The sequence below is a fragment of the Escherichia sp. MOD1-EC6098 genome, assembly GCF_002965865.1.
Taxonomy (GTDB): Bacteria; Pseudomonadota; Gammaproteobacteria; order Enterobacterales; family Enterobacteriaceae; genus Escherichia; species Escherichia marmotae.
Map to the genome: position 1 here is coordinate 57,672 of NZ_PTSN01000001.1, position 230,686 is coordinate 288,357.

At 51.0% G+C, this 230,686-nt stretch carries 189 protein-coding genes, 1 tRNA gene and 6 pseudogenes (2 of these 196 only partly in view); 82 read left to right on the forward strand and 114 right to left on the reverse strand.

What is annotated here, in order from left to right; translation table 11 throughout:
* The 5 genes from C0K55_RS00240 to apbC all read right to left on the reverse strand — a co-directional run.
* Positions 1–960, reverse strand: partial view of a fimbrial biogenesis outer membrane usher protein gene (locus C0K55_RS00240; RefSeq protein WP_105266138.1) — the beginning only. The gene continues 1,521 nt to the left of window position 1, outside the view; only the first 960 of its 2,481 coding nucleotides appear in the window; its start codon is at positions 958–960; its stop codon lies beyond the left edge, outside the window.
* A 15-nt stretch (positions 961–975) separates the two neighbouring features.
* Positions 976–1,650, reverse strand: coding sequence for a fimbria/pilus periplasmic chaperone (locus tag C0K55_RS00245; protein WP_000677379.1), 675 nt, complete (start codon positions 1,648–1,650; stop codon positions 976–978).
* Between the two features lie 85 nt (positions 1,651–1,735).
* On the reverse strand, positions 1,736–2,278 hold the full coding sequence (locus tag C0K55_RS00250) for a fimbrial protein (protein WP_085449070.1): 543 nt from the start codon (positions 2,276–2,278) through the stop codon (positions 1,736–1,738).
* 293 nt (positions 2,279–2,571) lie between these two features.
* Positions 2,572–2,853, reverse strand: a complete 282-nt coding sequence (locus C0K55_RS00255; RefSeq protein WP_105266137.1) for a DUF2574 family protein — start codon at positions 2,851–2,853, stop codon at positions 2,572–2,574.
* A gap of 263 nt (positions 2,854–3,116) precedes the next feature.
* Positions 3,117–4,226: an iron-sulfur cluster carrier protein ApbC gene (gene apbC, locus C0K55_RS00260; protein ID WP_001005460.1), complete on the reverse strand. Its 1,110-nt coding sequence runs from the start codon at positions 4,224–4,226 to the stop codon at positions 3,117–3,119.
* Positions 4,227–4,358: 132 nt separating this feature from the next.
* Here apbC and metG point away from each other — a divergent pair, with 132 nt between their 5' ends.
* The 11 genes and pseudogenes from metG to C0K55_RS00310 all read left to right on the forward strand — a co-directional run bounded on the left by metG (position 4,359) and on the right by C0K55_RS00310 (position 25,077).
* Positions 4,359–6,392 (forward strand): methionine--tRNA ligase, encoded by a 2,034-nt coding sequence (gene metG, locus C0K55_RS00265; RefSeq protein WP_105263665.1) that lies wholly within the window; start codon positions 4,359–4,361, stop codon positions 6,390–6,392.
* Positions 6,393–6,532: 140 nt separating this feature from the next.
* Positions 6,533–10,354 (forward strand): WGR and DUF4132 domain-containing protein, encoded by a 3,822-nt coding sequence (locus C0K55_RS00270; protein WP_105266136.1) that lies wholly within the window; start codon positions 6,533–6,535, stop codon positions 10,352–10,354.
* Positions 10,355–10,366: 12 nt separating this feature from the next.
* Positions 10,367–10,513: pseudogene (locus C0K55_RS27070) on the forward strand (WGR domain-containing protein); the annotation flags it as partial.
* A 1,398-nt stretch (positions 10,514–11,911) separates the two neighbouring features.
* Positions 11,912–13,399 (forward strand): annotated as a pseudogene (locus C0K55_RS27075) (DUF4132 domain-containing protein); the annotation flags it as partial.
* A gap of 9 nt (positions 13,400–13,408) precedes the next feature.
* Positions 13,409–17,041, forward strand: a complete 3,633-nt coding sequence (yehI, locus tag C0K55_RS00280) for a DUF4132 domain-containing protein YehI (RefSeq protein ID WP_105266135.1) — start codon at positions 13,409–13,411, stop codon at positions 17,039–17,041.
* A 52-nt stretch (positions 17,042–17,093) separates the two neighbouring features.
* Positions 17,094–17,384, forward strand: a complete 291-nt coding sequence (locus tag C0K55_RS00285) for a hypothetical protein (protein WP_038355312.1) — start codon at positions 17,094–17,096, stop codon at positions 17,382–17,384.
* A 602-nt stretch (positions 17,385–17,986) separates the two neighbouring features.
* Positions 17,987–19,075 carry an ATP-binding protein gene (locus C0K55_RS00290; RefSeq protein WP_000107245.1) on the forward strand — a complete coding sequence of 363 codons (1,089 nt, stop codon included), beginning with the start codon at positions 17,987–17,989 and terminating at the stop codon, positions 19,073–19,075.
* A 10-nt stretch (positions 19,076–19,085) separates the two neighbouring features.
* Entirely contained in the window at positions 19,086–21,365 is a 2,280-nt protein-coding gene (locus C0K55_RS00295) for a DUF5682 family protein (RefSeq protein ID WP_105266134.1), read from the forward strand.
* Positions 21,358–22,458 carry a vWA domain-containing protein gene (locus tag C0K55_RS00300; RefSeq protein ID WP_105266133.1) on the forward strand — a complete coding sequence of 367 codons (1,101 nt, stop codon included), beginning with the start codon at positions 21,358–21,360 and terminating at the stop codon, positions 22,456–22,458. Before C0K55_RS00295 ends, C0K55_RS00300 begins: the two co-directional genes overlap by 8 nt.
* A gap of 32 nt (positions 22,459–22,490) precedes the next feature.
* Positions 22,491–24,509, forward strand: a complete 2,019-nt coding sequence (locus C0K55_RS00305; protein WP_105266132.1) for an SWIM zinc finger family protein — start codon at positions 22,491–22,493, stop codon at positions 24,507–24,509.
* Between the two features lie 106 nt (positions 24,510–24,615).
* Complete coding sequence (locus tag C0K55_RS00310) at positions 24,616–25,077, forward strand: YehR family lipoprotein (RefSeq protein ID WP_001516693.1); 462 nt, start codon at positions 24,616–24,618, stop codon at positions 25,075–25,077.
* A gap of 41 nt (positions 25,078–25,118) precedes the next feature.
* Here C0K55_RS00310 and C0K55_RS00315 read toward each other — a convergent pair whose 3' ends face one another.
* From C0K55_RS00315 to btsS, 3 genes are read right to left on the reverse strand one after another with little or no spacing between them, the layout of a single operon-like run.
* Positions 25,119–25,589 carry a DUF1456 family protein gene (locus tag C0K55_RS00315; RefSeq protein ID WP_001516694.1) on the reverse strand — a complete coding sequence of 157 codons (471 nt, stop codon included), beginning with the start codon at positions 25,587–25,589 and terminating at the stop codon, positions 25,119–25,121.
* A 46-nt stretch (positions 25,590–25,635) separates the two neighbouring features.
* The gene (btsR, locus tag C0K55_RS00320) at positions 25,636–26,355 is read right to left on the reverse strand and encodes a two-component system response regulator BtsR (protein WP_001516696.1); all 720 of its coding nucleotides are present in this window, start codon (positions 26,353–26,355) and stop codon (positions 25,636–25,638) included.
* Positions 26,352–28,037 (reverse strand): two-component regulatory system sensor histidine kinase BtsS, encoded by a 1,686-nt coding sequence (btsS, locus tag C0K55_RS00325; RefSeq protein WP_001516697.1) that lies wholly within the window; start codon positions 28,035–28,037, stop codon positions 26,352–26,354. The genes btsR and btsS overlap by 4 nt, the downstream gene beginning before the upstream one ends.
* A gap of 225 nt (positions 28,038–28,262) precedes the next feature.
* Here btsS and mlrA point away from each other — a divergent pair, with 225 nt between their 5' ends.
* Positions 28,263–28,994, forward strand: coding sequence for an HTH-type transcriptional regulator MlrA (gene mlrA / locus C0K55_RS00330; protein ID WP_001240391.1), 732 nt, complete (start codon positions 28,263–28,265; stop codon positions 28,992–28,994).
* A gap of 59 nt (positions 28,995–29,053) precedes the next feature.
* The gene (locus tag C0K55_RS00335; protein ID WP_001216965.1) at positions 29,054–29,161 is read left to right on the forward strand and encodes a protein YohO; all 108 of its coding nucleotides are present in this window, start codon (positions 29,054–29,056) and stop codon (positions 29,159–29,161) included.
* Here the strand turns inward: C0K55_RS00335 and C0K55_RS00340 are convergent.
* From C0K55_RS00340 to bglX, 5 genes are all read right to left on the reverse strand, one after another.
* Complete coding sequence (locus C0K55_RS00340; protein WP_105266131.1) at positions 29,142–29,873, reverse strand: ABC transporter permease; 732 nt, start codon at positions 29,871–29,873, stop codon at positions 29,142–29,144. The genes C0K55_RS00335 and C0K55_RS00340 overlap by 20 nt on opposite strands.
* Before the next feature lie 4 nt (positions 29,874–29,877).
* The gene (yehX, locus tag C0K55_RS00345) at positions 29,878–30,804 is read right to left on the reverse strand and encodes a glycine betaine ABC transporter ATP binding protein YehX (RefSeq protein ID WP_000569388.1); all 927 of its coding nucleotides are present in this window, start codon (positions 30,802–30,804) and stop codon (positions 29,878–29,880) included.
* Complete coding sequence (locus C0K55_RS00350; protein ID WP_105266130.1) at positions 30,797–31,954, reverse strand: ABC transporter permease; 1,158 nt, start codon at positions 31,952–31,954, stop codon at positions 30,797–30,799. Before C0K55_RS00350 ends, yehX begins: the two co-directional genes overlap by 8 nt.
* Positions 31,955–31,960: 6 nt before the next feature.
* The gene (osmF, locus tag C0K55_RS00355) at positions 31,961–32,878 is read right to left on the reverse strand and encodes a glycine betaine ABC transporter substrate-binding protein OsmF (RefSeq protein ID WP_001131224.1); all 918 of its coding nucleotides are present in this window, start codon (positions 32,876–32,878) and stop codon (positions 31,961–31,963) included.
* A gap of 255 nt (positions 32,879–33,133) precedes the next feature.
* Positions 33,134–35,431, reverse strand: coding sequence for a beta-glucosidase BglX (bglX, locus tag C0K55_RS00360; protein WP_105266129.1), 2,298 nt, complete (start codon positions 35,429–35,431; stop codon positions 33,134–33,136).
* 195 nt (positions 35,432–35,626) lie between these two features.
* Between bglX and dld the strand changes: the two genes are divergently transcribed.
* Positions 35,627–37,342, forward strand: coding sequence for a D-lactate dehydrogenase (gene dld / locus C0K55_RS00365; RefSeq protein ID WP_105266128.1), 1,716 nt, complete (start codon positions 35,627–35,629; stop codon positions 37,340–37,342).
* A gap of 208 nt (positions 37,343–37,550) precedes the next feature.
* Here dld and pbpG read toward each other — a convergent pair whose 3' ends face one another.
* Both pbpG and C0K55_RS00375 read right to left on the reverse strand, forming a co-directional pair.
* Positions 37,551–38,480 carry a D-alanyl-D-alanine endopeptidase gene (gene pbpG, locus C0K55_RS00370; protein WP_038355335.1) on the reverse strand — a complete coding sequence of 310 codons (930 nt, stop codon included), beginning with the start codon at positions 38,478–38,480 and terminating at the stop codon, positions 37,551–37,553.
* A 173-nt stretch (positions 38,481–38,653) separates the two neighbouring features.
* On the reverse strand, positions 38,654–39,241 hold the full coding sequence (locus C0K55_RS00375; RefSeq protein ID WP_010379386.1) for a Yip1 family protein: 588 nt from the start codon (positions 39,239–39,241) through the stop codon (positions 38,654–38,656).
* Between the two features lie 169 nt (positions 39,242–39,410).
* On the opposite strand from C0K55_RS00375, the gene C0K55_RS00380 reads away from it, so the two are divergent.
* Positions 39,411–39,980 carry a DedA family protein gene (locus C0K55_RS00380; protein WP_000365434.1) on the forward strand — a complete coding sequence of 190 codons (570 nt, stop codon included), beginning with the start codon at positions 39,411–39,413 and terminating at the stop codon, positions 39,978–39,980.
* A gap of 26 nt (positions 39,981–40,006) precedes the next feature.
* On the opposite strand, the gene mdtQ is transcribed toward C0K55_RS00380, so the two are convergent.
* Entirely contained in the window at positions 40,007–41,446 is a 1,440-nt protein-coding gene (mdtQ, locus tag C0K55_RS00385; protein WP_061090412.1) for a multidrug resistance outer membrane protein MdtQ, read from the reverse strand.
* A gap of 223 nt (positions 41,447–41,669) precedes the next feature.
* Between mdtQ and yohP the strand changes: the two genes are divergently transcribed.
* A complete protein-coding gene (yohP, locus tag C0K55_RS26425) occupies positions 41,670–41,753 on the forward strand; it encodes a small membrane protein YohP (protein WP_000691708.1) in 84 nt (27 codons plus the stop codon).
* A gap of 180 nt (positions 41,754–41,933) precedes the next feature.
* On the opposite strand, the gene dusC is transcribed toward yohP, so the two are convergent.
* Positions 41,934–42,881, reverse strand: coding sequence for a tRNA dihydrouridine(16) synthase DusC (gene dusC / locus C0K55_RS00400; protein WP_105266127.1), 948 nt, complete (start codon positions 42,879–42,881; stop codon positions 41,934–41,936).
* A 273-nt stretch (positions 42,882–43,154) separates the two neighbouring features.
* Between dusC and C0K55_RS00405 the strand changes: the two genes are divergently transcribed.
* The 7 genes from C0K55_RS00405 (at position 43,155) to preA (ending at position 49,080) form a co-directional block, all read left to right on the forward strand.
* On the forward strand, positions 43,155–43,553 hold the full coding sequence (locus C0K55_RS00405; protein ID WP_001516704.1) for a CidA/LrgA family protein: 399 nt from the start codon (positions 43,155–43,157) through the stop codon (positions 43,551–43,553).
* The gene (locus C0K55_RS00410; RefSeq protein WP_000968214.1) at positions 43,550–44,245 is read left to right on the forward strand and encodes a CidB/LrgB family autolysis modulator; all 696 of its coding nucleotides are present in this window, start codon (positions 43,550–43,552) and stop codon (positions 44,243–44,245) included. Before C0K55_RS00405 ends, C0K55_RS00410 begins: the two co-directional genes overlap by 4 nt.
* 129 nt (positions 44,246–44,374) lie before the next feature.
* On the forward strand, positions 44,375–45,259 hold the full coding sequence (gene cdd, locus C0K55_RS00415; RefSeq protein WP_000553575.1) for a cytidine deaminase: 885 nt from the start codon (positions 44,375–44,377) through the stop codon (positions 45,257–45,259).
* Between the two features lie 195 nt (positions 45,260–45,454).
* Entirely contained in the window at positions 45,455–46,174 is a 720-nt protein-coding gene (sanA, locus tag C0K55_RS00420) for an outer membrane permeability protein SanA (RefSeq protein WP_000920076.1), read from the forward strand.
* A gap of 2 nt (positions 46,175–46,176) precedes the next feature.
* On the forward strand, positions 46,177–46,416 hold the full coding sequence (locus C0K55_RS00425; protein ID WP_000383084.1) for a DUF2542 family protein: 240 nt from the start codon (positions 46,177–46,179) through the stop codon (positions 46,414–46,416).
* Positions 46,417–46,612: 196 nt separating this feature from the next.
* On the forward strand, positions 46,613–47,851 hold the full coding sequence (locus C0K55_RS00430; RefSeq protein WP_001516706.1) for an NAD(P)-dependent oxidoreductase: 1,239 nt from the start codon (positions 46,613–46,615) through the stop codon (positions 47,849–47,851).
* Entirely contained in the window at positions 47,845–49,080 is a 1,236-nt protein-coding gene (gene preA, locus C0K55_RS00435) for an NAD-dependent dihydropyrimidine dehydrogenase subunit PreA (RefSeq protein ID WP_000956081.1), read from the forward strand. The genes C0K55_RS00430 and preA overlap by 7 nt, the downstream gene beginning before the upstream one ends.
* A 104-nt stretch (positions 49,081–49,184) precedes the next feature.
* Here preA and mglC read toward each other — a convergent pair whose 3' ends face one another.
* From mglC to folE, 6 genes are all read right to left on the reverse strand, one after another.
* Positions 49,185–50,195: a galactose/methyl galactoside ABC transporter permease MglC gene (gene mglC / locus C0K55_RS00440; protein WP_001275110.1), complete on the reverse strand. Its 1,011-nt coding sequence runs from the start codon at positions 50,193–50,195 to the stop codon at positions 49,185–49,187.
* 15 nt (positions 50,196–50,210) lie between these two features.
* On the reverse strand, positions 50,211–51,731 hold the full coding sequence (gene mglA / locus C0K55_RS00445; RefSeq protein ID WP_000255047.1) for a galactose/methyl galactoside ABC transporter ATP-binding protein MglA: 1,521 nt from the start codon (positions 51,729–51,731) through the stop codon (positions 50,211–50,213).
* Positions 51,732–51,791: 60 nt separating this feature from the next.
* The gene (gene mglB, locus C0K55_RS00450; RefSeq protein ID WP_105266126.1) at positions 51,792–52,790 is read right to left on the reverse strand and encodes a galactose/glucose ABC transporter substrate-binding protein MglB; all 999 of its coding nucleotides are present in this window, start codon (positions 52,788–52,790) and stop codon (positions 51,792–51,794) included.
* Between the two features lie 278 nt (positions 52,791–53,068).
* A complete protein-coding gene (gene galS / locus C0K55_RS00455; protein WP_000628623.1) occupies positions 53,069–54,109 on the reverse strand; it encodes an HTH-type transcriptional regulator GalS in 1,041 nt (346 codons plus the stop codon).
* A gap of 141 nt (positions 54,110–54,250) precedes the next feature.
* Positions 54,251–55,408 (reverse strand): DUF418 domain-containing protein YeiB, encoded by a 1,158-nt coding sequence (gene yeiB / locus C0K55_RS00465; RefSeq protein WP_000440941.1) that lies wholly within the window; start codon positions 55,406–55,408, stop codon positions 54,251–54,253.
* A 16-nt stretch (positions 55,409–55,424) separates the two neighbouring features.
* On the reverse strand, positions 55,425–56,093 hold the full coding sequence (gene folE, locus C0K55_RS00470) for a GTP cyclohydrolase I FolE (RefSeq protein WP_001139613.1): 669 nt from the start codon (positions 56,091–56,093) through the stop codon (positions 55,425–55,427).
* 257 nt (positions 56,094–56,350) lie between these two features.
* On the opposite strand from folE, the gene yeiG reads away from it, so the two are divergent.
* Positions 56,351–57,187 (forward strand): S-formylglutathione hydrolase, encoded by an 837-nt coding sequence (gene yeiG / locus C0K55_RS00485; protein WP_001516709.1) that lies wholly within the window; start codon positions 56,351–56,353, stop codon positions 57,185–57,187.
* A 31-nt stretch (positions 57,188–57,218) separates the two neighbouring features.
* On the opposite strand, the gene cirA is transcribed toward yeiG, so the two are convergent.
* From cirA to yieE, 3 genes are all read right to left on the reverse strand, one after another.
* Positions 57,219–59,210, reverse strand: a complete 1,992-nt coding sequence (gene cirA, locus C0K55_RS00490) for a catecholate siderophore receptor CirA (protein WP_105266542.1) — start codon at positions 59,208–59,210, stop codon at positions 57,219–57,221.
* Between the two features lie 290 nt (positions 59,211–59,500).
* Positions 59,501–60,970, reverse strand: coding sequence for a lysine-specific permease (lysP, locus tag C0K55_RS00500; protein WP_000253267.1), 1,470 nt, complete (start codon positions 60,968–60,970; stop codon positions 59,501–59,503).
* A 207-nt stretch (positions 60,971–61,177) separates the two neighbouring features.
* On the reverse strand, positions 61,178–62,059 hold the full coding sequence (gene yieE, locus C0K55_RS00510; protein WP_000548304.1) for a DNA-binding transcriptional regulator YeiE: 882 nt from the start codon (positions 62,057–62,059) through the stop codon (positions 61,178–61,180).
* A gap of 98 nt (positions 62,060–62,157) precedes the next feature.
* Between yieE and C0K55_RS00515 the strand changes: the two genes are divergently transcribed.
* The 3 genes from C0K55_RS00515 to C0K55_RS00525 all read left to right on the forward strand — a co-directional run bounded on the left by C0K55_RS00515 (position 62,158) and on the right by C0K55_RS00525 (position 65,229).
* A complete protein-coding gene (locus C0K55_RS00515) occupies positions 62,158–63,207 on the forward strand; it encodes a YeiH family protein (RefSeq protein ID WP_000182053.1) in 1,050 nt (349 codons plus the stop codon).
* 73 nt (positions 63,208–63,280) lie between these two features.
* On the forward strand, positions 63,281–64,138 hold the full coding sequence (gene nfo, locus C0K55_RS00520; protein ID WP_059271203.1) for a deoxyribonuclease IV: 858 nt from the start codon (positions 63,281–63,283) through the stop codon (positions 64,136–64,138).
* A gap of 2 nt (positions 64,139–64,140) precedes the next feature.
* Positions 64,141–65,229, forward strand: coding sequence for a sugar kinase (locus C0K55_RS00525; protein WP_085449078.1), 1,089 nt, complete (start codon positions 64,141–64,143; stop codon positions 65,227–65,229).
* Between the two features lie 106 nt (positions 65,230–65,335).
* On the opposite strand, the gene C0K55_RS00530 is transcribed toward C0K55_RS00525, so the two are convergent.
* The gene (locus C0K55_RS00530; RefSeq protein WP_000382959.1) at positions 65,336–66,586 is read right to left on the reverse strand and encodes a NupC/NupG family nucleoside CNT transporter; all 1,251 of its coding nucleotides are present in this window, start codon (positions 66,584–66,586) and stop codon (positions 65,336–65,338) included.
* 99 nt (positions 66,587–66,685) lie between these two features.
* Positions 66,686–67,627 carry a ribosylpyrimidine nucleosidase gene (gene rihB, locus C0K55_RS00535; protein WP_000415437.1) on the reverse strand — a complete coding sequence of 314 codons (942 nt, stop codon included), beginning with the start codon at positions 67,625–67,627 and terminating at the stop codon, positions 66,686–66,688.
* Positions 67,628–67,756: 129 nt separating this feature from the next.
* On the opposite strand from rihB, the gene C0K55_RS00540 reads away from it, so the two are divergent.
* Positions 67,757–68,455 (forward strand): transcriptional regulator YeiL, encoded by a 699-nt coding sequence (locus C0K55_RS00540; protein WP_105266541.1) that lies wholly within the window; start codon positions 67,757–67,759, stop codon positions 68,453–68,455.
* Positions 68,456–68,526: 71 nt separating this feature from the next.
* Here C0K55_RS00540 and C0K55_RS00545 read toward each other — a convergent pair whose 3' ends face one another.
* The 6 genes from C0K55_RS00545 to fruB form a co-directional block, all read right to left on the reverse strand.
* Positions 68,527–69,777, reverse strand: a complete 1,251-nt coding sequence (locus tag C0K55_RS00545) for a NupC/NupG family nucleoside CNT transporter (protein WP_001516715.1) — start codon at positions 69,775–69,777, stop codon at positions 68,527–68,529.
* 92 nt (positions 69,778–69,869) lie between these two features.
* On the reverse strand, positions 69,870–70,808 hold the full coding sequence (gene psuG, locus C0K55_RS00550; protein WP_105266540.1) for a pseudouridine-5'-phosphate glycosidase: 939 nt from the start codon (positions 70,806–70,808) through the stop codon (positions 69,870–69,872).
* Entirely contained in the window at positions 70,796–71,737 is a 942-nt protein-coding gene (locus tag C0K55_RS00555; protein ID WP_001208187.1) for a pseudouridine kinase, read from the reverse strand. The genes psuG and C0K55_RS00555 overlap by 13 nt, the downstream gene beginning before the upstream one ends.
* A 423-nt stretch (positions 71,738–72,160) precedes the next feature.
* Entirely contained in the window at positions 72,161–73,852 is a 1,692-nt protein-coding gene (gene fruA / locus C0K55_RS00560) for a PTS fructose transporter subunit IIBC (protein ID WP_001516718.1), read from the reverse strand.
* A 16-nt stretch (positions 73,853–73,868) separates the two neighbouring features.
* The gene (gene fruK / locus C0K55_RS00565) at positions 73,869–74,807 is read right to left on the reverse strand and encodes a 1-phosphofructokinase (RefSeq protein WP_000091270.1); all 939 of its coding nucleotides are present in this window, start codon (positions 74,805–74,807) and stop codon (positions 73,869–73,871) included.
* A complete protein-coding gene (gene fruB / locus C0K55_RS00570) occupies positions 74,807–75,937 on the reverse strand; it encodes a fused PTS fructose transporter subunit IIA/HPr protein (RefSeq protein ID WP_105266539.1) in 1,131 nt (376 codons plus the stop codon). The genes fruK and fruB overlap by 1 nt, the downstream gene beginning before the upstream one ends.
* Before the next feature lie 367 nt (positions 75,938–76,304).
* On the opposite strand from fruB, the gene setB reads away from it, so the two are divergent.
* On the forward strand, positions 76,305–77,486 hold the full coding sequence (gene setB, locus C0K55_RS00575) for a sugar efflux transporter SetB (RefSeq protein ID WP_000551958.1): 1,182 nt from the start codon (positions 76,305–76,307) through the stop codon (positions 77,484–77,486).
* Here the strand turns inward: setB and C0K55_RS00580 are convergent.
* On the reverse strand, positions 77,483–77,737 hold the full coding sequence (locus C0K55_RS00580) for a YkgJ family cysteine cluster protein (RefSeq protein ID WP_001516722.1): 255 nt from the start codon (positions 77,735–77,737) through the stop codon (positions 77,483–77,485). The genes setB and C0K55_RS00580 overlap by 4 nt on opposite strands.
* Before the next feature lie 154 nt (positions 77,738–77,891).
* On the opposite strand from C0K55_RS00580, the gene yeiP reads away from it, so the two are divergent.
* The 10 genes from yeiP (at position 77,892) to yejF (ending at position 90,334) form a co-directional block, all read left to right on the forward strand.
* Positions 77,892–78,464 carry an elongation factor P-like protein YeiP gene (gene yeiP, locus C0K55_RS00585; RefSeq protein WP_001136827.1) on the forward strand — a complete coding sequence of 191 codons (573 nt, stop codon included), beginning with the start codon at positions 77,892–77,894 and terminating at the stop codon, positions 78,462–78,464.
* 221 nt (positions 78,465–78,685) lie between these two features.
* A complete protein-coding gene (locus C0K55_RS00590) occupies positions 78,686–80,152 on the forward strand; it encodes a mannitol dehydrogenase family protein (protein WP_105266538.1) in 1,467 nt (488 codons plus the stop codon).
* Positions 80,153–80,270: 118 nt separating this feature from the next.
* Positions 80,271–81,257, forward strand: coding sequence for a zinc-binding GTPase YeiR (gene yeiR, locus C0K55_RS00595; RefSeq protein WP_000198840.1), 987 nt, complete (start codon positions 80,271–80,273; stop codon positions 81,255–81,257).
* Between the two features lie 38 nt (positions 81,258–81,295).
* Entirely contained in the window at positions 81,296–82,000 is a 705-nt protein-coding gene (locus C0K55_RS00600) for a phosphatase PAP2 family protein (RefSeq protein ID WP_016248969.1), read from the forward strand.
* A 421-nt stretch (positions 82,001–82,421) separates the two neighbouring features.
* Positions 82,422–82,988: a bifunctional murein DD-endopeptidase/murein LD-carboxypeptidase gene (mepS, locus tag C0K55_RS00605; RefSeq protein ID WP_000241011.1), complete on the forward strand. Its 567-nt coding sequence runs from the start codon at positions 82,422–82,424 to the stop codon at positions 82,986–82,988.
* Between the two features lie 182 nt (positions 82,989–83,170).
* Positions 83,171–84,727: a cyclic di-GMP phosphodiesterase gene (locus C0K55_RS00610; protein ID WP_000470617.1), complete on the forward strand. Its 1,557-nt coding sequence runs from the start codon at positions 83,171–83,173 to the stop codon at positions 84,725–84,727.
* Between the two features lie 81 nt (positions 84,728–84,808).
* Positions 84,809–86,623 (forward strand): extracellular solute-binding protein, encoded by a 1,815-nt coding sequence (locus C0K55_RS00615; protein WP_105224904.1) that lies wholly within the window; start codon positions 84,809–84,811, stop codon positions 86,621–86,623.
* Entirely contained in the window at positions 86,624–87,718 is a 1,095-nt protein-coding gene (locus C0K55_RS00620; RefSeq protein ID WP_000501591.1) for a microcin C ABC transporter permease YejB, read from the forward strand.
* Positions 87,718–88,743 carry an ABC transporter permease gene (locus C0K55_RS00625; RefSeq protein WP_105266537.1) on the forward strand — a complete coding sequence of 342 codons (1,026 nt, stop codon included), beginning with the start codon at positions 87,718–87,720 and terminating at the stop codon, positions 88,741–88,743. Before C0K55_RS00620 ends, C0K55_RS00625 begins: the two co-directional genes overlap by 1 nt.
* Before the next feature lies 1 nt (position 88,744).
* Complete coding sequence (gene yejF, locus C0K55_RS00630; protein ID WP_016262157.1) at positions 88,745–90,334, forward strand: microcin C ABC transporter ATP-binding protein YejF; 1,590 nt, start codon at positions 88,745–88,747, stop codon at positions 90,332–90,334.
* Positions 90,335–90,337: 3 nt separating this feature from the next.
* Here the strand turns inward: yejF and C0K55_RS00635 are convergent, their stop codons facing one another.
* The 3 genes from C0K55_RS00635 to rsuA all read right to left on the reverse strand — a co-directional run bounded on the left by C0K55_RS00635 (position 90,338) and on the right by rsuA (position 92,928).
* On the reverse strand, positions 90,338–90,682 hold the full coding sequence (locus C0K55_RS00635; protein WP_000202798.1) for a YejG family protein: 345 nt from the start codon (positions 90,680–90,682) through the stop codon (positions 90,338–90,340).
* A 332-nt stretch (positions 90,683–91,014) separates the two neighbouring features.
* On the reverse strand, positions 91,015–92,205 hold the full coding sequence (bcr, locus tag C0K55_RS00645) for a multidrug efflux MFS transporter Bcr (RefSeq protein WP_000213385.1): 1,191 nt from the start codon (positions 92,203–92,205) through the stop codon (positions 91,015–91,017).
* Positions 92,206–92,232: 27 nt separating this feature from the next.
* Positions 92,233–92,928: a 16S rRNA pseudouridine(516) synthase RsuA gene (gene rsuA / locus C0K55_RS00650; RefSeq protein ID WP_001234858.1), complete on the reverse strand. Its 696-nt coding sequence runs from the start codon at positions 92,926–92,928 to the stop codon at positions 92,233–92,235.
* Positions 92,929–93,076: 148 nt separating this feature from the next.
* Between rsuA and C0K55_RS00660 the strand changes: the two genes are divergently transcribed.
* Positions 93,077–94,837 carry a DEAD/DEAH box helicase gene (locus tag C0K55_RS00660; RefSeq protein WP_000578097.1) on the forward strand — a complete coding sequence of 587 codons (1,761 nt, stop codon included), beginning with the start codon at positions 93,077–93,079 and terminating at the stop codon, positions 94,835–94,837.
* 124 nt (positions 94,838–94,961) lie between these two features.
* A complete protein-coding gene (gene rplY / locus C0K55_RS00665) occupies positions 94,962–95,246 on the forward strand; it encodes a 50S ribosomal protein L25 (RefSeq protein ID WP_000494188.1) in 285 nt (94 codons plus the stop codon).
* Positions 95,247–95,409: 163 nt separating this feature from the next.
* Here the strand turns inward: rplY and yejK are convergent, their stop codons facing one another.
* Positions 95,410–96,417: a nucleoid-associated protein YejK gene (yejK, locus tag C0K55_RS00670; protein ID WP_000050774.1), complete on the reverse strand. Its 1,008-nt coding sequence runs from the start codon at positions 96,415–96,417 to the stop codon at positions 95,410–95,412.
* Positions 96,418–96,598: 181 nt separating this feature from the next.
* Here yejK and C0K55_RS00675 point away from each other — a divergent pair, with 181 nt between their 5' ends.
* The 4 genes from C0K55_RS00675 (at position 96,599) to narP (ending at position 99,587) form a co-directional block, all read left to right on the forward strand.
* Positions 96,599–96,826, forward strand: coding sequence for a YejL family protein (locus tag C0K55_RS00675; protein ID WP_001135667.1), 228 nt, complete (start codon positions 96,599–96,601; stop codon positions 96,824–96,826).
* A 19-nt stretch (positions 96,827–96,845) separates the two neighbouring features.
* Positions 96,846–98,606, forward strand: coding sequence for an LPS biosynthesis-modulating metalloenzyme YejM (gene yejM / locus C0K55_RS00680; RefSeq protein WP_000256124.1), 1,761 nt, complete (start codon positions 96,846–96,848; stop codon positions 98,604–98,606).
* Between the two features lie 74 nt (positions 98,607–98,680).
* Positions 98,681–98,757, forward strand: a tRNA-Pro gene (locus C0K55_RS00685).
* 182 nt (positions 98,758–98,939) lie between these two features.
* Positions 98,940–99,587 carry a nitrate/nitrite response regulator protein NarP gene (narP, locus tag C0K55_RS00690; RefSeq protein WP_001516729.1) on the forward strand — a complete coding sequence of 216 codons (648 nt, stop codon included), beginning with the start codon at positions 98,940–98,942 and terminating at the stop codon, positions 99,585–99,587.
* 34 nt (positions 99,588–99,621) lie between these two features.
* Here narP and ccmH read toward each other — a convergent pair whose 3' ends face one another.
* The 15 genes from ccmH to napF are packed head-to-tail and all read right to left on the reverse strand — an operon-like array spanning position 99,622 to position 111,761.
* The gene (gene ccmH / locus C0K55_RS00695) at positions 99,622–100,674 is read right to left on the reverse strand and encodes a cytochrome c-type biogenesis thiol:disulfide oxidoreductase CcmH (protein WP_001211603.1); all 1,053 of its coding nucleotides are present in this window, start codon (positions 100,672–100,674) and stop codon (positions 99,622–99,624) included.
* Positions 100,671–101,228 (reverse strand): thiol:disulfide interchange protein DsbE, encoded by a 558-nt coding sequence (dsbE, locus tag C0K55_RS00700; RefSeq protein WP_000824445.1) that lies wholly within the window; start codon positions 101,226–101,228, stop codon positions 100,671–100,673. Before dsbE ends, ccmH begins: the two co-directional genes overlap by 4 nt.
* Positions 101,225–103,168 (reverse strand): cytochrome c-type biogenesis heme lyase CcmF, encoded by a 1,944-nt coding sequence (ccmF, locus tag C0K55_RS00705; RefSeq protein ID WP_105266536.1) that lies wholly within the window; start codon positions 103,166–103,168, stop codon positions 101,225–101,227. Before ccmF ends, dsbE begins: the two co-directional genes overlap by 4 nt.
* Positions 103,165–103,644 carry a cytochrome c maturation protein CcmE gene (gene ccmE, locus C0K55_RS00710; protein WP_001026411.1) on the reverse strand — a complete coding sequence of 160 codons (480 nt, stop codon included), beginning with the start codon at positions 103,642–103,644 and terminating at the stop codon, positions 103,165–103,167. The genes ccmF and ccmE overlap by 4 nt, the downstream gene beginning before the upstream one ends.
* Positions 103,641–103,850 (reverse strand): heme exporter protein CcmD, encoded by a 210-nt coding sequence (ccmD, locus tag C0K55_RS00715; RefSeq protein WP_000186540.1) that lies wholly within the window; start codon positions 103,848–103,850, stop codon positions 103,641–103,643. The genes ccmE and ccmD overlap by 4 nt, the downstream gene beginning before the upstream one ends.
* Positions 103,847–104,584 (reverse strand): heme exporter protein CcmC, encoded by a 738-nt coding sequence (gene ccmC, locus C0K55_RS00720; protein ID WP_010379429.1) that lies wholly within the window; start codon positions 104,582–104,584, stop codon positions 103,847–103,849. The genes ccmD and ccmC overlap by 4 nt, the downstream gene beginning before the upstream one ends.
* 41 nt (positions 104,585–104,625) lie before the next feature.
* Positions 104,626–105,288 (reverse strand): heme exporter protein CcmB, encoded by a 663-nt coding sequence (gene ccmB, locus C0K55_RS00725; RefSeq protein ID WP_000971724.1) that lies wholly within the window; start codon positions 105,286–105,288, stop codon positions 104,626–104,628.
* Positions 105,285–105,908 carry a cytochrome c biogenesis heme-transporting ATPase CcmA gene (gene ccmA / locus C0K55_RS00730; protein ID WP_000525579.1) on the reverse strand — a complete coding sequence of 208 codons (624 nt, stop codon included), beginning with the start codon at positions 105,906–105,908 and terminating at the stop codon, positions 105,285–105,287. The genes ccmB and ccmA overlap by 4 nt, the downstream gene beginning before the upstream one ends.
* Before the next feature lie 12 nt (positions 105,909–105,920).
* Positions 105,921–106,523 carry a cytochrome c-type protein NapC gene (gene napC, locus C0K55_RS00735; RefSeq protein WP_000528371.1) on the reverse strand — a complete coding sequence of 201 codons (603 nt, stop codon included), beginning with the start codon at positions 106,521–106,523 and terminating at the stop codon, positions 105,921–105,923.
* Between the two features lie 9 nt (positions 106,524–106,532).
* The gene (napB, locus tag C0K55_RS00740; RefSeq protein ID WP_000835174.1) at positions 106,533–106,982 is read right to left on the reverse strand and encodes a nitrate reductase cytochrome c-type subunit; all 450 of its coding nucleotides are present in this window, start codon (positions 106,980–106,982) and stop codon (positions 106,533–106,535) included.
* Positions 106,979–107,842 carry a quinol dehydrogenase ferredoxin subunit NapH gene (gene napH / locus C0K55_RS00745; protein ID WP_000013486.1) on the reverse strand — a complete coding sequence of 288 codons (864 nt, stop codon included), beginning with the start codon at positions 107,840–107,842 and terminating at the stop codon, positions 106,979–106,981. Before napH ends, napB begins: the two co-directional genes overlap by 4 nt.
* On the reverse strand, positions 107,829–108,524 hold the full coding sequence (gene napG / locus C0K55_RS00750) for a ferredoxin-type protein NapG (RefSeq protein WP_000091299.1): 696 nt from the start codon (positions 108,522–108,524) through the stop codon (positions 107,829–107,831). Before napG ends, napH begins: the two co-directional genes overlap by 14 nt.
* A gap of 6 nt (positions 108,525–108,530) precedes the next feature.
* A complete protein-coding gene (napA, locus tag C0K55_RS00755) occupies positions 108,531–111,017 on the reverse strand; it encodes a periplasmic nitrate reductase subunit alpha (protein ID WP_001516733.1) in 2,487 nt (828 codons plus the stop codon).
* Positions 111,014–111,277 (reverse strand): chaperone NapD, encoded by a 264-nt coding sequence (gene napD / locus C0K55_RS00760; protein ID WP_000557372.1) that lies wholly within the window; start codon positions 111,275–111,277, stop codon positions 111,014–111,016. The genes napA and napD overlap by 4 nt, the downstream gene beginning before the upstream one ends.
* Positions 111,267–111,761 (reverse strand): ferredoxin-type protein NapF, encoded by a 495-nt coding sequence (gene napF, locus C0K55_RS00765; RefSeq protein ID WP_000687310.1) that lies wholly within the window; start codon positions 111,759–111,761, stop codon positions 111,267–111,269. The genes napD and napF overlap by 11 nt, the downstream gene beginning before the upstream one ends.
* Positions 111,762–111,869: 108 nt before the next feature.
* Here napF and C0K55_RS27080 point away from each other — a divergent pair.
* Together C0K55_RS27080 and eco are read left to right on the forward strand one after the other, a co-directional pair.
* Positions 111,870–112,034: pseudogene (locus tag C0K55_RS27080) on the forward strand (hypothetical protein).
* A gap of 133 nt (positions 112,035–112,167) precedes the next feature.
* The gene (gene eco, locus C0K55_RS00770) at positions 112,168–112,656 is read left to right on the forward strand and encodes a serine protease inhibitor ecotin (RefSeq protein ID WP_016248975.1); all 489 of its coding nucleotides are present in this window, start codon (positions 112,168–112,170) and stop codon (positions 112,654–112,656) included.
* A 982-nt stretch (positions 112,657–113,638) separates the two neighbouring features.
* Here eco and mqo read toward each other — a convergent pair.
* The 6 genes from mqo to ompC form a co-directional block, all read right to left on the reverse strand.
* On the reverse strand, positions 113,639–115,285 hold the full coding sequence (gene mqo, locus C0K55_RS00775; protein WP_061090402.1) for a malate dehydrogenase (quinone): 1,647 nt from the start codon (positions 115,283–115,285) through the stop codon (positions 113,639–113,641).
* Between the two features lie 209 nt (positions 115,286–115,494).
* Positions 115,495–117,138, reverse strand: coding sequence for a microcin J25 efflux ABC transporter YojI (gene yojI / locus C0K55_RS00780; RefSeq protein WP_001516738.1), 1,644 nt, complete (start codon positions 117,136–117,138; stop codon positions 115,495–115,497).
* Positions 117,139–117,213: 75 nt separating this feature from the next.
* Positions 117,214–117,864 carry a DNA oxidative demethylase AlkB gene (gene alkB, locus C0K55_RS00785; protein WP_001516739.1) on the reverse strand — a complete coding sequence of 217 codons (651 nt, stop codon included), beginning with the start codon at positions 117,862–117,864 and terminating at the stop codon, positions 117,214–117,216.
* The gene (ada, locus tag C0K55_RS00790) at positions 117,864–118,928 is read right to left on the reverse strand and encodes a bifunctional DNA-binding transcriptional regulator/O6-methylguanine-DNA methyltransferase Ada (protein ID WP_105266514.1); all 1,065 of its coding nucleotides are present in this window, start codon (positions 118,926–118,928) and stop codon (positions 117,864–117,866) included. Before ada ends, alkB begins: the two co-directional genes overlap by 1 nt.
* 73 nt (positions 118,929–119,001) lie before the next feature.
* On the reverse strand, positions 119,002–120,057 hold the full coding sequence (gene apbE / locus C0K55_RS00795; protein WP_000425712.1) for an FAD:protein FMN transferase ApbE: 1,056 nt from the start codon (positions 120,055–120,057) through the stop codon (positions 119,002–119,004).
* Between the two features lie 111 nt (positions 120,058–120,168).
* Positions 120,169–121,272 carry a porin OmpC gene (gene ompC / locus C0K55_RS00800; RefSeq protein WP_105266515.1) on the reverse strand — a complete coding sequence of 368 codons (1,104 nt, stop codon included), beginning with the start codon at positions 121,270–121,272 and terminating at the stop codon, positions 120,169–120,171.
* A gap of 736 nt (positions 121,273–122,008) precedes the next feature.
* On the opposite strand from ompC, the gene rcsD reads away from it, so the two are divergent.
* Complete coding sequence (gene rcsD, locus C0K55_RS00810; protein WP_001516742.1) at positions 122,009–124,681, forward strand: phosphotransferase RcsD; 2,673 nt, start codon at positions 122,009–122,011, stop codon at positions 124,679–124,681.
* 16 nt (positions 124,682–124,697) lie between these two features.
* Positions 124,698–125,348 carry a response regulator transcription factor RcsB gene (gene rcsB / locus C0K55_RS00815; protein WP_001516743.1) on the forward strand — a complete coding sequence of 217 codons (651 nt, stop codon included), beginning with the start codon at positions 124,698–124,700 and terminating at the stop codon, positions 125,346–125,348.
* Between the two features lie 135 nt (positions 125,349–125,483).
* Here rcsB and rcsC read toward each other — a convergent pair whose 3' ends face one another.
* A complete protein-coding gene (rcsC, locus tag C0K55_RS00820; RefSeq protein ID WP_016248980.1) occupies positions 125,484–128,336 on the reverse strand; it encodes a two-component system sensor histidine kinase RcsC in 2,853 nt (950 codons plus the stop codon).
* 166 nt (positions 128,337–128,502) lie between these two features.
* Here rcsC and atoS point away from each other — a divergent pair, with 166 nt between their 5' ends.
* The 6 genes from atoS (at position 128,503) to atoB (ending at position 135,753) form a co-directional block, all read left to right on the forward strand.
* Complete coding sequence (atoS, locus tag C0K55_RS00825; RefSeq protein WP_105266516.1) at positions 128,503–130,329, forward strand: two-component system sensor histidine kinase AtoS; 1,827 nt, start codon at positions 128,503–128,505, stop codon at positions 130,327–130,329.
* A complete protein-coding gene (atoC, locus tag C0K55_RS00830; RefSeq protein WP_000125306.1) occupies positions 130,326–131,711 on the forward strand; it encodes an acetoacetate metabolism transcriptional regulator AtoC in 1,386 nt (461 codons plus the stop codon). The genes atoS and atoC overlap by 4 nt, the downstream gene beginning before the upstream one ends.
* A 195-nt stretch (positions 131,712–131,906) precedes the next feature.
* Positions 131,907–132,569, forward strand: a complete 663-nt coding sequence (gene atoD / locus C0K55_RS00835; protein ID WP_105266517.1) for an acetate CoA-transferase subunit alpha — start codon at positions 131,907–131,909, stop codon at positions 132,567–132,569.
* Positions 132,569–133,219 carry an acetate CoA-transferase subunit beta gene (gene atoA, locus C0K55_RS00840; RefSeq protein WP_000339068.1) on the forward strand — a complete coding sequence of 217 codons (651 nt, stop codon included), beginning with the start codon at positions 132,569–132,571 and terminating at the stop codon, positions 133,217–133,219. Before atoD ends, atoA begins: the two co-directional genes overlap by 1 nt.
* Positions 133,216–134,538: a TIGR00366 family protein gene (locus tag C0K55_RS00845; RefSeq protein ID WP_000580268.1), complete on the forward strand. Its 1,323-nt coding sequence runs from the start codon at positions 133,216–133,218 to the stop codon at positions 134,536–134,538. Before atoA ends, C0K55_RS00845 begins: the two co-directional genes overlap by 4 nt.
* A 30-nt stretch (positions 134,539–134,568) precedes the next feature.
* The gene (gene atoB / locus C0K55_RS00850) at positions 134,569–135,753 is read left to right on the forward strand and encodes an acetyl-CoA acetyltransferase (protein WP_016248982.1); all 1,185 of its coding nucleotides are present in this window, start codon (positions 134,569–134,571) and stop codon (positions 135,751–135,753) included.
* 73 nt (positions 135,754–135,826) lie between these two features.
* On the opposite strand, the gene C0K55_RS00855 is transcribed toward atoB, so the two are convergent.
* The 6 genes from C0K55_RS00855 to gyrA form a co-directional block, all read right to left on the reverse strand.
* On the reverse strand, positions 135,827–136,603 hold the full coding sequence (locus tag C0K55_RS00855; RefSeq protein WP_001225842.1) for a YfaP family protein: 777 nt from the start codon (positions 136,601–136,603) through the stop codon (positions 135,827–135,829).
* 4 nt (positions 136,604–136,607) lie between these two features.
* Positions 136,608–138,257, reverse strand: coding sequence for a YfaQ family protein (locus tag C0K55_RS00860; protein WP_105266518.1), 1,650 nt, complete (start codon positions 138,255–138,257; stop codon positions 136,608–136,610).
* Positions 138,258–142,856: an alpha-2-macroglobulin family protein gene (locus C0K55_RS00865; RefSeq protein ID WP_105266519.1), complete on the reverse strand. Its 4,599-nt coding sequence runs from the start codon at positions 142,854–142,856 to the stop codon at positions 138,258–138,260. It lies immediately after the preceding gene.
* Complete coding sequence (locus tag C0K55_RS00870) at positions 142,790–143,413, reverse strand: DUF1175 domain-containing protein (RefSeq protein ID WP_001516750.1); 624 nt, start codon at positions 143,411–143,413, stop codon at positions 142,790–142,792. Before C0K55_RS00870 ends, C0K55_RS00865 begins: the two co-directional genes overlap by 67 nt.
* Positions 143,410–145,098, reverse strand: coding sequence for a DUF2138 domain-containing protein (locus tag C0K55_RS00875; protein WP_016248986.1), 1,689 nt, complete (start codon positions 145,096–145,098; stop codon positions 143,410–143,412). Before C0K55_RS00875 ends, C0K55_RS00870 begins: the two co-directional genes overlap by 4 nt.
* A gap of 148 nt (positions 145,099–145,246) precedes the next feature.
* Complete coding sequence (gyrA, locus tag C0K55_RS00880; protein WP_001281278.1) at positions 145,247–147,874, reverse strand: DNA topoisomerase (ATP-hydrolyzing) subunit A; 2,628 nt, start codon at positions 147,872–147,874, stop codon at positions 145,247–145,249.
* Positions 147,875–148,020: 146 nt separating this feature from the next.
* On the opposite strand from gyrA, the gene ubiG reads away from it, so the two are divergent.
* Positions 148,021–148,743: a bifunctional 2-polyprenyl-6-hydroxyphenol methylase/3-demethylubiquinol 3-O-methyltransferase UbiG gene (ubiG, locus tag C0K55_RS00885; protein ID WP_016242523.1), complete on the forward strand. Its 723-nt coding sequence runs from the start codon at positions 148,021–148,023 to the stop codon at positions 148,741–148,743.
* Positions 148,744–148,888: 145 nt separating this feature from the next.
* On the opposite strand, the gene yfaL is transcribed toward ubiG, so the two are convergent.
* Positions 148,889–152,635 (reverse strand): AIDA-I family autotransporter adhesin YfaL/EhaC, encoded by a 3,747-nt coding sequence (gene yfaL, locus C0K55_RS00890; RefSeq protein ID WP_105266520.1) that lies wholly within the window; start codon positions 152,633–152,635, stop codon positions 148,889–148,891.
* 689 nt (positions 152,636–153,324) lie between these two features.
* Between yfaL and nrdA the strand changes: the two genes are divergently transcribed.
* The 3 genes from nrdA (at position 153,325) to yfaE (ending at position 157,059) form a co-directional block, all read left to right on the forward strand.
* Positions 153,325–155,610 (forward strand): class 1a ribonucleoside-diphosphate reductase subunit alpha, encoded by a 2,286-nt coding sequence (gene nrdA, locus C0K55_RS00900; RefSeq protein WP_105266521.1) that lies wholly within the window; start codon positions 153,325–153,327, stop codon positions 155,608–155,610.
* 64 nt (positions 155,611–155,674) lie between these two features.
* Positions 155,675–156,805, forward strand: coding sequence for a class Ia ribonucleoside-diphosphate reductase subunit beta (gene nrdB, locus C0K55_RS00905; RefSeq protein ID WP_000332038.1), 1,131 nt, complete (start codon positions 155,675–155,677; stop codon positions 156,803–156,805).
* On the forward strand, positions 156,805–157,059 hold the full coding sequence (gene yfaE / locus C0K55_RS00910; RefSeq protein ID WP_000135039.1) for a ferredoxin-like diferric-tyrosyl radical cofactor maintenance protein YfaE: 255 nt from the start codon (positions 156,805–156,807) through the stop codon (positions 157,057–157,059). The genes nrdB and yfaE overlap by 1 nt, the downstream gene beginning before the upstream one ends.
* 153 nt (positions 157,060–157,212) lie before the next feature.
* Here the strand turns inward: yfaE and inaA are convergent, their stop codons facing one another.
* The 3 genes from inaA to glpT all read right to left on the reverse strand — a co-directional run bounded on the left by inaA (position 157,213) and on the right by glpT (position 160,544).
* The gene (gene inaA, locus C0K55_RS00915) at positions 157,213–157,863 is read right to left on the reverse strand and encodes a lipopolysaccharide kinase InaA (RefSeq protein WP_105266522.1); all 651 of its coding nucleotides are present in this window, start codon (positions 157,861–157,863) and stop codon (positions 157,213–157,215) included.
* A 241-nt stretch (positions 157,864–158,104) separates the two neighbouring features.
* Positions 158,105–159,181: a glycerophosphodiester phosphodiesterase gene (gene glpQ / locus C0K55_RS00920; RefSeq protein WP_000779068.1), complete on the reverse strand. Its 1,077-nt coding sequence runs from the start codon at positions 159,179–159,181 to the stop codon at positions 158,105–158,107.
* Positions 159,182–159,185: 4 nt separating this feature from the next.
* On the reverse strand, positions 159,186–160,544 hold the full coding sequence (glpT, locus tag C0K55_RS00925; RefSeq protein ID WP_105266523.1) for a glycerol-3-phosphate transporter: 1,359 nt from the start codon (positions 160,542–160,544) through the stop codon (positions 159,186–159,188).
* Between the two features lie 272 nt (positions 160,545–160,816).
* Here glpT and glpA point away from each other — a divergent pair, with 272 nt between their 5' ends.
* The 5 genes and pseudogenes from glpA to C0K55_RS00950 all read left to right on the forward strand — a co-directional run.
* A complete protein-coding gene (gene glpA / locus C0K55_RS00930) occupies positions 160,817–162,445 on the forward strand; it encodes an anaerobic glycerol-3-phosphate dehydrogenase subunit A (RefSeq protein WP_000857297.1) in 1,629 nt (542 codons plus the stop codon).
* The gene (gene glpB / locus C0K55_RS00935; protein ID WP_105266524.1) at positions 162,435–163,694 is read left to right on the forward strand and encodes a glycerol-3-phosphate dehydrogenase subunit GlpB; all 1,260 of its coding nucleotides are present in this window, start codon (positions 162,435–162,437) and stop codon (positions 163,692–163,694) included. Before glpA ends, glpB begins: the two co-directional genes overlap by 11 nt.
* Positions 163,691–164,881 carry an anaerobic glycerol-3-phosphate dehydrogenase subunit GlpC gene (gene glpC, locus C0K55_RS00940; protein WP_001000345.1) on the forward strand — a complete coding sequence of 397 codons (1,191 nt, stop codon included), beginning with the start codon at positions 163,691–163,693 and terminating at the stop codon, positions 164,879–164,881. The genes glpB and glpC overlap by 4 nt, the downstream gene beginning before the upstream one ends.
* A gap of 193 nt (positions 164,882–165,074) precedes the next feature.
* Positions 165,075–166,001 carry an ISNCY family transposase gene (locus C0K55_RS00945; RefSeq protein WP_000140544.1) on the forward strand — a complete coding sequence of 309 codons (927 nt, stop codon included), beginning with the start codon at positions 165,075–165,077 and terminating at the stop codon, positions 165,999–166,001.
* Positions 166,002–166,248 (forward strand): annotated as a pseudogene (locus tag C0K55_RS00950) (hypothetical protein); the annotation flags it as partial.
* Between the two features lie 40 nt (positions 166,249–166,288).
* Here the strand turns inward: C0K55_RS00950 and yfaU are convergent.
* From yfaU to C0K55_RS00980, 6 genes and pseudogenes are all read right to left on the reverse strand, one after another.
* The gene (gene yfaU / locus C0K55_RS00955; RefSeq protein WP_001094289.1) at positions 166,289–167,092 is read right to left on the reverse strand and encodes a 2-keto-3-deoxy-L-rhamnonate aldolase; all 804 of its coding nucleotides are present in this window, start codon (positions 167,090–167,092) and stop codon (positions 166,289–166,291) included.
* Positions 167,093–167,108: 16 nt separating this feature from the next.
* Positions 167,109–168,398 (reverse strand): MFS transporter, encoded by a 1,290-nt coding sequence (locus C0K55_RS00960; RefSeq protein ID WP_001516759.1) that lies wholly within the window; start codon positions 168,396–168,398, stop codon positions 167,109–167,111.
* Positions 168,399–168,454: 56 nt separating this feature from the next.
* Positions 168,455–169,660 (reverse strand): annotated as a pseudogene (gene rhmD / locus C0K55_RS00965) (L-rhamnonate dehydratase).
* 14 nt (positions 169,661–169,674) lie between these two features.
* Positions 169,675–170,457, reverse strand: a complete 783-nt coding sequence (locus C0K55_RS00970) for an IclR family transcriptional regulator (RefSeq protein ID WP_000894175.1) — start codon at positions 170,455–170,457, stop codon at positions 169,675–169,677.
* Between the two features lie 217 nt (positions 170,458–170,674).
* Entirely contained in the window at positions 170,675–171,877 is a 1,203-nt protein-coding gene (locus C0K55_RS00975; protein ID WP_000921652.1) for a nicotinamide mononucleotide deamidase-related protein YfaY, read from the reverse strand.
* 99 nt (positions 171,878–171,976) lie between these two features.
* Positions 171,977–172,519, reverse strand: a complete 543-nt coding sequence (locus tag C0K55_RS00980; protein WP_001516761.1) for a YfaZ family outer membrane protein — start codon at positions 172,517–172,519, stop codon at positions 171,977–171,979.
* 277 nt (positions 172,520–172,796) lie between these two features.
* Between C0K55_RS00980 and nudI the strand changes: the two genes are divergently transcribed.
* Complete coding sequence (nudI, locus tag C0K55_RS00990) at positions 172,797–173,222, forward strand: nucleoside triphosphatase NudI (RefSeq protein WP_001249881.1); 426 nt, start codon at positions 172,797–172,799, stop codon at positions 173,220–173,222.
* Positions 173,223–173,261: 39 nt separating this feature from the next.
* On the opposite strand, the gene ais is transcribed toward nudI, so the two are convergent.
* Positions 173,262–173,864: a lipopolysaccharide core heptose(II)-phosphate phosphatase Ais gene (gene ais, locus C0K55_RS00995; protein WP_016262178.1), complete on the reverse strand. Its 603-nt coding sequence runs from the start codon at positions 173,862–173,864 to the stop codon at positions 173,262–173,264.
* A 314-nt stretch (positions 173,865–174,178) separates the two neighbouring features.
* On the opposite strand from ais, the gene arnB reads away from it, so the two are divergent.
* Genes arnB through arnF form a run of 7 tightly spaced genes read left to right on the forward strand, consistent with a single transcriptional unit; the run spans position 174,179 to position 181,529 of the window.
* Positions 174,179–175,318, forward strand: a complete 1,140-nt coding sequence (gene arnB, locus C0K55_RS01000; RefSeq protein WP_105266034.1) for a UDP-4-amino-4-deoxy-L-arabinose aminotransferase — start codon at positions 174,179–174,181, stop codon at positions 175,316–175,318.
* 3 nt (positions 175,319–175,321) lie between these two features.
* The gene (gene arnC, locus C0K55_RS01005) at positions 175,322–176,290 is read left to right on the forward strand and encodes an undecaprenyl-phosphate 4-deoxy-4-formamido-L-arabinose transferase (RefSeq protein WP_000459655.1); all 969 of its coding nucleotides are present in this window, start codon (positions 175,322–175,324) and stop codon (positions 176,288–176,290) included.
* The gene (arnA, locus tag C0K55_RS01010) at positions 176,290–178,266 is read left to right on the forward strand and encodes a bifunctional UDP-4-amino-4-deoxy-L-arabinose formyltransferase/UDP-glucuronic acid oxidase ArnA (RefSeq protein ID WP_000649097.1); all 1,977 of its coding nucleotides are present in this window, start codon (positions 176,290–176,292) and stop codon (positions 178,264–178,266) included. Before arnC ends, arnA begins: the two co-directional genes overlap by 1 nt.
* Positions 178,267–178,268: 2 nt before the next feature.
* Positions 178,269–179,162, forward strand: a complete 894-nt coding sequence (arnD, locus tag C0K55_RS01015) for a 4-deoxy-4-formamido-L-arabinose-phosphoundecaprenol deformylase (RefSeq protein ID WP_000598503.1) — start codon at positions 178,269–178,271, stop codon at positions 179,160–179,162.
* The gene (gene arnT, locus C0K55_RS01020; protein WP_001516768.1) at positions 179,159–180,811 is read left to right on the forward strand and encodes a lipid IV(A) 4-amino-4-deoxy-L-arabinosyltransferase; all 1,653 of its coding nucleotides are present in this window, start codon (positions 179,159–179,161) and stop codon (positions 180,809–180,811) included. The genes arnD and arnT overlap by 4 nt, the downstream gene beginning before the upstream one ends.
* Entirely contained in the window at positions 180,808–181,143 is a 336-nt protein-coding gene (gene arnE / locus C0K55_RS01025) for a 4-amino-4-deoxy-L-arabinose-phosphoundecaprenol flippase subunit ArnE (protein ID WP_000638004.1), read from the forward strand. Before arnT ends, arnE begins: the two co-directional genes overlap by 4 nt.
* Positions 181,143–181,529: a 4-amino-4-deoxy-L-arabinose-phosphoundecaprenol flippase subunit ArnF gene (gene arnF / locus C0K55_RS01030; RefSeq protein ID WP_000523874.1), complete on the forward strand. Its 387-nt coding sequence runs from the start codon at positions 181,143–181,145 to the stop codon at positions 181,527–181,529. Before arnE ends, arnF begins: the two co-directional genes overlap by 1 nt.
* Here arnF and pmrD read toward each other — a convergent pair.
* The 9 genes from pmrD to C0K55_RS01080 form a co-directional block, all read right to left on the reverse strand.
* A complete protein-coding gene (pmrD, locus tag C0K55_RS01035; protein WP_010376827.1) occupies positions 181,523–181,789 on the reverse strand; it encodes a signal transduction protein PmrD in 267 nt (88 codons plus the stop codon). The genes arnF and pmrD overlap by 7 nt on opposite strands.
* Before the next feature lie 109 nt (positions 181,790–181,898).
* A complete protein-coding gene (gene menE, locus C0K55_RS01045) occupies positions 181,899–183,254 on the reverse strand; it encodes an o-succinylbenzoate--CoA ligase (protein WP_105266033.1) in 1,356 nt (451 codons plus the stop codon).
* On the reverse strand, positions 183,251–184,213 hold the full coding sequence (menC, locus tag C0K55_RS01050) for an o-succinylbenzoate synthase (protein WP_105266032.1): 963 nt from the start codon (positions 184,211–184,213) through the stop codon (positions 183,251–183,253). Before menC ends, menE begins: the two co-directional genes overlap by 4 nt.
* On the reverse strand, positions 184,213–185,070 hold the full coding sequence (gene menB / locus C0K55_RS01055) for a 1,4-dihydroxy-2-naphthoyl-CoA synthase (RefSeq protein WP_000640000.1): 858 nt from the start codon (positions 185,068–185,070) through the stop codon (positions 184,213–184,215). Before menB ends, menC begins: the two co-directional genes overlap by 1 nt.
* A 14-nt stretch (positions 185,071–185,084) precedes the next feature.
* Positions 185,085–185,843, reverse strand: coding sequence for a 2-succinyl-6-hydroxy-2,4-cyclohexadiene-1-carboxylate synthase (gene menH / locus C0K55_RS01060; protein WP_105266031.1), 759 nt, complete (start codon positions 185,841–185,843; stop codon positions 185,085–185,087).
* Positions 185,840–187,510, reverse strand: a complete 1,671-nt coding sequence (gene menD, locus C0K55_RS01065; RefSeq protein ID WP_038355041.1) for a 2-succinyl-5-enolpyruvyl-6-hydroxy-3-cyclohexene-1-carboxylic-acid synthase — start codon at positions 187,508–187,510, stop codon at positions 185,840–185,842. Before menD ends, menH begins: the two co-directional genes overlap by 4 nt.
* A gap of 88 nt (positions 187,511–187,598) precedes the next feature.
* Complete coding sequence (gene menF, locus C0K55_RS01070; protein WP_001191451.1) at positions 187,599–188,894, reverse strand: isochorismate synthase MenF; 1,296 nt, start codon at positions 188,892–188,894, stop codon at positions 187,599–187,601.
* A 78-nt stretch (positions 188,895–188,972) separates the two neighbouring features.
* Positions 188,973–189,278 (reverse strand): stress response protein ElaB, encoded by a 306-nt coding sequence (gene elaB / locus C0K55_RS01075; RefSeq protein ID WP_000070671.1) that lies wholly within the window; start codon positions 189,276–189,278, stop codon positions 188,973–188,975.
* Between the two features lie 54 nt (positions 189,279–189,332).
* The gene (locus C0K55_RS01080) at positions 189,333–189,794 is read right to left on the reverse strand and encodes a GNAT family N-acetyltransferase (RefSeq protein WP_000568147.1); all 462 of its coding nucleotides are present in this window, start codon (positions 189,792–189,794) and stop codon (positions 189,333–189,335) included.
* Between the two features lie 64 nt (positions 189,795–189,858).
* Here C0K55_RS01080 and rbn point away from each other — a divergent pair, with 64 nt between their 5' ends.
* Positions 189,859–190,776 carry a ribonuclease BN gene (rbn, locus tag C0K55_RS01085; RefSeq protein ID WP_000420121.1) on the forward strand — a complete coding sequence of 306 codons (918 nt, stop codon included), beginning with the start codon at positions 189,859–189,861 and terminating at the stop codon, positions 190,774–190,776.
* 121 nt (positions 190,777–190,897) lie between these two features.
* Here rbn and C0K55_RS01090 read toward each other — a convergent pair whose 3' ends face one another.
* Positions 190,898–192,661 carry a vWA domain-containing protein gene (locus C0K55_RS01090; RefSeq protein WP_105266030.1) on the reverse strand — a complete coding sequence of 588 codons (1,764 nt, stop codon included), beginning with the start codon at positions 192,659–192,661 and terminating at the stop codon, positions 190,898–190,900.
* A gap of 147 nt (positions 192,662–192,808) precedes the next feature.
* On the opposite strand from C0K55_RS01090, the pseudogene C0K55_RS01095 reads away from it, so the two are divergent.
* Together C0K55_RS01095 and C0K55_RS01100 are read left to right on the forward strand one after the other, a co-directional pair.
* A pseudogene (locus C0K55_RS01095) lies at positions 192,809–193,770 on the forward strand (M28 family metallopeptidase).
* A 101-nt stretch (positions 193,771–193,871) separates the two neighbouring features.
* Positions 193,872–194,375: a YfbM family protein gene (locus tag C0K55_RS01100; RefSeq protein ID WP_000525379.1), complete on the forward strand. Its 504-nt coding sequence runs from the start codon at positions 193,872–193,874 to the stop codon at positions 194,373–194,375.
* 67 nt (positions 194,376–194,442) lie between these two features.
* On the opposite strand, the gene nuoN is transcribed toward C0K55_RS01100, so the two are convergent.
* The 14 genes from nuoN to lrhA all read right to left on the reverse strand — a co-directional run bounded on the left by nuoN (position 194,443) and on the right by lrhA (position 211,021).
* A complete protein-coding gene (gene nuoN, locus C0K55_RS01105) occupies positions 194,443–195,900 on the reverse strand; it encodes an NADH-quinone oxidoreductase subunit NuoN (protein WP_000156702.1) in 1,458 nt (485 codons plus the stop codon).
* Positions 195,901–195,906: 6 nt separating this feature from the next.
* Entirely contained in the window at positions 195,907–197,436 is a 1,530-nt protein-coding gene (nuoM, locus tag C0K55_RS01110; RefSeq protein WP_001516777.1) for an NADH-quinone oxidoreductase subunit M, read from the reverse strand.
* A 164-nt stretch (positions 197,437–197,600) separates the two neighbouring features.
* The gene (gene nuoL, locus C0K55_RS01115) at positions 197,601–199,442 is read right to left on the reverse strand and encodes an NADH-quinone oxidoreductase subunit L (protein WP_001056648.1); all 1,842 of its coding nucleotides are present in this window, start codon (positions 199,440–199,442) and stop codon (positions 197,601–197,603) included.
* Positions 199,439–199,741 (reverse strand): NADH-quinone oxidoreductase subunit NuoK, encoded by a 303-nt coding sequence (nuoK, locus tag C0K55_RS01120; protein WP_000612644.1) that lies wholly within the window; start codon positions 199,739–199,741, stop codon positions 199,439–199,441. Before nuoK ends, nuoL begins: the two co-directional genes overlap by 4 nt.
* Positions 199,738–200,292 (reverse strand): NADH-quinone oxidoreductase subunit J, encoded by a 555-nt coding sequence (gene nuoJ / locus C0K55_RS01125; RefSeq protein WP_000393511.1) that lies wholly within the window; start codon positions 200,290–200,292, stop codon positions 199,738–199,740. Before nuoJ ends, nuoK begins: the two co-directional genes overlap by 4 nt.
* 11 nt (positions 200,293–200,303) lie before the next feature.
* Positions 200,304–200,846, reverse strand: a complete 543-nt coding sequence (gene nuoI, locus C0K55_RS01130; protein WP_000172749.1) for an NADH-quinone oxidoreductase subunit NuoI — start codon at positions 200,844–200,846, stop codon at positions 200,304–200,306.
* 14 nt (positions 200,847–200,860) lie between these two features.
* Positions 200,861–201,838 (reverse strand): NADH-quinone oxidoreductase subunit NuoH, encoded by a 978-nt coding sequence (gene nuoH / locus C0K55_RS01135; protein ID WP_000220077.1) that lies wholly within the window; start codon positions 201,836–201,838, stop codon positions 200,861–200,863.
* A complete protein-coding gene (nuoG, locus tag C0K55_RS01140) occupies positions 201,835–204,561 on the reverse strand; it encodes an NADH-quinone oxidoreductase subunit NuoG (RefSeq protein ID WP_010376987.1) in 2,727 nt (908 codons plus the stop codon). The genes nuoH and nuoG overlap by 4 nt, the downstream gene beginning before the upstream one ends.
* A 52-nt stretch (positions 204,562–204,613) precedes the next feature.
* A complete protein-coding gene (gene nuoF, locus C0K55_RS01145) occupies positions 204,614–205,951 on the reverse strand; it encodes an NADH-quinone oxidoreductase subunit NuoF (RefSeq protein ID WP_000789507.1) in 1,338 nt (445 codons plus the stop codon).
* Entirely contained in the window at positions 205,948–206,448 is a 501-nt protein-coding gene (nuoE, locus tag C0K55_RS01150) for an NADH-quinone oxidoreductase subunit NuoE (RefSeq protein WP_000545042.1), read from the reverse strand. Before nuoE ends, nuoF begins: the two co-directional genes overlap by 4 nt.
* A 2-nt stretch (positions 206,449–206,450) precedes the next feature.
* Positions 206,451–208,253 carry an NADH-quinone oxidoreductase subunit C/D gene (gene nuoC, locus C0K55_RS01155; protein WP_016249005.1) on the reverse strand — a complete coding sequence of 601 codons (1,803 nt, stop codon included), beginning with the start codon at positions 208,251–208,253 and terminating at the stop codon, positions 206,451–206,453.
* Positions 208,254–208,346: 93 nt separating this feature from the next.
* Positions 208,347–209,009, reverse strand: coding sequence for an NADH-quinone oxidoreductase subunit NuoB (gene nuoB / locus C0K55_RS01160; protein ID WP_000386733.1), 663 nt, complete (start codon positions 209,007–209,009; stop codon positions 208,347–208,349).
* 15 nt (positions 209,010–209,024) lie between these two features.
* Positions 209,025–209,468, reverse strand: coding sequence for an NADH-quinone oxidoreductase subunit NuoA (gene nuoA / locus C0K55_RS01165; RefSeq protein ID WP_000062991.1), 444 nt, complete (start codon positions 209,466–209,468; stop codon positions 209,025–209,027).
* A gap of 614 nt (positions 209,469–210,082) precedes the next feature.
* On the reverse strand, positions 210,083–211,021 hold the full coding sequence (gene lrhA, locus C0K55_RS01170; RefSeq protein ID WP_001516780.1) for a transcriptional regulator LrhA: 939 nt from the start codon (positions 211,019–211,021) through the stop codon (positions 210,083–210,085).
* Positions 211,022–211,943: 922 nt separating this feature from the next.
* Here lrhA and alaA point away from each other — a divergent pair.
* Both alaA and yfbR read left to right on the forward strand, forming a co-directional pair.
* Positions 211,944–213,161 (forward strand): alanine transaminase AlaA, encoded by a 1,218-nt coding sequence (gene alaA / locus C0K55_RS01175; protein ID WP_000074519.1) that lies wholly within the window; start codon positions 211,944–211,946, stop codon positions 213,159–213,161.
* 83 nt (positions 213,162–213,244) lie between these two features.
* Complete coding sequence (gene yfbR / locus C0K55_RS01180) at positions 213,245–213,844, forward strand: 5'-deoxynucleotidase (protein ID WP_000813873.1); 600 nt, start codon at positions 213,245–213,247, stop codon at positions 213,842–213,844.
* 70 nt (positions 213,845–213,914) lie between these two features.
* Here yfbR and C0K55_RS01185 read toward each other — a convergent pair whose 3' ends face one another.
* The 4 genes from C0K55_RS01185 to yfbV all read right to left on the reverse strand — a co-directional run bounded on the left by C0K55_RS01185 (position 213,915) and on the right by yfbV (position 217,528).
* Positions 213,915–215,747, reverse strand: a complete 1,833-nt coding sequence (locus tag C0K55_RS01185; protein WP_001012850.1) for an SLC13 family permease — start codon at positions 215,745–215,747, stop codon at positions 213,915–213,917.
* Between the two features lie 86 nt (positions 215,748–215,833).
* Entirely contained in the window at positions 215,834–216,484 is a 651-nt protein-coding gene (hxpA, locus tag C0K55_RS01190; protein ID WP_001203379.1) for a hexitol phosphatase HxpA, read from the reverse strand.
* A gap of 10 nt (positions 216,485–216,494) precedes the next feature.
* Positions 216,495–216,989: a YfbU family protein gene (locus C0K55_RS01195; RefSeq protein ID WP_000426118.1), complete on the reverse strand. Its 495-nt coding sequence runs from the start codon at positions 216,987–216,989 to the stop codon at positions 216,495–216,497.
* A gap of 83 nt (positions 216,990–217,072) precedes the next feature.
* A complete protein-coding gene (gene yfbV / locus C0K55_RS01200) occupies positions 217,073–217,528 on the reverse strand; it encodes a terminus macrodomain insulation protein YfbV (RefSeq protein ID WP_000106629.1) in 456 nt (151 codons plus the stop codon).
* 337 nt (positions 217,529–217,865) lie between these two features.
* Between yfbV and ackA the strand changes: the two genes are divergently transcribed.
* From ackA to yfcC, 3 genes are all read left to right on the forward strand, one after another.
* On the forward strand, positions 217,866–219,068 hold the full coding sequence (gene ackA, locus C0K55_RS01205; protein ID WP_000095712.1) for an acetate kinase: 1,203 nt from the start codon (positions 217,866–217,868) through the stop codon (positions 219,066–219,068).
* 74 nt (positions 219,069–219,142) lie between these two features.
* On the forward strand, positions 219,143–221,287 hold the full coding sequence (gene pta, locus C0K55_RS01210) for a phosphate acetyltransferase (RefSeq protein ID WP_000086737.1): 2,145 nt from the start codon (positions 219,143–219,145) through the stop codon (positions 221,285–221,287).
* Between the two features lie 189 nt (positions 221,288–221,476).
* Complete coding sequence (gene yfcC, locus C0K55_RS01215) at positions 221,477–222,997, forward strand: putative basic amino acid antiporter YfcC (protein WP_032141354.1); 1,521 nt, start codon at positions 221,477–221,479, stop codon at positions 222,995–222,997.
* 40 nt (positions 222,998–223,037) lie between these two features.
* Here the strand turns inward: yfcC and C0K55_RS01220 are convergent, their stop codons facing one another.
* The 5 genes from C0K55_RS01220 to C0K55_RS01240 form a co-directional block, all read right to left on the reverse strand.
* Positions 223,038–223,991, reverse strand: coding sequence for a transketolase family protein (locus C0K55_RS01220; protein WP_000593041.1), 954 nt, complete (start codon positions 223,989–223,991; stop codon positions 223,038–223,040).
* Positions 223,984–224,814 (reverse strand): transketolase, encoded by an 831-nt coding sequence (locus C0K55_RS01225; protein ID WP_105266029.1) that lies wholly within the window; start codon positions 224,812–224,814, stop codon positions 223,984–223,986. The genes C0K55_RS01220 and C0K55_RS01225 overlap by 8 nt, the downstream gene beginning before the upstream one ends.
* Positions 224,811–226,199, reverse strand: a complete 1,389-nt coding sequence (locus tag C0K55_RS01230) for a PTS ascorbate transporter subunit IIC (protein ID WP_001516785.1) — start codon at positions 226,197–226,199, stop codon at positions 224,811–224,813. The genes C0K55_RS01225 and C0K55_RS01230 overlap by 4 nt, the downstream gene beginning before the upstream one ends.
* 22 nt (positions 226,200–226,221) lie before the next feature.
* Positions 226,222–226,494 (reverse strand): PTS sugar transporter subunit IIB, encoded by a 273-nt coding sequence (locus C0K55_RS01235; RefSeq protein WP_000699821.1) that lies wholly within the window; start codon positions 226,492–226,494, stop codon positions 226,222–226,224.
* Positions 226,495–226,573: 79 nt separating this feature from the next.
* Positions 226,574–227,017 (reverse strand): PTS sugar transporter subunit IIA, encoded by a 444-nt coding sequence (locus tag C0K55_RS01240; RefSeq protein ID WP_000935564.1) that lies wholly within the window; start codon positions 227,015–227,017, stop codon positions 226,574–226,576.
* A 251-nt stretch (positions 227,018–227,268) separates the two neighbouring features.
* Between C0K55_RS01240 and C0K55_RS01245 the strand changes: the two genes are divergently transcribed.
* Complete coding sequence (locus C0K55_RS01245; RefSeq protein ID WP_105266028.1) at positions 227,269–228,288, forward strand: LacI family DNA-binding transcriptional regulator; 1,020 nt, start codon at positions 227,269–227,271, stop codon at positions 228,286–228,288.
* Positions 228,289–228,294: 6 nt separating this feature from the next.
* Here the strand turns inward: C0K55_RS01245 and yfcD are convergent, their stop codons facing one another.
* From yfcD to yfcF, 3 genes are read right to left on the reverse strand one after another with little or no spacing between them, the layout of a single operon-like run.
* The gene (gene yfcD / locus C0K55_RS01250) at positions 228,295–228,843 is read right to left on the reverse strand and encodes an NUDIX hydrolase YfcD (protein ID WP_000437936.1); all 549 of its coding nucleotides are present in this window, start codon (positions 228,841–228,843) and stop codon (positions 228,295–228,297) included.
* 58 nt (positions 228,844–228,901) lie between these two features.
* Positions 228,902–229,453 carry a phosphodiesterase gene (yfcE, locus tag C0K55_RS01255; RefSeq protein WP_001516787.1) on the reverse strand — a complete coding sequence of 184 codons (552 nt, stop codon included), beginning with the start codon at positions 229,451–229,453 and terminating at the stop codon, positions 228,902–228,904.
* 55 nt (positions 229,454–229,508) lie between these two features.
* Positions 229,509–230,153, reverse strand: coding sequence for a glutathione transferase (gene yfcF, locus C0K55_RS01260; RefSeq protein WP_000042426.1), 645 nt, complete (start codon positions 230,151–230,153; stop codon positions 229,509–229,511).
* 134 nt (positions 230,154–230,287) lie between these two features.
* Between yfcF and yfcG the strand changes: the two genes are divergently transcribed.
* Positions 230,288–230,686: the 5' portion of a GSH-dependent disulfide bond oxidoreductase gene (yfcG, locus tag C0K55_RS01265; RefSeq protein WP_105266027.1), read on the forward strand. Its footprint extends 249 nt past the window's final position; the window shows 399 of its 648 coding nt (coding positions 1–399); the start codon lies at positions 230,288–230,290; its stop codon lies beyond the right edge, outside the window.

Below are 230,686 nucleotides of genomic sequence, written 5' to 3' on the forward strand. Positions count from 1 at the left end.
AGTAACTGAACCATCGGCTTCCTTAACACTCACATCAAGATCCGCACCTCCGCCCGCTAACTGCAAATCACTAATCGAAAACGGGCCTGGTGGAACCTCTTTCTGATAAACGACAAAACCGTTCTGTTCAATAGTTACCAGCGCGTTACTCTGGGCAATCCCCTGTACCCGCGGGGTAAAATTTTGCTTCGAGTTTGGCAACATCTGCATATCACGAAATAACCGAACTCCGCTGAAGCGAACGGAATCAAATATATCGGCTGACGTGTACATATCACCAATACGCAGCGTGCCGAGAATTTGAGAAAATCCACGTTCCAGATACAGTGTATTGCTTTTCCACTCCCCTATATTGTTATCTGTTTTGCTAAAACTGGCATCAGAATGCAGTTGCCACCCCAGAAAATTTAACCCGCTGTTAAAACGTACATAGGTACTTTTGCTATTTCCCGACGCTTTATAGTCGCTGTAATACTGACTCACATAATAAGAGGTGTAAACCGCATTAATTCCCCGTTCCCAGTTTTCCGGTGGAACATAGCCACTTTCCAGCTCTTCCACCCAGGCTTGCGGAACACTGAAATCGAGACGAAAAACGCCGATATCCCAGGCATAACTCCCCCCCTGAACAAGTTGCTCTAATGTTAAACATTGCTTGTCGCTGGCAAAGTTATCGGTATTAATACCTAACCGTTTGATAATATCCCTCGATAAACACGTTTCTTGCGGATTATCTTTAACGCTAATTTCATATTTACCGCGCCATTGTTTATTAACATAAATATCGATTTCATATTGGCCAGGCAAAGGTTGATTATCATCCAGACGAATATGAGCAACCTGTTGGTCTTTCATTCCCCCCATCATAAAATGGGTATCAAAGGTTTCTTCAGCCGCATAAGCTTCAATGCCGAGCAATAACGCAACGATTGCTGATGCAAGTGGGGTCATTCTCAACATAGGCAGCTCCTGCAATTAAATTTTGTCACTAATATAGTTGCCATGATCATCAATAATGGTCAGATGCCAGCTATTTGCATTATTATTTTTGACGTTAACGCTCTGACTTTCTAATGGTGCAATCATGATAGTTTCATAATTAACTTTGACATTATTGGCTTTTACATCAGAAATCGTTACCCAATTCGCTGAGTCATTTTTTATCACCAAATGATTACCACTGCGATTCACCAGCAATTTTTTAAATATTGCTTTGTTTACCGGTGGGATACCCGCCGGTCGATAAAACAATTTAATTCTGTTTTGCATCGCAAACTTCAGTGCATTCTTGCCTTCTTGTTCTGGACTATTTGGTGGAATATCCAGAATATTCAGATAAAAAATACTCTCTTTATTAGTGGGCAGTTTATTCGGCATGATTTTAATTTTTACTTGCTGCCCGGAATTTGCCCCTATTTTTGCCACTGGTGGCGTTAACATAAAAGGAACCTGGATTTTTTCTGGTGGGAGTGAAGTATCACCATCATCAATCCACGCCTGAAGCAGCGAAGAGCGATCACCCTGATTCATCAACTGTACCATCACTTCTTTTTTTTCTGCCGGGTAAATAATACGTGTCCCGTAGATAACAACTCCGGCATGTGCAGGAAAAACCATCGAAGAGATGAGCAAGGGTAATAATCCTTTCATCTTAATTCCTCTTTAAATTAAAAGGCCGCCATGGGGATAGCGGCCATGTCTATTACCTGGAGAAACTTGCAAATTTATTTAATTATTAATCCTGGGCTACACGCATAACTAAAGAAGATACTACATCACCTGATTGCACTGAGTTTTCTGTCAGTTTCAGATATTTCGCTTTAAACGGGATCGCATATTGACCATCCGCTGTTTTATAATTTTCAATATTAAAAGGTGCAGAAACATCCAGGACATCGCTGTTATCACCTAAATAGAGATAGTAGCCCACGGTATCGTTACTACTGGCTATAGCTTTATCGTTGCCAATTATTTTATCGTTGGTAATCAACGAAAGTTTTACACCAGCAACCTCTTTCGGACAGCTAATTTTTAACATGCTACTGGTTACACCGACCGCATCATCATAGGTAGAATATTTAGATTTACCATCAAAGACAGTAGTTGGTACAGTCGGCATATTAATACTTACTGAATCACCACCTGCTTCGAATTTACATGGGGACTCTGCAATATTCCCTTTAATGGTTAAAGTCCCGGTATCAACATCAGCAGCAAATACCTCAGCACTCATGAAAAAAGAAGAAAAGACAGCGGCAGCAATAATTGAACGTTTCATAACATGTTCCTTAATAGAATTTATTTTTGGTTGTTAAGAGTCTGTATCTCCTGGGAACAAATTTCTCACGTTTCAAAAGTTACCGCAATGTAAACATATTGTTTTATTGATTTAAAGCAAGTTAACCATTGCAATATAAACGCAACAAATAGCTAATGGTATTAAATATTTATCAAATCTATTAATTAATACGAATTACTGTAGCTGTCATTTTTAATATCAATAAAAAAGCTGAAATCATTCACATGAATGATTTCAGCTTTCTAAACTCTTTAACCCCGATATTGCCAGATTTAATCGTAGCGATTTAAAACGATTTGCCGTTTGTTCCCATTACCCGCAGCAACCAGCTCTGTCGTGACGCCTTTTACCGGTGAAGAAATCCGATACCGGGAATCAACGCTTTGCAATACCTGACCGCAATGCTGTTGGGGCTGGCTATTAACAATATCCATACTGCATGTCGGGGGGCTGATCCTGCCATTGATAGTTAATGTGGCGGTATCTGATGAAAACGCGGGAGACGCCAATCCATAGGCGAGAAAAATAATTCCTGACAGCCAATACTTATTCATTGAACGTTATCCCTGTAGTAAAGGTTATGCCTGGATAGATTGAGTGCATAACAAACTATAGCTGTACATCCACTACACAGCCACGAAGGATGGTAAATGGGCATTGCCTGCACGATCAATCTACTTTGTTCAGTTTCGGACGAAGATCCGCAGAATATTCGCAGCATTAAAAAAGCTGTTCATTATAGCTGCAAAAATAAATACACCGCATCAATGTAACATTGCTGCGGTGTATGAAGTGTACCCAGAAAGGTTAATACGCGTTAGACTGCGCGGAAGGAGATCTCGCCAGGAATAACTTCTCCCTGCCAGTAGAGCTGGGCAGCAACGCGGTCAGCCAGTTGACGATAGATAGCGGTAAATTCGCTCTCCGGACGGCTGATAACGGTCGGTGTGCCTTTGTCGAGGTCTTCACGCAGGCTAATGTGCAACGGCATCTGACCCAGCAACTGCGTGTGATATTTCTCAGCCAGTTTCTCTGCACCACCGGTGCCAAAAATCGGCTCGTGGTGACCACAATTACTGCAGATATGCACGCTCATGTTCTCGACAATGCCCAGTACCGGCACTTCGACTTTCTCGAACATCACAATGCCTTTTTTCGCATCAATCAATGCGATGTCTTGCGGCGTAGTGACCACTACAGCACCGGTCACTGGAATATTCTGCGCCAGTGTCAATTGAATATCACCGGTGCCTGGCGGCATATCAAGCACCAGATAGTCCAGATCGGGCCATAAGGTTTCTTGCAACATTTGCATCAGCGCCTTGCTGGCCATCGGGCCGCGCCACACCATCGCGTTGTCGTCAGTGACCAGATAACCAATCGAGTTGGTTGCCAGACCATGAGACATAATCGGCGCCATGTGAGTGCCGTCCGGCGAGGTCGGACGCTGATTTTCTGCCCCCAGCATGGTTGGGATCGACGGGCCATAAATGTCGGCATCCAGAATGCCGACTTTCGCTCCTTCCGCCGCCAGCGCCAGCGCCAGGTTTACCGCCGTGGAGGATTTACCCACGCCGCCTTTGCCGGAACTGACCGCGATAATGTTCTTCACGCCGTTAATTCCCGGCTGATTTTTAACGCGTTTCAGCGTGGCAATGCTATGCGACAGTTTCCAGTCGATAGCTTTTGCCCCGGTGATACGCAGCAATTCGGCGCTACATTGCTCTTTTAACTCTTCGAACGCGCTATGCCAGACGAACGGCATAACCAGTTCCACATGCAGCGTGTCGTCCATCCAGGCGACATGATGCAATGCTTTCAGCGTGGTGAGGTTATGCTTCAGGGTTGGGTGCTGAAAATTAGCCAGTGTCCCGGCGACCATTGCGCGCAAGGCTTCTGGTGATTTGGCCTGGGATTGTTCGTTCATCCCGACTCCTTATTTATATAGATAAACCATCAGCTAAATAGTTTACCTGAAGAAAATAGATAAGTACTTACTTAACATTTTCCCATTTGGTACTATCTAACCCCTTTTCACTACTAAGAAGTAATGCCTACTATGACTCAAGTCGCGAAGAAAATTCTGGTGACGTGCGCACTGCCGTACGCTAACGGCTCAATCCACCTCGGCCATATGCTGGAGCACATCCAGGCTGATGTCTGGGTCCGTTACCAGCGAATGCGCGGCCACGAAGTCAACTTCATCTGTGCCGACGATGCGCACGGTACGCCGATCATGCTGAAAGCTCAGCAACTCGGTATCTCCCCGGAGCAGATGATTGGCGAAATGAGTCAGGAGCATCAGACTGATTTCGCAGGCTTTAATATCAGCTATGACAACTATCACTCGACGCACAGCGAAGAGAACCGCCAGTTGTCGGAGCTTATTTACACTCGCCTGAAAGAGAACGGTTTTATTAAAAACCGCACTATCTCTCAGTTGTACGACCCGGAAAAAGGCATGTTCCTGCCGGATCGTTTTGTGAAAGGCACCTGCCCGAAATGTAAAGCGCCAGATCAATACGGCGATAACTGTGAAGTATGCGGTGCGACTTACAGCCCGACTGAACTGATTGAACCGAAATCGGTGGTTTCTGGCGCTACGCCGGTAATGCGTGATTCCGAACACTTCTTCTTTGATCTGCCCTCTTTCAGCGAAATGTTGCAGGCATGGACCCGCAGCGGCGCGTTGCAGGAACAGGTGGCAAACAAAATGCAGGAGTGGTTTGAATCCGGTCTGCAACAGTGGGATATCTCCCGCGACGCGCCTTACTTCGGTTTTGAAATTCCGAACGCGCCGGGTAAATACTTCTATGTCTGGCTGGATGCGCCGATTGGCTACATGGGTTCCTTCAAGAATCTGTGCGACAAGCGCGGCGATACCACCAGCTTCGATGAATACTGGAAGAAAGATTCCACCGCCGAGCTGTACCACTTCATCGGTAAAGATATCGTTTACTTCCACAGCCTGTTCTGGCCAGCCATGCTGGAAGGCAGCAACTTCCGCAAGCCGACCAACCTGTTTGTTCACGGCTATGTAACGGTGAACGGCGCGAAAATGTCCAAATCTCGCGGCACGTTCATTAAAGCCAGCACCTGGCTGAATCACTTTGACGCTGACAGCCTGCGCTACTACTACACCGCGAAGCTCTCTTCACGCATCGATGATATCGACCTGAACCTGGAAGATTTTGTTCAGCGTGTGAATGCCGATATCGTTAACAAAGTGGTTAACCTGGCCTCCCGTAACGCGGGCTTCATTAACAAGCGTTTTGACGGCGTACTGGCAAGCGAGCTGGCTGACCCGCAGTTGTACAAAACCTTTACCGATGCCGCTGAAGTGATTGGCGAAGCGTGGGAAAGCCGCGAATTTGGTAAAGCTGTGCGCGAAATCATGGCGCTGGCTGACCTGGCTAACCGCTATGTTGACGAGCAGGCTCCGTGGGTGGTGGCGAAACAGGAAGGCCGCGATGCTGACCTGCAGGCGATTTGCTCGATGGGTATTAACCTGTTCCGTGTGCTGATGACGTATCTGAAGCCGGTTCTGCCAAAACTGACCGAGCGTGCAGAAGCATTCCTGAATACGGAACTGACCTGGGATAGTATCCAGCAACCGCTGCTGGCGCATAAAGTGAATCCGTTCAAAGCACTGTATAACCGCATCGACATGAAGCAGGTTGAAGCACTGGTGGAAGCATCCAAAGAAGAAGTGAAAGCCACCGCCGCGCCAGTTACTGGCCCGCTGGCAGACGATCCGATTCAGGAAACCATCACCTTTGATGACTTCGCCAAAGTTGACCTGCGCGTGGCGCTGATCGAAAACGCAGAGTTTGTTGAAGGTTCTGACAAGCTGCTGCGCCTGACGCTGGATCTCGGCGGTGAAAAACGCAATGTCTTCTCCGGCATTCGTTCTGCTTATCCAGACCCACAAGCGTTGATTGGTCGTCACACCATTATGGTGGCTAACCTGGCGCCGCGTAAGATGCGCTTCGGTATCTCCGAAGGCATGGTGATGGCTGCCGGTCCTGGCGGGAAAGATATCTTCCTGTTAAGCCCGGATGCCGGTGCTAAACCGGGTCATCAGGTGAAATAATTCCCCTTCAAGGCGCTGCATCGACAGCGCCTTTTCTTTATAAATTCCTAAAGTTGTTTTCTTGCGATTTCGTCTCTCTCTAACCTGCATAAATACTGTTAGCATCTGTATTCGACTGGATAAAAATACAGGGATGCAGAATGAGACAGTTTATCTATCAGGACGAAAAATCACATAAATTCTGGATGGTGGAGCCGCATGGCAACGAGCTGCATATCAGTTGGGGCAAAGTTGGCACCAACGGACAAAGCCAGGTAAAAAACTTTGCGGACGCTGCAGCAGCGGAAAAAGCGGAGCTGAAGCTGATTGCGGAGAAAACGAAAAAAGGCTATGTGGAAGACGCTTCGGCAAATGTGAATCTCCCGCCAGCCACCAAAGCCAGAGTCACTCCTGAAGTTGAAACTCCTCCTGTAAATAAGAATAAATGCCCCTGGCTTGCTGATGATGCGACGATTCCGGTAACTGACGATATTAATCGATTTGCTTTTCCTCATCGCCGCAGGCCGAGAGAAATCGGTTACCTGTATAAAGATGGTGAAATATGGAAGCGCATCGCAGATAACACCAATATGTATCTTCCCTATAAACGGTACACTTCTTATCCTGAAAACTGGCAGCAGGCATTTGCTGAGTTACAAATGCGAATCCAGCAAAACCAAAACTCAGGGAGCTTGCAATCCGATGCCGCATTGCTCTGGCGCTTCTGGCACTCTTATTTTGCAGATGAACTTGTTGATGACTTAGTCGTTCACCGTGGTCTGGAAACTACTGTTGAGATCGCCATCCTGTCTTTGCAACTAATTGCAATATCTAATGAATTATCAAGAGAGTATGAAGTAAATGTGACAACAGATATTGCTCCTGATCTCGAAATTGAATCTCGACCAGACTGGCATCAGCGTCTATGCCATTATCTTTCACTCGCTTCAGAAGATGAGTGGCAACGCTGTGTAGATAAAGTACTTACCGCCATTCCCTCACTCTCCCCAGCACGGCAACCTTTTGCGGCGCTACTGATCCCTGAACGACCGGATATCGCCAATGCTATGGCGCTACGTTATGTAGATCAAAACGTTCCGGCAATGACCTGGTTAAGACTGGTGGTAACCGATAATGCAGCTCTGAGCACAGCGGAAAAATACGACTTCCCACCGTTGTATCGTGATTTTCGCGCTTACCTGGCAATGTTGCTGGCAAATCATGGGATATGCGGTGTAAGCCGGATACTTCTTGAGTTAACGGAAGACCATTCTGACAATCCCACTTATCTCTTCGAGCGCATCAGCGAGACTGAAAATCTTGTCAAATGGTTATGGAAAACGAATCACCCGGATGCGATTCAAATTCTGATCCTTGGTGTAATTGGCAAGAAAAAGCACCTGGAATACTTAAGCAAAGCCTGCCAAAAACATCCCGCTGCGGCTATTGCCGCTTATGCAACTTTACTGGCAATACATGAAGATGCACAGTGGCGTAACGCACTTGTCAAACTGATTACCGCCACGCCAGAGTTGGTATGTGACGTTATTCCCTGGGTTAATGCTAAAGCGGCAGGCATATTATCTGAATGTCGTCCGCAACCTGTGACTGATGAATGTGAATATGCCACTGCGGATATGTTGCCGGAGCTGTTTACCGCTCCACCGTGGGTAATAAATAAGAAAAAGAATGCAATACCCGTATTTGATTTACCGGTGCTTCCAGTTCCTGCCGTCACTGATATCACACCAGGAATTACAGAGTTAATCAGTCATACTGACATATCCAGATTCAGTGAAATCGCGAAATTTCAGGCATCACAGCAAACATTATTTACCGATCTGCCACTAATTGAAAAGGAAAGCTGGGAAACGTCTTTCATCCCTTTAACGCCAGAACAGCAAATCCTTTGGCGACTGGGGTTTAAGGAATGGCGCAGAACCGGAGAAGAACAATACGAAAAAAAAATAATGCCACAAAGCGCAGTTGATGCCCTGTTACGTTTCGATTTCCCCGCGCTGAAAGCAGAGTTTGCGCAATACCATAACAAAGGAAGCAGACACTGGCAGTTGTACGCGCTCTGCTTCCTACCCACTCAGCATGCTATTTATTTTCTTAATCAAATAATTAATGAAGAGCAATTCTCCGGCGAGAGAGAAATTCTGGCGATTTTTGGTGACGCGGCCATTCCTGCGTTTATGAAATGTCTGCAACGTAAGCCACAACAGTTGTGGATATTCACCCTTTTCCTGGGCGTCAGCGAATTAGCATTACCGATGGCGCAGCGATTACAGAAAAAGATGTCTGCTGAAGATGCCCGAAAATGGCTGGTTAACTTCCCACGCCATGCCACCGCCGGGCTACTTCCTGTGGCACTGGGCAAACAAGGAAAAGATCGTGATTGTGCCCGCCAGGCGCTCCGCCTGCTGGTGAAATTAAACCAGCGAGAAACGATTGAGGAAATCGCCCAGGGGTATAATCAACCTGATGTTTTAGCTGCGCTGGCAACATTATTTGATTGCGACCCGCTGGAAGAATATCCCGCAAAAATCGCCCCACTGCCCGGCTTTTATCAGTTCACCTTATGGCGCAGACCACGGCTTAAAAGTAACAACCTGCCTCTGCCAGATGACGCTATGCGCCACCTCGGCACAATGTTGAGCTTTCCTCGCGACATTACCCCCTACGCTGGGCTGGCGATCATCAAAGAAACCTTCACCCGCGAATCACTGGCTGACTTTGGCTGGGATCTCTACACGGCATGGACAGAAGCTGGCGCACCCGCAAAAGAAAACTGGGCATTTACCTCGCTGGGGATTTTAGGCAATGACGACACCGCGCGTAAACTAACCCCGCTCATCCGCGCCTGGCCGGGTGAATCCCAGCATAAAAGAGCTGTTTATGGTTTGGATGTGCTAGCCAATATCGGTAGCGATATTGCGCTGATGTTGCTTAATGGTATTGCGCAAAAGATTAAATTCGTTGCATTACAAGAACATGCCAGCGACAAAATCAACATGGTCGCTGAAAATCGCGGACTGACAATGGCCGAACAGGAAGACCGCCTGGCACCGGATTTAGGGCTTGATATCAACGGCTCGCTGACACTGGATTTCGGCTCACGCCAATTCACCGTTGGTTTTGATGAAACCTTAAAACCCGTCGTGCGCGACGAAAACGGCAAAGTTCTGAAAGATTTACCTAAACCCAACCAGAGTGATGATAAAACACTGTCAACTGACGCAGTTATCCTCTTCAAACAGTTGAAAAAAGATGTTCGTGCTATCGCCAACCAGCAAATTACCCGTCTGGAACAAGCCATGTGCCAGCGCAGACGCTGGACGGCAGAGCAGTTCCGTCTCTTTCTGGTGGAACATCCGCTGATGTGTCACTTAACCCGACGGCTATTATGGGGAGTATATAACGATGAAAACACCCTTATAGCCTGTTTCCGCGTGGCAGAAGACAGCACCTACAGCGATGCACAAGATGAGCTATTCACGCTGCCAGCAGGAAACATCGGTATTCCGCATGTGCTGGAAATTCCCGCTGAATCCGCCGCTGCATTCAGGCAAATTTACGCTGATTACGAACTACTTCCCCCCTTCCAACAGCTCGATCGTGGTAGTTATCGTCTTGCTGATAATGAACGTAGCGCCCACGAACTGACGCGCTGGCAAGGACGTCTTTGCCAGGCCGGTCGCATTGTCGGACTGGAGCGCCGAGGCTGGCAACGTCTGGAAGAAAGCGGCAGCGTTTATGCGATGCGCAAATCTACTCCTTATGGCGATCTCGAACTTGAAACAGAACCTTTTTCATTGATTTACGGCGAAACGGGATATGGCGACCTGCTACCTGTTGAAAGCGTAAAAATGACTTCACCAGGGGAACGCTACAGTACACAGCCCTCGCTCACGTTCTCCGCGCTTGATGCCATCACCGCCAGCGAACTGATTAACGATATTGAATCACTGTTTGATTAAAAGGACTTTGCAATGAAAACCTATATTTATCAGGACGAAAAATCACATAAATTCTGGGCGGTTGAGCAGCAAGGCAACGAGTTGCATATCAGTTGGGGTAAGGTCGGCACCAACGGGCAAAGCCAGGTCAAAAACTTTGCGGACGCTGCGGCGGCGGAAAAGGCAGAGCTGAAACTGATCGCGGAGAAAACAAAAAAGGGATATGTGGAACAAGCGGAGACAAATGCTAAATTAACAGCGGTGTCAGTGAAAAAAGAATCTGTCGCAGCGAAAAAACAGGAAGACACCATAAATGATCATCAGGTAGCGGCGAACAATTTTCCCTGGTTAGCAGACAACGATCCCATTATTCTTCCCCCAAATATTGCTCGCTATGCTCTCAGCCACCGCCTTTGGCCGGGAGATCCGGTAAAAAAACCAACCCAACCTGAGAAACAAAATTTAATTTCTCGGCTGGCAAATCGAACCTACAACTATTATAAGAATCTGACTTTCGATTACAGCTCATGCTCCGATGAATGGAGTAATGCCATCAGTCAGGCAATCAGCTTAATTAATGCACGAAAGCCTGAGATGTCTGCACGTACTATGGCTGTACTTACCTTACTGGAAATTTGTTTTTGTCAAAGCTGGAATGATGAAACCTCATCCGAGTTGTTGGATGAAATTGTAAGCACCTTCGGTATTGAATACGCAACTGAAACTGTCATCTACTGGTGGCAAATTGATTTCGATTTTGATTATAAAAAGGAACATTTGACCTTCTTTATTAATAATTCAGATTACAGCCAGAATAACTATAGAAGGAATAGAGACAACTTTAGTTTACGTCTGCGTAAACATTTATCGCTGACTGAAGAGGAAATCTGGCAAAATTGCATTGCCAAATTACTCGTTGCGTTGCCGCATATATCACTCTATCGCCAGCCGTTAATTGCCATTTTAATACCTGAAATACCCGAAGTGGCCCATGATATCGCACGCCAGTTGCATCAAGTGATGAACATTCCACAACTGGAAATGTTAAAACTTGTAGCGACAGATCCACAAATACTGGAAATATTAGAGCCATATCAGGATACTAATGTATTTGGAAGAAGTTGGTCTGCCACTGTACTGCGAGAACAAGGCATCAAGGCTCTTACTCGCCTGCTTCCCTATGCTGGAGAAGATAATTGCGGTGACGTACTGAAATGTATCAATCATCCGCTGGCTGTTACGGGACTCATAGACGCCGCAGATTATAATAAACGTTGTTATGACCGACTGATAAAAAGTGCCGAAAGTTTTCCTTCTGCCACAATAGCGGCATTAGCCGAAGCATTAATAAAAAATGACGATCAACGTAAACATACTTTGCTGGTTTCACTACTTAATGCAAATCCTTTATTGGTCGAAAAATTAGGCCAATGGCTATCGTCACAAGCTGCGAAATTAGTACATCAATGCCAACAATTGCTGAATAGTCGCGATGAAGATTTCGCAAACTCAGAAATTCTGCCAACGGTGTTAGTCTCGCCGCCGTGGGTGGTTCGAAATAAAAATGACGACAACAGTCCTTTGGCTAAATACCCGGCGAAAATTCCCTCTTTACCGCTATTTTATCAACCTTCGTTATGGACACGCCCGGTACTAAAAAATAGTAGCAAGATATTACCAGATAACGCCCTCCTCCACCTCGGTGAAATGCTTCGCTTCCCTCAGGAAGAAGCACTGTATCCGGGATTATTACAGGTGAAAGATGCCTGTACCCCAGACTCACTGGCTGAATTTGCCTGGGATCTGTTTATCGCCTGGCAGACTGCTGGCGCGCCGTCGAAAGAGAGTTGGGCATTCAGTGCGTTAGGTGTTCTCGGTAACGATGACACCGCCCGCAAACTAACGCCGCTTATTCGCGTCTGGCCTGGCGAATCCCAGCATAAACGCGCCACCGTCGGGCTGGATATTCTCGCCGCTATCGGCAGTGACATTGCCCTGATGCAACTTAACGGTATCGCCCAGAAGCTGAAATTCAAAGCATTGCAGGAGCGGGCAAAAGAAAAAATTGCCAGCATTGCCGAAAGCCGCGAACTGACAGTAGCAGAACTTGAAGACCGGTTAGCCCCGGATTTGGGGCTGGATGATAACGGCTCCCTGCTGCTGGATTTCGGCTCGCGTCAGTTCACCGTCAGCTTTGATGAAACCCTAAAACCGTTTGTGCGCGATGCGTCTGGCAGCCGCCTGAAAGACCTGCCCAAACCGAACAAAAGCGATGATAAAACGCTGGCTGCCGATGCCGTTAACCGCTTTAAACTGCTGAAAAAAGATGCCCGTACCGTCGCCGCTCAACAGGTAGCAAGGCTGGAATCAGCCATGTGCCTGCGCCGCCGCTGGGCAGCGGAAAACTTTCAACTCTTCCTGGTTGAGCATCCGCTGGTTCGCCACCTAACCCGTCGCCTGATTTGGGGCGCGTATAACACCGACAACCAGTTGCAGGCCTGTTTCCGCGTGGCGGAAGATAACAGCTACAGCACCGCTGACGATGATCTCTTCACTCTCCCAGAAGGTGATATAGCGATTGGTATCCCTCACGTTCTGGAAATATCACCGACGGATGTCGCCGCTTTTGGTCAGCTTTTTGCCGACTACGAACTGTTACCGCCATTCCGCCAGCTTGATCGTAACAGTTACACCCTGACAGAAGCCGAACGCAATGCCAGCGAACTGACCCGCTGGACAGGCAGAAAATGCCCGAGCGGTCGGGTGATGGGGCTGGCAAATAAAGGCTGGTTGCGTGGCGAACCGCAGGATGCAGGCTGGATCGGCTGGATGATCAAACCTCTGGGCCGCTGGTCGTTAATCATGGAAATCGATGAAGGTTTTGCTGTAGGCATGTCGCCAGTCGAACTCAGCGCTGAGCAACTCTTAAGCAAATTATGGTTATGGGATGGAAAAGCAGAGAGTTATGGCTGGGGAAGAAATTCTGCACAGGAAGCACTGTTCTCCGTGCTCGATGCCATCACCGCCAGCGAGTTGATTAACGACATCGAAGCACTGTTTGAATAAGGAAAGAACATGAACAAGGAATTACTGTGGCTGGCGGACGACGCGCAACTGGAACTGAAATTTAAAAAAGGCAAAACGCCGCTAAGCCATCGCCGCTGGCCGGGCGAACCGGTGCCCGCTGTCACTGAAAGTCTCATTCAGACATTAGGAGATGAATTACTACAACAAGCAGGCAAGAAGCAAAATATCACCTGGCATTACGATAAATGTTCACTGGAGTGGCAGTCCGCCATCCAGCAGGCGATCAATTTGATTGGTGAGCATAAACCGTCAATCCCAGCCCGCACAATGGCGGCTCTGATCTGTATCGAGAAAAATGATAGCCAGCAATTACTTGATGAAATCGTGCAAAAATATGGGCTGGAATATGCAACGGATGTGGTGATAGCGCGTCAGTTCATTGTACAGAGTTATCATGCTGATCCATCAACAGTGTGTTTAATGACACCGAACGAGAATACGGGCTATGGCTATCGCTCAGAGACTTATAGCAATTTCGATTTTCGTCTGCGTAAACATCTTTCACTGGCAGAGGAAAATTGCTGGCAGCGTTGTGCCGACAAACTCATTGCCGCACTGCCAGAGATCCCCATAGTTCGCCGCCCTTTTATTGCGCTGCTGCTTCCGGAAAAATCAGATATAGCGAATGAGCTTGCCAGCCTTGAAAGCCCATCAACGAGTTTTTACTCAAAGGAGTGGTTAAAGGTCGTTGCTACTGATAATACGGCGGTAAAAAAACTCGAACGATACTGGAGCCTGGACGTATTTAGCGATCGTGAAGCCAGTTATATGTCGCATGAAAACCACTTCGGTTACGCTGCCTGCGCGGCCCTTTTACGCGAACAGGGAATTGCAGCCGTTCCCCGCCTGGCGATGTATGCTCATAAAGAAGACTGTGGCAGCCTGCTGGTACAAATAAACCACCCGCTGGTCATCCGCATCTTGCTACTGGTGGCTGATAAAAATAAACCCAGCCTGCAGCGTGTTGCCAAATACAGTAAAAATTTCCCCCATGCAACGCTCACTGCACTGGCAGAACTTATCGCGCTGGAAGCACCACCTGCTCGCCCCGGTTATCCGATTATTGAAGACAAAAAACTGCCCGCACAGCAAAAAGCACGTGATCAATACTGGCGTAATCTGTTGCAAACATTGATTACATCGCAGCCACAACTGGCAGATGAAGTGAAGCCCAGGCTAAGTACAAAAGCACAAACCGTGCTGAATAGTTTTTTATCCGTGCCGCCGAAATCTGCCATTGATAGCCCTGATAGCAGTGCTCTGCCTGAAATTTTGGTTTCACCTCCGTGGCGTAGTAAGAAAAAATCGCCGCAACCACGTCTTGATTTGGTTCCGCTCGAATTAACGTCACAAGTCTACTGGCAACCGGGCGAGCAAGAGAGGCTTGCCACCACAGAGTCTGCCCGTTATTTCAGCACGGAATCACTTGCGGAACGCATGGAACGAAAAAGTAGTCGGGTTGTACTACAGGAGCTGGGTTTTGGGGATGATGTATGGCTGTTCCTGAATTATATACTGCCCGGCAAACTGGATGCAGCACGCGAATCATTAGTGCTTCAGTGGCATTACTACCAGGGCAGAGTCGAGGAAATCTACAATGGCTGGCATTCTCCGGAAGCAAAATCAGCAGAACAGGCGCTTCGCAGCGGCGACGTTGAAACGTTAATTGACATCTGGGAAAAGGACAATCATTCGCCTTATCATCAGGAAAAGAGTGTCTGGAATCTGTATTTATTGGCACTGCTTCCGCGTGAGATGGCAGTGACTTTCTGGCTGCGTATCAATGAGAAAAAACATCTGTTCGCGGGTGAAAACTATTTTCTCAGCATCCTCGGTTTGGATGCATTACCCGGTCTGTTGTTGGCTTTTTCGCATCGTCCAAAAGAAACATTTCCGTTAATTTTAAATTTCGGCGCTACCGAACTGGCGCTACCCGTTGCTCGCGTCTGGCACCGTTTTACCACTCAGCGTAATCTGGCACGCCAGTGGATTTTACAATGGCCAGAACATACGGCTACCGCACTTATTCCTCTCGTCTTCACCAAGCCCGGCGACAACCGCGAAGCCGCATTACTTGCCCTGCGTTTACTGTATGCACAGGGACATGGAGAATTACTGCAAACCGTGGCAAACCGCTGGCAGCGTGCTGATGTGTGGCCTGCCCTGGAGCAATTGCTTATACAGAAGCCACTGGAAATTTACCCACCACGCATTCCGAAAGCCCCTGATTTCTGGCATCCGACAATGTGGCGCAGGCCACGGCTTATCAATAATAATCAGCTTGTTACCGATGATGCTCTGGAAATTATTGGCGAAATGCTGCGCTTTACTCAGGGTGGGCGTTTTTATAGCGGACTGGAACAATTGAAAACGTTCTGTCAACCGCAAACGCTGGCCGCTTTTGCCTGGGATCTGTTTACCGCCTGGCAACAGGCTGGAGCCCCCGCAAAAGACAACTGGGCATTTCTGGCGTTAAGTCTCTTTGGCGACGAAAGCACGGCACGGGATCTGGCGACGCAGATCCTCACCTGGCCACAGGAAGGAAAATCTGCCCGTGCTGTCAGTGGCCTGAACATACTTACCCTGATGAATAATGATATGGCGCTGATACAACTGCACCATATTTCGCAACGAGCGAAATCGCGCTCTTTACGTGAAAATGCGGTGGAGTATCTCCAGTTGGTCGCAGAAAATCGCGGGTTAAGCGAGGAAGAGTTAGCGGACAGATTAGTCCCAACACTGGGCCTTGATGACCCGCAGGCGTTGATTTTTGATTTTGGTCCACGGTTGTTTACCGTTCGCTTCGATGAAAACCTCAACCCAGTTGTCTACGATCAGCAAAACGTTCGCCAGAAAAGTGTTCCCCGGTTGCGAGCCGATGACGATCAACTGAAAGCGCCCGAGGCACTGGCCCGATTAAAAGGGCTAAAAAAAGATGCCACTCAGGTGAGCAAAAACCTGCTCCCGCGTCTTGAAACTGCCCTGCGCACCACCCGACGCTGGCCGCTGGCAGATTTTCATTCTCTCTTTGTTAATCATCCATTTACTCGCCTGGTTACCCAGCGACTGATATGGGGCGTTTATCTGGCAAATGAACCGCGACATTTACTCAACGCCTTTCGTGTGGCCGCAGAGGGGGAATTCTGCAATGCACAAGATGAGCCAATTGACCTGCCTGCTGACGCTCTGATTGGCATTGCGCATCCGTTAGAAATGTCAGCAGAAATGCGTGGTGAATTTGAACAACTTTTTGCCGACTACGAAATTATGCCGCCTTTTCGCCAGTTGGCGCGGCGCACGGTACTGCTCACACCTGACGAGTCAACCAGTAACAGCCTGACTCGCTGGGAAGGTAAATCCGCTACCGTTGGGCAACTTATGGGAATGCGCTACAAAGGCTGGGAGTCAGGCTATGAGGACGCATTTGTCTATGACCTGGGCGAGAACCGGCTGGTCCTTAAGTTTTCACCCGGTTTTAACCACTACAATGTTGATAGCAAAGCGCTAATGGGCTTCCGTTCTCTTCGAGTGTATCGTGACAATCAATCCGTCACTTTTGCTGAACTCGATGTGTTTGATTTGAGTGAGGCGTTAAGTACTCCAGACGTCATTTTCCACTAACACACAGCGGGTAGTAACAGAACTGCCCGCTGTCTGACAACTGAGAAAATCCATGATCGTGCAAAGTGAACTGGTCGCTATTTACGACTATCAGATTATTGATCCTGAAGAACCCTTTTCCTTCCGACTTGAAATCCATAAATACGCTAAATTATTTACTGGAACGGTCTATCGACTGGAACGATTCCGGCTACGTCCAATATTTAACCAACGTGAACAAGAAGATGCAGACCCGCTAATAAATGATGCGTTGATTTATATAAGAGATGAGTTTATTGATGAGCGAAAATTACGAGGTAAATCACCAGAAACTATAATGGAAATTTTTAATGGTGAACTATAGAATATATTCAACCAGTAAATAGAATAATAGTTTATTAAAGGAGGAAGCGGTATTCCCCCTTAGATGCGTTTCAATTTTCCCGTTACTTCAACAAATCAATCAACCGTAACAGAACCACTAATAACTCCAGTACGGCAATAAGCACGGTTAACTTTTATGTCAGCGTGTCCATCCGCTCTCCTTATTAAGGAGCGCAACACCAGCACCTTACCCTTACACAGCCTGTCGATACTGGTTTACGTATGTTGGTACGAAACGTTGCTCTCCGGATCAGGGCACCGCCTGCGGCACCACCCGTTCGGCAGCCAGGACTTAAAATTGGTCCGATCCGGCACAACCTCCCAACGGGCAGGATTATAAATATCATTCACTGAATTGCAATGGAGTGTGGATATGATTATAATTTATTCGTTGGTGCGAAATATTGCATAATCAGTAACTTATCGTCAAAGTAGTAAATAAAAGAACCTGCCTCACCAGCAGGTTCTTTTATTTACTGTGCTCTGCTTTCCTGATATTTTCCACTCAATCAATTAATGCGTTAAACATTTATTGCGCGTAAAATACCGTTTATTTTATTAATACATTTCAGGGATGAATATATGTCAACGCAGAATAATCTTCTGCAGCGTCCGCCTGCTGCTGTGTTATACGCCGATGAACTGGCAAAATTAAAACAAAATGATAACGCACCTTGCCCGCCCGGTTGGCAGTTAAGTTTGCCTGCAGCGCGTGCTTTTATTCTTGGTGATGAGACGAAAAACATCAGCCGTAAAGTCGTAATAAGCCCTTCTGCTATTGAACGCATGTTAGTGACTCTCGCCACCGGGCGCGGTTTAATGCTGGTCGGGGAACCGGGTACGGCCAAATCTCTCCTTTCTGAATTGCTCGCAACGGCCATTAGCGGCGATGCCGGTTTAACCATTCAGGGCGGCGCATCAACCACCGAAGACCAAATCAAGTACGGCTGGAACTACGCTCTGCTTATCAACCACGGTCCGTCAACAGAAGCGCTTGTCCCGGCTCCGCTTTATCAAGGCATGCGCGATGGCAAAATCGTCCGTTTTGAAGAGATAACGCGTACACCGCTGGAAGTGCAGGACTGTCTGTTAGGCATGCTTTCTGATCGGGTGATGACGGTGCCGGAACTGGCCGGTGAAGAAAGCCAGCTTTATGCTCGCGAAGGCTTTAACATTATTGCCACCGCCAATACCCGCGATCGCGGCGTCAATGAAATGAGCGCCGCGCTCAAGCGTCGCTTCGATTTTGAAACCGTCTTTCCGATTATGGATTTCGCCCAGGAACTGGAACTGGTCGCCAGTGCGTCAGCGCGTTTACTGGCCCATAGTGGCATTCCGCATAGGGTGCCTGACGCAGTACTGGAGCTGCTGGTACGCACGTTCCGCGATCTGCGGGCCAACGGTGAGAAGAAAACGTCAATGGATACCCTGACGGCCATTATGTCCACCGCCGAAGCCGTTAACGTAGCGCACGCCGTGGGCGTCCGCGCCTGGTTTTTAGCAAATCGCGCGGGTGAACCTGCCGATCTGGTGGACTGTATTGCTGGCACCATCGTCAAAGACAACGAAGAAGATCGCGCTCGTCTGCGCCGTTACTTTGAACAGCGCGTTGCCACACACAAAGAAGCTCACTGGCAGGCTTATTACCAGGCTCGCCACCGCCTGCCGTGAGGAAAGATGCATGAGTGAGCCGTTAATTGTCGGCATCCGGCACCATAGTCCGGCCTGCGCCCGTCTGGTGAAATCGCTAATTGAAAGCAAGCAACCGCGATACGTGTTGATTGAAGGACCGGCCGATTTTAATGACCGGGTAGATGAACTGTTTTTAGTCCACCAGCTTCCGGTAGCCATATACAGTTATTGTCAGTATCAGGACGGTGTTGCCCCAGGGCGCGGTGCCTGGACCCCATTTGCCGAGTTTTCACCTGAGTGGCAGGCGCTACATGCTGCCCGCAGCATCCAGGCACAAACCTGGTTTATCGATTTACCTTGCTGGGCACAGAGTGAAGAAGATGAAGATGAACCTGTTGCGGCTAATAACCATCAGGCCTTACTGCTACTCGCTACCAGTATGGATAACAGCGATACCCTGTGGGATCACCTGTTCGAAGATGAAAGCCAGCAGTCCACACTTCAATCCGCTCTGGCGCAATACTTTGTGCAACTTCGTGGTAATGATGCGGGTGATTCGGTAAATCGCCAGCGCGAAGCCTTTATGGCCCGCTGGATTGCCTGGGCGATGCAGCAAAACAACGGCAATGTATTAGTCGTCTGCGGTGGCTGGCATGCCCCTGCACTGGAAAAATTGTGGCGCCAATATTCTCAGGAAGAGAGAAAACCCAGGCTACCCTCATTACCGGATGCAGTGACCGGTTGTTATCTGACGCCATACAGTGAAAAGCGCCTTGATGTGCTGGCGGGATACCTTTCAGGAATGCCTGCTCCGGTCTGGCAAAACTGGTGCTGGAAATTTGGTTTGCAACGCGCAGGTGAGCTGTTACTTAAAACGATTCTTACCCGTTTGCGCCAGCACCACTTACCCGCATCTACCGCTGATATGGCTGCCGCGCATCTACATGCGATGGCACTGGCACAATTGCGCGGTCACAGATTGCCGCTACGCAGTGACTGGCTGGATGCATTAGCCGGATCGCTTATTAAAGAGGCATTAAACGCGCCGTTGCCGTGGAGCTATCGCGGGGTCATTCATCCCGATACCGATCCAATTCTGCTAACGTTGATAGACACATTAGCGGGTGCCAGATTCGGTAAACTAGCCCCCTCCACGCCACAACCGCCGCTGCCAAAAGATGTCACGTCTGAACTGGAACGTACCGAAATCACTCTTCCGTCCAACCTGGCGTTAAATCGCTTTACCCCCTGCGGGCTGGTACAAAGTCAGGTGTTGCATCGGCTGGCGATACTGGAGATCCCGGGGATAGTGCGCCAGCAGGGAAGTACACTGACGCTTGCGGGTAACGGTGAAGAACAATGGAAATTAACCCTGCCGCTTAGCCAACATGCGGCATTGATTGAGGCCGCCTGCTTTGGTGCCACACTCCTGGAAGCCGCACGCAATAAATTAGAAGCCGATATGCTGGACACAGGAGGAATCGGCAACATCACCACATGTCTTAGCCAGGCGGCGTTAGCTGGTCTGGAGTCCTTCAGTCAGCAATTACTGGAGCAACTCACATTATTAATCGCCCAGGAAAATCAGTTTGCCGAAATGGGTCAGGCGCTGGAAGTGCTTTATGCCTTGTGGCGTCTGGATGAGACTGGCGGTATGCAAGGGGCGCTAATACTGCAAACCACACTGTGTGCGGCGATAGATCGAACGTTGTGGTTATGTGAATCCAACGGCAGGCCGGACGAAAAAGAATTTCACGCCCATTTGCATAGCTGGCAGGCGCTGTGCCATATCCTGCGCGATCTCCATTGTGGCATTCAACTGCCAGGTGTTTCGCTTTCCGCCGCCCTGGCCTTACTGGAGCGCCGCAGTCAGGCGATTCATGCCCCGGCGCTGGATCGCGGCGCGGCTCTCGGGGCGCTGATGCGTCTGGAACATCCCAACGCCAGTGCCGAAAGCGCACTGGATATGCTGGCGCAATTATCCCCGACTGAGTCAGGCGAAGCCCTACATGGTTTGCTGGCGCTGGCTCGCCATCAACTGGCTTCTCAGCCTGCATTTATCGCCGGTTTCAGCACTCATTTGAATCAACTTAGCGACGCCGATTTTATTAACGCTCTGCCCGATTTACGTGCAGCGATGGCCTGGCTACCGCCTCGAGAACGCGGGGCGCTGGCGCATCAGGTGCTTGAGCATTACCAACTGGCGCAGCTCCCCGTCCCGGCACTGCAAATGCCGTTACATTGTCCACCGCAAACCATTGCTCATCATCAACAACTGGAACAGCAGGCACTGGCGTCACTGCAACACTGGGGAGTTTTCCATGTCTGAACTGAACGACCTTCTGACTACCCGTGAGCTACAGCGCTGGCGATTGATTCTTGGTGAAGCGGCTGAAACTACCCTTTGCGGTCTTGATGGCAACGCCCGACGGATAGACCACGCCCTGGAGTGGCTATACGGGCGCGATCCTGAGCGCATTCAACGCGGTGAACGGCACGGAGGGCTGGGCAGTTCAACTCTCACAACGCCCGAGTGGATCAATGATATTCACACGCTCTTCCCACAGCAGGTAATTGAGCGACTGGAAAGCGACGCCGTGCTGCGCTATGGCATAGAAGATGTGGTGACAAATCTTGAAGTGCTGGAACGCATGCAACCTTCCGAAAGCCTGCTACGCGCCGTATTGCACACTAAACATCTGATGAATCCCGAGGTGCTGGCAGCCGCTCGCAAGATAGTGCACCAGGTTGTTGAAGAAATTATGGCGCGGCTGGCCAAAGAAGTTCGTCAGGCTTTTTCTGGTGTGCGTGACCGCCGTCGCCGCTCGCATATTCCCCTGGCGCGCAATTTCGATTTCAAAAGTACCCTGCGGGCCAACCTGCAGCACTGGGACCCCAAACGCGGCAAGTTGTATATCGAATCACCCCGCTTTAACAGTCGCATTAAGCGCCATAGTGAACAATGGCAACTGGTTTTACTGGTCGATCAAAGCGGATCGATGGTTGATTCAGTGATCCACTCAGCAGTGATGGCGGCCTGTTTATGGCAATTACCCGGCATTCGCACCCATCTGGTGGCATTTGATACCAGCGTCGTAGATCTCACTGCCGACGTTGCCGACCCGGTAGAGTTATTAATGAAAGTGCAACTGGGCGGTGGAACGCATATCGCCAGTGCAGTGGAGTACGCCCGTCAACTTATTGAACAACCAGGTAAAAGCGTGATTGTTCTGGTAAGCGATTTTTATGAAGGCGGAACATCGTCATCACTCATCCACCAGGTGAAGCAGTGTGTTCAAAGCGGCATCAAGGTGCTGGGGCTGGCGGCGCTCGACAGCACAGCAACCCCCTGTTATGACCGGGATATGGCCCAGGCATTGGTCAATGTCGGTGCACAAATAGCTGCCATGACGCCGGGTTAACTGGCTTCCTGGCTGGCGGAGAATCTTCAGTCATGAATTCACTACGCCCGGAATTATTAGAACTGACGCCACAGGCACTGACAGCGTTAAGTAATGCCGGTTTTGTTAAGCGCAGCCTTAAGGAACTGGAAAATGGCAATATCCCAGAAATTAGCCATGAGAGCGGCACACTGATCGCCACTTTCAGTGACGGTACACGCTGCCAACTGGCAAACGGTCAGGCTCTGAAAGAGGCCCAGTGTAGCTGCGGGGCCAGCGGCATGTGCCGCCATCGCGTGATGTTGGTGTTAAGTTATCAGCGACTTTGTGCTACCCCTCAGCCCACGGAAAAAGCAGAGGAATGGCCCCCGGCAATCTGGCTGGAAGAACTGACTACCCTGCCCACTGCCACGCACAAACGCGCACAATCCCTGGTCGCCAAAGGTATAACTATTGAACTGTTCTGCGCGCCAGGCGAAATTCCCTCTGCCCGCTTACCGATGAGCGATGTGCGTTTTTATTCCCGCAGCAGTATTCGTTTCGCCCGTTGTGATTGCATTGAAGGAACGCTGTGCGAACACGTGGTACTGGCAGTGCAGGCATTCGTCCAGGCCAAAGCACAGCAGGCAGAATTTTCTCATTTGCTCTGGCAGATGCGCAGCGAACAAATCGCATCAAATGACGATCCATTTGCCAGCGATGAGGGCAAAGCCTGTCGTAAATATGTCCAGCAATTAAGTTACGCGTTATGGCTGGGGGGGATCAGCCAGCCGTTAATTCATTACGAGGCAGCATTCAGCCGCGCCCGGCAAGCGGCAGAAGCCTGCAACTGGCGATGGGTAAGTGAATCGCTACGGCAACTGCGTGCCAGCGTTGATGCGTTCCACGCCCGCGCCAGCCACTATCACGCAGGAGAATGTTTGCGCCAGCTTGCAGCATTAAACAGTCGGTTAGCCAGTGCACAAGAGATGGTACGACGTGACTGTGTCGGTGAAGTACCGCCCATGCCGTGGCGCACGGTCGTTGGCGCAGGGATTGCCGGAGAAGCAAAACTGGATCATCTGCGGCTGGTGTCATTAGGTATGCGTAGCTGGCAAGACTTCCAACAGTATGGTTTACGGATCTGGTTCACCGACCCCGACACCGGTAGTATTTTGCACCTTTCACGCAGTTGGCCGAGAAGTGAACAGGAAAACGCGCCTGCGGCAACGCGTCGGCTATTTACCTTTCAGGCAGGGGCGCTGGCGGGAGGGCAAATCGTCTCACAAGCAGCGAAACGCAGTGCCGAAGGTGAGCTGTTGTTAGGTACGCGCAACCGCTTAAGCAGCGTCGTTCCACTGTCTCCGGATGCGTGGCAAATGCTGAGTGCGCCGCTGCGCCAGCCGGGAATCGTAGCGTTACGGGAATACTTACGCCAGCGCCCGCCAGTCTCCGTTCGCCCGCTTAATCAGGTGGATAATTTATTTATTCTGCCTGTGGCTGAGTGTATTTCACTTGGCTGGGACAGCAGCCGCCAGACACTGGATGCGCAGGTAATCAGTGGCGAAGGCGAAGATAATGTGCTGACGTTATCACTGCCAGCCTCTGCCAGCTCACCCTTTGCCGTTGAACGCATGGCGTCCCTGTTACGACAGCAAGATGATCCCGTGTGTCTGGTTTCTGGATTCGTCAGTTTTACCGAAGGACAGTTAACGCTGGAGCCACGGGTGATGATGACCCAATCTCGCGCCTGGGCGCTGGATGCAGAAACTGCGTCTGTGGCACCGCTACCTTCCGCCAGCGTTCTTCCTGTGCCGTCCACCGCTCATCAGTTGTTGATGCGCTGCCAGTCATTATTAATTCAGGTGCTACATAACGGCTGGCGCTATCAGGGGCAAAGTGTCATCAGTCAGGTCGGCTTGCTGGTAAATGAGTTGACCGGGGCGGGCTTTTACCGGCTGGCACATTTGTTGAATCAATTGCGTACTACAGAGGGAGAGGCTCTGGGTGAAACATTAAACAACTGCGTTTTACTCTGTGAACAGTTGTTACTGATGCTCGGGCAACAAGGGGGGAAAAATGCTTTTTATTAAGAGTTCTACTCCATTTCCGGACTGCTCAAGACGAGGTATAAAGAATATTCTATAGCGCCCTGGTGAGAGTCACCAGTTTTCTGATCTTGATAAAATGGAGTTTTACATGAAGGCTTTCAACAAGCTGTTTTCCCTCGTTGTTGCATCTGTTCTGGTTTTCTCTCTCGCTGGCTGTGGTGACAAAGAAGAATCAAAGAAATTTAGTGCCAATCTGAACGGTACTGAAATTGCCATTACCTATGTCTACAAAGGCGACAAGGTACTTAAGCAATCTTCAGAAACTAAAATTCAGTTCGCATCCATCGGTGCGGCTAACAAAGAAGATGCAGCTAAAACGCTTGAGCCGTTAAGCGCAAAATATAAAAACATTGCTGGCGTTGAAGAAAAATTAACTTTTACAGATACTTACGCACAGGAAAACGTAACTATCGATATGGAGAAAGTTGATTTTAAAGCCCTGCAGGGTATTTCTGGCATCAACATTTCTGCTGAAGATGCCAAAAAAGGCATCACTATGGCGCAAATGGAACTGGTGATGAAAGCCGCAGGCTTTAAAGAAGTGAAATAATCTGTCGGCGGCCATGTTCTTACATGGCCGCCATATCCGTCTTAGCTTTTCTTCACATGCTGGCGCGCTGCCAGCCCTCGCAGAAAATAACGCAAGAATTGATCGCCGCATTCGCGGAAGTTTTTATGATCCGGTGCGCGCATCATTGCAGTAATTTCCGGCATGGAAACACGGAACTGCTGTTCGGTGAGGATCGCCAGAATGTCATCGGTTTTCAGCGAAAACGCGATGCGCAATTTTTTCAGCACAATGTTGTTATTAATACGACGTTCCGGCTCCAGTGCCGGTGCAGACTCATCCCTGCCGCGTTTTTCATAAATCAGGCCATTCAGGAATGAAGACAAAATAATGTCCGGGCAACGTTGAAATCCCTCTTCGTCTTCTTTACGCAGCCAGATAGCGATCTGATCGGCGGTAGCTTCAACATTGCTCAGCGCGAGAATACGCACCAGGTCGTTATTATTGGCTTTTAAAATGTAGCGCACGCTGCGCAGAATATCGTTACTTAGCATGAGGCCTTCAGGTGTTGATGAGGCAAAAAGCCATTTTAGCAGTCTTTTACAGGCCAATCGCCTCTTTTAAACTTTTCAGATAACGACGGCTGACCGGAACGGTTAAGCCATTACGCAAAATCAACTCCGCCTGGCCGTTATCCTCCAGACGAATCTCCTGCAAATGCGCGAGGTTAACCAGATACTGCCGATGACAACGCAGTAGCGGCGTACGACTCTCCAGGGTGCGTAAAGTCAGTTCAGTGAAGCCCTCTTTACCTTCGTGACTGGTGACGTAAACACCGCTCATCCGACTGCTGACAAATGCCACATCTTTCATTTGCAACAAATAAATACGGCTGTGACCGGTACAAGGGATAAATTTCAGTCCTTGCTGATTCTCCGACAACAAGGAAACATCCTGCTTGCTGCGTTCCTGACGCAGGCGGGTCAGGGATTTCTCCAGCCGCGCTTCATCAATCGGCTTCAGTAGATAATCAAAAGCATGTTCTTCAAAGGCTTTAATGGCGTATTCATCAAACGCAGTCAGAAAAACGATATATGGACGATGTTCCGGGTCGAGCATCCCCACCATTTCCAGACCACTGATGCGCGGCATCTGGATATCGAGAAACAGCACATCCGGGCGCAGTTTATGCACCGCGCCAATCCCTTCCACGGCGTTTGAACACTCACCGACGATTTCAATATCGCTCTGCTCTTGCAAAAATACGCGCAGGTTTTCCCGTGCTAACGGTTCATCATCGACAATTAAGACTCTAATCATGCCTCATCCCTCCATGGCAGTCGTAACGTTATTCGGGTGTAACTATCAGGCTCACAGGCGACGCTGATCCCATAGTCATCGCCAAACCGTTCACGTAAACGCTTATCCACCAGATTCATCCCCAGCCCGCTGGCATTGGTTACCGGTTGATACAAACCGGCATTATCTTCGATCTCCAGCATTAAATGTTGCCCTTCACGGCGCGCGCTAATTGCCACTCTCCCGGTATCCAGTAGTTGCGATGTCCCATGTTTAATGGCGTTTTCGACTATCGGTTGTAGGGTAAACGCGGGCAACTGCTGCTGGGATAATTCCTCCGGAATAGAAATATTGACCTGCAAGCGCGACTGAAAACGCGCCTTTTCAATTTGCAGATAAGCGTTCACATGTTCAATCTCGTCAGCGAGAGTAACAAACTCCGAAGGCCGCTTTAAGTTTTTGCGGAAAAAAGTAGAAAGATACTGCACCAGTTGACTGGCCTGCTCACTGTCGCGGCGGATCACCGCTTTAATGGTATTAAGCGCATTGAACAGGAAATGGGGATTCACCTGGGCGTGTAACAGCTTGATTTCCGACTGCGTAAGCATCGCTTTTTGCCGCTCATACTGCCCGGCGAGGATCTGCGCCGAAAGGAGTTGTGCGATCCCCTCACCCAGCGTGCGGTTGATCGAACTGAACAGGCGGTTTTTCGCTTCATACAATTTGATGGTTCCCACCACCCGCTGATTTTCGCCACGCAATGGAATAACCAGCGTTGAACCTAACTTGCACTGCGGGTGCAGAGAACAACGGTAAGGCACTTCGTTGCCGTCGGCGTACACCACTTCGCCGGTTTCTATCGCTTTTAAGGTGTACGTAGAAGAGATTGGCTTACCGGGCAGATGGTGATCATCGCCAATTCCGGTAAACGCCAGCAGTTTCTCACGATCGGTAATCGCCACCGCCCCAATATCCAGCTCTTTATAGAGCACTTGCGCCACTTTCATGCTGTTCACTTCATTAAAGCCCTGGCGCAAAATCCCTTCTGTCGAGGCTGCCACTTTCAGCGCCGTGGCAGAAAAAGCCGAAGTGTATTTTTCAAACATCGCGCGCTTATCAAGCAAAATGCGCATAAACAGCGCCGCGCCCACGGTGTTGGTTACCATCATCGGCGCAGCGATATTACTCACCAGACGCACGGCGTCTTCATAAGGTCGGGCAATCGCCAGAATAATCAGCATCTGCACCATTTCCGCGACGAATGTAACAGCACCTGCGGTAATCGGATTAAAGACTTTATCGGTGCGCCCGCGACGGATCAGGATGCTGTGTACCAGCCCCCCGAGCAAACCTTCGACGATGGTCGAGATCATGCAACTCAGCGCGGTCATGCCTCCCATCGAGTAACGATGTAACCCGCCGGTCAGACCAACCAGCCCGCCCACCACCGGGCCGCCCAGTAAGCCGCCCATCACCGCGCCAATCGCCCGGGTGTTGGCAATAGAATCGTCAATGTGCAGCCCGAACCAGGTGCCCATGATGCAGAAGATGGAAAAGACAATATAGCAGAGAAATTTATGCGGCAGACGAACCGTGACCTGCATTAATGGTATGAATAATGGCGTTTTACTCATTAACCACGCGATAACCAGAAAAACGCACATCTGCTGAAGCAGCAGCAACACCAGATTAAAATCGTACATACCCGCAAACCACAGATCCCTTAAACATGCGTAACATACATTGCCTGCGTTTAACTTTCTTTGAACTCTTGCAGAAAAATGAGAATTCGTGATTACGATCACTCAAAACAATCTGGCAAAAACAAAATCACCCTGAAGATGAACAAAAAACGGGCAAAACTACCTGGTTCGCAAAACTACGTCTAAAGTTAAACCGGGACCTCGCGAGCAAGGGTGGTAGGATGGATGGCGCTTTACACAATTGGTGAAGTGGCGTTGCTTTGTGATATCAATCCTGTCACGTTACGCGCGTGGCAGAGACGTTACGGATTGCTGAAACCACAGCGGACCGACGGCGGTCATCGCCTGTTCAACGATGCGGATATCGACCGGATCCGGGAGATCAAACGCTGGATCGACAACGGCGTGCAGGTGAGCAAAGTCAAAATGCTACTCAGTAATGAAAATGTTGATGTGCAGAACGGCTGGCGCGATCAGCAAGAAACTCTGCTTAATTACCTGCAAAGCGGCAATCTGCAAAGTCTGCGAATGTGGATCAAAGAGCGCGGTCAGGATTATCCCGCTCAGACCCTCACCACACATCTGTTTATTCCTCTGCGCCGACGGCTTCAGTGTCAGCAGCCAACCCTCCAGACGTTGCTGGCGATCCTTGATGGCGTGTTGATCAACTACATCGCCATTTGTCTGGCCTCGGCACGTAAAAAACAGGGCAAAGATGCGCTGGTCGTCGGCTGGAATATTCAGGACACCACCCGCCTGTGGCTGGAAGGCTGGATCGCCAGCCAACAGGGATGGCGTATTGATGTTCTCGCTCACTCGCTCAATCAGCTACGCCCGGAACTGTTCGAAGGCCGAACATTATTGGTATGGTGCGGTGACAACCAGTCTCCCGCCCAGCAGCAGCAACTTACCCACTGGCAAGAGCAAGGACATGATATTTTTCCGCTTGGCATTTAATGATTCGTTAACAAATGCGCTTTACTGTACAATCCTTTCGTTAACATAAGGAGTGCATTATGCGCATAGCTAAAATTGGGGTTATCACTCTGTTCCTGTTGATGGCGTTAGGCGGTATCGGTGGCGTCATGCTCGCAGGTTATACCTTTATTTTGCGTGCTGGTTAAGTCGCTGCACCAGCCGTTCAAACAGGCGGTCTACGATGATCGCCGCCAGTGCCACCAGCAACGCCCCCTGAATGACATAAGCGGTATTAAATCCGCTAAGTCCGATGATGATCGGCGTTCCCAGCGTGCTGGCCCCGACCGTTGAGGCGATGGTCGCCGTGCCAATGTTGATAATCACCGAAGTCCGCACGCCAGCCAGAATCACTGGTGCGGCCAACGGTAACTCCACTTTACGCAATCGCTGACTCCGGCTCATTCCCATACCTTTGGCAACGTCTGTCACGCTATCATCAATCGCTCCCAGTCCGGCAAGTGTCGCCTGTAAGATGGGCAATACACCATAAAGGATCAGCGCAATAATCGCTGGCTGCAGACCAAACCCCATCACCGGAACGGCAATCGCCAGTACCGCTACGGGTGGAAAAGTCTGCCCAACGGCGGCTATGTTTTCCACCATCGGGCGAAACTCCGCACCCCACGCGCGAGTGACCGCAATTCCTGCACCGACGCCAATAGCCACGGCAAACAAACTTGAGATCCCCACCAGCCAGAAATGGGCCAGCGCCAGGGAAGCAAAACTTTCTTGCTGATAAACAGGCCGCGGCAGTTGTGGGAATAAGGCACCGAACAGCGGCTGGCTGTATGGCAGCCAGAAAATCAGCGCCACAAACAGGGCAATCAACCAGAAAAGCGGATCGCGCACTATTTTCATGCGATTACGCCTCCATCAGCAGATCCTGAAAATGCAGTGTGCCGCAAGGTTGGCCTTGAGCGTTAACCACCGGCAGCACTTCACAGCCACGGGCGACAAACAATGAGAGTGCATCACGTAGCGTCATCTCTTCTGCCAGCGCCTCACCTTCAGCACGTTCGTTGCGGCGCACATAATCGGTCACACTGCGTAACGATAACAGGCGCACGCCCAGCTCGCTGTGACCAAAAAACTGGCGCACAAAATCATTCGCCGGACGGGTAAGCATCGCCAGCGGATTGCCCTGCTGCACCACTTCACCATGATCCATCAGCACCAGATGCTCCGCCAGGCGCAGCGCCTCATCGATATCGTGAGTCACCAGCACAATGGTGCGCCCCAGCAAACGGTGAATGCGCGTCATCTCTTGTTGCAACGCGCCGCGCGTTACCGGATCCAGTGCGCCAAACGGTTCATCCATCAGCAAGACTTGTGGATCGGCAGCCAGTGCACGGGCAACCCCCACGCGCTGCTGCTGACCGCCGGAAAGCTGATGCGGATAACGCTCGCGTAAATTTGCCTCCAGCCCCAGTAGCGCCATTAATTCGTCGATACGATCGTCAATTCGCGCCCGCGACCATTTTTGTAATTGCGGTACGGTGGCGATATTTTGCGCCACGCTCCAGTGGGGAAATAAACCTATCGACTGAATGGCGTAGCCCATTCGGCGGCGCAGCTCCAGCACTGGCAGCGAACGAATCTCTTCTCCGGCAAAACGGATCACGCCACTGTCGTGCTCCACCAGGCGGTTGATCATCTTCAGAGTGGTTGATTTACCGGAGCCTGACGTGCCAATCAGCACCGAAAAGCTCCCCTCCTGAAAATTGAGATTGAGATCGTTAACGGCCTTTTGCGTGCCGAACTGTTTGCTGACATGGCTAAATTCAATCATGACTTTTCACCTTCAGCAGTGCGATAACCAAATCGAACAGCGCGTCGATCAGCACCGCCAGTACAATCACCGGGATCACCCCCAGCAACACTAAATCAATGGCACTGCTTAACAGTCCCTGAAAAACCAGCGCACCAAAACCGCCCGCGCCAATTAACGCCGCAATCACCGCCATACCGACGGTCTGCACCATTACCACCCGCAGACTGCGCAGAAATACTGGCAGCGCCAGAGGTAACTGGACATGAAGGAGTCGCTGCCCCCCGCTCATGCCCATTGCTCTGGCGCTTTCCAGCACATCGCCCGGGATCTGGTTCAAGCCCACTACCACGCCGCGCACCAGCGGCAACAAGGCATAGAGCACCAGGGCAATCAATGCTGGCGTCATGCCTGTTCCTGCTATGCCGAGCGTCCCCAGCCACGGAAAGGTAGCGGCCAGTCCGGCAAGCGGTGCGATCAACAAACCAAACAGCGCCACCGAAGGCACGGTCTGAATGACATTGAGTAAAGAAAAAATCGCCCCCTGCCGCGCGGTGGAAAAGTAGCACCAGACGCCCAATGGTACGCCGATAACCAGCGCAGGCAGTACCGAACCAAACAGCAGTGCCAGATGTTGAGCCAGTGCATCATCGAATACATCCTGACGGTTGGCATACTCTTTCATTAACGAAAGATCGTTAAGCGTGCCAGAGAACAGTAACCACAACGGAATAATGGCGATCTGAATATGCAGCAACCAGCGCCATAGCGGATGCGTGGAAATTCGCCGGATAGCATCGCTACAGGCCAGCAGCGCCAACGCCGCAGCCAGCCAGAAGCCACTGCCGAGGCTGGTACGCGCCAGGGCGCTACCACTTTGCGCCAGTTGCGTCGCGGCTTTTCCTGCCCCCCATACCAGCAAAATAAACACCAGTTGCGCGAGGAGAAAAGCAAAAATGCTGCCTTTTCTTCCGGGAACGAAACAAGCAGTCAGCCATGCGCAACCAACGCCCACCAGCATCCAGATGGTTTGCGGCCACAACTGCCAGAGTTGTCGACCTTCACCAGAAACTAATCGGTTAGGTGCGTAACTGATAAACGGCAACGCCGCTGCTATTGCCATCAGTAACAGCAGCAACGCCAGAACAGAGTTAATACGAAGATGCGCCACGGGAAATTACTTCGTCCACCCTTTTTGTTTCAGGTAGTCGGCAGCCACTTTTTTCGCGTCCAGCCCTTCTACAGCAATACTGGCATTCAATTGCTGCAACGTCTTTTCATCGAGGCTGGCGAAGACAGGCTGTAGCCACTGCGCCATTTGCGGATACTCTTTCAACACCGACGCACGCACCACTGGCGCAGGCGCGTAAATTGGCTGGACACCTTTCGGATCGCTTAATGTTTGTAGCCCCAGCGCTGCTACCGGGCCGTCAGTACCGTAGGCCATCGCCGCATTAACGCCGGACGTTTGCTGGGCTGCGGCTTTAATCGTCACTGCCGTGTCGCCACCTGCCAGTGACAGCAACTGCTCCTGATCGAGTTTAAATTCATAGGCTTTTTCAAAAGCGGGCAGCGCATCGGCGCGTTCAATAAACTCTGCCGAGGCCGCCAGTTTAAAGGTGCCACCGTCTTTCAGATAACGACTGAGATCGGCAAGCGAAGTGAGTTTGTTTTTTTCTGCCATATCCTGACGCACGGCGATGGTCCAGGTGTTATTCGCAGGTGCGGGCGTCAGCCAGATTAACTGGTTTTGCTCTGCATCGAGTTTTTTGACCTTCTCGTAGCCTTGTTGCGCGTTTTTCCATGCCGCATCGTTTTCATCTTTAAAGAAGAAAGCACCATTGCCGGTGTATTCCGGGTAAATATCCAGTTCGCCCGAAGTAATCGCCCCGCGCACCACTGGCGTGGTGCCAAGCTGGACTTTATTTACCGTGGGAACGCCGTGGTTTTCCAGCACCTGCAAAATGATGTTGCCGAGCAGTGCGCCTTCGGTATCGATTTTCGAACCGACTTTAACGGGGGAAGCCGCCTGTAGCGGCAGGCTCACGGCGGCTATCAAAACCAGTGAACCGGCCTGGAGCTTTGAGAGTGGCATGATGCTTTCCTCATTCTTTTACTGTTATTTTCAGAGAATTAAGAAAAAAGCATAGTTGATAATGACGGGATTAGCCTGACAGGACGAATTCAGTGGCAGAATCAGATAAATACTGAAGAGGGAAATACTGCCCGCGTTTTTTTGCCGGATGCGGCGCGAGCGCCTTATCCAGTCTACGGGGTGTTTGCAACCTGTAGGCCTGATAAGCGCAGCGCATCAGGCAAAGGGCGCAAACGTCGCGCCCTTCATAAAGAGTTACAGCAACTCAAACTCGCCTTTCTTAACGCGTGCGGAATCAGTGCCGATAAAGACGTTGAACTTGCCGGGTTCGGCGTCATATTTCATCTGCTGATTCCAGAACTTCAACGCCTCAATATCGATCGGGAAGCTGACGGTTTGGGTTTCACCCGGTTTCAGGGTGATTTTCTCAAAGCCTTTCAGTTGTTTCACCGGACGGCTCATGGAAGCCGTCACATCCTGCAAGTACATCTGGACAACCGTCGCCCCTTCGCGTTTGCCGGTATTTGTCACCTGCACTCTGGCGGTCACTTTGCCGTCACGCTTCATGGTCGGCGCAGAAAGTTTCACATCAGAGACGGTGAAAGTGGTATAGCTCAGACCATAACCGAACGGATAAAGCGCCCCGTTTGCTTCATCGAAATAACGTGAAGTGTATTTGTTTGGCTTGTCGGCGTTATACGGACGCCCCGTGTTCAGATGGCTGTAATAAACCGGAATCTGCCCGACAGAACGCGGGAAGGACATCGGCAGCTTGCCAGACGGGTTGTAATCGCCAAACAGCACATCGGCAATCGCATTCCCGCCTTCAGTACCGGCAAACCAGGTTTCCAGAATCGCGTCGGCTTGCTGATCTTCTTTCACCAGCGCCAGCGGGCGACCGTTCATTAACACCAGCACCAACGGTTTACCAGTGGCTTTCAGGGCAGCAATCAAATCGCGCTGGCTTTGCGGGATGGTGATATCGGTACGGCTGGAGGCTTCGTGCGCCATCCCCTGAGCTTCACCGACCACAGCCACCACCACATCAGCTTGTTTCGCGGTCTGCACCGCTTCATCAATCATCTCTTGCGGCGAGCGCGGATCGACTTTTACCGCTTCTTCATACTGATTCAGGAAGTCTATAATGCCTTTATCACTGGTAACGTTCGCACCTTTGGCGTACAGCACTTTACCGTTTTCACCAACGGCATTTTTAATCCCGGTTAGCACAGTCACGGATTGATCGACGACACCTGCTGCCGACCAGCTTCCCATTACGTCACGTTTGCTGTCTGCCAGTGGGCCAACCACCGCAATGGTTGCTGATTTTTTCAGCGGTAACGTTTCGAGACGGTTTTTCAGCAACACCAGGCTTTCGCGCGCCACTTCACGTGCTTCTTTGCGGTGCAAACGGCTTTCGGCATTGGTATCCGCCGGGTCAGACTCTTTCGGCCCAAGATGGCTGTACGGATCGTTAAACAACCCCATATCGTATTTAACGTTCAACACGTGGCGAGTGGCGTCATCCAGTTCTTCCATCGTCACTTTGCCGGATTTGATCAAACCAGGCAGATACTTCGAGTAATACTCGTCACTCATGCTCATATTGATACCGGACTTAAGCGCCACCCGCACCGCATCTTCCGGGTCTGCCGCCGTGCCGTGTTTGATCAGCTCTTTGATTGCACCATGATCGGAAACCGTGATGCCTTTAAAACCCCACTGATCGCGCAGAACATCTTTCAGCAACCAGGAATCGGAAGTTGCCGGTGTACCATTGAGCGAGTTCAGCGCCACCATCACCGCGCCGCTGCCTGCATCCAGCCCCGCTTTGTACGGCGGCATATAATCATTAAACAGACGCTGCGGACTCATATCGACGGTGTTGTACTCTTTACCGCCTTCTACCGCACCGTAAGCAGCGAAGTGTTTAACGCTGGTCATCACCGAGTAGCGATCTGCCGGACTTTTGCCCTGCATCGCTTCAACCATAGTTTTACCCATAATTGAGGTGAGATACGTATCTTCGCCAAAACCTTCGGAAGCTCGTCCCCAGCGCGGATCGCGCGAGACGTCGACCATCGGCGCCCAGGTCATGTTCAGGCCATCGTCTGCCGCTTCATAAGCTGAAACGCGCCCCACGGTTTTCACTGCATCGAGGTTAAAAGAGGACGCCAGACCAAGGCTAATCGGGAAAACGGTACGCTGACCGTGCAGCACGTCGTAGGCAAAGAAGAGAGGAATTTTCAGGCGGCTTAGTTCCATCACCTGATCCTGCATGGCGCGGATATCCTGGCGAGTCACGGTGTTAAAAATCGCCCCCACCTGCCCATCTTTGATCATCTCGCGGATCGCCTCTTTCGGGTTATCCGGGCCAACGCTGATTAAACGAAGCTGACCAATTTTCTCATCAACCGTCATTTTCTTGAGCAGATCGGTGACGAATGCATCCCGCGCTTCGGGCGTTAATGGATGGTTGCCGAACAAATCATCCGCCAGTGCTGGTTGTAGGGCCAGACTCACCGCGATACCTACTGAACATAGCCATTTCATATGGATTTTTCTTCCTCTGTTGCCCGACGTGGCAGCGAAAATGGTGCAAAAACCGTAGTTTGCCATAAGCATGATGGAGAGAGAAAAAGAATGCTCTGTTTATTGTCTGAATTTTCAAAATATTCACTCGCTGAATTGTCGTACAAGGCGCTATTCTAGTTTGTGATGTTTTTTCGCCACCACAAGGAGTGGAAAATGTCTTCCATGACAACAACTGATAATAAAGCCTTTTTGAATGAACTTGCCCGCCTGGTGGGTCATTCACACCTGCTCACCGATCCCGCAAAAACAGCCCGCTATCGCAAGGGCTTCCGCTCCGGTCAGGGCGACGCGCTGGCCGTTGTTTTCCCAGGCTCGCTACTGGAGTTGTGGCGGGTACTGAAAGCCTGCGTCACCGCTGACAAAATTATTCTGATGCAAGCCGCCAATACCGGCCTGACCGAAGGCTCCACGCCAAACGGTAACGATTATGATCGCGATATCGTTATCATCAGCACCCTGCGACTCGACAAACTGCACGTTCTCGGCAAGGGTGAGCAAGTGCTGGCATATCCTGGCACCACGCTTTATTCGCTGGAAAAAGCCCTGAAACCATTGGGGCGCGAACCGCACTCGGTGATTGGTTCATCCTGCATTGGCGCATCAGTCATCGGGGGGATCTGTAACAACTCCGGCGGCTCGCTGGTACAGCGTGGTCCGGCGTATACCGAAATGTCGTTGTTCGCGCGCATTGATGAAAACGGCAAACTGACGCTGGTCAACCATCTGGGGATTGATCTGGGCGAAACGCCGGAGCAGATCCTCAGCAAACTGGATGACGATCGCATCAAAGATGATGATGTACGCCACGATGGCCGCCACGCCCACGATTATGATTATGTTCACCGCGTGCGTGACATCGAAGCCGACACCCCCGCACGTTATAACGCTGACCCGGATCGACTGTTTGAAGCCTCCGGCTGCGCCGGTAAGCTGGCGGTATTCGCGGTACGTCTCGACACTTTCGCAGCAGAGAAAAATCAGCAGGTGTTTTATATCGGCACCAATCAGCCGGAAGTCCTGACTGAAATCCGCCGCCATATTCTGGCCAATTTTGAAAATCTGCCGGTTGCCGGGGAATACATGCACCGGGATATCTACGATATCGCGGAAAAATACGGCAAAGACACCTTCCTGATGATCGATAAACTTGGCACCGACAAGATGCCACTCTTCTTTAATATCAAAGGGCGTACCGATGCGATGCTGGAAAAAGTAAAATTCTTCCGCCCGCATTTTACCGACCGTGCGATGCAGAAATTCGGCCATCTGTTCCCCAGCCATTTGCCCCCGCGTATGAAAAGCTGGCGCGATAAATATGAACATCATCTGCTGTTAAAAATGGCGGGCGATGGCATTAGCGAAGCCAAATCCTGGCTGGTGGATTATTTCAAACAGGCGGAAGGTGATTTCTTTGTCTGTACGCCGGAGGAAGGCAGCAAAGCATTTTTGCACCGTTTCGCAGCAGCAGGTGCGGCAATTCGTTATCAGGCGGTGCATTCCGATGAAGTCGAAGACATTCTGGCACTGGATATCGCTCTGCGTCGTAATGACACCGAGTGGTATGAGCATTTGCCGCCGGAGATCGATAGCCAGTTAGTGCATAAACTCTATTACGGCCATTTTATGTGTTACGTCTTCCACCAGGATTACATCGTTAAAAAAGGTGTGGATGTGCATGCGTTGAAGGAGCAGATGCTGGAACTATTGCAGCAGCGCGGCGCACAATATCCCGCCGAACATAACGTTGGTCATTTGTATAAGGCACCGGAGACGCTGCAGAAGTTTTATCGCGAGAACGATCCGACCAACAGTATGAACCCGGGGATCGGTAAAACCAGCAAGCGAAAAAACTGGCAGGAAGTAGAGTAAATACGGCTGGATGCCTGATGCAGATGTAGGCCAGATAAGATGCGCAGGCATCGCATCAGGTACGGGCACCTAATGCCGGATGCGGCGTGAACGCCTTATCCGGCCTACGGACGCGTCACATTTGTAGGCCTGATAAGATGCGCAGGCATCGCATCAGGCACGGCCACCTAATACCGGATGCGCCGTGAACGCCTTATCCTGCCTACCCTTAATCGTTCTGAGCCGTCTGCCCAGCCGCCATCTGGGCGGCTTTTTGTTTTTTATAGCTCAACGCCGCTGCCGGAACAGGCATCACTTTGCCGGTTTCAATCCACGTGCGTAAACGACTCGCATCGGCAAAATGGGTATATTTGCCAAATGCATCCATCACCACCAACGCCACCGGTTTATTATTGAAGACCGTACGCATTACCAGGCAATGCCCCGCCGCATTAGTAAAACCGGTTTTGGTTAACTGGATATTCCAGTTATCGCGATACACCAGGTGGTTAGTATTACGGAATGGCAAGGTATAAGCCGGGTTTGAGAAGGTCGCCATCTCTTCGCGAGTGGTACTTAACTGACCAATCAACGGATACTGTTTGGTGGCAATCAGCAGTTTGGTTAAATCACGGGCAGTTGAAACGTTATGCACCGACAATCCGGTCGGTTCAACGAAGCGCGTGTTGTTCATTCCGAGAGATTTCGCTTTCGCATTCATCGCATTAATAAATGCGTTATAGCCACCAGGATAATGGTGCGCCAGGCTTGCCGCTGCGCGGTTTTCTGAAGACATCAGCGCCAACAACAGCATCTCTTTGCGGCTGATTTCGCTGTTCAGTCGCACGCGCGAATAAACGCCTTTCATCTCTGGCGTCTGGCTGATATCCACTTTCAGTTTTTCATCCAGCGGCAATCGTGCGTCAAGCACCACCATCGCAGTCATTAATTTGGTAATTGAAGCAATCGGACGCACCAAATCCGGGTGGTTCGAATAGATCACTTTGTTGGTATTGAGATCAACAATCATCGCACTACCGGAGGCAATTTCCGGCTGCGAAGCTGTAGTCGCGGCTGCCGTTTTGGCAACGGCCTGAGGCGCAAAAGGCACAGCCAGCATCAGGGCCAGGCTAAATAAAGAAACTCGAAATTTCGGCATGATGAGCATTCAGATAGTGGTTCACGCGCATGGGTTGCGCACCGCCGGAGTAAGGATTTACTGAGGCTGGCGAGGCCATCATAACGAGCAAAAAGTGCGATCGTCAAAGGAGAATCGTGAGGAAATGCTGCATTGCTGATATTTACGCCAACAATGCAGCACAAAAGAACTTTCTAGAACAGGCGATAACCGTAACCCCACAGAATAACGGTAATGGCGAGCAGCACTTCCAGCACCAGTACGCCAATCGCCAGTGTCGAACTGGAGAAGCTAAGACCTTCCTCTTTGTTGATATTCAGAAAGCTTGGAATACCGAGATAAAGCAGATAGCCGGTGTAAAACAGCGCCACCGTTCCCACCAGCGCACACAGCCAGACCAACGGGTAAAGCGCCACCAGGCCGCTTAAAAACAGCGGTGTTGCAACGTAGCCCGCGAAAACCATACAGTGCGCAAGCGACGGGCGCTGTGGGTAATTGCGTGCCATCCACCAGATGACCCGTCCCATCACTGCCACCCCAGCCAGCATAACACCATAAAACAAGACAGCCAGCGCCAGTCCGGTAAACCAGGATAACTTCAGGATAGTGCCATCGCCAAAATTCCAGCCGATTTGTGTAGTGCCAATAAAGGCGCAGATCACCGGGATCGCCGCCATCAGCAGAACGTGGTGGGTGTAGTGATGAGAAATCGTTTCGTTTTCACGATTAATCACCTGCATTTCACGATCGGGATGGGAAAACAGTCCCCAGACATGGCTCATACCGCCCCCTTGTTGTGAGTTCATGAACCTGACAGTTCAAGTATAAGTCAGCTTGTGGTTGTTTTCTGTTCTGACGCAAAATTTGCGTCGCGTGATAAAACGCCTTCTCCTGCGTAAACAATTCACAGGGTGTATGCTTACAGACAATCAAACGGAGACAGACCGACCTATGGATCTCAATACACTCATCTCACAATATGGTTATGCCGCGCTGGTGCTCGGTAGTCTGGCAGAGGGTGAAACCGTGACATTGCTGGGAGGCGTTGCGGCACATCAGGGATTATTAAAATTTCCACTGGTGGTTCTTTCTGTGGCGCTTGGCGGCATGATTGGCGACCAGGTGCTTTATCTGTGCGGACGGCGATTTGGCGGCAAACTGTTACGCCGTTTATCAAAACATCAGGACAAAATTGAGCGCGCACAAAAGCTGATCCAGCGCCATCCTTATCTGTTTGTCATCGGCACGCGTTTTATGTACGGCTTTCGGGTGATTGGCCCAACGCTAATCGGTGCCAGCCAGCTCCCACCGAAAATCTTTCTGCCACTGAATATTCTCGGCGCGCTGGCCTGGGCGCTGATTTTTACCGCTATTGGTTACGCGGGAGGCCAGGTGATTGCGCCGTGGCTGCACAATCTCGATCAGCATTTGAAACACTGGATTTGGTTGATTCTGGTCGTGGTTCTGGTGGTTGGCGTGCGCTGGTGGCTGAAACGGCGTGGGAAGAGAAACGCTGGATAAACCTAACGTCCCCACAGGCATACTCATCAGCTACGTTTATAACCACCACCCAGCGCACCGGTGAGCTGAATGGACGCATCCAGCCATTGCCCTTGCAAAAGCAGACCGTTCGCCCGTTCACGGAGCGCCGGGATTCGGGCTTCGCTGATGCGAGAACCTGCGATGATACCTGCGTTAAAACGCGCCTGCGCCAGACTAACAACCCGCAGGGCATCGCGCTCAATTTGCGCCTGATGCTGATTTTTCTCCGCCAGTGTCTGAACCTGAGTTGCTGCCCGCGCCACGTCATTCACCGCTTCAACCACCGCTTTGTTGTAACTGGCGATCGACAAATTGCTTTCGGCTTTCACAATATCAAGGTTGGCGTTAAGACGACCACTATCGAAAATAGGTAGCGTCAGACCTGCCGTAACGCCCATTTGCTGCGCAGAATGACGGAACAAATCGCTTAAGTGCAGCGCATCTTGTTGCAGAAAGGCCATCAGGTTGATGTCGGGGTAAAAGGCAGCTTTTGCCGCATCGATGGTGCTTAAGGATGATGCAACGTACCAGTGTGCCGCCTGTAAGTCTGCCCGGCGAGCCAGCAAAGAATAGCCCAGGTCGTCAGGAAGTTTGCTTTCCACTTTGGGCAGCGCAACCGGATGCAGTTTTAAGGCGTTCGTCTGGCTGTTAGTCAGCGCAGTTAGCCGCGCCTCAATAATTTTCATTTTCCCCGCGACATCGTTGAGCTGTTGCCGGGTTTTGCTGGCATTGATATCGGTTTCGACACCTTCAACCGACGAGGTAATGCCGCGCAGATATAACTGGCGGTCGGTCGCGATAATCGTGTTCTGCTCTTTTTCGATTTGCTGCAAGACAGTGTTTAAAGCTGCCAGGGTTTGCCACTCCCAGTACAAACGAGCCACACTGCCTGCCAGCAATTGCCGGGTCTGCTCGCGTTCTGCCGCCTGCGCTTTTACCGTACCGAGGCGCGCAGTCACTTCCGCCCGATTCTTTCCCCAGATATCGAGATGCCAGCCCGCCATTAAACCAAAGGTGCCGTTGGTGTACCAGGGGCCGGTAGTGCCTGCGGCAGGATCGTCCAGGGCAAACGGTCCCATTAACCCTTCTGCCGACATTTTTTGCCGTTCCATATCCGCAGAAAAATCGAGCTGTGGACCATCCTGGGCGGCGACGGCCTTCGCCTGTGCTTCAGCCAGTTGAATGCGCTGTTCAGCAACCTGCATATCCGGCGCGTTCTGTATGGCATTATTAATTAAGGAAGTGAGTTGATTATCGTGATATTCCAGCCACCACTGACTGTCCGGCCAACCGTTTTTCAGAGATACCGGTAATGCGGTGTCAACATGTGTGGCGGGCGTTTGCTGGCTTAAAGCCTGGCGTGTTTCATGCATAGGCGCACACCCGGCCAGAGTAAGTAACAACGGAAAACAGGCGATTGCCGGATAAAAGGAATCACGATTCATGGGGGAGTAATCAGGTAAGAAAAGGTGCGCGGAGATTACCGTGTGTTGCGATATATTTTTTAGTTTCGCGTGGCAATACATCAGTGGCAATAAAGCGACATATTCAGAAAAATATAAAGTAAGTGAATGATATTCTCCGATTTATCTTAATTCTTTATGAATGGCGGCAAAGGGTTTTGTTTTTTCCTATACTTATTTAGCACTCACAAATAAAGGAACGCCAATGAAAATTATACTCTGGGCAGTATTGATTATTTTCCTGATTGGGCTACTGGTGGTGACTGGCGTATTTAAGATGATATTTTAAAATTAATTAATGTCATCAGCTCCGAAAATAACGAGGATATTTCAGTCTCTCATCCTGTTGCGCCCCTGTCATGTACATTGCTTCATATAATCACTGGCGCAAGGAGCACGCAGGGGGTGGATAATCACCTCCTCCCCCTGCTCCCCGGCTTATCCCTTATGACTATCGGGTCGATGATTTTTAGAGTTTTTCTATATCAATCGCCTGAATAGCCATTGCAATATCAGGGGAATTATTCAACACCCGAACATGATGAAATAAATCCGTTCCTTCATCATATTCTTTACGCAAATAACTCAACCACTGCTTAATCCGTGCGACGTGATATAACCCGGTATCGCCCTGTTTTTCCAGACGGGTATATTTTTGCAGCAATGCAACGACCTCCGGCCACGGCATCCGCGGTTCGTTATATTTCACCACTCGGCTCAGGTTAGGAATATTAAGCGCCCCACGCCCAATCATCACCGCGTCACAACCGCTGATAGCTATACATTGTTGCGCACTCTGCCAGTCCCAGATTTCTCCGTTGGCAATAACCGGAATGGCCAATCGCTGACGAATATCGCCTATCGCCTGCCAGTCGATATGCTCCGCACGGTAACCCTGCTCCTTTGTCCGCCCATGAACGACCAGTTCCGTAGCCCCAGCCTGCTGGACAGCATCGGCAATTTCAAACTTCTTATCACCGCTGTCCCAACCAAGCCGCACTTTCACACTGACGGGTAAATGCGCCGGTACAGCTTCGCGCATCGCTTTTGCACCCTGATAGATAAGTTCAGGATCTTTGAGTAACGTTGCCCCGCCGCCACTGCCGTTAACCGTTTTCGATGGGCAACCGCAGTTGAGATCCACGCCCCAGGAACCCAACTCCACCGCACGGGCGGCGTTCTCTGCTAACCATTGCGGGAACTGCCCCAGCAGTTGTACCCGCACCAGTGTCCCGGAAGGCGTTCGACTGGCGTTTTGCAGCTCAGGACAAATGCGATGAAAAACTTTTACCGGCAGCAGTTGATCCACCACGCGGACAAATTCGGTGATGCACAGATCGTAGTCATTAACTTCGGTCAGTAATTCACGCACCAGGGAGTCAAGCACACCCTCCATCGGTGCCAGTAACACACGCATATCATCACCCGCAAAAAAATGAGGCGCTATGGTAGCGCTTCCGGTCAACGGATTAAAGGTCTGCAGAGAGGGATTGCTGCAAACTACAATCCCTCTCTATGCTTGATGTATGGCTGGCGCGCTTTCTGATCTGCAAAAGTATGGTATGCCTGAGTTCGCTGCTCACATCGTCATGCCCTGGCGCGAAAAATAAGCGATGTTTTCTTAATGTGATCGGTAGCACATTTTACAGATTAATTGTATGATGAATCCATCTCATCTGGGGTGTTGATTATGAGTAAGACACTGAACATTATCTGGCAATATTTACGCGCTTTTGTCCTGATTTATGCCTGCCTGTATGCAGGCATTTTCATTGCTTCCCTGCTACCGGTAACCATTCCGGGCAGCATCATCGGGATGCTAATCCTGTTTGTCCTGCTGGCCTTGCAAATTCTTCCGGCGAAGTGGGTCAATCCGGGGTGTTACGTACTGATTCGCTATATGGCACTGTTGTTTGTGCCAATTGGCGTAGGCGTAATGCAATATTTTGATTTGCTACGCGCACAGTTTGGCCCGGTGGTGGTTTCCTGTGCCATTAGTACGCTGGTGGTTTTTCTGGTGGTGAGCTGGAGTTCGCACCTGGTACACGGTGAACGTAAAGTCATAGGTCAGAAAGGATCAGAAAAATGATGGCGAATATCTGGTGGTCATTACCGCTGACATTGATTGTCTTTTTTGCCGCCCGCAAACTGGCAACACGGTATAAGTTTCCGTTGCTTAACCCGTTGCTGGTGGCAATGGTGGTGATCATTCCTTTTTTAATGCTGACCGGCATCTCTTACGACAGCTACTTTAAAGGTAGCGAAGTGTTAAACGATCTGTTGCAACCGGCGGTGGTTGCACTGGCCTATCCTTTATATGAACAACTGCACCAGATCCGCGCGCGCTGGAAATCCATCATCACTATCTGTTTTATCGGTAGCGTGGTCGCGATGGTGACGGGGACTTGCGTAGCATTGTTGATGGGCGCTTCACCGGAAATCGCTGCATCAATATTACCGAAATCGGTTACCACACCAATTGCGATGGCCGTTGGTGGCAGTATTGGCGGTATTCCGGCAATCAGCGCGGTTTGTGTGATTTTTGTCGGTATTTTGGGTGCGGTGTTTGGTCATACGCTACTCAATGCGATGCGTATTCGTACCAAAGCAGCGCGTGGCCTGGCGATGGGGACGGCCTCTCACGCCCTCGGAACAGCGCGCTGTGCCGAGCTGGATTATCAGGAAGGCGCATTTAGTTCGCTGGCGTTGGTGTTATGCGGGATTATTACCTCGCTGGTTGCACCATTTCTTTTCCCGATTATTCTGGCAGTAATGGGCTAAAATTTGCGATGCGTCGCGCATTTTTGATGTAAGTTTCACGCGTTGCATAATTAATGAGATTCAGATCACATATAAAGCCATAATGGGTTCGTAAACTGTTATCCCATTACATGATTATGAGGCAACGCCATGCATCCACGTTTTCAAACTGCTTTTGCCCAACTTGCGGATAACTTGCAATCTGCACTGGAACCCATTCTGGCAGATAAGTATTTCCCCGCGTTGTTGACCAGAGAGCAGGTCTCTTCGCTGAAGAGCGCAACGGGGCTGGACGAAGACGCGCTGGCTTTCGCACTGCTACCACTGGCGGCGGCCTGTGCCCGCACGCCATTGTCGAATTTTAATGTTGGTGCCATTGCGCGCGGCGTGAGTGGAACTTGGTATTTTGGTGCCAATATGGAATTTATTGGCGCAACAATGCAGCAAACCGTTCATGCCGAACAAAGCGCAATCAGCCACGCCTGGCTGAGCGGTGAGAAAGCGCTCGCGGCCATCACCGTTAACTACACACCTTGTGGTCACTGCCGTCAGTTTATGAACGAACTGAACAGCGGGCTGGATCTACGCATTCATCTGCCGGGCCGCGAAGCGCATGCGCTGCGTGACTATTTGCCGGATGCCTTTGGGCCGAAAGATCTGGAGATTAAGACACTGCTGATGGACGAGCAGGATCACGGCTATGCGCTGACTGGCGATGCGCTTTCTCAGGCGGCAATTGCCGCGGCCAACCGTTCGCACATGCCTTACAGCAAGTCTCCAAGCGGCGTGGCGCTGGAATGCAAAGACGGTCGTATTTTCAGTGGTAGCTATGCTGAAAACGCCGCATTCAACCCAACTCTACCGCCGTTGCAGGGCGCATTAATTCTGTTAAATCTCAAAGGTTATGATTACCCGGATATTCAGCGGGCGATTCTGGCAGAAAAAGCCGATGCGCCGCTGGTTCAGTGGGATGCAACCTCGGCAACGCTGAAAGCTCTCGGTTGTCACAATATCGACCGCGTGCTTCTCGCTTAAGCCCGGTGCCGGATGCGACGTGAACGCTTGATCCGGCCTACAGAGTGCAAAATTTCGTAGGCCGGATAAGCGTAGCGCATCCGGCATTTCTACTCACCCTGGTGTCGAAAATCCCGGCAAACAGTTTGCCGTTTCTTGCGCAAAGCCCACAGGTAAAGTAGCCTGATTGAAATTCCCCAAGATCGAGTTTTCAGCATGTTAAAGCGCGTGTTCTACAGCCTGTTAGTCCTGATCGGCTTGCTGCTGTTGACAGTGCTCGGCCTCGACCGCTGGATGAGCTGGAAAACTGCGCCTTATATCTACGATGAATTGCAGGATCTCCCCTACCGCCAGGTCGGCGTGGTACTTGGCACGGCAAAATATTATCGTACTGGGGTGATTAATCAGTATTACCGCTACCGTATTCAGGGTGCAATAAATGCCTATAACAGCGGTAAGGTGAATTATCTATTACTTAGCGGTGATAACGCATTACAGAGTTATAACGAACCGATGACCATGCGCAAAGATTTAATTGCCGCTGGCGTCGATCCGGCTGATATTGTTCTCGACTACGCCGGTTTTCGTACCTTGGATTCCATCGTGCGTACACGCAAGGTGTTCGATACCAACGACTTCATTATTATTACTCAGCGCTTCCACTGTGAGCGGGCATTATTTATCGCTCTGCATATGGGTATTCAGGCGCAGTGTTATGCCGTACCGTCACCAAAAGATATGTGGTCAGTACGTATTCGCGAATTTGCCGCCCGCTTCGGTGCGCTGGCTGACCTTTATATTTTTAAACGTGAACCGCGCTTTTTAGGACCACTGGTCCCTATTCCGGCAATGCACCAGGTGCCCGAAGATGCGCAGGGTTATCCCGCCGTCACACCAGAACAGTTACTTGAATTACAAAAGAAACAAGGAAAGTAGTTATGGATGTTCAGCAGTTTTTTGTCATTGCCGTTTTTTTCCTTATCCCGGTATTTTGTTTTCGCGAAGCATGGAAAGGCTGGCGTGCTGGCGCAATTGATAAACGGGTTAAAAATGTGCCGGAACCGGTGTATGTCTGGCGTGAAAAAAATCCCGGTCTCTTCTTTGCTTATATAGTGGCGTATAGCGGCTTCGGTATTTTATCCATCGGTATGATTATTTATCTTATTTTTTACCGATAATATTATTTCTCGCCCACTGTTAACTATTGAGAATAATTATTATTTCCCCCGCTAAGCTGCGGATATAACATTCTGAACCGCAGCTATTTGTGAATCTTTTCACAGTTTAAATTCCCCCGCACGCTTAGCCTTAATATCAGCACGTTATATTTACTATACGTTCGCCTTAATTACCCATAGCATTAAGGAAGATCACATGCCGCAACAAAATTATCTGGATGAACTCGCTCCGGCTTTTACGCCTTTACTGGCGATTAAAGAAGCCTCTCGTTGTTTATTATGCCACGACGCCCCTTGCAGCCAGGCGTGCCCGGCGCAAACCGATCCGGGAAAATTTATTCGCTCAATCTATTTTCGTAATTTTAAAGGCGCTGCCGAGACTATTCGCGAAAATAATGCCCTCGGTGCCGTTTGTGCCAGAGTGTGCCCCACAGAAAAATTATGCCAGAGCGGTTGTACCCGCGCAGGTGTCGATGATCCGATTGATATTGCTCGCTTACAGCGTTTTGTTACTGATTTCGAACAACAAACCGGAATGGAAATTTATCAACCGGGCAGTAAGACGCTTGGTAAAGTAGCGGTTATCGGTGCTGGCCCTGCTGGGCTGCAGGCCAGCGTGACGCTAACCAACCTGGGTTACGACGTCACGGTTTACGAAAAAGAAGTACAACCAGGCGGCTGGTTGCGTAACGGCATTCCACAATTCCGTTTGCCGCAGTCGGTGCTGGATGCGGAAATCACCCGTATCGAAAAAATGGGTGTGACTATTAAGTGCAACTGTGAAATTGGCAAAACGCTCTCGCTGGAGCAACTGAAAGCAGAAAACCGCGCGGTGCTGGTAACCGTGGGGTTATCGCGTGGTTCCACCCTGCCGCTGTTTGAGCATAGCGACGTTGAGATTGCCGTCGATTTCCTGCAACGCGCACGCCTGGCACAAGGCGATATCAGCATTCCACAAAGCGCATTAATTATTGGCGGCGGCGATGTCGCGATGGACGTTGCCAGTACGCTGAAAGTTCTCGGTTGTCCGGCGGTGACCTGCGTGGCGCGTGAAGAGTTAGATGTGTTTCCGGCAAGCAAGAAAGAGTTCACCGGTGCTCAGAAATTGGGGGTATCGATTATCGATGGCTTTACGCCTGTGGCGGTAGATGGCAATAAAGTGACGTTTAAACATGTTCGTTTACCGGGCGAGCTGACGATGGCGGCAGACAAAATTATTCTCGCCATCGGTCAACATGCCGAACTTACCGCTTTTGCTACACTGGAACCCCAACGTAATACTATCGAAACGAAAAATTACCAGACCCGTGACCCGCAACTGTTTGCCGCTGGCGATATTGTTGAGGGTGATAAAACCGTGGTCTATGCCGTGAAGACCGGGAAAGAAGCCGCCGAGGCGATCCATCACTATTTAGAGGGAGCTTGCTCATGTTAACGAAAGATCTTTCTATTACCTTTTGCGGCGTGAAGTTTCCCAACCCGTTCTGCCTCTCTTCTTCGCCAGTAGGCAATTGCTATGAGATGTGTGCCAAAGCCTACGACACCGGCTGGGGCGGCGTGGTATTCAAAACTATCGGCTTTTTTATCGCTAACGAGGTTTCGCCACGTTTTGATCATCTGGTGAAAGAAGATACCGGTTTTATTGGCTTCAAAAATATGGAGCAGATTGCCGAACATCCGCTGGAAGAGAATCTGACCGCTCTGCGTCGGCTGAAAGAGGATTACCCGGACAAAGTGCTGATCGCCTCGATCATGGGGGAAAATGAGCAACAATGGGAAGATCTGGCGCGTCTGGTGCAAGAAGCTGGCGCGGATATGATCGAATGTAATTTCTCCTGCCCGCAGATGACTTCTCATGCGATGGGTAGCGATGTCGGGCAAAGCCCGGAACTGGTAGAGAAATATTGTCGGGCGGTGAAACGTGGTTCAACGCTGCCGATGCTGGCGAAGATGACGCCGAATATCGGTGATATGTGCGAAGTGGCGCTGGCGGCTAAGCGTGGCGGTGCAGATGGCATTGCAGCGATTAACACCGTTAAATCCATCACCAATATCGATCTGAATCAGAAAATCGGTATGCCGATCGTTAACGGTAAATCGAGTATTTCCGGTTATTCCGGTAAAGCGGTGAAACCGATCGCCCTGCGCTTTATTCAGCAAATGCGCACGCATCCGGAGCTGCGCGATTTCCCGATCAGCGGTATTGGCGGCATTGAAACCTGGGAAGACGCGGCAGAGTTTTTATTGCTCGGCGCGGCTACACTGCAGGTGACCACCGGAATTATGCAGTACGGTTATCGGATTGTGGAAGATATGGCGAGCGGGTTATCGCATTATCTTGCCGATCAGGGATTTGACTCGTTACAGGAGATGGTGGGTCTGGCGAATCACAATATTGTCCCGGCGGAAGATTTAGACCGCAGTTATATCGTCTATCCCCATATCAATCTTGATAAGTGTGTCGGCTGCGGGCGCTGTTATATTTCCTGCTACGACGGTGGTCACCAGGCGATGGAATGGGATGAGAAAACACGCACGCCGCATTGTAATACCGAGAAATGCGTCGGTTGTTTGCTTTGCGGTCATGTTTGCCCGGTTAGCTGTATTGATCTCGGGGAAGTGAAGTTTAAGAAGGGAGAGAAAGAACATCCGGTAACGTTGTAGGACGGATAGTAGGACAGATAAGACGTACCAGCGTCGCATCCGACATTTGACACCAACTGCCGGATGCGGCGTAAACGTCGCATCCGGTAATGCCCAAATTCACATCACTTCTTACGCGCGTACTTCAGGGAATCCAGCGCCACGGCGAAGATAATGATCGCCCCTTTGATGATGTACTGCCAGTACGGGTTGACGCCGATATAGGTCAGACCGTAGTTGATGACCGTAAAGATAATGACCCCGGTCACCACGCCAATGACCGTACCCACGCCGCCGCTAAACGATACACCGCCCACCACGCACGCCGCGATAGCATCCAGCTCATACATAAAGCCGAGGTTGTTGGTGGCAGAGCCGATACGTCCGGCTTCTAACATCCCACCAAAGGCATAGAACACGCCAGACAGCGCATAAATCATCAGCAGATTCAGGCCGACGTTAACACCAGAAACTTTCGCCGCTTCCGGGTTGCCGCCAATAGCAAAGATATTCTTGCCGAAACGGGTTTTGTTCCACAGCACCCAGACAAACGCCACGGCAATCAGCGCGTAGAAGGTGATGTAAGATAGCCGGAAACTCCCCAGCGCAATAAACCCCTGGGCAAAGGTGGAGAAGCCGCTATCAAAACCGGAAATCGGTGACGCACCAACAAAGTCGTAATAGAGCGAGTTGATACCGTAGACGATAATCATCGTGCCGAGCGTGGTAATGAACGGCGTCACGTTGAGGTAAGCGATAATCAGACCGTTGATCAAACCGATAACCGCGCCAATGGCACAGACTATCAGAATAACCAGCGCAATCGGCATGGTCGCCATTTCGGGGAATACTTTGTTGGCGTTATCCATCGATTGTAACAAGGTAGCCGCCACCACCGCCGCCAGCCCTACCTGACGACCAGCAGAAAGGTCAGTTCCCTGGGTGACAATTAACCCTGCCACGCCGAGCGCGATAATAATACGCACCGATGATTGGGTAAGAATATTACTTAAGTTCAACAGACTTAAGAATGTTGGGTCCTGGAAAATAATAATAGCCAGCAAAACTAAAAGAACGACGTAAATACCACCTTCTTTCAGGTAAGTAAGAAAACTTTTCTTATTTAACGCACTCATGGGAAGCCCCTAATCTTAAAGGTGCAAAGACGCAAGACGCAGAATTTCGTTTTGCGTTGTTGTTTTTGTATCGACAATGCCGGAAACGAGACCATTGCTCATTACCAGAATACGGTCCGTTATCCCTAACAACTCTGGCATTTCAGAGGAGATAATAATTATCCCCTTGCCTTTTTTCGCCAGCTCGGCAATTAATTGATAAATTTCAAACTTCGCGCCAACATCAATGCCACGCGTCGGTTCGTCGAGCATTAATATTTCCGGTTGCGTTAGCAGCCAGCGCCCAATAATGACTTTTTGCTGATTACCACCGGAGAGTGAACCAATTTGCGTACGATGACCCGGCGTTTTTACCCTCATCGAATCAATGACCCACTGGGTGTCGCTTTTCATCCGCGAATTATCCAGCAGCCCCACTTTGTTTTTGTAGTTGCGAATATTAGAAATTAACGAGTTAAAGCCAATATCCAGGTAAGCATAAATCCCCGTTGAGCGGCGCTCTTCGGTGACCAGCGCGAACCCATGGTTAATGGCTTCGTTGGCATTATGGTTATTAATCTTTTTGCCGTGCAGTGTAATGGTGCCGGAAGATTTCTCACGGATCCCAAACAAGGTTTCGACAATATCGGTACGTTTCGCACCTACCAGCCCGGCAATACCGAGGATCTCCCCTTTATGCAGATCAAACGAGACATCGCGAATTGACGGCTGACGCAGTGACGTCAGGTTACGCACTTCAAGGATCACTTCGCCAGGTTTGTTTTGCTTATCCGGGAAACGCTGATTAAGAGAACGGCCAACCATCATGGCGATGATCTTGTCCATCGTCAGCCCCGCCAGCGGCTCGGTAGCGATCCACTGTCCGTCGCGCAGTACGGTGACTTCATCACATAACTGGAATATCTCTTCCATTTTATGCGAGATATAGACAATACCGCAGCCGCGTTCTTTTAATTTACGAATAATGGTAAACAGATGATTGACTTCTTTTTCAGTTAATGAAGAAGTTGGTTCATCCATAATGACTATTTTCGCGTTATAGGAAAATGCTTTGGCGATTTCAATCATCTGCATTTGTGAAACGGACAACGTACCAACGCGCGCACGCGGATCGATATCAATATCCAGTTCGTCAAATATCGCTTTGGTTTCGCGGTACATTTTATCCTGGTCGACAAACATCCCTTTGGTGGGATATCGCCCCAACCACATGTTGTCCATGACCGAACGCTGTAATACCAGGTTTAACTCCTGGTGTACCATCGAAATACCATTTTCCAGGGCTTCTTTGGCTGAGTGAAAATCGATTTCCTTACCCTGGAATAAAATAGTGCCGGAGTCTTTTTGATAGATACCAAACAGGCATTTTAATAATGTCGATTTTCCTGCGCCATTCTCCCCCATTAACGCATGAATGGAGTGTGGTCGCACTTTTAAATTAACGTTATCAAGTGCCTTAACGCCTGGAAAAGACTTGTTGATACCGCTCATTTCCAACAAGTATTCTCCTGATGACGGAGTCGTTGAGCTGACCATATAATTTTACCTTGTTGGCCATACAATAAGGGCGCAGTGAATGACTGCGCCCAATCAGTCTTATTTCTTGCTGAATTCAGCCAGATTGTCTTTATCTACGCCAACATAAGTAACGCGGACAACTTTATTGTCGATTTTCCAGTTGGTGCCGTCAGCGGCTCCCTTGCCATCAGCCAGATTTTTCGCCAGATCAAAGGTCGCTTTCGCCTGGTTGTTAGCATCGTTCAGCACGGTGCCAGCCAGTGCACCAGATTTCACCAGTGCCAGAGCTTCTGGCAGCGCATCGACGCCAAACACCGGAATGCTGGACTTGTTGTGTGCTTTCAGAGCTTCAACCGCGCCCATTGCCATCGCATCGTTGTTTGCGATAACCACTTCGATTTTGTTGGCGTTCGGGCCAGACAGCCAGGCGTCCATCTTATCTTTCGCCTGAGCGGTATCCCACATTGCGGTATCTAACTGTAACTGTTCAGTTTTAATGCCTTTGTCGTTTAGCTCTTTGATGACATACGTAGTGCGCGCTTCTGCATCCGGATGACCCGGTTCGCCTTTCAGCAGTACGAACTGAATCTGACCGTCTTTGTTGAGATCCCAACCCTGATTCGCCGCCCAGTGTTTAGCAATCAAATCGCCCTGAATAATCCCGGATTCTTTCGAGTCGGTGCCAACGTAGTAGGCTTTGTCGTAACTATCCAGCGCCTTACGGGAAGGTTCTTTATTGAAGAAAACGATTGGCACGTTTTGTCCGCGCGCTTTCTCAATCACCGTACCCGCAGCAGCCGGGTCAACCAGGTTGATTGCCAGCGCCTTCACCCCTTTCGCCAACAGCACGTCAATCTGATCGTTCTGCTTGGACTGATCATTCTGTGAATCATTCATCAGCAACTGGACGTCTGGCGCGGCTTTCGCATCTTGTTCGATAGCCTTACGCACTACAGACATAAAGTTATCGTCATATTTATAAATCGTCACACCAATACGGGTATCAGCAGCGTGTGCAGCGGCACCGAATAACATGCTGGCCATCACAGCAGACAGGGTTAACACCTTCTTATTCATGGTATCTCCGGTTTTTCTTATGCAGGGTAGTGCTTGAGATAAATGCTCGGCGGGGCAGTATGGTTAATGAAGTGTTACTGAACGCCGAAGCTCACGTTTTAAAATTCGTTCTTCCATGTCCGGTAACGCTCCAGAAAACAGCTTTAATTGTTGTTATGACGCTATACCTCGATAAAAGTGAATTTCCACTGTTACACATAGGTTACAACGTTAAAACGGTGCAATCATAACTACTGCATTGTTAACATACTGTGAAATCACTCACAGATTGAAAGCGGTTACATCGCGTGATTTGTTGAGTTAGTGATCGCCGCCGCATTCTGGCGTATAGCAACAGAATGACGACGCACTAACGTCGGCATAAAACAGTGACTGGCACGCAGATCAATGTTGCCTGCGGCCCCCTGTAATGCCAGTTCGGTGGCCATTTTCGCCATTGAAGCAATGGGATAACGTACGGTTGTTAACTGCGGGTCGGTGTAACGGGCGATGGGGATATCATCAAAACCGATGATCGAGAGATGTAACGGAATAGCAATACCATTGTCTTTTAACGCTGTCAGTGCGCCAGCGGCCATATTGTCGTTATAGGCGAACACCGCGGTGAGTTGCAGATTACGCCCCAGCAGTTCAACCATCGCAGCTTCGCCGCCGGGCATATCTGGCGTACCGGTGCCGATCCAACTCTCTGGCGGAACAATATCCTGCTCTTTCAGCGCGCTCATCCAACCGGCTTTGCGCATCGCGTCATCTTCAATACCGTGGCTGGAAGAAAGATAACCGATACGCTGATGACCGTTATTCAGTAACATGCGCGTCGCCATTCGGGCACCGCTGATATTATCCAGGCAAACGCAGCGATGGGCGTAACCCGGCACAACGCGATTGATTAACACCATGCCGGGAATGTTGTCCATAAACTGCACCAGTTCGTCGTCACTTAACGCTTTTGAGTGAACGATCAACGCATTACAACGCTGGCGGATTAACACCTCAATGGCGTGCCGCTCTTTTTCCGCTTCATGATAGCTATTGCCGATTAGCACATATTTCTGGTGTTGCTGGGCGACAAGATCAACGGCTTTCACCAGCGCACCGAAAAAGGCGTCGGAGACATCCATCACCACCACGCCAATAGTCTCGCTCACCTGAGTTGCCAGCGCCTGGGCATTGGCGTTTGGTCTGTAGTCCAACTCGCTCACTGCTTTCATAACCGCTTCACGCGTGTCCGCACTTACCAGAGCGCTGTTATTTAGCACCCGGGAAACCGTTGCCACAGAGACGCCAGCCTGACGCGCTACATCACGAATGGTGATCATATTCACTACCTGTTGTGAGATTGCAGTAAGTTACTGCTTGCTGGCGGCTATTTTGTCAGCACTGAATACAGGACTTCGTGAATCGAGTCACAGCAATGGAAACGGTTACAACCATTTTGTTAATGAATGTGATCCAGATCGTTATCTGGATGTTTTGGATAATGCAGGTCCGGCAGCGCGCAAGGTTAACTGACGCCATAACCATTCTACCGGCCCCTGGCGGAAGTAACGCAACCAGATAACAGAGAAGAGAATATTCGCCAGCCATACTGGAATAACAAACACCAGCAGTTCCAGACGGTCAAACTGCATAAACAAACCGAGGTGGTAAAACAGTGTGGTACAAATCAGCGTTTGCAGCAGGTAGTTGGTCAGCGCCATCCGCCCAACGCAAGCAATCGCCAGCACCAGCTTAAAGCGGCTTAATTGCGGCCAAAAGCCGAACAGTAACGAGGCATAGCCAATCGCCTGAAATGGTGCACTCAGCTCTCGTGGCATCTGGAGTAAGAAGGCGCACCAGCGATATGCCCAGTCCAGCCGCCATTGTAGTGCGATAGCAGGAAGGTTAATCATCACCCCAATTGCCACCAGCACAAAACCGGTACGGCGATAGTGGCGCAGGCTGTACTGCCCTTTCAGCCAACCACTACGCATCAATGCCGCGCCAATCAACATCATCCCCGCCAGTTGCCAGCCATACTGCGCTCCCAGGGCCAGCAAACTGTTCCCTACCCCGTCGGCGCGGTTACTGATAGCTTCAACGCCGCCGTGAAGTTTCCAGTATTTTTCATACAAAATGGCGGATGCATCCGGTGTCCAGGCACGGCTGGTCTGGCTATCGGAAATCACCCCCAACAACAGCAAAACACCAAGCCCTATCAGATAAAGCATGACGCCGGTGTTAAACAGGCTTTTTACCGATGGCGCATCGCGCACCAGTCGCCAACTGATTAAGCCTACCAACCCGTAAGCCAGCAGGATATCGCCGTCCCAGAATAATAAACCGTGAATAAAGCCCAGCAAGACCAGCAGTGTTAGACGTGACTGGATCCAACGTCTGCCACGCGGCAGCAACATTTGCAGACCGGCACCAAACAGCAACGCAAAAAGCGTGAGGAATTTCACCTGGCCGATAAGATCGAGAAAAGCCCAGCTCCAGGCATCCTGCGGTGTAATGGTGCCGTACCAGGCGGGATTGAGATAAGCCGCCTTTGGGAGTCCAAAGGCGCTGATGTTGAGAAGCAGGATCCCCAGAATGGCGACGCCGCGAACAAAATCGAGCGTGACGTTGCGCTCCATGGTTCCTGCCTTTTAATCAGTTGTGATGACGCACAGCGCGCAAAAATTCGTGGCGCGTATTCTGACTGGATTTGAACAAACCACCGAGGGAAGTCGTTGTCGTGGCGCTGGTCGCGTCGCGAATACCACGCGCTTTTACGCAGTAATGCACCGCGTCGATAGAGACCGCCACGTTATTGGTGCCCAGCAGCGTTTGTAGCGCAATGAGAATTTGCTGGGTCAGACGTTCCTGTACCTGCGGACGCTGGGCAAAGAACTGCACAATGCGGTTAATTTTCGACAGGCCGATGACCGAATCTTTCGGGATGTAGGCCACCGTCGCTTTGCCATCAATAGTGACAAAATGGTGTTCACAAGTGCTGGTCAGGGTGATATCGCGCACGGTGACCATTTCATCGACCTTCATTTTATTTTCAATGAGGGTGATTTTCGGGAAGTTGGCGTAATCCAGACCGGAGAAAATTTCATCGACATACATTTTGGCGATGCGATGCGGCGTTTCCATCAAACTGTCATCAGCCAGGTCGAGATTCAATAACTGCATGATTTCGGTCATATGACCGGCAATAAGGCTTTTGCGCGTTTCGTTATCCATTTCATGCACGGGCGGGCGTAGCGGTGTTTCAAGTCCTCGCGCAACCAACGCTTCATGAACCAGGGCCGCTTCTTTACTGAGTGATGGCATTTATGATTTCTCCTGCAGGTGTGACGCCTCCGCCCTGCGTGGGGGCAAAGTTATTAAGCTGATTCGCAGCCTGATTATTGTGCGTGAGGTGGCGCACATAATCCAGTATTCACAGCGATAATTATTGTAATTGCCGCTGCCTTTCAGCCGTAGATGTTAAAACATCGTTATGCATATGCGGAAGTGAAAGTTACTCACAACACACTGAATAAACGGTATGATGAAAAAATTGCAAACAACATAACAAGGAGCCACGCATGGAAATGCTCGAAGAGCATCGCTGTTTTGAAGGCTGGCAGCAACGCTGGCGACATGACTCCAGTACCTTAAACTGCCCGATGACGTTCAGTATCTTTCTCCCACCGCCCCGCGATAACGCCCCGCCGCCGGTGCTGTACTGGCTTTCAGGCTTAACCTGTAATGATGAAAACTTCGCCACCAAAGCAGGTGCCCAGCGCATGGCGGCAGAACTGGGGATTGTACTGGTAATGCCAGACACCAGCCCGCGTGGCGAACATGTTGCCAATGACGACGGCTATGATTTAGGCCAGGGTGCCGGGTTTTATCTTAACGCCACGCAACCGCCGTGGGCGGCACATTACCGGATGTATGATTATCTGCGTGATGAATTACCAGCACTGATTCAGTCGCAATTTAACGTCAGCAATCGCTGCGCCATCAGCGGCCATTCGATGGGAGGTCATGGTGCTCTGATTATGGCGCTGAAAAATCCGGGCAAATATACCAGCGTTTCCGCCTTTGCGCCGATTGTGAATCCGTGCAGCGTTCCGTGGGGAATCAAAGCATTTAGCACCTATCTGGGTGAGGATAAAAATGACTGGGTGGCATGGGACAGTTGTGCGCTGATGTACGCCAGCAATGCGCAGGATGCGATCCCGACGCTGATTGATCAGGGTGATAACGATCAGTTTCTTGCCGACCAGTTACAACCCGCCGTGTTGGCAGAAGCCGCGCGCCAGAAAGCGTGGCCGATGACGCTGCGTATTCAGCCGGGTTATGATCACAGCTATTACTTCATTGCTTCTTTTATAGAGGATCATCTGCGCTTCCATGCGCAGTATTTACTGAAGTGACAGTCCGCCCGGTTCGCCGGGCATCTTCTCATCAGAAGCGATAATCCACCGCCATAAAGTAACGACGTCCGTCTTCGTTATAGCTGTAGTCATCACGGCTGAGATCTTTATCTGTCAGGTTCAGCACGCCCGCGCGCAGTTTGACGTCTTTGGTCACCTGCCATGCCGCACCGGTATTCCAGATCGTATAGCCACCCGGCGTTTTAGCCGTATCGCTATCGGCACGTTTCTGCCCGGTATAATGAGCAGAAACATAGAATGACCAGTCTTCCAGCACCAGTGGTTTCCAGTCCAGCGTACCGTTGGCGGTATGGAACGGCAGATCGGAAAGCGGTTTGTTTTCACCATTGCTGACATCACGACCATCGTTATAGGTGTAGTTGAGTGACAGTTTCCATTCGTCACTGAACGGGATTTTCAACTCGGTTTCCACGCCCTGAATGCGCGCTTTGTTAACGTTGTAGTAGCTGAATACCGGTACACGTCGACCATTAGCCCCGGTCTCAAAACCTACAAAGTTCTGGTAGCCCGGTGCAGCGTTGACGTCGGACGTGCGGCTGATACTGATGCGATCTTTCACATCGTTACGGAAAACAGTCACGCTGGATTCAACGCCTTCCAGCCAGCCTTCTTCCCCCATGTAGTAAAGCCCCAGCTCCCAACTTTCGCTGGTTTCTGGCTTCAGATCCGGGCTACCAACAATCTTACATGCGCCACGGCAGGAATTAGTCGTCCAGTCAGGGCTAAGTTGCAGTAAAGAAGGTGCTTTAAAAGCCGTCGCCCAGCCGCCTTTCACCGTTACGGTATCGGTGGCGTTATAGACCAGATAGGCACGCGGGCTCCAGTGATCGCCGTAGGTTTCGTGATCGTCCATACGCACGCCGGTCGTCAGCGCCAGCGGCTCGAAGATCCGCCATTCGTCTTCCACAAACAGTGCATACTGGCTGGCAGATGTTTTGGTGCTGGTGCCGCCGGTCAGGTTTACCGCATCGCTAAGTTTGTCGTGACGCCATTCACCGCCGACCGTGACAAACTGATTAATCGCCGTCAGCGGTAACGTGTATTTGCCATCAACAGTATTACTTTCTGAGGTAATCGGGCTGCTGTTACCAGGGTTTTTGTTTTCGACTTTCTCGCCATAGTATTTCAGCTCACTGGTGCCATAATCCCAGCGACCATTATGGCTGACAGAGTAGTTCTGGCGTTCCAGGCGGTTTTTGTCCAGCGAGTCGGAATCACTATCCTGACGGTCGAAACCGTAACCAGCGGTAAAATCGTGATTTTGATTCGGCGTCCAGGCAAATTCGACATTGCCATCGCGGCTGGAGAATCCTTCAATGCGCGGCGTTTCTCCGCTATCGGTGGTGGTTGAGTTCTGCGGGTCATCCTTTTCACGTTTCGCCAGGCTGCCGTAGGCTTTCATTCCCAGCACGCCGTCAATTAGTGGCCCACTGGTAAAAAACTGACCGTTGTAGGTGTCGCCGCGATCGCGATGCTCCTGAATGGTGGTATCGACCGTAACGGTTCCTGACCATTTTTGGCCAATTTTTTTGGTGATAATGTTGACCACGCCGCCGAGCGCATCAGAACCATATAACGAGGACATCGGGCCACGAACCACTTCAATACGTTCGATGGAATCAACCGGGATCCAATTCAGATCGAAGTCATTATGACGGAAGACAGCATTGCGGGAGTTCACGCGTTTACCATCGACAAGAATCAGGGTATAGCTGCTGTCCAGACCACGAATGCTGAAGCCCTTGCGATTGTCCCCTTCGTTAGTCAGTTGTACGCCTGGCACTTCTTTGAGGACATCTTTCAGGTTCTGTACCGGTTTACGCTGCAAGTCTTCCTGGGTAATGACGCTGATACTGGCAGGTGCGTCTTTGAGGTTTTGTTCAACGGAAGAGGCGGTGACAACCATCGTTTCGCCATCATCATCAACCGCTAACACAGGCCATGCACAAGAAATCGCGGACAAACACAGCCCGACCCGTACGAAGGGGTTCAACCTAAACATTCCATATCTCCATGAGGTAACTACGAAAATAAAATGGGTTATCGCTCACATCTTCTTCACGTCCTCTTGCGCACGGCAGCATCGCAGTGGACTTTTTTGTATGCAGGTGATCATCCCAGAGCGCCTGAACAGCCTCTGATTTGTCAGCCTTTTTCATTTCGCGTAACAATAATGCAAACGATAACAATTATCAATTCAATTGTTAAATTTTATATACGTATGATTTATATGGGAAATAGAATTGAAAAAGCCCTCTCAGGTGAGAGGGCTTAATAAGGAAGAGATAACGCTTATTTATTGTCGTTCTGTGGGAACTTCATTTCGCTGTAACGCACGAAGTGAGTTCCTTTAATCAACTTGTAACCAAACCAGATGGCCAGGAACAGCGGGATACCGATATACGTTGCCGCTACGCCGCCCCAGTCGATGGTATCTTTCAGGAACGCTTCGTAGTTCTGGCCCAGAGTGATAATCAGGCACAGCACAAAGGCGAAGATCGGTCCCAGCGGGAAGAAGCCCGAACGATACGGCAGGTCGTTAATATCGTGTCCCTGCAATACATAGCCGCGACGGAAACGATAGTGACTGATAGCAATCCCCAGCCAGGCGATAAAGCCGGTCATCCCGGAGGTATTCAGCAGCCACAGATACACCGTCTGGTTACCAAACATGGAGGTCAGGAAGCACAGACCGGCAATCACCGTCGTGGCATATAGCGCATTACGTGGTACACCGCCGCGCGACAGTTTAGAGAAAATACGCGGCGCTTTGCCATCGCACGCCAGGGTGTACAGCATACGGGTAGACGCGTACATACCGGAGTTACCCGCTGACAGTACTGCTGTCAGAATAACCGCGTTCATCACCGCCGCCGCAGAAAGCAGTCCTGCGTGCTGGAACACCAGCGTGAACGGGCTGACGCTGATGTCTTTCACATCATTGCGTAACAGACTTGGATCGGTGTACGGAATGATCAAGCTGATGATCAGGATCGCGAATACATAGAACAGCAGAATTCGCCAGAACACCTGACGTACCGCACGCGGAATATTTTTCCCCGGCTCTTCAGATTCACCCGCCGCAATACCAATCAGTTCGGTTCCCTGGAAGGAGAAGCCGACAATCATCGCCACACCGATCATCGCCGCAAAACCACCGGCAAACGGTGCCTCGCCTATCGTCCAGTTACTCCAGCCAGCAGGCTGTGCACCTTTGAAGATACCGAAAATCATCATCACGCCAACGGCGATAAAGATAATCACGGTCGTAACTTTGATCAGTGAGAACCAGTACTCCGCTTCACCAAAGCCTCTGACCGAAATGTAATTCAGCAGGAAGATAACGCCGAGGAACAGCGCACTCCAGATCCAACCAGGGACATCCGGGAACCACCAGCTCATTACCAACTGCGCGGCCACCAGATCAACAGCGATAGTTACCGCCCAGTTGTACCAGTAGTTCCAGCCCAGCGCGAAGCCAAAGCCCTCTTCTACATAGTTCTGACCGTAAGTCGCAAACGAACCAGAAACTGGCATATACGCCGCCAGTTCGCCAAGACTGGTCATCAGGAAGTAGACCATCAGGCCAATCAAAATATACGAGAGCAGCGCCCCGCCCGGACCTGCCTGAGAAATCGTTGCGCCAGAGGCAACAAAAAGACCCGTACCGATGGAGCCACCAATGGCAATCATCGTCAGGTGACGCGCCTTTAATTCACGGCGTAAGCCCGGCGCTTCTGTGGTTTTAGTTTCGGAAACCATACGAAAATGCTATCCATCATTAAAAATGAGGCGCGATTGTAGCAGACGATTTGCAATCCTTCCGATAGAAATGCGCTTTTATAAGAGACCTTCATGATCGCCCAGGAATTATAAGTAAAGCAGCCAATCTCTTTTCTGGCGAATGCCTGACGCTGGCGCTGCGTCACGAAATCGACACAGCGCCAGCATGTTCCTGTACAGCACAACTTAACGCGGTAAATTGGCAGGATTGCAGTAGTCCAGAAAGCGCATTAACGCGTTGGAAAGGTGTTTTTGCCGATGATGAATACGCCACAGCGTGCGCATCAGGCGCGGCAGCGGGACAGCAACTTCACGTAAAGAGCCAGCCTGTAATTGCTCTTCAATCACCCGTCGCGACAGGCAGCTAATCCCCAGTCCGTGACGCACAGCATGTTTGATGGCCTCGGAGTTTCCCAACTCCATCGCCATCTCAAACTTCGGCAGATGCGACAGTAACAGATAGTCGACAATCTCCCGCGTACCAGAACCGCGTTCACGCAGGATCCACGGTGCGGCAGCAAGCTGTTCTAAGGTGACCGGACCATGAGCAAGCGGCGAGGTTGGCGAGGCGAAAACCACCAGTTCGTCTTCCAGCCAAGGTTCAGAAATGATTTCAGTGCTGTGGCACGGCCCTTCAATAAAGCCAATATCAACGCGGAAATCCAGCACCGCCTGCATCACGTCCTGGCTGTTACCAACGCTAAGTTCAATCGGCAACTGCGGGTAATCATGGCGATAACGGGCGATAACAGCGGGTAAAATGTAATTGCCGATGGTGCTACTGGCATAGACACGAATCGCGCCGTTGTCTTCGCGAAACAGTTGTTCAATTTCAACAGCCTGTTCCAGCAGCGCCAGCGCGCGCGGATAAAGCAGCCGTCCGTGTTCATTAACAACCAGTCTTTTCCCCACGCGATCAAACAGTTGCACGCCAAGCTGCCCTTCCAGGTCGGTCAAGGCTGCGCTCACTGCTGATTGCGACAACGCCAGCATCACCGACGCCTGGGTGGTGGATCCACTTTTCAATACTTCTGCAAAAACTTCCAACTGTCGGAGGGTGATGTGCATAGTCGCTTACCACTTATAAAGATTAATTATAAATATATAATCAATTTTATTTTTAAACCAGTTAGACGTAACCTTATGCCCGGTTAAAGGAGAGGGTTATGACGAATATCACCTTACAGAAACAACATCGTACACTGTGGCATTTTATTCCGGGGTTAGCCCTGAGTGCAGTTATCACCGGGGTCGCCCTGTGGGGTGGTTCCATTCCCGCCGTTGCGGGTGCCGGGTTTAGTGCCCTCACCCTCGCAATCTTGTTGGGGATGGTTTTAGGCAACACCATCTATCCGCACATCTGGAAAAGCTGTGACGGTGGCGTGCTGTTTGCCAAGCAATATTTATTACGTCTGGGTATCATTCTTTATGGCTTCCGTCTGACGTTCTCGCAAATTGCCGATGTCGGTATCAGTGGGATCATCATTGACGTGCTGACGCTGTCCAGTACCTTCCTGCTGGCTTGCTTCCTGGGGCAGAAAGTGTTTGGCCTGGATAAGCACACCAGTTGGTTGATTGGTGCCGGTAGCAGTATTTGTGGTGCCGCTGCGGTACTGGCAACTGAGCCGGTAGTGAAAGCGGAAGCCAGTAAAGTAACCGTGGCTGTTGCAACCGTGGTTATCTTCGGGACCGTCGCGATTTTCCTCTACCCGGCGATATATCCGCTGATGTCTCAATGGTTTAGCCCGGAAACTTTCGGTATCTACATTGGTTCTACTGTGCACGAAGTGGCGCAGGTGGTGGCGGCAGGTCATGCCATCAGCCCGGATGCAGAAAACGCAGCAGTTATTTCCAAAATGCTGCGCGTGATGATGCTGGCTCCGTTCCTTATTCTGCTGGCTGCACGTGTTAAACAGCTATCTGGGGCGAACAGCGGCGAGAAAAGCAAAATCACCATTCCGTGGTTTGCCATCTTGTTCATCGTAGTTGCCATCTTTAACTCGTTCCACCTGTTACCGCAGAGCGTGGTGAACATGCTGGTAACGCTGGATACCTTCCTGCTGGCAATGGCGATGGCGGCGCTGGGTCTGACCACTCACGTCAGCGCGCTGAAAAAAGCCGGGGCGAAACCTCTGCTGATGGCACTGGTACTGTTTGCCTGGTTGATTGTTGGTGGTGGTGCAATTAACTATGTGATTCAAAGCGTCATCGCATAAACCACTACATCTTGCTCCTGTTAACCCGCTATGATTACCGTTTTCCTCCAGCGGGTTTAACAGGAGTCCTCGCATGAAATACATTGGAGCGCACGTTAGTGCTGCTGGCGGTCTGGCAAATGCCGCAATTCGCGCCGCCGAAATCGACGCAACCGCGTTTGCCTTGTTCACCAAAAATCAACGTCAGTGGCGTGCTGCACCGCTCACGACGCAAACCATCGATGAATTCAAAGCCGCCTGCGAAAAGTATCACTACACGTCGGCGCAAATTCTTCCCCACGACAGTTATCTGATTAACCTTGGCCATCCGGTCGCAGAAGCCCTGGAAAAGTCGCGCGATGCGTTTATAGATGAAATGCAGCGTTGCGAACAACTGGGTCTCTCTTTGCTCAACTTCCACCCCGGTAGTCACCTGATGCAAATTTCAGAAGAGGATTGCCTGGCGCGCATTGCCGAATCCATCAACATTGCGCTGGATAAAACACAAGGTGTGACGGCGGTGATTGAAAATACTGCCGGTCAGGGCAGCAACTTAGGATTTAAGTTCGAACATCTCGCGGCGATTATCGACGGCGTGGAAGATAAATCCCGCGTCGGCGTTTGCATTGATACCTGCCATGCTTTTGCTGCCGGATATGATTTGCGTACCCCTGCCGAATGCGAGAAAACGTTCGCAGATTTTGCCCGTATTGTCGGCTTTAAGTATCTGCGCGGGATGCACCTCAACGATGCGAAAAGCGCCTTTGGCAGCCGCGTTGACCGCCATCACAGTCTTGGTGAAGGTAATATTGGCCATGATGCTTTCCGCTGGATCATGCAGGATGATCGCTTCGACGGTATTCCGCTGATCCTCGAAACCATTAACCCGGATATCTGGGCGGAAGAAATCGCCTGGCTGAAAGCGCAACAAACTGAAAAAGCGGTAGCCTGAAAATGAATAACCGGGAGAAGGAGATCCTTGCAATTTTGCGGCGTAACCCGCTGATCCAGCAGAATGAAATTGCTGATATGCTGCAAATCAGCCGTTCGCGCGTAGCGGCGCATATTATGGATTTAATGCGCAAAGGCCTGATTAAAGGCAAAGGTTACATTCTCACCGAGCAGGAATACTGTGTGGTGGTGGGGACAATCAATATGGATATTCGCGGGATGGCGGATATCCGTTATCCGCAAGCGGCCTCTAATCCCGGTACAATTCATTGCTCGGCTGGCGGCGTCGGGCGCAATATCGCCCACAATCTGGCACTACTGGGCCGTGACGTGCATTTACTCTCGGTGATTGGCGATGACTTTTATGGCGAAATGCTCTTAGAAGAGACGCGCCGTGCCGGAGTGAATGTCTCAGGCTGCGTTCGTTTACACGGTCAAAGTACGTCAACATATCTCGCGATTGCCAATCAAGACGATGAAACCGTGCTGGCGATAAACGATACCCATCTTCTGGAGCAATTGACGCCGCAATTACTGAACGGGTCGCGTGATTTACTTCGCCATGCGGGCGTGGTGCTGGCTGATTGTAACCTGACTGCTGAGGCGCTGGAGTGGGTCTTTACCCTTGCCGATGAAATTCCGGTGTTTGTCGATACCGTTTCGGAATTTAAAGCAGGAAAAATCAAACACTGGCTGGCACATATTCACACCCTGAAACCGACTTTGCAGGAACTGGAAATTTTATGGGGACAGGCGATCACCAGCGATGCTGACCGTAATGCCGCAGTGAATGCGTTGCATCAGCAAGGTGTTCAGCAACTGTTTGTTTATTTGCCCGATGAGTCAGTTTATTGCAGCGAAAAGGATGGCGAGCAATTTTTACTGACTGCACCAAAACATACGACGGTAGACAGTTTTGGCGCCGACGATGGTTTTATGGCGGGACTGGTGTATAGCTTTCTGGAAGGAAGCAGTTTTCGCGATAGCGCCCGTTTTGCGATGGCCTGCGCGGCAATTTCGCGCGCCAGCGGCAACATAAACAACCCTACTCTGTCTGCCGATAACGCGCTTTCATTAGTGCCAATGGTGTAACAATGTTGCCGGATGCGACGCTTGACGCGTCTTATCCGGCCTACAAATCAGGCAATTTCAGCAAGTAAATGTAGGCCTGATAAGCTTGCGCATCAGGCAATGACACTCAAGCGAAACCAATAAAGAACCCGGCAATGGTCGCACTCATCAGGTTGGAGAGCGTCGCCGCCGCCAGCGCCCGTAAACCAAGTTGGGCGATTTCCGGCGCACGGTGCGGCGCAACCGCAGAAAATGCCCCAACCACCACGCCGATAGAACCAAAGTTAGCGAAACCGCACAGCGCAAAAGAAATAATCGCTACGGTTTTAGCATCCAGAGTGCCTGCGGTTTGCAAATACGGTGAGAAACTCAGGTAAGCGACAAATTCGTTAATCGCCAGTTTCTGCCCAATCAAACTTCCCGCAAGGTTGGCATCACTCCAGTCAACCCCCATCACCCACGCCAGCGGAGCCAGCAGGTAACCTAAAATGGACTCCAGCGAGGCATTTTCAAAACCAAACCAACCGCTAACACCGCCGATAATACCGTTAATCAACGCAATGATGGCGACAAATGCCATCACCACAGTCGCTACACCTGCGGCGATTTTCAGCCCGGTCATTGCCCCTGTAGCAGCGGCTTCAATAATGCTTTTTGGCGGTGTTTCGGTGAAAGAGAGGTTATTAAAGGAAACTTGCGAAGATTCCGTAGCCGGGCTTAACAAGCGAGCAAACAAGATCCCGCCGGGGATCGCCATTAACGATGCCGCCAGCAGATATTCCACTGGCACGCCCAGTGCAGCGTACCCAATCATCGTCGAACCGGCAATTGAGGCCATGCCACTACAAATCGCCGTAAATAATTCATTGCGATTCAGACGATCAATAAATGGCTTCACGATCGCCGGAATTTCGTTTTGCCCGAGGAAAATGGTGGTGACAGCAACAAATGACTCAATCTTGCTGATATGTAAAGCTTTCTGGAATATACCGCCAAGAATACGAATTAAGATCCCCATCACGCCAATGTAGTAAAGAATACTCACCAGTGCAGTAACGAAGATAATTGCCGGTAATACCCTGAAACCAAAGATAAATCCTGCGCCATCAAACAGGGTGTCCATTTTCGGCCCAACCAGAGAACCGAAGATGAAGGCACTACCCGCATCGCTGTACGCCATCACTTTATGGACACCAAAAGCGACCTTTTCTGCAACCCAACGTCCAGGCGGAAGCCAAAGCATAATACCGCCAATCACAACCTGTAATACCAGCGCCGCGCCGACGGTTCTCAGGCTGATCTTCTTCTTATTCACCGACAGCAAAAACGCAATCGTCAGCAATACCACCATTCCCAGAACACTTCTCATGACATCCATAGTTATTATCTCTTCATGTCATTTTGGGCGACGGCTTTCTGCCCATTATAAATAGCCGGGCTTGCACCTTGCGATACAGGCCCGACTTGCTATCAACACTTAATGGGTTTTGATGTAGCCGCGAACGCATTCTTCGACTAATCCCCAGAACCAGTCGGTATCAATTGTGATGCCGACTTTGGTATTAGCGGGCTTGCCGAGAACACCCAGTTCGTCGCAGACGGTACGCCCGTAACAAGGGCCGCTGTTGACGTCTACTTCGACATACATTTCCTGGGTTTTAATGCCATCAGGGTTAATCAGATAGCCAATGCAGGTGGCGTCATGCACCGGGCCACCAGCCAGACCATAATTTTCGAACTGAGTTTTGAGGGTGAAATTCATGATGTCACTGAACAGTTCACCGGCAGGGCCACCTGCCCTTTCCATCCGCGCAATCACATCCGGGGTGCAAACAGTCTGGTTAGTGAGATCGAGGCCCATCATCACCAACGGAACGCCGGAGGTGAACACTACGCGTGCGGCTTCCGGATCAGCAAAGATGTTGAACTCGGCAGACGGCGTAAAGTTACCTGTACCGTAAGCGCCGCCCATTAGCACAATTTCACGGATTTTCGGCAGAATTGCAGGCTGCATCCGCATTGCCACCGCGATGTTTGAAAGTGGACCAACCGGCACCAGAGTGATATCGCCATCGCTTGCCATCAGGGTATCGATGATGTATTTCACCGCATGGGTGCTTTCAGCTTTACGGGTCAGCGGCTCGAATACCGGGCCATCCAGTCCGGTTTCACCGTGAATATTATCGGCAACGATTTGTTTGCGCATAATCGGCTGCGGCATCCCCGCATAAACCGGAACATTAATCTCCAGTTTCTGACAAACATTCAGACCATTAATTAATGTCTTATTGAGGGTTTGATTACCGGCCACAATGGTAATACCTAATAAATCAATCGCCGGATGTTTCGCTGCCATCATTATTGCAATAGCGTCATCATGACCCGGATCACAATCCAGGATAATTTTTCTTTTTTCCATTGTTTATTCCCTCTGTTTCAAGTTGCGTTATTTTTTCTACAGCAAAGAAAATTCAATCGGGCCGATAATTGAATCTTAACAACAGCGTACGTATGCTAAATATGAGAAATCTCATAGCGGGTAAACATCGTGAAAGAAATCCACAATAATGATCTTAAGCAGCAATTAATTGACGAATCCGCATTTAAGGCGTGCTTTGCAACGGATGTTTCAGTGGACACGCGGCTGTTTCATTTTTTAGCGCGTGACTACATTGTGCAGGAAGGACAACAGCCGTCATGGCTGTTTTACCTGACGCGAGGCCGCGCCAGACTCTACGCCACGCTTGCTAATGGTCGGGTGTCGCTGATCGATTTCTTTGCCGCCCCCTGTTTTATTGGCGAGATTGAGTTAATCGATAAAGACCATAAACCGCGCGCGGTGCAGGCTATTGAAGAGTGTTGGTGTATTGCGCTTCCCATGAAAAATTACCGTCCGCTGTTATTAAACGACACACTATTTTTACGAAAACTCTGCGTCACCTTAAGCCATAAAAATTATCGCAATATTGTTTCCTTAACTCAGAATCAATCATTTCCGTTAGTGAATCGCCTGGCCGCATTTATATTACTCTCGCAGGAAGGTGATCTTTATCACGAAAAGCATACCCAGGCGGCAGAGTATCTGGGTGTTTCTTATCGACATCTGTTATATGTTCTCGCACAATTCATTCACGATGGTTTATTAATTAAAAATAAGAAAGGATATTTAATTAAAAACAGAAAGCAGTTGTTAGAGCTGGCGCGGGAGATGGACCCGGAGAATAAACTCTCCGGGATGATGCAGTAAAAATTATTTGAATGCTGCGTGATTGCCGGATGCGACGCTTGATGCGTATTATCCGGCCTACGAATCGAGCATTACGCCAGACCAATAAAGAACCCGGCAATTGTCGCACTCATCAGGTTGGAGAGCGTCGCGGCTGCCAGCGCCCGTAAACCAAGCTGAGCGATTTCGGGCGCACGTTTTGGCGAAATAGCCGAGAACGCCCCAACGACAACACCGATAGAGCCGAAGTTAGCAAAACCACAAAGCGCAAAGGAGATAATCGCCACGGTCTTCACGTCCAGCGTGCCGCCCGTTTGCAGATAGGGCGAGAAACTCAGGTAAGCGACAAATTCATTAATCGCCAGTTTCTGCCCAATCAAACTCCCCGCAAGGTTGGCATCACTCCAGTCAACCCCCATGATCCACGCCAGCGGTGCCAGCACATAGCCAAAAATACTTTCCAGAGAGGCATTGGCAAAACCAAACCAGCCGCCAATACCGCCGATAATGCCATTGATCAGCGCAATAATTGCGACAAATGCCATTACTACCGTCGCCACACCTGCGGCGATTTTCAACCCGGTCATCGCACCGTTCGCCGCCGCTTCGATAAAGCTTTTTGGCGGCGTCTCGCTGAATGACAGGTTTTCAAATGTCACCTGCGAAGATTCCGTCGCCGGGCTAAGAATACGCGCAAACAAGATCCCGCCAGGGATAGCCATCAGCGATGCTGCTAACAGATAGTCAATCGGCACGCCCATTCCGGCATAACCAATCATCATCGAACCGGCAATAGATGCCATGCCGCTACAAATTGCGGTAAACAACTCGTTGCGATTCATGCGATCAATAAACGGTTTAACGATCGCCGGGATCTCATTTTGCCCGAGGAAAATAGTGGTAACCGCAACAAATGATTCGATTTTGCTGATGTTGAGGGCTTTCTGAAAAATACTACCAAGAATACGGATCAGCAGTCCCATCACACCAATGTAGTACAGCAAACTGATGAGTGCGGTAACGAAAATAATCGCCGGAAGTACGCGAAAGGCGAAAATAAAGCCTGCGCCATCAAACAGGACATCCATTTTCGGCCCCACCAGCGAGCCAAAAATGAAGGCACTGCCGGCGTCACTGTAGGACATGACTTTATGTACGCCTAACGCCGCCTGCTCTACCGCCCATTTTCCCGGCGGAAAATAGAGCATAATGCCGCCAATGGCGATTTGCAGCAGCAGCGCGGCACCTACGGTGCGTAAACTGATGCTTTTTTTATTCACTGACAACAAAAACGCAATTGCCAGCAATACCACCATCCCCACAACACTTCTCATTATATCCATAATGATTTCCCTTCATGCCAGTAAACCCGGCGTCAACGCCAGGTTTCGGTATGTATGATAAGTACGGGCGACGGCTTTCTGCCCGTCAGAAATTAACCCACGAGACGTTGATATTCTTTGGCAATTTCGCTCGCCAGAATGGCATTGTTAAACACCAACTGGATGTTAGATTTCAGGCTATCGCCGCCGGTCAGTTCAGCAACTCGCGCCAGCAGGAACGGCGTACTCTCTTTGCCGATTACACCTTGCTCTTCAGCTTCGGCAACGGCCTGATCAATTGCAGCGTTAATACTTTCTTCCGGCATCGCAAACTGTTCCGGGATCGGGTTCGCCACCACCAGGCCACCGTTCAGACCACTTTGCCATTTCACCGCCATCGCACGGGCAATTTCGCTGGCGCTATCGAGACGGATGCTGACCTCAAACGGACTGGTGCGGCAGAAAAATGCCGGTAATGCTTTGGTCTGATAACCAATTAACGGCACACCGAAGGTTTCTAAATATTCGGTGGTTAAACCTAAATCGAGAATAGATTTCGCTCCGGCACAAACCACGGTAACATTGGTATGCGCCAATTCCTGTAAATCGGCAGAAATATCGAATGTCTGTTCCGCGCCACGATGTACCCCACCAATACCGCCGGTGGCAAATACCTTAATTCCGGCAAGCGCCGCAATAATCATGGTTGAAGCAACAGTAGTAGCGCCATTTTTTCCGGCCGCAACAACAAAAGGTAAATCGCGACGACTAACTTTGGTTACGTTATGTCCTTCACGCCCCAGTAATTCAATTTCTTCTTTGCTTAAGCCTACTTTCATCACACCGCCAATAATAGCGATAGTGGCTGGTACGGATCCCTGTTGACGAATAGTTTCTTCTACTTCAATTGCAGTCTGGGCATTTTGTGGAAACGGCATACCGTGAGAAATAATGGTCGACTCCAGCGCCACAACCGGTTTTTTGTTTTTTAAAGCATCCTGCACTTCCGGGGAAATCTGTAATAACTCCGGGGAAATTTTTAATTCAGACATTCTGCGTTCTCCACTAACGATATAACGTTGGCAATCGATAAATCAGGGTTATTGGTGTATTCACAGGAGAGCGCCATTGACGAACAACCCTGTGCAAAACGAACGGATTCGGCAAACGGCATCCCGTCTACCCAGCACGAAGCAAGTCCCGCCATCATGGCATCGCCCGCGCCGGTAACATTGACGACATTGGTTTTAATCGGCGCAGACCAGCCGCTTTCACCGCGGATATCGCTGTAATAAACACCGTCACCGCCCATGCTCAGAACCAGTCGGTTCAGGCCATTTTGATGGAACCAGGCGGCAACTTTCGCCACATCTTCACGCCCCGAAAGGGCAATACCGCTCAGGGTTTCCGCTTCCAGACGGTTTGGCTTCAGTGTATGGATCTGCTTTAACCGTTCGCGTACTTTGACGCATTTCCATGCTGAAACAGGATCGACAAATACAGGTGCGTCGGCGGCGTTATCCAGGAGCCAGATCAGCGCCTCTTCACTGATATTACAGTCTGCGACAATGACCTTTGCCCCTTGAATAAAATCACGGTGCTGTGAGAGGAACTCCGCTGAAATACAGTTGCTAATATTCATATCATTTATAGCAACCAGCATTTCGCCGGTATTATCGAGTAGAGATAAATAACTTGAGGTATTTTCCCCTGGCACAATAAGGCATTTATCGACATAAACACCGGACTGATTAGTTTGTGTCAGGAGCGATTGACCATAAAAATCACTTCCTACGGCGCTCAGTAGCCAGGATTTTTTCCCCAGCAACGCCAGGTTTTGTGAAATATTGCGCCCTACGCCACCGGGGGTAAATTTTATTTTCCCAGGATTTGAATCCGCATAATTTAATGATCCATGTGAATATCCGGCGACATCAATATTAGCCGAACCTATAATTACGACATATTCCTTTTCGCGCATAGCACGTCCTCTGGTAAAAAATTACCAACCCTGTCAATCCACAAGAATATAGGTACTGCAAAGACCGTTTAAACATATGTTCATATTTAAACATGTGCTCATAGTATGCTTGTTTTACTTAAAGTAAATTACTGCCAGAGGGGCAAAATGAGCAGATTTGAGCAGACTCACAAAACTCTATTATTGGCGGTTTTAGAAAAAGCGAAGAAATTGTGAAGTAATGCACAGAACTGAAACAATAAAAAAGGGCAGAAATTAATCTGCCCTTGAGAAAATGACGTTGCTGTTTGATGAGAGGTTCAGGTTTCTATTTGAAGTAAAAACCATTTAAATTCATAGAATTAATTTCAAACACTTTTCACTTATCTTGCGGTCATCAACGGATACAGGGCAGAAAATTCCTGCCCTGCAGTTCACGTTTTATTATGCTGTTTTCGCTACAGCGTCCACTTCCGGACGTTTCAGGAAAGCATAGGCCAAACCTGCCACCAGCGTACCGGCAATGATTGCCACCAGGTATCCCAGAACCGGCGTAATTGCGCCAGGGATCAGCAGAACAAACAGACCACCGTGCGGTGCCATCAGTTTCGCACCAATCGCCATAGAGATTGCACCAGTCAGCGCCCCACCAACGATACAGCACGGCAGTACTCGCATCGGATCGCGGGCGGCAAACGGAATTGCACCTTCAGAAATAAAGCACAGTCCCAGAACCAGAGCCGCTTTACCGCCTTCCTGCTGCGCTTTGTCGAATTTGCGACGTGCCACCATCGTAGCCAGCCCCATTGCCAGCGGTGGCACCATACCTGCCGCCATAATCGCCGCCATCGGGCCATAGGTTTGAGTACTCAGCAGACCCACACCGAACGCGTACGCCGCTTTGTTTACCGGACCGCCCATGTCAGTACACATCATTCCACCGAGGATCGCCCCCAGCAGAACCGCATTCGCAGTCCCCATAGTTTGCAGCCAGTGGGTCAGGCCTTCGAGGATGCCAGCAACCGGTTTACCGATCAGGTAGATCATCGCCAGCCCCACCACCAGACTGGAAACTAGCGGAATGATCAGAATCGGTTTTAGCGCCTCCATACTCTGTGGCAGTTTCAGTTGCGTACTGATTAACTTCGCAATGTAACCGGCCAGGAAACCCGCAATAATACCGCCAATGAAGCCAGAACCGGTGCTGACCGCCAGCATACCGCCAATCAGACCCGGAGTAAGCCCCGGACGATCGGCAATAGAGAAAGCAATATAACCCGCCAGTACCGGAACCATCAGCGCAAAAGCTGAACCGCCGCCAATCTGCATCAGCGCCGCAGCAAGCGTCCCTTGCTCTTTAAATGCTTCAATACCAAAAGCAAAAGAAAGCGCGATACACAGACCGCCAGCAACCACCATCGGTAACATGTAAGAAACGCCCGTCAACAGGTGACGATACGCGCCTGCACTCTCTTTCTTAGCTTCAGAGCTTGCCGTTTGGGCTTTACCTGCTGGCTCGTAAGGCGTCGCTTCAGCAACCGCTTTATCCAGCTCCTGCGCCGTTTTCTTCAGTGCCAGACCGGTAGAAGTGCGGTACATGGGTTTACCGGCAAATTTTGCCAGATCGACTTCAATGTCTGCCGCCACAATCACCAAATCCGCTGCCGCCACTTCTTCAGGCGTGATGGCATTCCCCGCACCAACAGAGCCACGGGTTTCAACTTTCACCCACCAACCGCGTTTTTTCGCTTCAGTTTCAATGGCTTCAGCCGCCATAAAGGTGTGTGCCACGCCGGTTGGGCAAGCAGTAACCGCAACCACGCGTTTCGGGCCGCTGGCTGCAACCGGTGCTGTAGCAGCTACCGGCGCAGTGTAAGGTTTCGCATGGCCTTTGGCTTCGCTCAGGAACAGCTCCGGATGCGCGACGGCCCGGGAAATATCGCCCAGCCAGACATTTTTACCGTTCAGCGCGCTATCGTTCGGGATGGAATCACCAAGAACAATCGCCATTTCAGCGTCGTTAGGATTATCGATGATTTCCAGTTTTGCTTTTCGCGCCGCCGCGCCCAGCAGGGTCTTCGCCATATAGGCGCGTGCCTGACCGAGATTAGCGTCAATAATCAGCAGCGTTTTCATTATGCCTCTCCTGCTGTCAGTTAAAAGGTTGTAAGTCGACGCGCGCCATCATTGCGGCCAACTGCGGACGATCGGTAATACCTACATTACTTTGACTTACCGCCAGGGCTGCAACAGCCGTCGCCAGACGCAGTGTGTGTTCACTGGATTCACGCATTAGCAAGCCATAAATCAGGCCACCAACCATAGAATCCCCTGCGCCAACGGTGCTTACGACATCGACTGACGGTGGTTTGGCGATCCATTCGCCGGAGGCATTAACCCAAAGCGCGCCTTCGGCACCCAGTGAAATTACAACATGCGCGATACCTTGTTCACGTAGCGCATGTGCAGCTTCAATGACATCTTTCATTTCAGGCAGTTTACGACCCGCCCAGATTTCCAACTCACGGCGGTTAGGTTTCACCAGCCATGGTGCCGCTTTCAAACCAGCCACTAACGCTTCACGGCTACTATCAAAGATAATGCAAGGACACTGACTACGCAGGCGAGTCATCCAGTCGGTGAATGCTTCCGGGCTGACACCTGACGGTAAACTACCGCTGACACAGACCATATCGAACTGACCAAGCCAGCTTAAAGAATCCGTCACAAAGCGTTCCCAGTCGGCTGGAGTAACTTCGAAACCAGAGAAGTTGAGATCGGTGACTTCACCGTCTTTTTCTGTCAGCTTGACGTTAATGCGGGTACGCCCCTGGACAACCTGGAAACGGTTGGCAATGCCCAGCTCGCTGAACAGTTGCTGAAAACCGTCCTGATTGTCTTTGCCGAGGAAACCGCCAACGGTGACATCAATCCCCAGGTCTTTTAAAACTTTGGCCACGTTGATGCCTTTACCCGCTGCATGCAGACCGGTGGTTTTCACCAGGTTCACTTCGCCGCGTTCAATTTCCGGGCAGAAACCGACAAGGTCATAGGCCGGATTGAGGGTGATCGTAGCAACACGTCTGCTCATTACGCGCCCTCCCCAAGACCGGCGGCGATGGCGTCGCCAATGGCTTTCAGCGCCTGTTCAGCATCTGCTCCCTGGGCGGTAAAGCGTAGGCGATGACCTTTCTTAACGCCAAGTGCTACAACTTTCATTAGACTACGTCCATTTGCCGGTTTGCCGGTGCCATCAAGGTTTGTCACGGTAATATCACTGTTAAATTGTTTAATGGTATTGACCAGCATGGTGCCTGGGCGGGCATGCAGGCCGTGTTCATTGCGCACCACAAACTCCGCGCTTAACACGTCGTCGGTCGGCACATCATCGCTGGTCAGCAGCGCCAGCAACGTTGCTGCATCAGCTTTCAACAGACGTTCAGCCTTATTGTCGATCAGCAGGTCGCTCAGACGCTTAAGTACCGCGACTGGCTGATCGTCATTCATCGCCACACTCACCAGCATGGCTGCCGTTTCGCCTTCAACATCAAAAGCATTTGCCGCACGGCTTACCGCAATGGCGCTGCGCAGGTTGCCTTCGGCACTATCGTTCAGCCAGATCCCCTGCCCGAGGTTCAACGGCTGTTCATTGATGGCTTTGGTAACAAAAGCGGTATCAACCGCGCCCGCTTCTTTCAGACGAGCAGCATTCAGCGCCTGAAGAGTCAGCAAATCGCTGGCGACGATATCCAGCGTCAGCATTTCGTTATCAAGCTTCAACTGTTCACTCTGCTTTTCGCCCATCAGCAGTGCGCGCAGTTCTTCTGCAGTGGTGGCTGATTTCAGTTGTTCAGCAACGGAATCATCGCTCAGGACGTGCGTCAGTTGACGCAACAGCCCCAGATGTTCATCCGAGCTGGCGGCAATACCGATAGCAACATACGCCACCTGACCTTCACCCCATGTCACGCCTTCCGGGAACTGAAACACCTGAACGCCGGTTTTCAGTACCTGATCGCGGGTGTCGGTGGTGCCGTGTGGAATAGCAATACCATTGCCGAGGAACGTTGAGGTTTGCTGTTCGCGCGCCAGCATGCCATTGACGTAGCCTTCAGCGACATTACCGGCCTGCACCAGCGCCGCAGCGACCTGGCGAATCGCCTCTTCTTTGTCTCCGGCCTTTTCGCCCGGATGGATGTCCTGTACGAATAACTGGAACATAGTTCTCCTCTCTTGCTGAATTGAAACGATTCAGCTTCTATGAGAAAAAAAGCGCTAACCTGGCTAAGGGTTAAAGACAAGATCGCGCTGAAACGTTTCAAGAAAGCATAATACTTCTGTTTCAGCACGCAAGGGATGGCGCTAAATTATGTACAAAAGTTTGATGTGCTGCACATTTTTTTGCCGATAATCTGAATCGCTGATGGCGAAATTTGTTATCAACATGATCATTTCAGCAGCGTCAGCAAAGGTTCAACAAGAGTGAAATAGCATTTTGATTATTCATGGCGAGTTTGATTTCACTGACTGTTTATTTTCTGACAAGCGGCGTAAACTCCGCGTCTTCATCTTTCAGTGATCGACCAGCATGCATAACTCCCCCGCAGTCTCCAGCGCGAAATCGTTTGACCTGACATCAACGGCATTCTTAATTGTTGCCTTTCTCACCGGCATTGCAGGCGCTCTGCAAACCCCAACGCTCAGTATTTTTCTTACCGATGAGGTACACGCCCGCCCGGCAATGGTGGGATTCTTCTTTACCGGCAGCGCCGTCATCGGGATTCTGGTCAGCCAGTTTCTCGCCGGGCGCTCCGATAAGCGCGGCGATCGTAAATCACTGATTGTCTTTTGCTGCCTGTTAGGCGTGCTGGCCTGCACCCTTTTCGCCTGGAATCGCAACTACTTCATCCTGTTGTTTGTCGGCGTTTTTCTTAGCAGCTTTGGCTCTACCGCCAACCCGCAGATGTTTGCTCTTGCCCGTGAACATGCCGATAAAACCGGGCGTGAAGCAGTGATGTTCAGCTCTTTTTTGCGCGCCCAGGTTTCACTGGCATGGGTCATCGGCCCGCCGCTGGCTTATGCCTTAGCGATGGGTTTCAGCTTTACGGTGATGTATCTCAGCGCGGCGGTAGCGTTTATTGTTTGCGGCGTGATGGTGTGGCTGTTTTTACCGTCGATGCAAAAAGAGGTTCCGCTGGCGACCGGCACGGTTGAAGCACCGCGGCGTAACCGTCGCGATACGCTATTGCTGTTTGTCATTTGTACGTTGATGTGGGGTTCAAATAGCCTGTACATCATCAACATGCCGCTATTTATTATTAACGAACTACATCTTCCAGAAAAACTGGCGGGTGTGATGATGGGGACCGCCGCCGGGCTGGAAATCCCGACGATGTTAATTGCCGGTTATTTTGCCAAACGTCTGGGTAAGCGGTTCTTGATGCGCGTAGCAGCCGTGGGTGGCATCTGTTTTTACGCAGGTATGCTGATGGCACATTCACCTGTCATTCTGTTGGGCTTACAGATGCTGAATGCTATTTTTATCGGTATTCTTGGCGGTATTGGGATGCTCTATTTTCAGGATCTGATGCCCGGCCAGGCGGGTTCAGCAACCACGCTCTATACCAATACATCACGTGTGGGCTGGATTATCGCCGGTTCAGTAGCCGGAATAGTCGCAGAGATCTGGAATTATCATGCAGTGTTCTGGTTTGCGATGGTGATGATTATCGCCACCCTGTTCTGCTTACTGCGGATTAAAGATGTTTAAGGCGCGGTCAGTATTTCCAGATCGATAAGCCAGGTCATTGCCTGCTGACGCGTGTTGCCGCACATTTCTGCACTGGCTTGTAAGCCTGCGCAGACTCTCGGGCGCAGTGGCGAGGTAAAAATTTTACAGCGTTGCTGTTCATCGAGCTGAATGCAGGGTGTATTGGCGGGCTTGCCATCTGGCATACCCGGAATAGGGCTGGAGATTGAGGGGGCGGTACAACACGCCCCGCAATCCGGACGGCATTCCATACATTGTTCTCTTCAGGTTAACCACCGGATTGATGAGCGCGCACAGTACCACCTTTTTTGCACCAGCAAAAGTGCGAATACCTCTTGCCTGAAATGGCCGTCGCGAGTAGTTTGTCGCGATATTTTTGACATTTTCGACTACAGGAATTTTTCGATGCCAAGAGCGAACGAAATTAAAAAAGGTATGGTTCTGAATTACAACGGCAAATTGCTGCTGGTTAAGGATATTGATATTCAGTCCCCCACTGCCCGCGGTGCCGCTACGCTGTACAAAATGCGCTTTTCTGATGTCCGTACCGGGCTGAAAGTAGAAGAGCGTTTCAAAGGTGATGATATCGTTGACACCGTGACGCTGACCCGCCGCTATGTTGACTTCTCCTACGTTGATGGCAACGAATATGTCTTTATGGATAAAGAAGACTATACGCCGTATACCTTCACGAAAGATCAGATTGAAGAAGAACTGCTGTTTATGCCGGAAGGCGGTATGCCTGACATGCAGGTTTTGACCTGGGACGGCCAACTGCTGGCACTTGAACTGCCGCAGACCGTTGATCTGGAAATCGTTGAAACCGCACCAGGCATTAAAGGTGCTTCTGCCAGCGCACGTAACAAACCGGCAACATTAAGCACCGGTCTGGTGATTCAGGTGCCAGAATACTTAAGCCCGGGCGAAAAAATCCGTATCCATATCGAAGAACGCCGTTACATGGGGCGTGCTGACTAACTTCAGCCACATTCAAAAAGGGACTGCTCAGGCTGTCCCTTTTTTAATTTATTATACCAATCTGCTATTTTGTGCTTACTGAACGCCTTCCGCCCGTAAAATTTACTCGTTGATTGATCGCCCTCACACTTCATTGCATTAACAATCCAGACCAATTTCAATTGCTGTCATATAACTTTACACTGCCATTGTTAATTAATCGTTACTGAGACGTGACCTCTATGAATACTATTGCCTCCGTTACGCTCCCCCATCACGTACACACTCCATGCTACGATCGCCAGCAATTGAAATCCCGTATCGTTCATTTTGGCTTTGGAGCCTTTCACCGCGCACATCAGGCATTATTAACCGATCGTGTGCTGAATGCGCAGGGTGGCGACTGGGGAATTTGTGAAATCAGCCTGTTCAGCGGTGAGCAATTGATGAGCCAGCTTCGCGCACAAGACCATTTATACACTGTGTTAGAGAAAGGTGCGGACGGCAATCAGGTGATTATTGTCGGTGCCGTTCACGAATGCCTGAATGCAAAACTGGATTCATTAGCAGCGATTATTGAGAAATTTTGCGAACCGCAGGTGGCGATAGTTTCCCTGACGATTACCGAAAAGGGGTATTGCATCGACCCGGCCACCGGCACGCTCGACACCAGCAATTCGCGCATTATTCACGATCTACAAACGCCGGAAGAACCTCATTCCGCACCAGGCATTCTTGTCGAAGCACTGAAACGCCGCCGTGAACGCGGCCTTGCGCCATTTACCGTGCTCTCCTGCGACAATATTCCCGACAATGGCCATGTGGTGAAAAATGCGGTTTTGGGAATGGCAGAAAAACGCTCACCAGAACTCACCGAATGGATAAAAGAACACGTCAGCTTTCCGGGAACGATGGTTGATCGCATTGTTCCGGCAGCAACCGACGAATCGCTGGCAGAAATTAGCCAGCATCTGGCCGTGAATGATCCCTGTGCGATTAGCTGCGAACCGTTTATCCAGTGGGTAGTGGAAGATCACTTCGTTGCAGGACGTCCAGCCTGGGAAGTCGCAGGTGTACAACTGGTGGATGATGTTTTGCCCTGGGAGGAGATGAAACTGCGCATGCTTAATGGCAGCCACTCTTTTCTCGCTTATCTGGGTTATCTCGCAGGGTTTGCCCATATCAGTGATTGCATGCATGACCGCGCATTTCGCCATGCCGCCAGAACGTTAATGCTGGATGAGCAAGCGCCGACGCTACGGATTAAAAATGTCGATTTGACGCAATATGCGGATAAGTTAATTGAACGTTTTGCCAATCCCGCACTGAAACATAAAACCTGGCAAATCGCGATGGATGGCAGTCAGAAATTACCGCAACGCATGCTGGCGAGCATTCGCATTCATCTGGCGCGCGAAACAAACTGGCCGTTACTGGCGTTAGGAGTCGCAGGCTGGATGCGCTATGTGAGCGGCGTTGATGATGCCGGAAATGCCATTGATGTTCGCGATCCGCTCAGCGATAAAATTCGCGATCTGGTTGCGGAAAGTAGCAGTGAACAACGCGTTAGCGCCCTGCTTTCTCTGCGTGAAGTTTTCGGTGATGACCTGCCCAATAACCCGCATTTTGTGCAGACAATCAAAAATGCCTGGCAACAAATAGCGCAGTTTGGAGCGCATCAGGCACTGTTAAATACCCTCAAAATTTAACGATTTCTGCGGTTAAGGTGGACGGAGGCATGCTTCGTCCGCTCCTTCTCTTCTCTTTTCCAGCTTTTTTAGCCAGGATTAACGCACTGTTAACTAATCTGATTATTGCGGAGCCGTTGTGACCAGGACCAACCTCATCACCGGTTTTCTCGGCAGCGGGAAAACGACGTCAATTCTTCATCTATTAGCCCACAAAGATCCGCAAGAAAAATGGGCGGTGCTGGTTAATGAATTTGGTGAAGTCGGGATAGATGGTGCTTTGCTCGCTGACAGCGGTGCATTACTAAAAGAGATCCCCGGCGGCTGCATGTGCTGCGTTAATGGCTTACCGATGCAGGTGGGGCTGAATACCTTACTGCGCCAGGGAAAACCAGACCGCTTGCTGATAGAGCCTACAGGGCTGGGCCATCCAAAACAGATCCTCGATCTGTTAACCGCTCCGGTTTATGAACCGTGGATCGATCTGCGCGCCACGTTATGTATTCTCGATCCTCGCCTGCTGCTGGATGAAAAAAGCGTCAATAATGAAAATTTCCGTGACCAGTTGGCTGCCGCAGACATTATTGTCGCCAATAAATCCGACCGAGCGACGTCCGAAAGCGAGCAAGCGTTGCAACGCTGGTGGCAACAAAATGGTGGCGATCGGCAATTAATTCACAGCGAACATGGGCAAATTGATGGTCATCTTCTGGATTTACCCCGTCGCAATTTAATCAAATTACCCGCCAGCGCCGCCCATTCACATCAGCATACCGTGAAAAAAGGGTTAGCCGCGTTAAGCCTGCCAGAGCATCAACGCTGGCGTCGCAGTCTCAACAGCGGACAAGGGCATCAGGCCTGCGGTTGGATATTCGATGCTGATACGGTGTTCGACACCGTTGGCATTCTGGAATGGGCGCGGCTTGCACCAGTGGAACGCGTGAAAGGCGTGATGCGTATTCCTGAAGGACTGGTGCGAATCAACCGTCAGGGCGATGACTTGCACATTGAAACGCAAAACGTGGCACCACCGGACAGTCGCGTTGAGCTGATTTCCAGCAGCGAAACTGACTGGAATGCCTTACAGAGCGCGCTGTTGAAGCTTCGTTTAGTGACCAACGCGTAAGGTTGCTTGCGTTTTTCAGTAAGATGATTAGAGAAAATATGATTAAAAATTTGCCGCAAATAGCGTTGTTAAACGTTGTCGGCCTCGCGCTGTTTCTTTCCTGGTACATTCCCGTCAATCATGGATTCTGGTTGCCGATTGACGCGGATATTTTCTATTTTTTTAATCAGAAACTGGTCGAAAGCAAGACTTTTTTATGGCTGGTCGCATTGACCAATAATCGCGCTTTTGACGGCTGTTCACTGCTGGCAATGGGACTGCTGATGCTGAGTTTCTGGCTGAAAGAAAACGCCTCCGGCAGACGCCATATCATGATTATCGGTCTGGTCATGCTGTTAACCGCAGTGGTATTAAACCAGTTGGGCCAGGCATTAATTCCGGTAAAGCGAGCCAGCCCGACATTAACATTTGCGAATATTAACCGCGTCAGCGAACTGTTATCTGTGCCAACAAAAGATGCCTCGCGAGATAGTTTTCCTGGCGATCATGGCATGATGTTGCTTATTTTTTCTGCATTCATGTGGCGTTATTTCGGAAAAGTCGCAGGCGTCATCGCCCTTATTATTTTTGTGGTATTTGCATTTCCCAGAGTGATGATTGGCGCACACTGGTTTACCGATATCATTGTCGGTTCCCTGACTGTGATATTGATTGGTTTGCCCTGGTGGTTGATGACGCCATTAAGTGATCGATTAATCACCTTCTTTGACAAATCATTGCCAGGAAAAAGAAAACATTCCTAAAACAAATAACTCACAGTAATTAACATCATCAGGTTTATTTTCATAGACCGGATAATCCTGATGATGCACTGCATTGCTTTCGTTCATCGAGTAAAATAGTCATTCTCTAACGAAATGAATGGATTGCATGCTTTTTGCTCAATCGTTCTTTAATTGACCAATCCCGGTTATTAACTTTCTGTATCACTTTTTCTTATAAAAAATCATGTAAAACCCCTCGCCAAGACCGCGCCAATCGGGTAATCTCGAACTCGTTTTGCCTCGGCGGTAAATTATCCTCACAGCATATAATTTTGTGCGTTAGTCCACAGATTTGGCCTTAGGGAATTGTTTCAACATGCCCAGGTAATTAGTCTCGTCTCGCTTGGCATTTTTTTATAACGATATTTGTCGTTAAGGACTTCAAGGGAAAACAAACAACATGGTCAAATCTCAACCGATTTTGAGATATATCTTGCGCGGCATTCCCGCGATTGCAGTAGCGGTTCTGCTTTCTGCATGTAGTGCAAACAACACCGCAAAGAATATGCATCCTGAGACACGTGCAGTGGGTAGTGAAACATCATCACTGCAAGCTTCTCAGGATGAATTTGAAAACCTGGTTCGTAATGTCGACGTAAAATCGCGAATTATGGATCAGTATGCTGACTGGAAAGGCGTGCGTTATCGTCTGGGCGGCAGCACCAAAAAAGGTATCGATTGTTCTGGTTTCGTACAGCGTACATTCCGCGAACAATTTGGCTTAGAACTCCCTCGTTCAACTTATGAACAACAGGAAATGGGCAAGTCAGTTTCCCGCAGTAATTTGCGTACAGGTGACTTAGTTCTGTTCCGTGCCGGTTCAACGGGACGCCATGTCGGTATTTATATCGGCAATAATCAGTTCGTTCATGCTTCCACCAGCAGTGGTGTTATTATTTCCAGCATGAATGAGCCGTACTGGAAAAAGCGTTACAACGAAGCACGTCGGGTTCTTAGTCGCAGCTAATAAACCGTTTGGATGCAATCCCTTGGCTATCCTGACGAGTTAACTGAAGGCACTGCTTAAGCAGTGCTTTTTTATTTTCATCCATTATAGAAAATGATGTTTCCATGCCTTGATCCAGGCTATAGTCCCGTCATTCTCTTCTACTTCAGCGTTATCGTAATCTCAGGAATATTAACGGAACTATGTTCATACGCGCTCCCTCTTCCGGACGTAAGATCCTGCTTACCTGCATTATTGCGGGCGTGATGATCGCGATACTTGTCAGTTGCCTTCAGTTTTTAGTGGCCTGGCATAAACATGAAGTCAAATACGACACCTTGATTACCGACGTACAAAAATATCTCGACACCTATTTCACCGAGCTGAAGTCCACTACTGATCACCTCCAGCCACTCACCTTAGATACCTGTCAGCAAGCCAACCCTGAACTGACTGCACGTGCGGCATTCAGTATGAATGTACGAACGTTTGTGCTGGTAAAGGATAAAAAGAGTTTCTGTTCTTCTGCGACTGGTGAGATGGACATTCCGCTCAATGAACTGATTCCGGCGCTCGACATTAGTAAAAATATTGATATGGCAATGTTGCCTGGCACACCGATGGTGCCCAACAAACCCACGATCGTCATCTGGTATCGCAATCCTTTATTAAAAAATAGCGGCGTTTTTGCAGCATTGAACCTGAACCTGACGCCGTATCTTCTCTATAGCTCTCACCAGCAAGATTTCGATGGTATAGCACTCATTATTGGTAATACTGCGATATCGACCTTTACGCCGCATTTGATGAACGTCCGCGAGTTAACCGGCACGCCGGTACGTGAAACCAAAATCGCAGGCATTCCGCTGACTGTTCGACTTTATGCTAACGACTGGACATGGAGTGATGTGTGGTACGCGTTTTTACTGGGTGGAATGAGTGGAACTGTCGTTGGCCTGCTCTGCTATTACCTGATGAGCGTGCGTATGCGCCCTGGCAGAGAGATTATGATGGCCATCAAGCGTGAGCAGTTTTACGTGGTGTATCAACCGGTGGTTGATACACAAACGCTGCGGGTAACGGGTCTGGAAGTGTTACTGCGCTGGCGTCATCCGGTAGTGGGTGAAATCCCCCCGGATGCCTTCATTCATTATGCCGAATCGCAAAAGATGATTGTGCCACTGACCCAGCACCTGTTTGAGCTGATTGCTCGTGACGCGGCAGAATTACACAACGTACTGCCGGTGGGCGTAAAGTTTGGTATTAACATTGCGCCGGACCATTTGCACAACGAGAGCTTTAAAGCCGATATACATCGACTGCTTGCCTCCCTGCCCGCTCACCATTTCCAGATTGTGCTGGAAATTACCGAGCGCGATATGCTGAAAGAACATGAAGCGTCACAACTCTTCGCATGGCTGCATTCTGTCGGCGTGGAAATTGCCATTGATGACTTCGGCACCGGACACAGCGCGCTTATCTATTTGGAACGTTTCACGCTCGATTACCTGAAAATTGACCGCGGTTTCATCAATGCCATAGGTACGGAAACGGTCACCTCACCAGTGCTTGACGCGGTGCTGACGCTGGCGAAGCGTCTCAATATGCTGACAGTTGCTGAAGGGGTTGAAACGCCGGAACAGGCACGCTGGTTACGCGAACGTGGTGTTAATTTCCTGCAAGGTTACTGGATTAGTCGCCCTCTGCCGTTGGATGATTTTATCCGCTGGTTGGAGAAACCGCATACGCCGCAGTGGTAAGGAGTGCTTGTGTCCCTTATTATTCATAGAGAAAGCATGCCGGATTGCGGCTAATGATGAGTAAAAGGAAATCCATTGCAGATGATTGTGCGCATACTGCTGGTGTTTATCACCCTGTTCACCTTCGGTGTGCAGGCGCAGGCTATTAAGGAAAGCTATGCCTTTGCAGTACTGGGAGAACCCAGATATGCCTTTAATTTCAACAATTTTGATTATGTTAATCCTGCCGCGCCAAAAGGCGGGCAGATAACGTTATCCTCCATTGGCACCTTCGATAATTTCAACCGCTATGCACTACGCGGAAACCCCGGTGCACGTACCGAGCAGTTGTACGACACACTATTTACCACCTCCGATGACGAGCCGGGCAGTTATTACCCGCTAATTGCCGAAAGCGCGCGCTATGCCGACGATTATTCCTGGGTTGAAGTTGCTATTAATCCGCGCGCCCGTTTTCATGATGGTTCGCCCATTACTGCCCGCGATGTTGAGTTCACTTTTCAAAAGTTTATGACTGAAGGCGTGCCGCAATTTCGCCTGGTATACAAAGGCACCACAGTTAAAGCCATTGCGCCGTTAACCGTGCGCATCGAATTAGCTAAACCCGGCAAAGAAGATATGCTTAGCCTGTTTTCACTGCCGGTATTTCCAGAAAAATACTGGAAGGGTCACAAACTGAGCGACCCGCTCGCTACGCCTCCACTTGCCAGTGGTCCGTATCGCATTACGGCCTGGAAAATGGGGCAAAATATTGTCTATTCCCGCGTGAAAGATTACTGGGCGGCAAACTTACCGGTAAACCGTGGACGCTGGAATTTCGACACCATTCGCTACGATTATTACCTTGACGATAACGTCGCTTTTGAAGCATTTAAAGCTGGTGCCTTTGATTTGCGCATGGAAAACGACGCCAAAAACTGGGCCACGCGCTATACCGGTAAAAATTTCGACAAAAAATACATTATCAAAGATGAGCAAAAGAACGAATCAGCCCAGGATACACGCTGGCTGGCGTTTAATATTCAGCGCCCGGTATTCAACGATCGCCGGGTTAGGGAAGCCATCACCCTCGCCTTCGACTTTGAATGGATGAACAAGGCCTTGTTTTACAATGCCTGGAGTCGCACTAACAGCTATTTTCAGAATACCGAATACGCTGCCAGAAATTACCCCGACGCTGCGGAACTGGTGCTGTTGGCACCAATGAAAAAAGATCTACCGCCAGAGGTGTTCACACAAATCTACCAGCCGCCAGAATCCAAAGGCGATGGCTACGACCGTGGTAATCTGTTAAAAGCCGACAAACTTCTCAACGAAGCAGGCTGGGTACTGAAGGGTCAGCAACGCGTTAACGCTACGACGGGTCAGCTTCTCAGCTTTGAATTATTGCTTCCAGCCAGCAGTAATAGCCAGTGGGTATTGCCGTTCCAGCACAGCCTGCAACGGCTTGGTATCAACATGGACATTCGCAAGGTGGATAACTCACAAATCACCAACCGAATGCGCAGCCGCGACTATGACATGATGCCACGCGTGTGGCGGGCGATGCCGTGGCCCAGCTCCGATTTACAGATTTCCTGGTCATCGGAATATATCAACTCTACTTATAATGCTCCCGGCGTACAAAGTCCGGTCATCGACTCGCTGATCAACCAAATTATTGCCGCCCAGGGAAATAAAGAAAAATTACTGCCGTTGGGGCGCGCCCTGGATCGCGTATTAACGTGGAATTATTACATGTTGCCGATGTGGTACATGGCGGAAGACCGTCTCGCCTGGTGGGATAAATTCTCCCGCCCGGCAGTGCGTCCCGTTTATAGTCTCGGTATTGATACCTGGTGGTATGACGTCAATAAAGCGGCCAAACTGCCGTCAGCCAGACAACAGGGAGAGTAGATGGGCGCTTACCTGATTCGCCGTCTGTTGCTGGTGATCCCAACGTTATGGGCGATTATCACCATCAACTTTTTTATCGTGCAAATTGCGCCTGGCGGTCCGGTCGACCAGGCCATCGCCGCCATTGAGTTTGGTAATGCCGGAGTATTACCAGGTGCAGGCGGCGAAGGCGTGCGTGCCAGCCATGCACAAACGGGCGTCGGCAACATCAGCGACAGCAACTACCGCGGTGGACGCGGATTGGATCCAGAAGTGATCGCAGAGATCACCCATCGCTACGGTTTCGATAAACCGATCCACGAACGTTACTTCAAAATGCTCCGGGACTACATTTGTTTTGATTTTGGCGACAGCCTGTTTCGTAGCGCCTCAGTGCTGACATTGATTAAAGACAGTCTGCCGGTTTCCATCACCCTCGGATTGTGGAGCACGCTGATTATCTATCTGGTGTCAATTCCGCTGGGTATTCGCAAAGCCGTTTACAACGGTAGTCGCTTTGATGTCTGGAGTAGCGCATTTATTATCATCGGCTACGCTATTCCGGCCTTTTTGTTTGCAATCCTGCTGATTGTCTTCTTCGCGGGCGGCAGTTATTTCGACCTGTTCCCTCTGCGCGGCCTGGTTTCCGCTAATTTTGATTCACTACCGTGGTATCAGAAAATCACCGATTATCTGTGGCACATCACGCTACCCGTGCTGGCGACGGTGATTGGCGGCTTTGCGGCGCTCACCATGCTGACAAAAAACGCCTTTCTTGATGAAGTGCGCAAGCAATATGTGGTTACCGCGCGCGCGAAAGGAGTGAGTGAGAAAAACATTCTCTGGAAACATGTGTTCCGCAACGCCATGCTGCTGGTGATTGCCGGTTTTCCAGCGACTTTCATCAGCATGTTTTTCACCGGTTCGCTGTTGATTGAGGTGATGTTTTCACTCAATGGCCTCGGTTTGCTGGGCTATGAAGCGACCGTCTCGCGCGATTATCCGGTGATGTTTGGCACCTTGTATATTTTCACCCTGATTGGCCTGCTCCTGAATATCGTCAGTGATATCAGCTATACACTGGTCGATCCTCGTATTGATTTTGAGGGACGCTAATGCCGCAACTCAGCCCCGTCAATCAGGCCCGTTGGGCGCGTTTTCGTCATAATCGTCGCGGCTACTGGTCGTTATGGATTTTCCTCTTCTTATTCAGTTTGAGTTTGTGTTCTGAACTGATCGCCAACGATAAACCGTTGCTGGTACGTTATGACGGTAGCTGGTATTTCCCGTTGCTGAAAAACTACAGTGAAAGTGATTTTGGCGGTCCGCTGGCAAGCCAGGCGGATTATCAGGATCCGTGGCTAAAACAACGACTGGAGGATAAAGGCTGGGTACTGTGGGCACCGATTCGCTTTGGTGCTACCAGTATCAATTTTGCGACCGATAAGCCCTTCCCCTCCCCACCCTCACCGCAAAACTGGCTGGGGACGGATGCCAACGGCGGCGATGTGCTGGCGCGTATTCTGTATGGCACACGGATCTCGGTTCTGTTTGGTCTGATGCTGACACTCTGTTCCAGTGTGATGGGCGTGCTGGCGGGGGCGCTGCAAGGTTATTACGGCGGAAAAGTGGATCTCTGGGGGCAGCGCTTCATTGAAGTGTGGTCGGGGATGCCGACGCTGTTTCTGATAATTCTGCTTTCCAGTGTCGTTCAACCTAACTTCTGGTGGCTGCTGGCGATTACCGTCTTGTTTGGCTGGATGGGTCTGGTGGGCGTAGTGCGTGCGGAATTTTTGCGTACCCGTAATTTCGACTACATCCGCGCGGCGCAGGCGCTTGGCGTCAACGATCGCAGTATTATCCTGCGTCATATGTTGCCAAATGCAATGGTCGCTACCCTCACCTTTTTACCGTTTATTTTATGTAGCTCGATCACCACCCTGACCTCGCTCGATTTCCTCGGCTTCGGCTTGCCACTCGGTTCACCATCGCTCGGAGAACTGCTGTTACAAGGGAAAAATAACCTTCAGGCACCGTGGCTTGGGATCACCGCCTTCTTGTCGGTGGCGATATTATTGTCATTGCTGATCTTTATTGGTGAAGCAGTCCGCGACGCATTTGATCCTAATAAGGCGGTGTAGCATGACGCAAACTCTGTTAGCGATTGAAAATTTGTCGGTGGGTTTTCGCCATCAGCAAACCGTTCGCACCGTAGTGAATGATGTTTCGCTACGCATTGAAGCTGGCGAAACGCTGGCGCTGGTGGGTGAGTCTGGCTCCGGCAAGAGCGTTACTGCGCTGTCGATTTTACGTCTTCTCCCTTCCCCGCCTGTTGAATATCTCTCTGGCGATATTCGTTTTCATGGCGAATCGCTGCTTCATGCCAGCGAGCAAACGTTGCGTGGTGTGCGGGGAAATAAGATTGCCATGATTTTCCAGGAGCCGATGGTATCGTTAAACCCATTGCATACTCTGGAAAAACAGCTTTATGAAGTGCTTTCACTGCATCGCGGGATGCGTCGGGAAGCGGCGCGTGGTGAAATCCTTAATTGCCTCGATCGCGTCGGTATCCGCCAGGCAGCAAAACGGCTGACAGACTACCCGCATCAGCTCTCCGGCGGCGAACGTCAGCGGGTGATGATTGCAATGGCGCTACTCACTCGACCGGAATTATTGATTGCTGATGAACCGACTACCGCGCTGGACGTCTCTGTCCAGGCGCAGATTTTGCAATTATTACGCGAACTGCAACATGAACTGAATATGGGTATGTTATTTATTACTCATAACCTCAGCATTGTCAGAAAACTGGCCCACCGCGTGGCAGTGATGCAAAACGGTCGCTGTGTGGAGGAAAATCGCGCCACTGCGCTCTTTGCCTCCCCCGTTCATCCTTACACGCAAAAACTACTCAACAGCGAACCGTCAGGCGATCCAGTGCCGTTGCCAGAGCCAGCCTCAACGTTGCTTGATGTTGAACAGCTTCAGGTCGCTTTCCCCATTCGTAAGGGACTCCTGAAACGCGTCGTCGATCATAACGTGGTGGTGAAAAGCGTCAGTTTTACGCTTCGGGCGGGTGAAACGCTGGGTTTAGTGGGCGAGTCCGGCTCCGGCAAAAGCACCACAGGACTGGCGTTGCTACGATTAATTGACTCTCAGGGCAGCATCGTTTTTGACGGTCAGCCATTGCAAAATCTAACTCGTCGCCAGCTATTGCCCATTCGCCATCGCATTCAGGTGGTATTTCAGGATCCAAACTCCTCACTCAACCCACGACTCAACGTGTTGCAGATTATTGAGGAGGGGTTACGTGTGCATCAACCCACCCTTTCAGCCACGCAACGCGAAGAGCAAGTGAAAGCCGTAATGCAGGAAGTGGGGTTAGATCCTGAAACGCGCCACCGTTATCCGGCGGAGTTCTCGGGAGGTCAACGACAACGTATTGCGATTGCCCGAGCATTGATTCTGAAACCTTCGCTGATCATTCTTGATGAACCAACATCATCGCTCGACAAAACGGTACAGGCGCAAATATTGGCGCTATTAAAATCATTGCAACAAAAGCACCAACTAGCCTATTTGTTTATCAGCCATGATTTGCATGTTGTTCGCGCATTATGTCATCAGGTTATCGTGCTGCGACAGGGAGAAGTAGTGGAACAAGGACCGTGCGCGCGCGTGTTTGCCGCACCGCAGCAGGAGTATACGCGTCAGCTACTGGCGTTGAGCTGATGCTTAAAAAGGATTGTAGTTTGAGAAAGGTTCGGCAATTGCCACACCAAAATTTTTCAGTCGACAGGTGGCGGCGAACTCATCCTGCCGATTAACAAACAGACATGGCTCACCTTCACACTCCAGTACCGAGCACGGAACTTCAATATCGCTTAATGCCTGGCTGAGTTTGTACATCACCGACCATGCGTTATCGCCATCCGGGCTAAGCAATTTAAGCGCCACCAGGCTGTTGTCACCGCACGGTCCATTTTGCGGAATCGGTTCAACTTTTGAACCTGCGAAACCAGCAGACCAACGATAGTTCTGCGGCAGTCGATGGACGATTGAGAGTTGTAATGAAGTCACTTATTTTCCCCGGAAGCACATTTAATTCACAATTTATTTACATTAATTTTAACACATCATCAACAACCCGTCTTTAAACAGATCGTAAAGATTGATGCCTCGCCTGCGTGGCCTCTATGGCTCTGATTTAAATAATATCTGCGGGCGTGGTCACGTTTGCGGGGCTATATGTACCCGTTTCTGAGATCTAACTCAACCTTTTTAACTACAATGATGTGACTTTTTACATAAATTGATTTTACATAAAACAAACAAATGACGGGGGATTGATAGATTTGTGGTTGATATGCATCAACAAAGGAAGCCTTTTAGCTTCCCTGTTGAGCAATAGTTCACCGTTTTTTGGGTCTGCTGGCGTACAAACAGAAGAGAATTGAACTGGTTGCACAGAATGCGATTGACCAAATCATCGGCCATGCGGAATTAAAGGTCGCCAGCGAAAGCAGCGCGCCAACAATTGCGCCAATGCCAAAACGAAAAGTTCCTGCAAGCGACGACGCGGTTCCCGCCATATGAGGGAACTCATCCAGAATTACCGCCATCGCGTTAGAAGACACCATCGATACGCAGCCAACAAACGCCGCCACACCCACTACCAGCGACCAGAATCCTAGCCCCAGTAATGCGCTGATGACCATCCACGCCGCCATAATAAATTGAATCCACAGCCCCGAGCGGAACATATTCAGCGCGCCAATGCGGCGAACAAAGCGACTGTTAAAAATGGTCATCACAAACAGGAAAACAATGTTTAACGCAAAGTAATAACCGAAGTTTTCCGGTGCGACATGGTTAATTTCAATGTAGACAAACGGTCCGGCGCTTAAGAACGAGAACATCCCGGCAAAGCTAAAACCGCTGGCCAACATATAACTCAGGACACGCTTATGGCGGAACAACGCGGCAAAGTTACCAATGGTGGTACGGATGTGAAACGGCTGGCGACGCTCCGGCGGCAAGGTTTCTTTGATCAGGAAGAAGATCATTGCCGAAGCCAGAATCGCCGCTACAGCGAGGATCCAGAAAATATAATGCCAGCTCAACCACACCAGCACCCAGCCGCCAACAATCGGTGCCATCAGCGGCGCGATGGTGGTCACCAGCATAACGAACGACATCATCCGCGAGAACTCTTCTTTCGGGTAAATATCGCGCATCAGGGCATTGATAACCACGCTGGCCGCTGCCGCCGCCAGACCGTGAAAGAAACGCATCACAATCAACTGATCGATGGTTTGCGCCAGCGCGCACGCCACCGCCGCCGCGGCAAACACCAATGTACCACCGAGGACAACCGGCTTGCGCCCGAAGCTATCCGCCATCGGCCCGTAGATTAACTGCCCCAACGCAAACCCCAGAATATAAGTACTCAGAGTCATCTGCGTACTGCCCGCAGGCACACCAAACTGGGCAGAAATCACCGGCAGCGCAGGCAGATACATATCAATCGACAGCGGCATCAACATGGCCAGCAGGCCAAGGATAAAGACAATAGCAAACGACGAATGCTGTCGGGTGGTCACAACTGGCTCCTGAAAGTCATTAAAGTGTTAAACGACGCTGGCAATTTCTTCTTCAGTTAACGGACGATATTCACCGGGTGCTAAATCTGCATCCAGCGTAATGCCGCCAATACGTTCACGGTGCAGTTCAACCACGTGGTTACCCACAGCGGCAAACATACGTTTCACCTGATGATAACGCCCTTCACTAATGGTCAAACGAACCTGCGTTGGGGTAATCACTTCCAGCACCGCAGGCTTAGTGAGATCTTTTTCGTTATGCAGTTGTACACCTTTAGCAAATTGCTCTGCCGTGTCGTCCGCTACGGGTGATTCCAGCGTCACCAGGTACGTTTTCTCGCAATGATGACGTGGAGAAGTAATGCGGTGCGACCACTGACCATCGTCGGTCATCAGCACCAGACCGGTAGTATCGATATCCAGCCGCCCTGCCGCATGCAGTTTCCATGCTACAGGTTCATCAAGAAAATAGAGCACCGTTGGGTGATCCGGGTCATCCGTGGAACAAACATAGCCCTGAGGCTTATTGAGCATGAAGTAACGTGGGCCATGTTGCTGTACCAACGGGTTACCATCGTAAGCCACACTGTGTTCAGGAAGCAGTTTAAACGCTGCATTGCGGACGATTTCGCCATCGACGGTGACACGAGTGCCGCGGATTTCACGCCCGGCAATAGCACGGCTAACGCCGAGTTGCTGTGCGATAAATTTATCAAGTCGCATGTGTGTGATTTTGCCTGTAAAAACGGAGGTCGGGCATTGACCCGAAAATCTGAACTGTTGTCTGCCCAGTATAGCGGTCTAATAACTTCCCTCAAGGGAAAAAGATCCGTGGCATACTATTAGCAGAATAATCTACCTACGCGAGACCATGATTTTTACACTCCGTCCATATCAGCAAGAAGCCGTGGATGCCACGCTCAACCATTTTCGTCGTCATAAAACTCCTGCCGTTATCGTACTCCCTACCGGTGCGGGTAAAAGTCTGGTGATAGCGGAACTGGCACGGCTGGCGCGTGGTCGCGTGCTGGTGCTGGCACACGTCAAAGAACTGGTAGCGCAAAACCATGCAAAATATCAGGCGCTGGGGCTGGAAGCGGATATTTTTGCTGCCGGACTAAAGCGCAAAGAGAGCCACGGTAAAGTAGTATTTGGCAGCGTACAGTCGGTCGCCCGCAATCTCGACGCCTTTCAGAGTGAATTTTCACTGTTGATTGTCGATGAATGCCATCGTATTGGCGACGACGAAGAGAGCCAGTATCAGCAAATCCTTACTCACCTGACAAAAGTGAATCCCCACTTACGCCTGCTGGGGCTGACTGCCACGCCCTTTCGGCTGGGGAAAGGCTGGATCTATCAGTTTCATTATCACGGCATGGTGCGCGGCGACGAGAAAGCCCTTTTCCGGGACTGCATTTATGAGTTACCGCTGCGCTATATGATTAAACACGGTTATCTGACACCACCGGAACGGCTGGATATGCCGGTAGTGCAATATGATTTCAGCCGCTTACAGGCACAGAGCAACGGGCTGTTCAGCGAAGCTGATCTCAACCGCGAGCTGAAAAAACAGCAACGCATTACGCCACACATTATTAGCCAGATTATGGAGTTCGCCGCAACGCGCAAAGGGGTGATGATTTTCGCCGCGACGGTCGAACACGCAAAAGAGATCGTTGGTCTACTGCCCGCCGAAGATGCCGCGCTTATTACCGGCGACACGCCCGGCGCTGAACGTGATGTATTAATTGAAGATTTTAAAGCCCAGCGTTTTCGCTACCTGGTCAACGTTGCGGTACTGACCACCGGATTTGACGCGCCACATGTCGATCTTATCGCCATTCTGCGCCCTACCGAATCGGTAAGTCTTTACCAACAAATTGTCGGGCGTGGTCTGCGTCTGGCTCCGGGTAAGACAGATTGCTTAATTCTTGATTATGCAGGTAACCCTCACGATCTCTACGCCCCGGAAGTAGGTACGCCGAAAGGCAAAAGTGACAACGTCCCGGTGCAGGTTTTCTGCCCTGCCTGCGGCTTTGCCAACACGTTTTGGGGCAAAACAACCGCCGACGGCACATTGATTGAACACTTTGGTCGCCGTTGTCAGGGATGGTTCGAAGATGACGACGGGCATCGCGAACAGTGTGATTTTCGCTTCCGCTTTAAAAACTGCCCCCAGTGCAATGCAGAAAATGACATTGCCGCGCGCCGCTGCCGCGAGTGCGACACCATTCTGGTTGATCCGGATGATATGTTAAAAGCGGCGCTACGGTTGAAAGATGCTCTGGTGCTACGCTGTAGCGGCATGTCTTTACAGCATGGGCACGATGAAAAAGGCGAATGGCTGAAAATCACCTATTACGATGAAGATGGTGCTGATGTGAGTGAGCGCTTCCGTCTGCAAACACCCGCCCAGCGAACCGCCTTCGAACAGCTTTTTATCCGCCCGCATACGCGCACACCGGGCATCCCTCTGCGCTGGATAACCGCCGCCGATATCCTCGCCCAGCAAGCGTTGCTGCGCCACCCGGATTTTGTCGTTGCACGAATGAAAGGCCAGTACTGGCAGGTTCGTGAAAAAGTGTTCGATTACGAAGGCCGTTTTCGTCGGGCGCACGAATTACGCGGTTAATGGTAGTTTTGATTGATGTGAAAGGCGTTTGAGTATAGAATCTCGCCCGCTTTTGCATACGCAAAGCAGATCACTTACCTGTTGCTGGGTCGCCTGTAGCAGGAATCAATTAAGAGAGAAAGAAATGTTTACTATCAACGCAGAAGTACGTAAAGAGCAGGGTAAGGGTGCGAGCCGCCGCCTGCGTGCCGCTAACAAATTCCCGGCAATCATCTACGGTGGCAACGAAGCGCCGCTGGCAATTGAGCTGGATCACGACAAAGTCATGAACATGCAAGTTAAAGCTGAATTTTACAGCGAAGTTCTGACCATCGTTGTTGACGGTAAAGAAATCAAAGTTAAAGCTCAGGATGTACAGCGTCACCCGTACAAACCGAAGCTGCAGCACATCGACTTCGTTCGCGCTTAATTGCTGAATAAGTTGTAAGAAACCCCGCTCCGGCGGGGTTTTTTGTATCTGCAGATTATGCCTGATGCGACGCTGCTCGTCTTATAAGGCCTACGGTATGGTTGTTTTTTGTCGGCCAGATAAAGCGTTCACACCGTATCTGGCATTCATAACACCAAACCGATTAATTGCTGCCAGAAGTCCGGCGCTGCAATTGATCGCGCAGATTCGGCGGTGTGCCCTTAATGGTCAGTGTATCGGTCGCCGGATCCCAAAAAATCCGTTCACCTAACAGCATCGCATCAAAGTTAATGGTCAAGCCACCGCCGCTACCGGCAAACTTCGTCAACTGACGCAGTGTGCTGCGGTCTGCCGGGAAGCTCTCTTCCAGTTCATACCCTTTTTCAGCCGCAAATTCCGTGAAGCTCACTTCGCTGACGCCCGCCAGCTCTTTTGACAGCGATTCCAGCTCGATTTCTTCGCCCGCCTGCAATTGCTCATTACAGTAGCTATAAACCTGCTGGCGAACATTTTGCCGTTCTGCTTTATCCAGTTGCGCTTCGGCAGTGAAATCATCAACCGCCTGCAACAAACCGCGGTTTTGCGCTTTCGCATTCAACCCTTCGCTGGCACCGAGGAAGTCCATAAAGAAATCAGCCACTTTGCGCCCTACTCGTCCTTTCAGGAAAGTCAGATAACGGGTCGATTCTGGGTTAGTTTCCCACTCGGTCAAATCGATACGCGCCACAATATCCGCATGATTGATATCAAGATAATGGGTCGGGTTGATGTCGAGGTTTTCGTTAACGCGCATACTGCTTAAATTGTTCAGCACGCAAATCAGCAGATACTCCACAGCCAGATAACGGTAGTGGCAAAACAGCACAAAACCGCCGTCAGCAAAGGGGTATTTCGCCAGCTCGTCACGCAGGCGACCGGTTGCCGCGCGGCTAAATGCCAGAAAATCTTCTTCGCCCTGGCGCTGCAAACGTAACGCCTGCGCCAGTTCACTCTCTTCGTTGAACAAGCCGTAGGCTTTATTTTTAGCGCTATAGACCCGATGCAGTTCTGCCACCATCTCAACGACGGTTTCCGTCGGCTCCAGCAATGAATCGCGCAACACCAGCTCAAGGTTCTGCTCATCACGCTTGATAAGCTGGTGCAGAGCAATCTGGTTGATATCCAGACTCATGATAAACTCTCCTTTAAGACCGGGCGGTATTCAATCACCGCCGGTAAAGCGACGCAATAAAAGATGGCAGCCATTTTACAGAAGGCAGCGTAACGCGAATGATTTAAAGTATAAAAAAGCAGAAAAAAAACCGTTGCTACGGTAATATGTTGCCCTTTCATCAACTAACTGATTTCGATTTATGCCACAAATTTCCCGCTACAGTGATGAACAGGTTGAACAATTGCTCGCAGAGCTGCTCAACGTACTGGAAAAACATAAGGCTCCGACCGACCTTTCCCTGATGGTGTTAGGCAACATGGTCACTAACCTTATCAATACCAGCATTGCCCCGGCTCAACGCCAGGCGATTGCCAACTCTTTTGCCCGCGCCTTGCAGTCCTCGATCAACGAAGACAAAGCGCACTAAGGGAAACAGATAACAGGTTATGGTAACTCATCATCAGCGCTACCGTGAAAAAGTCTCCCAAATGGTCAGTTGGGGGCACTGGTTTGCACTGTTCAATATTCTGCTTTCACTCGTCATAGGCAGCCGTTACCTGTTTATCGCTGACTGGCCGACAACACTTGCTGGTCGTATTTATTCCTACGTAAGCATTATCGGCCATTTCAGCTTCCTGGTGTTCGCCACCTACTTGCTGATCCTCTTCCCGCTGACCTTTATCATCGGCTCCCAGAGGCTGATGAGGTTTTTATCCGTCATTCTGGCAACGGCGGGAATGACGCTGTTACTGATCGACAGCGAAGTCTTTACTCGTTTCCATCTCCATCTTAATCCCATCGTCTGGCAGTTGGTTATCAACCCGGACGAGAATGAGATGGCGCGCGACTGGCAACTGATGTTCATCAGCGTGCCGGTTATTTTATTGCTTGAACTGGTGTTCGCGACGTGGAGTTGGCAAAAGCTGCGCAGCCTGACACGTCGTCGGCGCTTCGCCCGTCCGCTGGCCGCATTCTTATTTATCGCCTTTATCGCCTCGCACGTGGTGTATATCTGGGCCGATGCCAATTTCTATCGCCCAATCACCATGCAGCGCGCCAATCTGCCGCTTTCGTATCCGATGACGGCGCGACGTTTTCTTGAGAAGCATGGCCTGCTTGATGCACAGGAGTATCAACGCCGTCTTATTGAGCAAGGCAATCCGGACGCCGTTTCCGTACAGTATCCGTTAAGCGAACTGCGCTACCGCGATATGGGCACCGGACAGAACGTCTTGCTGATTACTGTCGATGGCCTGAACTATTCACGCTATGAGAAACAGATGCCTGCACTGGCGGGTTTTGCCGAGCAAAATATTTCATTCACACGCCATATGAGTTCGGGCAACACCACCGACAACGGCATCTTTGGCCTGTTCTATGGCATCTCGCCAAGTTATATGGATGGCATTCTGTCGACCCGCACGCCTGCGGCGTTAATTACCGCGCTTAACCAGCAAGGCTATCAGCTTGGGTTATTCTCATCCGATGGCTTTACCAGCCCGTTGTATCGCCAGGCATTGTTGTCAGACTTCTCAATGCCAAGCGTTCGCACGCAATCCGATGCTCAGACCGCCACGCAGTGGATCAACTGGCTGAGCCGCTACGCGCAAGAAGATAATCGCTGGTTCTCATGGGTATCTTTCAATGGCACCAACATTGACGATAGCAACCAGCAAGCATTTACCCATAAATATAGCCGGGCAGCAGGCAATGTTGATGAGCAGATCAACCGTGTGTTAAATGCGCTGCGTGATTCTGGCAAGCTGGACAATACGGTGGTGATTATTACTGCCGGTCGGGGTATTCCACTGAGCGAAGAGGAAGAAACCTTTGACTGGTCCCACGGTCATCTTCAGGTGCCGTTAGTGATCCACTGGCCGGGCACACCGGCGCAGCGTATTAATACCCTGACCGATCATACCGATCTAATGACCACGTTGATGCAACGCCTGCTGCACGTCAGTACGCCTGCCAGCGAATATTCGCAAGGTCAGGATTTGTTCAATCCTGAACGCCGTCATTATTGGGTTACCGCAGCGGATAACGATACGCTGGCAATCACCACGCCAAAAATGACGCTGGTGCTGAACAATAATGGTAAATACCGCACTTACAACTTACATGGTGAAAGAGTGAAAGACGAAAAACCACAGTTAAGTTTGTTATTGCAGGTGCTGACAGACGAGAAGCGTTTCATCGCTAACTGATTAATTATAAATCAGTTAGCAAAATATCTTACTTGCAATCGGTGTGGAAAACGGTAGTATTAGCAGCCACGAGTCGGCACGTAGCGCAGCCTGGTAGCGCACCGTCATGGGGTGTCGGGGGTCGGAGGTTCAAATCCTCTCGTGCCGACCAAAAATCCCTTAAGAACCAGCCTGTTATGGCTGGTTTTTTTATATCTACACGTTGTCCCGCAACCCACACTTGCAGTTTTACTACATGCCCATACATAAAATGGGGTAACATTCACGCGCCTGGTAGCGTTTCCAACGCTACGCTCAAACATAATGATTCTAATAAAACCTCAGGAGACTACTATGCCTGAAGCAACGCCTTTTCAGGTGCTGATTGTGGATGATCATCCACTTATGCGACGCGGTGTTCGTCAGTTACTGGAACTTGATCCTGGCTTTGAAGTGGTCGCTGAAGCGGGCGACGGCGCAAGTGCTATCGATCTGGCGAATCGACTGGATATCGACGTGATCTTGTTGGATCTGAATATGAAAGGTATGAGTGGCCTGGATACCCTCAATGCCTTGCGCAGGGATGGCGTTACCGCGCAAATTATTATTCTGACCGTTTCAGATGCCTCCAGTGATGTGTTTGCGTTGATAGACGCAGGCGCTGACGGTTATCTGTTGAAAGATAGCGACCCGGAAGTACTGCTGGAAGCGATTCGCGCCGGGGCAAAAGGCAGCAAAGTCTTTAGCGAACGCGTCAATCAGTACTTACGCGAACGTGAAATGTTTGGCGCAGAGGAAGATCCCTTCAGTGTGTTGACGGAGCGTGAACTGGATGTTCTGCACGAACTGGCGCAGGGGCTGTCTAATAAGCAGATTGCCTCAGTGTTGAATATTTCCGAGCAAACAGTGAAAGTACACATTCGCAATCTGCTGCGTAAACTCAATGTCCGCTCACGCGTGGCAGCAACTATTTTGTTCCTGCAACAACGCGGGGCACAGTAAAAAAAGCCCGATGGCGTCACCATCGGGCCTCTTCTTATTTACTTTGTTGCGGCGACAAATGCTGCATCGCCTGCGCGATACTGCGTTCAATCACCGCTCGACGGGTATCGTTGGCGGGTAAGAGCTTCAACATCATCTCCCACGCAGCAACGGCTTCGCCAAATCGCTGCTGTTCAAAGGCGTTAAACGCATACATGCTTAACACACGAATATTGCTGTGGTCGCTTCTCACCAGTTGGCGTAACAACTCTCCACCCAGGCGGTTGTCGTTGGGATCAGAAGAACGCGTCAGTGCTTCAGCATAACCCAGCGCCGCATCACTATTTTTCGGGTCGAGGCGATACGCGTTAGCATACGCATCGGTCGCAATACTGGCATTACCCAGCGCCATCCCAATGCGACCCAGCATAATCCAGCCTTCAATATCTCCCGGATTTTTTTGCAGTTGAGTACGCATCCCCAGCGCGAGGCGCGACATCTCTTCTTCATTCAACGGTTCAGCTTTCGGATCCAGCGCCCTGTCCAGCAGTGCCGGAGCCTGCACCATGGCCTGCTGCCAGGCTTTTACCTGCTGATAATTGCCGGTCTGGTAGTAACTGACGCCAGCCACAACTAACGCCACCACAATACCCGGCAGATAAACAACATATCCGGCACGCTTACCTTCCGGCATGCTTTGTTCGGGAAACTCCTCCTGCGCCACATGCACCCGACGCCGCGAACGGGAGTAAATCACCCAACCGCCAATGCCAATAGCCACCACCGGTAGCACCCACAGCAGCACGGTCAGCGGCGTTAACGGCGGATCGTAAGTAACGAAGTTGCCGTAACGCGCCACCATATAATCAACAATCTCTTTCTTACTCTTGCCTTCCTGCATCAGTTCGTACACTTTCTGTCGCAGGTCGGTGGCAATCATCGAGTTGGAATCGGCAATGCTGTTGTTCTGGCATTTCGGGCAGCGCAGTTCTTCAGTGAGCTGACGGAACTGTTGTTCCTGTGCTTCATCCTTAAACTGCAACACGTCGATGGTCGCCAGTGCCGAGCTGGAGATCATCAGCATCAGCACGCCCAATAAAAACCTCATTGTGCGGCCTCCTTACTGTATTTCTCCCATAGCGGCTTGATTTCTTCTTGCCAGACGCGGGGATTGAGATCGCCCGCATGGCGATAGCGAATGATGCCGTTGCCGTCGATGAGGAACGTTTCTGGCGCGCCATAGACGCCCAGATCCAGCCCTAACATGCCGTCGCCGTCAAACAGACTTAACGCGTAAGGATTGCCCAGCTCTTTCAGCCAGCTAATCGCTTTCTGCCTGTCGTCTTTATAGTTCATACCGACCACGCGGATACCCTGCGCAGAAAGCTGATTCAGGTATTGATGTTCCGCACGGCAGGTCGGGCACCAGGTCGCCCAGACGTTCAGCAGCACCGGCTTGCCCTGAGTCAGCACGTCCGCCTGATAAAACTGACCTGGATTATCCAGTGATTCAAGGCGAAACTTCGGCACTGGCTTGCCAATAAGCGCCGATTCCAGATTGGTCGGATCATCTCCTTCAGCATTACGTGCCAATTGCCACAGCAACGCTGCAGCAATCGCCAGGAAGATAATCAAAGGAATTAACAATACTTTGCGCTTCATACAGCCTCCGGCGCAGTTTTTTGCGGGTTCACGCGCTTGCGATAACGAGGATCAAACAGGCACAGTAGCCCCCCCAACGCCATCATCAGTCCGCCCGCCCAGATCCAGCGAACAAACGGTTTGTAGTAAAGACGTACAGCCCACGCACCGTTTTCCAGCTCTTCACCGAGCGCCGCGTACAGGTCACGGGTGATGCCGCCATCAATTGCCGCTTCGGTCATCATCGAACCAGCGGTGTTGTAATAACGTTTTTCTGCATACAACACCGTTTCCGGTTTGCCGTCACGCATCACGCCGATTGTCGCCACGCCGCCACGCCAGTTAGGACCGCTAACGTCTTTTACGTCGCGGAATGTGAAACGATACTCATGAATATCGACGCTATCGCCAGACTTCATGCGTACGTCACGCTCAACGCTATAGTTCTGACTGAAGGCGATACCAACAATTGTCACTGCAAGCCCCAGGTGAGCCGCCACCATTCCCCAGTAGCTGAAGGTTGTTTTGGTGCCACGCGAAATACGCAGCGCCGCTTCGGCAATCGCCAGCACACCAATCCAGCAGGCCATTGCCAGACCGAGTACCGTCATCGCCACGACTTTGCTTTCGAACAGCCACGGTAACAGCAACGACAACGCCAGCGTGCTAATAAAGGCGATAATCAACAAATTGCGGATTTTACGCGGACGATCGCGCCCCCAGCGCACCAGCGGGCCAACGCCAAGCAACAACGCAAACGGCACCATCAGCCAGGTAAACATGGTGTTGAAGAACGGTTCGCCAATCGAAATGCTGCCCAGCCCGAGTTGCTTATGCACCAGCGGCAGCAGCGTCCCCAGCAGTACCACCAGCATCGCGGCGACCAGCAAAACGTTGTTCGCTAACAACAGAGATTCCCGCGACCACAGCGCATTGTTTACGCGTGAGCGAACTTTGTGTCCACGCGCGGCAAACAGCAGCAGCGAACCGCCAATCACCAGCACCATAAAGGCGAGGATAAACATGCCGCGCGCCGGGTCAGACGCAAATGCATGTACCGATACCAGCACGCCGGAGCGCACAAGGAAAGTTCCCAGCAGACACAACGAGAAGGCACTGATTGCCAGCAATAATGTCCACGCTTTGAAGCTGGCACGTTGTTCAGTCACCGCCAGCGAGTGCATCAGCGCAGTACCCACCAGCCACGGCATAAACGAGGCGTTTTCTACTGGATCCCAGAACCACCAGCCGCCCCAACCAAGTTCGTAATAAGCCCACGCAGAACCAAGTACAATGCCAAGCGTCAGGAAGATCCACGCCGCCAGCGTCCAGGGACGGGTAAAACGTGCGTAGGTGCTGTCCAGACGTCCGCTCAATAAAGATGCAATGGCAAAAGCAAACGCCACCGAGAAACCGACGTAACCCATATAGAGCAGAGGCGGATGGAAGATCAGCCCTGGATCCTGCAACAGCGGGTTAAGATCACGCCCTTCAATCGGGAAGTTCGGCAGCGTGCGGGAGAACGGGTTAGAGGTAAAGAGAATGAACAGCAAAAAGCCGACGCTGACCATTCCCATTATCGCCAGTACGCGGGCAACGATATCCAGCGGAATACGCTGGCTAAAAATCGCTACCGCAAAGGTCCAGCCGCTCATCAGCAGCACCCACAGCAGCAGCGAGCCTTCATGCGCGCCCCAGGTGGCCGCCACGCGATACCACACCGGAAGCTGGGTATTAGAGTTGCTGGCCACGTAGGTGACGGTGAAGTCGTTCACCACGAACGCATTGATCAGCACCAGAAATGCGCCAGCCACAGACATAAACAGCAACCAGGCAAACAAGCGAGAAGAGGCCATCATGCGCGCATCTCCACGCGCCACGCCCCACAAAGGATAGACGGACAGCAGCAGCGCAATCCCTAATGCCAGGCACAGCAGTCCGTTACCAATTTCCGGCATCATGATGCTGGATCCTTATAAACACTGGCCGGGCGACGGTGATTAGCTTCCATCGCTTTCTCGACTTCTGGCGGTGTGTAGTTTTCATCGTGTTTCGCCAGTACTTCTTTCGCGAGGATATGATTGCCTTTTTCCAGTTCGCCCTGCACCACAACGCCCTGCCCTTCACGGAACAAGTCCGGCAGAATGCCTTCGTAAGAGACATCCACTGAGCCTTCAGCATCGTAAATGGTGAAGGTCACTTTCAGCGAGTCAGGATCGCGCTGCACGCTACCCGGCATCACCATCCCGCCGACGCGCAGACGCTGACCGACTTCCGGCATCTGCTGGGTTTCACGCTTGCCGTAGAGAATTTCCCCCGGCGTATAGAAAAGATCGATATTCGAGCGCAGCGCATACAGCACCAGACCGATAGTCAGCGCCAGCCCCGCCAGCACGGCACAGGCAATCCACAAGCGGTTTTTACGGCGAATATTCATGCAGCCTCCTGCTGTTGCGCAGCACGTAAACGCGCCTCACGCGCCCGTTGTTGCGCCACGCCACGCAGAATTGCGCGATGCTGCATCACCGAGTGCACGACCAACACCACCAGCGGAATAACAGTCATCACTACCGCCAGCCAGACAAAAAAGGCGTAACCGCCCATTGCGAAAAATTCATTCCAGGAAGCAAATGCAGGGGTCATTTACGGCCTCTTTTCAGTATCAGTTCACTCACCCACGGACGGCGTTTTTCCATCAGCAAAATCAAATTACGCATCCGCATCAGCGTCAGCGTGGCAGACAGCAGCAGGAAACCAAAAATCGACCAGCGCAGCGGCGAACGCATCGCCGGATCGATACTTTGCTGCATCCGCGTTGATCCCTGATGCAGGGTGTTCCACCACTCCACGGAGTAATGAATAATCGGCAGGTTTACTACACCAATCAGCACCAGGATCCCCGCCGCACGCCCCGCCAGACGGCGGTCGTCGAAAGCGTGCCACAGCGCAATCACACCAACATACAGAAACAGCAACACCAGTTCAGAGGTCAGACGTGCGTCCCATACCCACCAGGTCCCCCACATCGGTTTTCCCCATGCGGAACCGGTAACCAGGGCAATAAAGGTAAACACGGCACCAATGGGAGCCATCGCCGCCACCGCCAGATTGGCCATTTTCATCTGCCAGACAAGGCCGATAAACGCCGCCACCGCCATTGAGGCATAAATGCCCATCGACCAGATCGCCGCAGGCACATGTAGATAGATAATGCGGTAGCTATTTCCCTGCTGATAATCAGCCGGAGCGAAGCCGAATCCCCAGATCCAGCCAACGATAAGCACGACCACACTGGCGATTGCCAGCCACGGTATAAACCAGCCACAGATTTGGTACAGCCGTGGTGGGATCGCCAGTTGATGCAGTGTTTTCCACATAGTTTCGATACCAGACTCGAACAAAAATCAGTAATCCAGCGTTATTGAATGCTGATTCGTAACGCTGCCGCCGTCGCAAAAGGACTTAATGTCGCGGTGCCTGCCAGCAACGCGCCTAAAATTGCCAGATACCCGTCAACGGGCAAATGCATCGAAGCCGCGTCCATCGCGGCGGTAGCAAAGATGAGTAATGGGATGGTCAGCGGTAACACCAGTATGCTGAGCAGCACGCCACCGCGTTTAAGTCCCACTGTCAGCGCCACGCCCGGAGCACCGAGAAATCCCAGCGTTGGAGTTCCCAACAGCAGCGTCAGCGCCATCACTTGCCAGCCATAAACGTCCATTCCCAGTAGCAATGCCACCAGTGGCGAGAGGATAAGTAACGGTAAACCGGTTACCATCCAGTGCGCCATCACCTTCGCCAGCACAACGGCGGGCAAGGGTAACGGCAACAACATCAGTTGTTCAAGACTGCCGTCCTGCAAATCGTCACGGAACAGTCGCTCCAGCGCCAGTAAGGAAGAAAGCAGCGCTGCCACCCAAATAATGCCCGGTGCAATACGTGCCAGCAGTTGCGGCTCCGGACCGATACTGAGCGGAAAAAGGGTAATAACAATCAGGAAAAACCACAGCGGGTTGGCGATTTCGGCGCTATGGCGAAACGCTACGCGCAGCTCAAGACGGAAAATGCGCCAGAACATCATACGCCCCTCGTTTTCGTCAGAGATATGCGGCGGATTTTACTTTCGGCAACGTTGAGCGGTTGGTGAGTAGTAAGAATCACAATCCCCCCCTGCTCCGTATGCTGCGCCATACGCTGGGTCAGACGATCGACGCCGTTAACGTCAATCGCGGTAAACGGTTCGTCGAGGATCCACAAGGTGGCACGGGTCAGCCACAGACGCGCCAGCGCAACGCGGCGTTGTTGCCCGGCAGAGAGTTGATTCACGGGAATATCTTCGAATCCGGCAAGCCCGGCCTGCGCCAGAGCGTCCAGACAGTGTGCGGTATCACCATCGCGATGATAAAAGTGCAGATTTTCTAACGCCGTCAGCCGGGTTTTGATCCCCGGCTGATGGCCTATCCATAACAGGTTTTGATGGTAGCTATCGCGTACCTGATGCAAGGGCTGCCCTTGCCAGAGAACTTCACCCGCATCAGGGCGAGACAACCCCGTCAGCAAACGGAGAAGCGTTGTCTTCCCCGCGCCGTTGCTGCCGGTGATTTGTACCCACTCTCCTGCATTCAGCGTAAATGACAAACCACTAAATAAAGTGCGTTCATCCCGCTCGCAGAGTAATTCTCTGGCTTCAAGCATACCCACGCAATAACCCTGTTAAAAACCTGGTTCGACTTCACGCATATCAGGCAGCTTGTGCGCTATCCCTTTATGGCAGTCAATACAGGTTTGCCCGTCTTTCACCGCCTGAGCGTGCATCTTCGCGGCAACACCTTTCTGGGCGGTTGTATCCATATACTCGAAGTTGTGACAGTTACGACACTCCTGCGAGTTATTGTCCTTCATCCGCCGCCACTCATTCTGTGCCATAGTCAGGCGATGAGCTTCAAACTTTTGCGGCGTGTCAATAACGCCAAAAATTTTACCATACAGCTCTTTACTTGCTTTGAGCTTGCGTATCATTTTCGGCACAAACTCGTGCGGAACGTGACAATCCGGACAGGTCGCACGCACGCCACTACGGTTGTTGTAATGCACGGAATCCATGTATTCCTGATACACCGTATTGCGCATTTCGTGGCAGCTAATGCAGAACTCTTCGGTATTGGCTTTTTCCATTCCGGTGTTAAAGCCGCCCCAGAAGACAATACCGCCAACAAAACCGATCAACAGCAGCGTACCCAGCGCCAGACGACTGGGAGTACGCCACCATTTCCACAGGCGCTTAATCAGGCCAGGCTTACGGTCAGAATTTCCCATAATAACCTCTTATTTCCCGTAACCTTTTGATGGGGTGAAGGTATTCCCCACGATTGGCGCGGTATCGGCCTGCGGCACGTGACATTGCAGACAGAAGTAACGACGCGGAGCCACTTCCGCACCTACCTTGCCATCGCTGTCCATAAAGTGAGTTGGACTGATGCGCGGCGCGCCAGTGGTGCGATAGCTCTCGACACCGTGGCACTGTAAGCAGCGGTTGGTATTGGTCGTTACCTGATAACCTTCAACGCTATGCGGGATCATCGGCGGCTGATTCACATAGTTCAGCGGCATCCGATCCTGCTCTTTTGGCATCCGAATGGCCCCTTCCTGCGTCCCGGATACTTCTGGCGACTGGCTAAAATCGACGCCATTAGCCGCCCAAACCGCGCCGCTCACCACCAGGGCCAGCATCGCCGTCCATTGACACAGCGCTTTCTTCAGGTCATGGCTTTTCATGATTTCGCTCCCGAACTCCATCGTGTAGTTATTGTAAATACATCCTCAGAACAGACATCCACGCAGCGACCGCACGTCATGCAATCGCGGCTGGTGACCTGCACCGGGCTTTGTTCATCCAGCACCGGGGCACGTAGTACATGCGGTTCCGGGCAAACATGAAAACAATCCATACAGCGGTTACATTTCTGCCGATCGGTAGCCGCAACGGTAACAATACCTTTGCTACCCAACACGCCATACAGCGCACCGACCGGGCAAATGTGACCGCACCAGCCGTGTTCAACGACCAGTAGATCAAATAAAAACAGCGCGAGAATAAGCAGCGCGCCGCTGCCGAATCCCATTACCAGGCTGCGCCCCATCAGGGAAACAGGGTTAATCCATTCCCAGATGAGTGTGCCGGTTAAGGCCGATCCCACCAGTATGACGACCAGCAGCACGTAGCGAATGTGCCGCGGGATCGTCGCAGACTGATTGAGGTCAAATCGCCTGCGTAACCAGTTTGCTAAATCGGTAATCGGGTTCAGCGGACAGACCCAACTGCAAAATAATCGCTTTCCTGCCAGGGCGTAGAGCACAGTGATAATCACTGCGCCGGTCAACGCCACTGTGGCAGGTAGATGACCGCTGGCAAGGCTTTGCAGCGTCATCAGCGGATCGGTCAGCGGAATGGTGTCGAGTAACAAGCTACTGCTATAGTTGCCGTGCAAGATCCACACACCAAACCACGGGCCGCTCAAAAACATTCCCAGTACGAAGAACTGACAAAGGCGACGCAACACCAGCCAACGGTGACTACGCCACCAGCCTTTTTTCGCCAGCGCCTCGCGCCCGGCGTCACGTTTACGATTTGCCATCGTTCCCCTCCAGCCAGCCGAAGCGGTAATGGTGACCTAACTCCCCTTTCGCCAGTGACAGCGGTAACACCTTGATTGCCGGTTGCTCCAGTACGCACACTTTTTCGCACTTACCGCAGCCGGTGCAGGCATCGCTGTGAACCGTTGGCAGAAAACGGGCGTGTTTACCGGTACGCGTGTTGCGCTCCAGTTCCAGGGTAATCGCCTCATCAATTTTCGGGCATTCGCGATAACAGACATCGCAGCGCAGCCCCTGAAAGTTGAGGCAGTTCTCCTGATCCACCAGCACTGCCAGTCCCATCCGCGCGTCGTCGATCGATTCGATTTCACGATCCAGCGCACCACTCGGGCACACTTTGGCACACGGTACGTCCTCACACATTTCGCAAGGAATATCGCGCGCCACAAAGTACGGCGTGCCCGCCGACAGGCCAGAGGCCAACGTCGCCAGCTTTAAGGTGTCGTAAGGGCAAGCCTGAACACACTGCCCGCAACGCACACAGGCACTGGCAAAGGCGTTCTCGTTTATGGCTCCGGGCGGGCGCAACCGCACGCCAGATGCGCGTGCGGTTTGCTGTTGTAACCCCAGCGCCACACCCACGGCAGCCAGCCCGCCTGCTGTGCGAACGACATCGCGCAGAAAGCGGCGGCGACCATTTTGAGGTTTCGCTGACCGGGACATAATGGCTTACACCTTCTCCAGTTTGACCGCGCACTTCTTAAAGTCCGTCTCTTTCGAGAGCGGATCGGTCGCGTCCAGCGTCAGTTTGTTAACCAACTGTGCGGCGTCGAAGAACGGCATATACACCAGACCCTGCGGCGGACGGTTACGACCGCGCGTTTCGACAATCGAGATCACTTCGCCACGACGAGAAACCACTTTCACTTTGTCACCACGACGCAGGTCACGCGCTTTCGCATCCAGCGGGTGAATAAACAGGACCGCTTCCGGGAAAGCACGGTGCAGTTCTGGTACACGGCGAGTCATACTGCCGGTATGCCAGTGCTCCAGTACGCGCCCGGTAGAGAGCCACAGATCGTATTCTTCATCCGGAGCTTCCGCCGCCGGTTCAAACGGCAGTGCGAAGATCACCGCTTTGCCATCCGGTTTACCGTAGAACTTGTAGCCTTCGCCCGCTTTCACATACGGGTCGTTGCCTTCACTGTAACGCCACTGCGTTTCTTTACCGTTAACTACCGGCCAGCGCAGGCCGCGTGCTTTGTGGTAGTCATCGAACGGTGCCAGATCGTGACCGTGACCGCGGCCAAACCATGCGTACTCTTCGAACAGCCCTTTTTGCAGATAGAAGCCCAGCTCGCGGGATTCATCATTAAGTTGATCTTCTGCCAGTTCGGATACCGGGAATTTGCTCACTTCCGGGGTGGCATACAGTACCTCGTACAGCGTTTTGCCACGCAGCTCCGGTTTCTTCGCCAGCAGCTCTTCCGGCCACACTTCTTCAGTTTTGAAGCGGCGGGAGAACTGGACTAACTGCCAGAGATCCGATTTTGCTTCGCCCGGTGCCTGTACCTGTTGACGCCAGAACTGAGTACGGCGTTCTGCGTTACCGTAAGCCCCCTCTTTCTCTACCCACATTGCTGTCGGCAGAATCAAGTCCGCGGCCAGCGCACTGACTGTCGGATATGGATCGGAAACGATGATAAAGTTGCGCGGATCGCGCCAGCCCGGCATACGCTCTTCATTAATGTTCGGCCCGGCCTGCATGTTATTGGTACACATGGTCCAGTAAACATTCAGCGTGCCGTCTTTCAGCGCACGGTCTTGTGCTACCGCGTGCAGACCGATTTTTGCCGGAATGGTGCCGCTCGGGATATTCCACTTCTTCTCGCAGATATCACGGTGTTTCTCGTTGGTCACCACCATGTCCGCTGGCAGACGGTGAGCAAAGGTGCCCACTTCACGCGCAGTACCACACGCGGAAGGCTGACCCGTGAGGGAGAACGGACCGCAACCCGGCTGGGAAATTTTGCCGGTCAGCAGATGCAGGTTGTAGACCAGGTTGTTGGCCCACACGCCGCGGGTATGCTGGTTGAAACCCATCGTCCAGTAGGAGATGACTTTCTTGTTCGGATCGGCATACAGTTGCGCCAGTTGTTCCAACTGATCTTTTGGCACGCCGGTCATTTCAGCGGTTTTTTCCAGCGTATATTCGGCAACAAAGGCTTTGTAATCTTCAAAGCTCATCGGCTCGGAAGCATCGGAACCCGGATTTTTCGCCGCTTTTTCCAGCGGATGGGTTGGACGTAAACCGTAGCCGATGTCCGTCGCCCCTTTACGCAGATTGACGTGTTTGCTGAAGAAGTCCTGATTTATCGCATTGTTTTGAATGATATAGTTGGCGATATAGTTCAGGATCACCAGGTCAGATTGCGGCGTAAAGATGATGCCGTTATCCGCCAGTTCAAAGCTACGATGCTGGTAAGTAGAAAGCACCGCCACGGTGACGTTCTGGTTAGAGAGACGACGGTTGGTAATGCGCGACCAGAGGATCGGGTGCATCTCCGCCATGTTCGCGCCCCACAGCACAAACGCGTCAGCCTGTTCGATGTCGTCATAGCAGCCCATCGGCTCATCCATACCAAAGGTACGCATAAAGCCAACGACCGCCGACGCCATACAGTGGCGTGCGTTCGGGTCGATGTTGTTAGAACGGAAGCCCGCTTTGAACAACTTGGACGCGGCATAACCTTCCCAGATAGTCCACTGACCAGAACCGAACATACCGATCGACTCCGGCCCTTTTTCTTTCAGGGCGGTTTTGAATTTCTCTTCCATCACATCAAAGGCTTGATCCCAGGTGATTGGGGTGAACTCGCCTTCTTTGTCATATTTACCGTTTTTCATACGCAGAAGCGGCTGCGTCAAACGGTCTTTACCGTACATAATTTTGGGCAGGAAATAGCCCTTAATGCAGTTCAGACCACGGTTAACCGGTGCGTCCGGGTCGCCCTGACAGGCCACCACACGCCCCTGTTGCGTTCCGACCAGAACGCCACAACCAGTACCGCAAAAACGGCATGGCGCTTTATCCCATTTAATGGCTTCCTGCTGACCAACAACGGCGCGGGCAACGCCCGGCACGCTGAGACCGGCAGCCGCCGCAGCGGCCGCAACGGCGTTAGCTTTCATAAAGCTACGACGACTGAGTTTCATGGTGTTTCCTCACCTTGCTCTTCCTGCTGGTGATAAACCAGCGACACCGCCAGCACGCCTTCTACGTTGCGTACTGACTCAATGGTTTGAATTAGCGTTTCGCTGTCTTCTGCTTCCACCACCACTATCAACTGACCACTCGGCGCGTCGCTGACAGCGACTTCACAGCCATCAAAGGCGTTCAGTTGGGTGCTGATGTCTGAAATTCGTTCGCTTTTGGCCTGAACGACCAGGCTGCAAACTTGCCAGTTAGTGTGCATGGAGATACTCCGCAGTAATGGCTGATACCGGACAACTAGCTGCACATGCTCCACATCCGTTGCAAAGTTGGCTATTAAGTTGCGGCTGGTAGATCCCGGAAAGCGTCGGGCGAAAGATAATGGCCATTGGTTCACAGCTATCCTGACAGCGACGGCATTCGACTGCCTGATACGCCAGGCACGTCTCCCCGATGGTGAACAGCAAATCCCAGGCCCTGGTGTGGCGCGGAGAAAATAGTGATTCGGGGCAAGCCTGCGCACAGGCATAACAGAAACTGCACTCGTTGTTTTTGAAATTAACGCTCGGATAGCCACCCGCACCACGTTGCAAAATGTTGTTTTCACAAGCATTAATACAGGCGTCGCAGCGGGTACAATGAGTCAGAAAATGAGATTCATCACCAGACCAGGGCGGACGGATACCGTTACTGGCTTTGCGCCAGCGACCAGTGAGTATGCCCCGACGGGATACATCAATCTTCACATTGACCTTCCATCATTAACGCGCTCTGAAAACGGAGAGCGACCAAATAAACCGCATAATTAATAAGCCATTTTTATAGCCGCTAAGATATTAAAGGATGTGTCAAAGATGCATACCCCGATCGGGGTAAAACCTGTAGTAGGATCAAAAGAGTGGTGGGAAGGCTGGCAAAAACGGTCTTTTGCTCACATTTCAAATGGTTATAAATAAATTTATATAGCGATAAATTCACCAAATATATTTCTTCAGGCTTCACCATTCATCAGCATATAACACCAAAAGAGAAGGTAAAGTTGTCTGAATATTCCTTAAGTTATTCATAAAGCAAATTAATAAATTTGATGAATATGTTAACCTTCAGCGACATCATCGGTGAAAAACCTATAAATGAAGAAAGGAAAACAAAATGAAGACCATTCTACCTGCAGTGTTGTTTGCCGCTTTTGCCACGACCTCTGCCTGGGCGGCAGAAAGCATCCAGCCGCTGGAAAAAATTGCCCCTTATCCGCAAGCCGAAAAAGGGATGAAGCGTCAGGTGATTCAGTTAACCCCGCAAGAAGATGAATCTACCCTGAAAGTAGAACTGTTGATCGGTCAGACGCTGGAGGTCGATTGCAATCTGCATCGTCTTGGCGGAAAACTGGAAAGCAAAACGCTGGAAGGCTGGGGCTATGATTATTATGTCTTTGATAAAGTTAGCTCCCCGGTTTCGACGATGATGGCCTGTCCGGATGGCAAGAAAGAGAAGAAATTTGTTACCGCGTATCTGGGTGATGCCGGAATGCTGCGTTACAACAGCAAGCTGCCGATCGTGGTGTATACACCAGACAATGTGGATGTGAAATACCGCGTCTGGAAGGCGGAAGAGAAGATTGAGAACGCGGTAGTTCGCTAAACGAATGTGAAGTGCTGCACTCCGCAGGTCGGATAAGGCGGTTACGCCGCATCCGACATCTAACGCCCTGGCCGGTTGCCTGATACGACGCTGCGCGTCTTATCAGGCCTACGCCGCTGTGAAGTGCTGCCCCCCGCAGGTCGGATAAGGCGGTTATGCCGCATCCGGCATCTAACGTCCTGGCCGGTTGCCTGATGCGACGCTGCGCGTCTTATCAGGCCTACGCCGCTGTGAAGTGCTGCCCCCCGCAGGTCGGATAAGGCGGTTACGCCGCATCCGACATCTAACGCCCGAGCCAGTTGCCTGATGCGACGCTGCGCGTCTTATCAGGCCTACGCCGCTGTGAAGTGCTGCCCCCCGCAGGTCGGATAAGGCGGTTACGCCGCATCCGACATCTAACGCCCGAGCCAGTTGCCTGATGCGACGCTGCGCGTCTTATCAGGCCTACGCCGCTAAACGAATGTGAAGTGCTGCACTCCGCAGGTCGGATAAGGCGGTTACGCCGCATTCGACATCTAACGCCCGAGCCAGTTGCCTGATGCGACGCTGCGCGTCTTATCAGGCCTACGCCGCTGTGAAGTGCTGCACCCCGCAGGTCGGATAAGGCGGTTACGCCGCATCCGACATCTAACGCCCGAGCCGGTTGCCTGATGCGACGCTGCGCGTCTTATCAGGCCTACGCCGCTAAACGAATGTGAAGTGCTGCCCCCCCGCAGGTCGGATAAGGCGGTTACGCCGCATCCGACATCTAACGCCCGAGCCAGTTGCCTGATGCGACGCTGTGAAGTGCTGCCCCCCGTAGGTCGGATAAGGCGGTTACGCCGCATCCGACATCTAACGCCCTGGCCGGTTGCCTGATGCGACGCTGCGCGTCTTATCAGGCCTACGCCGCTGCGAAGTGCTGCCCCCCGTAGGTCGGATAAGGCGGTTACGCCGCATCCGGCATCTAACGCCCGAGCCGGTTGCCTGATGCGACGCACCATTACAACGCAATATCCGCCACTTCTTTTTGTACTGGTTGCGGTTTCAACTGCGCTTTCGGCGTGCTATCTGCCGCCTGCGGCTTATCATATTTCAGGCTCAGAACTTCGCTGGTGTACTGCAATTCACGTTCTGTTGCCGCCGCATCACCGTTCAGCTTGCTGCCATAAGACGGAACAATCGCTTTCAGCGTGGCCTGCCATTGTGGGCTGGAAACACGATCACCAAACACTTTTTCCAACAGACTCAACATAATCGGCGCAGCGGTAGATGCCCCCGGCGATGCGCCGAGCAGCGCAGCAATGGTTCCTTGCTGGTCGCTGACCACTTCTGTACCCAGACGCAGCACGCCGCCTTTATCGGCATCACGTTTGATAATCTGCACGCGCTGTCCCGCTTGCCACAAACGCCAGTCCTCTTTTTTCGCTTGTGGGTAGTACTCTTTCAACGCTTCAAAACGATCCTCTTCACTCAACATCACCTGACTCACCAGATATTTCACCAGTTCGAAATTATCCAGCCCGACGTGCATCATCGGCATCACGTTAGAGGTGGTGGTGGAACTCATCAGATCCCACAGCGAACCGTTTTTGAGGAATTTGGTTGAGAAGGTAGCAAATGGCCCGAACAGCACCACGCGTTTACCGTCCAGTACACGGGTATCGATATGCGGAACTGACATCGGCGGCGCGCCAACGGATGCTTTACCATAGACCTTCGCCAGATGGTGATTAACCACATCCGGGTTTTCCGAAACGAGGAACTGACCGCCCACCGGGAAACCGGCGTATTCTTTCGCTTCCGGAATACCGGACTCCTGCAACAGTTTCAGTGCCGCGCCACCCGCGCCGATAAAGACAAATTTCGCACGGATGTTCTGTGCGGTGCCGTTTTTCAGATCGGCAACGGTGACAGTCCAGGTGTTATCGTCATTACGTTTGATAGCGCGGACTTCGCTGCTGAGTTGCAGCGAGAAGTTAGATTTCTTCTGTAATGAGGCGATCAACTGACGGGTGATCTCACCGTAGTTCACATCGGTGCCAATTTCTGTACGCGTAGCCGCCACTTTCTGTTGTGGATCACGCCCTTCCATCACTAACGGTGCCCACTCCTTGATTTGCGCGTGATCTTCAGAGTAACGCATACCGCGAAACAGCGAACTTTGTTGCAATGCCGCGTAACGGGCACGCAGGAAATTGACGTTATCTTCGCCCCAGACAAAGCTCATATGCGGAACGGTATTGATAAATGAACGCGGGGTACGCAGCACGCCGCGCTCGACCTGGTGCGCCCAGAACTGGCGGGAAATCTGGAATGCTTCGTTAATGGCGACTGCTTTTTCAATACTGATGCTGCCATCGGCGTTTTGCGGGGTGTAATTGAGTTCCATCAGCGCAGAATGCCCGGTTCCGGCGTTGTTCCAGCCGTTCGAACTCTCCTGCGCGACACCCTCCAGGCGCTCTACCATGGTCATCGACCATTCAGGCTCCAGTTCCCGTAAATAGGTCCCCAACGTGGCGCTCATAATGCCGCCGCCAATCAACAGTACATCAGTTTCCTGCTCCTCGGACGCTTTCGCTTTTGCCGTCATTGAAACGGCATTAAGCCCCACGGCCATCGAGAAGAGCATGGCAGTCACTTTTTTCATCTTGTTAATGCCTTACTTTTAGTCGCTTTATTGCAGGTGAGATTTGCGCGGCATCAACGTTAACACTTAAGTAACAACATTTAAATAATGTTTATAAATTATCTTCTATTTTTATAAACATTATGATTTCGTTGATTAATTATAGGGTTATTAGAAACGAAGGGAACGCTTACCTGGCAGCAGAAGTCCGTCAGGTAAGCGTCAAAATATCATGCCGTCCTGGCAACGGCATCACGCGAAGCGGCATCACGCTCTTCGCCGGTTAGTTCGCTAAGCAGCCCACTGCGCATTTCCAGCAGGCGGTCGGCGTGAATAAAATAGTGGTCATCATGACTGATGGCGAAAATCGTTTTGCCCATCTCCTGCATCAGCGGCAGTAATACCTGATAAAACTCACGGCGGAAGTGTGGATCCTGATCCGCTGCCCATTCATCCAACAGGATTATGTCGCGTTCTTCTGCCAGTGCCAGCAACAACGCCACGCGTTTCTTCTGCCCTTTCGATAACTTCAGGTTAAGAATACGCCCGTTACTTAACTCAAGCTTATGACCCATTTTCAACTGATCTAACCACTTCTCAACCAGTTGTGGATTTGCGGTTTTACCCTCCGGCCCCAGCAGTTGATCAAACAACCAGACATCGGTAAACACGGCGGAAAACAGCTTGCGATAATCTTCTGGTTTTTCAGCGCTGATGGGGTTGCCATCCAGCAAAATTTCACCGCTTTGCGGCTGATACAACCCCGTCAGCAACATCGCCAGCGTCGATTTACCGCTACCGTTGCCACCAATCAGGAACAGCAGTTCGCCACGTTTAATAGTGAGGTTAATCGGGCCAACGGAAAAAGCATTATCCTGATAACTAAACGTCACGTTACGCAGCTCCAGGGTTTGCCAGTTGGGAAACGCCTGCGGGCGCGGAAACTCCGCTTTAAAAGGCGCGAGCGCGAATTTGTTCAGCTTGTTGAACGCCACCTGTGCCGTCAGCAGCGTCGGCAACGCACCAACCGCCGAAAGCAGCGGTGTACGCAGGAACAACAGCGTCAGCGAATAAGTCGCCGCAACGTTGGTATCAGCCCAACCGAGACTGTTTGCCATCCAGAACACCAGGCCTATTGCGCCCAGCATCATAATGTTCGACCAGTTCACGGCACTAAGATGGAATGTATCAGCACGAATAATATGATGGCGATATTCTTGCGCATCGGGGATGTAGAGATTGTTAAAAACGTACTCGGCGCGCTCGCGGTTCAGGGTCAGCTCTTTGCGCCCTTCCAGTACAGTTTGAAAATCCGTGTACAGCTTGTCTTCGGTTTCTCGCAGGGTCGCCATATGTTTGTACACCCGCGCCACCAACAAAAAACCACCCCAGATGGTGATTGCCATCCAGATCGCCGTTACCAGCAACATTTTACCCGACAGCATCCACAGATACGCCGCCGAACCCACCGTGAGAATGATACCCTGCACCAGTTCAGGTAAGCGCACAAAAGCGATGGTGATATTGCGCACATCGCTGGTTAACCCCGCCAGCAATGAGGCACTGCCCAGTTGTTCAATGCGCTCGACGTGGGTATCCAGAATCCGCTTGATAAATTCGCTACGCAGTCGGTAAACGAAATGATGGCCCAGCGTGGTGAGCGCCAGTTGCGATCCCAGTGTTACCGCCATCAACAGCAGCAATAAACCCAGAAACTCCGGCAACACCAGCAAACTGGTATCTGCCGTTTCGATAAGACGCTGATTGATAAAAGCAATTAAGCCAATGCCTAACGCCGCACTGGCGAGGCTGAGCGCCATCACACTGATAAATGGCCAGCGATACTGCCGCCAGACAAGTACAAGAAGTTCCATGTAGAAAACCCGGACAATGAATTACAGCCCGCAGTTTAAACATCTCCGCGCACACAGCAATAATAATTCTTATTTTTATTCTTCTTTACCTGCCTGGCGAAAGGTCAGGTTGTAGCGACAGTCGGCGGTCAGTGGATGAAATCCCGCTTTTAGCGGTTGAATACCGTGATAAAACAGCCGTGACTCACCGCCCCACACCACCACATCGCCATGTTCCAGCAACAGACGTTTTAGCGGATCATTACGTTTCAAGCCGCCAAACTGGAAAATTGCAGGCAGTCCCAGAGAAACAGAAACAATTGGCGCGCGCAGATCCGGCTCGTCTTTATCCTGATGCAATGACAGTTTCGCGCCAGGGACGTAGCGGTTGATAAGGCAAGCGTCAGGCTGGAAATCGGGATACCCCGCCGCCGTTGCTGCCCGTTGGCACAAATCACGAAAGCCTTGCGGCATGGCGGGCCACGGCTTATTTGTTTGTGGATCAATAGGCGAATAGAGATAGCCTTGCTGGTTAGTCGTCCAGCCAAGACGTCCACAGTTGGTCATTGCCACCGACATGGTATACCCACCCGGTGTAACCATCTGGCGAAACGGCGACTGGTTGGCGACACCGTTAATCTCCTGCATCAGATCTTCTGCGATATCAAAAGCAAAACGGCGCAGGATCACTGCGCCGGAAGCCAGCGGTTCTTGCCAGGGTTCAGCATCAGTGAACAGATCCAGCATTACCTCTCCTCATTTTCAGCTTCGCGACGTAGCAATTGCGCTTTACGCGAAACACCCCAGCGGTAACCGGAAAGTGCGCCATCGCCACGTACCACCCGATGACAAGGTATAACGATCGCTAACTTATTGGCGGCGCAAGCACTTGCCACTGCACGCACCGCTGTTGGTTTGCCGATGGAATTTGCCAGTCGCTGGTAACTCACTGTTTCACCACAAGGAATGGAACGCAATGCTTGCCAGACTTGTTGTTGGAAAGCGGTGCCGCGAATATCCAACGGTAACGTCAGCGGCGTATTACGGTTATTAAGGCTGGCGATGACCTCGCGCACATGTTGCTGAAATGTCGGATCAGCAGGGGCGTTGTCGGCGGCAGGAAACATCTGCTGTAGCTCGCCAATTAATGTCGCATCGTCATCGCCCAGTAAAATCGCGCAAATCCCCCGCTCGCTTTCCGCCACCAGGCAACGCCCCAGCGAACAATCGGCCAGCGCATAACGAACAGCCAGGTTTTCGCCACCATGACGAAACTGTTTAGCCGTCATGCCCAGCGTTTCGTCGGCTTTACGGTAGTAACTGCTGCCGTCGGGAAATCCGGCGTGGAGAATCGCCTGGGTGACGCTCTCCCCTTTCGTTAACGATTCGCGCAAGCGACGAGCGCGCCAGGCCTGTTGCCAGGCTTTTGGTGTCATTCCGGTCGTAGCTTTAAATAAACGGTGTAAGTGGAATGGACTCATCGCCACCTGGTCGGCTAAAGCCTCCAGCGTCACGGGCGTTTCTTGTTCCAGCAGCCGACAAGCATGGGTGATTTTATCCAACCGGTCTTGCCGGGCATTGGCTTTGTCCGGCTGGCAACGTTTGCAGGGGCGAAAACCTGCGGCAAGCGCCTCGCTGGCATCCGCATAAAAGGAGACGTTTTCCCGCAGGGCATGTCTGGCGCGGCAAGACGGGCGGCAAAAGATGCCCGTGGTACGCACGGCGAAAACGAATTTGCCGTCGGTGTGCGGGTCGCGGGCCAGGACAGATTGCCAGCGTTGATCGTCAGTTAAGCATGTGGCGTTTTTCATAAGCAGCTCCCTGGTTAAGGATAGCCTCTAGTCTGCCCGGTCACCATCACGCAAAAACCAACAATCTTGCGCTTTAATTTTTTTCGCTGATAAGGAAGCTTTTAAACTGCGGCGACATCCAGGTTTTAAAACTATCGCCCTCTTTGGTGATCATATAAACCGCCAGCCCTTCCCGGCGAACGATTTCTTTGGCTTTATCCGGCCCGAGAACCATTAACCCGGTGTCCCAGGCATCGGCCTCCAGCGCCGTCGGGGCAATTACCGTCACGGACACCAGATTATGTTCGATGGGACGCCCGGTTTGCGGATCGATAACATGGGACAGGCGTTTGCCGTCCAGCTCGTAATAGTTGCGATAGCTACCGGAGGTGCTAATCCCGTGGCCATTGATATCGACCACGGCCTGAACCGCATTCTCTTTATCGGTCGGTTTTTGGATCGCCACCCGCCACGGCTGCCCTTCACCATTCATGCCCCGGCTGTTCAGTGCGCCGCCAACCGACACCAGATAGCGGGAAATACCTTCCTGCTCCATGAGACGCGCCAGATGATCTGCCGCATAACCTTCACCCACGGTGGAGAGATCGACATATAAGTCCGGCACATCTTTTTGCAGATATTGCTGATGCAACTGATTAATTACCGTCAGGTGCTGTAAGCCGGTTTTGGCTTTCATCGCGTCGATCTGTTCCTGGGTCGGGATTTGTACCGGCTGTTGCTCCGGGCCAAAGCCCCACAAATTCACCAGCGGCCCGACGGTAATATCCATCGCACCGTCAGTCTTTGCGCCAATGCGTAGCGAAGTGGTGACGATATCAGCCATCGCTTCACTTACCGGCCACGGCGATAAACTTTGCGAGTCGTTAAAACGCATCAGCGCGGAATCTTTTTTATAAGTCGAAAGTAGCTGATCGTCGGCATCCAACTGAGTCTGGATCTTCTCTTTGAGTTCAACACTGCGTTTGGCGTCAATGCCCGGAATGCTGGCACGCCAGAAGGTTCCCATCGTTTTGCCTTCAAGAACGGTAACTTCAGGAGCGTTGGGTTTGGCGGGTTGTGGTTTTTGATCGCAACCAACAAACAAGAGCGCGGCAGCCAGCAATGCCACACGGGTAAAGTTCATTTCCATACGTGATTATCCTCATGCGAACGGTCGCAAGAGTACACCAAAAGACTGAGTTTGTACGCTGAAAACAATGAAAAAAGGGCCCGCAGGCCCTTTGTTCGATATAAATCGAGATTAGAACTGGTAAACCAGACCCAGAGCTACGATGTCATCAGTGTTGATGCCAGCAGCGCGGGTGAAACGGTTGTCGTCCAGCAGGTTGATTTTGTAGTCAACATAGGTGGACATGTTTTTGTTGAAGTAGTAGGTAGCACCAACATCAACATATTTCAGGATATCTTCGTCGTCATAGTTATGACCGGCAATGACACCCAGGTTTTTACCTTTAGACTGCAGGTATGCTACAGACGGACGCAGACCGAAGTCGAACTGGTACTGAGCAACAACTTCGAAGTTCTGTGCTTTGTTCGCCCAACCCAAGGAACCTACGCGAGTTGCGTTATAGGTCTGGGTGTACTGAGCAGCCAGGTAGATGTTGTTCGCGTCGTATTTCAGACCACCAGTGTAGGTTTCAGCACGGTCGCCGTTACCGATGTAAGCAGCGCTGTTCTGATCATCAGTACGTTTGGAGCTGGAAACTGCAGCACCGATACCGAAGCCTTCGTAATCATAAGTGATAGAACCGCCAACGCCGTCGCCGTTCTGACGCAGAGCGCCACGACCGTTGTTGGTCATGCCTTCGCCGCTTACGCTACCGTTTTTACCCTGATACTGAACAGCAAAGTTCAGGCCGTCAACCAGACCGAAGAAGTCGGTGTTACGGTAGGTCGCGAAGCCGTTACCACGCTGCTGCATGAAGTTGTCAGAACCGTAGGTGTCGCCACCGAATTCTGGCAGAACGTCGGTCCAGGAAGTTACGTCGTAAACAACGCCGTAGTTACGACCGTAGTCGAAAGAACCGATATCCTGGAATTTCAGACCAGCGAATGCCACACGGGTCCAGGAGTTGTTTTCGCTTTCCGGAGCGTTGCCCTGGATCTGATATTCCCACTGGCCATAACCGGTCAGTTGGTCAGTAACCTGAGTTTCACCTTTGAAGCCGAGACGCATGTAGGTCTGGTCGCCATCTACAGACTTGTCGTCAGAGAAATAGTGCAGGCCGTCTACTTTACCGTACAGATCTAATTTGTTGCCGTCTTTGTTGTAAACTTCAGCAGCGTTTGCTGCGCCTGCTACCAGCAGAGCTGGGACCAGGAGGGACAGTACTTTAACTTTCATGTTATTAACCCTCTGTTATATGCCTTTATTTGCTTTTTTATGCCACTGCATACTGATTAACCCTCATTAATCAGTCGGCAAGTCCATTCTCCCCAAAAATGCAGAATAATCCAACACGAATATGATACTAAAACTTTTAAGATGTTTCATTTATCGCTATAGATGTTTCAAAATGTAAATGTGATGGAACTTTTTAAGATTCTTGATGATTGGCGAAATAAGCACCTAACATCAAGCAATAATAATTCAAGGTTAAAATCAATAACTTATTCTTAAGTCGTTGATAGCACTGAATGCCAAAACAAAATCTTCACTCGCAACTAAAATATGTCTCGCTATCATCATTAACTTTATTTATTACCGTCATTCATTTCTGAATGTCTGTTTACCCCTATTTCAACCGGATGCATCGCATCCGGTTTTTTTTTACCCTTCTTTACACAACTTTTATTTTCTTGTGCTACCCATACAAAATTATAACAACTGTTAATAATTTCACATAAAATTAACAATATTATAATTCCCCGCCATCTTTCCTTATTTGTAATTAACTTTGTTCTTTTTGCAGATTATTTGTACAAAAAAATGCCGCATGTACATCTCTTTCCCATCGTGCAAAAGGATAAATATCATTGGGGAAGAGAGAACCATCTATCTGGTAATAGTCTGGAATTTCGCTCTATACCCTTTATACTGCCCTATCACTTCGAGAAGTTTTAACAGGTCATAAACACGAATGCGTCAGAAAGAGACAACGGCCACGACCCGCTTTTCACTCCTACCGGGGAGCATTACCCGCTTCTTTTTACTGTTGATCATTGTGTTACTTGTGACGATGGGAGTGATGGTACAAAGCGCTGTCAACACCTGGCTAAAAGATAAAAGCTACCAGATTGTCGACATTACCCATGCTATACAAAAGCGTGTCGATACCTGGCGTTACGTGACCTGGCAGATCTACGACAACATCGCTGCGACGACTTCGTCTTCCACCAGTGAAGGTTTGCAAGAGACGCGTCTGAAACAGGATGTCTATTATCTGGAAAAACCACGCCGCAAAACAGAAGCCCTGATCTTTGGTTCTCACGACAATTCAACGCTTGAGATGACCCAACGAATGTCTACTTATCTGGACACATTATGGGGCGCAGAAAATGTACCGTGGTCGATGTATTATCTGAACGGCCAGGATAACAGCCTGGTGTTGATCTCTACTCTGCCATTAAAAGATCTCACTTCTGGTTTCAAAGAGTCGACCGTCAGTGACATTGTCGACTCACGTCGCGCGGAGATGCTGCAACAGGCCAACGCACTAGATGAACGCGAAAGTTTTTCTAATCTGCGTCGTCTTGCCTGGCAGAACGGCCATTACTTTACCTTGCGTACCACCTTTAACCAGCCAGGACATCTGGCGACGGTGGTTGCATTTGATCTGCCTATTAATGACCTGATCCCGCCGGGGATGCCGCTGGATAGCTTCCGTCTTGAGCCAGAAGCGGGCGCAACGGGTAACAATAATAATGAGAAAGAAGCCGCAGATAGCGTCAGCATTAACTTCAACAGTTCTAAAATTGAAATCTCTTCGGCGCTCAACTCCACCGATATGCGATTGGTCTGGCAGGTTCCTTACGGCACTTTACTGCTGGATACATTGCAAAACATTCTGCTGCCACTGCTACTGAACATCGGTTTGCTGGCGCTGGCGCTTTTTGGTTATACCACCTTTCGCCATTTCTCCGGCCGCACCACGGAAAGAGCCCCCAGTACTGCAGTGAATAACGAACTGCGTATTTTGCGGGCAATAAATGAAGAGATTGTGTCACTCCTACCGCTCGGCCTGCTGGTTCACGATCAGGAATCGAATCGCACAGTAATAAGCAATAAGATTGCCGACCATCTGCTACCGCATTTGAATCTGCAAAATATCACCACTATGGCAGAGCAACATCAGGGAATCATTCAGGCGACTGTTAATAACGAACTGTATGAGATTCGCATGTTCCGCAGCCAGGTAGCGCCGCGTACACAAATCTTCATTATTCGCGATCAGGATCGCGAAGTGCTGGTAAACAAGAAACTCAAGCAGGCACAGCGTCTGTATGAGAAAAATCAGCAGGGCCGGATGGCTTTTATGCAAAACATTGGTAACGCACTGAAGGAGCCAGCCCGGGGGCTTGCAGAAAGCGCAGCAAAACTTAACTCGCCGGAAAGCAAACAACTGGCGAATCAGGCGGACGTATTAGTACGACTGGTTGATGAAATTCAGTTAGCGAACATGCTGGCGGACGATAGCTGGAAGAGCGAGACTGCGCTTTTCTCCGTGCAGGATTTAATTGATGAAGTGGTGCCTTCTGTATTGCCTGCGATCAAACGCAAAGGTCTGCAACTACTGATTAACAATCATCTGAAAGCACATGACATGCGCCGTGGCGATCGTGATGCCTTACGCCATATTTTGCTGCTGCTGATGCAATATGCCGTCACCTCAACGCAACTGGGGAAAATTACCCTCGAGGTTGATCAGGATGAATCCTCCGAAGAACGTCTGACTTTCCGTATTCTGGACACCGGAGATGGTGTAAGTATTCATGAAATGGATAATTTACATTTCCCGTTCATCAACCAGACCCAGAGCGATCGCTATGGTAAGGCAGACCCGCTGGCATTCTGGTTGAGTGATCAACTGGCGCGCAAACTGGGCGGTCATTTAAACATCAAAACACGGGACGGCCTTGGTACACGCTACTCCGTGCATATCAAAATGCTCCCGGCAGACCCGGACGTTGAAGAGGAAGAGGAACGTTTACTGGATGATGTCACCGTGATGGTGGATGTAACTTCTACAGAAATTCGGAATATTGTCACTCGCCAGTTAGAAAATTGGGGTGCAACCTGTATCACACCCGATGAAAGATTAATTAGTCAGGATTATGATATCTTTTTAACGGATAATCCGTCTAATCTTACTGCCTCTGGCTTGCTTTTAAGCGATGATGAGTCTGGCGTACGGGAAATTGGGCCTGGTCAATTGTGCGTCAATTTCAATATGAGCAATGCTATGCAGGAAGCAGTCTTACAATTAATTGAAGTGCAACTGGCGCAGGAAGAGGTGACAGAATCGCCTATGGGTGGAGATGAAAATGCGCAACTCCATGCCAGCGGCTATTATGCGCTCTTTGTAGACACAGTACCGGATGATGTTAAGAGGCTATATACTGAAGCAGCAACCAGTGACTTTGCTGCATTAGCCCAAACGGCTCATCGTCTTAAAGGCGTATTTGCCATGCTAAATCTGGTACCCGGCAAGCAGTTATGTGAAACGCTGGAACATCTTATTCGTGAGAAGGATGTTCCAGGAACAGAAAAATACATCAGCGACATTGACAGCTATGTCAAGAGCTTGCTGTAGCAAGGTAGCCTATTACATGAACAATATGAACGTAATTATTGCCGATGACCATCCGATAGTACTGTTCGGTATTCGAAAATCACTTGAACAAATTGAGTGGGTGAATGTTGTCGGCGAATTTGAAGATTCCACAGCACTGATCAACAATCTGCCGAAACTGGACGCGCACGTGTTGATTACCGATCTCTCCATGCCTGGAGATAAATACGGTGACGGGATCACCTTGATCAAATACATCAAGCGCCATTTCCCAAGCCTGTCGATCATTGTTCTGACCATGAACAACAACCCGGCAATTCTTAGTGCGGTACTGGACCTGGATATCGAAGGGATCGTACTGAAGCAAGGCGCGCCTACGGATCTGCCGAAAGCCCTCGCCGCGTTGCAAAAAGGCAAGAAATTTACCCCAGAAAGCGTTTCTCGTTTGCTGGAGAAAATCAGTGCCAGTGGTTACGGCGACAAGCGTCTCTCGCCTAAAGAGAGTGAAGTACTGCGCCTGTTTGCAGAAGGTTTCCTGGTTACCGAGATTGCCAAAAAGCTCAACCGCAGCATCAAGACCATTAGCAGCCAGAAGAAATCCGCGATGATGAAGCTGGGCGTCGAGAACGATATCGCCCTGCTGAACTATCTTTCTTCTGTTACCTTAAGTCCGGCGGATAAAGAGTAATTTAGCCAGCCAACAGGTCGGATGCGGTGTAAACACCTTATCCGGCCTACAAATCCCAATATTTCAATAGATTGCACAAACGCAGGCCTGATACGACGTGCCAGCGTCGCATCAGACATTTACACCGACCGCACCCTACGATGATTTCCGCGCTTTCCTGACTCTTTCGGCATACATCGTCAGCGTCTGTTTTATGACATCCAGCGTCACCGGCTTCGACAGACAACTATCCATCCCGGACTCCAGGCATCGCTGCTTCTCTTCGGCCAACGCATTGGCTGTCACCCCGATTACCGGCAATGTTAGCCCCAATTGGCGAATACGCTGCGTTAACCGGTAACCATCCATATTCGGCATGTTAACGTCACTAAGCACGATATCAATGTGATTCTTGCTAAGAACATTAAGCGCATCGATACCATCATTCGCGGTCTTACACTGATAACCCAACGATCCGAGCTGATCGGCCAATAAGCGACGGTTAATAGGATGATCATCAACCACCAGAATCATCATGTCGTCGTTGCTGGTAGACTCTTTGTCCGCCAGCGGCAGAACGTTGCCAGGATCATCATTTTCCATCTCAACCCGATAGATACGCGCCAGTAGCACAGGCAGTTCATGCGACGAAGCAACGCTATGCTCCCATTCACCGGGCGCTCTTTCCAGCGGAATGCCAATATGTCGGCGGCAGAAAGTCACCACCGCTCTGCCCTGCCATTTTTCACTCAGCGGCTCATCAGTAATCAACACATCCTCAGGTGACGGTTCCTGACCTTCATATGTTGTAACGACTACACCACTGCGCTGCAAACTGGTTTCGATAAATTGGCATAGCGACGCATTGCGTACCGCCAACCAACAGCGTTTACCCGTTAACCCTTCAACGCCTTTTTTATGTGGATATTGTGCGCCGTACAGTGGAATACGCACGGTAAACTGGCTTCCCATACCAGGTTCAGACTCCACCGAGATGTCACCGTCCATCATGCTGATCAATTTTTCACAAATCGCCAGCCCCAGACCGGTTCCCTGGAAGTTACGCTGAACGCCTGTCCCCACCTGGAAGAAGGGATCAAACAGCCGCACCACTTCTTTCGCCGGGATACCCACGCCGGTATCGCGAACGCGAATAGAAAGATAATCACCATCGGCACGGACATGCAGAACAATGCAGCCGGTATCGGTAAATTTTATGGCGTTACTCAACAGGTTGGAGATGACCTGCTGTAAACGCATCGGATCACCGTTTAAGGTTACCGGCACATCCGGTTCAATAAAGCAGTACAAACCAAGCTGTTTACGCACCACCAGAGGCAAATAGTTGGCGGTGATATGGTTCATCACTTCACGCGGTGAAAACTCACGCGGTTCTATCTTCAACTGTTCCGATTCAATCTTCGAAAAATCGAGAATGTCGCTGATAATTTTCAACAGCAGACTGGAAGAGTTGTTCATTGCCGTCACCAGACGGTCAACGCCTTTCGGTAACTCTTTAGTTTGCAATAGATCCAGGTTACCGATAATGCCGTACAGTGGTGTACGCAGCTCGTGGCTGACGGTAGCAAGGAACATCGATTTCGATTGGCTCGCCTGTTCTGCTGCCTGCGCCATCTCTTGCAGCGACTCTTCCATCTTCACACGTGAAGAAACATCGACAAGTACGCAAATCGCCACGTTTTCATTACGATAGCGCGAATGGACGAAACTGATTTGCAGATTGGTATTGTTGCTGGTCAGGACATCGACAAAATTGACCTGTTGACCGCAAATAATTTGCGTCAGCCGCTGGCGATCCTCATGCGTAAGCATATTGAGATAGGTATGCGCCAGTTCGTTACTCAAAATATTGACGCCATCAGCGGTACGCAAAATGCAGATCCCGACCGGCGCGGAGGCGACAATCTTGCGGTTAAACTGCTCATGCTCCTCCAGACGCTGGGCGTCGCTTTCCGCCGGAATGAAAATACGCCGCTCATACATCCGCGCGAGAGTAAACAACGCCGCCCCGGTGATCACATTGAGCAAAATCGCGTTGAGGATCAGCATACGTATGCGTTCCAGCACCTGATCAACGGGCACCGAGTAAACAATGCTTAACGATGACGGCGGCAGATTTTTCTTCAGCACCAGCTCATGGAAACCTGGTGTATAACCGAACCAGGAGCGTTCCTGCATCCAACGCGGTTCAGCTTTGATTTTACTTTCCGGTCCGGTCAACGAAATCAGGGTATGACCATTCTCATCAAGGATGGTGACTCCCATCGGTAATGTACCCGGTAAAAAGAAGTTCTCCATCCGAATGGTTTGTTCAACGCCCAACAAGGCCTGCAAACGGTTCGCCAGATAAACCGGCGTCAGCGCGTAGAAATACCCGACGCCAGGGCGCGGGCCTTCGCTGATCCAATAGAGGTTGCTGCCACTGTCATCCTGCGGCGCATTACGATACTTATTGATGCGCTCATGCAGAGCTTTCAAGGCGGTATCGCGTTCAACAGGCATATCACGCAAACCAAAGTTTGCCATGCAGAGGTTATCGCTGCCGATCAAAAATACGCGGTTGAGATCGTAAGCTGCAGAGAAATTATCGCGCCAGTAGCGCATAAACCATGCCAGCGACTCCAGAGATCCCCGCCAGGTGTTACTCATCGCGGAACAGTCAGAATCGGCAAACAGCGGTTCGAACTCGGGCACATCCGTTTGCGTTTCCCGCCCACGCGGGGAAAGTACGCCGTTTTCTGCAGACAAGCGATTTTCGGCAATGTACTTCAGCTCTTTCATCACATCAGAAGTGCGTTGGATAAACCGCTGAGCCTGATCGGAGCTCAGGTTAAATTCCTGACGAATCTCAGATTCTCGCTGATGCAGAGCATTGACGATGTAAAACACTGATGAGAAAGCAATCAACAGCCAGAGCAATAACGCCAATGCTCTGAACATATAGCGCGAAACTTTCAGGGTTGTACGAAAAGAAGCAAGGTATTTCAAAGGGGCGAAGCTCCGCCTCAGGTGACCGATGGAGTGTGGTTAAGGTAGCGGTAAAAACGTGCCACCGCAATGTTCTGTCATCCCGGTAATATGATACACCGCCGAGAAATCATCACCTTAACCCCCGATAATCGTCATATACCGGACAAGATTGGTGGATTTCAGCATGAATTATATGAAGTGGATTTATCCACGCCGCTTACGCAATCAAATGATCCTGATGGCAATCCTGATGGTCATTGTCCCAACGCTTACTATTGGTTATATCGTAGAAACGGAAGGACGTTCAGCAGTCTTATCTGAAAAAGAGAAAAAACTTTCTGCAGTGGTCAATCTGCTTAATCAGGCGCTAGGCGATCGCTACGATCTCTACAACAACTTACCGCGTGAAGAGCGTATCCGCGCATTGAACGCAGAACTTGCTCCCATTACCGAAAATATCACTCACGCCTTCCCTGGGATAGGTGCTGGTTATTACAACAAGACGCTGGATGCGATAATCACCTACGCGCCTTCAGCGCTATATCAGAATAATGTGGGCGTTACTATCGCCGCGGATCACCCTGGTCGCGAAGTAATGCGTACAAATACACCTTTAGTTTATTCAGGCAGGCAAGTTCGCGGCGATATTCTGAATTCAATGATTCCCATTGAACGTAATGGTGAAGTCCTCGGTTATATCTGGGCCAATGAATTAACCGAAGATATTCAACGCCAGGCCTGGAAAATGGATGTGAGGATTATCATTGTGCTCACCGCCGGTTTGCTGATTAGCCTGCTGTTGATTGTGCTCTTCTCCCGTCGCCTGAGCGCCAATATAGATATCATCACCGATGGCCTCTCGACTCTGGCGCAAAATATTCCTACCCGATTACCACAATTGCCCGGTGAAATGGGGCAAATCAGCCAGAGTGTTAACAACCTCGCCCAGGCACTGCGTGAAACGCGGACACTTAACGATCTGATTATTGAAAACGCTGCCGATGGCGTCATTGCCATTGACCGCCAGGGTGATGTAACCACCATGAACCCCGCAGCAGAAATCATCACTGGCTATCAACGTCATGAACTGGTAGGGCAGCCTTACGCCATGTTGTTCGACAATACTCAGTTCTACAGTCCTGTACTGGATACGCTGGAACATGGCACCGAACACGTGGCACTGGAAATCAGTTTTCCAGGCCGTGACCGCACCATTGAACTCAGTGTCACTACCAGTCGTATTCATAACACGCATGGTGAAATGATAGGTGCTTTGGTGATTTTCTCTGATTTAACTGCCCGAAAAGAAACCCAACGCCGCATGGCGCAAGCTGAACGCCTCGCCACCCTGGGTGAACTGATGGCAGGCGTGGCGCATGAAGTACGTAATCCGCTGACGGCTATCCGTGGTTATGTGCAGATCCTACGCCAACAAACCAGTGACCTAATACATCAGGAATATCTGTCCGTTGTGCTCAAAGAAATCGACTCAATTAACAAAGTCATTCAGCAATTGCTCGATTTTTCACGCCCACGCCACAGTCAATGGCAACAAGTCAGCCTTAATGCATTGATTGAAGAAACTCTGGTACTGGTACAAACCGCCGGAGTACAAGCGCGGGTCGACTTCATAAGCGAACTGGATGATGAATTAAGCCCGATTAGCGCCGATCGTGAACTGCTCAAACAGGTACTACTGAATATCCTGATCAATGTCGTCCAGGCTATCAGTGCACGAGGGAAAATTCGCATTCGAACCTGGCAGTACAGTGACTCACAACAGGCCATTTCGATAGAAGACAACGGCTGTGGCATTGATCTCTCGCTGCAAAAAAAGATCTTCGATCCCTTTTTCACCACCAAAGCCTCAGGAACAGGGCTTGGTCTGGCGTTAAGTCAGCGCATCATTAACGCCCATCAGGGGGATATTCGCGTGGCCAGTTTGCCGGGCTGCGGCGCAACCTTCACCCTTATTTTACCGATCAACCCGCAGGGAAATCAGACCGTATGACCGCTATTAATCGCATCCTTATTGTTGATGATGAAGATAATGTTCGCCGTATGCTGAGCACCGCTTTTGCACTACAAGGATACGAAACACATTGTGCGAACAACGGACGCACAGCATTACAACTGTTTGCCGATATTCACCCTGACGTGGTGCTGATGGATATCCGCATGCCAGAGATGGACGGCATCAAGGCACTAAAGGAGATGCGCAGCCGTGAAACCCGAACCCCCGTTATTCTGATGACGGCCTATGCTGAAGTGGAAACCGCCGTCGAAGCACTACGTTGCGGTGCCTTCGACTATGTTATCAAACCGTTTGATCTCGATGAGTTGAATTTAATCGTTCAGCGAGCTTTACAACTCCAGTCAATGAAAAAAGAGATCCGCCATCTGCACCAGGCACTGAGCACCAGTTGGCAATGGGGGCACATTCTCACCAACAGCCCGGCGATGATGGACATCTGCAAAGACACCGCCAAAATTGCCCTTTCTCAGGCCAGCGTCTTGATTAGCGGTGAAAGTGGCACCGGAAAAGAATTGATTGCCAGAGCGATTCACTACAATTCGCGGCGGGCAAAGGGGCCATTTATTAAAGTCAACTGCGCGGCGCTACCGGAATCGTTGCTCGAAAGTGAACTGTTTGGTCATGAAAAAGGCGCATTTACTGGTGCACAATCCTTGCGTCAGGGATTATTTGAACGCGCCAACGAAGGTACTCTGCTCCTCGACGAAATTGGCGAAATGCCGCTGGTACTGCAAGCCAAATTACTACGCATTCTTCAGGAACGGGAATTTGAACGGATAGGCGGCCATCAAACCATAAAAGTTGATATCCGCATCATTGCTGCCACCAACCGCGACTTGCAGGCAATGGTTAAAGAAGGCACTTTCCGTGAAGATCTCTTTTATCGCCTTAACGTTATTCATTTAATACTGCCACCTCTGCGCGATCGTCGGGAAGATATTTCCCTGTTAGCTAATCACTTTTTGCAAAAATTCAGTAGTGAGAATCAGCGCGATATTATCGATATCGATCCGATGGCAATGTCACTGCTTACAGCCTGGTCATGGCCGGGAAATATTCGTGAGCTTTCCAACGTCATTGAACGCGCCGTCGTGATGAATTCAGGCCCGATCATTTTTTCTGAGGATCTTCCGCCGCAGATTCGTCAGCCTGTCTGTAGCGCTGGTGAGGCCAAAACAGCCCCTGCCGGTGAGCGTAATTTAAAAGAGGAAATTAAACGCGTCGAAAAACGCATCATTATGGAAGTTCTGGAACAACAGGACGGCAACCGAACCCGCACGGCTTTAATGCTGGGCATCAGTCGCCGTGCATTGATGTATAAACTTCAGGAATACGGTATCGATCCAGCGGATGTATAACACCAAAACTTGCTATGCAGAAATTTGCACAGTGCGCAAATTTCTGCATAGCCGATCATTCACCTTCGTCATCCCCTTCTAACTTACTCTTTATTATTCAACCAGTTAAAAAACAACAGCAAATATTCTCATTCTGGCACTCCCCTTGCTATTCCCTGACTGTACCCACAACGGTGTATGCAAGAGGGATAAATAATGAAAACAAAATTGATGACATTACAAGACGCCTCCGGCTTCTTTCGTGACGGCATGACCATCATGGTGGGCGGATTTATGGGGATTGGCACTCCATCCCGCCTGGTTGAAGCATTACTGGAATCAGGCGTTCGCGACCTGACATTGATAGCCAATGATACCGCGTTTGTTGATACCGGCATCGGCCCGCTCATCGTCAATGGTCGTGTCCGCAAAGTGATTGCTTCACATATCGGCACCAACCCGGAAACAGGTCGGCGCATGATATCTGGTGAAATGGACGTCGTTCTGGTGCCACAAGGTACGCTAATCGAGCAAATTCGCTGTGGTGGTGCCGGACTTGGTGGCTTTCTCACTCCAACCGGTGTCGGAACCGTCGTAGAGGAAGGCAAACAGACGCTGACACTCGACGGCAAAACCTGGTTACTTGAGCGTCCACTGCGCGCCGACCTGGCGCTAATTCGCGCTCATCGTTGCGACACACTTGGCAACCAGACCTATCAACTTAGCGCCCGCAACTTTAACCCCCTGATTGCCCTTGCGGCTGATATCACGCTGGTAGAGCCAGATGAACTGGTCGAAACCGGAGAGTTGCAACCTGACCATATTGTCACCCCTGGTGCCGTTATCGACCACATCATCGTTTCACAGGAGAGCAAATAATGGATGCGAAACAACGTATTGCGCGCCGTGTGGCGCAAGAGCTTCGTGATGGTGACATCGTGAATCTGGGCATTGGTCTGCCGACGATGGTCGCCAACTATTTGCCAGAAGGCATTCATATCACTCTGCAATCGGAAAACGGTTTTTTGGGGCTAGGCCCGGTGACAACGGCACACCCTGATCTGGTGAACGCTGGCGGACAACCATGCGGTGTTTTGCCTGGAGCAGCCATGTTTGACAGCGCCATGTCATTTGCACTGATCCGCGGCGGCCATATTGATGCCTGCGTGCTCGGTGGTTTACAGGTAGACGAAGAAGCCAACCTCGCGAACTGGGTAGTGCCTGGGAAAATGGTGCCCGGTATGGGTGGAGCGATGGATCTGGTGACCGGGTCGCGCAAAGTGATCATTGCCATGGAACATTGCGCCAAAGATGGTTCACCAAAAATCTTGCGCCGCTGCACCATGCCGCTCACTGCGCAACACGCGGTGCATATGCTGGTAACAGAACTGGCAGTCTTTCGTTTCGTTGACGGCAAAATGTGGCTCACCGAAATTGCCGACGGATGTGATTTAGCCACCGTGCGTGCCAAAACCGAAGCTCATTTTGAAGTAGCCACCGATCTGAATACGCAACGGGGTGATTTATGATTGGTCGCATCTCGCGTTTTATGACGCGTTTTGTCAGCCGGTGGCTTCCCGATCCCCTGATCTTTGCCATGTTGCTGACGTTGCTAACATTCGTGATCGCGCTTTGGTTAACACCACAAACGCCGATCAACATGGTGAAAATGTGGGGTGACGGTTTCTGGAACTTGCTGGCATTCGGTATGCAGATGGCGCTTATCATCGTTACCGGTCATGCCCTTGCCAGCTCCGCTCCGGTGAAAAGCTTGCTGCGTACTGCCGCCTCCGCTGCAAAGACGCCCGTACAGGGCGTCATGCTGGTCACTTTCTTTGGCTCAGTCGCTTGTGTCATCAACTGGGGATTTGGTCTGGTTGTTGGCGCAATGTTCGCCCGTGAAGTCGCCCGGCGAGTACCCGGTTCTGATTATCCGTTGCTCATTGCCTGCGCCTACATTGGTTTTCTCACCTGGGGCGGCGGCTTCTCTGGCTCAATGCCTCTGTTGGCTGCCACACCGGGCAACCCGGTTGAGCATATCGCCGGGCTTATCCCGGTGGGCGATACTCTGTTCAGTGGTTTTAACATTTTCATCACTGTGGCATTGATTGTGGTGATGCCGTTTATCACCCGCATGATGATGCCAAAACCGTCAGACGTGGTGAGTATCGATCCGAAACTACTCCAGGAAGAGGCTGATTTTCAGAAGCAGCTACCGAAAGATGCCCCACCATCCGAGCGACTGGAGGAAAGTCGCATCCTGACGTTGATCATTGGTGCACTCGGTATCGCTTACCTGGCGATGTACTTCATCGAACATGGTTTCAACATCACCATAAATACCGTCAATCTGATGTTTATGATTGCGGGCCTGCTACTGCATAAAACACCAATGGCTTATATGCGTGCTATCAGTGCGGCAGCACGCAGTACCGCCGGTATTCTGGTGCAATTCCCCTTCTACGCCGGGATCCAGTTAATGATGGAACACTCAGGCCTCGGCGGACTCATTACCGAATTTTTCATCAATGTCGCAAATAAGGACACCTTCCCGGTAATGACCTTCTTTAGCTCTGCGCTGATCAACTTCGCCGTACCTTCTGGCGGTGGTCACTGGGTTATTCAGGGGCCATTTGTGATACCCGCAGCCCAGGCACTGGGCGCAGATCTGGGTAAATCCGTAATGGCGATCGCCTACGGCGAGCAATGGATGAACATGGCCCAACCGTTCTGGGCGCTGCCAGCACTGGCAATCGCCGGACTCGGTGTCCGCGACATCATGGGCTATTGCATCACTGCCCTGCTCTTCTCCGGCGTCATTTTCGTCATTGGTTTAACGCTGTTCTGACGGCAACTCTACAGACAGAAGGAATATAAAATGAAAAATTGTGTCATCGTCAGTGCGGTACGTACTGCCATCGGTAGTTTTAACGGTTCACTCGCCTCCACCAGCGCTATCGATCTAGGGGCAACGGTGATCCAGGCCGCCATTGAACGCGCAAAAATTGACTCACAACACGTAGATGAAGTGATTATGGGTAACGTCCTGCAGGCGGGTTTAGGGCAAAACCCGGCGCGTCAGGCATTGCTTAAAAGCGGGCTGGCAGAAACGGTGTGCGGATTTACGATCAACAAAGTGTGTGGCTCGGGTCTGAAAAGCGTGGCGCTTGCCGCCCAGGCGATTCAGGCCGGTCAGGCGCAGAGCATCGTCGCGGGTGGAATGGAGAACATGAGTTTAGCGCCCTACTTACTCGATGCAAAAGCACGCTCAGGTTATCGTCTGGGAGACGGACAGGTTTATGACGTAATCCTGCGCGATGGTCTGATGTGCGCCACCCACGGTTATCATATGGGGATTACCGCCGAAAACGTGGCCAAACAGTACGGAATTACCCGTGAAATGCAGGATGAACTGGCACTAAATTCACAGCGTAAAGCGGCAGCGGCAATTGAATCTGGTGCTTTTACAGCCGAAATTGTCCCGGTAAATGTCGTCACACGGAAGAAAACCATCGTCTTCGATCGCGATGAATTCCCGAAAGCAGATTCTACTGCAGAAGCTCTGGCTGCATTGCGCCCGGCCTTCGACAAAGCCGGAACGGTCACTGCCGGGAATGCTTCAGGCATTAACGACGGTGCTGCCGCACTGGTGATTATGGAAGAATCGGCGGCGCTGGCGGCAGGCCTTAAACCACTGGCTCGCATTAAAAGCTATGCCAGCGGCGGCGTGGCTCCCGCGTTGATGGGAATGGGGCCAGTACCTGCCACACAAAAAGCGTTACAACTGGCAGGGCTGCAACTGGCAGATATTGATCTTATCGAAGCCAATGAAGCGTTTGCTGCGCAGTTCCTTGCCGTAGGGAAAACCCTGGGCTTTGATCCTGAGAAAGTGAATGTTAACGGCGGGGCTATCGCGCTCGGGCATCCTATCGGTGCCAGCGGTGCACGTATTCTGGTCACTCTGTTACATGCAATGCAGGCACGCGATAAAACGCTGGGGCTGGCAACGCTATGTATTGGTGGTGGTCAGGGAATTGCGATGGTGATTGAACGGTTGAATTAATAAACAAAAACGCCCGATAGCGAAAGTCATCGGGCGTTTTCTTAAACAACGACAGTGAAGGTAACCTCATTAATTACCAGTCAAAACTTTTCACCAGCGTCAGTTCACCAGCATTACGCATCGGGACAACAAAAGTTTCCTGTTTTTCATTGACCGAGCCTTCATCAGTGATGAGCGTCAGTTGAGCAGTCGTCAATTCCGTTTCGCTGCGTCCGCCATAGTAGTTGATATACACCTGATAGCGCCCGTGAATCGGCGCAGGCATAGCGAAAATCTCTGGTCCGTAACCTGTCGTGACATCCATATCCAGTGCGCCACTATTTTTCAGCGCTGTATTACCGTACCAGGCGTGTTCACCATCCGGCGTGACGACATGGAGATCGAGATCGGTATTATCCGTATCCCATGAAAGAACTAACCGTAAACGCGCGCGAATTGCACCAGCCCCCGGTGTAGAGTAAAACTGCATTTTTTGTCGGCTTTGCCCATCGGGGCTGATGACCTGCACACTGTTGCTGCCTTCGGTAAAAATATAAGGGCGCGCAAATGAACCATCAGATTCAATTCTCTGCGGCATACTGGCACCGTTGACCACCAATCGCCCCTGCTGGGTTTTGCCCGCCGCAGCATAATTTTTTATTTTGCCGCGGATCTGCGCAGAGATATTTTGATCATCAGCCATATTGACGGACGACGCGGGGTAATTGATCGATTGTGAAAAACTGGCATCTTCACCCTCTGCCGGATGCCAGCCAGAAAGCGGTGCATCAATTTCGACTTCCTGCACTCCTTCGCTGTGGGCAACAGGCGAAAGTGCCACCAGTAACAACGGAAGAAATATCTTTCGCATAGCATTAGTCCATTAATAATTGTCGGGTCAGCGCTTCGATATAGTTCTCATCCAGCCCGGTGGGGTATCCATCAAAGGCAAGATGCAGGTACTCATGAGTTAAATCCAGTCGATCCTGAAGTGTAAAAAAATTACGAATAAATAGCCTTTTTTGCTGCCGATCGGTATAGGGGAACCCCGAGACTAAACGGCACACCGCGAATACGTCTGGCTCGTTGTACCCCGTCTCGTCTTGTAACGCGCGCCGCCACTGTGGCATTTTTTCCGCCAGCCAGGCTTTCGCTTTCGGTAATAACTGGCAAGTAGAGCGTGGTGCTCCCCAGCGGCTAAGGCTGTTGTCGGGATAAGCAAAGGCGAGTATCTGGTCGTAACGCTCTCCCTGCCCCGCCTGGACGGTGGCTTGCCGCCAGGACAGCGTTCCTTCAGCAGCGCGACTGCCATGATAATGAACCGGATCGCCCGCATAGATGAGATCCTGCGTCCAGGCGGTCATCGTCCGCGCGCCCGTGGTGGCTGGCGAAGCAGAAACGCGCTGAGTGGCGCTGCTGTCCGGGATTGTCAGGCAATCGCCTTCCCGATCGGCGTTTTGCTGTAAAAATGTGCGAATCGCCACGGTCATGGCTTTCGCTGCCTCAGGGGGCGTACTTTTCGCCTCGCGATCCAGCACTCTGGCAACGTACTCTTCACGATCGAAATGCGACTGCAATTTCAGTTTGCCATTTTCCGTAAGTAAGGTCGTCTCACCGTGGCTGACCAACGTAATATGGTTACCATTGGCAAACGTCACTCGATAGCGCCCATTGAGCACGCCGGGTTTTACTGCCGTCGTACTCTTTTCCGCAGTGATTTTTTTCACCGGATAACGAGCAAACAGATCCACCAGTACACATTGCCCACTGGCAACTTGCGTCGGTACAGGCAAAACCTGATTAAGAATCGTCGCGTAACGGGTCAATACCGTTTTGCTGGTGCCGCTGCCTGTAACCCATAGCGGCGTACCATCAGTTAACCAACCAGCAAAACCGCCCTGACGGATTTCCTGTTTATCATCGGCAAACCAGCTCCAGGTTTTCACTCGTACCCGACTACCGAGCATGGACGCTACGCCAATTTTCGAATCGTCCAGCACCACGTCCAGTAATATTTCCTGGGCTTTGTTTTGCGCAGGTAACGTCGCCAGTGAATCAAGCAACGATTTAACGGTTACCGACGTTTCGGGTTTCAGCGTAGAAAGCGATGCTAACCAGGTTGGTGCCTGGCGCTGTTGCCAGTATTGCCCCCACGCATCCGCACCGATGTGCAACCGCTGCGGCGAAAAGTAGAGACCACAGGAACGCACCAACGCCGTTTCGCGCGTAATGCTCTCCCCCGCCTGACAGCAATAGACTTCTTCCGGAGAGTTACCGCGACACTGGTAGGGCTGCTCCGGCTGATGAGTATCCTCAAGCCAGGCATAAACATACAGCTTCCATAAGCTCCCTAACGGCGTAGTGAGCGTGTCAGGTAGCGTAGAGACGTTTGTCACGCCCGATGGCGTCAACTGATACAGTTGATCATGCTGCGCCCCCCGCAGTGCCAGTTGTAACGGCGTCTCCTCCGCAAACGTTGACAGCGTAACCAGCGTCAATAGCCAGACGATTCTGCTCCAGTTCACTTATTTCACCTGCATCCCGCGCCATTCGCTACCTGCCGCAACGCTTTGCTGCGCAGGCGCATAGGAACGCACATAACGAACGGGCGGTAAAACGAATTGCCCTTTTTGCGAGAAGCGCAGCAGATGGTGGAAAGTGACCGTTCCTGCAAATTCTTTCACCGGCACCATATAAGCCAACTCGCTCATTTCATTACGCGCTTTTTCCAGCAACTGCCCCTGCTGTTTCGCGGTGTTGGGCTTGTTGACTGAGATGCCCCACGTTGTCCGTTCAACATCAGCTCCCGGCGGTAGCGGTACTTCCACCTGACCGTAGCGCAGCGGCGCATCCTGCTCACTGGTGAGAGTGATTTCATCGAGATACAGCGCATCGCTGTCAATCTCACTACTGGTAACCGGCTGCAGAGTAAAGCTCATCTCTTCATCCCCCGGGATCAGCCGATACAACTGGCGTTCAACGGTCACCGGAATGTTACTTTGTTGAGCAGTTTTTGCCGGTTCACGCCAACGGACCTGCACGTTTTGCGACGATAATTCGTCACCAAAAGAGAGAATGTCTGGCACCCCCTGACCAACCCAACGCCAGTATTCGCCCCCGCCAGTCGCCTTTTGTTTAGCCCATGCGCCCGCAGGTGCGGGTAACACTACGGGAGGCATCGCTGCCATATATTTCGCCAGCCAGTTCATGGCCAGTGCACGTTCGATACTGGATTGCTGGGCGGTTAAACCACTTAAAATGGCCGCAGCCTGGGTGGAGTCGCCACCGCTATTAAGCAACACAACCGTGTGCGCCAGCGGTTGGTTGCTGTTTGCCGCTTTATCCCACGCATACTGCTGGACCTGTGGCATGACAGTGGACTTCAACTGTGCTTTTTTCAGTAACGTCATGGTTAAAACGTTTGCCACCGCATCCGCCAGCGGAGACTCTGGCGCATCGAGGATCAGGCTATCATTGATATCACGAGTGTCTTCCTCTGAGAGCGCTTTGATTTCTTTCCGGGAAACCGCTTCATCCAGCCCTTTCAGCAACGTTTTGCACGGCAGATTCATCTCCTGCGCCCACGCCAGCACCAGCGCCCGATGCAGTAACGGCATGTTATCCGCCTGCTCTGCGTAGCTGTCGAGCATATGCTGCCAGTATTCAGGTTGTTGCGTTACGCCAAGCGCCTGACTGGCCTGCCAGTCGGCATACCATGCCCATGCTGTCAGGAAGGCATCGCCATTGCCATCTTCACCCCACCAGGTAAAGCGCGCGCCTGGCCCCGCCAGTTGCATCAGCCGCAAACGGTTATCCTGAATCATCTGACGAATGTCGTTGGCGGCAGCACTCTGATGATCGGCAAGCGCACGCCAGGCAAGGCTTAGGGGGAGCAGACGGCTACCGGTGTTGATTACGCCCCCCCAGGGTTCATCGACTAACGCGTCGAGGTTATTACGGAAAATCTCCTGCGGCGTTTCGCTGCTTTGTAGTCGGATGTTACTCGCCAGCTCTGGCAACATCAGCGTGTTATCGCCACCGCCGAGCATGACGTTTTTCTGCTGTTCAACGGACCAGGTGTTATCAACAAAAGACAGTTTTGTGCTAATGCTGTCCTGCACTTGCCCATTTTGTTGCAATTCTGCGCTTAGCAAACCAGATTGCTGAATGTCCTGCGTCAGCAAAATATAGTTAGCCCCTTTATGCAACGTCAGCGTCTGGCGCATTTCAACACCCGCAAATTTACTTACCAGCTCTACCGGTTCGTTATCCTGCTGACTGAAAATAAACAGCCCTGCCGCCGGTTTGTCGCCCAGGCGATACACCGTTGGCATACTCCACTTCATGTAGAGATTTTTTTCCGAGCGCAAATAAGCACGCCCCTGCCCGACCAGCCCGTCGCCGTTCATCCCACGTGCGGTAATGCGCCAACGGGTTAACGAATCCGGCATCAGGAACGTGAAATATGCTTTGCCTTGTTTGTCCGTTGTTAGCGATGGCATCCATGCCGCGGTATCAACCTCTTCGCGCCGTGGGCGTTCCAGCATTTTCACTCGCCGCTCGCTGCGGTTTGTTGCTCCTGGCGCAACCGGCTCGCTGGAGAGTGCCTGGTCGTAGCTGATAAATGACAGGCTGGAACTGGTACGCACATTGTTACGCCCCAGCGGATAGAAAAATTTGCCGATATTTGGCGCAATCTCCGGTTGCAGCGCGTAGATCATTTCATCGACCACGCCAACCGTTAGTTGTGCAGAAACAGGTTTGCCCTTCAGCAATGAGGTTAATTCCACATTTACCAGTTCGCCTGGCTGGTAATGGGTTTTGCCCGTTTTCACCCGAATATCTAACTGGGGAACGGCGACTTTGATCCCGGCATTCTGAAAACTGTACTGCCCGTTACGGGTATACAGCACCGAAAAGGTGATGTTAGGCGCAAAGGTATTACTCACCGGAACGCGGGCTTCATACTGGGTATCGTTTAAACGTTGCAGTGTTAGCCAGCTTGCTGGTTGCGATAACAGCGACCGCTGTTCAACGCGATCACGCTCCAGCGTCAGCAACGCTTCATCAATCGGTTCCGGGAAAGTGATCAGCATCTTCGCGGTTTCGCCGGGCTGATAGAGCGTTTTATCCGCCACAATATCTACCGTACCGGTATGCGCCATGCTGCCCTTACCGCTGACCGCATGGCTTAACCCGGCGAGAATCAGGCCGTCTTTATCACGCAAAGTCAGATTGTAGTTGCCGGGTTTATCGAAATTAACGGTGAAGGATTTACCGCCAGACGCCAGGTCACCGCTGTAGCTTGTGCGGTCTTCCAGACGCAACCACTCGTACTTAACGGGAACCTGTTTTGAAGCCTCCAGCGCGGCATAACGGAATACCACCGGCTCGCCACTTCTGCTGTATTGTGCGGCGGTGCTTAGTGTGTAATGTGCAAGACCGCGTTCAATGAGGATCTCTTTGGTGGTGGTAACACGATACGCCGCGCCGTCGCTGGCGGAGACAGTTAATAAATAACGGCTCGGTTTATCGGCAGCGGGAAGATTTAACGCCACATGACCGCTATCGTCTGAAACCGTTTCGCTGCCTTCAAGCGACACCGGGAAACGCCCGGCATAACGCAAATCGTTGCCAACCATCGACAATTGTTGGGCGCGCAAACTTAACTGCACCCGAGCATTTTTTACTGGCTCACCATCCGGGTAGAGCAGTTGTAGTTTACCGCTGACCGCTTCGTCAGTTTTGAAATCTTTTTTGTCGAGGGCTAAGCCAATCTCAAAATGCGGTTTGATGTAGTTTGCCACGCGAAAACTGCTGCTATAGACCTGGTTGCGGTAAGCCAGGCGTAACTCATAACCTCCGGCAACGGCATTTTCTGGCAGGCGGAAACTCCCCTGCCCGCCATTACGCGCATCAAGCGCGACATTGACGGTTTGCAACAGACTACCGTTGGCATCCAGCACCGAGAGTTTCGCCGGAGCACTTACGATAGGGGATGAATGCAGCGGGCCGTGAAACTCGCGCCCCATCACTTTGACATCAACACGGTCGCCTGCGCGGTATAGCGGGCGGTCGGTAAAGATATACAAACGGGTGTTATAGGTTTCGCTTTCGTAGAAGAAATTCTCGGATACAAAAACGCCGCCTTCAGCATCTTTACCAAGAATGTATGAACGTTCAGGCGATATATGTTGTAACTGCAAGGCACCGCTGTCATCAGTAACGCCGCGAGTCATCACGCCAAAACCGTCAGTCCACAGGATCTCGGAGCCAGGCTTCGCTTCACCCTGCTTTTTGCCAGCGGTCCACACCAGAAGTTCGTTACCCGACACTTTGCTGAGCGCCACGGTATCGGAAACAAATACCACTGTTGTCGCCCGATAACTGCCTACCATCGCCTCGACGAGGTACAGTCCAGGCTCTTGTTTGCCGAGAGGAATATAGACATTGCCCGGCTGCGGCGAGATGAAATTACTGGATGCACCGTCCAGTTTTACGCCTTGTTGTGGCTCGACTGGTTTTGCCTGCCATAGTGGGTAACGAAACTGCTCCACCAGCGGGTATTTCTTCAGCGGTGAAAACGGGTTGTTTTGTACATAACGGGAAGGTTTGATGATGGCATTGCCAAGCTGCAATTCCGGTAATGCCTGAGTTACATTCTGCCGCGACTGAGAAGAGAAAGAACGCTGCATCACGCGGCGAGATTTGCCGTACCAGTTATCCCACAGCCAGGTCAGCGTATTGTTCAGACCGTCGCCCAGATATTGCGGCTGTACCACAATGCGATGCAGGTTTTTCTGCTGACGCAGGAACGCTATTGGGTCAGGAATACGATACAGGCGAACATCCACGCCGCCGTATTCTTCCATCTGATAACGCCGATAATCACGCCCCGGAGCTTCCAGCCGCACTTTAGCCTCTTCATTGCTGCTAAAACTGCTGTCAGCGAGCAAAAAGAATGTTCCCCCGGCAGGTGGCGCATAATTGCTGGAAGGGAGTGAGTCATCAGCGTTAACAAGCCCCGTCCCTGCGAGAGACAAGCACAGACAGGCCGCTATCGCGCCAGAAAATTTAAACGATAAATGCCAATAAAATTGGGATTGGAATCGTTGGGTATCCATCGGGTGTCCTTCCATGTCATAAGTTGTTGCAGACTGACTGCGCGCATTCCGTTGTCAGTTTTCGTAGCGCTTCCGGTGTGGTAGATGACGTAACGCCCCATCCAGACCATTAAGTGCTGGGCATCGCCCTGATCGAAAAAAATCATATCGCCAGGCTGCGCCTGGTTTATGTCCAGGCCAATAAAATGGCTGTTGTACTGAATCAAATTAATCGCTGTCACATAGGGGCCGGTTTTGTCGTTCCCCTGATTCCAGTTTTGTGCCAGTTGCCGCTGTTCAGGTGTTAGCGTCATCTCTGGCGGCAAATACTGACTTGCTATACCGTTACTTTTTAGCCATTTGCTGTCGTGAACTTTCAGTGCCTCGTTCGCCGCAAAGCGCACCAGTCCCGCACAATCCTGCTGATACCAACGCGGACTTGGCCCCTGGCGTAGTTGTTCTTGTGCAATGCGCACAAACCAGGCGCGAAATAGCCCCGATTGTTCGACATTCAGCCTTTCGCTATGGGCAACAAAACAACACAGCCAACAGATCAGCGCCAGCAACCCGTGTCTCATAGTGGCTGCCAGGTAATGGGTATCCACTGCCAGGCGGCACCGGGTTCCATCTGAGCCAGCTTTATGACATAGCGAGGTTGTTGAGATAAAGCGTCCAGCTTCGGCATTAATAAAGTTTGCGCGGCATTATAAAAAACCGGTTCGAGGTTCTTCGGCAGACTGGTCAGCGTTTCGTTGCGCAACAATTTCGCCACGCCTTGCGGATTCACATAAACCGGAACCACACCACCGACCGGAATTACATCCACCATTGCCGGTCGCGTTTTATTCAGTGTTTGCAATGCGTTATTCACCAGCGTGTCATCCAGGGAGAAAAGCAACGTTTTATTTTGCATCGCCAGCGACACACGGAAAAAGGACGCTGACATAAGTTGTTCAGGTTGTGCTGCCTGTGCGGCTGGGTACTGGCCGTAACGAGAACTGACTTCCCGACGCCATATTCTGGCCTCTCCTTGTTGTGTTTCCGTCACCGGCAGTACACCTTCCGGCGCTTTGCTTTCGTGCGCGCCGATATTTTGGCTAAACAGTTTCCCTGGTAGTTGCGCCTGTTCGGCTGTGCCATCAAACTGACCAACAAATAACGGTGTTTGCAGTTTTGAGTCTTCATACCAACACAGTCCGGCTGCACCATCTAACGCCCCGTTCAACTTGTCGTTTTCCTGGCTGATGTGCGAAAGCATCTCTTCGGCAATACCGTGCGAATACGGCACAGCTACGCAGAAGCTGGCACCAGCAGGCATACTGTTCCATACCGGAGTGAAATCGAAACTGGCATCTACACTGGCGGATCCATCATTTAATGCCAGAAAGCTGTGCCAGCCGTCGTTGTTCATTTCGAAGCGCACACCGGCAAAAGATGGGATAAGTCGCTGGTAGCCAAAGCCCAGCAAATTTGCGCTAACCACGATACGCTGACGTACTGGTGTTTTTCCGGCAGTACGCTCTTCCAGGCCAAAGCGGGTTTCCCAGCGTTTTTTGCCGCTCAACAAATCACTCGCGATCGCCGTCGCTTCGCTATCCTGCTGGTCGTCTTTAAACAGCATATCCGTACTGGAGAAAACCAGCATTTTGTCCTGATAAGTCGTGAACATCAGTGTGTTATTGCTGTTATAGCGCAACTGATAAACAGGAATAGTTTCATTATTTATCTTGATGCTGCTGATTTCCGTCTTGCTTAACTGGCTGTCGCTGGTGGCAGCAAACAGTAACGGTTCCAGTAATTTACTTAAGCCACTGCGCTGAATCAGCACCATATAATGTGAAAGATGTCCCTGTTTATCGTGCCACAGCGCCGCCTGCGCAGGCTGGTCTAACAACGAGGAAAATAACTTATCTTTCAGCGTGAGATCGTGTTCATAGACAATGCGGCGAATGCTGCCTTCAATGCCCAGACGGTCGGCATGGTTCTGATAATAAAAAACAAAATCTTCGCTTAAAACATCATGGAGAAAAGGAATTGTGAGGAGATCTTTGGGGAGCTGGCTTAGAGAGTCGCTGTCGAGAAAGAGGTCCGGCTCATTGAGATCGATTTGCAGATTGTTGTGCACCACCAGTGGTGACAAGGTTTTTTCTGCTCCACTGCCAGTGTATTGCAATGCCCAGACGCCTGCGGAAAGCAGTGCTATTGCCCCAAAACCTACAAGGCCATAAAACCGCCAGCCTTTCGCCTTTTTTTCACCACTCATTGCCACATTCCTTGTGTAAAACCAGCCATTTTTTATGGGCGATGTAAAACTTTATCGCGCCCTAATACGACAAAAGCCCAGACTTTGCAGTCTGGACTTTTCAATTCAAAAAAGGGAAACAGCTCCCTTTTGGCATGAAGGGATGAAATTATTCTTCTTCTGGTTCGTCGTCAACGTCCACTTCCGGAGCGATTTCATCGTCCCCTTCCGCAGCACTGCCGTCGATAGTATCCAGCTCTTCGTCGTCAACTGGCTCTGCGACACGTTGCAGCCCCACCACGTTTTCATCTTCCGCTGTACGGATGAGGATAACGCCCTGAGTGTTACGACCAACCACACTGATTTCCGAAACACGTGTACGCACCAGCGTACCGGCATCAGTGATCATCATGATCTGGTCGCAGTCATCTACCTGCACCGCACCAACCACTAACCCGTTACGTTCAGTGACTTTGATGGAGATAACCCCTTTCGTCGCACGCGACTTGGTTGGGTATTCCGCCACCGCAGTACGCTTACCGTAACCGTTTTGCGTTGCGGTAAGGATTGCACCATCACCACGTGGAACGATCAGAGATACGACTTTATCACCTTCGCCTAAACGGATACCGCGAACACCAGTGGTGTTGCAGCCCATCGCGCGAACAGAAGATTCTTTAAAGCGCACCACTTTACCTTCAGCGGAGAACAACATCACTTCGTCTTCGCCGCTGGTCAGGTCAACGCCAATCAGTTCATCGCCTTCAACCAGTTTGATTGCCACTTTACCAGCGGTACGCAAGCGGTTGAATTCGGTGAGGACGGTTTTCTTCACAGTGCCGTTAGCTGTCGCCATGAAGACTTTCACGCCTTCTTCAAACTCGGTCACCGGCAGAATGGCGGTGATACGTTCGTCCTGTTCCAGCGGCAACAGGTTAACGATCGGACGACCACGCGCACCACGAGAGGCTTCAGGCAACTGATAAACCTTCATCGAATAAACGCGACCACGACTGGAGAAGCACAGAATATGATCGTGGGTGTTCGCCACCAGCAACCGGTCGATAAAGTCTTCTTCTTTTATACGTGCGGCAGATTTACCTTTCCCGCCACGACGCTGCGCTTCGTATTCCGAAAGCGGCTGATACTTCACGTAGCCCTGGTGAGAAAGCGTTACGACCACATCTTCCTGGGTGATCAGATCTTCCAGGTTGATATCAGCGCTGTTAGCCGTGATTTCAGTACGACGTTTGTCACCAAACTGTTCACGAACCAGTTCCAGTTCTTCACGGATCACTTCCATAAGGCGATCGGCACTGCCAAGAATACGCAGCAGTTCAGCAATCTGATCCAGCAGCTCTTTGTATTCGTCGAGCAGTTTTTCGTGCTCAAGGCCGGTCAGTTTCTGCAGACGCAGATCCAGAATCGCCTGAGCTTGCTGTTCGGTCAGGTAGTACAGACCGTCACGCACGCCAAACTGTGGCTCCAGCCATTCCGGACGCGCAGCATCGTCGCCCGCACGTTCCAGCATCGCGGCAACGTTGCCCAACTGCCACGGATTGGCAACCAGCGCAGTTTTCGCTTCTGCCGGGGTCGGCGCATGACGGATCAGCTCGATGATCGGATCGATGTTCGCCAGCGCCACGGCTAATGCTTCAAGGATATGAGCACGGTCGCGCGCTTTACGCAGTTCGAAGATGGTACGACGCGTCACCACTTCGCGGCGGTGACGGACAAACGCTGCGATAATGTCTTTCAGGTTCATGATCTTCGGCTGACCATGATGCAATGCCACCATGTTAATACCGAAAGAAACCTGCAACTGGGTCTGGGAGTAGAGGTTGTTGAGCACCACTTCACCGACCGCATCGCGTTTAACTTCAATCACAATGCGCATACCGTCTTTGTCAGACTCGTCACGCAGCGCGCTGATGCCTTCCACGCGTTTTTCTTTTACCAGCTCCGCAATCTTCTCGATCAGGCGAGCTTTGTTCACCTGATACGGAATCTCGTGGACGATAATGGTTTCACGCCCGGTTTTGGCGTCAACTTCCACTTCGGCACGCGCGCGGATATACACCTTGCCGCGACCGGTACGGTAAGCTTCTTCAATGCCACGACGACCGTTGATGATTGCTGCCGTCGGGAAGTCTGGTCCCGGGATGTGTTCCATCAGCCCTTCAATGCTGATGTCTTCATCTTCGATATACGCCAGACAACCGTTGATCACTTCCGTCAGGTTGTGCGGCGGGATGTTGGTTGCCATACCTACGGCGATACCGGAAGAACCGTTCACCAGCAGGTTAGGAATTTTGGTCGGCATGACGTCCGGAATTTTTTCCGTGCCGTCATAGTTATCAACGAAATCGACCGTCTCTTTTTCGAGATCGGCCATCAGTTCATGGGCAATTTTCGCCAGACGGATTTCCGTATAACGCATTGCCGCCGCGGAGTCGCCGTCGATAGAACCGAAGTTGCCCTGACCGTCTACCAGCATGTAACGCAGCGAGAATGGCTGCGCCATACGGACGATCGTGTCATAGACCGCCGAGTCACCATGGGGATGGTATTTACCGATTACGTCACCAACGACACGGGCAGATTTTTTATAGGCTTTGTTCCAGTCATTGCCTAGTACGTTCATGGCGTAAAGTACGCGACGGTGTACCGGCTTCAGGCCATCTCGGACATCTGGCAGCGCACGGCCAACAATGACCGACATCGCATAATCCAGATAGGAGCTTTTCAGCTCTTCCTCAATGTTGACCGGTGTAATTTCTCTCGCAAGGTCGCTCATCTAACCGCTATCCCTCTACTGTATCCCGGATTCAAAGGTCGCAAATTATAACACAGCCGCGCAGATTGAGGTAAACCTATACGCTTTATTCACCTGCAATGCCTGATATACTCGCTTGTCTTGCCAATTACGGAGTAGAAGTGCCAATGAATGCCGAAAAATCGCCGGTAAACCATAACGTAGACCACGAAGAGATCGCTAAATTTGAAGCCGTCGCCTCCCGCTGGTGGGATCTGGAAGGCGAGTTCAAACCACTGCACCGCATTAACCCGCTGCGTCTGGGCTATATTGCCGAGCGTTCCGGCGGTTTATTTGGCAAAAAGGTGCTTGATGTCGGTTGTGGCGGCGGCATTCTGGCTGAGAGTATGGCGCGAGAAGGCGCGACAGTGACCGGTCTGGATATGGGCTTTGAGCCATTGCAGGTAGCAAAACTTCACGCACTGGAAAGCGGCATTCAGGTGGAGTACGTGCAGGAAACCGTTGAAGAGCACGCGGCAAAGCATGCCGGACAGTATGATGTGGTAACCTGCATGGAGATGCTGGAGCACGTTCCCGATCCGCAGTCAGTGGTCAGAGCCTGTGCGCAATTAGTAAAACCGGGCGGCGATGTCTTTTTCTCAACGCTTAACCGCAACGGCAAGTCGTGGCTGATGGCGGTAGTCGGCGCGGAATATATTTTGCGCATGGTGCCAAAAGGCACGCACGACGTGAAGAAGTTTATTAAACCGGCAGAACTGCTGGGTTGGGTGGATCAGACCAGTTTAAAAGAACGTCATATGACCGGGCTGCATTACAACCCGATCACTAACTCCTTTAAGCTCGGCCCCGGCGTTGATGTGAACTATATGCTGCATACGCAGAATAAGTGAGATTGTAAGCCGGATCGCACCGAATCCGGCAACGATGCCAATGCCTGATGCGACGCTTGCCGCGCCTTATCAGGCCTACAAACGCTCCAGTAGGCCGGATAAAGCATTTACGCCGCATCCGGCAACGATGCCGGGCGGGCAGTAATTACCATTTCACCGTCATCGACAAAAATCCTGCCGTCTGGGCAAAATCATCACTTCCCTTCTGCCACGCCACGCTGCCGCGCAGGGAAACTCGCTGGCTAATATTGCCTGTTATCCCCACTTTTATTTCACCACGCTGCTTCGCCACATCATCGCTAATATTGCTGCCATCTTCTTCAATTTCTGCCGAATGAGGATCGTGATAATAATTCAGATCCAACGTTGGCGTGACATGAACGACGGTATGCCATTCGCTGTGTAATCCCAACCGCATCTGAATATCATCACCCTGCGATTGGGACACCCGAGCACGGTTAGCGGCGGTGAAATCATTTTGCTTCACGCCCTGATAGACAACCTGCGCTTGCGGTTCAATTAATACGCCGCGCATCGGTAACCACTGATACCCCGCCTCCAGCGACGCAACGATCCCTGATGAACGATAATGGTCCACACCATCGCCTTGCTCGCTGACATCGTTATTAAACCAGGCATATTGCAGCCAGCTATCAAGCCATGCCCCCTGCTTTTGACTGCCATGCTGAAACCAGCTTGATGTCAGACCAACGGCATAACCGCGGTTCTGGTTATCGGCACGGGTTGAGGTGATATTCGAGCGACTATATCCCTGGTTATTGCTGTAGCTTCCAACGCCCGCCAGTGTCCATTCGCCATCATCCCCCCAGTTTTCACTTAACAGGTTGCCACTAAGCTGTATCGTAGAAGTGTCTTCGTGCAGGGCCATTTGCCCCACGGCAGTGTAATGCTCGTGCCCACCCAAAATGCGTAAATGTAGCGATTGACTGTTGCCACCGGCATGGTCGCGTCTCTCCATCACAAATGCCTGGTTTACCGCTCGCAGGTTATTAAGATATCCCCCGGTTTTCGCATTCAACACAGGCTGGTAAGCAGGCATCGGGGTTGGTGCAGGATCAGGCGTGGGATCGGGAGTCGGTTCCGGCTCAGGTAGCGGCGTCGGAGTCTCTTTTTGCGAACGCAAATACCAGTCGCTGTTATCTTCCACCAACATATAGTCGTAAGCGCCCATATTGACGTAGCCGCTGCCCGCCAGACTAAACTGCGCATTGTTCTGAAATTGTGTGGGATCGGCATTGAAATCAACCACTTTAATACCTGTGGATGTCGGCTCGCCAATGCCAGTAATCGGGTTAATCACTACCGTGGTGTTACCGGAGGTATTGCCGTTAAGTACCAGCAGATCGCTTACAGAATCATTGCCGTCTAATTCACTATCGAGCAGCAACGTACCGCCGCCATTGTAATCGCCATTCACCGTCAGTGTGTCGCCAGCAGCACCATTTTGCAGACTCACCTCACCGGAAGTATTGGTCAGATCACCATTGACCGTCACGTCTGAAAGGTAAGTCAGGCTGTCAGTTTCAAGATTGGTATTAAGCTCACCGGTCAACACCGTACCATCGGAGACATTGACCAGAGTACCGCCACCGATAAACAATGAGGCATCCAACGCGGCGGAAGTCTCCTGTCCGGTTAAACGTAAGACGGTGCCATCGCTGATATCGATAGTGCCGCTGGAAGTCGCATCAATAGACTGAATATCCTGATCCGCACCAGTCTCGAACGTAGCTCCATCACCGACCCACAACGACGAAACATAAGGAAAGATATCCGCAACATCACCTTTCAGCGTGCCTTCCTCCACTCGCACCGCCGACTGCGCCGTACCACTGGCGGTCAGTTCCAGGGTGCCTGCGCCTGTTTTCGTTAGTGTGCTGCCAGCATCCTGATCCTGCCCACTACTGTCGGCCATCAACGCCCCCCATTGCGTGTAGACCCCCGCATCAACTGCGACTTCACCATCAGCGCGCATTTCGATATTACGCCCATGCCCCGCCGTCGCTGAGCATGTGTCAACATCTGCAGTTATCTCCATTACACTATTTTGCTGGTTATCGGTAAAAATGACCTGACGGTTGTAATCCGTATCGCCAAGCTGTGAATTATCGCTAACGATCAGCGTTCCCGAAGCGATTTGCGTAGTGCCCAGATATGGATTGTCATTCGCCAGGCTTACCTGTCTATCACCTGCATCCACCACCACATAGACACCTTTTTTCCCGTCATCGCCAATATGCAGATCGTCGCCGCCATAGAGATCGGCAACGTCCTGACTGCCAATCACCGTGCCGCCACTGCCGCTAATTTCCAGACCATCGTTTTCTGCCGTACCACTCTGCCAGGTAGTAAAATCGGAAAGATCCAGCACACCATTGTTTAGCACGATTGACTGTGGATCGTTCTGCATCGCCGCCAGGTCATCAGCATTACCGGTTAAGGAGAGAATCGCCCCGTCTTCCACCACAATATCGCCGGTCAGTGCCATCGACTGCGCTCCCGTCAGGACATAACTACCGTTTTCAGCAATAGTCAGTTGCCCATCCCCCTGAACAGTCCCGGCAAAACCGCCCTGGTTGACAGTAACATTACCACCGGCGTCAATATTTAAAGTGCCATTCTGAAAACCCGTTAACGAATGTACAAATGTTTGCTGAGTCGTTCCAACGTTAAGCTCAGCCTGATTATCTGTCTGTCCGATACTGCCAACGCTCAGACCATAGCAATTTTGCGGATTGTTTTGGCACTGATTGTCACCAACATTCATCAGCGAATTATTCCGCCCCAACATGACTTCACCGTTTTTAATTCTCATCTCACCGGTAAAATCATTGTTATCGGCGTTAAGCACCAGTTCGCCCGCTCCGGCTTTGGTAATAAAGCCCGTCCCCGCAATGGAATCGATAGCCCCATCATTTTTCGTACTGCCAATGATCAAAGTTTTACCAGCCGCAATATCAAAACGGATCTCACTTGACTCCATATACAGAAAGCCTCCTGCCGCTGCCGAAGCCTCTTCACCGTAAGCAGATGCACTGTTATTCACATCTAATAATACGCCCTCGTTCTGGCTATAACTGTCATCAACAGCGATATCAATAAGATAAGGAGAAATTGCGTTGCTGGTATAAATTGCACCACCATAACCTTCGGCAGTGTTATTTATAAATGAAGTATTATTAATGACTGTAAAGCCTGATGGATGTGTTTTATCGTTATTATTATCGGTAATATCGATAGCTCCACCATCGCCATCACTGTAACTCGTTGATGTATATGCCTGATTATTATTAAAAACCGTGTTATTTAAGTAGACATTATTATTAATTGAATATATTGCGCCACCTTTGCCATCGTTAGCAATATTATCTGTAAATACAGCATTGGTGACGCTAAGATCAATATCACCAGCGTCATTTGTTCCCGCGGAATAGATCGCCCCCCCATACCCCCCTGCCACATTGCTGTCAAAAATAACCTGAGTAAGATTCAGCGTTGAATTTTCTTTCGCAAAGATAGCCCCGCCATTATTATACTCACCACTCACGGTATTATTTTCAAACAGCGTCATCCCTGTTCCGTCTTGTGCTGACAATGTGAAATTGGCACCTTGTTGTAAAAATACCGCACCTCCACTGGTATCATTTTTCATAGAAGAAAAAATAAGCCATTGCCCGTCAGCAACATTCCAGACCTGTGTACTACCTGAAAGGCTCTGGCGACTGGCCCGGCAACTGGCTATAACGTTAACACCCTGACATGAAGGCATAATCTGCGACGCTGCATTCGCTCGTGTAAACGCACATGCAACGACAGCCAGAAAAATTAAGAGATATTCTTTCCTGATAAAAACAATCCATTTTTTATTCATAATCTGACAGCCTGTGAGAAATAACACGCCATCATTAAAAGACATATTACGATTGTAGATAATGACTAATTGTAAGCAAGAAGAATTTAAAACCTATATACTAAAAACATTATCTTCTGAAAGAGATTAATTATTCTTTTTGATATTCACTAAATTATGAAATAACAATAATTAAAACACATCAAACTGATTAATTCGTTTCTTGTTTACCTGGAATAATCAACATCGCAAATTTTTATTTCACATCTGCTGATTAAAAAATACCGCTTCCGTGAACCACAACCATTTACATTCGCTCACATCATAAACATAACATTAAGTCACAACGTGATATGAATTTGTGCTGGTATCAATTTTCGCCACTCCTGACATAAGCGCAATAAATAATCTGGATCAATAATTATCTCAAATTGAACGTTCAAGAAATCACCGAACGGTTATTTTTAACAATTTTTTCTCTTCCCATTGACTTTCCCGGACACCTTGTCTGACCTAAGGTGCGTGGAAGCCACTTTTCCCGTTGCGACTTATCCACAAAGTTATGCACTTGCAAGAGGGCCATTTTCACACTATCTTGCAGTGAATCCCAAACATACCCCCTATATATAGTGTTCATTGCGACTTTCCTTACTACAGGTAGTCAAAGCGATGCTATTGCGGAAAGTATTCCAAAAACAGGTACGACATACATGAATCAGAATCTGCTGGTGACAAAGCGCGACGGTAGCACAGAGCGCATCAATCTCGATAAAATCCATCGCGTTCTGGACTGGGCGGCAGAAGGGCTGCATAACGTTTCGATTTCCCAGGTCGAGCTGCGCTCCCACATTCAGTTTTATGACGGCATCAAGACCTCCGACATCCACGAAACCATTATCAAGGCTGCCGCTGACCTGATCTCCCGTGAAGCACCGGATTATCAGTATCTCGCCGCGCGTCTGGCGATCTTCCACCTGCGTAAAAAAGCCTACGGCCAGTTTGAGCCGCCAGCGCTGTACGATCACGTGGTAAAAATGGTTGAAATGGGCAAATACGATAATCATCTGCTGGAAGACTACACGGAAGAAGAGTTCAAGCAGATGGACACGTTTATCGATCACGACCGTGATATGACCTTCTCTTACGCTGCTGTTAAACAGCTTGAAGGCAAATATCTGGTACAAAACCGCGTGACCGGAGAAATCTACGAGAGCGCCCAGTTCCTCTATATTCTGGTTGCTGCGTGCCTGTTCTCGAATTACCCGCGTGAAACGCGTCTGCAATACGTGAAGCGTTTTTACGATGCGGTTTCCACGTTTAAGATTTCGTTGCCGACGCCAATCATGTCCGGCGTGCGTACCCCGACTCGCCAGTTCAGCTCCTGCGTACTGATCGAGTGCGGCGACAGCCTGGATTCCATCAATGCCACCTCCAGCGCAATCGTGAAATACGTTTCCCAGCGTGCAGGTATTGGCATCAACGCCGGTCGCATTCGTGCACTGGGTAGCCCGATTCGCGGCGGCGAAGCGTTTCACACGGGTTGTATCCCGTTCTATAAACATTTCCAGACCGCAGTGAAGTCCTGCTCCCAGGGCGGTGTACGCGGTGGTGCAGCTACGTTGTTCTACCCAATATGGCATCTGGAAGTTGAAAGCCTGCTGGTGCTGAAAAACAACCGTGGGGTTGAAGGCAACCGCGTGCGCCATATGGACTACGGTGTACAAATCAACAAGCTGATGTATACCCGTCTGCTGAAAGGTGAAGATATTACCCTGTTCAGTCCATCCGATGTTCCGGGGTTATACGACGCGTTCTTTGCCGATCAGGAAGAATTTGAGCGCCTGTACACCAAGTATGAGAAAGACGACAGCATCCGTAAACAGCGCGTGAAAGCGGTTGAGCTATTCTCGCTAATGATGCAGGAACGCGCGTCTACCGGTCGTATCTATATTCAGAACGTTGACCACTGCAACACCCACAGCCCATTTGATCCGGCTATTGCGCCAGTGCGCCAGTCTAACCTGTGCCTGGAAATCGCCCTGCCGACCAAACCGCTGAATGACGTCAACGACGAAAACGGTGAAATCGCGCTGTGTACGCTGTCTGCTTTCAACCTGGGCGCAATTAACAGCCTGGATGAACTTGAAGAACTGGCGATTCTGGCGGTACGTGCGCTTGATGCGCTACTGGATTATCAGGATTACCCAATCCCGGCGGCAAAACGCGGGGCAATGGGGCGTCGTACGCTGGGTATTGGCGTGATCAACTTCGCTTACTATCTGGCGAAGCACGGTAAACGTTACTCCGACGGCAGCGCCAACAACCTGACGCACCAAACCTTTGAAGCGATCCAGTATTATCTGCTGAAAGCGTCTAACGAACTGGCAAAAGAGCAAGGCGCGTGCCCGTGGTTTAACGAAACCACCTACGCAAAAGGGATCCTGCCGATCGATACCTACAAGAAAGATCTGGATGTTATCGCCAATGAGCCGCTGCATTACGACTGGGAAGCATTGCGTGAGTCGATCAAAACCCACGGCCTGCGTAACTCCACGCTTTCAGCGCTGATGCCGTCAGAAACCTCTTCGCAGATTTCTAACGCCACCAACGGTATTGAGCCGCCACGTGGTTACGTCAGCATTAAAGCGTCGAAAGACGGGATTCTGCGCCAGGTGGTGCCAGACTATGAACACCTGCACGACGCCTATGAGCTGCTGTGGGAAATGCCGGGTAATGATGGTTATTTGCAACTGGTGGGTATCATGCAGAAATTCATCGACCAGTCGATCTCTGCTAACACCAACTACGATCCATCGCGCTTCCCGTCAGGAAAAGTGCCGATGCAGCAGTTGCTGAAAGACCTGCTCACCGCCTACAAATTCGGGGTCAAAACGCTGTATTATCAGAACACCCGTGATGGCGCAGAAGACGCGCAGGACGATCTGGTGCCGTCAATCCAGGACGATGGCTGCGAAAGCGGTGCATGTAAGATCTGATATTGTGATGCCGGATGCGGTGTGAACGCCTTATCCGGCATTAAACTCCCAACAGGACATATTCATGGCATATACCACATTTTCACAGACGAAGAATGATCAGCTCAAAGAACCGATGTTCTTTGGTCAGCCGGTCAACGTGGCTCGCTACGATCAACAAAAATATGAAATCTTCGAAAAGTTGATCGAAAAGCAGCTCTCTTTCTTCTGGCGTCCGGAAGAAGTTGATGTCTCCCGCGACCGTATCGATTATCAGGCGCTGCCAGAGCACGAAAAGCACATCTTTATCAGCAACCTGAAGTACCAGACGCTTTTGGATTCCATTCAGGGTCGTAGTCCGAACGTGGCACTTCTGCCGCTGATTTCGATTCCAGAACTGGAAACCTGGGTAGAAACCTGGGCGTTTTCGGAAACTATTCACTCCCGTTCCTACACGCACATTATTCGTAATATTGTTAACGATCCGTCGGTTGTGTTTGACGATATTGTCACCAACGAGCAGATCCAGAAACGCGCAGAAGGGATTTCGGCTTACTACGACGAACTGATCGAAATGACCAGTTACTGGCACCTGCTGGGCGAAGGCACCCACACCGTTAACGGTAAAACCGTAACTGTCAGCCTGCGCGAGTTGAAGAAAAAACTCTATCTGTGCCTGATGAGCGTTAATGCGCTGGAAGCAATTCGCTTCTACGTCAGCTTCGCTTGTTCCTTCGCTTTCGCTGAACGTGAGCTGATGGAAGGTAATGCCAAGATTATTCGCCTGATTGCCCGTGACGAAGCACTACACCTGACCGGCACTCAGCATATGCTGAATCTGCTGCGCAGCGGTGCAGACGATCCGGAAATGGCGGAAATTGCCGAAGAGTGCAAACAAGAGTGCTATGACCTGTTTGTCCAGGCGGCGCAACAGGAGAAAGACTGGGCGGATTATCTGTTCCGTGACGGTTCAATGATTGGTCTGAACAAAGACATTCTCTGCCAGTACGTTGAATACATCACCAATATCCGTATGCAGGCTGTCGGTTTGGATCTGCCGTTCCAGACACGCTCCAACCCGATCCCGTGGATCAACACCTGGCTGGTGTCTGATAATGTGCAGGTTGCTCCGCAGGAAGTGGAAGTCAGTTCTTATCTGGTCGGACAGATTGATTCGGAAGTGGACACCGACGATTTGAGTAACTTCCAACTCTGATGGCTCGCGTTACCCTGCGCATCACTGGCACACAACTGCTGTGCCAGGATGAACACCCTTCCCTTCTGGCAGCGCTGGAATCCCACAACGTGGCGGTTGAATATCAGTGTCGCGAAGGCTACTGCGGCTCCTGTCGCACGCGTCTTGTTGCAGGCCAGGTGGACTGGATTGCCGAACCGTTAGCCTTTATTCAGCCAGGGGAAATTTTGCCCTGTTGTTGCCGGGCAAAAGGCGATATTGAAATCGAGTTGTGATCGAGTACTAGTGCCAGATGCGACGCTGACGCGTCTTATCTGGCTTACAACGGCTTTTTGTAGGTTGGATAAGGCGTTTACGCCGCATCCAACATGGCATGCGCGAATAGTTGCCAGATGCGACGCTGATGCGTCTTATCTGGCCTACAACGATTACATGGCGTAGTAATACGCTTTCACCTGTTCCCAGTCCGCTTTAGGGATCGGCTCCAAATATTTCTCCAGTTGCCGGAAGTCATGATTAATCGCTTTATGGCGACGCAGACGACGGCGACTTTTCTCCAGATCAAGAAAACCGGCTTCTGGCTTACCTTCTGTTTTCACATAGATATGGCGAACGTAGCAGCAGCCGTGTTGACGATTAACGCTATGCATCTTTTTAAATGCCAGCGCCACTGCTTCCAACATTGCTTGCCGTACATCGTTGGGATAGGGCGTTACTGCATGCTGTGCATACCAGTCAGCAATACTGACAAAACCCGCCATATCTTCAGTCACCAGTAACGCACGCCATTCGCCATCAATTTTCACCGCTTCTCCAAAAACGATTTTCGGCACAATCACGCCAGCGCGTTCCAGATCTTTTATCACCGCAACCTCGCGCACAATCGTCGGGCGACCAAACGGATAGCGGATAGAATGAAACAGGTGCCGAGTCATGCGCTTTACATACAGCTTTTTGCCGTTGTGCTCGACGCATTGCACCCCGCTCATGCCGTTGCGGCGGTAATTCGGTTTCTCAACCCAGTCACCTTCTGTAGCCCACCAATGATTGAATTCGTCGATTTTTGCTGAAACTGCCATACCCTGTCGCCTTGTTTTTATTGTTAACGACAATGACTATAGGTGTTCACCTTAAGAAAAACTTAATAAAAAGTGTTTCTTAAGGGATTTCATTTGTCGGGAACTCGTCATCTCACGCTAAAGAACAGCAAGAAAAGATAACTAACTGACTTTATTGAAGAATTAATTTCACTCTGACGTGAATGGGATTTTGAATGAAGGGAAATAGCGGATGGCACGTAAGTGCCATCCGAGACTGAAGTTACTCTTTATTGAGGAATTTTACTGCTTTATCCGGGAAGTCCGTAAACAGTCCATTAACACCCGCTTTGTTATACAGAGCGTCATACAGTTGATTCACATCGGTCGTATATTCTGGCAGCTTATCCGACCGCACGGTATAAGGATGCACAACCAACTTATTCTGCTGCGCGTCTTTCACCATTCCGGTAAGTTTAATATTGCCCGGCTGCGATGTCTCATCAATCACCATATGGTAATCCGGGCCAATGCCGTCAGCATACTCCGCTACCTGCTTCATGGCACCCGGCTTAAACATCCAGTCGTAACTGTAATTAACCCAGGTTCCATCTGGTTGTTTCTGCTGGGTTTCATTCCAGTCAGTATAGGCAATCAGTTGAACCAGATTAAGATCCATGCCCATTTTCGGTTCCAGCTCATTTTTAATGCGTTTCAGCTCATCAGCATCAAAGCATTGCAAATAAACTTTGTCATCTTTACCGGTGTAACCGTATTTTTTCAGCACTTCCAGGGTTTTAGCCGCAATATCTTTCCCTTCCTGATGATGAAACCACGGCGCTTTAATTTCTGGATAGATGCCGATATTTTTCCCCGTCGAGTGGTTTAACCCCTGAACAAATTCAATCTCTTCTTCGAAAGTGTGCACACGAAAGTCAGATTTCCCCATCGGGAAGCGTCCGGGGAAAGTCTGCACTTTTTTGCCATTTTCAATATCAAAGCCTTCAGTGAATTTTAAAGACTTAATTTCATCCAGCGTAAAATCTATCGCGTAGTAACGGCCATCTTTACGCGCCCGCTCCGGAAAACGCTCGGCCACATCAGTAACGCGGTCAAGATAGTGGTCATGCAGGACGACCAGATGGTCGTCTTTGGTCATCACTAAATCCTGCTCCAGATAATCAGCCCCTTGCGCATACGCCATCGCTTTTGCGGGTAGCGTATGCTCCGGCAAATAACCACTTGCGCCGCGATGGGCTATTACAATTTTCTCGCTGTTGTCTGCCGCCATTGCACTGCTTCCCATGATCATTCCACTCATCATGATCGCCATGCTAAGGTTTTTAAGTGTCAGTTTCATGCCATTAGCCTCCGTTGCGTTTTTGCTGTAATTCCTGATGGCGACGTTTTTCGCCAATCATCACGACAATTAACAAGATAACTGCCAGAATGCTGCCGCCAATCATCACCATGAAGCCGCCATCCCAGCCGAAGTAGTCAACGGTGTAACCGACAATTGCGCTTGCCGCCACAGAACCGCCAAGATAACCAAACAGCCCGGTAAAGCCCGCCGCCGTACCTGCTGCTTTTTTCGGTGCCAGTTCCAGCGCGTGCAGACCTATCAGCATGACAGGACCGTAGATCAGGAAGCCAATGACAATCATGCAAACCATATCAACAGTCGGATTACCTGCCGGGTTCATCCAGTAAACAATAGTAACGATGGTCACCAGAGTCATAAAGAAGACGCCAGTTGCCCCACGGTTACCGCGGAAGACTTTATCCGACATCCAGCCACACAGCAGAGTGCCCGGAATGCCCGCGTACTCATAAAGGAAGTAGGCCCAGGAAGATTTATCCAGCGCGAAATGCTTCACCTCTTTCAGGTAGGTTGGCGACCAGTCGAGGATGCCGTAGCGCAGCAGATAAACGAATACGTTGGCAATAGCGATGTACCACAGCAGCTTGTTCGGCAGTACGTACTGCATGAAAATCTGCTTCGCAGTCAGTTCCTGTTCCGCTTTTTCGTTATAGTCGTCCGGATAATCATTTTTGTACTCTTCGATCGGCGGCAAACCACAGGATTGTGGGGTATCGCGCATCATGGCAAAAGCGAAAAGCGCCACCAGAATGGCACAGAAAGCAGGCATATAGAGCGCCGCGTGCCAGTCATTAAACCAGGCCATACCCAGCAGGAACAGCAGCGGCGGAATACCACCACCGACGTTATGCGCACAGTTCCATACTGACACAATGCTGCCACGCTCTTTCTGCGACCACCAGTGCACCATAGTACGACCACACGGCGGCCATCCCATTCCCTGGAACCAACCGCAGAGGAACAGAAGAACAAACATCACCGCAATGCTGGAAGTCGCCCACGGCACAAAGCCCATAAACAGCATCACTGCCGCCGCAAGAATCAAACCTGCTGGCAGGAAAACGCGCGGATTCGAGCGATCCGAAACTGACCCCATGATGAATTTCGAAAATCCGTAAGCAATGGAGATACCGGAAAGGGCAAAACCTAAATCCCCACGAGAGAATCCCTGCTCCACCAGATAGGGCATAGCGAGAGCAAAGTTCTTACGAACCAGATAGTAAGCGGCATAACCAAAGAATATCCCCAGGAAAATTTGCCAGCGCAATCGACGATAAGTCGGATCGATCTCCGCAGCAGGTAGGCGCGCCTTGTGTGGCGCTGGTTTAAAAATACTCAACATTTATAGCCTCCGTGGCCCGTGGTCTTATTTATGATTAACAGACTGATTCAATAGAAGAACCTGCCGTTTCTTGAGTGGCCGCGATGTTAATTAATCATTCATTTTATGAATGTGAATTACCGCACACATTATTAAATAAGATTGTCAAAATGTTCCGAAAGACGCATGAAATCACGTTTCACTTTCGAATTATGAGCGAATATGCGCGAAATCAAACAATTCATGTTTTTACTATGGCTAAATGGTAAAAAACGAACTTCAGAGGGATAACAATGAAAACTCGCGACTCGCAAACAAGTGACGTGATTATCATTGGCGGCGGCGCAACGGGAGCCGGGATTGCCCGCGACTGTGCCCTGCGCGGGCTGCGCGTGATTTTGGTTGAGCGACACGATATCGCAACAGGCGCGACCGGGCGTAACCACGGTCTGCTGCACAGCGGCGCACGTTATGCAGTAACAGATGCGGAATCCGCCCGCGAATGCATTAGTGAGAACCAGATTTTAAAACGCATCGCGCGTCACTGTGTCGAACCGACCAACGGCCTGTTTATCACCCTGCCGGAAGATGACCTCTCTTTCCAGGCTACGTTTATTCGCGCTTGTCAGGAGGCGGGGATCAGCGCGGAAGCCATTGATCCGCAGCAAGCACGCATTATCGAACCTTCCGTTAACCCGGCATTGATTGGCGCGGTAAAAGTCCCGGATGGCACCGTGGACCCATTCCGCCTGACCGCTGCGAACATGCTCGATGCAAAAGAACACGGTGCGGTTATCCTCACCGCCCACGAAGTCACTGGCCTGCTTCGTGAAGGCGCGACGGTGTGTGGCGTTCGCGTGCGTAATCATCTTACAGGCGAAACCCAGGCGCTCCATGCACCAGTGGTGGTGAATGCTGCCGGGATCTGGGGGCAACATATTGCCGAGTATGCCGATCTGCGTATTCGCATGTTCCCGGCCAAAGGATCGCTGCTGATCATGGATCACCGCATTAATCAGCACGTGATCAATCGCTGCCGTAAACCTTCTGACGCTGATATTCTGGTGCCCGGCGATACCATTTCACTGATTGGCACCACCTCTTTACGCATTGATTATGACGAAATTGACGATAATCGGGTGACGGCAGAAGAGGTGGATATCCTGCTGCGTGAAGGGGAAAAACTGGCTCCGGTGATGGCGAAAACGCGCATTCTGCGTGCCTACTCTGGTGTGCGCCCACTGGTTGCCAGCGATGACGATCCGAGCGGGCGTAATGTCAGTCGCGGCATCGTGCTGCTCGATCACGCCGAACGCGATGGCCTGGACGGATTTATCACCATTACCGGCGGCAAACTGATGACCTACCGTCTGATGGCGGAATGGGCCACAGATGCCGTCTGCCGCAAACTGGGCAACTCGCGCCCCTGCACAACCGCCGACCTGGCACTACCGGGTTCACAAGAACCGGCTGAAGTGACACTGCAAAAAATCATTTCCCTCCCTGCACCACTTCGCGGTTCTGCGGTTTATCGTCACGGTGATCGCACGCCAGCCTGGTTAAGTGAAGGCCGCTTGCACCGGAGCCTGGTGTGCGAATGCGAAGCTGTCACTGCAGGCGAAGTGCAATACGCGGTAGAAAATTTAAACGTCAACAGCCTGCTGGACTTACGCCGTCGCACCCGTGTGGGGATGGGGACCTGTCAGGGCGAACTCTGCGCCTGCCGCGCCGCCGGACTGCTGCAACGCTTTAACGTCACCACGTCCACGCAATCTATCGAGCAACTGTCCACCTTCCTTAACGAACGTTGGAAAGGTGTGCAGCCCATTGCCTGGGGCGATGCGCTGCGCGAAAGCGAATTTACCCGCTGGGTTTATCAGGGACTGTGTGGTCTGGAGAAGGAGCAGAAAGATGCGATTTGATACTGTCATTATGGGCGGCGGCCTTGCCGGATTACTCTGCGGCCTGCAACTACAAAAACACGGTCTGCGTTGTGCGATTGTCACTCGCGGTCAGAGCGCGCTGCATTTCTCGTCCGGCTCACTGGATTTACTAAGCCATCTGCCAGATGGGCAGCCGGTGACAGATATTCACGACGGACTGGAAACATTGGGTCGCCTGGCCCCCTCCCATCCCTACAGCCAACTCGGCCCACAGCGCGTGCTCGACCTCGCTTGCCGGGCGCAGACGTTAATTGCAGAAAGCGGTGCGCAATTGCAGGGCAGCGTAGAACTGGCTCACCAGCGGGTTACTCCTCTCGGCACGCTACGCTCAACCTGGCTAAGCTCACCAGAAATCCCAGTCTGGCCGCTGCCCGCGAAGAAAATATGCGTAGTGGGAATAAGTGGCCTGATGGATTTTCAGGCACACCTGGCGGCAGCCTCGTTACGTGAATTAAATCTTGCTGTCGAAACTGCTGAAATTGAATTGCCGGAACTGGATGTCTTACGCAATAACGCCACCGAATTTCGTGCAGTGAATATTGCACGTTTCCTTGATAACGAAGAAAACTGGCCACTGTTGATCGATGCGCTTATCCCTGTTGCCAACACCTGTGAAATGATCCTGATGCCCGCCTGTTTCGGCCTGACCGATAACAAACTGTGGCGCTGGCTGAATGAGCAACTGCCCTGTTCATTAATGTTACTGCCAACATTGCCGCCTTCCGTGCTGGGTATTCGTCTGCAAAATCAGCTTCAACATCAGTTCGTGCGCCAGGGCGGTGTGTGGATGCCGGGCGATGAAGTAAAAAAAGTGACCTGCAAAAATGGCGTCGTCAGTGAAATATGGACCCGTAATCACGCCGATATTCCGCTACGTCCACGCTTTGCCGTGCTTGCCAGTGGCAGCTTCTTTAGCGGGGGGCTGGTGGCAGAACGCGACGGTATTCGCGAACCGATTCTCGGCCTTGATGTGCTGCAAACCGCCACGCGGGGTGAGTGGTATCGAAGTGACTTTTTCGCTCCGCAACCGTGGCAACAATTCGGCGTGACCACTGATGAGGCGCTACGCCCGTCGCTGGCAGGTCAAACGATAGAAAACCTGTTTGCCATTGGTTCGGTGCTGGGCGGATTTGATCCCATCGCCCAGGGATGCGGCGGCGGCGTTTGTGCTGTCAGTGCATTACATGCTGCTCAACAGATTGCCCAACGCGCAGGAGGCCAAGAATGAACGATACCAGCTTCGAAAACTGCATTAAGTGCACCGTCTGCACCACCGCCTGTCCGGTGAGCCGGGTGAATCCGGGCTATCCGGGGCCAAAACAGGCGGGACCAGATGGCGAACGTCTGCGTCTGAAAGATGGCGCACTGTATGACGAGGCGCTGAAATATTGCATTAACTGCAAACGTTGCGAAGTCGCCTGTCCATCCGATGTGAAGATTGGCGATATCATCCAGCGCGCACGAGCAAAATACGACACCTCGCGCCCGTCGCTGCGCAATTTCGTTTTAAGTCATACCGACCTGATGGGCAGCTTTTCTACGCCGTTCGCGCCTATCGTTAACACCGCTACCTCACTAAAACCGGTGCGACAACTGCTTGATGCCGCGTTAAAAATCGACCACCGTCGCACACTGCCGAAATACTCCTTCGGCACCTTCCGCCGCTGGTATCGCAGCGTGGCGGCACAGCAGGCGCAGTATAAAGATCAGGTGGCGTTCTTCCACGGCTGCTTCGTCAATTACAACCATCCACAACTGGGTAAAGATTTAATTAAAGTACTCAACGCGATGGGAACGGGCGTGCAACTGCTCAGCAAAGAGAAATGCTGCGGTGTGCCGCTGATTGCCAACGGTTTTACCGATAAGGCGCGTAAACAGGCGATTATCAACGTGGAATCGATCCGCGAAGCTGTCGGAGCGAAAGGCATTCCGGTGATTGCCACCTCCTCCACCTGTACGTTTGCCCTGCGCGATGAATATCCGGAAGTGTTGAATGTCGACAACAAAGGCTTACGCGATCATATCGAACTGGCAACCCGCTGGCTGTGGCGCAAGTTAGATGAAGGCAAAACCTTGCCACTTAAACCGCTGCCGCTGAAAGTGGTTTATCACACCCCATGCCATATGGAAAAAATGGGCTGGACGCTCTACACCCTGGAACTATTACGTAAAATCCCTGGGCTTGAACTGACAGTGTTGGATTCTCAGTGCTGCGGTATTGCTGGTACTTATGGATTCAAAAAAGAGAACTACCCCACCTCACAAGCCATCGGAGCGCCACTGTTCCGTCAGATAGAAGAGAGCGGCGCAGATCTGGTCGTCACCGACTGCGAAACCTGCAAATGGCAGATTGAGATGTCCACGAGCCTTCGCTGCGAACATCCGATTACTCTGTTGGCTCAGGCGCTGGCTTAAACTCCCTTCTGATGCCCGGTAAGCATGTTGCTTATCGGGCATTTTTGCGGGCGCGATTCCGTGCCAAATGTACGCGTTGCATCGCCGTGAAAATTCCTCTGAAAACGTCTCGCAAAGACTGAAACTGTCAGATGTCAAAGGCCCGGGATACCCGTAATGTCGCGTCATCATAAACATCTGGTGACGGACAACCATGACAGAATCAACAACATCCTCCCCGCATGATGCGGTATTTAAAACCTTTATGTTCTCGCCCGAAACCGCACGGGATTTTCTGGAAATACACCTGCCGGAACCGCTACGTAAGCTTTGCAACCTGCAAACCTTACGCCTGGAACCCACCAGTTTTATTGAAAAAAGTTTACGCGCTTACTACTCGGATGTTTTGTGGTCGGTAGAAACCACCGACGGCGAAGGTTATATCTACTGCGTGATTGAGCATCAGAGTACTGCAGAAAAAAACATGGCCTTTCGACTGATGCGTTATGCCACTGCCGTCATGCAGCGCCATCTGGACAAAGGCTATGACAGAGTCCCTCTGGTAGTGCCAATGCTGTTTTATCACGGCGAAACCTCACCCTACCCATATTCACTTAACTGGCTGGATGAATTTGACGACCCGCAGCTTGCCCGGCAGTTGTACACCGAAGCTTTTCCGTTGGTGGATATCACCATCGTACCTGACGATGAGATCATGCAACATCGGCGTATAGCTCTGCTGGAACTGATTCAAAAGCATATTCGCGAGCGCGATTTAATCGGTCTGGTCGACAGGATCACCACGCTTTTGGTTAGGGGCTTCACTAATGACAGCCAGGTGCAAACGCTGTTTAATTATCTGCTGCAATGCGGCGATACCTCCCGTTTCACCCGCTTTATTGAGGAAATTGCCGAACGTTCACCACTACAAAAGGAGAGATTGATGACTATTGCTGAACGGCTACGGCAGGAAGGACACCAAATTGGCTGGCAGGAAGGTAAATTAGAAGGTTTGCAGGAAGGCATGCATGAACAAGCCATTAAAATTGCCTTGCGCATGCTGGAGCAGGGCTTTGAACGTGAGATTGTGCTGGCGACAACCCAACTCACTGATGCTGATATTCCACCGAACTGTCATTAAAAGAAGAGATTGATGACTATTGCTGAACGGCTACGGCAGGAAGGGCATCAAATTGGCTGGCAGGAGGGTAAGATTGAAGGCTTGCAAGAAGGTAAATTAGAAGGTTTGCAGGAAGGCAAAGTAGAAGGCATGCATGAACAAGCCATTAAAATTGCCTTGCGCATGCTGGAACAGGGTATTGATCGTGACCTGGCTGCTCGCAGCCACCCAGCTAAGCGAAGCCGATCTGGCAGCGAATAACCACTAATTAACACAGGCCCACAAGCAATCCCCATGGGCCTTTGATATCAATAACTACCTTTTATGCGTGGCTCATTTTTGCCTGATTTAAATATCGCCAGTCGCTTATCCAGGGCATCACTGTAGAGCATGGTGTCGACGCCAACGGCGACAAAGTTCGCTCCCCACGCAAGGCATTGCTGCGCCATATCAGGAGCCACAGCCAGAAAACCTGCTGCTTTACCCGCAGCGCGGATCCGTCGGATGCTGGTTTCAATAATACGCTGCACTTCCGGGTGCCCGGCATTATCCGGGTAACCCAACGACGCTGAGAGATCCGCTGGCCCAATAAACACACCATCAACCCCCTCAACGTCGAGGATTTCATCCAGATTATCCAGTGCTGTTTTACTTTCCACCTGCACCAACAGACAAAGTGAGTCGTTGACTTGCGCCATGTAATTCTCAATGCGTCCCCAGCGTGCTGCCCGTGCCACGCTGGCCCCGACACCACGTTCACCGTACGGTGGATAGCGAGTTGCAGACACTATCTGACGCGCCTGTTCGCCAGTGTCGACCATCGGGATCAGTAGAGTTTGCGCGCCAATATCCAGGACTTGTTTAATCAGCGACTTACTCCCCTCCACTGGGCGGATCACGGGTTGGCTGCCATAGGGCGCTACCGCCTGAAGTTGGTGATAAAGGTTCTGAATGGTATTTGGCGCATGTTCACCATCAATCAGCAACCAGTCATAACCGGAGGTGGCGGCAATTTCTGCCATATAGGAAGTTGTCGAACTTAACCACAGACCAATTTGTACTTCACCCTTGCGTAAGCGTTCTTTGAATGGATTGATTAATAATGTGTTCATCATGTTCCTTAACCTGTTAATGATGCGCCACGTTGGTCTGCGCAACAGCGCGACTTACACGCAGAGTGAAAATAATCAGCGAACCGATGACCGCCACCGCTGCCAGCATCAGCAAGCCTGCCGCATCGCTGGCAAACAACGTTTCTGCTTTTACACGCAGGATCGGGGCGATAAATCCGCCCACCGCGCCAAACAGGTTTACAAAACCAATCCCCGCAGCCAGCGCCGTACCGGAAAGCAGTTGTGTCGGCATCGTCCAGAACACCGGCTGAACCGCAATAAACCCTATTGCTGCAACACACAGCGCAACGATTGCCAGTACTGGCGAAAGTAGCCCGGAAAGGCCAATACCAATGCCTGCGGACAGCAATGTCAGCGCCGCGACATTGCGCCGTTCGCCGGTTTTATCGGAATAGCGCGGAATAAGCCAGGTCCCCAACAATGCCGCAATCCACGGAATGGCGGCGACCACGGAGGCCGTAAAGCCCACTTTTGTTCCCAGCAATGCGGCAACCTGCGTCGGCAGGAAGAAAATTAATCCGTAAACCGCCACCTGAATAGTCAGGTAGATAATCGCCAGTTGCCAGACTCGCCCATTACGCAACGCATCACTCAGTCGCGAAGTGACTTTCTGTTGTTCTTCACTTGTAAGTTGATTAATGAGCAACGTTTTTTCTTCTTTACTCAGAAAACGTGCCTGCTCCGGTGTGTCATCAAGCCAAAAGAATGTGAACACCCCAGCACCGACTGCCAGTAATCCTTCAATCACAAACATCCAGAACCAGCCGGGATGTCCCATAAATCCATGCATCTCCAGAAGCGCGCCGGAGAGCGGTGATCCCAGCGTTAACGCCAACGGTGCTCCCATATAAAACAGCCCCATAATGCTGGCGCGATTACGCTGCGGAAACCATTGCGAAGTGAGATAAATCATACCTGGAAAGAACCCGGCTTCCGCAGCACCAAGCAGGGTGCGAACTATCAGAAATTTCACTTCAGTATCGGCCCATGCCATTGCCGCCGAAAGAAATCCCCACAGCAGTGTCGTCGTACCAATCCAGGTCCTGGCTCCCAGTTTGCGCATCAACAAATTCGCCGGAACACCGAGAAACGCATACACCACAAAGAAAATTCCCGCTCCCAGCGCATAAGCTTCATTACTTAGCCCGGTATCAATCTGGTAGGTCTGTTTGGCAAAACCAATATTCGAACGATCGAGAAACGCCAGCACGTACAGCGCCAACATAAACGGGATCAAACGCGCGCGGTTTTTCTTCACCACGGCGTCAAGCAAAGCGGTGCTCATAAGAAGCTCCTTAGAACATGTGAGCGTTACTGTTGTCACGGCAACGCCCGGAATGATTAGTGGCTGTAAGGGCGTTTCAGATTGCAGTCACGATTGAGTTCGACGCCGAAACCCGGTTTATCAAGTACTGATTTGTGAATACGACCATTCACCGGCACCGGCTCATTAAGCAAAATCGGATCAAACTGCGGACGCATCGATGAACAATCCGGACTGGTCATCAGGAATTCGCTAAATGGGGTATTGGTGAAGGTGATCACCGCATGGTGGGAGTAAACAGACGAACCGTGCGGCACCACCAGTTGTCCACGTGATTTGGCAATTGCGGCAATCTCCACCAGCGTGGTTAAGCCACCGCACCAGCCAACATCTGGTTGCATAATGTCGATACCGGTTTCTGAAAGTGTACGGAAAGATTGCAGTGTGCCGTGGTGCTCGCCACTGGTGACCATCATTCCTGCTGGCGCGTTGCGTTTTAATTCGCGATAACCTTCATACTGTTGCGGCGGCAGGCACTCTTCGATCCATTTCAGGTTATAAGGGGCACAAGCGTGAGCCAGTTTGGTGGCATAGTTCACGTCCTGGCTCATCCAGCAGTCGAGCATCAACCAGAAATCTTCACCGCATTTTTCACGCATCCCCGCGACCATAGCGGCGTCTTTGCGGATCCCCGCATCACCATCATGTGGCCCCCAGTGCGTCGGCATCTTGCCGCCGATAAAGCCCATCTCTTTTGCCAGATCCGGGCGCGCGCCCGTGGCGTAGAACTAAATTTCATCACGGACAGCGCCGCCTAAAAGTTTATAAACCGGAAGCCCGACCACTTTGCCGAACAGATCCCACAGAGCCAAATCAACACAGGAAATCGTGTTCATCACCAGGCCCCCTGAACCGGAGTAATACTGGGTGGCGTTGAGCATTTGATCGTGAATCAGTTTGATATCACTGACACATTTGCCCTCTATGAAACGGTTTAGGTGTTTTTCAACGATAAAGCACCCCATTTCACCGGCTGTTGAAACGGCGAAGCCGGTCTGGCCATTTTCTGCTTCGACTTCAACAATTAACGTGCCAAGAACGTTAATACCAAATGACTGGCGGGACTGCTCGTAATCGCGGTATTTACTCATCGGGGTAGCAATATGATCGTCAATCCAGTGATCCACTCCCTGGTCGTGATAATCACCGCCGCCAGCGCCTTTTTCTGCTGTCGCTCCGCCAGTAAACCAGGCGCGAACCTGTTTGATTTTTGGTAGGGTCATGATGTTCTCCATTTTTATGAGGCCAGTAAGTCAAAGGGACTTTTCCATCCCAACAGACGTGAAATATCCCTGGCGCAGGCGATGGCTTTGCCCGCCAGATAATCACGATATTCTTCATTGATTTGTAAACGAGTACCGACCACTGAGATCGCGGCGGTAAGCTCGTTATTGGCGTTAAACACCGGGGCAGCAACACAACGGACATCGGTGTAATCTTCACCGTTGTCATAGCTCCAGCCCTGACGGCGAATACGTGCCAGTTCTTCGTGGAGCTGTGGTGGACGGGTAATCGTGGTGGGTGTCGCCTGTTCCCAGACCAGCCCTTCGATAATACTTTGCTGTACAGCTTCAGGTTGCCAGGCAAGCAGGCATTTACCTATTCCGGAGCGATAAAGCGAAAGGCTTTTTCCTTCATGGGAACGCACGCTGATAGTGGCTGAAGACTCCACTTTCAATATGTAATATGCGCTACCGTTATCGATGATCCCAAGGTGACACAACAGTCCAGTGGTATCCATCAGTTGCGTCAGGCGTGGGCGTGCCAGTTCCCGGAGATCCATCTTGCTTAACGCATGGCCGGAAAGCTCCACCAGCCTGGTCCACAGACAAAAATTTTCCTGGTGATCAAGACTCAGAAAACGCTGACGCTTGAGTTCGTTAAGCAGCAAATAGGCTGTGCTTTTAGGGATCCCCAATGTGTCGATGATCGTCGCAGCACTACAGGGGCCAATGCGAGCAATCAAATTGAGAATATCAATAGCCCGTGTCAGGGCGGGAACTTTGCTTGATTCCAACATACTGGACTCCAGTCTTAGATACTGGAATCAGTCTCGTTGCTCAGGGGGAGTAAAATTGTGAAGCGCATCAAATCCCACTCCTCGTCCAGAGGACTGGAGGAATTACGCACAAATTTGTGAATTAGCGCACGGATTTTTTCTTATTGAGTACAACAGGTTGGACAACCTTTGCGGGAGAGAAGTGTGCCGGTGTAGTAAACCGGCACGGAGTGGCTGCTCAGGCAGTTAGGGTCATAGATTCAACAACCTCAATCCAGCCATGCTCGCTGGCAATGTCCTGACCGTTCAGCCAGCGACGCAGCATATTGAGTGCCATCATTGCACACACTTCCTGACGAATAGCCAGACTGTAGCGCGTAGTGCTGAAATGTACGCGCAGAGCAAAAGTGCCATCCGGCGTGGCCAACGCAAAGTTGAGATACCCATCTTCCAGGCCAGAAATGGCCAGTGCCAGCCCGGCGAAATGTTTGGCTCGTCGTTCAGTTATCCAGTGTGCGGTTTGCGCCAGTGTTTCTTCCTGTGAAGGCACGACTTCACACGCCAGTAATGGCGCACCAGCACGAGAAAGTTGCAACGCCAATAAACCACCGGTGAATTGCTCGCTCAACGTCAAACTGAACTGGCGACGTTGCAATTCCCGGCTGATCTGCGCAGGTAGTCCTTCGGTGCCTTCAAAAATCATGCTCTGTCCGGCGACGCGTTTAACGTCCTGCCATAGTTTTTCCATCGCCTGTAGCTCGCTTGCCGGTCCGGTGAGTTTCAATTCGATAATCGGCATGGAAGAGCGATAGCCCATCGTTACGCCCGGCGGCAGTTGCAACGTGTCCAGGCTTTGCGCCAGATCGCTTTCTGAACGACCAAAGGTAGTCAAACGCAGGCAAACCGGTGGCTGCGGTAAGGAAAAACGCTCACGCAGGCGCGGCAGAATTTCATGCTCCACCATCACTTTAAATTCCGAAGGCACGCCTGGGGTAAAGAACATCAGGCAACGGTTAAGTTGCACAGCAAAACCACAGGCCGTGCCAACCGGATTATTGATAAATTCAGCACTGGCTGGCAGCTCCGCCTGTTTGCGGTTACTCGGCGCCATCACGCGCCCACGTTCGCGGAAATAGCGTTCCATCTCTTGCAGCCAGGCTTCATGAAGAACTAATCCCTCACCTTTTGCTGTCGCAGCGGCCAGTGCGCTTAAATCATCGCTGGTCGGCCCCAGACCACCGTTGACGATCAGCACATCGGCGTGCTGGCTACGTTCACGCAGAATGGTGACTAAATCCTCAAGGTTATCGCCCACCGTATTACGGCGAGATAATGGCAACCCCTGATGAAAGAAAAAATCAGCCAGCCAGGCAGCGTTAGTGTCAACAATTTGCCCGTGTAACACTTCATCCCCTGTGGATAACATTTCCACTTTTAACATGGTTATCTCCTGCTTTTGTTATCGAATCACTATAACGCAAAGGGAGATAAGGCGTAGAAAGAAACTGAATGGCGCGGCAGAACGCCGCGCCGAAAGGCATCAGAAGCTGGCGTTAACCCCGACATAAGGGCCGTCAGCCACCGCGTTGTCGCGGTGGCCGTCTTTACCCGACAGATTCAGATAGCGGTAGCCCGCCTCAATGCTGACTGGACGCATAATAGTGTAACGCGCGCCTGCATTCGCTTCTTCATAACTTTTAATACCGCTGGAGAGCGAATCCGGAGAGTAGTAATACTCGCCAAACAGACGGAAGCTATCGCCAATTTGCCACTGCAAGCCACCGCCTACCGCCGCGGCATAACCTTCATCACCGTCGTTCGGGTTGGTATAAACGCCTTTACCACCCACGGTTGCCATTAGCGGACCCAGCGGCAGATTCAATCCCAGACCAACGCCCGCGACGTCACCGTCGTCATCGTTATGTGTCCAGTTACCGCTTAATGCCAGACCGGTCGATTCAGTACCGAAACCAACACCAATATTGGTATATTCTTTTCCCGCCTGACCGCTGATACTCATCGCATTTGCCGATGCAGAAACCAATAGCATTCCAGCCAGAACTGGCAGCGCCAATTTTTTCATTTTTACCTTTTCCCGCAAGAAGATAATTAAAAGTCCCCAAAGCTGCGGGATTGTACTGCCTGACGCAGAGGATTCAATGCGTGAAAAAAGCGATCTGCTAACTTATTGTAACTAAATACTTCTTGAATAATTAAGTGCAGAAAAAGCAGCCATCAAAAATTGATTGCCAGCCAAATAATCATCGCGGCCATCATCACCCAAAAGACAAATGCTACTTTCACCTGTTTGTCCATTGCCGTATTCTTTTATTTTATTTTCGATGGTAAGGAATATTCCCATGCGACAACGGACTATCGTTTGTCCCTTAATTCAAAATGATGGTGCTTATCTGCTGTGTAAAATGGCCGACGATCGCGGCGTTTTCCCCGGACAATGGGCGCTGTCTGGTGGCGGCGTAGAGCCCGGTGAGCGTATTGAAGAAGCATTACGTCGTGAAATCAGGGAAGAGCTGGGCGAACAACTGATTCTTACTGACATCACACCATGGACCTTCAGTGATGATATCCGCATCAAGACCTACGCAGATGGTCGCAAGGAAGAGATTTATATGATTTACCTAATCTTTGACTGCGTCTCTGCCAACCGTGAAGTAAAAATTAACGAAGAGTTTCAGGACTATGCATGGGTAAAACCGGAAGATCTTGCGCACTATGATTTGAATGTCGCCACCCAAAAAACATTACGTTTGAAAGGTCTGATGTAACAGTAATGACAGCCATTATTGGCTGTCATATTAAAAATATCAGCGATTAGCAAATTCACCATCCAGTAAAACGTTGCCTTTTTCCACATGCATTACCAGCCCATCCAGATAATCTGGTTTAAATGTCACGTTACGTTTATCTTTAGCGATATAGGTCAGACAATGGTTATGGGTGAAAATAACGATATTTTTATCTGGTGCTTTGCTTTGTAACTCCTTAATTGTGCTATAAATCTCATTTCTACATTGTAGAAATCGTTTATCTACCGTCAGTTTTTTTCCAGCAGAAAACCAGCTCGCTGATTGAATAGTCCGAACGGTATTACTGGAATAAAGATCGAAATTAGGGATGTCCGCGCTGAAAGCTTTGCCCAGTTCACGGGCATCCTGAGTACCTTTCACCGTAATGCCTGTTTTGTCTGACAAGCAGTGATTGGAGGAACGGTCGCAGCGTTCCGCATGGCGAAACAGAACCACAACCGGGTGCTGCTGCGCTAATCTGGCCAGCGTTCTATTGTCGATACGTGGCAAACCATTACTGCTCCAGGCAGCATGTGTACCCAGCCCCACAATCGCCACAAGCACCAGTAAAATGAAGATATATTTTTTAGACTTCAACGAAGCCCGACAAAAAGCTAACACGTAAGCTCCACCTATAGACAAGCGTAGCCAACTAAATGGCCGTGAAAACAAACGTCATTTTCATCGGTAAATAGTGGCGGGATAAATTAAAACATTACGGCGCACGCAAAATGCCTTAAATTTTGTCAAATTAAAAGCCCGAATAAGATGAAAAAACAAAAAAAATAATATTTAAGTCTTATATTTATTCCTTAAGGTTAAATTAATATTCTAACCTTAGAATTTCACTCCAAATGGCAAAATAGACATAACGCTCCCTATGACAAATATTAGCGAATAACTGGGAAAGATATTCAATGACCGAAGGAAAAACCATGTCAGACTTTTTGCCTTTTTCACGTCCGGCAATGGGTGTGGAAGAACTCGCCGCGGTTAAAGAAGTTCTCGAATCAGGATGGATCACTACCGGTCCGAAGAATCAGGCACTTGAACAAGCCTTTTGCCTGTTAACGGGAAATCAGCATGCCATCGCAGTCAGTTCAGCCACTGCCGGAATGCACATCACGCTGATGGCGCTGGGGGTTGGTGTTGATGATGAAGTCATTACTCCCTCCATGACCTGGGTTTCAACTCTCAATATGATCTCCCTGTTGGGCGCAACACCGGTGATGGTGGACGTTGATCGCGATACGCTGATGGTCACGCCTGAAGCGATCGAAGCGGCCATTACACCTCGTACCAAAGCGATCATCCCGGTGCATTATGCCGGAGCGCCGGCAGATATTGACGCCATTCGCGCCATTGGTGAACGCTACGATATCGCAGTCATTGAAGATGCCGCCCATGCCGTCGGTACAAATTACAAAGGTCAACGTATTGGCGCGAAGGGCACCGCTATTTTTTCATTTCACGCCATCAAAAATATTACCTGTGCGGAAGGTGGATTAGTCGTTACTGATGACGAAAATCTCGCTCGCCAGTTACGCATGTTGAAATTTCATGGTCTGGGTGTCGATGCATACGACCGAAAAACATGGGGTCGCGCACCGCAGGCTGAAGTATTAACACCAGGCTATAAGTACAATCTGACCGATATTAACGCCGCGATTGCTCTGACGCAGTTGAATAAATTAGAGCAACTAAATACCCGTCGTCGAGAAATTGCCCTGCAATATCAACAAGCACTGGTGGATCTACCCTTCCAGCCTCTGAAGCTTCCCACATGGCCACATGTTCACGCCTGGCATCTGTTTATTATTCGTGTTGATGAACAACGTTGTGATATCAGCCGCGATGCGTTGATGGAAGCACTGAAAGAAAGAGGCATTGGCACTGGGTTACATTTCCGCGCAGCTCACACGCAAAAATATTATCGTGAGCGTTTTCCCACGCTGTCGTTACCGAATACCGAATGGAATAGCGAACGCATCTGTTCGTTGCCGCTTTTCCCGGATATGACCACCGCCGATGCCGACCGCGTCATCACAGCCCTTCAGCAACTTGCAGGACAATAAGCCATGTTTGACATCCACCCTGTTAAGAAAGTCTCGGTGGTTATTCCCGTTTATAACGAGCAGGAAAGTTTACCGGAATTAATCAGGCGCACCACCGCAGCCTGTGAATTGCTGGGCAAAGAGTATGAAATACTGCTGGTTGATGACGGCAGTAACGACAATTCTGCGCAAATGCTGGTCGATGCCTCACAAGCAGAGGGCAGCCATATTGTGTCTATTTTGCTTAACCGCAATTACGGACAACATTCGGCAATTATGGCGGGTTTCAGTCACGTTACCGGCGACTTAATCATTACTCTTGATGCCGATCTCCAGAATCCGCCAGAAGAGATCCCCCACCTGGTGGAAAAAGCCGATGAAGGTTACGACGTGGTAGGGACTGTGCGCCAGAACCGCCAGGACACCTGGTTTCGTAAAACTGCCTCGAAGATGATTAACCGACTGATCCAGCGCACCACCGGCAAAGCGATGGGCGACTACGGCTGTATGCTGCGCGCTTATCGTCGTCATATTGTCGATGCCATGTTGCACTGCCATGAACGCAGCACCTTTATTCCGATTCTGGCGAATATCTTCGCCCGCCGCGCCATTGAAATTCCGGTACACCATGCCGAGCGTGAGTTTGGCGAATCAAAATACAGCTTTATGCGCCTGATTAATTTGATGTACGACCTGGTGACCTGCCTCACGACCACACCGTTACGTATGCTTAGTCTGCTTGGCAGCATTATTGCGATTGGTGGTTTTAGCATTGCGGTACTACTGGTGATTTTACGCCTGACGTTCGGACCGCAGTGGGCGGCAGAAGGCGTCTTTATGCTGTTTGCCGTACTGTTTACCTTTATTGGCGCTCAGTTTATCGGCATGGGATTACTCGGTGAATATATTGGCCGGATCTACACCGATGTCCGCGCCCGCCCCCGCTATTTTGTGCAGCAAGTTATCCGTCCATCCAGCAAGGAAAATGAATAATGAAAGCCGTCGTTTTTGCCTATCACGATATGGGTTGCCTGGGTATTGAAGCCTTGCTGGCTGCCGGTTACGAAATTAGCGCCATTTTTACTCATACCGATAATCCTGGCGAAAAAGCATTTTATGGTTCGGTCGCTCGCCTGGCGGCGGAAAGAGGGATTCCGGTTTACGCGCCGGATAACGTTAATCATCCTCTGTGGGTGGAACGCATTGCCCAACTGTCACCTGATGTGATTTTCTCTTTTTATTATCGCCATTTGATCAGCGACGAGATTTTGCAACTTGCCCCCACTGGCGCGTTTAATCTGCATGGTTCGCTGTTACCGAAATATCGCGGCCGCGCGCCACTGAACTGGGTACTGGTGAACGGTGAAACGGAAACTGGCGTTACGTTGCATCGGATGGTGAAACGTGCCGATGCCGGAGCCATTGTTGCCCAGCTACGCGTTGCCATTGCACCGGACGATATCGCCATTACGCTGCATCATAAATTGTGCTACGCCGCGCGTCAGTTGCTGGAACAGACGTTACCCGCCATTAAACACGGTAATATTCTGGAAATCGCCCAACGCGAGAACGAAGCCACCTGTTTTGGTCGCAGAACGCCAGATGACAGCGTCCTTGAGTGGCACAAACCGGCATCCGTACTGCATAACATGGTGCGTGCCGTTGCCGATCCGTGGCCTGGCGCCTTCAGCTATGTAGGCAATCAGAAATTCACCGTCTGGTCGTCACGCGTGCATTCTCATGCGTCCACAGCACAACCGGGGAGCGTGATTTCTGCTGCACCGCTGTTAATTGCCTGTGGCGATGGTGCGCTGGAAATTGTCACCGGACAGGCGGGCGATGGAATTACTATGCAAGGTTCGCAATTAGCCCAGACGCTAGGGCTGGTTGAAGGTTCAAGACTTAACAGTCAACCTGTTTGCACCGCCCGACGCCGTACCCGGGTGTTGATCCTCGGGGTGAATGGCTTTATTGGCAACCATCTGACAGAACGCCTGCTGCGCGAAGATCATTATGAAGTCTACGGGTTGGATATCGGCAGCGACGCCATTAGTCGTTTCCTTAATCATCCGCATTTTCACTTTGTCGAAGGTGATATCAGCATTCATTCTGAATGGATTGAGTACCACGTCAAAAAATGTGATGTCGTATTGCCGCTGGTGGCGATTGCCACACCGATTGAGTATACCCGCAACCCGCTGCGCGTATTTGAACTCGATTTTGAAGAGAATCTGCGCATTATCCGTTACTGCGTGAAGTACCGTAAGCGAATTATCTTCCCGTCGACCTCGGAAGTTTACGGGATGTGTAATGATAAATATTTCGACGAAGACCATTCTAATTTGATCGTCGGGCCGGTGAATAAACCGCGCTGGATTTATTCGGTATCAAAACAATTGCTTGACCGGGTGATTTGGGCGTATGGCGAAAAAGAAGGATTGCAGTTTACCCTCTTCCGGCCGTTTAACTGGATGGGGCCACGGCTGGATAACCTTAATGCAGCGCGAATTGGCAGTTCGCGCGCCATTACACAACTCATTCTAAACCTGGTAGAAGGATCGCCAATTAAGCTGATTGATGGCGGAAAACAAAAACGCTGCTTTACTGATATTCGGGACGGCATCGAAGCACTGTTTCGCATTATCGAAAACACGGGAAATCGCTGTGATGGCGAGATTATTAATATCGGCAACCCCGATAACGAAGCGAGCATTGAAGAACTGGGCCAGATGCTACTGGCAAGCTTTGAAAAACATCCTCTACGCCATCACTTCCCACCGTTTGCAGGCTTTCGCATCGTCGAAAGTAGCAGCTACTACGGTAAAGGATATCAGGACGTGGCACATCGTAAGCCTGGCATCCGCAATGCCCGCCGCTGCCTGGATTGGGAACCGAAAATTGATATGCAGGAAACCATCGATGAGACGCTGGATTTCTTCCTGCGCACTGTCGATCTTACGGATAAATAATCATGATCAAAGTGGGCTTACGCATTGATGTTGATACCTTTCGCGGCACCCGCGAAGGCGTGCCGCGTCTGCTGGAAATCTTGAGTCAGCATAATATTCAGGCCAGCATTTTTTTCAGCGTCGGCCCCGACAATATGGGCCGTCATCTCTGGCGGCTGGTGAAGCCGCAGTTTTTGATGAAGATGTTGCGATCAAACGCAGCGTCGCTTTATGGCTGGGATATTCTGCTGGCAGGCACTGCATGGCCAGGAAAAGAGATTGGCCACGCCAATGCCGACATCATTCGTGAAGCGGCTAAACACCACGAAGTTGGCCTGCACGCCTGGGATCACCACGCCTGGCAAGCCCATAGCGGTAGCTGGGATCGGCAAACGATGGTGAACGATATCGCGCGTGGTCTTCACACACTGGAAGAGATTATTGGCCAACCGATAACCTGTTCCGCCGCCGCTGGCTGGCGAGCCGATCAACAGGTGATTGAGGCAAAAGAAGCGTTCCATTTGCGCTACAACAGCGATTGTCGCGGAGTAATGCCGTTTCGTCCGTTGCTCGAATCAGGAAAACCGGGTACAGCACAAATCCCGGTGACGTTACCCACCTGGGATGAAGTCATTGGCCGGGATGTGAAAGCGGAAGATTTTAACGGCTGGCTGCTCAACCGCATCCTGCGAGAGAAAGGGACGCCAGTTTATACCATTCATGCAGAAGTCGAAGGCTGCACTTATCAGCATTATTTTGTCGATCTTCTGAAACGTGCCGCCTGTGCAGGTATTACGTTTTGCCCTTTAAGCGAGTTGTTATCAGAGACTTTGCCACTCGGGCAAGTTGTCCGCGGAAGTATTGCCGGACGTGAAGGCTGGCTCGGTTGCCAACAAGCTGCGGGAACTCGTCCATGAAATCTGTTCGCTATTACGCAGCATTCTTTGCGTTTATCACTGTCTATTATCTCTTGCCGATTAATTATCGTCTGCTCTGGCAACCCGATGAAACGCGTTATGCGGAAATCAGTCGGGAAATGTTGGCCTCCGGCGACTGGATTGTGCCCCATCTGTTAGGGCTACGCTATTTCGAAAAACCCATTGCCGGATACTGGATCAACAGTATTGGGCAATGGCTGTTTGGCGCGAATAACGTTGGTGTGCGGGCAGGCGTTATCTTTGCGACCCTGTTAACCGCCGCGCTGGTGGCCTGGTTTTCTCTGCGTTTATGGCACGATAAGCGTCTGGCACTACTCGCCGCAGTGGTTTATCTCTCGCTGTTTATTGTCTACGCCATCGGCACTTATGCGGTGCTCGACCCATTCATTGCATTCTGGCTGATGGCGGGAATGTGCAGCTTCTGGCTGGCAATGGACGCGCAAACCTGGAAAGGCAAAAGCGCGGGATTTTTACTGCTGGGGTTAACCTGCGGCATGGGGGTGATGACTAAAGGTTTTCTCGCCCTCGCCGTACCGGTATTGAGCGTGCTGCCGTGGGTAGCCATGCAAAAACGCTGGAAAGATCTCCTTATTTACGGCGGACTGGCTGTTGCCAGTTGCGTACTGACTGTTCTTCCCTGGGGGCTGGCAATAGCACAACGGGAGCCTGACTTCTGGCATTACTTTTTCTGGGTTGAACATGTTCAACGCTTTGCGATGGATGATGCCCAACATAAAGCCCCGTTCTGGTACTACTTGCCTGTCATCATTGCCGGTAGTCTGCCGTGGCTGGGATTGCTCCCCGGCGCGCTGCGCGCAAGCTGGAAAAACCGTCGTCATTCCGCAACCGTCTATCTCTTGAGCTGGGCGGTGATGCCGCTGCTGTTTTTCTCTGTCGCCAAAGGTAAATTACCGACCTATATTCTCTCCTGCTTTGCGCCTCTGGCAATGCTGATGGTGCATTACGCTTTGCTGGCAGCAAAAAATAATCCTCTGGCGCTGCGGATTAATGGCTGGATTAACATCGCTTTTGGCGTCACTGGCATTATTGCCACGTTTGTTGTTTCGCCCTGGGGACCAATGGGCACGCCTGTCTGGCAGACTTTCGAAATCTATAAGGTCTTTTGTTCCTGGTCGATTTTTTCGCTGTGGGCATTTTTCGGTTGGTACACCTTAACGAATGTGGAAAAAAACTGGCCCTTTGCGGCGCTTTGTCCGTTGGGGCTGGCGTTGCTCGTGGGATTTGCGATCCCCGACAGAGTCATGGAAGGGAAACACCCGCAGTTTTTTGTTGAGATGACGCAAGAGTCACTCCAGCCGAGCCGCTATATTCTTACTGATAGCGTCGGTGTTGCCGCTGGTCTGGCATGGAGCCTGCAACGCGACGACATCATCATGTATCGCCAGACGGGTGAATTGAAATATGGTCTTAATTACCCGGATGCGAAAAGCAGATTTGTCAGCGGCGATGATTTTGCCAAATGGCTAAATCAGCATCGACAGGAGGGGATTATTACACTCGTGCTTTCGGTTGACCACGATGAGGATATCAACCGTCTCGCCATTCCACCTGCAGATGCCGTCGATCATCAGGGGCGTCTGGTGCTCATTCAGTATCGCCCCAAATGATCTGGCTGATTTTAGTCTTTGCCAGCCTGCTTAGCGTAGCCGGGCAACTCTGCCAGAAACAGGCAACTCGCTTTGTGGCGGTAAGTAAACGGCGCAAACATATTGCACTGTGGCTGACGCTGGCATTGGTGTGCCTCGGGCTGGCAATGGCACTCTGGCTACTGGTATTACAGAACGTGCCGGTAGGCATTGCCTACCCGATGTTGAGCCTGAATTTTGTCTGGGTGACGCTGGCAGCAATAAAACTGTGGCACGAACCGGTGTCTTTTCGCCACTGGTGTGGGGTGGCATTCATTATTGGCGGCATTGTGATCCTGGGGAGTACGGTGTAATGGGCCTGATGTGGGGATTATTCAGCGTCATTATTGCTTCCGCTGCACAATTAAGTCTGGGTTATGCGGCGAGTCATCTGCCGCCGATGACGCAATTATGGGATTTTATCGCAGCGCTTTTTGCTTTTGATTTCGGTGCCCGAATGCTGGTTGTCGGCCTGGTTGGTTATCTGATCTCCGTTTTTTGCTGGTATAAAGCGTTACATCAACTGGCACTCAGCAAAGCCTACGCCTTACTGAGTGTAAGTTATGTACTGGTATGGATTGCATCAATGATACTTCCCGGCTGGGAAGGAACTTTTTCGCTGAAGGCTATGCTGGGCGTAGCCTGTATTATGTGCGGATTAACGCTGATTTTCATGCCGATTGCAAAACAACGTTACTGATGTTTTTCACCAGATTTACACTGTCGTTCCCACTCATCAGGACTATAACTGCTTGCCGAGAGGACTTTCACCGTGTGCTGCTTTTCCCGGTTAATGCAATAAAGCGCATCCTGTAGAGGAGAAAGCAGGTCACCTGATTTAACGCTAAAGTCAGTTTGCACTTCAGCAATCATTCTTATCGTGCCGCCAGCATCACAAAGCTTCAGTATGTGTCTGTTATCTTGCTTATTACTGCACGATTTTTTGACCAGCCATTCCATTGCACCATCCTGTTTAATAAGAATTTTCACATTAATTTACAGATTAACAGATAAACTCTTTATCAACGGCAATGGAATAGCGGAAATGAGAGATGAAACTAATGATTTTTTAATCCTGACGTTGCACCCACTCTTTTAGCACCTGACGTGAAATTTTAATGCCGCCGTTTTTCAACTCTGGCGGCAGCATAAGCCAACGCACTGGTTGCTGAAAACGCGCCAGCTTGTCTTTCACCCATTCGCTAAGATCAACACTTTGCTGGTCATACTCCACAACGGCTACCGGTCGATGACCAAACTCCTTGTCTGCAACGGGAACGATAAATACCTGCAAAACCGCCGGATGCGCAGCAATAACCCGCTCCACCTCTTCTGGCTGAATACCTTCGCCGCCGCTAAAGAACAGGTTGTCTAAGCGCCCGACAATAGTCAGCTTGCCATTATGCAGCTCACCACGATCGCGGGTAGCGTACCAGCCTTCGTCATTGACCAGCGGCACCAGTTGTCCGTTCCGCCAGTAACCCTCCGCCATGCTGGCAGCCCGTAGCCATACTTCATCCTTGACGATTTTGACTTCCCGCCCCGGCAACGGAAAACCGACATCAGCCAGACCGTCGGCTTCTTTCGCACACACCGTAGAGGCGAACTCTGTCAGGCCATAGCCGCAAAAGCAACGAATGCCCTGCCCGCGTGCCTGCTCCGTCAGTTCGACCGGAATTGCCGCGCCGCCAAGCAACACCGCTTTCAGGGAAACCGAACTGCGATTTACCAGCAATCGCCAGAGCTGCGTCGGCACCAGCGAGGCGTGAGTACAGCCTGCCAGCATTTGTTCCAGCGGTTGTTTGTCGCGTACCGTCATCCGCGCGCCAGCGTATAACCAGCGCCACAAAATCCCCTGACCGGAAACATGAAACAGCGGCAAAGAGAGCAACCAGTCATCGTGCTCACCAAAGGGGATCAGCGATAACACACCTTGCGCACTGGCAAGGTGTGCCTGGCAGGTATGGACAGCGGCTTTCGGCAAACCGGTGGAACCAGAAGTTAAGGTCATGGAGCACAAACGCTGCGGCTGCCACGAGGCAACGTATGCGCCTTCTCCTACCTGAATTTGCAGCGAAGTTAACGCCGGAAACGTGTTTTCTCCTTCCGGCACCAACGCGAATTGCAGAGTAAGATTGGGCAACAATTCCTCAAGCAACGGTTGCGGAAGCTGTGGGTTTACGGGCAGAACTCGCGCCCCACATTGTAGTAGCGCCAGCCAGACGAGCAGCGTTTGCGGTGTATTCCATGCCCGCAACATCACCCCGCTGCCTGCAACCACACCCTGCGCCACAAAACCCGAAGCCAACTCATCGACGCGAGTACAAAGCTCGCGCCAGTTGAGTTGCTCGTTATTGAGACGCAAGGCAATGGCTTCTCCCCGCACTTGCCGCCAGTGACGCCACGGCCAGTCAGAGAAGATCATAGCAGCCGCTCCAGTGCATCCACTTCCACTAACGGCAGCGGGCTACCCGGCCAGCGACGAACCTGCTGCGCCTGCATCAGATCCAGCGTATCCAGCCCCGGAATAGTGTCGGGCGTTAACCAGGCGGCAACCCGCGCCAGTTGCGTTAAACCTAAACTCGACTCGATGGAAGAACTGATCACCGCCGTCAGCCCCAGCGCGTGGGCTGCCTGCACCTGTTCACGCACTTTCTCCAGGCTACCGGTTAGCGTGGGCTTGATAACCACAGCCCGAACCCCTTCTTCTGCCACAAAGGCAAAATCCGCCTCACGCAGACTTTCATCCCAGGCAATAGCGATGCCGGTTTCACGGGCAAACGCGCGCGAATCATCACGGGTTTTGCACGGTTCTTCAAGGAAGGCGATGCGGTCGCGGTAATCAGGGTTGACGTATTTCGCAAACTGCTGACCCTTCAGCGGCGTCCAGGCGCGATTTGCGTCAAGACGCAAATGCAGATCCGGAACCGCTTCCAGCAACAGATTCACCACCATGCCGTCGCGCACCGCTTCGTACAATCCCACTTTGACCTTCGCCACTTTCTCACCAGGCATATCGGCAAGTTTGAGGATCAGGTCGTCGGGATCGCCATTACACAGCGGCGCTGCACGGTAATTGGCTGCCTGCGGCAACGCATCAGTAAGCTCCGCCAGCGCACAGCTCACACCAAAGGCGACGGAAGGCATCTGCGGTAGCTCGCAATCACCTGCCAGCCAGTTATTTACCCAAGAAAGCAGCACGCTCTGCGCTTCTTCCCAGGTTTCCTGACTGAAACCCGGCAGTGGGGAGATCTCTCCCCACCCTTCACACTCGCCCTCACGCAGGCAAACGTACAGCCCGTCGCGGGTTTTTAACCGCCTGTCGCGCAGAACCACCCCCGCGTCCATGGGGATCTGCCAGCGGTATACCTGCGCGCTACGCATTACGGATTCCGTTTGAATTTGCTGAAATCAGGCTGACGTTTCTGGTTGAAAGCGTTACGACCTTCCTGACCTTCTTCCGTCATGTAGAACAGCATGGTGGCGTTACCTGCCAGCTCCTGCAGCCCCGCCTGACCATCACAGTCAGCATTCAGCGCGGCTTTCAGGCAGCGCAGTGCCATTGGGCTGTTTTGCAGCATTTCGCGACACCAGCGGACGGTTTCTTTTTCCAGATCCGCCAGCGGTACAACGGTGTTCACAAGGCCCATATCCAGCGCCTGTTTGGCGTCGTACTGACGGCACAGGAACCAGATTTCACGCGCTTTTTTCTGCCCGACAATGCGAGCCATATAAGAAGCGCCCCAGCCACCGTCGAAGGAACCAACTTTCGGACCAGTCTGACCGAAAATAGCGTTTTCAGCCGCAATGGTCAGGTCGCACATCATATGTAGAACATGACCGCCGCCGATGGAGTAACCTGCAACCATCGCGACAACTGGTTTCGGACAGGTACGGATCTGACGCTGGAAGTCCAGCACGTTCAGGTGATGTACGCCGGAGTCATCTTTATAGCCGCCGTAGTCGCCGCGCACTTTCTGATCGCCGCCAGAGCAGAATGCTTTATCGCCTGCGCCAGTCAGAATAATTACGCCGATGTTATCGTCATAACGCGCATCCGCCAGCGCCTGGATCATCTCTTTTACCGTCAGAGGACGGAAGGCATTGCGCACCTGCGGACGATTAATGGTGATTTTTGCGATACCGTCGGTGGATTTTTCATAACGAATGTCCTCGAAACCTTCGGAACAGTCGTGCCATTCAACCGGTGCGTAAAGCATTGCTTCATCAGGATAAATCATATTGTGTCCTTTAGTCAGAAACGCAAGATCTGCGCCAGACTTGCGATTACGCCAGCGGGATTTTCCCGGTGCGCGTTATGTCCGGCGCGAGGAATGACATGGCAGTCGGCAGCCAGTTCCGCTGCCAGAGCGCGGAATTTGCTGTCACGTTCACCACATAAATAATAAAACGTAAATGTGCGGGCGCTAAGGTTAGCACGTAAATCAGGCTGGACGGCGAGAGAAGTAGCCTCCAGCATGGCGGCAAGAGTTACACCGTTATTGTTGCTGCGCAGTGCCACCAGCTCCCGGCGTTGCTCATCGTTGAGCGAGGCAAAAACAGGTTGTTGATACCAGTCGGTAAATACCGCGGTTAACGGTTCTGAGCGAAAACGCTGCGCCCAGCGGTGATCGGAAAGCTGACGTTCTGCACGTTGTTCAGCACTTTGCAGCCCTGGATGCCCGCCTTCGACAATCACCCCACCAATCCCCGGCATCCCCTGACAAGCCGCCATCATCGCCACGCGTCCACCGAGGGAGTATCCCACCAGCCAGTAATTTAGTATGTTGTAACTAACAAGAGTGTTATGCAGCAAATTGGTGACATCAGCAAAACCATCAACGCTGATAGCCATTGAACCGCCGTGTCCGGGGAGATCCACATACAATCGCGAGTAGTCCGTAAACGCCTCGCCCACTTCCTGCCATTCGCGGCAATCTCCGGAAAAACCGTGCAGAAAAACCAGCCAGGGTAAACCTGGCTTGCCGTGTTTTGCCTGCGCATGCAGGATCATAAATGGCTTACCTGCGCCAGCAACTGCTGGAGTGTTTGCGCACCATCAGTATCGTTAACGACCATTTCAATCACGGTGGTGGTCGGGGTGCGCCATGCGCCAGCCAGAGCCGATTCAAACTCATCCCAGTTTTGCGGGCGATGATATTTCAGTTCGAACATAGCGGCAGCGTGCTCAAAATGAACGTTCTGTGGCATTAAATAAAAACGCTCACGCTCGCTTTTTGGTGTGGGAAGTAGCGAGAAGATTTGCCCGCCGTTATTGTTCACCACAATTAATACCAGCGGCGCGGAAACCTGGCGCAGCAAGGCCAGCGCGTTCAGGTCGTAAAGCGCCGAGAGATCGCCAACAATCGCCAGTGTCGGTTTACCGCTCGCCCGCTGAACGCCAGCGGCGGTCGAGATCAGACCGTCAATACCGCTGGCTCCACGGTTGCTGTAAACCGGGTAACCTGCCGGAAGTTGTGAGAGTGCGTCGATCAAACGCACCACCAGGCTGTTACCGACAAACAGTTGCCCCTGTTCCGGTAGGTATTCGCTGATGCGGTGCGCCAGTTGCGCTTCGCCAAATGCATCGCGACGGGTAACAACTGCCTGCATCGCCTGTTCAGCCAGACGCGGGATCTCCACGCACCAGGGCTGACGTTTTTCAGCCGGATGCAACTCCAGCCAGTCAGTAATATTGGCAATCAGCCGACGTCCACGGTGATGCGCCGGGTCGAGTCGTCCTTCGATGTTATCAACAATCCAGTATTCTTCCGGTTCACAATTCGCCTGCCATTGCAGTAACCGTTTTCCGGTCAGGCTACTACCCATCTGGATCACAATCTGCGCCTGCTGTAACTCGCCAATCGCTTTAGCATTACCTAACCACAAGTCGGCACACGGCAGCGGTTGCCCGGTTTGCGACAGCACGTCGCCAATCAGCGGCCAGCCAAGAGTTTGCGCCCACTGGGCAACTTTTTTGCCCTCTTCCGCACTCATGCGCCCCGCAACCACCACGCCGCGCTTTTGCCGCCAGAAGAACCAGTCGCGCTGTTTTTCGCTCTCCAGCCGAGGGGCTTCACGCAGCCACGGTTTATCGTCCTGCCACCAGTCGCCCAGGCGTTGTTGCCACGCCAGCCCCGTGTCGTCCATCTCGCCATACAGCGGTTCGGCAAACGGGCAGTTGATATGGACTCCCCCCGTATGCAGCGTACCTAAAGCGTGATCGATGGTGGAAACCAGCCAACGCGCAGGAATATCCTGGGTCGGGCGTGGTAGTGAAATGCTATGCGTGGGATGAGAAGCGAACATACCCGGCTGGCGAATCGCCTGATTCGCACCGCAATCAATCAGTTCCGGAGGACGATCGGCGGTTAACAGGATCAGTTTTTCTCCAGTTAACCCAGCCTCAATCAGCGCCGGATAGAGATTCGCTACCGCCGTGCCGGAGGTCACAATCACCGCCACCGGCTGTTTGCTGACCTTCGCCAGCCCCAGCGCCAGATGTCCCAGCCCACGCTCATCAAAATGGGTGTGATGAATGAATGCGGAATTTTCCGCTGCCGCCAGAGTTAATGGCGTAGAACGAGAGCCAGGGGCGATGCAGACGTGTCTGACGCCGTGACGTGTTAATGCTTCCAGAATGACCGCCGCCCAGCGTCGGTTAAATGCGCTTACTGACATGAGTTTGTCCGGTATCAATATTGCGGCTAAGTATAGAGAGCTACAAAATTAGATTATTGATATGAATCGATAATGATGCGACTCATTACTATTCCATTTGTAATAAAGTCCGCAGTCCTGCCGCTTTGTTGTCGATTTCCTGCCACTCTTGCTCGGGATCTGAGCCACGGACAATACCTGCTCCGGCATACAGACGCACTACATTGTCACTGATTTTTGCCGAGCGCAGGGAAACGCAGAATTCACTTTGTTGTAGAGAAAGATAACCCGCAGAGCCAGCGTACCATTCACGGGTAAACGGTTCGTGTTGCGCGATAAACTGCCGCGCCAGATCGCGCGGTAAGCCTGCTACGGCTGCCGTTGGCTGCAACTGATGCAAGCAAACCTCGTCGTCTGCTTTATTGAGTGAAGTCCAGATGCAGCGACGCAGATGTTGTACTTTTCGCAGGCGAAGTACCTGCGGCGGCAAAACATCCAGTGTCTGGGTATCAGACTGTAATCGCTGGCAGATATCTTCCACCACCAGCATGTTTTCACGTTGGTTTTTATCATCCGCCATCAGCCACTCGGCCAACCGCTGCGCCTGTTTATCGTCGGGGTGATTTGCCACCGTTCCGGCAAGGGCTTCAGTGCGCAGCGCTTTGTCACGCCGCCGCCATAGTCGCTCAGGCGTTGAGCCGAGAAATGCGCTTTCGCCATCAAAGCCCATGTAGAAATGGTAACAGTTAAGATTCAGTCGACGGCTGGCAGCCATCATTGCCGCCGCATTGACCGGACTTGCAAAATGCAGATCTGTCGCCCGCGCCAGTACGACTTTATCCAGCTCACCTTCCGCAATGGTGTCGGTCGCCAGTTTAATTAACCGCGTCCAGCCCGATTTGTCTGGCCAGTGGTTTTCTTGTGGAGTGGTTAAATGCAACGCGGGCAACGGTTTGGTATTCGCCAGTGTAGTAATGAATTCTTTTGCCTGATTTGCGTCATTCTGAAGGGACGTTTCGCTGAAAAGGGTCAGGCGAAAGCTCGCTTTTCCCGCACAGCGCCGCCATTCCAGACGCGGCAAAAGTAAATGACCTTGTGACGGGTCAAACGCATTCAGCCCCCAAATGCGTAAGTCGGGATGTTCCGGGTACTGACGAAGAAAACGTTGTGCCTGGTCCAACGACGTAAAGCTGGCAATCGCGCCCAGCACCGCGGCCTCTTCATCACCATTACGTTGTTGCCAGTAGAATTGCGGATACGTTTGCTGACTGGCCAACCAGCTTAAAGCATCAAAAGCGTCATTAAGGGGGAAAGGAACATCGAAAACCCGAATGCCGGGTGTCGCCGGAATCTCTTGCGACAAATGGCGCAGTAGATTTCCCAGCGCCGTAGTAAGTGATTGCACGCGGACCTCTCCCTGTTAAAAGCCTCACATTATACGGGGTACTGCACAAAAAATGCAGTACCCCAGTGTAGGGAGGTTTTAACGGCGTGCCAGCAACAGTCCTAATACCAGTCCAACGGCCGCGCCCACGCCAATCCCCTGCCAGGGTTTTTCATGGACGTAGTCATCGGCACGATATACCGCCTGCTTCGCCCGATAGTAATAGCTGTCGGAAGCCTGACTTACCCTTTTTTTCACATCATCCAGCGCCTTTTCTGCCCGCGCCTTTAGCTCAACATATTTTTGATCGGCGGGATCGCCAGAGGAGCGTAGCACCTCTTCCAGTGTTTCGCTCAGTAACGTCAGGTCGTCATCGATACGTGTATCACTAAATTGATTAGACATTCTCGTTCTCCATTTACGTAAAACCTGCCACTAACTATAGACAACTGTTATCAATCACGCCTGATTAACCTCGCGCGCCATCCCGATATGCGGAATACCATCTTCCTCATAAATATCGGTCACTGGGATGAAACCAAATTGCTCATAAAAGTTTTGTAAGTGCGCCTGCGCCCCCAGATAAATCGCCTTGTCCGGCCAGTGGCGCGTACATGATTCCAGCGCCTTGCTCATCAATTGCTGACCGATTTTTTCGCCGCGTAAGGCCTCGCTGACAATCACCCGACCAATCACCACCGGTTCGAGATCATCATCACTTTTCAGTATCCTCGCATACGCCACCAGTGTCCCGTGATGCCAGCCGAGAAGATGGCGATTTTCTCCTACCAGATCATCACCGTCGATATCCTGATAAGGGCAGTTTTGCTCCACCACAAATACCGCGCAGCGTAGTTGTAATAAGGCATAAAGCTGAGAAACAGATAAATCAGAATGATGCAGATCTTGCCAGTCGATCATGGAAGGCTCCTTTGTGCTGTTTGCTTTATACTAGCTGGAATATTTTCAGCAGCGTGATGAACTCATGGAATTAATTTTTTTAGGTACTTCAGCGGGGGTTCCGACCCGAACACGGAATGTCACGGCAATATTGCTTAATCTGCAACATCCAACGCGAGCCGGGCTTTGGTTATTTGACTGCGGTGAAGGTACACAACACCAGATGTTGCACACAGCATTTAACCCCGGAAAACTGGACAGGATTTTTATAAGCCATTTACATGGCGATCATCTTTTTGGCTTGCCCGGGTTGCTATGCAGTCGTTCCATGTCAGGCATTGTGCAACCCTTAACCATTTATGGTCCGCAAGGTATCCGTGAATTTGTTGAGACAGCGTTACGCATTAGTGGCTCGTGGACTGATTATCCACTGGAGATTATTGAAATTAGCGCAGGCGAAATTCTTGATGATGGCTTGCGTAAAGTGACAGCTTATCCGATGGAACATCCGCTGGAATGTTACGGCTATCGTATTGAGGAACATGATAAACCTGGCGCGCTGAACGCCCGGGCGTTAAAAGATGCCGGTGTACAACCCGGTCCGTTATTTCAGGATTTGAAAAAAGGCAAAACAGTCACGCTGGAAGACGGTCGGCAGATTAACGGTGCTGATTATTTAGACGCGCCTACACCGGGTAAATCAATCGCCATTTTCGGTGATACCGGCCCTTGCGATGCCGCAATCGACCTTGCTAAAGGTGTCGACATAATGGTTCACGAAGCGACGCTGGATATGGCGATGGAGGCCAAAGCCAACAGTCGCGGCCACAGCTCCACACGCCAGGCGGCGGCACTGGCCCGTGAAGCTGGTGTCGGTAAACTAATCATTACCCATGTTAGTTCGCGCTATGATGATAAAGGCTGTCAGCACTTGTTACACGAATGTCGGTCGATTTTCCCGGCAACCGAACTGGCGAGCGATTTCGCGGTGTTTAGCATTTAAGTCGAAAGCGGTGGTTAGTTGGCAGATTAATTTAATGATGCCAACGCACTTATTTGACGTATTTTTCATCTGTTTGCCGAATACGCTTGATGTCGATATCCGGCAAACAGATTTATCATTTTTAGTTTTGTGAATTGTCCAGACCTTCCGCCAGCCCAATCAGGCGAATAAATTCCGCTCTGTAGCCTTGTTGATCCGGTCCTTTCGCTTGCCACGCCCACTGTTCGATCTGCTGCCAGGATGTATTATTCAGGTATTCAGAACCGCGCAATTTTTGCCCAAACGCAGCGACTGCTGCGCGAAAACGCATATCTTCTGAAGGTGCGTTTATTGTGGGTGCCAACGGGAATTCAACTAACTGACTTTCTTTTCCCTGCGGGTATTTCCAACGAATCTTTAACCAGGCCAGTTCTTTCGCTTTATCTGATTTCGCTGATTTGTTATCCGGGGCATAGCGTAACTTATCAATTGATGCTTTTTGCCCATTCAGCGTTAATTCGAATAACAACGTTATATGTTTACCTGCGCCAATATCCCCCGCATCAACGTTGTCGTTATTAAAATCCTCCGCCCGAAGTTGGCGCTTTTCATAACCAATCTGACGGTATTCCGTTACCCACGCGGGGTTAAACTCTATTTGCGCTTTGACATCTTTTGCTACGGTAATCAACGTCTGCCGCATTTCACTGTTCAACACTTTCTGCGCTTCAGAGAGAGTATCAATGTAGCTGTAGTTGCCGTTACCAACATCGGCAATTCGCACCATCATTGCCTCGTTGTAATTGTCATCCCCCACGCCAAGCGTCGAAAGAGTAACACCGGACTCCCGCTGTTTTTTGACCATTGATTCAATCGATTTTGGATCGTCAATACCAACGTTAAAGTCACCGTCAGTGGCCAATAAAATGCGATTGATGCCGCCCTTAATAAACCCCTTCGCCGCCTGCTGATAAGCCAGTTCCAGCCCGGCACCGCCATTGGTACTGCCTTCCGCATCCAGCGAATCAATCGCGGCATTAATTTCTGACTTGTGATTCCCTGAGGTAGAAGGCAACGCAATACGGGAGTCGCCAGCGTAGGTTACGATGGCAATGTTATCCTGCTCACGAAGTTCTTTGACCAATAATTTCAACGAAGACTGAATAAGTGGCAAACGTTCACTAGAAATCATTGAACCAGAAGTGTCGATAAGAAAGACCAGATTAGAAGCTGGTAACTCTTCACTTTTGCGATCTTTCGCCAGGATATCAACTTTCAGCAATGTTCGCTGCTCATTCCAGGGCGCAGATGCCAGTTCATAGCGCATAGCGAAAGGTATTGGCTTAGTGGCGGGAACAGGCTCTTTATTATTGCTTTTATCATTAATAACCCAGTCTGACGGAAAATAATTGACCATCTCCTCCACCCGCACAGCGTCTGGCGGAGGTAACAGCCCTTGATTGAGGAAACGCCGTACATTTGCATAGCTGCCGGTGTCGACGTCAAGGCTAAACGTCGCTAACGGGTTTTGCGCTACCTGCTTAACCGGATTATCATCGAACTGCTGGTAGCGAGCTGTTCCTGGATTTGCGATACGTGTAGCTTTTGCTTTAGCCGCTCTTTCAAATGTTGGCGCTTCCTGCAATCGCCCCTGCAAAGCCTGTTTGTCTGAGGATTGTTGCGCTTCATGCTGGGCTAAGGTTTTTGCTTTCGCATCTGCAGCGGCTTTAGCGGCGGCGGCTCTTTGCTCCGCCACTTTTGTTGCCGCTTGTTGCGCGGCAAGTACTTGCTGGTCTGTGGGTGTAGTAGATTGTTGTTGCTGACTTTCCTTATCATCAGATTCCTGCCCACATCCTGACAAAATCAAACTACTAATAAGCAACATGATTATATTTTTATTTCGCATATAAAATCCTTTTAAATAAACTCAGCTACCAGACATAAAATAGACTCTTTGTATAATCCGACCAATCTTAATAAAATACAATCCCGAAACCCATAACAAATAATGATTCAACAACAAAACCTATTAATAATTTGTATATGAAAAAAAATAACCTTTCCCTTTTTTATATTTTTCCTGCTTTCACTTCCTCTAATTTTTTTTATCAACCCTGGGTCAATGCATTACCGCCAACGCCCCGGCACGCAAGTCCCGAGCAATTAGAAAAAACAGTTCGTTACTTTACACAAACTGTGCATCCACGTAGTGCTGACAATATTGATAATCTGAATAGATCCGCAGAGTATATAAAAGAGGTCTTTGTCAGTAGCGGTGCCAGAGTTACCGTGCAGGACGTCCCCATTACTGGTGGCCCCTACAAAAACATTGTTGCTGATTACGGTCCTGCCGATGGATCGCTGATTATTATTGGGGCGCACTATGATTCCGCAACCAGTTATGAAAACGACCAATTAATCTATACGCCAGGCGCGGATGATAACGCCAGCGGCGTCGCCGGACTACTGGAGCTGGCACGTTTGTTACAGCAGCAAGCGCCGAAAACAGGCGTTCAACTAGTCGCCTATGCGTCGGAAGAACCGCCCTTCTTTCGTAGCGATGAAATGGGGAGCGCGGTACACGCCGCTTCGCTTGAGCGTCCGGTGAAATTAATGATAGCGCTGGAGATGATTGGTTATTACGACTCCGCATCCGGGAGTCAGGATTACCCTTACTCTGTCATGTCCTGGCTTTATCCCGACCGTGGTGATTTTATTGCAGTGGTTGGCAGAATGCAGGATATCAGCGCTGTGCGTCAGGTAAAATCTGCGTTGTTATCAGCAACAGAGTTGCCTGTTTATTCTATTAACGCACCGGGATTTATTCCCGGTATCGATTTCTCCGACCATCTCAATTACTGGCAGCAAGATATTCCTGCCGTCATGATTACAGACACTGCGTTTTATCGAAATAAACAATATCACCAGTCTGGCGATACTGCAGACAGACTCAATTACCAGAAAATGGCGCAGGTAATTGATGGCGTTATTAGTTTGTTGCATAACAGTAAATAATAAAAATTTCTCGAGGCAGCTCCAGAAAAATGACTGCTGTAATTTTATTTTGTGGCATCTGATTTAAGATGCGAAAAATGAAATTCAACGGAGGAAAACAAATGGGAATGATTGGTTATTTTGCGGAAATTAATTCAGAAAAGGTTAACCAACTGCTTGAGTCTACTGAAAAACCTTTGATGGACAATATTCACGACACGCTTTCAGGTTTACGCCGACTGGATATTGATAAGCGCTGGGATTTTTTACATTTTGGCCTGACAGGTACCTCTGCTTTTGATCCCGCGAAGAATGACCCGCTAAGTCGTGCCGTGCTTGGTGAACACAGCCTCGAAGATGGCATAGATGGTTTCCTGGGATTGACCTGGAATCAGGAGTTAGCCGCGACAATCGACCGCCTGGAAGCTCTGGATCGAAGTGAGCTGCGTAAACAGTTTTCCATTAAGCGACTCAATGAAATGGAGATTTATCCGGGAGTGACCTTTTCAGAAGAGTTAGAGGGGCAACTCTTTGCGTCGATCATGCTTGATATGGAGAAGTTGATTAGCGCGTATCGACGTATGCTGCGACAAGGGAATCATGCGCTGACGGTTATTGTTGGGTGATGGTGTCAAAGGCACCATAAAAAACCGCCGAACATGTCGGCGGCTTTCTGACTTACGAACTGACTGCTTACATCAGCGGCATTGCCAAACGTACAATGCTAATCAGCGGTTGCGGCCATACACCCAGCACCAGTACCAACAGTGCGGAGATCAGCACCACGATGCCGCCTGCCGTGTACTGCCAGTCTGACGGTGCATCACGGTTTGGCTGTTCTGAACCATGAAGGTACAGGCTCACCGCCACGCGCAGGTAGTAGTAGAGGCCGATTGCCGAACCGACAACCACAGCGCCCACCAGCCACCACAGGTGCGCCTGAACACCAACCGCCAGCACGTAGAACTTACCGATAAAGCCCAGCGTCATCGGGATACCGGCCAGTGACAGCATCATCACCGTCATCACCGCCGCGAGGATCGGACGATGCCAGAACAGTCCGCGGTAAGAGAACAGGGAATCAGCATCCGGGCCACGATACGGGCTGGACATCAGGCTGACCACACCGAACGCGCCGAGGCTGCTGAACAGATAACCGGCGAGGTAAACCCCTACCGCTTCCATCGACATCTCGCCGGTTTGCAGCGCAATCAGTGCCACCAGCAGATAACCGAGGTGAGAGATAGACGAGTAACCGAGCAGACGTTTGATATTGGTCTGGCTCAGCGCCATCAGGTTACCGAAGATGATGGAGGCAAAGGCGATAATCGCCAGCACCACGCGAATCGCTTCGCTGTCGCCCACCGGTGCGTAAAGGAACAGACGCATCACCACGCCGAAGATAGCGATTTTGCTCGCCGTCGCCAGGAAGGTGGAAACCGGCGCAGGCGCGCCCTGGTATACGTCTGGTGTCCACAGGTGGAACGGCACCAGAGAAAGTTTGAAACCGAGGCCGACAATCATCAGGCCAAAACCCGCCAGTAACAGCGGCTCGTTGAGCATACCATCACCGAGGTTTTTACCCAGCGCGACGAACGACAGGTCGCCAGACTGCGCGTACACCAGCGCCATACCGAACAGCAAGAAAGAAGACGCTGCGGCAGAAAGAATGGTGTATTTGATACTGGCTTCCAGCGAACGTTTCTGGCGGAAAGCGTAACCGACCAGGCCAAACAACGGCAGAGAGATCAGTTCGATACCGAGGAACAGAGACGCCAGATGGTTGGCATTCGCCAGCAAGATCCCACCCAAGGCGGCAATTAACACCAACAGGTAGAACTCGTCCTTATTGTCGTTATAACCTTCAAGCCACGGGTAGGCAAAAGTACAGGTGGCGAGGCTCGCCAGCAGTACCAGCCCGGTGTAGAGCATGGCGAAACCATCAACACGCATCAGCGGCGTGACGTCCATAGCGCCCGCCTGGCCAACAAACCAGAGCGAAACCAGCGCCGCGTTAAGCCCAATGACCGACAGCGTGGCGTTGAGGAAGTGATTGCGTCGCCACGCAATGGAGAGCATCACAACCACCACCGTCAAGCCGACGATCAGCAACGGTAGCAGTGCGATCAGGTTTTGTGGAGTTATTGTCATGGCGATTTACGGCCTTGTAGTAGTAACGGAATTAACAAACCACTGCTGGATATTGCCAATCGCGGAGTGCGAGGTATCCAGAATCGGCTGCGGCCAGAAGCCCAGCAGTACCAGCAGCACCACCAGCAACAGGATCATAAACAACTCACGCAGCGACATCCCTGGCAGTTCCTGGCTGGCAATCTCGCTTTTCGCCTTACCGAAGTAAGCGCGATGCAGCATTGCCAGCGAATAAACAGACGCAAAGACCAGCCCAAAAGTAGAGATAACGGTAATGACCGGGACGACCTGGAAGCTGCCGAACAGAATCATAAATTCACCGACGAAGTTACCAGTGCCCGGCATCCCAAGCGTTGCCACAGCAAAGAACAGCGACAGTGCTGGCAGCCATTTCATTTTGCTCCACAGACCGCCCATCATGCGCATGTCACGGGTGTGGATACGTTCATAGAGCTGACCGCAGAGAATAAACAGACCCGCCGCCGACAAGCCATGCGCAATCATCTGAATAACCGCGCCCTGGTAGGCCAACTGGCTGCCGGTATAGATAGCAATCAGCACGAAGCCCATGTGGGAAACCGAGGTGTAGGCGATCAGGCGTTTGATATCAGTCTGGGCAAAGGCCATCCACGCACCGTAGAAGATGCCGATAACACCCAGCCACATCGCGATTGGCGCAAACTCTGCCGACGCGTTCGGGAACAACGGCAGGGAGAAACGCAGCAGACCGTAAGCGGCAGTTTTCAGCAAGATCCCCGCGAGGTCAACGGAACCGGCAGTCGGTGCCTGGGAGTGGGCATCTGGCAACCAACCGTGCAGTGGAACCACCGGCATTTTCACCGCAAAGGCGATGAAGAAGCCCAGCATCAACAGATATTCCACACCGCTGGACATTGGCGTATTCAGCAGCTCTTCATAGTTGAAGGTCCAGACACCAGTCGCATTGTAGTGAACGAAGACCAGCGCCAGGATGGCGATCAACATCACCAGACCACTCGCCTGGGTGTAGATGAAGAATTTGGTTGCCGCCGTGATACGCGTTTTACCGTCAGAAGCTTTATGCCCCCACAGTGCGATCAGGAAGTACATCGGCACCAGCATCATTTCCCAGAAGAAGAAGAACAGGAACATGTCGATGGCAAGGAACACGCCGATAACACCGCCCAGGATCCACATCAGGTTGAGGTGGAAGAAGCCCTGATATTTTTCGATCTCATTCCACGAGCAAAGTACCGCCAGCACGCCGAGCAGACCTGTCAGCACGACCATCAGCAACGACAGACCATCAATGGCGAGGTGAATAGAGATTCCAAAACGCGGGATCCACGGCATGTCGAATTCAGACTGCCACTGCGGAATTCCGGCGGATTGCGTCAGTGAATAACCGCCCTGCAACCACAGTTGCAGCGACAGCGCCAGCGTCAATCCCATGGTGATTAGCGCGATCCAGCGCGGCACCTTTACGCCAAAGCGTTCGGTCTGCCAGCACAGGAAGCCGCCAATAAAGGGAATTAATATTAGCCAGGGTAGTAACATGGCGATCTTTATTCCTTGTAAAAGTCCCGTCAGGACCGGATTTTCAACGAATTCTCACGACAGAAAATTCACTTCGGATTGGGGGGAGTGTCGGATGCGCCGCTGTAGTGGCTTATCCGACCTACGTTCTTATATGCCCGAGGGCAAATCCCACAATCCTTAACTCAACGCAGTACCATCAACAGTGCCAGCACCACGACCGCACCGATGCTCATGGATGCCACATACCAGCGCAGGTAGCCGTTCTCACTGAGCAACAGACCTTTACCCGCAAAGCGCGAGAGGATCGCCGGGATGTTCATCATTGAGTTCAGCGGATCGCGTTTCAGCAACCAGGCGATCCCCAGGAACGGTTTGACGAACACTTTGTCGTACAGCCAGTCAAAGCCCCAGGCGTTGTACCACCAGGTCCCCAGCAGACGACCCGGTGCACTGTTGGCGATAGAAGTCACCAGAGTACGTTTACCCAGCCACAGCCAGGCTGCCAGCAAAATGCCAACAACTGCAACCACGCCAGAGGTAATTTCCAGGGTCAACATACTGCCGTGTGCCAGCTCCGTGGTTTGCGGAAGCACGCCCTGCAGCGGCGGTACAATCAGTGCGCCAACGAAGGTGGAAAGGATCAGCAGCACAATCAGCGGCAGGCTGTGGGTGATCCCTTTCACGGCGTGAGCGTGAATTTGTTCTTTTCCGTGGAAGACGATGAAAATCATACGGAAGGTGTAGAGCGAGGTCATAAACGCACCGACCAGACCAGCCACCATCAGATTGATATGACCATTCGCCATCGCACCCGCGAGGATCTCATCCTTACTGAAGAAGCCCGCAGTGACCAGCGGCAGTGCCGACAGCGCCGCGCCGCCCACCAGGAAGCAGAGATAAACCAGCGGAATAGATTTACGCAGACCGCCCATCTTGAAGATGTTCTGTTCGTGATGACAGGCCAGAATGACAGAACCGGATGCCAGGAACAGCAGCGCTTTAAAGAATGCGTGGGTCATCAAGTGGAAAATCGCCGCATCCCATGCCTGCACGCCAAGCGCGAGGAACATGTAGCCAATCTGACTCATGGTGGAGTAAGCGAGAACACGTTTGATGTCGGTCTGTACCAGCGCAGCAAAACCAGCCAGCAGCAAGGTAACCGCCCCGACAATACCCACCAGATGCAGAACTTCCGGGGTCATCAGGAACAGGCCGTGGGTACGGGCGATCAGGTAAACACCTGCGGTTACCATGGTTGCGGCGTGGATCAGCGCAGAGACAGGCGTCGGGCCAGCCATCGCGTCGGCAAGCCATGTCTGCAACGGCAACTGCGCAGATTTACCAACCGCACCACCCAGCAGCATCAGCGTCGCCCACATCAGCATGTTATTGCCGTCTGCAAAGTGCGCCGGTGCCAGTTCCACCATTTCGCGGAAGTTCAGCGTGCCCAGTTCGTTGTAGAGAATGAACAGCGCGAAAGCGAGGAACACGTCACCGACACGGGTCACGACAAACGCTTTCATTGCCGCGGCACCATTCTTCGGATCGGTGTAATAGAAACCGATCAGCAGATAGGAGCACAGGCCCACGCCTTCCCAGCCGAGGTACATCAGCAGCAGGTTGTCGGCCAGAACCAGAACCACCATGCTGGCAATGAACAGGTTGGTGTAAGCGAAGAAGCGAGAGTAGCCCTCTTCACCGCGCATATACCAGGAGGCGTACATGTGGATCAGGAAACCCACACCGGTGACCACTGAGAGCATGGTCAGTGACAGGCCGTCCAGCACCAGGTTGAAACCGATGTTAAAGTCGCCTACCGACATCCACGTCCACAGCGGCTGGCTGTAAGCCTGCTCACCGTTAGCGAAGAAATCGACGCCGATAAAAGCAGTCACCAGCGCAGCCAGGCCCACAGAGCCAACGCCAACGATCGCTGAGACATTTTCAGACCAGCGTCCGCGAGAGAACGCCAGCAGAATGAAGCCAACTAATGGCAAAATAATGGTTAAGGCAAGCATGTTCATCCGCGCATCTCACTTACTGAATCGATGTTCAGGTTCTGGCGACGACGGTGAAGTTGCAGCAGCAGCGCAAGACCGATACTCGCTTCCGCCGCCGCGAGGCTGATGGCAAGAATGTACATCACCTGACCGTCGGTCTGGCCCCAGTAGCTCCCGGCGACCACAAAGGCCAGCGCGGAAGCGTTAATCATGATTTCCAGACCAATCAGCATAAACAGCAGATTGCGACGGATAACCAGACCGGTTAAGCCAAGAACGAACAAGATTGCCGCGAGGATCAGTCCATGTTGTAAGGGGATCATGCGTGCTCCTCCGTTTTTCTTTTCGCGCTGTCGTCTTTGCGATTGCTCAGCACTTCACCCGCACGCTCTTCGCGACCGACGTGGAAGGCCACAACCAGACCGGCCAGCAGCAGCATAGAGGCCAGTTCAACCGCCAGCACGTAAGGCCCGAACAGCGTAATACCCACTGCTTTGGCGCTGATTGGCGTACCGTCGATACCCTGATCGTTAACACCGAGAATGGCGTAAACAATCACCACCAGCATGATGGCCGACAAAATTGCCGGACCAATCCACACCTGCGGTTTCAGCCACTGGCGTTCCTGTTCGATTTCCGAACCGCCCAGGTTGAGCATCATCACCACGAACACGAACAGCACCATAATGGCACCCGCGTAGACGATAATTTCCAGCGCACCGGCAAAGTAAGCGCCCAGTGAGAAGAACACCCCGGAAATCGCCAGCAGCGAAATAATCAGGTACAGCAGTGCGTGTACCGGATTGGTATGGGTGATCACTCGCAAGGTCGCAAGTATGGCTATCAGGCCACAGATATAAAAAGCGAACTCCATTGCCCCTCTCCTTACGGTAACAGGCTCTTGACGTCGATAGGCTTGGCTTCGTTCTCTGCTTCGCCCTTATCTTTGCCGTCGATTGCCATACCTGCCATCCGGTAGAAGTTATATTCCGGGTATTTGCCCGGACCGGAGATCAGCAGATCCTCTTTCTCGTAAACCAGATCCTGGCGTTTGTATTCCCCCATCTCGAAATCCGGGGTTAACTGAATCGCCGTGGTCGGACAGGCTTCTTCGCACAGACCACAGAAAATGCAGCGTGAGAAGTTGATGCGGAAAAATTCCGGATACCAGCGACCGTCTTTGGTTTCTGCTTTTTGCAGCGAGATACAGCCGACCGGGCAGGCTACTGCGCAGAGGTTACAGGCTACGCAACGCTCTTCGCCGTCCGGATCGCGGGTCAGAACGATACGACCACGATAACGGGGCGGCAGATAGACCGGCTCTTCCGGGTACATTCGCGTTTCGCGCTTGGCAAACGCGTGCAGGCCGATCATCCAGATACTACGAACCTGGGTGCCGAAACCTACTAACAATTCTTTTAAGGTCATGGTCTTAGTGCCCCTTATTGCGCCTGCCAGAGAATGACAGCCGCCGTTACCAGCAAGTTGATCAGCGTCAGCGGCAGGCAGATTTTCCAGCCGAAGGACATTACCTGGTCATAACGCGGACGCGGCAACGACGCACGAATCAAAATGAACATCATCATAAAGAACGCAGTTTTCAGCGCGAACCAGATGAATGGCGGTAACAACGGGCCTTGCCAGCCACCGAAGAACAACGTCACCATCAGTGCGGAGATGGTCACAATCCCGATGTATTCACCCACGAAGAACAGGCCGAATTTCATCCCGGAATATTCAATGTGGTAACCATCCGCCAGTTCCTGCTCGGCTTCCGGCTGGTCAAACGGGTGACGGTGACATACCGCCACGCCCGCGATGGCAAAGGTAATAAAACCAAAGAATTGCGGGATGACGTTCCATACATGCGCCTGGCTGTTAACGATGTCGGTCATGTTGAATGAACCGGCCTGCGCCACCACGCCCATCAGGGAAAGCCCGAGGAACACTTCGTAGCTTAGGGTCTGCGCAGAAGCACGCATCGCACCCAGCAGCGAGTATTTGTTGTTACTTGACCAGCCCGCAAACAGCACTGCGTAAACCGCCAGACCTGCCATCATCAGGAAGAACAAAATCCCGATGTTCAGGTCGGCAACCACCCAACCCGGACTGACTGGCACAATCGCAAAGGCCAGCAGCAACGAGGTAAAGGCGATCATCGGCGCAAGGGTAAAGATGACGCGATCCGAGAATTTCGGGATCCAGTCTTCTTTAAAGAACATTTTGATCATGTCCGCGACCAACTGAAGCGAACCGCCCCAGCCAACACGGTTAGGTCCGTAACGGTTCTGGAACAGCCCCAGCAGACGACGTTCACCAAAGCTCATGAATGCCCCGCAGGTGACAACCACCAGCAAGATCACCACCGCTTTGAGGATGGTCAGCAGGATCTCAATCAGTTCCGGTGATAACCAGGTCATTGTTGTGCCTCCTTGAGATCCTCAAGATGCGCGCCAGCCAGCACCGGAGCAATGCCGGACATGCCCATCGGCAAGCCCACCTGCCCTGCCGTCAGCCCTTCTGCGATTTCAACCGGTAGCGTGACCGTGTTGCCATCGTAACTAAAGGAGACGCGAGTACCCGCATTCACGCCCAACTTCGCGGCATCTGCCGGGTTGAGTTTGATATACGGCTGCGGCATACGGCTCTGGAATACCGGAGCACGCTGTGACAGTTCATCGCTGCCAAACAGATGGTAGTACGGCGCGATACGCCATTTCCCTTCCTGCGGCTGGAAGCGTGCCGGTACGCTGGTGAAGTAATCCAGACCGTTTTCGCTGGCTTCAAACAAACGCACGCCCGGATCGCCAAAGCGCAATTTGCCACCCACTTCGTCCTGGAATTTGTTCCACGCCTGCGGGGAGTTCCAGCCCGGTGCCCAGGCAAACGGCACTTGCGAACGGTGCGCGGTCGGCTGGTTGTTACCTTCCATCGAGAAGGTGAACATGGTGTCGATATCCTGCGGCTGACGCGGTTCATGAACGCTGATATTGGCGCGCATGGCGGTACGACCACTGTAACGGTGCGGCTCACGAGCCAGTTTCTGACCACGAATGCGGAATGTCGCATCCGGCGCGGCATCTTTGATGCCAGCAAGTTCCGGGATCTTCGCCACGACGGCGTCAATCACATGGTCGAGCTGCGTCCAGTCCACCTCTCGACTCAGCAGTGTACTGTGCAGCGAGTGTAACCAGCGCCAGCTTTCCAGCATCACCGTTTTGCTGTCGTAGTAAGACGGATCGTAAACCTGGAAGAAACGTTGAGCACGACCTTCGTTGTTGATCACCGTACCATCGCTTTCAGCAAAGCTGGCAGCGGAAAGCACCAGATGGGCGTTTTCCATAATCGCCGTGCGCTGATGGTCAACCACCATCACCAGCGGCGCTTTTGCCAGCGCGGCGTTCACGCGGGTCGCGGAAGCGTGACGATGTAGATCGTTTTCCAGCACCACCACTGCATCGGCGCGTCCGGTTTCCAGTTCGGTCAGGGCTTCTTCAAGCGAACCGCCGCCCATAATGCCCAGCCCCATACTGTTTACGGAACGGGCAATCATAGTGATACCTACGTCAGCGCCGCGACCTTTCAGGGCTTTCGCTACGTTAGCTGCAGCCTGAATCACTTCTGTACTACCGGCGTTAGTGCCGGAGATAATCAACGGTTTCTTCGCACCAGCCAGTGCCTGTACGATGACGTCGACTTTGCTTTGCAGCTCCGGCTCGATACCGTCAACCGCTGGTGCGGAGTTGTCCAGCGCGTGGGCGATGGCAAAACCTAAACGCGCCTGATCTTCAACCGGTGCGCGGTAAGTCCACGCCGCGATGTCATCCAGGCGGGTGTCATCAACGTTAGTAACAAACAGCGGGTGCTTGGCACGTTGGCCAATGTTGAGGATTGCCGCAATCTGCCAGTCAGCCACTTTCTGTGCTGCCGCCATTTCGCGCGCTTTGCCTTTTACTGCCTGACGAACCGCCAGCGCGACGCGTGCCCCGGTCTGTGTAACATCTTCGCCCAGCACCAGTACTGCATCGTAAGATTCGATTTCACGCAGTGCCGGAGTATAAATGCCGCCTTCACGCAGCACTTTCAGCGCCAGTTGCAGACGTTCCTGCTCACCGTGAGCGATACCGGTGTAGAAGTTTTCTTCGCCAACCAGTTCACGCAGCGCAAAGTTGCTTTCCACGCTGGCACGCGGAGAACCGATGCCGATGACTTTCTTCGACTGACGCAGAATATCTGCCGCACCTTGCATCGCCTGCTCGGCGTTGAGGGTGATGAAATCATCGCCACGACGCTGTACCGGCTGACGTGGACGATCCTTCAGGTTGACGTAGCCGTAGCCGAAACGACCACGGTCGCAGAGGAAGTAATGGTTTACCGTACCGTTGTAACGGTTTTCGATACGACGCAGTTCACCATAACGTTCACCCGGGCTGGTGTTACAACCGATGGAACATTGCTGGCAGATACTCGGCGCAAACTGCATATCCCATTTACGGTTATAACGCTCGGAGTGCGTTTTATCGGTGAATACGCCGGTCGGGCAAATTTCCACCAGGTTACCGGAGAACTCGCTTTCCAGGGTGCCGTCTTCCGGGCGACCGAAGTAAACGTTGTCGTGCGCGCCATAAACGCCCAGATCCGTACCGTCAGCGTAATCTTTGTAGTAACGCACGCAGCGGTAGCAGGCGATGCAGCGATTCATTTCATGAGAGATGAACGGCCCCAGATCCTGATTGCGGTGGGTACGTTTGGTGAAACGGTAGCGACGGAAGGTATGCCCGGTCATCACGGTCATATCCTGAAGATGGCAGTTACCACCCTCTTCACAGACCGGACAGTCGTGCGGGTGGTTGGTCATTAACCACTCGACCACACTTTCACGGAACTGTTTCGCTTCTTCGTCGTCAATGGAAATAAAGGTGCCATCGGAAGCCGGTGTCATACAGGACATCACCAGGCGACCACGCGTGTCTTCCGCGTTTTGGTATTGCTTCACCGCACACTGGCGGCAAGCACCGACGCTTCCCAGCGCCGGATGCCAGCAAAAGTAAGGAATATCAAGGCCCAGAGACAGACAAGCTTCCAGCAGGTTGTCCGCTCCGTTGACCTCGTATTCTTTGCCGTCTACATGAATTGTAGCCATTAGCATGCTTCCAGTTTTCTCAGTCATAGACTGAGCGTTAATCGAAATTCGGTTACCAGCGCTCTTTCAGCAGGTTCGGCTGAATCCCATTAATCAAATGGGTATTGCTGAACGGCTGTTTGATTCCCGCTTCAAATTCTTCACGGAAATATTTGATGGCGCTCTGTAACGGCTCCACTGCACCTGGTGCGTGGGCACAGAAGGTTTTACCCGGGCCTAAGAATCGACACAGTTGCTCAAGTGTTTCGATATCGCCAGGCTGACCTTCGCCACGCTCCAGTGCACGCAGAATTTTCACACTCCACGGCAGACCATCGCGGCACGGCGTACACCAGCCACAGGATTCACGGGCGAAAAACTCTTCCAGGTTACGTACCAGCGACACCATGTTGATCTCGTGGTCAACGGCCATCGCCAGCGCCGTACCCAGACGGCTACCCGCTTTACCGATACTTTCGAACTCCATCGGCAGGTCAAGGTGCGCTTCTGTCAGGAAGTCAGTGCCCGCGCCGCCTGGCTGCCAGGCTTTGAATTTCAGCCCGTCACGCATACCACCAGCGTAATCTTCAAGGATTTCACGCGCGGTAGTACCGAACGGCAGTTCCCACAGACCCGGATTTTTCACCCGACCAGAGAAGCCCATCAGCTTGGTGCCAGCATCTTTGCTTTTCGAGATGTTCTGATACCACTCCACGCCGTTAGCGAGGATCGCCGGAACGTTACACAGGGTTTCGACGTTGTTAACACAGGTCGGTTTGCCCCATGCGCCTGAGGTTGCCGGGAATGGCGGCTTCGAGCGCGGGTTAGCGCGACGCCCTTCCAGAGAGTTGATTAACGCAGTTTCTTCACCGCAGATGTAGCGTCCTGCCCCGGTATGGACGAACAGTTCGAAATCAAAACCTGTTCCCATAATGTTTTTGCCGAGCAGCCCCGCTTCGGTCGCTTCGGCAATGGCACGACGCAGATTCACTGCCGCTTCGATATATTCGCCACGCAGGAAGATGTAGCCGCGATACGCTTTCAGCGCAAAGGCAGAGATCAACATACCTTCCACCAGCAGGTGCGGCAGTTGCTCCATCAGCAAACGGTCTTTATAGGTGCCCGGTTCCATTTCATCGGCGTTACACAGCAGGTAACGGATGTTCATGGATTCGTCTTTCGGCATCAGGCTCCACTTCAGGCCAGTAGAGAAGCCCGCGCCGCCGCGCCCTTTCAGACCGGAATCTTTGACCTGATTGACGATTTCGTCCGGAGAAAGCCCGGTCAGCGCCTTACGCGCCCCTTCGTAACCGTTTTTGCTGCGGTATTCGTCCAGCCACACCGGCTGTTTGTCATCGCGCAGACGCCAGGTCAGCGGATGCGTTTCGGGAGTACGGATAATGTTTTTCATTTATACCGCTCCAGCAGTTCAGGGATCGCTTCCGGGGTCAGATGCGCGTGAGTGTCCTCATCGATCATCATGTTTGGCCCTTTGTCGCAGTTCCCCAGGCAGCAGGTTGGCAGCAGCGTAAAGCGACCGTCAAACGTCGTTTGCCCTGGTTTGATATTCAGTTTTTTCTCCAGCGCCGCCTGAATTCCCTGGTAACCGTTGATGTGACAAACCACGCTGTCACAATAGCGGATCACATGGCGACCCACCGGCTGGCGGAAGATCTGGCTGTAGAACGTTGCCACACCTTCAACATCGCTTGCCGGAATACCCAGAACGTCAGCGATCGCGTGGATCGCGCCGTCCGGCACCCAGCCACGCTGCTTCTGAACGATTTTCAGCGCTTCAATGGACGCCGCACGCGGGTCTTCGTAGTGGTGCATCTCGTGCTCAATCGCTTCACGCTCTGCCGCACTCAGCTCAAAAGCCTCGGTTTGTGGTTGTTGATTCTCGTGCATAATTAGCGGTCCACATCTGACATAACAAAATCGATACTGCCCAGATAAACAATCAGGTCAGACACCAGGCTGCCGCGGATCGCCGCCGGAATTTGCTGCAAATGCGCATAACTCGGGGTGCGGATACGGGTGCGATAACTCATGGTGCTACCGTCACTGGTCAGGTAGTAACTGTTGATCCCTTTGGTCGCCTCAATCATCTGGAAGGACTCATTGGCAGGCATCACCGGCCCCCACGACACTTGCAGAAAGTGGGTGATCAGGGTTTCGATATGTTGCAGCGTGCGCTCTTTCGGCGGCGGCGTAGTCAGCGGGTGATCCGCTTTGAACGGGCCTTCCGGCATGTTGTTGAGGCACTGCTCAAGAATGCGCAGACTCTGGCGCAGCTCTTCCACTTTCAGCATTACGCGGGTGTAGCAGTCAGAAACGCCACCACCGACCGGGATTTCAAAGTCGAAGTTTTCATAGCCAGAATAAGGACGCGCCTTACGCACGTCGAAGTCGATCCCGGTGGCACGCAAGCCAGCACCTGTGGTGCCCCACTCCAGCGCCTCTTTCGCGCCGTAGGCGGCAACGCCTTTGGAACGGCCAATCAGGATGGTGTTACGCAGCGCGGCTTTCTCGTAAGAAGCCAGACGTTTCGGCATCCAGTCAAGGAACTCACGCAGCAAGCGATCCCAGCCTCGCGGCAGGTCATGCGCCACACCGCCAATACGGAACCACGCCGGATGCATACGGAAACCAGTGATTGCTTCCACCAGATCGTAGATTTTCTGACGATCGGTAAAGGCAAAGAACACTGGCGTCATTGCACCGACGTCCTGAATAAAGGTGGAGATATACAGCAGGTGGCTATTGATGCGGAACAATTCGGAAAGCATTACGCGGATTACGTTAACGCGATCCGGCACAGTGATCCCGGCCAGTTTTTCTACCGCCAGCACGTATGGCATTTCGTTAACGCAACCGCCGAGGTATTCGATACGGTCGGTGTACGGTATGTAACTATGCCAGGACTGGCGTTCGCCCATTTTCTCCGCGCCACGGTGGTGATAGCCGATGTCTGGTACGCAGTCGACAATCTCTTCACCATCGAGCTGCAGAACGATACGGAAAGCCCCGTGCGCCGACGGGTGGTTCGGACCGAGGTTGAGGAACATGAAGTCCTCGTTTTCGGTGCCGCGCTTCATCCCCCACTCTTCCGGTTTGAAGGTCAGGGCTTCCATCTCCAGATCCTGTTTGGCTTTGGTCAGCTCAAACGGCGAGAATTCGGTAGCACGCGCCGGGTAATCTTTACGCAGTGGGTGACCTTTCCAGGTTTGCGGCATCATGATGCGACGCAAGTTCGGGTGACCGTCGAAAGTAATGCCAAACAGATCCCAGGTTTCGCGCTCATACCAGTTGGCGTTCGGGAACAGTTTGGTAAAAGTCGGCACATGTAGATCGTTTTCTGCCAGCGCCACCTTTAGCATGATGTCGCGGTTGCGCTCGATCGAAATCAGATGGTAGAAAACGGAAAAATCGGCGGCAGGTAACCCTTCGCGGTGTGTGCGCAAACGCTCGTCCATGCCGTGTAAGTCAAACAGCATGACGTAAGGTTTCGGCAGTTTCTTTAAGAAATCGCCAATTTCCAGTAATTGTTCACGCTTGATCCACACAACGGGAACCCCGGTGCGAGTCGCCTGAACAGTAAAGGCATCCGGCCCAAAACGGTTGCGCAGTTCGCCAATCACCGGATCATCAAGATGATCACGGGTCTGCCAGGCGGGTTCTTGCGCGGTTAAGTCGGTCATATTGTTCACCATTGCATATGGTCCGTGGTGACTGTCGGCGTAGTTAACTTCGCGAAATAGATTTAGGAATAAGCGAAGAAAAATGCCTTTGCCGACAGGCGCAAATTAAATCTCGTCAGGTGTGCGCAGGTTGGTAACGGCAATGCGTTCACCGCGCTTGCGTTCGCGCTCTGATTGCATATTGGCGCGATATACGCCCTGATCGCCAACCACCCAGGAGAGCGGGCGACGTTCTTTGCCGATAGATTCCTGCAATAGCATCAGTGCCTGCATGTACGCTTCAGGACGCGGCGGGCAACCCGGGATATACACATCAACCGGAATGAATTTATCAACACCCTGCACAACGGAATAAATATCGTACATACCGCCGGAGTTCGCACATGCGCCCATGGAGATAACCCACTTCGGCTCCAGCATCTGGTCATAGAGACGCTGAATAACTGGCGCCATTTTGGTAAAACAGGTTCCAGCCACCACCATCAGGTCAGCCTGACGCGGCGAAGCACGCAATACTTCTGCGCCAAAACGCGCCACGTCATGAACCGCGGTAAACGAGGTCACCATCTCAACGTAACAGCAGGAAAGACCGAAGTTATACGGCCAAATTGAGTTTTTACGACCCCAGTTAACCATGTCATTGAGCTTGCCCATAAACACGTTTTTATTAACTTCTTGCTCCAGAGGGTCGGTTACGATCTCCTGCTTTTGCAGGGGGTAACGGTCGTTCTCACCGTTGGGATCTATGCGGGTGAGCGTATAATCCATCTTAATGCCTCGCGGTTAGCGTTGACGATTAGCGATACTGTTCGTTTCCGGGTTCACACGCTCGCGGCGTGAACGCGCGGGCGTCCAGTCCAGCGCGCCAATACGCACCAGATAAACCAGACCTGCCAGTAACACAAAAATAAAAATTGCCGCTTCTACAAAGCCAATCCAGCCGCTTTCGCGAATGGAAGTTGACCATGCGAACAGATACAGCGCTTCAACGTCGAAGATAACGAAGAACATGGCCACCAGATAAAACTTGGCAGACAGGCGTAAGCGGGCGGAGCCGACCGAGTCGATACCTGATTCAAACGGCACGTTTTTTGACCTCGCGCGCGCGCGACCGCCTAAAAACCAACCGCCAATCAACATCAGGCAACACAGGCCAATGGCAACGATAAGAAAGATAGCGAATGCCCAGTGATGAGCGATGACTTCAGTGGATGTTGACATACTCATTGCTTACTCATCAAAAGTAGCGCCAGATTCACTGCTCTTCACGGCAGATGGACGCCACATCGATTCATGGGGAGGAATAAAAAAAACCTTACAATCGCTGTAGAAACTATTTTATACAGCTAATTGATGTGGTCTTTTACTCCTTTCTATAACCTTTTGTCAACTTTAACAAAGGTTTCTTCACATTAATTTACATGATATCAACAACTTTTGCATTTAATGCCTTTACCCCCAGATTGTTGACAACTCCAGGAAAATTAGATGTTGTTGAATCGTGTCCGTTGTGAAGCAATGGAAAAAATACGGGCCTATTTTGACAGGAATTGGTGACGATTCCTCCCCCCAAAAGAGAGTATTTTCTTGATCTGTGACACGCTTTTGTTAATCCATAACAAAAACACAGCAATAATTTTACTCATTTTTTAACATTATTGTAGCAGGAGATTTTTTTCAGGCGATTTTTTGTTCGTTAGCGTGGGGAATGGCTGGTGATTGAAAAATGAACATTTTTGTTCGTTGTCGGGAACATTCGTAAGGTTTTATTGTAAAAAAAAGCCACTGGCGTTTTATTAATCACCAATGGCGTTTTTTACTGAATTGTTATTGCCTGGAGATTATTCGTAATCCCCTTCAATCAACAGGGAATCGTCCCCTTCCTGAGCAGTCAACGGGTTGTATTGCCACGGGTTGTGATAACTCTCCATGGCCTGGTATATCACCTGCGCCAACTCATTGTCGCAGGACGGATCATAGCACAGCAAATATTCGGTATCTGGTAGTGGTGGTAAACCATCTACCGCACTCAAAACGCGCAGGTCAGGACTCATCATCTCAACCGGTCTTGCCGTCACACCAAGGCCCGCTTTTACTGCAGCACGAACCGCCGGTAGCGTAGAGGCGACATAAGCCAGACGCCAGGGAATATCCGCTTTATTGAGCGTTGCCAGAACCATGTCACGGAACGGACTAGGATCATCCAGCAGCACAAGAGGGATCGGTTCACCTTTTTGCAATACATATTCCGCAGCGCAATACCAGTGTGTTGGAGAAGTACGCAGATTCAACGCCTTAAAGGTATCAGGACGATGAGTGGTAACCATTAAATCCACTTCCTGGGACTTCAGCATTTCTGCCATATAGGCATTGCGCTTAACGCGGACATCCAGCGCAAGTTTCGGATAAACCGAGCTTACGCGATTGAGCAGGAAAGGTAAGATCGTATCAGCAGATTCATCTGAAGCACCGATAGTTAACACGCCCTGAAGATTACTGAACATCAATGATGAGCAAGCCTCATCATTGAAACGCAGGATTTTCCTGGCGTAGCCAAGAAGCTGAATACCATGTTCAGTCAACAGTTTGTTGCGACCATGCCGAGCGAACAGTTCTTTCCCAACGAGTTGTTCCAGACGTTGCATTTGCTGACTAACAGCGGACTGAGTACGACACACAGCGGAAGCTGCGGCAGCAAAAGTGTTCAGATCGGCAACAGCAACAAATGTTCTCAGCAGATCGAGGTCGAGGTTAATTATCGGACGATTTGCACTTATCATATATTATCACTTACTGGCGGCTCATACTGAGCTGGTTAATGCTGTGCACACACAAACAAGCAATTCCATTTGTAATGTGCCTCCCTGGCAGTTTCATCCGGAACCCGGACGAAAGTAAAAATGCATATGAGTTGCACTAAAAAATGTGGCTCACATTGTTCCGTTATAATGCCTGAAGTAGATCACAGAATATATCTTCAGGAATCGCATATCTATTAAGTTACTCACTCTTTTCTATTTATGACATGCGCGAGTTTGTGTAAATGTAAATGTTGGTCCTTGCTCCACTCTCTCGCAACGGTGCGGCTCGAACATGAGCGCGAACAAATAGCGAGAGTAAGCCTGCATCAAAGCAGGTGTTCCGTCATTAAAGCAAGCATTTTACCCTAAAAACCTTTTATTTATAAGGGTCATTGCGAATTATCTGATGCAAAGTTATGTTATGTTAGGCAAAGTAATCTTCTATTATTAATATGCACAACAAAGTCTTTTTGAATATTAAATAATAATTAATTAGCACCACCTGCATACATTAATTCCTCTTAACAATAATTTCCTCCGTCACCACCTATATGCCCCACCGGCGATCACTACTCTGTTAATGTTTCACTTATAACGAAAATATCATGAATGCTTTATGTTCGTGATTTCTTAAACCGAAGAAATTTTACACATTTATCTAACAGGTAAAAAAACCACATCCTGAATTAATACACAGAATAAATCACTACTAAATCTCATTTATTAAGTATATGCATCTTATTATTTAACGATTATTAAGTTATTAACAGCACAATTCCGCTTTCTCTCCTGGCAAAATCTTGTTCTGCAGAACTTCAAAACGCCGCCTCGGGGGAGTACATTGTTCTAAGCTGACTTCCACGGCAGGGAGTGGCGATAACAGCAAAAAAGGTCAAGATTCATGTCACCCATTGAAAAATCCAGCAAATTAGAGAATGTCTGTTATGACATCCGTGGTCCGGTGCTGAAAGAAGCAAAACGCCTGGAAGAAGAAGGTAATAAGGTATTGAAACTGAACATCGGCAACCCAGCCCCGTTCGGTTTTGACGCTCCCGATGAGATTCTGGTTGACGTGATACGCAACCTCCCGACAGCTCAGGGTTATTGCGATTCAAAAGGCCTCTATTCTGCGCGTAAGGCTATCATGCAGCATTACCAGGCACGTGGCATGCGTGATGTTACCGTGGAAGATATTTACATCGGAAATGGTGTATCTGAGCTTATCGTTCAGGCAATGCAAGCATTGCTGAACAGTGGGGATGAGATGTTGGTTCCTGCACCTGATTACCCGCTATGGACAGCGGCAGTTTCGCTCTCAGGCGGTAAAGCGGTGCACTATCTTTGCGATGAATCCTCTGACTGGTTCCCGGATCTCGATGACATTCGCGCCAAAATTACGCCACGCACGCGCGGCATTGTTATTATCAACCCGAACAACCCAACAGGCGCGGTTTATTCCAAAGAGCTATTAATGGAGATTGTGGAGATTGCGCGTCAGCATAACCTCATTATCTTCGCTGATGAAATTTACGATAAAATCCTCTACGACGACGCCGAGCATCACTCGATCGCGCCGTTGGCTCCTGACCTGCTGACCATTACCTTTAACGGGCTGTCGAAAACGTATCGTGTTGCGGGATTCCGCCAGGGCTGGATGGTGCTGAACGGGCCGAAAAAGCACGCCAAAGGTTATATCGAAGGTCTGGAAATGCTGGCCTCAATGCGGCTGTGCGCCAACGTTCCCGCGCAACACGCGATACAGACAGCGCTGGGCGGCTATCAGAGCATCAGCGAGTTTATCATGCCGGGCGGGCGTCTTTACGAGCAGCGTAACCGTGCGTGGGAGTTGATTAATGATATTCCTGGCGTTTCCTGCGTAAAACCTCGCGGCGCGCTATACATGTTCCCGAAAATAGACGCCAAACGCTTTAATATTCACGACGACCAGAAAATGGTGCTGGATTTCCTGTTGCAGGAAAAAGTTCTGCTGGTACAGGGAACCGCATTTAACTGGCCGTGGCCGGATCACTTCCGCATTGTCACGCTGCCGCGTGTTGATGATATCGAACTGTCCTTGAGCAAGTTCGCTCGTTTCCTTTCTGGTTATCATCAGTTGTAATCTTAAATTCACTGCCGGAGATTGCATCCGGCAGTGTTATCCCCCCACAATGACCTCATGATGCCATCACTCGTAAGGTCGCTATGAAACAGAGCCATTTTTTTGCCCACCTCTCCCGCCTGAAGCTCATTAACCGCTGGCCGTTGATGCGTAACGTGCGGACTGAAAATGTGTCCGAACACAGTTTGCAGGTAGCGATGGTCGCCCATGCGCTGGCAGCCATCAAGAATCGCAAATTTGGCGGCCAGGTTAATGAAGAACGTATCGCGTTGCTGGCGATGTACCACGATGCCTCTGAAGTGCTCACTGGTGATCTTCCTACTCCGGTGAAATACTTCAACTCGCAAATCGCCCAGGAATATAAAGCCATTGAGAAAATCGCTCAGCAAAAACTGGTCGATATGGTTCCGGAGGAGTTGCGGGATATTTTTGCACCATTAATCGATGAACATGCGTATAGCGATGAAGAAAAGTCGCTGGTTAAACAGGCAGATGCGCTGTGTGCGTATCTGAAATGCCTGGAGGAACTCGCAGCCGGCAATAATGAGTTCTTACTGGCAAAAACGCGGCTGGAAACGACGCTTGAATCACGCCGCAGTCAGGAGATGGACTACTTTATGGAAGTGTTTGTTCCCAGCTTCCATCTGTCTCTCGATGAGATTAGCCAGGATTCACCGCTGTAAGCCGACGTAGGCCTGATAAGACGCGCCAGCGTCGCATCAGGCCTACGTCGGTGGCGACATCAGGAGCTCGTCAAAACGGAAACAGCATCGGGATCATCACCACGCAAACCGCCATCACAATAATGGTAAACGGAACCCCCAGCTTCACAAAATCACTGAAGCTGTAATTCCCCGGCCCTAAAACCAATGTGTTAACGGGTGAAGAGACTGGTGTCATAAAGGCAGCGGATGCTGCCATCGCCACAACCATGGCAAAAGGATAAGGCGATACGCCCATAGTTTTGGCAGCAGCCAGCGCAATCGGGGCCATCAACACCGCCGTCGCAGTGTTAGAGATAAACAAGCCTATAACCGCCGACAAGACAAACAAACAGACCAGCATCATATGCGGCCCGTAACCACCGCCAATATCCATTAATCCTTTCACCGCCAGCGCGACGCCACCGGTTTTTTGCAATGCCACAGCAAACGGCATCATCCCAACGATCAAAATAATGCTCGGCCAGTGAATAGATTTATAGGCACTTTCAGCATCGATACAGCGGAATTTGCCCATCAGCAGGCAGGCAATGATAGCCGCAACTGGATTAGGAATTTCATCGGTCAACATTAACGCCACCATCAACACCAGACAGAAAATGGCATGGGGTGCCTGACTGTGAGCGGGCGATGCTTCACTCACCTCTTCCGGTAAGTTTAACGCCACAAAGTCGCGGCCTTGTTTTGCCAACATACCGATAAGCTTCCAGTTACCGACCACCAGAATAATGTCACCCAACAGCAGAGGCTCATCCGCCAGCGAACCTTCCAGCGCCACACCGTTGCGTTTCAGCCCCACCACATTTAGTCCGTAGCGGGTACGAAAGCCAATTTCACGCACCGATTTGCCAATAAGCTCTGACTCGGGAATTAATGAAATTTCTGCCATACCGACATCAAGAGCCTGATCGGAAAAATACTCGCCGCGCAAAACCATCGGCTCCAGCAATTGTTCACTACAAAATTGACGGAGATCGACGTCAGCCGCAGACATATCAATAAGCAAAACGTCACGCGCGCGGAATTCAGACACCCCGTTCACGTTCACGATAACGCGACGAAAACGCCGCCAGCGTTCAACACCAATGACGTTTGCGCCATAACGTTCACGCAATTTGAGATCGTCCAGTCGTTGGCCAATCATCGGTGAACCGGGACGAATAGCCAGACGACGCGCACGCCCGGTAAGACGGTATTCACGAATGAGATCGCGGAAGGTGCGACGCGTCCAGCCTTCGCGCTGCGGAGCCTGGGTATCCCCTTTTAGCATAAAGCGCATCACTAGCATGTATAAAATGCCAAGTACCAATACGACCAGGCCGATAGGGGTTACGCTAAAGAAACTGAAACCATGATAGCCTTCACGTAGCAGCTCACTGTTCACCACCAGGTTAGGCGGCGTCGCCACCAGCGTCATCATGCCGCTTATCAGTCCGGCAAAACTCAATGGCATCATCAGGCGCGACGGCGACGTCTGCATACGCATAGCAACACTTAACACAACAGGAATAAAGATAGCGACGACGCCGGTTGAACTCATAAACGCGCCAAGACCGGCAACTGTCAGCATCAGTAAAACCAACATTTTGATTTCACTGCTGCCCGCAACTTTGACCAGCCATGTCCCCATCACGGTTGCAACGCCTGTACGAACTAAACCATCGCCAATAATAAACAGGGCGGCGATCAGCACAACGTTAGGATCGGAAAAGCCGGAAAAGACTTCGGTGATAGTCAGCGTACCGCTTAATGCAAACGCGACAATGACAAACAAAGCGACAGCATCCATACGCACTCTGCCCGTCGCAAACAAGACTATCGCAATCGCCAGCAATGAGAGAACCCAAATCAATTCACCGTTCACAACGTATCCTTGTTAATTGAGGGGGATGGTTTGATTCTGCCACAAAAAAGCCCCGTCGGGACGGGGCTAAATCATGATCTGGCGTTTCACGCAATAATAACGTCACCATTTGGCTGTTTGGTCACGGTAATTTGCTCCAGACTATGAAGGACCAAATCTACCTCATTCAGACGCGGGGTGTCTGCCGGTGCATTAACAGCAATAACATGGCAACCTGCCGCCAGACCAGAAAGCAAGCCAGCGGGAGCATCTTCCACTACCACACATTCCTGCGGCGCAAGCCCCAGCAGTTGCGCGCCTAACAGATACGCATCCGGCTCAGGTTTTCCACGCTTAACCCGTTCAGCGGTAACAAACACCTCCGGCGCAGGAAGTCCGGCCACTTTATGGCGCGCTCGCGCAACTGGCATAGAACCTGAAGTGACAATTGCCCACGGAATACCCGCTTTATTCAAATGATTGAGTAAAGCTATCGCCCCCGGGAGCGCGGTAATGCCTTCGGTTTCCGTGGCCTCGATTTGTTCCAGACGCGTAAACTCGGCGGCAATTTCTGCCTCGGTTTTCCCCGCCATAAAGTGACGCAGAGACGTTATTGCCTGTTTACCGTGAATAAAAGCAAGCACCTCTTCCGGCGTTAGCCCATGCCGTTTCGCCCAGTTGCTCCACGCCCGCTCTACCGCAGGCAGGGAGTCCACTAACGTACCATCAAGATCAAACAGAAAACCTTTGCACCGCACGCAGGCCTCCTCAGGCGTTAATGATTTGATTAATTTCGTTGGTACTCAAATGATACTGACGCGGGCAGGAATGCCAGACGTTCAACATGCGCTGATATTTCTCCCACATTGGTGTCTGGGCATTAAAGCCATGAGTTCCAGCGTCAAAATGCGTGTAACGCCCTTCGACATTAACCATAAAGCGTACATAACCGAGATAACGCGCTTCAGTAGCGGCGTCGAAGCCGAGGAAAGTGACACGGCGTTCATCGATAGCTTGCTGATCCTGCAAATTAGACCAGGAAACATGCAGCGCGTGATACATCTCCATAATGTCGATGATAGTGCGGCAGGTTTCTTCTTTCAGCTCGCCAAACTCGCGATCCAGCTCGCGCATCTGTAACCCATAGCCACGCTCAATGATTGTTTGCAAGCGACGGTAACGTTCAGCATTTGCCGGATCGAGCATAGTCATCATTTTGTACTGGTTAGACAAAATAAGACGTTGCGCGTTGGTCATTTCCATTGTTGACTCCTGTATCACTTTACTACGGTGAAAAAAAAGAAGGCCGATGTCTGCCTTCTTTTATATGCGTAATCAGGGATCAATTACAAATCATCAAGGAAAGTTTTATCCAGTTGTTTGAAGGCGCGCTTAAGCGTGTCAGCTAATGCCTGATAGTCAGGCTTGCCTTCTACCGGTGCTAACGCTTGCCCGGCTTCCTGCAATTTACCGCGAACTTCATAAAACCAACTCAGGATCGCTGGCGGTAATGGCGTAACGGAACGCTTGCCCAGCCACCACAATCCCTGCATCGGTAAACTCAGAGCGAACAATGCTGTAGCAACTGCCGGACCAAGCTGACCGCCCAGCGCAATCTGCCAGCAGAGAGTAAATACGGCGATCGGCGGCATAAAGCGGATCGCATAACGCGTCATCTTAATAACGCGATTTTCAACAAACACCGGGGCAAGGCGTTTTTCCAGCGGCCACGTCTTTGAGTAGTGCTGTCCCCGGCGGAACAAACTAAAAAAATTAACAGAACGATTATCCGGCGTTGACATGCTTCACCTCAACTTCACATATAAATATTCAAAAATTTGTGCAAATTCACAACTCAGCGGGACAACGTTCAAAACATTTTGTCTTCCATACCCACTATCAGGTATCCTTTAGCGGCCTGAAGGCCTAAGTAGTACATATTCATTGAGTCGTCAAATTCATATACATTATGCCATTGGCTGAAAATTACGCAAAATGGCATAGACTCAAGATATTTATTCCATCATGCAAAAAAAATTTGCAGTGCATGATGTTAATCATAAATGTCAGCGTCATCATGCGCTACGCTCTATGGCTCCCTGACGTTTTTTTAGCCACGTATCAATTATAGGTACTTCCATGTCGAGTAAGTTAGTACTGGTTCTGAACTGCGGTAGTTCTTCACTGAAATTTGCAATCATCGATGCAGTAAATGGTGAAGAGTACCTTTCTGGTTTAGCCGAATGTTTTCACCTGCCCGAAGCACGCATCAAATGGAAAATGGACGGCAATAAACAAGAAGCGGCTCTAGGTGCAGGCGCCGCTCACAGCGAAGCGCTCAACTTTATCGTTAATACTATTCTGGCACAAAAACCAGAACTTTCTGCGCAACTGACTGCTATCGGTCACCGTATCGTACACGGCGGCGAGAAGTATACCAGCTCCGTAGTGATCGATGAGTCTGTTATTCAGGGTATCAAAGATGCAGCTTCTTTTGCACCGCTGCACAACCCGGCTCACCTGATTGGTATCGAAGAAGCACTGAAATCTTTCCCGCAACTGAAAGACAAAAACGTTGCTGTGTTCGACACCGCGTTCCACCAGACTATGCCGGAAGAGTCTTACCTCTACGCCCTGCCGTACAACCTGTACAAAGAGCACGGCATTCGTCGTTACGGCGCACACGGCACCAGCCACTTCTATGTAACCCAGGAAGCGGCGAAAATGCTGAACAAACCGGTAGAAGAGCTGAACATCATCACCTGCCACCTGGGCAACGGTGGTTCCGTTTCTGCTATCCGCAACGGCAAATGCGTTGACACCTCTATGGGTCTGACCCCGCTGGAAGGTCTGGTAATGGGTACTCGCTCTGGCGATATCGACCCGGCTATCATCTTCCACCTGCACGACACCCTCGGCATGAGCGTTGACGCAATCAACAAAATGCTGACCAAAGAGTCTGGCCTGCTAGGTCTGACCGAAGTAACCAGCGATTGCCGCTATGTTGAAGACAACTACGCGACGAAAGAAGACGCGAAGCGCGCAATGGACGTTTACTGCCATCGCCTGGCGAAGTACATCGGTGCATACACTGCGCTGATGGATGGTCGTCTGGACGCAGTTGTATTCACCGGTGGTATCGGTGAAAATGCCGCGATGGTTCGTGAACTGTCTCTGGGCAAACTGGGCGTGCTGGGCTTTGAGGTTGATCATGAACGCAACCTGGCTGCACGTTTCGGCAAATCTGGTTTCATCAACAAAGAAGGCACCCGCCCTGCTGTTGTGATCCCGACCAACGAAGAGCTGGTTATCGCGCAAGACGCCTGCCGCCTGACCGCCTGATTCCACACCGCCAGCCCTGCTGGCGGTGCTGTTTTGTAACCCGCCAAACTGGCGGTAACGAAAGAGGATAAACCGTGTCCCGTATTATTATGCTGATCCCTACCGGAACCAGCGTCGGTCTGACCAGCGTCAGTCTTGGCGTGATCCGTGCAATGGAACGCAAAGGCGTTCGTCTGAGCGTTTTTAAACCTATCGCTCAGCCGCGTACCGGTGGCGATGCGCCCGATCAGACAACGACTATCGTGCGTGCGAGTTCTTCCACCACGACAGCCGCTGAACCGCTGAAAATGAGTTACGTTGAAGGTCTGCTTTCCAGCAATAAGAAAGATGTGCTGATGGAAGAGATCGTCGCGAACTACCACGCCAACACCAAAGATGCCGAAGTGGTTCTGGTTGAAGGTCTGGTCCCGACACGTAAGCACCAGTTTGCCCAGTCTCTGAACTACGAAATCGCCAAAACGCTGAACGCGGAAATCGTCTTCGTTATGTCTCAGGGCACAGATACCCCGGAGCAGTTGAAAGAGCGTATCGAACTGACTCGCAACAGCTTCGGCGGTGCAAAAAACACCAATATCACTGGCGTTATCGTTAACAAACTGAATGCTCCGGTTGATGAGCAGGGTCGTACTCGCCCGGATCTGTCTGAGATTTTCGATGACTCTTCCAAAGCGAAAGTCAACAATGTTGATCCGGCGAAGCTGCAAGACTCCAGCCCGCTGCCGGTTCTCGGCGCTGTGCCGTGGAGCTTTGATCTGATCGCAACTCGTGCGATCGATATGGCACGCCACCTGAACGCCACCATCATCAACGAAGGCGACATCAACACTCGCCGCGTGAAATCTGTGACTTTCTGCGCACGCAGCATTCCGCACATGCTGGAGCACTTCCGTGCCGGCTCTCTGCTGGTGACTTCCGCAGACCGTCCTGACGTACTGGTTGCCGCTTGTCTGGCTGCAATGAACGGCGTAGAAATCGGTGCTCTGCTGCTGACTGGCGGCTATGAAATGGACGCGCGCATTTCTAAACTGTGCGAACGTGCTTTCGCTACCGGCCTGCCGGTATTCATGGTGAACACCAACACCTGGCAAACCTCTCTGAGCCTGCAAAGCTTCAACCTGGAAGTTCCGGTTGACGATCACGAGCGCATCGAGAAAGTTCAGGAATACGTTGCTAACTACATCAACGCTGACTGGATCGATTCCCTGACTGCAACTTCCGAACGCAGCCGTCGTCTGTCTCCGCCAGCGTTCCGTTATCAACTGACCGAACTGGCACGCAAAGCAGGCAAACGTATCGTTCTGCCGGAAGGCGACGAACCGCGTACCGTTAAAGCAGCCGCTATCTGTGCCGAACGTGGTATCGCAACGTGCGTACTGCTGGGTAACCCGGCAGAGATCAACCGCGTTGCAGCGTCTCAGGGCGTAGAACTGGGCGCAGGCATTGAAATCGTTGATCCAGAAGTGGTTCGCGAAAACTATGTTGCTCGTCTGGTCGAACTGCGTAAGAACAAAGGCATGACCGAAACTGTTGCACGCGAACAGTTGGAAGACAACGTGGTTCTCGGCACGCTGATGCTGGAACAGGATGAAGTTGATGGTCTGGTTTCCGGTGCTGTTCACACCACCGCAAACACCATCCGTCCGCCGCTGCAGTTGATCAAAACTGCACCGGGCAGCTCTCTGGTATCTTCCGTGTTCTTCATGCTGCTGCCGGAGCAGGTTTACGTTTACGGTGACTGCGCGATCAACCCGGATCCGACCGCAGAACAACTGGCTGAAATCGCAATTCAGTCTGCTGATTCCGCCGCTGCTTTCGGTATCGAACCGCGCGTGGCTATGCTCTCCTACTCCACCGGTACTTCTGGTGCAGGTAGTGACGTAGAGAAAGTTCGCGAAGCAACTCGTCTGGCTCAGGAAAAACGTCCTGACCTGATGATCGACGGTCCTCTGCAGTACGACGCTGCGGTAATGGCTGACGTTGCGAAATCTAAAGCGCCGAACTCTCCGGTTGCAGGTCGCGCTACCGTGTTCATCTTCCCGGATCTGAACACCGGTAACACCACTTACAAAGCGGTACAGCGTTCTGCCGACCTGATCTCCATCGGGCCGATGCTGCAGGGTATGCGCAAGCCGGTTAACGACCTGTCCCGTGGCGCACTGGTTGACGATATCGTCTATACCATCGCACTGACCGCGATTCAGTCTGCACAGCAGCAGTAATCTCGTCATTATCCGCAGCCATGCGCTGCGGATATCTGAACCGGAAATAGTCACTATTTCCGGTTTTTTATTCTCTTAATTTGCATTACTCCTTTCTGATTATCTTGCTTAACTGCGCTGCATCAATGAATTGCGCCATCTCACTTTGCATACTTACCACTTTGTCTTGTGCAAGGGAAAATTTGCGCTATGTCCGCAATAACTGAATCCAAACCAACCAGAAGATGGGCAATGCCCGATACGTTGGTGATTATCTTTTTTGTTGCTATTTTAACCAGTCTCGCCACCTGGGTTGTTCCGGTGGGAATGTTTGACAGTCAGGAAGTGCAATATCAGGTTGATGGTCAGACGAAGACTCGCAAAGTTGTAGATCCTCACTCATTTCGCATTCTGACCAACGAGGCAGGCGAACCCGAGTATCACCGAGTACAACTGTTCACGACGGGAGATGAACGCCCTGGTTTGATGAACTTCCCGTTTGAAGGGCTAACCTCTGGCTCGAAATATGGGACAGCCGTTGGCATCATCATGTTTATGCTGGTGATTGGCGGCGCGTTTGGTATCGTGATGCGCACAGGAACCATTGATAACGGGATTCTCGCGCTTATCCGCCACACTCGAGGGAATGAAATTCTTTTCATTCCGGCACTGTTTATTCTCTTTTCACTCGGCGGTGCGGTATTTGGCATGGGGGAAGAGGCCGTCGCCTTTGCCATCATCATTGCCCCACTAATGGTACGCCTGGGTTACGACAGTATTACCACCGTCCTGGTAACCTACATCGCAACGCAAATCGGTTTTGCCAGCTCGTGGATGAACCCGTTCTGCGTGGTTGTCGCCCAGGGGATTGCTGGCGTTCCTGTCCTTTCCGGCTCCGGGTTGCGCATTGTGGTGTGGGTTATCGCCACTCTGATTGGCCTCATCTTTACCATGGTGTACGCCTCACGGGTGAAAAAGAATCCTTTGTTGTCACGCGTGCATGATTCCGATCGCTTCTTCCGCGAAAAACAAGCTGATGTTGAACAGCGGCCGTTCACTTTCGGTGACTGGCTGGTATTGATTGTCCTGACCGCCGTCATGATCTGGGTGATTTGGGGCGTGATCGTTAACGCCTGGTTTATTCCAGAGATTGCCAGCCAGTTCTTCACTATGGGTCTGGTGATTGGCATCATCGGCGTTGCCTTCCGCCTTAACGGTATGACCGTTAACACCATGGCCTCGTCATTTACCGAAGGGGCGAGAATGATGATTGCTCCTGCACTGCTGGTCGGTTTTGCCAAAGGGATTTTACTGCTGGTTGGCAATGGCGAAGCGGGTGATGCCAGCGTGCTGAATACTATTCTCAATAGCATTGCCAATGCCATTAGCGGCCTGGATAACGCGGTCGCGGCCTGGTTTATGCTGCTCTTCCAGGCGGTATTCAATTTCTTTGTGACATCCGGTTCTGGTCAGGCAGCGTTAACCATGCCGTTACTGGCACCGCTTGGCGATCTGGTTGGCGTTAACCGTCAGGTTACCGTGCTGGCGTTCCAGTTTGGCGATGGCTTCAGCCATATCATTTACCCGACCTCGGCTTCGTTAATGGCGACGCTCGGTGTTTGCCGGGTAGATTTCCGTAACTGGCTGAAAGTGGGTGCAACACTGCTTGGACTGCTGTTTATTATGTCCAGCGTCGTGGTGATAGGCGCTCAGTTAATGGGTTACCATTAAGTCAATAATCCCCTTGCCAGTCTCTGGCAAGGGGAACTGATTACAATAGCTCTCTGGCTGCCGCCACAATATCATGCGCGGTTAACCCGTACTCTCTCTGTAAAAAGTCCTGAGTTCCAACCTGACCATAACGCTCCTTCACGCCCACGCGACGCATTGGTATTGGGCAACTTTCGACTAATACCTCGGCAACGGCTGACCCTAGCCCATTGTGAATACTATGGTTTTCACAGGTCACAATACGCCCCGTTTTCTCGGCATAATTTTTAATCAACATTCGGTCAACAGGTTTAAGAGTAAACATATCAATTACTGCCGCACTTACACCGCTCTGTTCCAGTTGACGTGCGGCCTCCAGGGCTTCAGCCACCATAATGCCATTAGCAATCAGCGTGATGTCAGTACCTTCACGCAGTACATTGCCTTTACCAATAGAGAAGGTTGTCCCAGGAGAATAAATACTTGTCGCTTGCTTACGGATCGTACGAACCCAGTAAAACCCATCAAGCTCTACAAGCTGGCGTAAAATATCACTAAACATCACCGCATCGGTCATCTCCATCACCACCGAATGCGCCAGCCCACGCACAATTCCCATATCTTCAAATGACATATGTGTCCCGCCATTGTGGCAAGCGGTAACACCCGCATCAGAAGCAATCACTTTGACATTAGCACGCTGGTAATCAAGCGACATAAAGAGCTGATCAAAACAGCGACGACTGGCAAATGCGGTAAAGGTATGCACGAATGGCTTGCGCCCGGTTAAGGCCAGCCCTGCAGCGGTGCCGATAACATTAGCTTCCATAATGCCGCAATTAATGACGTACTGTGGATAATCCCGCGCCACGCTGTCCATTGCCATGGAACTCATTAAATCAGCCTCAAGGGCAATGACAGAATTACCGTTTTCAATCTGTTGCGCAATAAAGCCTGCATAAATTTTGCGCATCTCGATGCTGTCTTTTTGTCCTGCCGGTGCGAGCTTAATCATGCATGGCCTCCAGTTGGCGAATTGTTTCGTTTAGCGTCTCCTTCATTTCTTCCGTGAGGCGTAAATGATGAGAATTACTGAGTTGCTCAAGACACGCTACCCCCTGCCCTTTGATACTATCGAGAATGACTACTCTCGGTCTCGCCTCGGCTGGTAGAACAGGTTTAACTACATTCAACAACCCCTCAATATCATCGCCCTTCACTGTCACGACATCAAAACCGAAAGTGCGAAATTTTCCTTCTAAATCAAATGGATTAATAATTTCATCCAGTTCGCCATCAAGCTGCTGTTTGTTCCAGTCCACAAACACAGTGAGATTATTCAAACGATGATGAGCAATAAACTGGAAGGCTTCCCAACATTGGCCTTCGTTAAGTTCACCATCGCCAACAATACAAAAAACCCGATTCTTGCGCCCCGCCAGTTTATGCGACAGCGCCATCCCTCCTGCAATGGATATCCCCTGCCCCAGCGATCCTGTAGTGGCATCAACACCACGCGTTTTTAGCCGATCCGGATGACTTGGTAAGCGAGTTCCGTTCTGATTTAAGGTGCTTAATTCTTCCAGTGGAAAATAACCTTTCAGCGCCAGAGTACTGTAGAGCGCAGGTCCGGCATGCCCTTTTGACAATACAAAATAGTCACGATCAGGCCAGTCGGGATCAGCAGGATCAATTTTCATCACCGCGCCATAAAGAACTGCCAGCGTTTCCACAACAGACATGCTGCCACCATAATGACCAAAGCCAAGATGAGTTAATGATTTAAGCGTCTGGATACGAATATCCCGTGCAAGTTGTGTCACTTCTTTAACATTCATGATTTGGCTCCGCTCTTCTCCTGCACTTTGGCAGCGAGTTTGTTATTGGCGAAAATGTTCCAGGCAACCAGCAGCACAAATAGCGCTACTACAAGTCCGGTTATGGCAAAAGGCGAGAGATAACGCGCCAGGTTCCCGAGAACGATGCCGACAGCACCAAAATCCGCATCGGAAAAGGTCGTATTTGCAAAGCCTATCGCCCCCAGAACTGGCAATAACAGCACTGGCAGGAAGGTAATCAATAAACCATTCGCAAAAGCACCAATCATCGCGCCGCGACGCCCACCCGTAGCATTACCAAATACACCCGCAGTTGCTCCGGTGAAGAAGTGAGGAACGACACCAGGAAGAATCAGCACCAGTTTCATCTGTCCCAACAAAAATAGCCCCACCAAACCACCAAGAAAGCTAAATAAGAAGCCAACTAACACTGCATTTGGCGCATACGGATACACAACCGGACAATCGAGGGCGGGACGCGCATTCGGCACCAGCTTTTCTGAAAATCCGGTAAATGCCGGAACAATTTCAGCAAGGATTAAACGCACACCTTGCAGAATGATAAATACGCCTGCGGCGAAGGTGATGGCCATAATAATGGCGTAGACAAGGTAGTTTTGACCGCCACTAAACTGGCTTTCAACGTACTCGCGCCCCGCACTGATCGCCATGATCAGATAAATCACCATCATCGTAAGGGAAATAGAGATGGAGCTATCGCGCAGGAAGCTCAGATTTTTGGGCAAATTCATCTCTTCGGTGGAACGCGAACCTTTACCGCACATGCTGCCAATCCAGCCAGAGAGTACATACCCCAAAGTACCAAAGTGACCAAAAGCGATTTCATCATTCCCAGTAATACGCCTCATGTAACGTTGTGCTAACGCAGGGAAAAACGCCATCACTAATCCCAGAATAAGAGAACCGGTAAATACCAGTGATATACCTTCAAAACCAGCCACTGTCAGAATCACACCAATCATGCAGGCCATATAAAATGTGTGGTGTCCGGTCAGAAAAATATATTTCAGGCGGGTAAAGCGGGCAACAATAATATTCGCCACCATACCAAATGCCATAATAAGCGCCGTCGACGCGCCATATTTTTCCAACGCAATAGAAACAATAGCCTCATTATTCGGAATGATACCCTGAATATTAAAGGCATGTTCAAACATACTACCCAGCGGATTTAAAGAACCAACCAGAACAGTGGCACCACCGCCCAGAACAATAAATCCGAGAATGGTTTTAATTGTGCCTTTAACAACATCTGAAAATGCTTTTTTCTGAGCAACCAGACCGATTAAGGCAATCAAGCCGACCAGTACCGAGGGTACTTTGAGTATATCAACAACAAAATTCAGCGTTTCAAGGATAAACATATCCACCTCGCTTCAATTAAGGTTATTGTTTTGCGAACCAGTTACGCAGTTGCGTTTCAAGTTCATTAATATCAATGATGTTGTTGATAACCACCAACTGACTTTCCGGTACGCTGGCACTGGCGGCAATATCTTTAGCCATCACAAATAAATCGGCAGCCCCTGGCGTTGCTGATGAGAGATCGGAATGTTCCACTTCCGCTTCTATCTCCATTTTTTTCAGAACTTTTTTAATATTCATTTCGACCATAAAACTACTACCAAGCCCTGAGCCACAAATAGCCATAATTTTCATTATATTCACCATGTTAAGTTGTAGAAGTTCTCATCACGCAACGGCGTAATGTTGTGACAAGACTGAATTTTGAATGTAATTAGAATCGTGAAATTATCGTTTTTATTTCCTCCAGGTTGCGAGCCTGATGCAATTCCTGTAAATCCTTCTCACTGGAGAATAACTCAGCCAGTGCAGATATCATTTCGATATGGCTGTGTTTATCTGGTGCGGCAAGTAAAATGATGACATCTACAGGATCAAATTCCTCTGCATTAAAACTGACACCTTCTTCGAGTTTTAATAATGATAACCCCAATCCTTTTGCACCTTCTTCTGGTCGGGCATGGGGCATTGCCAGCCCAGGCGCCAGGACATAATAAGGCCCCAGTTTTTCATGTTGTGTTTTTATCGCACTGAGATAATCCGTCGTAATTATCTCCGCCTCCAGTAACGGTCTGGCACAAATATCTAATGCTTGCTGCCAGGTTGTGACATTCTTTCGTAATGCGATTGTTGAATCAGAAAGCCAGGTATTAAGCACTTGTCCTCCTCATTTTCCGTGTCAATGAGCAGACTTTAAGCAAGCAACGGCGGCATATCTGAGATCAATCTCACAAAGATAGCGCTATCAGTATGTATCATTCATATTTGTGATAGCGCTATCAAAACGGATTTCACTGATGAAATCCAAACTTCTACCAGAAATTAAGGGGTATACTCTGCTACCAACAGGAAGCCGTTGATGATAAGTAAAAAAAGATCTCCATATGTAGTCGCTGAGCAGGATTTTGTATGGCAATAACCCGAAAACGTCGTAGTACTGGTAAAGTCACTATCGCCGATGTCGCGCAACTCGCAGGAGTTGGCACAATGACTGTATCCAGAGCGTTACGCACTCCCGAACAAGTTTCCGATAAACTGCGGGAGAAGATTGAAGCCGCAGTTAATGAATTAGGGTACATGCCCAACCTCACTGCAAGCGCGCTGGCATCGGCATCTTCGCACACGATTGTAATGGTCGTACCAAACCTGGCTGAAGCAGGATGCACGGAAATGTTTGCCGGGCTGCAACATGTACTACAACCAGCGGGATATCAGATAATCCTGGCTGAGTCACGCCATCGTCTGGAGCAAGAAGAAAAACTGCTGGAAACTCTGCTGGCTTCTAATATCGCCGCAGCGATTTTGCTCAGTGTTGAGCATAATAATACCGTGCGTAACTGGCTCAAAAATGCCTCGATTCCCGTTATGGAAATCGGTGCCATTCGTACCGATCCGATTGATATGAACATTGGCATTGATAATGTCGCAGCAATGTTCGAACTGACGGATATGCTGGTACAACGTGGTTATCAGAATATCGGTTTGCTATGCGCCAACCAGGAACAGTGGATCTTTCAGCAGCATTTACAGGGATGGTATAAAGCTATGTTACGCCATCATATGTCTCCCAACCGTGTTATTAACGCTGCTCTGCCACCGGTTTTTTCCACCGGAGCATCACAATTACCGGAATTTTTACTCGCATGGCCGGAACTGGATGCCCTGGTATGTGTGTCAGATGAGTTGGCCTGCGGTGTTCTGTATGAATGTCAACGAAGACGCATCAAAGTACCAGACGATCTCGCCGTAGTGGGATTTGGTGACAGTGACGTTAGTAAAGTTTGCCAACCACCATTAACAACAATGGCCGTTCCTCACAGGAAAATTGGTCTGGAGGCAGGAAAGGCTTTGCTGGAACGAATTAGAGAAGGTAACTGGAGCGATCAGGTACTCATCGCTCCCAGTTTGTGTTTACGTGAAAGCTGCTGAAACTTATTAAGCCTCTTCTGGATCTTCTTTCGTTTCTACTTCATTCCTGGCATTGCGCTTCATCCACAATGCCAGGGCTTTCAGCGAGTCTGGTGTGAACTCATCGCAACGTGCGGTAATTTCTTCCGGCGTCAGCCAGCAAACCTCACTGACTTCATCTTCCTGGAGAGCGAAAGGACCGTGGGAGACACAACTGAATAACGCGCCCCAGACACGGCAATTTTTATCTTCGAAATAGAACTGCCCGTGCTCGGCAAAGGGGACTCCGGCAATGCCCAACTCTTCTTCCGCCTCGCGACGTGCGGATTCCAGCAGTTGTTCATCGGCCTGGACCACGCCACCTGCGGTCGCATCTAACATGCCGGGTAAAAAGTCTTTTGTCTCGGTACGACGCTGCACAAGAATTTTGCCCATACCATCATGCACAACGATGTAAGTTGCACGATGGCGCAGACACTGTGCCCGCATTTGTTCCCGGCTGGCTTGTGCAATGACTTCGTTCTCTTCATTGACAATATCCACCCATTCAGTACTTGCCAAACGACGCTGTTCCATTATCAGGAAACCTTCTTTTTCTGGCGCTCTTACGGCGCATTTTGAGTTGTGGGGTAAATTACGGATTAATCGCGACCTGCGCAATGATACTTTGATCATTGAGTGCGATTACGCTTAGTACGTCATCATCCAGCGTGCCATAACTCGCCGGATAGCCGCCTTTCGGAATGCTTACCGAACCGGGGTTAAAGTGGAAAATATCCCCCCGCTTTTCCGCTACTGGTAGATGGGTATGACCATACACCAGCACGTCGTTCTGGTTTAAAGCAGGCAGATTATCCGGGCCAAACAGATGGCCATGCGTCAAAAACAGACGTTGTTTTTCCAGTAACACCTGTTGCCACGGCGCGGTTATCGGGAAATGCAGTAGCATTTGGTCCACTTCGCTGTCGCAGTTGCCGCGCACGGCGATAATGTTATGCGCCATCTCATTCAGCCGTTCGGCTACTTTGGCTGGCGCATACCCTTCAGGCAGGGCGTTTCGCGGCCCATGATTCAGCACGTCTCCGAGAATCACCAACCACTGGGCACCGCTTTGGGCAAATAAATCCAGAACACGTTCCGTCGCCGGTAACGACCCATGAATGTCCGATGCAAACATCAGTTTCATCACTCACTCCTCGTCGAAAAAACGTAAGCTATGATACTGGATTCTGTCGTTGCTATCAGCCAGATTGCTTTGCTGAAAGTGCAATAAAACGCTGAACTGAAGCCCGCTGCCACTGGAATGCCGCATAATCCACCAGACGTTCCGACACCTCATCACCATGTAGTACCAGACGATTAATCATTAACGCTAAATCAGTATCCGCAATACACCATTCGCCAAACAGATTCGGCTGACCATGCGCCAGTAAATGTTCTGCCATCGCGAACAGTTTCTCCGCGCTGGCTTTTCCCATTGCCGATAGTGGCGCTTTCTTCGCACCGGCAAAAACGACATCCGTAGAACGTTCTTCGCGGATGGGCATCAGATCGCTGCGTAGCCAGGCCTGAATCTGCCGTGCCCGCGCCCGGTGTTGTAAATCAAGCGGATAAATACGCTCCCAGGTCGGCGGCGCAAAACAGTCCTCCAGATATTCTGCAATGGCAGAGGATTCACTCAACTCAAAATCATCAATTTGTAACAACGGCACGCGCCGTGTCTGCCCATAACCTTGCCACGTCGGCTGCAAATGTTCACCGCTGTCGAGGTCGATGGTCTTCATATGAAAAGGCAGACCTTTTTCCTGCAACGCCACCCAGGCGGATAACACATAAGGGGAGAAAAAATGGGCATCTGACCAAAGCGTGATAGCGGGTTTACTCATTATGTCCTCAGCGATAAATGGGCTTGCTATCAAACTATAGAGCCTTTTTGTCACCGTTACGTGATGAAAACTCACACAAGTCGCCACGGTTTCTATACTTGAGATGTTCAGATTATTAGATAACCGGAGCTGCGATGATCGATCTCTATTTCGCCCCCACACCGAATGGTCACAAAATCACGTTGTTTCTCGAAGAGGCAAGGCTGGATTATCGCTTAATCAAAGTTGACCTCGGTAAAGGCAGTCAGTTTCGCCCGGAGTTTTTGCGCATTTCACCGAACAATAAAATTCCGGCAATTGTCGATCACTCCCCAATTGACGGCGGCAAACCATTAAGCATGTTTGAGTCGGGGGCTATTTTGTTGTATCTGGCAGAGAAAACAGGGCTCTTTTTGAGCCATGAACCGCGTGAACGCGCCGCCACATTACAGTGGTTATTCTGGCAGGTTGGCGGCCTGGGGCCGATGCTCGGGCAAAATCATCATTTTAACCACGCTGCACCACAAAGCATTCCTTACGCAATTGAACGTTAT

Excerpts from the sequence above, each read along its gene's own strand:
- C0K55_RS00245 (WP_000677379.1), bottom strand. The coding sequence starts at position 1,650 with ATGAAAGGATTATTACCCTTGCTCATCTCTTCGATGGTTTTTCCTGCA.
- C0K55_RS00250 (WP_085449070.1), bottom strand. The coding sequence starts at position 2,278 with ATGAAACGTTCAATTATTGCTGCCGCTGTCTTTTCTTCTTTTTTCATG.
- C0K55_RS00255 (WP_105266137.1), bottom strand. The coding sequence starts at position 2,853 with ATGAATAAGTATTGGCTGTCAGGAATTATTTTTCTCGCCTATGGATTG.
- apbC (WP_001005460.1), bottom strand. The coding sequence starts at position 4,226 with ATGAACGAACAATCCCAGGCCAAATCACCAGAAGCCTTGCGCGCAATG.
- metG (WP_105263665.1), top strand. The coding sequence starts at position 4,359 with ATGACTCAAGTCGCGAAGAAAATTCTGGTGACGTGCGCACTGCCGTAC.
- C0K55_RS00270 (WP_105266136.1), top strand. The coding sequence starts at position 6,533 with ATGAGACAGTTTATCTATCAGGACGAAAAATCACATAAATTCTGGATG.
- yehI (WP_105266135.1), top strand. The coding sequence starts at position 13,409 with ATGAACAAGGAATTACTGTGGCTGGCGGACGACGCGCAACTGGAACTG.
- C0K55_RS00285 (WP_038355312.1), top strand. The coding sequence starts at position 17,094 with ATGATCGTGCAAAGTGAACTGGTCGCTATTTACGACTATCAGATTATT.
- C0K55_RS00290 (WP_000107245.1), top strand. The coding sequence starts at position 17,987 with ATGTCAACGCAGAATAATCTTCTGCAGCGTCCGCCTGCTGCTGTGTTA.
- C0K55_RS00295 (WP_105266134.1), top strand. The coding sequence starts at position 19,086 with ATGAGTGAGCCGTTAATTGTCGGCATCCGGCACCATAGTCCGGCCTGC.
- C0K55_RS00300 (WP_105266133.1), top strand. The coding sequence starts at position 21,358 with ATGTCTGAACTGAACGACCTTCTGACTACCCGTGAGCTACAGCGCTGG.
- C0K55_RS00305 (WP_105266132.1), top strand. The coding sequence starts at position 22,491 with ATGAATTCACTACGCCCGGAATTATTAGAACTGACGCCACAGGCACTG.
- C0K55_RS00310 (WP_001516693.1), top strand. The coding sequence starts at position 24,616 with ATGAAGGCTTTCAACAAGCTGTTTTCCCTCGTTGTTGCATCTGTTCTG.
- C0K55_RS00315 (WP_001516694.1), bottom strand. The coding sequence starts at position 25,589 with ATGCTAAGTAACGATATTCTGCGCAGCGTGCGCTACATTTTAAAAGCC.
- btsR (WP_001516696.1), bottom strand. The coding sequence starts at position 26,355 with ATGATTAGAGTCTTAATTGTCGATGATGAACCGTTAGCACGGGAAAAC.
- btsS (WP_001516697.1), bottom strand. The coding sequence starts at position 28,037 with ATGTACGATTTTAATCTGGTGTTGCTGCTGCTTCAGCAGATGTGCGTT.
- mlrA (WP_001240391.1), top strand. The coding sequence starts at position 28,263 with ATGGCGCTTTACACAATTGGTGAAGTGGCGTTGCTTTGTGATATCAAT.
- C0K55_RS00335 (WP_001216965.1), top strand. The coding sequence starts at position 29,054 with ATGCGCATAGCTAAAATTGGGGTTATCACTCTGTTCCTGTTGATGGCG.
- C0K55_RS00340 (WP_105266131.1), bottom strand. The coding sequence starts at position 29,873 with ATGAAAATAGTGCGCGATCCGCTTTTCTGGTTGATTGCCCTGTTTGTG.
- yehX (WP_000569388.1), bottom strand. The coding sequence starts at position 30,804 with ATGATTGAATTTAGCCATGTCAGCAAACAGTTCGGCACGCAAAAGGCC.
- osmF (WP_001131224.1), bottom strand. The coding sequence starts at position 32,878 with ATGCCACTCTCAAAGCTCCAGGCCGGTTCACTGGTTTTGATAGCCGCC.
- bglX (WP_105266129.1), bottom strand. The coding sequence starts at position 35,431 with ATGAAATGGCTATGTTCAGTAGGTATCGCGGTGAGTCTGGCCCTACAA.
- dld (WP_105266128.1), top strand. The coding sequence starts at position 35,627 with ATGTCTTCCATGACAACAACTGATAATAAAGCCTTTTTGAATGAACTT.
- pbpG (WP_038355335.1), bottom strand. The coding sequence starts at position 38,480 with ATGCCGAAATTTCGAGTTTCTTTATTTAGCCTGGCCCTGATGCTGGCT.
- C0K55_RS00375 (WP_010379386.1), bottom strand. The coding sequence starts at position 39,241 with ATGAGCCATGTCTGGGGACTGTTTTCCCATCCCGATCGTGAAATGCAG.
- C0K55_RS00380 (WP_000365434.1), top strand. The coding sequence starts at position 39,411 with ATGGATCTCAATACACTCATCTCACAATATGGTTATGCCGCGCTGGTG.
- mdtQ (WP_061090412.1), bottom strand. The coding sequence starts at position 41,446 with ATGAATCGTGATTCCTTTTATCCGGCAATCGCCTGTTTTCCGTTGTTA.
- yohP (WP_000691708.1), top strand. The coding sequence starts at position 41,670 with ATGAAAATTATACTCTGGGCAGTATTGATTATTTTCCTGATTGGGCTA.
- dusC (WP_105266127.1), bottom strand. The coding sequence starts at position 42,881 with ATGCGTGTGTTACTGGCACCGATGGAGGGTGTGCTTGACTCCCTGGTG.
- C0K55_RS00405 (WP_001516704.1), top strand. The coding sequence starts at position 43,155 with ATGAGTAAGACACTGAACATTATCTGGCAATATTTACGCGCTTTTGTC.
- C0K55_RS00410 (WP_000968214.1), top strand. The coding sequence starts at position 43,550 with ATGATGGCGAATATCTGGTGGTCATTACCGCTGACATTGATTGTCTTT.
- cdd (WP_000553575.1), top strand. The coding sequence starts at position 44,375 with ATGCATCCACGTTTTCAAACTGCTTTTGCCCAACTTGCGGATAACTTG.
- sanA (WP_000920076.1), top strand. The coding sequence starts at position 45,455 with ATGTTAAAGCGCGTGTTCTACAGCCTGTTAGTCCTGATCGGCTTGCTG.
- C0K55_RS00425 (WP_000383084.1), top strand. The coding sequence starts at position 46,177 with ATGGATGTTCAGCAGTTTTTTGTCATTGCCGTTTTTTTCCTTATCCCG.
- C0K55_RS00430 (WP_001516706.1), top strand. The coding sequence starts at position 46,613 with ATGCCGCAACAAAATTATCTGGATGAACTCGCTCCGGCTTTTACGCCT.
- preA (WP_000956081.1), top strand. The coding sequence starts at position 47,845 with ATGTTAACGAAAGATCTTTCTATTACCTTTTGCGGCGTGAAGTTTCCC.
- mglC (WP_001275110.1), bottom strand. The coding sequence starts at position 50,195 with ATGAGTGCGTTAAATAAGAAAAGTTTTCTTACTTACCTGAAAGAAGGT.
- mglA (WP_000255047.1), bottom strand. The coding sequence starts at position 51,731 with ATGGTCAGCTCAACGACTCCGTCATCAGGAGAATACTTGTTGGAAATG.
- mglB (WP_105266126.1), bottom strand. The coding sequence starts at position 52,790 with ATGAATAAGAAGGTGTTAACCCTGTCTGCTGTGATGGCCAGCATGTTA.
- galS (WP_000628623.1), bottom strand. The coding sequence starts at position 54,109 with ATGATCACCATTCGTGATGTAGCGCGTCAGGCTGGCGTCTCTGTGGCA.
- yeiB (WP_000440941.1), bottom strand. The coding sequence starts at position 55,408 with ATGGAGCGCAACGTCACGCTCGATTTTGTTCGCGGCGTCGCCATTCTG.
- folE (WP_001139613.1), bottom strand. The coding sequence starts at position 56,093 with ATGCCATCACTCAGTAAAGAAGCGGCCCTGGTTCATGAAGCGTTGGTT.
- yeiG (WP_001516709.1), top strand. The coding sequence starts at position 56,351 with ATGGAAATGCTCGAAGAGCATCGCTGTTTTGAAGGCTGGCAGCAACGC.
- cirA (WP_105266542.1), bottom strand. The coding sequence starts at position 59,210 with ATGTTTAGGTTGAACCCCTTCGTACGGGTCGGGCTGTGTTTGTCCGCG.
- lysP (WP_000253267.1), bottom strand. The coding sequence starts at position 60,970 with ATGGTTTCCGAAACTAAAACCACAGAAGCGCCGGGCTTACGCCGTGAA.
- yieE (WP_000548304.1), bottom strand. The coding sequence starts at position 62,059 with ATGCACATCACCCTCCGACAGTTGGAAGTTTTTGCAGAAGTATTGAAA.
- C0K55_RS00515 (WP_000182053.1), top strand. The coding sequence starts at position 62,158 with ATGACGAATATCACCTTACAGAAACAACATCGTACACTGTGGCATTTT.
- nfo (WP_059271203.1), top strand. The coding sequence starts at position 63,281 with ATGAAATACATTGGAGCGCACGTTAGTGCTGCTGGCGGTCTGGCAAAT.
- C0K55_RS00525 (WP_085449078.1), top strand. The coding sequence starts at position 64,141 with ATGAATAACCGGGAGAAGGAGATCCTTGCAATTTTGCGGCGTAACCCG.
- C0K55_RS00530 (WP_000382959.1), bottom strand. The coding sequence starts at position 66,586 with ATGGATGTCATGAGAAGTGTTCTGGGAATGGTGGTATTGCTGACGATT.
- rihB (WP_000415437.1), bottom strand. The coding sequence starts at position 67,627 with ATGGAAAAAAGAAAAATTATCCTGGATTGTGATCCGGGTCATGATGAC.
- C0K55_RS00545 (WP_001516715.1), bottom strand. The coding sequence starts at position 69,777 with ATGGATATAATGAGAAGTGTTGTGGGGATGGTGGTATTGCTGGCAATT.
- psuG (WP_105266540.1), bottom strand. The coding sequence starts at position 70,808 with ATGTCTGAATTAAAAATTTCCCCGGAGTTATTACAGATTTCCCCGGAA.
- C0K55_RS00555 (WP_001208187.1), bottom strand. The coding sequence starts at position 71,737 with ATGCGCGAAAAGGAATATGTCGTAATTATAGGTTCGGCTAATATTGAT.
- fruA (WP_001516718.1), bottom strand. The coding sequence starts at position 73,852 with ATGAAAACGCTGCTGATTATTGACGCTAATCTCGGTCAGGCACGCGCC.
- fruK (WP_000091270.1), bottom strand. The coding sequence starts at position 74,807 with ATGAGCAGACGTGTTGCTACGATCACCCTCAATCCGGCCTATGACCTT.
- fruB (WP_105266539.1), bottom strand. The coding sequence starts at position 75,937 with ATGTTCCAGTTATTCGTACAGGACATCCATCCGGGCGAAAAGGCCGGA.
- setB (WP_000551958.1), top strand. The coding sequence starts at position 76,305 with ATGCATAACTCCCCCGCAGTCTCCAGCGCGAAATCGTTTGACCTGACA.
- C0K55_RS00580 (WP_001516722.1), bottom strand. The coding sequence starts at position 77,737 with ATGGAATGCCGTCCGGATTGCGGGGCGTGTTGTACCGCCCCCTCAATC.
- yeiP (WP_001136827.1), top strand. The coding sequence starts at position 77,892 with ATGCCAAGAGCGAACGAAATTAAAAAAGGTATGGTTCTGAATTACAAC.
- C0K55_RS00590 (WP_105266538.1), top strand. The coding sequence starts at position 78,686 with ATGAATACTATTGCCTCCGTTACGCTCCCCCATCACGTACACACTCCA.
- C0K55_RS00600 (WP_016248969.1), top strand. The coding sequence starts at position 81,296 with ATGATTAAAAATTTGCCGCAAATAGCGTTGTTAAACGTTGTCGGCCTC.
- mepS (WP_000241011.1), top strand. The coding sequence starts at position 82,422 with ATGGTCAAATCTCAACCGATTTTGAGATATATCTTGCGCGGCATTCCC.
- C0K55_RS00610 (WP_000470617.1), top strand. The coding sequence starts at position 83,171 with ATGTTCATACGCGCTCCCTCTTCCGGACGTAAGATCCTGCTTACCTGC.
- C0K55_RS00615 (WP_105224904.1), top strand. The coding sequence starts at position 84,809 with ATGATTGTGCGCATACTGCTGGTGTTTATCACCCTGTTCACCTTCGGT.
- C0K55_RS00620 (WP_000501591.1), top strand. The coding sequence starts at position 86,624 with ATGGGCGCTTACCTGATTCGCCGTCTGTTGCTGGTGATCCCAACGTTA.
- C0K55_RS00625 (WP_105266537.1), top strand. The coding sequence starts at position 87,718 with ATGCCGCAACTCAGCCCCGTCAATCAGGCCCGTTGGGCGCGTTTTCGT.
- yejF (WP_016262157.1), top strand. The coding sequence starts at position 88,745 with ATGACGCAAACTCTGTTAGCGATTGAAAATTTGTCGGTGGGTTTTCGC.
- rsuA (WP_001234858.1), bottom strand. The coding sequence starts at position 92,928 with ATGCGACTTGATAAATTTATCGCACAGCAACTCGGCGTTAGCCGTGCT.
- C0K55_RS00660 (WP_000578097.1), top strand. The coding sequence starts at position 93,077 with ATGATTTTTACACTCCGTCCATATCAGCAAGAAGCCGTGGATGCCACG.
- rplY (WP_000494188.1), top strand. The coding sequence starts at position 94,962 with ATGTTTACTATCAACGCAGAAGTACGTAAAGAGCAGGGTAAGGGTGCG.
- yejK (WP_000050774.1), bottom strand. The coding sequence starts at position 96,417 with ATGAGTCTGGATATCAACCAGATTGCTCTGCACCAGCTTATCAAGCGT.
- C0K55_RS00675 (WP_001135667.1), top strand. The coding sequence starts at position 96,599 with ATGCCACAAATTTCCCGCTACAGTGATGAACAGGTTGAACAATTGCTC.
- yejM (WP_000256124.1), top strand. The coding sequence starts at position 96,846 with ATGGTAACTCATCATCAGCGCTACCGTGAAAAAGTCTCCCAAATGGTC.
- narP (WP_001516729.1), top strand. The coding sequence starts at position 98,940 with ATGCCTGAAGCAACGCCTTTTCAGGTGCTGATTGTGGATGATCATCCA.
- ccmH (WP_001211603.1), bottom strand. The coding sequence starts at position 100,674 with ATGAGGTTTTTATTGGGCGTGCTGATGCTGATGATCTCCAGCTCGGCA.
- dsbE (WP_000824445.1), bottom strand. The coding sequence starts at position 101,228 with ATGAAGCGCAAAGTATTGTTAATTCCTTTGATTATCTTCCTGGCGATT.
- ccmF (WP_105266536.1), bottom strand. The coding sequence starts at position 103,168 with ATGATGCCGGAAATTGGTAACGGACTGCTGTGCCTGGCATTAGGGATT.
- ccmE (WP_001026411.1), bottom strand. The coding sequence starts at position 103,644 with ATGAATATTCGCCGTAAAAACCGCTTGTGGATTGCCTGTGCCGTGCTG.
- ccmD (WP_000186540.1), bottom strand. The coding sequence starts at position 103,850 with ATGACCCCTGCATTTGCTTCCTGGAATGAATTTTTCGCAATGGGCGGT.
- ccmC (WP_010379429.1), bottom strand. The coding sequence starts at position 104,584 with ATGTGGAAAACACTGCATCAACTGGCGATCCCACCACGGCTGTACCAA.
- ccmB (WP_000971724.1), bottom strand. The coding sequence starts at position 105,288 with ATGATGTTCTGGCGCATTTTCCGTCTTGAGCTGCGCGTAGCGTTTCGC.
- napC (WP_000528371.1), bottom strand. The coding sequence starts at position 106,523 with ATGGGAAATTCTGACCGTAAGCCTGGCCTGATTAAGCGCCTGTGGAAA.
- napB (WP_000835174.1), bottom strand. The coding sequence starts at position 106,982 with ATGAAAAGCCATGACCTGAAGAAAGCGCTGTGTCAATGGACGGCGATG.
- napH (WP_000013486.1), bottom strand. The coding sequence starts at position 107,842 with ATGGCAAATCGTAAACGTGACGCCGGGCGCGAGGCGCTGGCGAAAAAA.
- napG (WP_000091299.1), bottom strand. The coding sequence starts at position 108,524 with ATGTCCCGGTCAGCGAAACCTCAAAATGGTCGCCGCCGCTTTCTGCGC.
- napA (WP_001516733.1), bottom strand. The coding sequence starts at position 111,017 with ATGAAACTCAGTCGTCGTAGCTTTATGAAAGCTAACGCCGTTGCGGCC.
- napD (WP_000557372.1), bottom strand. The coding sequence starts at position 111,277 with ATGCACACTAACTGGCAAGTTTGCAGCCTGGTCGTTCAGGCCAAAAGC.
- eco (WP_016248975.1), top strand. The coding sequence starts at position 112,168 with ATGAAGACCATTCTACCTGCAGTGTTGTTTGCCGCTTTTGCCACGACC.
- mqo (WP_061090402.1), bottom strand. The coding sequence starts at position 115,285 with ATGAAAAAAGTGACTGCCATGCTCTTCTCGATGGCCGTGGGGCTTAAT.
- yojI (WP_001516738.1), bottom strand. The coding sequence starts at position 117,138 with ATGGAACTTCTTGTACTTGTCTGGCGGCAGTATCGCTGGCCATTTATC.
- alkB (WP_001516739.1), bottom strand. The coding sequence starts at position 117,864 with ATGCTGGATCTGTTCACTGATGCTGAACCCTGGCAAGAACCGCTGGCT.
- ada (WP_105266514.1), bottom strand. The coding sequence starts at position 118,928 with ATGAAAAACGCCACATGCTTAACTGACGATCAACGCTGGCAATCTGTC.
- apbE (WP_000425712.1), bottom strand. The coding sequence starts at position 120,057 with ATGGAAATGAACTTTACCCGTGTGGCATTGCTGGCTGCCGCGCTCTTG.
- ompC (WP_105266515.1), bottom strand. The coding sequence starts at position 121,272 with ATGAAAGTTAAAGTACTGTCCCTCCTGGTCCCAGCTCTGCTGGTAGCA.
- rcsD (WP_001516742.1), top strand. The coding sequence starts at position 122,009 with ATGCGTCAGAAAGAGACAACGGCCACGACCCGCTTTTCACTCCTACCG.
- rcsB (WP_001516743.1), top strand. The coding sequence starts at position 124,698 with ATGAACAATATGAACGTAATTATTGCCGATGACCATCCGATAGTACTG.
- atoS (WP_105266516.1), top strand. The coding sequence starts at position 128,503 with ATGAATTATATGAAGTGGATTTATCCACGCCGCTTACGCAATCAAATG.
- atoC (WP_000125306.1), top strand. The coding sequence starts at position 130,326 with ATGACCGCTATTAATCGCATCCTTATTGTTGATGATGAAGATAATGTT.
- atoD (WP_105266517.1), top strand. The coding sequence starts at position 131,907 with ATGAAAACAAAATTGATGACATTACAAGACGCCTCCGGCTTCTTTCGT.
- atoA (WP_000339068.1), top strand. The coding sequence starts at position 132,569 with ATGGATGCGAAACAACGTATTGCGCGCCGTGTGGCGCAAGAGCTTCGT.
- C0K55_RS00845 (WP_000580268.1), top strand. The coding sequence starts at position 133,216 with ATGATTGGTCGCATCTCGCGTTTTATGACGCGTTTTGTCAGCCGGTGG.
- atoB (WP_016248982.1), top strand. The coding sequence starts at position 134,569 with ATGAAAAATTGTGTCATCGTCAGTGCGGTACGTACTGCCATCGGTAGT.
- C0K55_RS00855 (WP_001225842.1), bottom strand. The coding sequence starts at position 136,603 with ATGCGAAAGATATTTCTTCCGTTGTTACTGGTGGCACTTTCGCCTGTT.
- C0K55_RS00865 (WP_105266519.1), bottom strand. The coding sequence starts at position 142,856 with ATGGATACCCAACGATTCCAATCCCAATTTTATTGGCATTTATCGTTT.
- C0K55_RS00870 (WP_001516750.1), bottom strand. The coding sequence starts at position 143,413 with ATGAGACACGGGTTGCTGGCGCTGATCTGTTGGCTGTGTTGTTTTGTT.
- C0K55_RS00875 (WP_016248986.1), bottom strand. The coding sequence starts at position 145,098 with ATGAGTGGTGAAAAAAAGGCGAAAGGCTGGCGGTTTTATGGCCTTGTA.
- gyrA (WP_001281278.1), bottom strand. The coding sequence starts at position 147,874 with ATGAGCGACCTTGCGAGAGAAATTACACCGGTCAACATTGAGGAAGAG.
- ubiG (WP_016242523.1), top strand. The coding sequence starts at position 148,021 with ATGAATGCCGAAAAATCGCCGGTAAACCATAACGTAGACCACGAAGAG.
- yfaL (WP_105266520.1), bottom strand. The coding sequence starts at position 152,635 with ATGAATAAAAAATGGATTGTTTTTATCAGGAAAGAATATCTCTTAATT.
- nrdA (WP_105266521.1), top strand. The coding sequence starts at position 153,325 with ATGAATCAGAATCTGCTGGTGACAAAGCGCGACGGTAGCACAGAGCGC.
- nrdB (WP_000332038.1), top strand. The coding sequence starts at position 155,675 with ATGGCATATACCACATTTTCACAGACGAAGAATGATCAGCTCAAAGAA.
- yfaE (WP_000135039.1), top strand. The coding sequence starts at position 156,805 with ATGGCTCGCGTTACCCTGCGCATCACTGGCACACAACTGCTGTGCCAG.
- inaA (WP_105266522.1), bottom strand. The coding sequence starts at position 157,863 with ATGGCAGTTTCAGCAAAAATCGACGAATTCAATCATTGGTGGGCTACA.
- glpQ (WP_000779068.1), bottom strand. The coding sequence starts at position 159,181 with ATGAAACTGACACTTAAAAACCTTAGCATGGCGATCATGATGAGTGGA.
- glpT (WP_105266523.1), bottom strand. The coding sequence starts at position 160,544 with ATGTTGAGTATTTTTAAACCAGCGCCACACAAGGCGCGCCTACCTGCT.
- glpA (WP_000857297.1), top strand. The coding sequence starts at position 160,817 with ATGAAAACTCGCGACTCGCAAACAAGTGACGTGATTATCATTGGCGGC.
- glpB (WP_105266524.1), top strand. The coding sequence starts at position 162,435 with ATGCGATTTGATACTGTCATTATGGGCGGCGGCCTTGCCGGATTACTC.
- glpC (WP_001000345.1), top strand. The coding sequence starts at position 163,691 with ATGAACGATACCAGCTTCGAAAACTGCATTAAGTGCACCGTCTGCACC.
- C0K55_RS00945 (WP_000140544.1), top strand. The coding sequence starts at position 165,075 with ATGACAGAATCAACAACATCCTCCCCGCATGATGCGGTATTTAAAACC.
- yfaU (WP_001094289.1), bottom strand. The coding sequence starts at position 167,092 with ATGAACACATTATTAATCAATCCATTCAAAGAACGCTTACGCAAGGGT.
- C0K55_RS00960 (WP_001516759.1), bottom strand. The coding sequence starts at position 168,398 with ATGAGCACCGCTTTGCTTGACGCCGTGGTGAAGAAAAACCGCGCGCGT.
- C0K55_RS00970 (WP_000894175.1), bottom strand. The coding sequence starts at position 170,457 with ATGTTGGAATCAAGCAAAGTTCCCGCCCTGACACGGGCTATTGATATT.
- C0K55_RS00975 (WP_000921652.1), bottom strand. The coding sequence starts at position 171,877 with ATGTTAAAAGTGGAAATGTTATCCACAGGGGATGAAGTGTTACACGGG.
- C0K55_RS00980 (WP_001516761.1), bottom strand. The coding sequence starts at position 172,519 with ATGAAAAAATTGGCGCTGCCAGTTCTGGCTGGAATGCTATTGGTTTCT.
- nudI (WP_001249881.1), top strand. The coding sequence starts at position 172,797 with ATGCGACAACGGACTATCGTTTGTCCCTTAATTCAAAATGATGGTGCT.
- arnB (WP_105266034.1), top strand. The coding sequence starts at position 174,179 with ATGTCAGACTTTTTGCCTTTTTCACGTCCGGCAATGGGTGTGGAAGAA.
- arnC (WP_000459655.1), top strand. The coding sequence starts at position 175,322 with ATGTTTGACATCCACCCTGTTAAGAAAGTCTCGGTGGTTATTCCCGTT.
- arnA (WP_000649097.1), top strand. The coding sequence starts at position 176,290 with ATGAAAGCCGTCGTTTTTGCCTATCACGATATGGGTTGCCTGGGTATT.
- arnD (WP_000598503.1), top strand. The coding sequence starts at position 178,269 with ATGATCAAAGTGGGCTTACGCATTGATGTTGATACCTTTCGCGGCACC.
- arnT (WP_001516768.1), top strand. The coding sequence starts at position 179,159 with ATGAAATCTGTTCGCTATTACGCAGCATTCTTTGCGTTTATCACTGTC.
- arnE (WP_000638004.1), top strand. The coding sequence starts at position 180,808 with ATGATCTGGCTGATTTTAGTCTTTGCCAGCCTGCTTAGCGTAGCCGGG.
- arnF (WP_000523874.1), top strand. The coding sequence starts at position 181,143 with ATGGGCCTGATGTGGGGATTATTCAGCGTCATTATTGCTTCCGCTGCA.
- pmrD (WP_010376827.1), bottom strand. The coding sequence starts at position 181,789 with ATGGAATGGCTGGTCAAAAAATCGTGCAGTAATAAGCAAGATAACAGA.
- menE (WP_105266033.1), bottom strand. The coding sequence starts at position 183,254 with ATGATCTTCTCTGACTGGCCGTGGCGTCACTGGCGGCAAGTGCGGGGA.
- menC (WP_105266032.1), bottom strand. The coding sequence starts at position 184,213 with ATGCGTAGCGCGCAGGTATACCGCTGGCAGATCCCCATGGACGCGGGG.
- menB (WP_000640000.1), bottom strand. The coding sequence starts at position 185,070 with ATGATTTATCCTGATGAAGCAATGCTTTACGCACCGGTTGAATGGCAC.
- menH (WP_105266031.1), bottom strand. The coding sequence starts at position 185,843 with ATGATCCTGCATGCGCAGGCAAAACACGGCAAGCCAGGTTTACCCTGG.
- menD (WP_038355041.1), bottom strand. The coding sequence starts at position 187,510 with ATGTCAGTAAGCGCATTTAACCGACGCTGGGCGGCGGTCATTCTGGAA.
- elaB (WP_000070671.1), bottom strand. The coding sequence starts at position 189,278 with ATGTCTAATCAATTTAGTGATACACGTATCGATGACGACCTGACGTTA.
- C0K55_RS01080 (WP_000568147.1), bottom strand. The coding sequence starts at position 189,794 with ATGATCGACTGGCAAGATCTGCATCATTCTGATTTATCTGTTTCTCAG.
- rbn (WP_000420121.1), top strand. The coding sequence starts at position 189,859 with ATGGAATTAATTTTTTTAGGTACTTCAGCGGGGGTTCCGACCCGAACA.
- C0K55_RS01090 (WP_105266030.1), bottom strand. The coding sequence starts at position 192,661 with ATGCGAAATAAAAATATAATCATGTTGCTTATTAGTAGTTTGATTTTG.
- C0K55_RS01100 (WP_000525379.1), top strand. The coding sequence starts at position 193,872 with ATGGGAATGATTGGTTATTTTGCGGAAATTAATTCAGAAAAGGTTAAC.
- nuoN (WP_000156702.1), bottom strand. The coding sequence starts at position 195,900 with ATGACAATAACTCCACAAAACCTGATCGCACTGCTACCGTTGCTGATC.
- nuoM (WP_001516777.1), bottom strand. The coding sequence starts at position 197,436 with ATGTTACTACCCTGGCTAATATTAATTCCCTTTATTGGCGGCTTCCTG.
- nuoL (WP_001056648.1), bottom strand. The coding sequence starts at position 199,442 with ATGAACATGCTTGCCTTAACCATTATTTTGCCATTAGTTGGCTTCATT.
- nuoK (WP_000612644.1), bottom strand. The coding sequence starts at position 199,741 with ATGATCCCCTTACAACATGGACTGATCCTCGCGGCAATCTTGTTCGTT.
- nuoJ (WP_000393511.1), bottom strand. The coding sequence starts at position 200,292 with ATGGAGTTCGCTTTTTATATCTGTGGCCTGATAGCCATACTTGCGACC.
- nuoI (WP_000172749.1), bottom strand. The coding sequence starts at position 200,846 with ATGACCTTAAAAGAATTGTTAGTAGGTTTCGGCACCCAGGTTCGTAGT.
- nuoH (WP_000220077.1), bottom strand. The coding sequence starts at position 201,838 with ATGACCTGGTTATCACCGGAACTGATTGAGATCCTGCTGACCATCCTC.
- nuoG (WP_010376987.1), bottom strand. The coding sequence starts at position 204,561 with ATGGCTACAATTCATGTAGACGGCAAAGAATACGAGGTCAACGGAGCG.
- nuoF (WP_000789507.1), bottom strand. The coding sequence starts at position 205,951 with ATGAAAAACATTATCCGTACTCCCGAAACGCATCCGCTGACCTGGCGT.
- nuoE (WP_000545042.1), bottom strand. The coding sequence starts at position 206,448 with ATGCACGAGAATCAACAACCACAAACCGAGGCTTTTGAGCTGAGTGCG.
- nuoC (WP_016249005.1), bottom strand. The coding sequence starts at position 208,253 with ATGGTGAACAATATGACCGACTTAACCGCGCAAGAACCCGCCTGGCAG.
- nuoB (WP_000386733.1), bottom strand. The coding sequence starts at position 209,009 with ATGGATTATACGCTCACCCGCATAGATCCCAACGGTGAGAACGACCGT.
- nuoA (WP_000062991.1), bottom strand. The coding sequence starts at position 209,468 with ATGAGTATGTCAACATCCACTGAAGTCATCGCTCATCACTGGGCATTC.
- lrhA (WP_001516780.1), bottom strand. The coding sequence starts at position 211,021 with ATGATAAGTGCAAATCGTCCGATAATTAACCTCGACCTCGATCTGCTG.
- alaA (WP_000074519.1), top strand. The coding sequence starts at position 211,944 with ATGTCACCCATTGAAAAATCCAGCAAATTAGAGAATGTCTGTTATGAC.
- yfbR (WP_000813873.1), top strand. The coding sequence starts at position 213,245 with ATGAAACAGAGCCATTTTTTTGCCCACCTCTCCCGCCTGAAGCTCATT.
- C0K55_RS01195 (WP_000426118.1), bottom strand. The coding sequence starts at position 216,989 with ATGGAAATGACCAACGCGCAACGTCTTATTTTGTCTAACCAGTACAAA.
- yfbV (WP_000106629.1), bottom strand. The coding sequence starts at position 217,528 with ATGTCAACGCCGGATAATCGTTCTGTTAATTTTTTTAGTTTGTTCCGC.
- ackA (WP_000095712.1), top strand. The coding sequence starts at position 217,866 with ATGTCGAGTAAGTTAGTACTGGTTCTGAACTGCGGTAGTTCTTCACTG.
- yfcC (WP_032141354.1), top strand. The coding sequence starts at position 221,477 with ATGTCCGCAATAACTGAATCCAAACCAACCAGAAGATGGGCAATGCCC.
- C0K55_RS01220 (WP_000593041.1), bottom strand. The coding sequence starts at position 223,991 with ATGATTAAGCTCGCACCGGCAGGACAAAAAGACAGCATCGAGATGCGC.
- C0K55_RS01225 (WP_105266029.1), bottom strand. The coding sequence starts at position 224,814 with ATGAATGTTAAAGAAGTGACACAACTTGCACGGGATATTCGTATCCAG.
- C0K55_RS01230 (WP_001516785.1), bottom strand. The coding sequence starts at position 226,199 with ATGTTTATCCTTGAAACGCTGAATTTTGTTGTTGATATACTCAAAGTA.
- C0K55_RS01235 (WP_000699821.1), bottom strand. The coding sequence starts at position 226,494 with ATGAAAATTATGGCTATTTGTGGCTCAGGGCTTGGTAGTAGTTTTATG.
- C0K55_RS01245 (WP_105266028.1), top strand. The coding sequence starts at position 227,269 with ATGGCAATAACCCGAAAACGTCGTAGTACTGGTAAAGTCACTATCGCC.
- yfcD (WP_000437936.1), bottom strand. The coding sequence starts at position 228,843 with ATGGAACAGCGTCGTTTGGCAAGTACTGAATGGGTGGATATTGTCAAT.
- yfcE (WP_001516787.1), bottom strand. The coding sequence starts at position 229,453 with ATGAAACTGATGTTTGCATCGGACATTCATGGGTCGTTACCGGCGACG.
- yfcF (WP_000042426.1), bottom strand. The coding sequence starts at position 230,153 with ATGAGTAAACCCGCTATCACGCTTTGGTCAGATGCCCATTTTTTCTCC.